The sequence below is a fragment of the Micromonospora sp. NPDC047756 genome (assembly GCF_055587245.1).
Genome location: NZ_JBVJGQ010000002.1, coordinates 115,343 through 346,028 on the forward strand (window position 1 = coordinate 115,343; position 230,686 = coordinate 346,028).

Genomic DNA, 230,686 nt, shown 5'->3' on the forward strand with positions numbered 1-230,686 from the left:
GCGTTTCGACATGACGTTGGCGCCGCGCCCGGTGACGACCGGGCGGCCGTCACCATCACAAGGCAGCGATGACGACCTCCGTCGCCTGAGCGACGAGGGCGTTGTCGTAGCCGGCATCCTTCTCGTCGCGACTGGACAGCACAGCCAGGACGATCGGCGCGCGGTCCGGTGGCCAGATCACGGCGATGTCGTTGCGGGTGCCGTACCCGCCGGCGCCGGTCTTGTCTCCGACGACCCAACCGTCGGGCACACCGGCGCGGATCAGCTCACCACCGGTGGTGTTACCCCGCAGCCAACCGTTGAGCAGGTCACGATCCGCCGGTTCAAGGGTGCCACCAACGGCGTACGCCCGCAGGTCCTCGGCCAGGGCCCGGGGAGTGCTGGTGTCCCGCCGGTCACCCGGCGTCGCCTCGTTGAGCGCGGTCTCGTAACGCGCTGGATCGGTAACCCTGTCACCGATCTCCCGTAGCTCCTTCTCGAACTTCTGCGGCCCGCCGAGGTGACTCAGCAGCAGGTTGCCGGCGGTGTTGTCGCTGAAACGGATAGCGGCGTCGGCGATGGCGCGCAGCGTCATGCCCTCGTCGACGTGCTGCTCGGTAATTGGCGAGTAGGTCACCAGGTCGTCCGCCGAGTACCGCACCACCCGGTCCAGCTCGGCGTCGGTGGTCCCGTCGAGGACCTCGGCCGCGGCCAACGCCTTGAAGGTCGAGGTGTACGCGAATCGCTCGTCGGCCCGGTACCGCACTGTCGCCCCCGTGCCGGTGTCGATCCCGTAGACGCCGAGCCGCGCGTCGAAGCTTTCCTCCAGCCGCCGGAACTCGCGGCCCTGACGATCAGCGGCAGTAGCGGCGGAGACCGTCACCTGAGCGTCCCGCGTCGGTTGCTCAGCGGTGTCGGCGGGACCGTAGATGGCCAGGGACACCACGGCCGCCGCGGCCACCATTCGGTGTGTCGGAAGAATCATCGTCGCTCCTTGTTTGATGCTGTAGCCCCGGCGAACAGCTCCCGGTCGAACCCTGGCAGGGAACCCGCAAGCGGTCGAAGACAGAAGGCGCGATCTTCATGCCGATCCGGCATCGCGCGACCTCATCTGGGGACCGGTTCGGTCCGCCGCTCACAGCCAGTCGTGTTGGCGGCGTAACGGCCCGCTTAGTGGCGAGTCCGGGTCTGGGTTTCGCGCATGACGGCGCGAGCGCGACTTCAGCTTCACCTCGTCCACAGCACCATCGCGGCCATCACCATGACGCCCCGAAGCTAGGGCGATCGACTGGAACAACATCGGGTGAACAGCAGTACTCGCCGAGCTCAGCCGGCCCGGCGTAGGTGGACCTGGCGAACACCGCCGACAAGGCCGTGCAGTCAGGCCAGGTCGTCAGCGGCAACAAGGCCGGCCAGCCCGAGGAAGACGACGCCGGTGCCGAGATCGATTCGTTGCTGGGTGCGCGCTGGGATGCCGATGCCACCCAGCCAGCGGCCGACGCTGATATAGCCGAGCCCGACGATCAGCTCGATCATCAAATAGACCGCACCGAGCAGAGACAGTTGCAGGCTGGCGTTCGAGGCGGTGGTGTCGGTGAACTGGGGCAAGAGCGCGGCGAAGAGAAGCAGGGCCTTGGGGTTGCTGATAGCAACGACGAACTCGCGGGTGACGATCGGGCGGATGCCGCCGCCGGTGGCCGCCGCCTGCGTGGTGGCGTGGCGAGGTGTCCGTAGGCCGCTGCGTAGACTGGAGATACCAAGCCAGGCCAGGTATACCGCGCCGATCCACTTGACTACCTCGAGCGCGGCCTCGGAGGCGATGAGCACCGCGCCGAGCCCGGCGACGACAGAGCCGATCAGGACGACGAAGGCGGCGAGCCGCCCGGCGACCCCGGCCATGGCGCTGGCCGTGCCGTAGCGGACGGCGTTACTAAGCCCGAGCAATTGGTTGGCGCCGGGGATGAGGGACACCAGCGCCGCTGCGACCAAAAATCCAAGCCAATCAATCATGCCGCTCCCGTCGGACTTCAAGTGCTCGCTGGTGAGCACGATGGTGGCGCCGTTCTCGCGCAGCCGGTCTACCGTCGCCCAGAGGGCGTCGCGGGACTGGATGTCCAGGCCGGTGGTCGGCTCGTCCAGGAAGATCAGCGCCGGTGTCCCGCCGACGGCGGTGGCGAAGTCCAACCGCCGCTTCTCCCCGCCGGACAACTGCGACACCTTCCGCCCGGCCCGAAGACCCCCTGCGGTCCCGGAGGTCGGCTTGCGGTGTCGCTCGATGACCTCCAGGGTCGAGGTCCTCCTGGCCCCGTTGGTGCCCAGCAGCGCGTACAGCTCTCCGGGGCGAACTTCGAAGGAGAGGTCCTGTACGGCGTGGAAGTCACCGTAGGCGAGGTTCAGCCGGTCGACTTCGATGACGCGTGGGTGGACATGCACCCATGACAGCGCAGAAGTGTGGGACCCGTCAGTGACACCACGTCACCGTCGCATGTGACGCGGTGTCACTGGTCGTGTCCCCCGACTGCCGAACAATGAGGTGATGACCGCACAACCGCCCGCGCTTCACCGAGTCGACGCAGGTGAGGCTGCGCCGGTTCAATCTCGCCACGTCACTGCCGCCCGTGGTGTTCGCCGCCGTGGTCCTGCTCTACACCGACGCGCGGCCCTGGTGGCCTTCGAGCGGTGGGCGGCCGTGGGTTCGCTACTGCTCGCTCATTGAAGAAGGAGACGGACCATGATTTTGACTCTGCTCGATGACCTGGCGCGGGTGGCGGCCAGCACCACCGCGGAGCAGTACGCGTTACCGACTCCGTCCGACGGGTTCGACGTGCTGCGACTGCGGCAGCACCTCACCGGCGGACTGACCTACTTCGAGGCCGCCTTCGCCGACCCTGGCGCCGAGGAGCGAGGAGCGGATCCGCATGCCTACTCAGGGCCCGACCACCTTGAATTGGTCATCCCACGGCTCTCGGCGACGTTGCGATCCGCGCTGGCGGCCGGGGTCGAGGAGACCATCGTGAACGTACCCCACCTCGGTGGAGCATTTCCCGGCTCCGTGGTCCTGGACATGCTGCTGATCGAGGTGATCACGCACGGCTGGGACATGGCCACCGCGGCGGGTTTGCCTTGGAAGCCGGATGAGGCAACCTGCGAGCGGGCACTTGCCTTCTACCGGGTGACGCTCAAGCCCGAGTGGCGCGGTCCCGGCATGGCGTTCGGCCCGGAGTACGCCGTCTCGCCCGACGCTTCTCCGATGGAACGGGTCGTCGCTTTCGCCGGCCGTGACCCTGGTTGGTCGCCGGCAGCCCAGCGGTAAGGGCCCGCCTCTCCAGGCGCCGTGGTCGGGTCATGGCTACAGCCGTCCACGATGTCGGCGACAGCTGGGCCATCGGTGCCACGACACGGCCTGCCGCCGTTCACCCGGCCGCCGTACCACGTCATCATCGACGGCGACCTGACCCAAGTCGGCGAGCTGACCTGGGTGACCGACGACCGCTCCTCGTTCTTCCTGGTCTGTGGCGATGTGGGGGCCCGGTCGGCGTAGATCCGCCCGGGTTGTTGTCGTGGTCGGCCTCGAATGCCCCTGGTCGGTGGGATCGTGTCGACCAGGGGCAGGAGTTGGCTGACGTCGTGGCGGTTCCATTCCGGGTTGTCCGAGTGACGTCATACCCGACTGCAGGCAGTCGAGGCCGTTGTTTGTCGACACGGCGTACCGGAGATGGTGACCGGCATGGATCTGCTGCGAACGCGCCGCCCGCCAATATTGTTCGCCGGGCTCGGGCTCGTCGTCGTCATCGGCTTCGCCATCTCCGCCTGGACGGTGTGGCGCAACGACCAGGCGTTGCAGACCCGGGGCGTGGAGGCCACCGGCCAGGTCGTCAAGGTCGCCAAGGGTCGCATCCACGTCGAGTTCGACACCGTAAACGGGCGGCGGACGCGGACGCTGGTCGGTCAGGGTGACGAGGCGCCCGGTGCTGCTCCGGTGGTGGGTGACGAGATCCCGATCGTCTACGACCCGCAGGACCTGGAGGCGGAGGTAGCCGACCGCCGTGCTCCGCACAACCACCGCGTCGCTTACCTGCTCGCCGGCCTGGCGGCCTTCGGCGCTGTCAGCTTCCCACTGGCCACCGTCGCGCTCGTGCGGGCCAACCGCTGGGCACGGTAGGCGAGGTCAGAGCTGACTCACCGTGCCGCGAGACCGCGCCGGGCCACTCGTACCACGTTGGCTGTAGCGCATGTCGGTTGATGCTGGTCGAGGCGTACCAATCTGCGCGGACAGCTCAAGGGACCGCCCATTGTGCCGCGTCGGCATTCGGACCAGCCGTAGGCCGTACGTGACCGTAAGCAGTGCGGCGTTTCGTGGTCAGACCCCGAGGACCGGTCGCCGCCGGCGCGGCCCGCTGCACCGTACAGCCGGGCCAATGGGGACGTTGCAGCCCGTGTGATGGCTGCGCTTCAGGGTGATAGGTCAGCCGTCGATGAACTGCCGTTTCTTCCATTTCGGCCCTCGGCTGCGGCCTGGTGCCACGCTCGGGCCCACGCTCAGCGCGCCGCAGCCGCTCATGCCACCGAGAGGTCGCTGTCGGGCGACCTGCTGGCCGTCGGGCCCCGGGGTCTGAACACTTTCCCGTCTGGTCGGCAATGTCAGGGTGAAGCGCGGACTTTGCCGAGGAGGGCCATGGCTTCGGATGCGGATTTGATAGGCCGGTCGCTGGATGGCGATGCCGACGCCTTCGTCGAGGTGGTCGAGCGTCATGAGGCTGCCGTCGGTTCGTACCTCGTTCGCCGGGTTGGGCGGGATGCGGCTGAGGACCTCCTGGGCGAAGTTTGGGTTGCGGCGTTCGAGTCGCGGCGGTCGTACGACCGGTCGTACAACGATGCGCGGCCGTGGCTGTACGGGGTGGCATTGAATCGTTTGCGTCGCTACTGGCGGTCCCGGCCGGCCGAGGACCTGGTCGCGGACGTGCCGGACATAACTCCTGGATGGGATCCGTGGTCGGCGGTGGACCTCGGCGTGGACGCCCGGGCGGCGCTCCGGTCGGCCCTGTCGCGGCTCAAACCCGAAGAGCGCGAGGTCCTGAGGCTCGTGGCCTGGGAGGACCTGACCGCGGCCGACGCCGCGCGGGCGCTCGGCATACCGGCCGGCACCGCGCGGCGGCTGCTGAGCCAGGCCAGGACGGCATTGCGCGACGCCCCGGGGGTGTCCGCTCTTATGAAGGACCGCAACAGCGCGAAGGAGAGACACCGATGACCGACGAGCTCGATCTGGTCGGTGCGTTGGGAAGCGCAGAACCACTACGCCCGGAGGCGTACCAGCGGGCGCGGGCGGTGCTGCGGGCGGCGATGGCCGACCCCGCAACCGTGCCGCTGCTGGGCGCGGGAGCAGCGGCGGACACGACTATGGAGGCGACTTCAACAATGGACACGACGACAACCGCGCGGGCCCACGAATCCAGCCCGGCGCCTCAGCGCCGCCGCGGGATCGGTATCGCGGGCCGATGGGGCATCGGCGCCGGGGTGGGGGTTGCCGCCGCGGCGGCAGTCGTCGCTGTAGTGCTCACCTCGTCAGCGACCGGGGGCATGGAGGCCGGCAAGAATTCGTCAGCCGCCACCTCGGGCTCGACCACCGTCGACGGTACGGCCGAGCACGCGCCGCTGATGACCCTGGCCGGATCCATCAAGACGGTCAACTCGGAGGCGGGCGACGCGTGGCTGGTGAAGGCGACGCAAGTCCACGGCACCAAGACCATGCAGGTTGTCTACACGCTGTACACCGACGGTCACGCCATCTACACGGGTAACAGCGTGAAGGACATCAAGCGGGCGATCGCCCGTCAGCAGGACCAGATGACGGACGGTGGCTACGCCCCACTCCTCGAGGCAGCCGTCGCCGCGGCGGAGAGCAGCCCGGCCGACGGCCGGACCCTCATGCTCAGGGCAGCCAAGGATCCGCTGGTGGGCCTCGACCCCGCAGCGCAGAAGGCGGTGTGGGACAAACAGCAGGCGGACGCTCAAGTGATCATCAAGCAGAAGGGCGGCAAAGCCGAGCCGAAGCCGTACAGCCCCCAGGCCGTTCAGCGGCACTTCGACAACGCCCTGTGGACGTACAGCACCCAGGCGCTGTCCGCCGGCGACGGCAACACACAGGTCCGGGCCGGCGTGCTGCATCTGCTGTCCACCATCTCCGCGGTCAGCGTCGAGAACTCGACCACCCACGGCAAGGCCACCCTGACGATCACCGCCGGCCCCGAGGTGTTCGGCGGCGAGGGCAGCGAGGTGCTGACCATCGACGCTTTGACCGGCATGCTGGTGAAGGACGTATCGACCGTGCCGGGCCTTCCCCGGGCCTCCACGACGTACGAATCCTCCCGCGTGACGACGGCCGAGCTGTAGGCCGGGAACTCCCAGCCACCAGCATTCGGCAGACGGGCGTAACGCGCCCGGCGTTCGATACGGTGCGGGCCGCCTACGGGCGGTCCGCACCGTCGTCGTTTGGCCGTCGGGCTGGCGGGCGTCGAGCCGTCCGCATAGGAACGCTGGAATTACGAGGCGTTGGTCTGACCGGTACCGACTGTGTCGCGAAGCTGCGCGGGAGACGTCCTAAGTAGACATCTCAGATGGTGACCTCTTCGGTGGGCGGAAATATCAGCCATCGTGTTTCGGTCGTCAGCTGGATGACATCACCTGATCAAGGCCGTTGCCGACGCGATCGGCATGGCTCTGGACAATGCGGTAGACAGCGAGCTGTACGCCCCGGCCGAGGCTGTGCAGCTCGTCCAGCGTGGAATAGGTGGGTGGCAGCCCGGCTGCCCGCACGCTCGGCACCGGCCGGTCGAGATCGTCGATGCCAACTTGTAGGCCGTTGGCCAGAGACGCCGGGAATGTCGGTTCGGGCTCGTTCACTGCTGACCGTGTCTTGAGCCGCCCGGCGGGCACCGCGCATCTACGCTTCGTCTCTCCGGGCTGATTCAGGATGGGAGGCTGCCGCCGGTGAGTCGGGTCAGCAAGAAGACTGGGCTGCGACTTGCCGACGCGCTGGTGAAGACGCTGGCCGCGGTGGTCTTACCCGGCGCAGGTGGGACTTTGGCGGGCGAGCTGGGTGCCTGGCTCGTCGAGAGGAAGCTCGGGACCGCCGAACAGGGAATACAACTGGCAGAGGAGATCGAACGGACCATCGACGACGTCACAAGGAAGCTTCTGCGCAACCTGGTCAGCACCTTCCCGTCGCATGACGTCGAAGCGGCTGCGATAAGGGTCGTCGCGACCATGGATTCCGTCGAACTCGATCTCAGTGGCCTGGTCGACCTCGGCCTCTCGGGCGAGCGGCTGACCGCTTACTACCTTGCTTCCGCGCCACCCGACCTGGAGGCGGAACTCGGTGAGGCAGCCGCCGCCTACCGCATGCTCCTGGCCGAGATCTGCTATCGGATGGCCCAGCTGTTCCTGGAGAACGCGTACGTTCACGGCAGGATCCTGCGGGAACTGCTGGAACGCCGTCGGGGCGAGGACACTGCCCTCTTCCAACGCAAGATCGAGTGGGAAGACGACGAGTTCACCTGGGATTACCGCTTCGAGGCTCGTGACCTCATGCCGACACTCGATGTGTCCGGCCCGAGCGGGGCGACAATCGAACTTCCGCTGGACACGGTGTTCCAGGAACCGGCAGCCGTCCTCGACATTGACGGCAGCGACTGCGGCTGGATCGTGCGGGGCCCCGCTGGCTCCGGCAAGACCTATCTACTGCTGTGTCTCGCGCTCAAAGCCCTGGCCGGCGGCCTTCCGGGGCATCTCGCCGCGTGGGGTTCGAAGGTTCCGCTCTACCTCGACCTGGGTGGCGACAGCGCCCCGGTGCCGGCGGACGCGATGGCCAGATTCGACGGGCGGCTCGCGAGCCGCGCCCCGAAGGGCTGGGAGGAGCGCCTGATCAGGGACGGTAAGGCGATCCTGCTCATGGACAATGTTGACGTTCACGCCGTTCCTTCCAGATCGAGGAAGATCAAGCAGCTGGTGCGCGACGCGATGGGCTCCGGCTGCGTCGTCCTCGTCAACACCCGCTCGGCCGTGCCCGCCGCCTGGACGGCCGAGCTCGGCCTGCGCGAGATCGAGCTTCGGGAGATGCTGCCGATCGAGGTCGACCGCTTCATTGTCGGCTGGCACGCGGCAGTGGCCGAGGAGTGCGCCACGGAAGAGGAACGGAAGGCGGTACGAGCGGCGCGGGACGGGCTCCTCATGGCCGTCGGTCGGTGCTCGGACATACGTGGCCTGTGCGCCGTCCCGATCTTCCTTGCTGGGCTCTGCCGGGAGCTTCTCGGCGGGGGACTCACACTCCCAGACGACCGGGCCGCGCTCGTCGAGCGGATCCTTCGGGCGACGAGCGCGAACGACCCGCTGAGCCCGGCCGACGGAGAGACGGTTTCGGTTGACGACTGGGACGACCTCATCGAGCTGGCGCACTGGTCGACGCAGAACGACGAGGAGTTCACCGCCGCGCAGGCCGCCGCGTGGCTGAGGACCACGCCGGCGCGTATCGGCGAGCTGGCGCACCGGCATCGCCTCCTTCGACACTGCGACCGTCAGCGTTTTGCCTTCGTTCAGGACACGGTGCGTCAATCGCTGGCCGCCCGATTCCATGCGCAGCGCGAGTTTCTCGGCCAGCTCGTCGATTGGGCGGCGACTCCGGAGAAGCGGCGTGCCGTGGTGGCCGCCGCAGCCTGTCTTCCGAAGTCGGTCGCGAGCGAGCTGCTGAGCCGCCTCGCCAATGCCAGGCAACTCGGCACGGCTCGCGCGGCGCTGCAGGTCATGCAGCAGGTCGATCCCGACAAGCGTGAGCGGATAGCCGGCGTTACGGCCGACATGGTCCCGCCGCGGTCGCCGGAGCTGGCCGCCCAAGTCGTGGCGATCGGGGAGGTCATGCTCGACCTACTGGCCCAGGAGGAATTCGTTGGGCCTGAGACGGCCGCGTGCGTGATCGCGCTTGCCCGGCCCGAGGACCTCGCGGCCGTGGCGACGGTCGCTGCCACGGCTGACGCGGCGACGCGGAAGATGATCATCGAGTCATGGAATGATCGGCCGGAGAAGGCGGCGTTGGCAGAGATGATCCGGCATCGGGAGGAGCGGGGATGATGGACATGCTGCCCGTGATGTCGCTCAGCTCCAGCGTCATCCGCATCGTCATGGAATTTTGGCTTGGCGGGCAGAAGGCCCCGGGCGAGCCGCTAGATGAGTTCCTGGACGCGCAGGTCCCAAACGCCCTCGATCGGCGTCGCCTCACCCGGCAGCTTGAGTCGCTTACCGGCATCGTCATGGCGAGCATCTCCGCTGATCTGGAGTACGAACAGCTCGACGACACCTCGCGGTCGAGAGTCGTCGACACCGTGCGCCTCAGCCTGCACCAAGCCGCCCTGTCACCCGCCGATCTGAAGGACGCCGGACTTGAACCCGCCCGGCTGATCACGGTCATCTGGGAACGATCGGCAGTTGCGAATGCCCTGGACCTCACTGAGCCGGAACGACGCTTTCACGACGTGCTCCTCGCGAAGACCGCCTCCGTGTTGATCACCGCCGCGTCCGCGTTCCCCGAATCCAGCCCGTACGTCGTAGCCGAGCTTCTCCGCGACGGAGGCGAGATCGGCGGCATAGTGCGAAGCAGGCTCGGCGAGTTGCCCACGGCCGGCGACGATGCCTACCGCCTGGCGATCGTCACCAGCCTCGACCAAGCCGAGATAGTCGGCTTCACGCTGCCTGCCGCGATGCGCAAGTTCTCGCTCAGTAAGACTTACAGCCGCCCCCGGATAACGGTCGAGGGCGACGAGATGCCTGTCGAGTGGGCGCTGGCCGATTTCCGCAGGCTTTACCTGACCGGCCCAGCGGGTTCCGGAAAGACGGCACTAATGCGCTGGCTCGCCGTCGACGGAGCGCGCAAGTCCCTCGATGGCCTCCTTGCGACGCACAACGAGCTGCTGCCGATTTACGTGCCCGGAAGCCGGCTGGGTGACACCCCGGAGAAGGAGCCGAGCTCCGTCGTCGACTTCATTTTCCAGTACGCCCGCCCATCGCTGCGGCCGAGCTTGTCGCCCGCAGAGCTGAATCGACGATGCGACCAGGGCAACGCAATTCTGCTGATCGACGGCCTCGACGAGTTTGGGCAGGGGCACCTTCCCAGGATCCGCAAGTGGCTGAACCGGCTTGTCGAGCGTTATCCAGAGTGCCGCTTCGTGGTCTCGTCCCGCCAGGCCGCGATCGACCCGGCGTACCTCGCGGACCTCGGCTTCACCGTCGCCTCACTCAAACCGCTGGATGACTCGGGCGTGACCGACCTGGTCACACGTTGGTTCGCCACGGTTGGCCCGGTTGTACCGGAGCGGACGGGCCGCAGGTTGCCGATCCAGCTCGGCAAGGAAGTCGTTCGACTCATCCGTAGTAATCCGCAGCTGCGCGAGCTGGCCACCAGCCCCTTGATGTGCACACTGGTCTGTGGTGTCTATCTCGACCGCGGCCCCGAATGGCTCAGGGGATCCAACGTCTACGAGGCATTCGTGGAGATGCTGATCGAACGTCGGGACGTTGAACGAGGACTTGGCCGGGTGCGGCTGCCTCGCTCCATCGCCTCGATCTTCCTCGAGGAGCTGGCCGGTCTGATGCTTCAGGAGGGATGGATCGAGTTACCCCGAAGCCGGGTGCTGGATCAGTTTGCGCTCACCAGCCGTAGCCTGACCAAGCAGGTACCGGATCCCTCAGAAGTCCTGGACTCGCTCCTGGTGGAGAGCGGCGTCCTCGTCGAGCCGGAGAAAGGCCGAATCCGGTTTCTGCACCTGACCTTCCTGGAATACCTCGCCGCACAGAACATCTTGCACAATGGCCGGGCCGATATGCTGGTGGCACGTGCCCATGAGCCACTCTGGCGTGCGACGTTCGTTATGGCCGTGGCCCAGGCCCGGCACCGCGAGGCCGAAAAACTGGTTCTGCTGCTGGTCGCCCGCTTCGAGGGCGACCGGCACCGGCGCAGGGTGCTCGCGGGCGTACTGCAGGAGTGCCTACAAAGCGCCCAACGGCTCGAGCCCTACGTGCGGGGGCGGGTAAACAACGTCGTGGAGCAGTTGTCCCACGAGTTCGACGAGTCCTGGCAGCTCTGGCTGAGCACGTCTGAGTCGGCCGTCGCCGACAGCTTGGAGTCCTGGCTGCTAGCCGAGCCGGCCCTTCGGCGTGAAGGTGGCCTGGCCTTCGTCGCGAACCGTCGTGCCGGGCAACACCCGGCCCCGTACGGGATGATGGGGTGTCTGTCTCTCACTATGACTGGTCTGATACCGGTCGGCGACCTTGTGAACGCGATGACCGCCTGGCGAGCGGCCCAGCACGACCAGGACCACTTGGAAATCGTCCTGGTCGTTCCCGAATCCTCTGTGTCTATCCGGATCTCGCCCCACTACCCGTAGCGTCGGGCGTCTCTGACCGGCGGCAACCGCCAGGACGCCACCCAGCTACTGCCCTGGTCGACAAGATCCCGCCGATCACAGGCATCCGCGGCCGACCCGGACAGCGACCAGAACGCATCGACGCCGACCCTGGCCAACGGTGACTGCGGCGGATGGGTTCGGCCTGAGCGGGGACCAGGTGATGACCCGGGCGCGGTGGTGGCGGGCCGTCAGCCGAGCCCGACAATCGCTTACCTCTAGCTCTCGCCCGATGAGCGACCGGGTGGTGGCGTGCCGCGCGCAGGAACCTGAGCGAGAATGGGCAGGTTCGAACCACAACCCCTGGAAGGACCCTCCCTTGGCCGGTGGACTCGTAGCCCTGCTGGATGACGTGGCGGTGCTGGCCCGGGCCGCTGCCGCGTCGATCGATGACATCGGGGCGGCCGCTGCGAAGGCCGGCGCCAAGGCTGCGGGTGTCGTCGTCGACGATGCTGCCGTCACGCCGCAGTACGTGCGGAGCCTGGCGGCCGAGCGCGAGTTGCCGATCATCAAGCGCATTGCCGTGGGGTCGCTGCGCAACAAGTTCCTCATCATCCTGCCGGCGGTGCTGCTGCTCAGTCAGTTCGTGCCCTGGCTGCTCACTCCGATCCTCATGCTCGGCGGCGCCTACCTCTGTTACGAAGGCGCGGAGAAGGTGTGGGCCAAGATCGCCCATCACGATGCCCACGGCGCGGGCGAGGAGAAGGTGCAGGACGAGACGACACTGGTGTCCGGGGCGGTACGAACCGACCTGATCCTCTCGGCGGAGATCATGGTCATCAGCCTCAACGAGGTGGTCGATCAGGCGTTCTGGTCCCGCCTGGTGATCTTGGCTATCGTCGCCGTCGTCATAACCGTCCTGGTGTACGGCGTGGTGGCCCTCATCGTGAAGATGGACGACGCCGGGCTGCGCCTGTCGCAGCGTTCCGGTGCCGTCGCCAGGTTCGGCCGCGGTCTGGTGAGGGCGATGCCGGTGGTCCTCACCGTGCTGACGGTGGTCGGCACCGCGGCGATGCTGTGGGTGGGCGGGCACATCCTGCTGCTGGGCACGAACGAGCTGAACCTGCACTTCCTGTACGAGGCCGTGCACCACGTGGAGGTAGCCGCCCACGACGCCACGGGTGTTCTCGGTGGGCTCGTCGGCTGGCTCGTCAACACGGTGGCCAGCGCGATCCTCGGGCTCATCGTCGGAGCGCTGGTCGTGCTGGTCATGACTCTCACGCTCCACCGGCGCAAACCCAAGGCTGCGGCAGAGACTGCGACGGCCACGACTCGTACCGACGGCACCATCCCCGCGCCGGCGAGCCGTGCAGCTCAGCGTCCCGACGCTCCTGCGGACCCGGCGCCGCGCGGATGACCGTGACATCACCGTAGGTCGACCACGGGCCTCAGGTGCGGGGTCGGCCTTCACGCCAGCGGCCCGAATGATCTGCTCGGCCCGGCGGATCGCCTCTTCGCGTGTCGGCTGCAAGACCCGGTGCGGCGGGTCACCGAAGGCGTCGTTCGTCTCGCAGATCGGGCGGCGCCTTCTGTGTGGGTGCAGCGGACACGCAGCGAGTCGGCCGGCGGGCCGTCAGTTGCTCAAGCGGATTCGGGCAGGCTGCGCGTCACCGCTGCGGCGCAGGCCGTGCTGACGGGATCATGTTTAGATGCCTCTATGACTCAAGCGACCTCGTTGACGTCAACGGAGGTGCCGACCCTCCGGGTCGTAGCTGACCTCGGCGAAACGCCGCCGCTGGCCAACGTCGCTGACTATCTTCGGTCGCTGCATACGCTGGGCGAAGCTGCGATCTTCATCGTTGACCCCACGATGCCGCTCCGAGAATTCCTCGTGCGCCGGGCGCTCCCTTCGCAGGAGGATCCGCGACGAGCCGAATTTCGGGTAGCTCGCGTCTCTCTCGCCAGCCCTCTCGAGACGATCCTTGTCTCGGTGGCAGCGGAGTTCACGCCGGTGGCCTACTCCCTTGCCGCTATGGCGGTCGTCAAGCAGGGATTGACCTCCGTCATGGAGTGGCAGAAGCATCGGCTGGACTTGCAGCTACAGCGCCAGCACATCCGGATGGCCGCACTGGAGGCCGACGGTATGGCTGAGGCTGCGCTTCGGGACATGCACACCACCGCGGATGAGGTTCTGGCTGCACTCGGACGTGAACGGCAAGATCCGTCGTCCGCGTCGACTGATCCGGCAAGGGTCAGCGCAGTGGCCAGAGGCACCCTCGAAGACCTCGCGGCGTACCGCGTGCTCGCCGCGGAACACGACCCGCCGAGTCCGCCCCGTCAGCGGTAGGGCGGGGTTTCGCGCGGACGGGCCCACGGCGAGGACCGACTTATCGGCATCCGGCCCGCCGGGGTAGCCGTCAGCGTGCCGGGCACGCGGTGGTCACGCCGCACGCGGGTACGCGGGAAACGGAGGTCCTCCTCTGGGCCTGCCCCGTTGACGAACATTCAAGGATCAGGGGACCTGGGGTCTTCCGCTTGCAGGTCTGGGTTCCGGGATGGCTGGCAGAGCGCTGCTGGTGATGCGTTGATCATCGGACCGGTGAGGAGTCGACTGCGGAAGTCCAGGACCTGTACCACGGCTTCGGAACAGTAGTGCCGCGAGCGCGGGAAGGGCGGCGGCGACGGCGATCGTCGCCCACGGTCCAGTGCCGGCGACCAGCACTCCGCCCGCGGCGTAGGCCAAGGATCCGGCCAGCCCGTTCGCGGACGCCAGCCACGCGAACGCGGTCAGCCGATGCCCGCCCGTCAGGTTCTCGCTCAGATCGGTCAGCAGGGCCGCTGCCGCCGGGGTGATGAATACGCCGGCGAGGAACGCCAGCGGGTACAGGGCCGGAGCGGACCGCGCGGCGAGCAGCAGGGCGAACCCGACAGCGCTGCCGAGCAGCAGCAGGCGTACCTGCCGGCGCACCGGCGTGTGCCACGACCGCGACCCGTACCACAATCCACCCACCACACTGCCCGCCGCCCACGTCGCGAGCACTGCCCCGCTGGCGGCCGAGGAGCTGAACGTGACCGCGACCGCGATCAGCGCGACCTCCACGAGACCGATCGCGGCCATCTGGACCGCCGCCACGCCCAGCCACGGGGAGAGCCGGATCAGCAGCCGGCGGTCCGCGGCCTGCTCCGGCGCGTCCGGCGACGACTGCGGCGACGGGACGCGACGCTGCTGGATCAGCAGGGTGGTGGCACCGACAACCGGGAGCAGCGCGGTTCCGGCCAGGGCAGCCGCTGGGCTGCTCAAGGCCACGACCAGACCGACGAGGGCTGGCCCCAGTACGAACAGCACTTCGGTGCCCACGGTGTCCAGGCCGTACGCGGCGATGCGTTCCTGTGGGTCCTCGATGCTGGTCGCGATCGTGGCTCGCAGCGTTGCGCTCAGCGGCGGGATCGCCGCACCCGCCAGCACGACACCGGCCCAGAAGTTCCAGGACTGCCACGGTAGGACGATGACCAACAGGCCGGTGCTGCTCAGGATCCCGGCGATCAGGAGGACGAGGTTGCCGTAGCGCTCGGCCAGCCGGGCGATCAGCGGCCCGCTCAGGCTCGCGCAGAGCCCATAGGTGGCGGCTGCCGCGCCTGCGATGGCGAACCCGCCGTACCGCTGGTTGGCCAGCAGCAGGATGAGCAGCGGTGACATCGTCTGGGCGAGCCGTGCGACCAGTGCGCCGATCAGGGCGGCCAGAATCTGCCGGTTCGCGACCACTCCGGCGTAGCGGCGCAGGCCCGTCGTCTCATTACCGGTCATTCGGCAGTCCCCGTCCCTGGCGCCGTCTGAGCGAAGCCACGTATGGCCAGCCGGACCGGGCCGCGTCCGTCGCGGCGGGTCCGGCTCGCCTTCTCCACGTGGCAGCGGGTGATGTCCTCGACCGCCTCGCCCCAGGCTTCGAGTTCGGCGGGTGTCATGAGGACGGTCCGGGTGTGCACGGTGGTGCTCGTCGCCCAGTCGCCGCTCCCCGCCTGCGGTGACGCCAGGAAGCTCAGGAAGAGCCTGAGGTCGTGCCGGGCCGCCACGCCGAGCGCGTCCGCGCGGGCGTTGTCGGAGTCCGCGCCACCGGTCTCTCCTGCAAGGGGCATCCGTACCTCGTCGAAGCGGCGTTGCCAGGGTCGCTGCCGGGTGTCTTCGGCAAGTGGAGCGCCCTGTTCCACCAGGCCCTGTTTGGCGAGCACGTGCAAGTGGTAGGAGCAGGACTTGGGAGAGAGCCCGAGCTGCGCCGCGCATTGAGAGGCGGTCAGCCGGTCGTGGACGCGGAGTAGATCCAGGATCCGGAGCCGCGCGGGATGAGCCAGCGCGCGCAGCCCTTCGACATCTGTGACAGATGTGGAAGACATGTTCCGAATCTACCCGCAACGCCGGAGCCCCGCCACCGCTCGGCTGCCGCGGCAGAGCCAGCGATCAGGGTGAACGGCACGACCTGCGTCAGCTCGGCGGATGTCTGGTGAGGACAACCCCTCTAGTCTCGATCGTGGGCCGCCTGCCGTGCCAGCAGCTTTTCCTTCGCTGCTGGCCAGGCATCGTCAACGATCGCGTACAGCACGGTGTCGCGCCAGCTGCCGTCCGCCCGGCGCCGATGTTTGCGCAGTACACCTTCGCGAGACGCTCCCAGCCGCTCGATCGCCTGCTGGGACCGGATGTTGTTGATGTCGGTGTGCAAGGCGACCCGGACCGCGCCGAGGGTTTCGAACGCGAACGTCATCATGGCGAGCTTCGAGTCGGTGTTCAGCCCTGATCGCCACCAGGCCCGGCCGAGCCAGGTGTAGCCGATGGACAGCGCCAGCAAGGTGGGTTGCGGGTCGGCGAACGATGTCGTTCCGACGAACTCATCGGTGCGCGTGTCGATCTGGGCGTAGGGGAGCCTGGTGCCTGCGGCTCTGGCGGCGAGCGCGATGGTGATGTGCCGGGTCGCGCCCTCGATGGTGACGGGTTGGCCCAGTGCGCCGCCGGGTGGGCTTTACCAGCGGAAGACTTCGGCGTCGTCGGGTTCGGTGCCAGCCGCCGCCAGGTAGCCGGGGGCATGTTCGAGCGTCAACGGTTCTAGCCGGATTCTCCGACCGGTGAGGACGGGTAACGCGTACCAGAGGTGTTCGTGAACCACGTCGCGCATGTTTCCACACAATCTGCATGGTCACGACGTGGTTTCGTCGAAGCCGAATGGTCCAACCAAATGGCCGGTAAGAGTCGCAGGCGAAGGCTCCCAGCGGTCGCACGCCCCCCGGGTATCTAGGGCGGCGCCCGCCTCTACGTCGCGGTCAGGAACGTGCGGCGCTGGCCTTGAGGCTCCGCGGCTATTCGACCTTGCGCGCGGCGTCCTGGCGCGAGTACGAGCCGAGCCCCGATAGCGGCATGGCGTCGTCGCAGCGCACGATGCGCCGTCAAGTTGGGCGGTGAGCACGTGCGGGCGGCGTCAGTGAGCACACCGCCCGCACATGCCTCTGTCAGGTGCCGGCGACCACGACGACGGCGCCCGTCGCCGCCTCGATGCGGTGGATCGGGTCGAATTCGGCGTAACTGCTGCGGTCGGAGCAGGTGACGGTGCCCTCGGCGACGAGGTCGTTCGTTGCTGAGGTGGCGGTGTTCCACCTCGTCACCGGCCCGCCGGAGTCACCGCCGAGCACGGGACCGTCCTGCGCGTGCCCGGTGACGGTGTCGACCTCCACCACCGGGGAGCCGGTGCATCCGGTGTTGCCGGTGTCGGTGACCTTGCCGTACACCAGGCCGCCGTTGGAGCCGGAGATGTAGACGGCGGAACCGATGGCGGGCCACCCGGTCAGCTTCGCCGTGACCGGGTTGGCTGTCGACGTGTCGCGCTCGCCGAACCAGGAGTACCGGCTGAAGTAGGCCCCGTTCTCGCCGGCGACCATGGAGACGTCCGTGCCCAGGGTCAGGTAGTTCGAGCTGACGCGGAGGTTCCAGCCGCCGTTGTGCCAGAAGGTGGTGCCATTGCCGCCGCAGTGCCCCGCGGTCGTCACCCAGTTGCTGTTCGTTCCCCCGCGAGTCATCCGGAAGCCGGTCGTGCAGTACGCGTTCACGGTTCGCGGGTTGTCTCCCGCGGCGGTGACGTTGTAGTTGAACATCGCCAGCCCGCCGTAGTACGGGCTGGTGTCGACGCGGCGGCTGGCGGGCGTGATCCCGGCCTGCGAGACCGACACCCGGGGAGTCACGCCGGTAGCCTTGAGGGCGGCGGCGACCAGTGCCTCCGCGTCCCCGGAGGCGTGGATGACGACCTCTCCGGCCAGCCGGTCCAGCTTCACACGGTCGACACTGGCGGCGTGGGAGCCAGCCCAGGCGTGGCTGTTCGCCAGCCGCTCGGCTGCGGCTTCCAGCCGCTTGATCGGTACCGCAGTGGTCTCGAACCGGACCGGGACCTCTCCCGCCTGTCGCGAGCGGGAGCCGACCGCGGAGCGAAGCCGGGCACCTTCGGCGTTCTGTACCTGGCGGACGACCAGTTGACCGGTCGCCTCGTCGAAGTAGGTGCCGCCCGCGCCGTCGGGGTGCGCGGCGGCGGCGGCTTCCAGTCGGTGGAACTGTGCGGTCATCGCCTCCACGTCGACTGCTGCGGCAAAGCCGGGTTGCGAGGCCGGCTGTCCGGCCGAAGACTCCTTCGCCTGGGCGGTGGACGGCGTGACCGCGATCGTGGTGACTAGGCAGCAGAGCAACACCATGCTTTTACGCATGGAGCCTCCTTAGTGGATGATGCCCGGATGGTGTGGGGATCGTATAGTCCCGATCGCGGCGACGATGTCCCACGCATTGATAAACGACATAGTCTGACTTGCTTCATTCGTCCAGACACGTAAAGGGTCCAGGGCCCTCACGCGAGGGCTCCTGGGCCGGTGTAAGACCGTGTGACCCGTCAGAAAATGTTCATGGCGATGCCGTTCGTGAGCGACGTGGTGCTCTGTACGCCGTCGATCTTGATCGGGTTTCCGGAGACGTGCTGCACGAAGATCCGCATGATGAAGGTGCGGGTGCCGCAGGTCGGGTCGACCGGGATGCCGGACAGGGCGAAGTTCGCGACGTAGTGGTGCGCGTCGTCGCGGATCGTCTTGCGGGACGTCGCCGTGCTCGTCGTGCGACAGGTGTGCGCCGTCGTGTCCAGCTGGATCATCTCGAAGCGCACATCCACCACGGCGTTCGTGCCGCGCGGCTTTTCGTAGGCGTCGACGCTGCTGCCGCACGAGGCGGTACCCGTGTAGCAGGTGGTGAGCTCAAGATTGGCCAGCGCCTGGACGCTGGTGGCGAGGCTGTGGGCGTTCCACTTGTAGACGGGCGTGCCGTCGTTGTAGAACACCCAGGCCGTGGAGGTGCCCGCCCCGACGTAGGTGCAGGTGCTGGACGTCCCGGTGCTGTTGCAGGAGGGGTTCTGCCACCAGCGTGCGCCCACCTGGTTGGTGTCGCTCACCTCGAGCCAGGTGTTGGTGGCGACGGCGGTCAGATGGTAATCGGTGAGCGAGCTGGAGGCCGTGTATCCGTAGAGGCCGCAGGTGTAGGTGCCGGCCGACGGCGCGGTGAACAGCAGGTCGGCGTAGATGGGCAGATGCCCAGGCGTGGCGTAGTACGTGGTGTCCGAGCCCTCGTGGTTGCGGGACGACGTTGAGGTGGTGCCGACCACGGTGCCGCCCGCGTCCACGCACTTGAGCGTGTTGTTCATGGCCACGACCTGCGTGACGCTGCTCGTCGCCTCGAGACGGCTCCGTACGTGCCTCGACTCTCCGGCCGAGAGCGTGACCGTTCGGCTCAGCAGGCGCTCCTCGACTCTTGAGTAGAAGTCGTTCCCGCTCGTCAGCGTCAGTCTCGTCACCGTCCCCGCATCCGCCTGCGCGGCCTGCGCGGACCCGGTGATGATCAGCAGCGCCACGAGCATGCTGAATGCTTTCCGCACGTAACGACTCCTTCAGGGTTGAGGAGAGACGCCCTGGAGAGCGCCGCGTCGGCCGAACTCCCGGCCATGACCCGAATCGGACCACAGTTCGAGGCGAGTAAATGTTAATGCCGGACGATGCCCCACCTGGTGCCGTCACCGCCCTGCTGGCTGTTCGATGGTCAGCGGGGAACCGGTCGGGGCGCTTCGCGTACCCGCTTCCGGCGAGCGGTGCAGCCGGGTCGATGGCACGATGCTCTGGATCAAGCATGTTCATCGATCGAGGGGGCGACGATGCACCGAGCAGACAGAGCAGTGGCCGGACGGCGTGCGCGACGGCTCACCGCCGGCGTGGTCGGCGCGTTGAGCATCCTGGCGGTCATCCCGGCACCGGCGTGGGCGGCCACCTGGTCCCCGGTCCAGGTCGTGTCGGAAGCCGGTTGGAGCGGGCAGGACCAGCCCTTCGTCGCGGTCGACCGGCAGGGTGACTCGCTGCTCGCCTGGGCTGGCTGCGACAGCGCCGCGAGCGGCTGCTACGACCAGGTGAAGGCGCAGACCGTGTCGGTCGACGGCGTGCTCGGGCCGGTCCAGACCCTGTCGCCGCTCGGCGCGTCCGCGTCCTGGCCCAAGGTCGCGTCCGACGACGACGGCGACTCCGCGGTGGTGTGGACACAGGACGGCCTCGTGGCGGGCCGCCGGGTGTCCGCCACCGGCGACCTGGGGCCGCTGCAGATGATCACGACGTGGCACGGGGTCAGTCCGGCCGTCGCGGTCGACCCCTCGGGTCTGGCACTGGTCACCTGGACGGAGATCCGCGACGGGGCGTACACGACGAAGGCCCGCTACTTCGGCGCGGACAGCTCGCTCGGCCCGGAGCTGACCCTGGGCGTCGGCGTCGACCAGCCGGTCGTGGCCGTCGACCGCACCGGGACCGCCGTCGTCGCCTGGACGGAGAGCTACGAGCGCGTCGTCGCGCGCCGGGTCCGCCCGGAGGGCGTCGCACCGCTGCGCGTCATCGCCGGGAGGGCCACCGATGTCAGGTACGCGAGCGTCTCCCTCGCCCTGGACCGGGACGGAGACGCGGTGATCAGCTATCGCTGGGTGAAGGCGGGTGAGCTGCCTCGCCTACGGGTGCGCCACTACCGCCACAACGACACGCTCGGCAGCGTCATCAGCGTCTCGCCAGCGGCCCACGAGCTGACCCTCTTCGACGAACTCGCCGGCGATCTCGACGGTGACGCGGTGCTGACCTGGGGCCGCTGGACCTCCGACGGCAGGCAGGTCTTCGCCCGCTCGATCTCCAGCACCGGCGACCTCGGCCCGGTCACCCGACTCGGTGCCGGCGACTGGCCGAAGCTCACCCTGGACGACGACGGCGACGGCCTGATCACCTGGCAGGCGCCCACCCCGGACTTCTCGACCAGCCAGGTGCACGCCCGGACGATCGGCTCGGACGGCGTGTTCGGGACGTCCGAAATCCTCGGCCCGGACGGGCGTTACGCGCAGCCGGCATCCAGCCCGACGGGCCGATTCTCGGTGATCTGGCAGAAGGGTTCCTACCCGAGCGACATCCGCGCCCGCTTCGGCGGGCAGGCGAGCTGACGCGCCACCTCCACCGCACCGGCCACCCGGTGCGGGCAAATCAGAAGACCAGTCGTCATCTGACAGATGTCTCCACGCGGCGCGGTGCCGAGACTTCAGGCAGTTCCATCGATGCGTGCTCGCGCGCGACCACGCCTGCCGGAGGTCTGCCATGTCGACGACACACTCAGCATCCGCCCCACCGGGTTCGGCGAAGAGGCCGAACCTCAGGTGGTCGCGGCGCACCCGACAGCCGCGGCTGGTCATCGCGTTGCTCGCCACGACCCTGGTCGCGACGACCGCGACGGCCGTCGCCGGCCCGGCCACACCAGCCTTCGCCAACGACCACTACGGCAGCATCGAATCCGCCGCCGAGGTCAACCGGGACTGGATGGCACGGGTGTCGGACGACGCCAGCCTGGCCGACCTGTCGATTCCCGGCACCCACGACACCCTCGCGCTCTGTGGCCAGTCGGCAGGTAACGGCGACTGCGAGTTCATCTCGACCAGCCTCACCCAGACGCAGGAACGCCACGGGTACAGCGCCGAGACGCTGGCCACCCAACTGGACGCCGGTATCCGGTCGATCGACATCCGGGTCCGGGTGGACCAGAGCGACGCCGGACTGACGTTCACCGTCCACCACGGGGTCTACTACCAGTGGGCCAACTTTACCGACGTGCTCACCAAGATCGAGACCTTTCTGCGGGCGAACCCGACCGAGACGGTGCTGCTGAACCTCAAGGCCGAGTGCCTGGGCAGCGGAGCGAGTTGTGCCGACGCGCAGGGCTACGACAGCACCGAGTGGCGTCGGAAGGTCTTCGACTCGTACCTCACCGGGCGCTACCACACCGGAAACGGTGACGAGACCAGGCAGGGTAGGGCCTGGGGAAACCTGTTCTGGGCCGACTCGGTCGACGGCGCCGAGCAGACGACCACCCCAACCCTCGGCGCGGTCCGGGGGAAGATCGTCCTGCTCGGGTTCCGCGGACCGGCCGGGGGCATCTACGGCGGCTACGGCATTGCACAGCTCTACCCGGCCGGCGGCTCCTACGAGGGCTACGTGCAGGACAACTTCGACGTTCCCCAGATCAGCGACATCGACGACAAGTGGGAGAGCGTTCGGACACACCTGCGCAAGACCAACGGGGTGTGGGACGCCAACCGTGGCGAGCAGGCCCGACACGACCACGAGCCGGGCTCGCTCTACATGAACTACACCAGCGGCACGGGGGGCATGGCCCACCCGTACACGGTCGCCGGTGGCACCTCGGGGGCGACCGGGGTCAACGAGTTCCTCATCCAGTGCCTGCGGGCCAGCAACGACAGGTGCCCGGAGTTCTACCCGAACCGGGCGGGCAACTTCGGCGGACGACAGACCATGGACCGGCTCGGCATCGTGATGATGGACTTCCCGGGCGGAAAGCTGATCGACGAAATCGTCGCCCGCAATCCCGCCGGCCGGGCCGGCGGCAGCCGCAACGGCGGCGCCGGGGACCCGATGGAGCAGCATGCCGGCGGTGACAACGGGGGCACCCGACCGGTGGTGCCGACCGACCACGCGCAGTGCCGCCCGGACGGCATGATCCCGACCGCCGGCACCAGCACCCCCTACTGCCGGGCCTACCAGGGCGACGGTCGAGAGTGGCTCGGCCAGGGCCGGAGTCGCCGGGTGATCGGCTACTTCAACGGCAGCCGCACCGGCGCCGACGGCAAGCCCTCCTACCTGGTCAAGAACATCCCGTGGTCCCGGCTGACGCACATCAACTACGCGTTCGCCCGGGTCGAGAACAACCGGATCTCGGTCGGTGCGGACGGCCCGAACAACCCGGCCACCGGCATGACCTGGTCTGTCCCCGGCACCGAGATGGACCAGAGCCTGCCCTACCGCGGGCACTTCAACCTGCTGACCACCTACAAGCGTCTGCACCCCCGGGTGAAGACGCTGATCTCGGTGGGCGGCTGGGCGGAGAGCCGCGGCTTCTACGGCATGACCACCAACGCCGACGGTACGACCAACCAGACCGGGATCAACACCTTCTCCGACTCGGTCGTCGACTTCCTCGGCCGGTACGGCTTCGACGGCGTCGACATCGACTTCGAGTACCCGACAGTGCTCGACGACACCGGCAACCCGAACGACTGGGGCGACGCGCGGTCGCGCCGCAAGGGCCTGCCGACCTCGTACACGGCCCTGATGAAGACGCTGCGCGAGAAGCTGGACCGGGCGTCCGCCACCAACGGCCGCTACTACCTGCTCACCTCCGCCACGTCGGCCTCCGGCTATCTCGTGCGCGGCATGGAGAACCAGAAGGCGCTGCGCTACCAGGACTACACGAACCTGATGGCGTACGACTACCACGGCTCCTGGAACGACGTGGTCGGCCCGAACGCCGCCCTGCACGACGACGGCAAGGACCCGGAGCTGAGAGACCTGTACTCCACACCGGAATACCAGAAGATCGGCTACTTCAACACCGACTGGGCCTTCCACCACCTGCGCGGCGCGATGCAGGCCGGACGCATCAACATCGGCATCCCGTACTACAGCCGGGGCTGGCGCAACGTCACCGGCGGCAGCAACGGCATGTGGGGCAGATCCGTCGGCAGCACCTGCCAACCGGGCACCGGCCTGGTCCGCCCCTGCGGCGACGGCGCGGTCGGCATCGACAACATCTGGCACGACCGCGACGCGAACGGTCGGGAGGTCGGCGCGGGGGTCAACCCGATGTGGCACGCCAAGAACCTGGAACGCGACCTCACCCCCCGCTACGCCAACGCGGTCGGGCTCACCCCGGACAGCGACCCGAACGACCGGCGCACCGGCACGTACGACCGGCACTGGGACGCGACCACCCGCACCGCCTGGCTGTGGAACCCGGAGAAGAAGACCTACCTGTCCATCCAGGACACCGAGGGCCTGGACCACGTCGTGGACTACGTCAACCGCAAGGGCGCGGGTGGCGTGATGATGTGGGAACTCTCCGGTGACTACGAGTGCCCGGCCGATGCGACCCCGGACAACCCCTGCGTGATGGGCTACACCCTGACCAACCGGCTGCACGAGCGGCTCCAGGGCGCAGCCGCGTACGGCGACAGCCGCGGCGCCGGCAGTTCGGTACAGCGTCCGGCACTGGCCCTCGACGTGAGCGTCGACCTGATCCGCTACCCGACCGACACGGCGAGTCTGTGGCCGCTGACCCCGACCGTCCGGATCAGCAACAACACCGGGGTGACCATCGGTGGCGGCAGGGACAACGTCATCTCCTTCGACCTGCCGACCTCGACACCCCCGCTGATCAAGGACGGCAACTGGCAGACCGGCGCCCAGGGCGGCCGGTGGAAGGTGCAGGCCGGGCACACCGGCCCGAATGTCGGCACCGGGCTCTCCGGCACCTTCCACCGGGTCAGCCTCACCCTGGACTACTGCCAGATCATCCCGGCTGGGCAGAGCCTGGACGTGCCGATCATCTACTACATCCCGGCGACCGGGCCGGTGAACACCACCCTCAAGCTCGGCGGCACCACGTTCTCCTCGGTGCCGGAGCAGAACCGGGGCGCCGCGAAGGTGATCCCGGCGACCGGCGGATGCTCGGCACCGGCCTGGGACGCCAGCAAGGTCTACAACCCGGCGACCCAGTCGGTGGAGAACCTCACCGTCAAGTACGCCGGCAAGGTCTGGCAGGCCAAGTGGTGGACCCAGGGCAACGTGCCCGGCACCGGGGCCAACGCGGACCTGGAACCCTGGCGGCTCATCGGCCCGGCCAGCTGACGCGAGGACGGTGGCATCCGGGTCCGACCCGGATGCCACCGCCGGGCAGCGCCGTCACCGCTCGACGGCATCCTCCGGAGACCGACGCAGCACCGCACCCGCGATCTCCACCCGGCTGTGCATGCCGAGCTTCGCCAGGATCCGCGAGATGTGCGTCTGGGCCGTCCGGCGGGTGAGGAACAGACTCTGCGCGATGTCCGGCGTCGACCGACCCGCCGCGACGAGCATGGCGACCTTGCGCTCGGTGGGGGTCAGCGCGTCCCAGCCGTGTCCGGCCCGTCTGCTCCGGGCACCCCGTACCCCACGCCGAACCCCACGACTGCGCAGCCTGGCCTCGGCCCGGCGGACGTCCCAGGTGGCGCCGAACCCGCCGTACAGGTCGACCGCCTCGTTCAGGGCGGTCCGCGCCTGGGCCGTGTCGCCCCGCTCGGCCAGGACCACGGCGAGATCCTCAAGCGTCCCGGCGAGTTCCACCGGCACCCCGCTGGCCCGGTAGTGGGCCACGGCCGACCGAAGTGTCCCCGGGTCGCCGCCGTGCAGGCCGCGACACCTGTCGGCGGACGCGGCAGCTCGGGCCGGCACCTGTTCCGCCGCCGCCTCGGCCAGACAGGCCCGCACCCCGGCCTCCGCCGCCGACCGGTCGTCGACCGCCAGAGCGAGCCGGACGAAGCGGGGCAGCCACTGGTGGGTCAGGGTCATCTCGCCCGGCCGCCGGTCGAGGAGACCACCGAGATGGTCCAGCGCCACCCGCAGATCGCCGTCCTGCTCGGCGGCGAGGGACCGCGCCACGAGCAGGAAGTCGATGTTCTCCCGGTCGGCGACGGTCACCACCGGGCGGTCGAATCCCGCCCGAAGGTGCGCGGCGGCCCGGGCCCGCTCGCCCCGGTGGCCGGCGATGAGCGCGGACACCCCGTACCAGAGCCACCCCGGGCCCCCTTCGCGGAGCCCCCGGTACGTCGACGCGGAGGTGTCCTGCGCGACCGCGTCGAGTTCGGCCACGGCGTCGTCCCACCGACCCAGCCAGAACAGCAACACGGCGGCGGTCACCCCGGCGGTCGTGTCGTCCGTGCGGTTGGCCGTCCGCAGAAAGTCCCGGGCGTCCCGCAGCGCCGCCTCCGCGTCCGACCACCGGCTCAGGTTCTGCAACGAGAAGATCCGCCCGTGCAGGACGAACGCCCTCAGGTCGACGTGGTCGGCGACCGGGCCCAACGCCTCGATCGCCCGCTCCACGCTGTCCAGGGCGAGCCGGTGCTGCCGCCGCACCGAGTGGCTGGCCCAGAGACCGGTCAGCGCGTACGCCGTCGCGAAGGCGTCTCCGGTCCCGGCCGCCGTCCGCAGCGCATCCCGAGCGGTGGCATCCGCCCCTGCCAGGTCCCCGGAGCCTGCCCGCTGGAACATCGCCAGCGCGGCGAGCAGCCGGGCCCGCCAGGCGTCGGGAAGGTCGGCGTCGGCGAGGGCCCGGTGCAGGTCGGCCACTGCCGCGTCGTTGTGTCCGCCACTGAACAGCGCACGGGCGAGCATCCAGTGCAGGTGTCCACGGTCGTCCGGGTCCACGACCAACCCCAGGGTCTGCCGTACCCGATGGGCGGCCTCCTCGTGCTCGCCGCTGGCGATGAGGGCCCGTGCCAGGTTCATGCCGAGCGCCACCCCGTCGGCCTCGTCACCCGGTTCGTGGTCGACCTCCCGACGGAGCACCTCGGCCGCGAGGTGCGGCGCCCAACCCGCAAGCACCGCTCCGGCGTCGGCCAGCCACCGCCGCGCCCAACGGTCCCCGACGACGCCCGAGGTGAGCAGGTGCTGGGCCACGCGCTGCGGCTCCACGCTCGCGGCGTCCAACGCCCGTGCCACGTCCAGATGCAGCGCGGCGCGCAGCGCGGCCGGCATCCCGTCGTAGAGGGCCTGCCGGAGCAACGGGTGCCGGAACCGCATCCGGGGGCCGGCCTCGACCAGGATGCCCGCCGTCACCGCCTCCTGAAGGTCGGCGGTGAAGTCGATCGCCGGGCGGCCGAGCAGCGCCGCGAGGTCGGTGACCGCGAACTCACCGCCGAGCAGCGCCGCCGCCCGCAGCAACTCGATGGTGCCGGCGGGAACGGAACTCAGCCTGCCCTCCAGGGTCGCGGCCAACGACCTCGGCAGCACACCGGCAGCCGATCGACGCACCTCGGCCTGTGTGCTGATGTCGACCAGGTCCTCACGTACCAGTGACTCGACAAGTTCCCGCAGGAAGAGCGGATTGCCGGCCGCCTGGGTGGCGAGCCGGACAAGCCCCGCCCCGGGCGGCGCGTCCACAAGTGCGGCGAGCAGGTCGCGGACCGACTCCGGGCCGAGGGGACCGAGCGGGATGCGGACCACGTCCGGCCGGCGTGCGACGTCGCGCAACCGCCGCACGGCCGACCGGTGTACGCCGGGACGATATGCCAGGACCAGCAGTAACGGCAGGTGTACGGCGATCGAGGCCAGCCGGCGGCACACGTCCAGGGACGCGTCGTCGGCCCACTGCACGTCGTCGACGACGAGCATCATCGGGCCGGCGGTGCACAACTCGTCGACCAGGGCGACGACCATCTCCACGGCCGCCGCCGTGTGGGCGGCGTCGGCGAGGTCGAGGGCGGACCGTCTGTCGCGCAGGAACGCCGCTATCCGCGCCCGGCGCGGATCGCTCGACCGCGGCCCGATCCCCAGGCAGTCCAGGAGTACGCCGAGCAGGGGCGGGTGAGCGAGCTGGTCGGCGAAGCCCTCCGCGGTCTGGCAACCCGCCTGCGCGGCGAGGTGGCGGCCCGCCGCGACCACCGACGATTTGCCGATCCCCGGCTCGCCCTCGACCCAGACCACGGTGCCGGTGCCGTCGCGCAGCCGGTGCACGGCGTCGCGCAGCACCGCGATCTCGGGCGCCCGTCCGACGAGCAGGCTCGCGTAACCGGCCGTCCTTTCGATCATCGACGGCCGGCCACATCGGCCGCGAACGCCGCCACCCACGTCAACGCGGAGTTCCAGTTGATGGTGATCTCGTTGACCGACCAGGCTTCGAGATTGTCCACGTAGCAGAGCTGCGGGGCGCACCCGTGCAGCCAACTCGCCGAGAGCGGGTCCTGGAGGCTGGAGTTGGGCCCACCCGCGACCGACCCCACCGGCGGGTTCGGCAACCGGGCGTCGAACGATCTCGCGTACCACCGGCTGTGCTGGTTCTTCGCGTCGTTGCTGCCGTAGCCGGTGACGTACGACTGCCCGAGGGCGTTGCGGCCCAGCAGGTAGTCGAGGCCCTCGAAGACGGCGTCGGCGTACCTGGCATTGCCGGTGAGGTCGAAGGCGGTCGCCAAGACGACCTGGTTGTTCAGCATCGACGCGTTCGAGCCCCAGTCGTAGCGACCCGTGGTGGGGGAGTACGTCTGCCCGAAACGTTCGGCCTTCTGGAACGAGATCAACCGGTCCGCGGCGGCGACCACCCACCCCTTGATCTGCTCACGGTCGCTCAGGTCGGTGCCGAACCGCGCCAGGTCGAGCTGGGCCAACGCGGCCACCGAGCCCCAGTAGAAGCCGTTCTGGCTGAAGGCCGTAGCGGCGGTGTGGAACCGGCTGACCCGGATGGCGGTCAGGTAGCTGGCGTCCCTGGTGGTCAGGTACAGCTCGGCGGCGGCCCAGTAGAACTCGTCGGAGACGTCCCCGTCGTTGTAGGGGCCTCCACCGCTGCGGTCCTCGTACGGTGCGAAGAGCGCCGGGTTGGCGCGGGCCGCCGCGTACGCCCGCTCGGCCGCCGCGCGCAGCCGGGCGGCGAAGCCGGCGTCGTACGGCTGGTAGATCCTCGCCGCCTGGGCCGCGACGGCGGCCAGGTTCAGGGTGGCCGCCGTCGACGGCCGGTGCAGTTTCCGGGCCTTCTTGTCCTGGTGCGGCAGCATCGGCGGCCCGGTCCAGGTCTCGTCGTGCACCTTGTGGTGGACCATGCCGGCCAGCGGCAGACCGTCGGGCACCTGCATCTTCAGCATGAAGTCGAGGTTCCAGCGGGCCTCGTCGAGGATGTCCGGGACGCCGTTGCCGCGTTCCGGCACGGCCAGGGTGCCGTCGCCGAGCGCCGCCGGCCGGTTGCGTTCCCACGTCGACAGGAGCTGGTACGTGGCGATGCCACCGTTGACGACGTACTTGCCGTGGTCACCGGCGTCGTACCAGCCGCCGGTGACGTCCAGCCGGTAGGAGCAGGTCCAGTTGTTCAGGAACGACTTCGGCTGCTGGCAGGGCACCTGGGTGTCGCCCCCGTTCGGCGAGTCCGTGACGTGCCCGGCCGGGCGGGCGTACGCGGCCCCGGCGATGCCCCCGTCGATCGCGATCCCACTGCGGTTGGTGTAGAAGAACCGGGTCGCGTCGGTGCGCAGCCGGTCGTACAGGTCCGCGCGGATGTCGAACGGGTGACTGGGCCGGTCGACCCAGCCGTCGTACACCAACTCGAACCGACCGGTGGTCGTGACCTGGCTGAAGTCGATCACATGGGTGTTGGCGCTTGCCGACGCGTCGAAGCCGGTCGGGGTGGTCCGACCCGTCGCCACCGTCGCGCCGCCGCCGGCCCGGCGCAGCGTCCACGGCACCGCGTAGGACGCGCCGTACAGCAACGTCGCCCGTTTGGGCCCGTTGGGCAGGTAGCCGTGCTGGTTCACCTTGACCTCCGGCCCGGCGTCGGCCCGGTACGCGTACTCGGCGCCGGTGAGCGTCACGTCGTCCATGCAGAACTCGTATGGCGTGCTGGACTTGCCGAGCCGGAACTGGAGCTGGGCCAACCGGTACGGCTCCGGGTAGGTCGTGGTGATGCTGTACTCGTACTCCTTCCAGGCGGTGCCGGTGGTGAAGCCCTTGTTCAGGTACGTGACGTTCGTCGGGTTGTCGAAGGGCGCGAGGTAGATCAGCGGATTCGCCGCCGTGTTGGTGCGGGCGCGGAACCGCAGTGTGTAGGTGGCGCCGCCGGGCAGGTAGATGCTGTTGTGCCCGACCAGGACGTCCCACGGGTTGGTGGACGCGGGCGCGGTCACACAGAAGGTCCCGCCCTCCAGTTTCGGCGTCATCCCCGCGTTGGTCCACCACGGCTTGTCCGTGCCGGTGAACGTGCTGTTCTGCAACAGCCGGCCGTCGAGCTGCGGTCGCGGTGGCCCACCCCCGTACGCCGGCAGCGTGCCCGCCGGCAGGTCCTGCCCGCCGCCCTGGCCGGGCTGTCCCGGGCCGGGATCCGCGCTGCCGTACCGGGGCAGCAGCCAACCGTCGAGGACGCCGGAGGCGGCGTTGACCAGGACGAAGTCGCCGACCAGGTCGGCGTTGAGGTCGGCGAACAGGCCGCTGGTGCCGGCGAACGGGCCATCGTCACGGATTGGGCCCAGTGACCGCCAGCCGGTCGTCGCGCTCCACGGCGCGCCGGTGTTCTCCCAGGCCTGCACCTTGCCGCTGGGGTAGTCGACGCGCAGCACGTCGGCCCGGCGGTCACCGGTGACGTCCGTGAACGTCGTCTGGTAATAGCCGTCGGCGGGGGTCGCGAAGCCGCTGACCGAGTGCCAGTCGCCCGGCACCGGCGTCCGGCCCTGGGACCGGTTCTCCCAGAGGCTGGCGTGACTCAGCCGGTCCGAGTTGATCAGGTCGTCGTCTCCGTCGCCGTCGATGTCGACGAAGCGCGGGTTTTCGTAGCGCAGGTCGTTGGCGACGATGGAGCGTGCTCCCAACCGGATCTGCGCGGCGTCGGACTCGTTGCGGGACATCCAGATGACCCGGGTCCCGGTGGGCGACTCGTCCGCGGTCTGCAACCGGAGGTAGTCGTCCCGGTCGTCGCCGTCGAGGTCGCCGAAGTGCACCGTACTGGGCAGACCCCGGTCCGGCGGGCTGATGTCACCGAGGGCGGTCCAGGTGGATCGGGGGCCGTTGTTACGCCACGCCGGTATCCGACCGTCGGGCTGAACGATGACATGGTCGGCGTCGCCGTCGCCGTCGAGGTCGGGGAAGTGGGTCTCCGAGCCGTCCGGTGCGGCGTCCCGGAACTCCCCGATCGGGTCCCAGCGCGGGCCGATGCCGTTGCGGGGCTCCGGTCGCCACTGGTAGAAGTCCTGCGCGACCACCAGCCGCGAGCCGAGGGCGTTGGTGGAGGGTTGCAGGGAGCCGCCGAGCCCGGGCGTGAAGATCTGCCCGTCCTTGAACTGCCACCGGGACACCTCTGCCTGCTCCGAGCAGAGGGTGCTGCCGGTGCTGCGGGAGTTCGCGTCCCAGGACAGGCACCGCTCGGTCGCCGGGTCGGCCTGCGGCCAGGCGAGCTGGTACTGGCCCGCAACCGTGCTGAAGCGCACCTGGAGGGCCTCGTCGAGGCTGCCGCGCGGCGTCCTGACGTGTGGTCCGATGTCGTCGCCGTCGTTCGTCTTCGACGCGATCACCGCGTGCTCCAGGTGACGGGCGAAGAAGCGGTACGTGTCACCGGGGACCGGGGCGTAGCAGTCCCGCTCGGCGGTCGACCGGGGCGCGAGGCCACCGCCGGCGCCACAGCCGGCGTTCACGACGTAACGGACGTACCAGTGGTCAGAGGTTTGGCCGTGACGCTCGGCGTTGATGGTGGTGTTGTTCCCGTTGCTGGCGTAGGCGAAGTCCAGCTCGCTGCCGCTCTGGTGGGTGGGCTGGTCCGTCACGACCATGTGGCTCTGCAACGCGGCCGGCATCCGTGCGGGTTCCTGGTTGAAGTCGGCGAGCACCATCCATTCGCCGGTGGGGCGACCGGCCATGAACTGCCGCGCCGTCTCGATGATGTCGGGAGCGTCGTTGGCACTGTTCGCGCCGTTCGAGCGCGCGTGGGCGGTGAAATACCAGTCGGTGCCGATCTGGACGCCCATCATCGGCCGCGAGTCGAACCGCGAATGCACCGGCAGGATCACGGCGTCGGTCACCGTCTCCCGGGTGACGATGGCCAGGCCGTTGCGTTGCTGACCGGGGTCGGCCCAGTAGATCTGCAGGAAATCCGCGCTTTCGGACGTGCCCATGTTGTACAGATGCTCGGTGATGCCGGGATCGGCGAACTGACGATCGGTCCACACCGCCCGGTCGGGAGGTGCGTTGCCCGCCTCCTGGAGCGCGGCGACCTGCACCCCTTCTCGGAGGAACATCCCCTGAATACCGGTCAGCCACCGTGACTCCGGCGGCCCTTCCCCTCCTTGGCGCTGGCCCCGCATGTTCCAGGACGCGGTGATCCGGTCCTCCGGGGCCGCCACCGCCGGTGTCGTCGGTTCGACCGCGGACAACAGCGTCGCCGCCGTCGTCGCCGCGATGATCGTGGCCAACCGTTTGCGTGCAGAGCCCACGTCAGATCCTCCAGAACTCGGACACAGAGACCATGCGGTAGCGGGGCTCGACATCGCATCGGCAGAAATTGCCTATCCGTCTGGTCCACGTCGGGCGCGAACATTCGCATCTGCCCAGCGGGCTTGACCCTGACGCTGCGTCAACCCTCCATGCTGGCTGCCATGAGCAATTCGCCAACAACAGCTCAGGTCGAGCAGTCCATGATCCGCGTGCACGGCCTGGAGAAGTCGTTCAAGGATCTGTTGGTCCTGCGCGGGGTGGACATTGACGTAGCGCAGGGCAGCATCTTCGCTCTGCTCGGCTCGAACGGGGCCGGTAAGACCACCGTGGTGAAGATCCTCTCGACGCTGCTCAAGGCTGACGGGGGGTCCGCCCGGGTCAACGGCTTCGACGTCGCGGTACAGGCTGCTGACGTACGCGAGTCGATCAGCCTCACCGGGCAGTTCGCGGCGGTCGACGAGATCCTCAGCGGGCGGGAGAACCTCGTCCTGGTCGCCAAGCTCCGGCACCTCAACGGCCCGGGTGCCATCGCGGACGACCTGCTGCGTCGCTTCTCGCTGACCGAGGCGGGCAGCCGGAGGGTGGCGACCTACTCCGGTGGCATGCGCCGCCGCCTGGACATCGCGATGAGTCTCATCGGTAGCCCGCCGGTGATCTTCCTTGACGAGCCGACCACCGGGCTCGACCCGCAGGCACGCATCGAGGTGTGGCAGGCCGTCAAGGAACTTGCCAAAGGCGGCACCACCGTACTGCTCACCACGCAGTACCTCGACGAGGCAGAGCACCTCGCCGACCGGATCGCGATCCTGCACGAGGGCCGGATCATCGTGAACGGCACCCTCGACGAGCTCAAGCAACTCCTCCCACCCGCGAAGATCGAGTACGTCGAGAAGCAGCCCAGCCTCGAGGACGTCTTCCTCACTCTCGTCGGCGCTCGCACGAACAAGGAACAGTGATGCACAAGCACTTTGTCGGCGACACCGCCGTTCTCCTGGGACGCTCGCTGCGCCACATCGCCCGCAGCCCGGACACCATCATCACCACCGCGATCATGCCGATCGCGTTCATGCTGCTGTTCGTGTACGTCTTCGGCGGCGCGATCGAGACCGGTTCCGACTCGTACGTGAACTACCTGCTGCCCGGCATCCTGATCATCACGATCGCCTCGGGCATCTCCTACACGGCCTTCCGGCTCTTCATGGACATGAAGGGCGGCATCTTCGAACGGTTCCAGTCCATGCCGATCGCCCGCTCATCGGTGCTGTGGGCGCACGTGCTGACCTCGCTGGTCGCCAATGTGATCTCGCTAGTGGTCGTCGTCCTCGTCGCCGTGATCATGGGCTTCCGCTCGGGGGCGGGCGTGCTGAACTGGCTTGCTGTAGCCGGCATCCTCGTCCTGTTCACCCTGGCGCTGACCTGGATCGCCGTGATCCCCGGCCTCAGCGCGAAGACCCTGGACGGGGCGAGCGCGTTCTCCTACCCGCTCATCGTCCTGCCGTTCGTCAGCTCAGCCTTCGTGCCCACCGAGTCCATGCCCGGTCCGGTACGCGCCTTCGCCGAGCACCAGCCGGTGACCTCCATCGTCAACGCGATCCGGGACCTGTTCACCCAACAGGCCATCGGCACCGACATCTGGATCGCCCTCGCCTGGTGCGTAGGCATCCTCGTCCTCGCCTACGTGTTCGCCAACCTCACCTACCGTCGCAAGATCTCCTGACGATGCCGACCAGGGCCGCACCGTCTGCGGGCAGGATCAGAGGATGCTGACGATCAGTCAACTGGCCGCGTACGCGGGCGTCACGGTGCGGGCGGTGCGCCACTACCACCAGATCGGGCTCCTGCCCGAGCCGGAGCGGGACGCGTCGGGCTACCGGCGATACGGGGCGACAGCAGTCGTGTCGCTCATCAAGATCCGCACCCTCGCTGACGCCGGCGTGCCACTGTCGCAGATCAGCCGGATGCTGGAAGCCGACGCGCCAGCCTTCGCCGAGGCGATCCGCACCATCGACAAGCACCTGTGCGACGAGATCCAACGGCTGGAGACCAGCCGTACGCATATCGCGCAGCTCACCGCCGGGGACAGCCTGGCGCTTCCACCGGAGGTCGCCGCCTATCTCGACCGGCTGCGGGGCATCGGGGCGTCACAGCGGATGGTGGAGGCCGAACGGGACGGGTGGATCCTAGTCGCGGCACGCTGGCCCAGCCGGGTCGTCGAGTGGATGCCCGGCAAGATCGCCGCTCTCGACGATCCGCAGGTCGTCCGGCTCTACCGGGTGCTCTCGGAGATCTTCGAAGGGGACGAGGAGGACGATCCGCGGCTGGCGGAGGCCGCCGACATCATGGCCTGTCTGGCGGAGCAGGCATACGCCGCAGGCCAGGTGGTTCCCGGTGAGGTGGTCGACGACGACCTGCCGCACGACCTGATCGACGCGCTTGCCGTCGAGTCCGACCCGCGGGTGCGGCGGCTGCGGGAGCTGCTGCGCGAGCGCGGCTGGTCCGGGTGGAACCGGATGGAGCGGTTGGCTGAGCCGCCCGGCTGACCTGCCGGCGCGGCTTCGCGCGCCTGACGCCGGCCCTGACGTCCACGGGGGATCAGGCGCACCGTCCTTCGCTGCTCGGCGCGCGACAGACGGTCAGCTGGCCCTGGTGGCGAAGGGGCCGCCGTCGCCGAACGCGAGCCGCGCGAAGTTCTCGGCGATACGGCGATGTCCGGCCGGGTCGGGGTGCACCTCGTCGGGCAGTGGGAGTGCCTCGTAGTCCGCCTCGCCGTACAGGTCGCGTCCGTCGAGGTAGTGCAGGTTCGGGTCATCGGCCGAGCGCTGCTCGACGATCCGGGCGAGTTCGTCACGGATGACGGTGAGGGTCAGCCGCCCAGCGTTGCGCTCGGCGGGATCGCCGGTGGCCTTGAACCGCAGAGTTCCGCCCTCGAAGTCCGGCATGAGAGGACCCGGCGTGTCCTCCTGAACCGGGCACAGGATGGCGGACACGACCAGCAGCGGTGTGGTCGGGTGCCCTTCGCGGACAGTGTCGAGGAAGCCGTGCACCGCCGGGGTGAAGGCGCGTAGCCGCATCACGTCGCTGTTGACGATGTTGATGCCGATCTTGACACTGATCAGGTCCGCGGGGATGTCCCGCATCGCTCGGGCGGTGAACGGGTCGAGCAGCGCGCTCCCGCCGAACCCCAGGTTGACCAACTGCACGCCGCCCTCCGCCGCGGCCAGGGCTGGCCAGATGGCGGTGGGATGATCGGCGTTCGAGCCGTGGCTGATGGAGCTGCCGTGGTGCAGCCACGTCCTGCTTCCGTTGGGCGGCGTCTGCTCGACGGGCGCGTCGGTGCGCAACGCGATCAACTCGGTGATCTCGGTGTGCGGAAGCCAGATTTCGACGTCTTTCTCACCGTCCGGCAGATCAGCGAAGCGGGCGGTGCCGGCCGGCCCTTCGACCAGCACAGAGGTTTGGGTGAACATGTTGGTGACCGTCCGGACGTTGCCGTCGGGCACCGAGGTCTGTGCGGCCAGGCGGCCGTTGATCAGCAGGTCGTAGACGCCGTCGGGTGGGGCCGGGAAGCCTTGGTAGACCCGCTTGGTGGGCAGCGTGTCCAGTTCGATGGTGGTGGCCCGGGTACGGAAAGCCAGCCGCACCCCGGCGGGCTGGGCCTCAGCCATGGCCAGTTGGTCATCGGGGATCTGCTGGCGCGCCCGGGCGGTCAGCCGATGCGGCAGGAGACCGCGCGCGGTCTCCTCCAGATCGACAGAGCCGCGCACGAGGGCCGCGGTGACCGGTGTGGTGATCCACTGATGTTCGGTGGGCATTGCCTCAAGCCTCTCGATCGAGATCTCGATGTTCATCGGCGCACCGCGCTGCGAACCGCTGGCGGTGGTGCGGCCGCGGTCGGGTCAGCGAGCGCTGCGGTTGCGTAACACCGCGTCGAGCGAATCCACGATCCATTCCCAGGATTCCAGCGCGGCGGGAGCGCTGTGTTCGAAACCACCGGCCAGCTCCACGCTGACGTAGCCGTGGAAGACACTGCCCAGCATCCGGACCGCATGGGTCGCGTCCGGCTCGTCCAACCCGTAACCCCGCAGGATCGCCCGAGCCATCTGCGCGTGCCGGACACCCGCGCTGGCGGCCGCCGTTTCCGGACCGAGCCGGAGCCGGGCGGCGGCGTAGCGGCCGGGGTGCTCCCTGGCGTAGTCGCGGTAGGCGTCGGCGAACGCGGCCAGCGCGTCCCTGCCGGCCCGACCGGCGACGGCATCGGCGACGCGGTCGGCGAGCTCCTCCAGCGCGAACAGCGCGATGCGGATCCTGAGGTCCTGCGAGTTCTTCAGGTGCGAGTACAGGCTCGGGACCTTGACGTCGAACCGCCGAGCGAGCGCCGAGACGGTGACCTGGTCGAAGCCGACCTCGTCGGCCAGTTCCGCCCCCGCTCGGGTCAGACGCTCCGGCGTCAGCCCTGGTCTGTCCATCACACCCCCTATCTACCTACGGCAACTATGCTCCTGCCTAATACCTGTAGGCAAATCCGACAGTGAAGGTGAAACTAAGGCACTGGGCGCCACCGTCAGCGGTGATACTGGACCAGGCAGAACTCGTGGTCCTCAGGGTCGGCCATAACGACAACCACGCCGTCGTCGTAGTCGTGCCGCTCGCCGGTGAACCGGCCACCGAGCTTGACGGCCAGGGACATTGCCTCGTCGATCTGGTCGACGGAGATGTCGAGGTGAATCCGCACCTTGCCGGTCCTGGCTTCCGACACCGGCTGGAACACCAGCCGTGGCTGAGGGTCACCGCTTTCACCGAGGTAGACCCAACCCTCCTGCGAGGGACCGGGCTCGCGACCGAGCAGGCCGCTCCAGAACCGGGCTACCCGCTCGGGGTCAAGGCAATCAATCGTCACACCGGACCAGACGTTCGCCATCCACCGATCCTGGCGGAACTCCCGTCACGCGACACCATCCGCCTCCGCGCGCCGTATCGGTCCGTCCGCATGAGCTGACAGAGTTCACGGCATGACCGAGATCCGCGAGTCCCGCACCGCCACCGCGCGGGCCGACCTGGACGACCTCACCAACCGGCTCGCCCGTACCCGGTGCTCCGACGACCTGCCCGGCGCCCGCGACGACCACGGTGCGCCGAGGGCCCGGGTCCGCGTGCTGGCCGCATGCGGGCAGCACGGGTACGACCGGCGGGCATGGGGGAAACGCTGATGGATCGCCGTGCGCTCAACCGGGCCACGCTCGACCGCCAGCTGCTCCTGCGCCGCTCCGACATGAGCGTCCCAGCGGCCCTCGCCCACCTCGTCGGGCTGCAGGCACAGACCCCGCACACCTGGTACGCAGGACTGTGGAGCCGGCTCGCCGACTTCCGGGCGGTCGACGTCGCGGCGCTGCTGGAGAGCCGGGCGGTGGTGAGGATCGCGCTGATGCGGTCCACCATTCACCTGATCGGCGCCGCGGAAGCCGCACGGATTCGGCCGCTCGTGCAGCCGGTGCTGGACCGGGACCTGTTCGCCAACCACACCCACGGGCGGTGGATGCGCGGGCTCGACACGAGTGCGGTGGCGGCACACGCGCACGACCTGCTCGCCGAGCGGGCGATGACGCCCGCCGAGACGGGTGCCGCACTGCTGCGGCGGTGGCCGGACAACAACGCGGCGGCGCTCGCGTACGCGGCGCGTAACCTGCTTCCTCTCGTGCAGACGCCACCTCGCGGGGTGTGGGGCCGTAGCGGCCGTACCGTGCACGCGCTGCTCGACGTCGGGGCGAACCCGCCGCTGCACCCGATGACAATCGACGACCTCGTGCTGCGTTATCTGGGCGCGTACGGCCCGGCGACCGTGGCCGACGCGCAGACCTGGAGCGGCCTCACCCACCTCGCCGAGGTGGTCGACCGGCTCCGGCCGCGGCTGCGGACGTTCCCCGGCGGGTACGTCGACCTGCCCGACGCGCCGCGGCCCCGACCCGGACACCCCGGCACCGGTGCGGTATCTGTACGACTTCGACAACCTGCTGCTGTCCTATCGTGACCGGACGCGGGTGCTCACCGACGAGTTCCGCGAGCGGGCGGTGACCCGGCACGGTCCGGTTCCCCGAGCGGTACTGGTCGACGGGTTCACCGCGGGAGCGTGGACGGTCGCAGCTGCGGCGCTCACCGTTCGACTCTTCGTACCGCTGACTGCCGCCGAGCGCGAGGCGGTGACGGCCGAAGGTGCCGCGCTGCTGGCTTTCCTGCACCCCGACGCCGCGCCCGACGTACGGCTCGTCGAGGAATTCGAATAAGGAGAGGGTGCAGCACACCATCCTTCGTGTCCGCGCCGCTGGGCCAGGGGTCAGTCGAGCAGATAGCTGGCGGGGACCGCGTCGGTCAGCCAGACGCCGTTCGCGCTGCGGTGGAAGACGTGCCCGTCGGCGGCCATCGCCGCCGCGTCGACGGTGAGGATCACGACCCGACCGGCCCGCCTGGCGGCCACCCGATAGGCGGTGTCGGTGTCGGCGGAGAGATGAACGTGGTGCCGGCCGCCGCGGTGCAGGCCGGTGGCCCGGATCGACTCCAGTGCTCCGGCGCCGGTGCCATGATAGAGCCGGTCCGGCGGGGTCACCGGGGGCAGCCCGAGGTCCACCGGCACCGAGTGGCCCTGGTTGGCCCGGATCCGCAGCACCCCGTCGGTGCCGCGCTCGACAGCGAACCGCTGCTTGTCGTTGCCGGCGACGACCGCGTCCAGCTCGGCCCGCTCGATCCGTAGGGCGGCGAGCAGAGCGTCGACGGGAGTCCAACCGGCCGGGTCGAGCACCAGACCGGCCCGGTCGGGATCGTGCCGGAGTGCCTTCGACATCCGTTTGCTCACCTTCACCAGGCGCTCGCGATCCACGGTGGCATTGTGCTCGATTACCGTAGGTCGCATCGAGAGGTTTTCCGACGACACCGAAAACGCGATCTCCTCCGCTGGGCCACTGCAGGATCGTTGCCGGCGACACCGGGACGCCTGATAACCGCTGTCATGCTGACGGCTTAGTGGGGCAGAATCATCAGCCGTGACACTGGTCCTGCCGCCACGCCTGACGGCCTCGGCTCGGAGCTTGCGTGACGCCGCTCATCGACGCGGAATAGGCACCGTCCAGCTCGGCTCCTTCGAAGTGCCCGCCGGACTATGTGCTGATCACCTTCACGCGGGTCCGAGCTTCGCCGATGTCGTCGCACCGTTGCTCGGGATCGCGCCCCTGGAAGCGGAACCTGGCTGGCTGACTGGCCTTCCCCGTGAACTTACCCGCCGTGACATCACCCTGGTCGCCATCGGCGAGGCCTACGAACTTCGTCGACCGGCGTTCATCAAGTCGCCCAACGACAAGAACATCCCGGCGATGATCTACACAGATGGCTCCCGTCTGCCCGGCCCGGATGCTGTCGACCGGCGGACTCCGGTGCTCGTCAGCGACATCGTCGACTTCACCGCCGAATACCGGCTACACGTGCTCGACGCTGTTGTCCACGCCGGCAGCCAGTACGCCGCGCGCGGCCGATTGCACCTCGGCCCTCCGTCGAGCGACGCGCTGGCCTTCGGCGCCGATCTCATCGCCGGCTACGGGCACACGTTGCCCTCCGCCATCGTCGTAGACGTGGGACTGGTCGACGGTCACTGGGCCGTGATCGAGGCAAACGCCGCATGGGCCAGCGGCGCCTACGTAGCGGATCCCGACCTGGTCCTCGATGTCGTCCTTCGAGCGGCAAGCCCAACGGCCTCGGTGACCATCCGCGATCAACAGTTCATCCGACGCGGAGCGCCATCATTGGCTCCGTGACCAGCTTCCCTGCGCAGGCGCGCCACGTCCGCGACAGCACGCTCTCGCCGCAGCGCAGGCTCTCCGCATTGCGAGAGGGCGCTCTGCACTGTGCCCCGTACGGATTCCGTGCCACCTGGCACCACCTGGTCGTCGCCGCCCGTATCCCACGCCGTCTCACCGACGACCTCGACGCGCTCGTGCGTGCCGCCGACGAACTGCAGCGCACACGCGACGTGGTCCCGTCCGGGCCGCGCGTGCCCGACCTGTGGCGTCCATCCGGACGGTCCCGCCGCGCGCTGGCGTGACTTCGCGGCCGAGGAACGCTGGCAACGGATCTGGCGCCGCGAGCTGGACGATCGGCCGTCGCCGCTCGTCTAATGCCGTTGGCTGGGGGGAGAGGGGGGATTTGTCGCTCGGGGTTGGCCACCGCGCCGGCTCAGCGGCTACGTCCCCGACTAGGGTTTATGGCGATGTTTCCCCAGGACGGCCGTGATGCGGCCACGAGCAGGCGAAGACGACGCGACGTGCTGTTGGACAGGAGCGTCGAACGCGCGGCGCTCGATCAGCTCCTCGCGGATGGGCGGGTCGGCGTCAGCGGGGCCCTCGTACTTCGTGGTGAGGCGGGAATCGGCAAGACCGCGCTACTGGATTACGCCCTGGCTCAGGCCGGGGACTGCCGGGTCGTCCAGGCCGCCGGGGTGGAGGCCGAAAGTGAACTCGCGTTTGCCGGCCTGCATCAGATCTGCGCGCCGGTCCTGGACCGCCTTGCGCAGTTGCCGGCTCAGCAGGGCCGTGCGCTGAGCACCGCGTTCGGCCTGAGCGTTGGCGAGGCGCCGGACCTTTTCATGGTTGGTCTGGGCGTGCTCGGCCTGCTTGCTGGCTTCGCCGACGGACAGCCGGTCGTCTGCATCGTTGACGACGCCCAGTGGCTGGACCAGGCTTCGGCCCAGGTCCTCGGGTTCGTGGCCAGGCGGCTGAGAACCGAGTCGCTGATCATGATCTTCGCGGTACGCGCAGACCTCGACAGCGACGACATGCCGGAGCTGAAGGGCCTGCCGGTCATGACCGTCACCGGCCTGACCGACGAGCATTCGCGGGCGTTGCTCGCGTCCACGTTTCTCGGGCCTGTCGACGAGAGGGTGCTCGACCGCATCATCGCCGAGTGCCACGGCAATCCCCTGGCGCTCACCGAACTGCCGCGTGGCTTCACCGCTGCTGAACTCGGCGGCGGCTTCGGAATTGTCAGCCACGACGCTCTGCCTCGCCGCATCGAGGAGAGCTTCCGGCGGCAGATCGCCGCGCTCCCTCCGGACGCCAGGACGTTGCTCCTGGTCGCCGCGGTCGAGCCCGTCGGGGATCCCGTGCTGGTATGGGGCGCTCTCACTCGTATGGGTGTTCCCGTCGAGAGTCATCTCGCCGCTTCCTGGCTCGCCGCGGAATTCGTGGATTTCGGCTTCGGGGTGCGGTTTCGGCACCCCCTGTTGCGCTCGGCGGTTTACCGGGCAGCCAGCGAAACGCACAGGCGAAAGGCACATGCCGCGCTCGCCGACACGATGGAGCCCGGCACGGATCCGGACCGGCGAGCCTGGCACCGGGCGCAGGCAGCCGCAGGCCCCGACGAGGACGTGGCGACCGAGTTGCAGGCGTCCGCCGCTCGGGCCCAGACCCGTGGCGGGTTCGCGGCGGCCGGAGTGTTCCTGGAACGAGCCGCGGAGCTGACTCCGGATCCGGCCCGGCGGGCTTCGCGGCTGTTGGCGGCGGCGCAGGCCCGACACCTGGGCGGTGCTCCGGACGTCGCGCTGCGCCTGCTCGCCGTGGCCGAGGCCGAACATTCATCCGAGCTTGACCGGGCACGCGCGGATCTCCTGCGGGCCGACATCGCCTTCACGGTCGACCGAGGTCGGGAAACGGCCGACCTCTTCCTGAAGGCGGCATCGCGGCTCGAGCCGCTGGACGTCGGTCTCGCCCGGAGCACGTATCTCGACGCACTGCGCGCGGCCTGGTACGCGTCCGACTCCGGCAGCAGCGGCACCCTGGGCGATGTGGCCCGGGCGGCCGCTGCTGCGCCGGTCGCCACAGCGCCGGTGCGGCCCTCGGACCTTCTCCTGGACGGTCTGGCAGTGCGGTACACCGCGGGCTTCGCTGCTGCTGTGCCGAAGATGAAGGAGGCGCTGAAGGCGTTCCAGAACCCGGATCTGGCGAGCGAGGAGGGCCTTCGGTGGATGTGGTTCGCCAGCTCCATCGCTACGGACCTCTGCCAGGACGATGCGGCGGACGTGCTCACCGGCAGCTACGTCCGGCTGGCGCGCGAGAGCGGGGCGTTGGCCGACCTGCCCCTGGCGCTGACGACACGCATCCTCATGCACCTGTTCGCAGGCGACCTGTCCGAGGCATCCGTACTGATCATGGAACTCGACGATGTGGCGGATGGAACCGGGATTCCGGTGCCGAACTACATGGCCCTGTTGCTCGCCGCGTGGCAGGGCGACGAGGCGCGGACCCTCGACTTGGCCGCTGTCAGCACCGCCGACGCCAGCCGCCGCGGTGAAGGGCTGGCCCCGGCCATCGTCGGCTGGGCCCAGGCGTTGCTCTACAACGGTGCGGGCCGGTTCGGTGAGGCGCTGAGCGCAGCTCAGCTGACGATTCAGTCGAGCCTGGAACCCGGGGTGTTGACCGGTGCGCCGCTCGTCGAACTGATCATCGCCGCCGCCCGGAGCGGACAGCCCGAACTCGGGGCTGACGCGTTGGAGCGGCTGTCGATCTCGACGCAGGCGTGCGGCACCGACTGGGCGCTCGGTGTGGAGGCGTGCTGCCGCGCCATGCTGACCAACAGTGCGAGGGCGGAGGAGCTGTACGTCGAGGCGATCGAGCGGCTCAACCGTACGATGATTCGACCGCTGACGGCGCGCGCCCACCTCTACTACGGTGAATGGTTGTGCGAGCTCGGTCGACGCGATGATGGCCGGGACCAGCTTCGGACGGCCTACGACATGTTCGCCGGGATGGGCATGGAGGCGTTTGCCGCCTCAGCCGCTCATCGGCTTGGAATGACCGTCCGTCAACGGCCGAGCAACGACGCCGGCCCGCTGACGCCACAGGAGACCCACATCGTCAAGCTGGCCCGGGAAGGGCTCTCGAACGCGGAGATCGGAACCCGTCTGTTCATCAGTCCACGGACGGTCGAGTGGCATCTGAGTAAGATCTTCGCCAAGTTGGGCATTACCTCACGGCGTCAATTGCGTCGCTGACCCCGGGGACACTGGCGGTGCGGGGAACTCCCGCGCGCACCTGGTCGCGATCGGCAACAGCCTGCCGTCTCGGGTCGCTCACCCACGAAGCACACTGGAGTCGCATGTCGCAGAGTCGTCTCGTCGCGACCAACGGTATCAATATCAGGATATCGGAGGCGGGCGACGGGCCTCTCGTCCTCCTGCTGCACGGTTTTCCGGAGTCGGCTCACTCGTGGCGGCACCAGATTCGCCCGTTGGTGGAGGCTGGCTACCGAGTGGTCGCTCCCGAGCAACGAGGCTATGGCGACAGCTCGCATCCGGCAGCGGTCGACGCTTATTCGATCATGCATCTGGTTGCCGACATCACCGGCCTCATGCGGGAGCTGGAGGCCCAGGATGCCGTGCTGGTCGGCCACGACTGGGGCGCCACTGTCGCGTGGAACATCGCCCTTATGCGTCCTGACCTCATCCGGGGGGTCGTGGGGCTCAGTGTTCCCCCGTATCTGCGGGGAGAGGCTGGACAGCTGAGCACCATGCGCGCGATGCACCGCGGGCGGTTCTACATCAACTACATGGAGGAGCCTGGCGTCGCGGACGAAGAGTTCGGCCGAGACCCGATGACGAGCTTGCGTCGTACCTTCTATGGCGTGAGCGGGGACAACCCGGCGAACCGCGCGCCCCGGGACATGCTGGTCCCCGTCGGTGGTGGGCTGCTGGAGGCGATCGACCCGGAGCACAGCGCGGCGCTGCCGGGCTGGCTGACCGAGGAGGACCTGCGGGTTTATGCCGCCCAGTTCGAGGACGGCTTCACCGGAGCATTCAACTGGTATCGCAACCTCGACCGCAACTGGGAACTCACCGCTGCCTTCGACGGGATCCGTCTGCCGATGCCCGCGCTGTTCGTCTCGGGCGATCTGGACCCGGTACTGGCGTTCCGTGGTCTCGAAGACTATGTGCGGACCCTTCCCCGTCGGCATGACCACTTCGCGGAGCCGATTTTCCTGCCGGGGTGCGGACACTGGATTCAGCAGGAACGCCCGCAGGAGGTCAACCGTTTGCTGCTCCAGTTTCTTGCGGCTCTCTGACAGACCATCCGGCCACTGACCGGTCCGGCCGCGGAACGGCCGGACCGGCAGTGGCGTCCTCGATCGGGACCGGTTCGTCCGGCCGGTCAGTCGGCTCGCGTCCTCAGCGCCGCACTGCTCTGCCCGCACGAGCTGTCAGGATGTCCGCGACCTGGTCCGGCGCTGACAGCATCGGTGAGTGGCCCGTCCCAATCCGCACGACGTCGCTCGTCTGCGACGCGTACTGCTCCTGCAGGGGGACCGGGAACTGCTTGTCCTCGGTGCAGATCACGTAGGTCGAGGGGACCCTGCGCCAGGCCGCCCGCGTCGTCGGCTGGACACACGACAGCAGGCTCTGGTCGACGAGTTGGTCGATGGCCACCTTCGCGTCGACGTCCGAGAGGTCCGAGTAGAACGTCTCCCGCGGATTTCCGTACGCCTCGCGCGGCGCGAGGCCGCTGGGGTCGTCGGGAACCGGAATGCCGAAGGCCGTCGCGGCGGAAACCCCTTCGGCCGGCATGAACGCGGCGACGTAGATCAGACGGACGAGGTTCGGGTGGTCATCGCCGAGCTGGGTGATGGTCAGGCCTGCGTGGGAGTGACCGACCACCACGACCGGGCCTTCGATCTCCCGCAGCCTCGCGGCCAGCGCGTCGGCATCCTCGTACAGCCCTGCCGTGGGCTGTTTGCCCGCGCTGGGCATGCTGATCGCCTCGGACGTCCATCCCTGGGCGTCGAGAAGGCCTTGTACGGGCAGCCAGGCGGACGCGGTGTGGTAGCCGCCGTGCACGAGCAGGAAGGACGGGGGAGGGGCGGAGTCAAGCAAGGTGGAACTCCTTCTATTGGACATGCGACCGCCTAGGAGCGGTGCTGGTCGGCCAGCCGGAGAGCGGCCAGCAGGGCAAGGACGCCCATTCCGTAGATGGCGGAGAGGGCCGAGCTTTCGTAGACGTCCGTGGAGCGCCACAGGTGTCCGGTGGCATCCATGACGTGTGCTGGCACACCGTCGTGGCCGCCGGTCAGCCAGGTGACGACGTAGTCGCCGGCCACCACCACGTACGCGACGATCGGTAGCGGGAGGTAGCCACCGCGCGTCCGTCCGAGGCTGTCGGCCTCGGGTCCCCACCGGCGCAGGTACAGCGCGAAGAGCTGGTAGAAGACGTAGACGGTCAGGCTCCAGCCCAGGAAGTTCGTGAGCGGCACGCCGAAGTACCCACCGCCGTCCTCCCACTCCCAGCGACCCCGCAGGGTCGACGACGACGGATCCAGGGCCAGATCCCAGGCCACCATCGCGAAGGAGGCGACGAGAGGTGTGCCGATGACTGCGACGACAGGGCTGCCCCGGTGCACCGGGCGGAACAGGATGCTGGCGATGGACCAGGCCATGTAGCCGACGGCGACGTAGGCCGGCCCGATCAGCACGGGCACCTCGATCAGCTTGGCGCCCAGCTCGTCGGTGTAGTGATAGTGGCCGAACGGCACGCCGGTCAGCACGCCGATGTCCTCGATGACGTTGCTGACCACCAGCGCCAGCAGGAGGAAGACCAGAATCCCCCGCCATCGGTAGGCCACGGCGCCGTGCGACAGGGCGAACGTCAGCTCCATCAGCAGGCTCACCACGGTCACCACCGAGCCTGCCAGAGGCAAGGGGATCAGGTTCGCGATCGCGTCCACGCCGACGGCGAACCACATCACGACGAGGACTGCCCGGGTGGGGCGCCGCCGTTCGCGCCGACCCCCGGCCTCGATCTGTTGGATTTGAGCACTCACAACCAACAGGTACGAAGCGACGCGGGCGAAGTTCTCCCGGTGTGAGAGATCACAGAGGTGGGCTCGTCTGACGAAGTTCAGGTTGCCTTGCGCGCCGGACGTGGTGGCGTTTCACGCCGCGGCGGGTGCGTTCTCCGCTCGATCAGCGCAGCAGGCAGATGACGACGCGCAGCCCGTCGGGTTCGGGCTGCGCGTCGTGTTCGCCGATGTCAACTGGTGATGGCGCCCATGACGGCGGCATTCGTCCCGCCGTTCTCCGCCCGGTCCGCAGCCTTACGAGCCTCTTGCGGGGTAGCTCCTCGTGCGGATGCCCGCAGGTACGCCTCCTGGCGCCGCTGCTGGATCTGCTTGTTTCGCCGGTCCTTGAGCCTGCTCCATATGGTCATGACAAGATCCTTTCCAGATCGGGGCGGCGACAAACCGCGAGGTCCCGTCGTGCAGCGGGCTGAGGCGGCAGGCGACGCGCAACGTGTCGGTAGGCGCAGGCCGATCGACACCTGACGGGAGCCCCGGGGTTGATCCGGGGTCAATACGGACTCGCTCGAGGCGGCCGACTGCGACAGTGGCCGAAGCTGACCCGACTGTGCGATCCCGAAAGGCGAGAAGGATGGAAAATTCCGAGTTCGAGGGCTCCGCGGGCAGGACCTACGACGTGATCGTCATCGGCGGTGGTCCCGTCGGACAGAGCGTCGCCGCTCGCGCCACGGCAGCTGGCCTGACCGTGGCGCTGGTCGAGAGGGAACTCGTCGGCGGTGAGTGTTCCTACTGGGCGTGCATTCCGAGCAAGGCGATGCTTCGCCCGGTCGTGGCGGTGGACGAGGCTCGCCGGCTCGACGGTGCACGGCAGGCCGTCACGGGGCCCGTCGACGCTGCCGGCGTGTTCCGCCGCCGGGACCTCGCCGTCACCGGGTGGGACGACTCCGGGCAGGCGCGGTGGGTCAAGGACATCGGCGCCGACCTGTTTCGCGGCCACGGCCGTGTCGACGGTCCACGTCGTGTCGCCGTCGTGACCCCGGAGGAGCAGATCGTCGGTCTGACGGCCCGACACGCGGTAGTGCTCTGTACCGGCAGCCGCGCGGCGATCCCGGACATGCCGGGTATCGCCGAGGCGTTGGTCTGGACGAACCGGACCGCCACCGACACATCGGCCGTTCCCGCCCGCTTGGCCGTCATCGGTGGCGGCGCGGTCGGTGTGGAGATGGCCACCGCCTGGCAGGGGCTGGGGTCCGCGGTGACGCTGCTGGCGCGAGAGTCGCGTCTCCTACCGCGGCTCGAATCCTTCGCCGGCGAGATGGTCGGCGCGGGTCTGCGGAAGGCGGGGGTCGACGTCCGACAGGGTGCGACCGTGATGTCGATGCGCCGGCCGTCACCCACCGGTCCCGTGACGCTGGTGCTCGACGATGACACCGAGGTGGAAGCGGACGAGGTGCTCGTTGCCGTCGGACGCGTCCCGCTCACCGGCGACATCGGTCTTGAGACGGTGGGACTCAGGCCGGGGTCCTGGCTCGACGTGGACGACACCTGCCGGGTTCACGGCGTCGAGGGCGGCTGGCTGTACGCGATCGGTGACGTCAACCACCGCGCACTGTTGACCCACCAGGGCAAGTACCAGGCCCGCGTCGTCGGCAACGCCATCGCGTCCGTTGCCGCAGGTCAGGCCCTGGACACCTCAGCCTGGGGTCCGCACGCGGCTACGGCTGACGTGCACGCCCTACCGCAGGTCATCTTCACCGATCCCGAGGTCGCGGCGGTCGGGCTCGCCGCTGAGCAGGCGCGCCGCAATGGTCATGACGTGCGGGTCGTCGACGTCGACATGGCGGCAACCGTTGCTGGCGCTCGTCTGTTCGCGGACGACTACGAGGGCCGTGCCCGGATGGTCGTCGACAGCGCAACCGAGCACATCCTCGGGGTGACCTTCGTGGGGCTCGGAGTCGCCGAACTGCTTCACTCGGCCACGGTGGCCGTGGCCGGTCAGGTGCCCATCAGCCGGTTGTGGCATGCCGTGCCGTCGTTTCCGACGGTCAGCGAGGTGTGGCTGCGGCTGCTGGAGGCGTACCGGGACGGAAAAGACGGTTGAGCCAGCATCACTGCCCTGCGGGAATCCGCCCGCAGGGCAGGTGACAACCGGCTTGCGGATGCCGCTGGCCGGCCCGCCCCGATATCGACGCTGCTACAGCTTCGCGCGGGACCTGATGCCGAGTTTGGCGAAGGCCTTATACAGGTGATATTCCACAGTACGGGTGCTGATGGCCAACTGTGCGGCGATCTCGGCATTGCTCGACCCGGCCCGAGCCAACGTTGCGACCTGGGTCTCCTGCGGGGTCAGCTGCCGTCGAGCCCCGCCGGTCTGCTGACGCGTGTTCTCCCCGGTCGCGAGCAGTTCCCGGCGGGCCCGCTCGACGAAGGCGTCGGCGCCGACCTCGCCGAAATGCCCGCTCGCTGAGCGCAGCTGAGCCCGCGCTTCGACGCGGCGGTTACGCCGACGCAACCACTCGCCGTAGAGCAGTTCGGCCCGTGCCAGCCGATCGAGCAGGCCGGTGCGACCGAGCCGCTCGATGGCCTCCCGGTAGGAAGCCTCCGCGTCCCGCTCCTTGGCGAGTAGCGCCTCGGCGGTTGCCTGGACGCCCATCGCCCAGTCGCTCCCCGCCGCTGTGGTGCGCCGCGAGAGCCGGGCCGCGGCTTCTGCGGCCGAATTCTCGTCACCCGAGCGGACCGCCGCTTCGACCAGCTCGATCAGCGCCCCGCCGGTGAAGCCGGGATGCTCCGACCGTAGCGCCGTGCGAGCCGCCCCGACGGCCAGGTCGTACCGCCCTGCCGCGTTGTGCAGCGCCGCAGCCGCGAGCGCCTCGGCGGTCCCGCTGTCGTGACCGCGAGCCCGCGGGGGAATCAGCGAGAGCCGGTTGTCGGGTCGTGGGCCTCGTCCGGTCGCGAGGTGACGCTGAGCCAGGTCTCGCCACGCCTGGCTGTCCCACACGTCCGCGGCGAGCAGACCCGCGAGGCCGAGCCACCGCGCCTCCCGAGGGTCGAGAGAGGGCTCCCGGAAAGCCGAGATTGCGGCCCGCAGCGGGGCAACCGAGCGGGCGTAGCCGTCGAGTGCCCGCGTGGCCAGCCCGAACAGAAGCTGGTCGGCCGGTCCGCAGCCGCTTTCGCACACGGCCGCTCGGGCCTCGGTCGCCGTGACGAGCAGCAGCGCGCGATCCGTGGGCCCGCTGGCGAGCATCGCTGCGAGGAGGGCATCGAGGTACGCCTCCCGTGCGTCGGCCGGGTCGAGTGGCCACAGTCGCCGGGCGGCCTCCAGCAGGTGGCGTGCGGGCTCCTCGCCGGAGCACAGGGCGGTCTGGATCCGAGCCCGGTGCCAGTTGCGCCGAGCGGCGCTGACGGCGTCCTGCGACTCCGGCGTCACGCTGGCCAGGAGCCGCTGGGCACCGGCGACGTCGCCGTGGTCGTACATCGCCGCCGACGCCGCGAGCGCGCGGTCGGCGCGTACGGCCGGCTCGCTGGTGAGCAGGGCGGCCCTCTCGAGGAATGCGGCACGGGCCGCTGTGCCGCCGCGCGTCTGCGCCAGGTCGGCGTGGGTCGCGAGATCATCGGCGAGAGCGTCGTCGTGGGCGGTGGCCGCCAGGCCGAGGTGCCACAGTCGCCGCGTCGGATCGCCGGTCGTGTTCTCGGCGAGCGTGCGGTGGATCAGTCGCCGTTCACCGGGCACGGCCGAGTGGTAGCTGACCGATCTCAGCTCTGGACAGGCGAAGGTGACATGATCACCGACCTCGACCAGATGGGCCGCGACGAGGATTTCCGGGTCGGCGCCCAGCGCGGCGGTCACCCGCTCGAAGAGTGCGACGTCACCGGTCGGGTCGGCCGCCGCGGCGAGCAGCAGCCGCCGCGACACCGGGGTGAGCTGTCCGATACGGCTCGGACAGTCGCCCGCGTGCGAGCACGAACGGGCGCGACGTGGGCCGGGGATCGCGAATCCACCGCCGAGCTCGCTGCGATCGATCGGCCGCGCGTGGATCGCCGGGAACTGCCCGAATGGGGCGAGCCGCGGCGTACGCACGCCGGCGATCACGATCATCAGGGCTCGCTGGGTTGCGTGGGCGGCGACGAAGGCCAGAACCTCGGCGGTGGCCTCATCCAGCCAGTGGGCGTCGTCGACGGCGGCGCAGACGGGCTGCGCCTGGGCGATGCCGCTGAGCAACTCGAGCACAGCGGGCGCGACCACCCCAACGCGGGGCCTGGGCTCGTCGATCAGGCCGAATGCGGCCTTCAGCGTCGCGAGATGAGCGCTCGGAAGGAACGCGCAACCCTCAAGCAGCTCACCACAGAGCAGATGCAGCGCCGCGAAGGGGATCTCCTGCTCGGCAGCGACCGGCCGAATCCGGAGCACGCGGAGATTGGCAGCCTGGTCGATCAGCTGGTCCAAGGCTGCTGAGCTGCGGTGTCCGACGATGCGCACCCCACCGCCGCAACCGGCGGCCGTACGCCGCCTCAGCTCTTCGAGCCGGAACTCGTCAGGCCCGTGGAGCGGCGGTCGAGGGCTTGCCGGCAGACCCTCGGCGTCTCGGTCAACGTCCATCGGGCAATCCTGCGCGCCGTCGGCCGCATCGAGCCACTGGTGCGCCACCGGTCGTACCCCCGGACGTGGCAACCTTCCCCCGGGGATGCCCGCGAACAGGACAATATGCCTGAAAGGTACGGCCAGCCTCGCTGCTGACTGACGTGTCGCCCGGCACCCCCGGGTCGAGACCGGGGGTCGACCCGGGGCTGATTCGGAGGCGAAGCCCTTTCTCGCCGAGCCAAGCTCGCAGCCGTACAGGTCGAAGACCGCACTGACGGTCCACCGCAGTGAAGAGGAGGAGTCGTGCCGAACGTTCACCACCGGTATGCCTCAGTGGCAGGGCGTCAACTGTTCTACCGGGAGGCCGGCCCGACCGACGCGCCGACCGTGGTCCTCCTGCACGGGTTCCCGACGTCGTCGTTCATGTTCCGCAACCTGATCCCGGCGCTGGCCGATCGCTATCACGTCATCGCGCCCGACCACCTCGGGTTCGGGTTGTCGGACGCTCCCGCGGCCGACGAGTTCGGCTACACCTTCGACGCGTTGACCGACCTCACCGCCGACCTGCTCAAGCAGCTCGGCATCGCGCGGTACGCCATCTACGTCCAGGACTACGGGGCGCCCGTCGGATTCCGGCTGGCCCTGCGCGACCCCGGGGCGATCACGGCGATCATCACGCAGAACGGCAACGGGTACGAGGAGGGCTTCGTCGACAGCTTCTGGCAGACGGTGTGGAACTACCAGAAGGAGCAGACCCCGGAGACCGAGTCCGCCATCCGTGCGGCGCTCACCCTGGACGTGACCCGCTGGCAGTACCTCACCGGCACGCCCGACGAGACCCTGGTCAGCCCGGACACCTGGCACCACGACTACGCCCTGCTGAGCCGCCCCGGCAACGACGACATCCAGCTTGCCCTGTTCCGCGACTACGCCACCAACCCGCCGCTCTACCCCCGTCTGCACGAGTACCTGCGCAGCAGTGGCGTGCCGGTGCTGGCGGTGTGGGGCCGTGGTGACGAGATCTTCGGCCCGGACGGTGCGCGGGCCTTCGCCGCCGACGCCACCGACGCCGAGATCCACCTGCTCGACGGCGGGCATTTCCTGCTCGAAAGCGCCGGCGACGAGGTTGCCACGATCATCCGCGACTTCCTCGGCCGCAGGCTGTCCGTGGCCATGCCCGACAGTGGGAAGGCGACCACGCGGTCCAGGAGTTCCTGATGACCAGTCCTGCTCCGCGCCCCGACGACGTGGACACGTTGCGGCAGATCTTCGAGGAACGCTCCGGCGTCCTGCTCCGGTATCTCAAACGAATCAACATCTACCGGCCGCAGATCGTCGAAGACCTCCTGCAGGAAACGATGCTGAAGGTCTGGCGGCACATCGGCGACGTCCCCGTCGACGAGGACCACATCCAGCCATGGCTCTTCACGATCGCTCGTAACGTGTCGGCGGACGAGGCGCGCAAGCGCGTACGGCGGCCCCAGGAGTTCCAGGGCGAACGCGAACTACAGAACTACGCCTCGCCAGCGGACCCGATGGACTTCGTGGTGGCCCGCGAGTCCATGTTGGACGCGTTCCGCAAGCTGAGCCCCGAGCGCCGCAGAGCGTTCGAGGAGGTCTACCTCCAGAGCCGCAGCGCAGGCGACGCCGCCGACCTCCTCAGCGTGCCGATCGGGACGGTCAAGTCGCGAGCCTTCCACGCGATGAGCTCCCTGAGATCAGCGGTTCTCTCCGCCTGACGATGCCGGCACGCCGAGCCCGGGGCTGGCCGGTGGACCTGCGGAAGCGGACGGCAAGGCTCTCACCCGACCGGACCGGTCACGAGGAAAGCGAAGCGGCAGGTGCGACAAGCGATCAAGTCCGACTCGATGACGTCGATGGTGATGACGCCCCTCGGGTCGACGCCCCGCCGCGGGTTTCCCCGTACTCGGTCCGCCGATGCCACGCTCCTCGTCGCCGCCGTCGCCGTCGCTCTCGTCTGGGCGAACCTGCCCTCGCTCGACTACGACGGCTTCTGGTCCTGGATCTTGACCGTCCAGATCGGCCCCTGGGCGGCGCACCTCGACCTACGCACCTGGGTCAACAGCGGGTTGATGACGGTGTTCTTCCTCGTCGTCGGTCTCGAAGCGCGCCAGGAGTTCGACCTGGGCGATCTGCGCGAGCGGCGACGCCTGGCCCTCCCGGTGCTGGCCGGCGCGGCGGGGATGGTGATTCCGGTCAGCATCTATCTGATCGTCAACCACGGGGGAGCCGGCGCCGCGGGCTGGGGAATCGCGATGTCCACCGACACGGCGCTCGCGCTGGGAGCTTTCTCGCTGATCGCGGCACACGCGCCGGAGCGAATCCGAACCTTCGTCCTGACCGTGTTCGTCGTCGACGACCTGGTTGCCCTGATCGTGATCGCCCTCGCCTACAGCGAGCACATCGCGGTGCCGGGCATGGTGGTGGCCGTGGTGGCCTACGCCGGCCTGCTGGCAGGCCGCCGCCTGCCGCACCGGCTCCGAGGCTGGAGTTTCGCGCTGGGTACCGTCCTGACCTGGGCTGGGCTGCTCTCGGCCGGCGTCGACCCGGTGGTCGCCGGGCTGGCGGCAGGGCTGGCCACGACGGCATACACGCCCAGCCGCACCGAGCTTCAGGAGGCGACCAGGCTGGTCCGGCTGTTCCGGGAGCAGCCGTCGGCGAAGCTGGCGGCCGTGGCCACCCGGGGCCTGACTGGTGCGCTGTCGGCCAACTCCCGGATGCGCCATACCCTGCACGCCGCGACCAGCTACGGGATCGTCCCGCTGTTCGCGCTGGCCAACGCGGGCATCGTCATCGACGGTGACTCGCTGCGCCAGGCCCTCCGATCACCGATCACGATCGGCGTCGTCCTCGCCTACGTCGTGGGCAAGCCGGCTGCCGTCGTCGTCACCTCCTGGCTGGCGGAACGCCTCAGCGGAGGATCGCTGCGCCCACCCGTCGGTTGGGGCGCGGTCCTGGAGAGCGGCACGATCGCCGGGATCGGCTTCACGGTATCGCTGTTGATCGCCAACCTGGCCTTCACCGGTGATGCGCTCGACCAGGCGAAGATCGGGATCCTTGCGGCGGCGGCCGGTGCGGCTCTGCTGAGCTTCGCCGTCTACCGCGTCATCGAGACCCTTCCGGCGGGAGTACGGGCGCGGGCGCTGCTCGGCACGGCGGGGCGGCTCGTCGACCTGGCCGAGCCGGTGGACGACAACCGTGACCACATCCAAGGCCCCTCCACCGCCGTCGTCACCGTCGTCGAGTACGGCGACTTCGAATGCCCGTGGACCGCGATGGTCGGGCCCACCGCCCAGGAGTTGCTCGTCGCGAACACCGACGTGCGGTACGTGTGGCGGCACCTGCCGCTGCCGGACGTCCATCCGTACGCGCAGACAGCGGCCGAAGCCGCCGAGGCCGCCGGGGACCAGGGCGCCTTCTGGCCAATGCACACCCTGCTGCTCGACCGCCAGGACCGGCTCGCCCCCGACGACCTGATCGGGTACGCCGAGCAGCTCGGCCTCGACCTCGACCAGTTCCGCGACGACCTGGCCCGCCACCGGCACGAGGCCCGGGTTCAGCGCGACATCGATTCGGCCGACCGCAGCGGTGTTGCCGGCACTCCCACGTTCTTCGTCAACGGCCGGCGTCACGACGGACCTCAGGACCTGACCACTCTCAATCGCGTCATCGAGGAGGCGCGGGCCCAGGCCACCGTCGTGCACCGCTGACCAACTCCGCCTGGCGGCCCTCGACGGAGTCCGCCTGAATCCCGAGAAGGAACCGAGTCATGAACACCGACCTGCACAACCGAACAGTCCTGGTCATTGGCCGGACCGGCGGCATTGCCGGCGCGATCGTCACCGCCGTACGCGCCTGCGGCGCCACGGTGGTGGTCGCCTCCCGCAACCGTGATGCCCTGGCGGACGCGTACGGCGAGGAGCTGACCGTCGAATCCGTCGACGTCACGGATGAGGCGAGCGTGGCGGCGCTCGCTCAACGGATGGGTCGTGTCGACCATGTCGTGTCGACAGCATCGGCCCGGGCTCGCGGACGTCTGAGCGACCTGCAACCGGCCGCCGTGCTGCAGTCCCTGTCGACCAAGGTGCTCGGCCCGATCCTGCTGGCCAAACACCTCGCGCCGCGGATGCCGCAGGACGGCAGCTTCGTCTTCTTCTCCGGCGCGACGGCCCGCAAGCCGGTGCCGGGCATGCTGGCGGTCGCCGCCACCAACGGCGGCGTCGACGCGGTCACCCGGGCCCTGGCCGTGGAACTCGCACCGCTGCGGGTGAACGCGGTCTCGCCGGGCACCATCGACAGCGGTGCCTACGACGCGCTCGGCGAGGAGCAGAAGGCCGAGCTCTTCGCGAGGCGGGCGGCCCGCAACCCGGCCGGTCGCGTGGGCGAGCCGGACGATGTCGTCCGCGCGGTCCTCCATGCCCTCACGAGCACCTTCACGACCGGCACCACGCTGGCCGTCGACGGCGGCGAGACGTTGGTCTGACGATGGTGCCTCAGTAGCCCCACGTTCGTTTCGGTTCAAGGTCAGGGGAGTGGCGATGGAACAAGGACGTGGCACCGATCTGCCGACAGGCGCGGCCCCGGACGGACGGCACGGGACGAGTCCCGCACCCCTGTCGATTCTCGATCTGGTCATCAGGGGCACCGGGAGCCAGCCGGCCGACGCGCTCCAACTGACCACGACCCTGGCGCAGGCCGCCGAGCGTTGGGGATATCGGCGCTTCTGGGTCGCCGAGCACCACAGCTTCCCCGCCTCCAGCAGCCCGGCCCCTGCCGTCCTCCTTGCCCACCTGGGTGCCGCGACCCGCTTCATCAGGTTGGGGTCGGGAGGGGTCATGCTCACCAACCACGCACCACTGATCGTGGCCGAGCAGTTCGGCGTCCTGAACGCTCTCCACCCCGGCCGTATCGACCTGGGTGTCGGCCGAAGTCCCGGCGGTCTGCCGTCGGTCATGCGGGCGCTGCGTCGCAGCGGCGAGGGCTCGGACGGCAGCGCTTTCGGCGACGACGTGGAGGAGCTTCTGGGCTTCCTTCGGAACAACTTCCCGGAGAACCATCCCTACCGGCGCGACAACGTGCACGTGGTGCCGGCGGCGCCCAGCATTCCCGTCTGGACACTTGGCTCGGGAACCACGGGTGCGGAGGTGGCCGCACGCCTCGGCCTGCCATTCGCCGCTGCCTTCCACATCAATCCCGTGCAGTCACTGCGGGCCGTCGACGAGTACCGGAGAACGTTCCGGCCGTCCGCTGCCCTGGCCACACCACACGTGATGGTCTCCGTGAACGTCACCTGCGCCCCGACCGCGCCCGAAGCCGAACGTCTGGCCCGGCCGGGTGCGCTGATGATGATGCTTGCGCGGCAGGGGAGGCAGACCGCCCTGCCCAGCCCGGACGAGGCGGAGAGCCGTCCGTACGCGCCGGAGGAGAAGGAGTTCGTCGACAGCTGGCTGGGCAACGTCATCCACGGAACGCCCGACACGGTGCGCGCAGGTCTGACAGAGCTGCAGAGGCGAACCCAGGCCAACGAACTGATGCTCATCTCGTTGATCTACGACCCCGCCGACCGGGTACGGTCCTTCGGCCTCGTCGCCGAGGAGTTCGGACTTGCCCCAGGCTCTTCCTGACCCCGGCCGGCGGCGACGACGGCCCGAGCCGGTGGGCGCAGCTGTTCGTCGAAGAGTCGAACGTCACCGACGCCGAGTGGTCGAAAAGGGTGGCACCGTGGGCGGGCGAGATCGAACTCGCCCGCCCACTGCTGTGGCGCGTTCCGTCGGGGTGCCTACCGCTTCCGTACCGTCAACGTCTGGTAGTCGGCGGCGTGGGGTCGATAGGCCGGGTTGCCGGAGTAGGCGACGTGGACCCGGTAGGCCCCGGGCGGCAGGTCGGCGGTCGGCAGTTCGACGACGGCCTTACCGTGCGCCAGTGGCACGACCTGCACGGTGCCGCCGAAGGTGACGGTGACCTCGCCGGTCGGGATCGGCGGGTGCTGCTTCGGTCCGCCCGCCGGCCCGACGGTCACGTCCAGCCGGAACGTGTCCCCGCGGACAACCGACGCCGGCGTGGCCTTCGCCTTGACCCTGACGGCGGCCGGGCCGGAGGGCACCTCGAACGACGCCGTACCGTCCGACGCCTTCAGGTAGTCGAAGCCGAGGTACTCGGCCTTGACCGTCCGGGCACCCGCGGGCAGATCTTTCGGCAGCGTGACGGTCGCCGCACCGTCGCTCAGGTGGGCGAGCTTCGACCACGAGCCGACGCTGACCCGTACCTGACCGCCGGTCTCGAACCCGTCGGCTGCCGTGACCGTCACGGTGGCAGTGGTCGTCTGGGCCCCGCTCGCGTACGGCTCGACAGCCACCTCGGTGGTGGTAGCGACGTCGCTGTTCGGGATTCCGCGGATGTCGTTCCACTCGCGGACGGTCAGCGGGATCACGGTGCCGTGCCGGGGACGGACGACACCCGCGTTGGTCATCGTGATCGCCTTGGCGTTCCACGTCGGAGCCTCGATGTTCTCGTGGCACGCGGCCTGGTAACCCCCACCGTTCGTGTACCGGTCACCCCAGAGGTAGAACTGGCCGGGGCAGGCGGTGTCACCGGGGTTGGCCTTGAAGATGACCGGTCCCTCGTACCCCTGGTTGGCGACCCACGTCGTGCGCCCCAGAGCCGGCGCTACCAACGTCCAGTTGTCGATGTCGCTGTCGAGGAAGTCGGTGTGCTTCTCCGAGAAGATGTCCGAGCCCTGGTTGCCGGCCTCGTTCTTGGTCACCCGGTAGTAGTTGTCGCCGACCCGGATCGCGGTCGTGTCGATCCGCGACAGCGGGGCCGGATCCTGCCAGACCTGGGGAGCGGAGAACGTCTTGAAGTCTCGTGTCGTGGCGTACCACATCTGCGCGTTTCCCTGACCGGTGCGGTTCACGGGGTCGTTCCACAGCGACTGGGCCCAGAACACGACGTAGGCGCCCAGTTCTTCGACCCACAGCGACTCTGGTGCGAAGGCGTTGCCGGCGTTGTCGGGCGCCACTTTCACGTGCCGTTGAGGGGTCCAGTTCACCAGGTCGTGCGACTCGAACACCTCGATGTACTGCGTGTCGTTGATGGCGTACCCGCCCTGGTCGTACCAGTTCAGGTCGGTGGCGATCATGTAGAACGTGTCGCCGTCGGGGGAGCGGACGATGTGCGGGTCACGAAGCCCCTGGTCGCCCAGCTGGGAGATGAGTGACGGCCGACCTCCGGTCAGACCGGTCCAGTCCAGAGCGGTGTTTCCGTTCGAGGTGGCGAACATGATCTGCTCGCCGTCGGCGATTCCCTCGCCCTTGAAGTACCCCATGAAGTACCGCTCGTACTCCTCCGAGCGCGGCATTGCGGTGATGGTCACCGGGAACGACTTCTTCTGCGAGGCCCTGCCCTTGGTGATGGTCGCCGTCAGGGTGGCGGCAACGTCCGCCCGGCCGAAGGCCGGGCGGCTGACCACGCCGGTCGGGGTGACGAGGCCGGTGGACGACCTCCAGGTGATCGTGGAGCCGAACTCGCCCTCGGCGGTGAGGTCGAGGTTTCCGCGTACGCCGTCGGCGCCGTCCACCCTCAGATCGAAGGCGTCCCGGTCGACAGCCTGCGCGTCGTCGAACTCGGCCTTCACCACCACGGGGATCTCCCGGGTGGCGACCTCCTGCGCGCCCTTGCGGACAGTCGCCGTGAGCGTGGCTGTCGCGTCGGCCTGTCCCTGTGCGGGCCGGGTGATCCGGCCGGTCACCGCGACCTTTCGGGCGCTCGCGACGGCCGGCGGGGTGTTGACCTCGACGACGGAGGGGTCGGAACTCGTCCAGGTGATGGCCGAGCCCGCCACGGAGCCCACCTTGGGCAGAACGAGGTCGCGTACGACGGCGCTGGTGCGGCCGAGGTCGATGGCCGCGGCGTCGGCGCGGACGCCGTCGGAGACGGTCTTCTCTGCCAGGAGCAGTGTCTCGTCGAGACTCACGGCCCGGTCGTACACGCGGAAGTCCCGGATCGTTCCGCGGAACGAGTAGTGGCCCGATGTCTGCGAGCGACCGAGGAAGTTGCAGTTGGTCCCCGCGGCGTTCACCGACGGCGCCGTCGTCAGGTTCGTCGACGTCGCGTGCAGCACACCGTCGAGGTAGACCCTGCCGGTCCAGCTCGTTCCGTCCGAGTTCAGTGACTGGGTGTAGGTGACATGGGTCCACGCTCCCTCGAGCATGCGGACCCTGCTCTGTTGGAGGTTCGTCGGGCCCACCGCCACGCGGAACCGCTGGGTGTTCGACGCGAAGATGGAGCCCTCGGCGCCGGTGTCGACGTCACACGAGCCGGACTTACGGCCGAAACCCCACATCTGGTGCTCGCCGACGTTCGCCGGGTCGACCCACACGTCGTAGTCCACCGTGAGGTTGGACATGCCGGCGGTGATGTCGTTCGGCAGCGCCACGTATGCGCCGTCGAGGGCGCTCTCGTAGGAGTCGGGGTTGAACCTGACTCCTTCGCCGGTCAGGGCCGCCTTCTCGGGATTCACGAGGGTGGCGTTCGCCGCCGCACCCGCGCTACCCGAGTTGACCAACGTCGTCCCACCGGTCTCGTCGAGGGCGAAGTGATGCACCAGGCCCTCGGTGAGCTGCTCCTCGGCAGCGTACGAGGGCGTCGCCGCTAGCGAGACCGAAAGAAGCGCACCCAGTGCCAGGACCGCGACACCTCTGCCCTTCCGACTCCGCCCGAGACGCGGTCTTGGCTGTCGCAGTCTCAATTGATCCTCCTTGGCCGGGGTGCGTTTCTCTCCAAACTGGACGGGCCGGTTAACGCTAACTACGGGGTGCTGCCGGGTCAACGCGATGCGTTGCAGGCGAGCCCCTGCGGGCCCGGCCCTGATGGGCCCCCAACCGCTCGGTCGGTCGAGCGCTGGACGGTGATCCGATACGCGGTCGTCCGGAGCGGGTCGGCCTGGGCGGCCGAGGCACCAGTGGCGTGGTGTCACGTCCGCTGGTGACGTGGTGTCACTGTTCGCTCGCCGGTGAGCACCGAATAGTGGGGTGGTCACCGCACCATTGCCGCGTCACGCCCGCGTCGATCGCGGCGGCCGCGGCGGCGCTCAGCGCGTAGGCGCTGCGTCCGGCCCGCCGTGGCCGACCCGTTGACCAGCCGATTCGGCGCAGGTCACGACATACCACGCTCGTTACGTTGATCCACCGGATGCGCCGCCGCGCTCGGGAGCTGGACGGTGCTTCGTCGGACCCTGCCCAGGGTGTGACGCTCGTTGAGCCGACCGGCAGGCCGGGGCGCGACCGATAACCAGGAAGGACCCACCCATGACCGCGTCGATGATCTCCAAGCCCGACTTCACCGGACTGCGTGCGATGTACATCAACTGCACCCTCAACCGTTCTCCCGGCCGTAGCCACACCCAGGGGTTGATCGATCGCAGTGTGGCGATCATGGAGGCGAACGGGGTCGCCGTGGACCAGATCCGCGCCGTCGACCACGACATCGCCACCGGCGTCCGACCCGACATGACCGAGCACGGGGCGGACAGCGACGAATGGCCCGCGTTGCTGACCCGGGTGCTCGCCGCCGACATCCTGGTCATCGCCGGGCCGATCTGGCTCGGCGACAACAGTTCGGTGACCCGTCGGGTGATCGAGCGGCTCTACGGCTACTCCGGCGTGCTCAACGAGCAGGGCCAGTACGCTTACTACGGGCGGGTCGGGGGCTGCCTGCTCACCGGCAACGAGGATGGCCTGAAGCACTGCGCGATGAGCATTCTCTACAGCTTGCAGCACATCGGCTTCACCGTCCCACCGCAGGCCGACGCGGGCTGGCTCGGCGAGGTCGGCCCCGGCCCCTCCTACCTCGACGAGGGCTCCGGCGGGCCGGAGAACGACTTCACCAACCGCAATACCGCGTTCATGACCTACAACCTGCTCCACCTCGCGTCGATGATGCGCGGCGCTGGAGGCTTCCCGGCCTACGGCAACCAGCGCACGGCCTGGGACGCGGGAGTTCATCCGGACGCCGCCAACCCCGAGTACCGCTGACGCCGACGACCGGCCACGACAACGACTTCTGTCACCCTCTCGTGACAGCGCCAAGGATGTGAGTAGTGATGACGAGCCCGGCAACGACGACCTGGCCGAGCCTGCGGGTCTCGGACTGGACCGCCACCCGCGACACCCTGCACATGTGGACCCAGATCGTGGGCAAGATCCGCATGGCACACGCGCCGTTTCTCAACCACTGGTGGCAGGTGCCCCTGTACGTGAGCCCGCGCGGGTTGACGACCTCCGCCATCCCGTACGGCACGGGAGCCTTCGAAATCGAGTTCGACTTCATCGGCCATCGGCTCGACGTGCGGACCAGCGACGGCGGCACGCGGAGCCTCGCGCTCCGGCCGATGCCGGTCGCCGAGTTCTACTCGCGGGTCATGGCCATGCTCGACGAGCTCGGGATCGAGGCACCGATCCGGCCGTACCCCAACGAGGTCGACCCGGCGATCCCGTTCGCCGAGGACCACGAGCACGCCTCCTACGACGGCGACGCGGCCGCCCTGTTCTGGCGTCAGCTGTTGCAGGCGAACCGGGTCATCGGCGAGTTCCGGTCGCATTTCGTGGGCAAGGTCAGTCCGGTGCACTTCTTCTGGGGTGGGATGGACCTCGCCTGCACCCGCTTCTCCGGCCGGTCGGCCCCGCCGCACCCCGGGGGTGTGCCCAACTGCGGGGACTGGGTGATGGTCGAGGGCTACTCCCGGGAACTGTCCAGCTGCGGGTTCTGGCCCGGCGGCGGCGAGGAAGGCGCCTTCTACTCGTACGCCTACCCCGCACCGGACGGGTTCGCCGAGCGGCAGATCGGTCCCGAAGGCGCCTACTACAGCTCCGAGTTCCAGCAGTTCCTGCTGCCGTACGAGGTGGCCCGCGCCGCACCGGACCCCGATCGCGCGGTCGCCGAGTTCCTCCGCACCACCTACGAAGCCGCCGCGGACCTCGGGCACTGGGACCGCTCCGTGCTGGAGGACGACCCCCTCCGGTGGCACCGTGGTCCCGCCCGGTGAGGACCGTCAACGGCGACGTTCGTGCTCACGGCATGGTGAAGTCGGCGAAGTCGAAGCCCGGACTCACCACACAACTGACGAGGACGTGCTCGTCGCCCGCCGGTGTCGCGGACTGCCACTCGCCCGCCGGAACCAGGATCTGCGGGCACTCGGCGCTCAGGATGGTCGGCCGGCTGTCCCTGCCGACTGTCAGCGCCAACGGCCCACCCGAGTGCCAGAACCAGATCTCGTCCGACCGTACGGTGTGCCAGGCCGACGAGTCACCCGGCTCGAGGAGAAAGAGGATCGCGGTCGCGGCGGCACGGCTGCCCGGGTAACCATCGGGCTCGAACGTGACAGCGGACCGATAGGTTTCCCGGAACCAGCCGCCTTCGGGATGCGGACGCAGATCGAACTGTTCGGCGAGAGGCGGACGTACGGACATGAGGGCCACTGTAGTGGCCGACACCGCCGAGGGGCGCGGCACCGAGCCGCGCTCCTCGCTGACGGGAACGCCAGCGCTGGGCCGTCGGCGGGCGATCCGTCAGCGGGGAACACGTACCGGCTTCGATCAGCGGTTGTCGTCGGGTCCCAGCGCGTCGCGGCGCCAGGTGTACCAGCCGCGGCAGAGCACGTAGGCGACGAGGGTGGTCAGCGACACGAGTCCGTCGGCGATCAGGGTGCGGTCCGCGTGGGGAACATCCAGGATGAACCCGGCCTGGATGGTGACGGCGATCTTGTGGAACAGCAGAAGCTCCCACATGCCGCGCTGCTTTCGTGGCGCGACCGCCAGCAGAGCCCACATCCCGGCGAAGACGATGTAGGCGCAGGTTCGCCAGTACTCGGTCAGGATCAGGTCATCGGAGAGGCCGCCGAGGCGGGTGACGCCCTCGACGAACGGCACCAGGGTGGCGGCTGCCGTGATGGCCATCAGGATGCGCCCGGTCCGATCCTGCCAGCGGGTCGGTGCTGTGGCGGCGGTGGTGGCGACGTCGGTCTGGGTGGTCATGTAGCTTCCCCGTCTGCTCGATCACGTCGTACTCATGGACGGGAAGATCATCCGTCAGCGGGGCGCGGCACCGCGTCGGTGGAAATTGCCTAGTCGCAAGCGTGGCCGGCGATGCTCCCGGTGAGACCGCTCGCCGCCGACTTCCTCGACCGCACCTGGAGGCGAATGCGCAGCGGCGACGGTAAGGCTGACCACCTCGTCGTCTACCGCCAGGGGGCGGATCGGGCCTGGCTCAACCGCGACGGCAATCTCTGACCGCGGCGGGCCGCCGTCCACCCGGGCGGCGGCCCGCGCCAGCCCACGTTGTTGCTCAAGGCGCTGAGAGCGTATTTGAGAAGTGTCGGTCGATGGGCGGTATGCCGCTGCCGGTGGCAGGAGGATCGCCCGTGCCTCACCGTACGATTCCGGCAGTGCACCTGGTTGTGACCGTCTGGAGGGCGTCGAGGTCGCGGCGCAAGTCCGCCACGCGCGCCTCCGCCTCAGCGACCAGCGAGTCGGAGACCCGCGCCCAGTCCTGCGCCGACGGCTTCTCGGGTAGCGCCTGGAAGATGTCGGCGATCTCCCGGACTGTCAGCCCGACTCGCTGAGCGAGTCGGGCGAACCGGATGCGGCAGGCGGCGTTCTCGTCGAACCGGCGCTGGTTCCCGGTGGTTCGGCGTGCGTGGATCAGACCGTGCTCTTCGTAGAAGCGCACTGCGGACGGAGCGACGTGGCTCGCCTGGGCAACGTGTTTGACGGTGAGCGTGAACGATGGCGGGGCCTGCGTCGCAGTCATGTTCCCAACATGCTGCAACGCGCTCTTGACTTCAACCTTTGTTTAACGTCCAGCATCAGCTGTATGCAGATCCCAGGAGACAGCGGTGGCCCTGGGGGCCGCGACCGTGCCGGTCGGCGGGATCGCGGGCGCAGTGCCGCCCGTCGGCGGAGCAAGCGCAGGTGCTTCCAGCCGGCGCTTTCAGGTTGGCAGTCGTAGTTGCGAGCGTCCGTGAGGGCCGTCTTGGCGCCGCGGTCGCCTCGTGGTTGTCCGACGAGGCGAAGAGGCACGGTCGATTTGACGTCGGGCGGTGTGCGCGCGCATGACCCCGAACGATATCGAAGGAGCAGTGATGGCCCTACCGATGCAGGCCGACGCCAACCAGGTGGCCGCGTACTGGACGCGGCTGGCGTACGAGTCCATCATCCGGTTCACCCGTGACGAGCAGGCCAAGCGCGGCTTCACGCAGCCGCAGTTCTGGATCCTGCGCCACCTATCCCCTCACGACCTCGCACCTGATGACGGCGCAGCGATGACCATTCCCCAGCTTCAGCAAGCCATGACGGAGTACATCCGCCCCGACGACGACCTCGCGAGCGAAGCCGAGGTGCTCCTTGGCCGCGGTTGCCTCCAAGAAGATCACGACGGCTGCCTACGAATCACCGTCGCGGGCGAGGCAGCTCGCCTGCAGATGAAGCAGTACGCTCCCGAGATCCGGGCGCTGATCCACCGCGACATCGACGACGCGGACTACGTTGCGGCGCTGAGAGTACTGCACAAACTCATCGCCAACACCACCCTGATGCCGGAGACGGAAGCGGTAAAGCTTGCTTGAGAAGCGCTCGGGCCTTGCCCGGTGCGTCCGCGTGACTGCCGGCGTCGATGCGGTCAAGGTGTCCGAATGTCTCGACAGCGGCGGCATCCTTCGGATGTGACCGGGAGCAATGAGCGCTGGTCGCACCGTTGTTGCCACAACCGAAACGCGGTGGGCGGCCGCCCGGCCACCGCCTCGGCGCGACCGCCCTTGTGAAACAGGCCTCAGGCGTCGCGGCGCAGCGTGAACCAGAAGGTCGGCACCGAGTTGGTGCCCGGCGTGACGTCGGTCAGTTCCCAGCCGGGGAACCTGGCGCGGAGCTCGTCGGCGGTGACGCCCGCCGCCCACGACGTGATGTCGGGCATCGGATTGCCGAGCGGCTCGGGGCCGTACCCGAACATCAGCAGTCGTGCTCCGGGGGCGGCGCGCCGGGTGAGCCCGGCGGCGTAGGCGTCGCGGCGGTGCAGCGGGATTCCGCAGTAGCAGCTCAGGTCGAAGAACAGGTCGAAGGGCCCCGGCACGTCCAGCTCGTCGAGGCGGGTCGCGTCTCCGTGCCGTAGGTGTAACGCCACTCCCGCCTTCGCGGCCTTCTCCCTGGCCTGGTCGACGGCGGAGTCGATCAGGTCGACGGCTGCCACCTCCCAGCCGTGCCGGGCGAGGTAGGTGGCGTTGGTCCCGGTGCCGCAGCCGAGTTCGAGGGCGCGGCCGGGCGGCAGCGCAGCGTTCCCCTCCACCAGGTCGACCAGTTCGGGTGGCGTCACGCCGGTGTCCCAGGGTGGCTTGCCGGTGCGGTAGTAGCGCTCCAGTGCGCGGTGGACGGCCTCCTCCTCCGGGTCCCGCCGCGTTGGGGCCGGGTCCGGCTCCGGCTTCTGGGTGGCGTGGGGATGGTCCATCGTCTCCTCCAAATTTAGAGTCAAACTCTAGTGACCGTCTCTAGATATAGACTCGCGGCATGGAGAAAGTCAAGCGGCCGGACAAGCGGACCGAGCGCTCGCGCCGCACCCGTGAGAAGGTCGTCGAGGCGGCTCGCGAGCTGTTCCTCGCGCAGGGTTACGGGGCGACGAGCCTGCAGGAGGTCGCGGACCGTGCGGGCGTGGCCGTCCAGACGGTCTACTTCGTCTTCCGCAACAAGCGCACGCTGTTCAAGGACGTCGTCGACACGTCCATCGCCGGGGACACCGAGCCGGTGGCCACGATAGACCGTGAGTGGTTCCGTGCCGCGTGCGCCGAGCCCACGGCCGCCGGGCAGTTGCGCGCGCACGTGCACGGCACCCGCGAGATCCTCGGCCGGGTCGCTCCGATCATGCCGCTGATCGCGGCCGCGGCAGCCACCGATCCCGAGATCGCCGCACAGTGGCCGGACGGCCCCGACCCGCGTTACACGGTGCACCACGCAGCCGCAGAAGCCCTGGTCGGCAAGCCCGACACCCGTCCTGGCCTCTCCGTCGAGATGGCGGCGGACCTGCTGTTCGGCCTGCTCAGCCCGCAGCTCTATCTGATCTTCGTCCGCGACCGGGGCTGGTCACCGGACACCTGGGAGGAGTGGGCCCGTACCGCCCTGACCTCCCACCTCTGCGCCGAACCCGGCTGAGCGGACCGGCCTCACGGCCGCGGAGACCGAGTGCGCACACCGAGAGATGCACCGCCGGATCGGCTGGTGACACGCTCGTGCAACGCCACCGGTCGATCCGCTGCGCCCGACGGAACGGGCACTTCGGCGTCGCCGGGCGGACCGGCGCGTGGCCGAAACACTCCGCCGAAACTGGGAGTCATCCATGGACAGTTGCCCGTTCTCTCTGGACACCACCGGAAAAGATATCCACGGTGAGGCCGCGAAGCTGCGTTCGCAGGGTGCCGCTACTCAGGTGGTCCTGCCCGGCGGCGTGGTGGCGTGGTCGATCAACAGCTATGCGGTGATCAAGCAACTGCTCACCGATCCGCGGGTGACCAAGAGCGCCCGCAACCACTGGCCGGCGTTCATCAACGGCGAGATCCCGCCGGACTGGGAGATGATCAGCTGGATCGCGATGGACAACATGGTCACCGCGTACGGCAAGGACCATGTGCGGCTGCGCAAGCTGGTCGGCAAGGCGTTCACCCCGCGGCGTACGGAGGCCATCCGGCCGTGGATCGCCAAGATCACCGAGGAGCTTCTCGACGGGCTGGCCGCCGCCGCTCCCGGTGAGGTGGTGGACCTGCGTGAGCGGTTCGCGTACCCGTTGCCGGCCCGCCTGGTGGCCGACCTCATCGGCATGTCCGAGGAGGCCCGCGCCAAGACGGCGAAGGTGATCGACATGATGGTCGACACCACCGTCACCCCGGAGCAGGCGCAGGCCGTGCTGGCCGGATGGCGCGGTGCGATGGCCGATCTCATCGCCAGCAAGCGGGAGAACCCGGGTGAGGACATCACCAGCGACCTCATCGCCGCGCGCGACGAGGACGGTTCCCGGCTCAGCGAGGAGGAGTTGACCGACACCATCTTCGCCATCCTGGGCGCCGGCTCCGAGACCACCATCAACTTCTTCGACAACGCCATCACGGCCCTGCTCAGCGACCCGGAGCAGCGGGATCTCGTGCTGTCCGGCGAGGCCACCTGGAACGACGTCATCGACGAGACGCTGCGGGTCGAGTCGCCGCTGGCGCACCTGCCGCTGCGGTACGCCGTCGAGGACATCGAGCTGGACGGCGTGACGATCCCGCAGGGCGATCCCATTCTGATCAACTACAGCGCGGTCGGTCGTGATCCCGCCCTGCACGGCGACGACTCCGACCGCTTCGACCTGAGGCGCGCCGACAAGGAGCACCTCTCCTTCGGCCACGGACCGCACTACTGCCTCGGCGCCGGGGTGGCCCGGGCGGTCGCGACCACCGGTCTCTCCTCGCTGTTCGAGCGCTTCCCCGACATCGCGCTGGCGGTGCCGGTCGCCGACCTGCAGCCGTTGCCCACCTTCATCATGAACGGCCACCGGACGCTGCCGGTCCGGCTGACCGCCCCCGTACCCGCTGCCTGACAACCACCGACGACCTGAGGGAGCCGCCGTGCTGACCACCACCGACACACCCAGGCGCGAGGAGATCGTCGCGCGCGTCACGGACCTCGCCCCGCTGCTGCGCAAGAACGGCGTGCAGGCCGAGCGGGACCGCCGACTGCCCGACGAGACGATCGAGGCACTGGCCGACGCCGGGGTCTTCAAGCTGCGGGTGCCGAAGCGGTTCGGCGGCTACGAGGCCGACACCCGCACGCTCGCCGACGTCGCGACCGCGCTCGGCCGGGCCGACGGTGCCACCGCGTGGACCGCCTCCGTCTACTGGATTCCGACGTGGATGGCCGGCCTGTTCCCCGAGGCGGTGCAGGAGGAGGTCTTCTCCACGCCGGACGTGCGGATCTGCGGGACCCTGAGCCCGTCCGCCATGGCGGTCCCGGCCGACGGCGGCATCGTCGTCAACGGCAAGTGGGGCTTCATCAGCGGCGCGTTGCACAGCCACTGGCAGGAGATCATCGCGGTGCTGGTCGGCGGTGACGGGCCGCCGATGCCGGTGATGGCGCTGGTGCCGACCTCCGAGTTGCAGATCGTCGACGACTGGCACACGTCCGGCCTGCGCGGCACGGGCAGCGTCAGCACCGTCGCCCAGGACCTGTTCGTGCCGGCCGAGCGGTTCCTGCCGCTGCCGGTGGCGCTCCAGGGCCGGACCGGACCGGACGCGGCCGGCGCGCCCGCCATGTACCGGGCGCCGCTGCTGCCGGTCGCCTCCGCGTCGTCGGTGGGCACCGTGCTGGGCCTGGCCCGCGCGGCCGGTGAGACGTTCCTCGAGCGGCTGCCCGAGCGCAAGATCACCTACACGGGGTACGAGAAGCAGGCCGAGGCGCCGTTGACCCATCGCCAGGTGGCCGAGGCGGAGCTGAAGACCGACGAGGCCGAGTTCCACGTACACCGCCTCACCGCGCAGGTCGACGACAAGTCGGCCGGCGGCCAGCCGTGGAACCTGGCGGAGCGCGCCCGGGCCCGGGCCGACCTGGGGGCCGCGTGCCGCCTGGCGAAGGAGGCGGTCGGCATCCTCGCCGGCGCCAGCGGCGGCTCCTCGCTCTACGACGACGTGCCCATCCAGCGCATCGCCCGCGACGTGCAGGCGGTCAACCTGCACGCGCTGATGAACCCGGACACCAACACCGAGTTGTACGGCCGGATCCTGTGCGGCCTCGAACCCGACACCCTCTATCTCTGAGCCGCCGAGAAAGGACACCAGAATGACCACGAGCACCTTCAACGCCGACGCTCAGGCCGCCGTGGCCGCGGTACCGCGGCACATCGTCGCCGCGTGGGCGGAGCACGACGCCGACGCGTTCGCCCGCACGTTCACCGATGACGCGACCATGATCCTGCCCGGGGTGTTCTGCCGTGGCCGGGACAAGATCCGCGGCTACATGGAGCAGGCGTTCCAGGGCCAGCTCAAGGGCACCCGGGTCACCGGCACGCCGGTCGACGCCCGCCTGATCGCGCCCGGCGTCGCGGTGCTGACGACCGAGGGCGGTGTCCTGGAGCCCGGCTCCGAGGACGTGTCGCCGGCCCGGGCCATCCGGGCGTCCTGGATCCTCGTCGAGCGCGACGGCGAGTGGTTGCTGGCGGCTTACCAGAACAGTCCGCGCGGCGAGTCGTGAGCAACCAGGCCAGGAAGGGGCAGCCGTGAGCGCACAGGTGGGAGAGCGTGCCGTCGTTCTCGGCGGCAGCATGGCGGGCCTGCTGGCGGCGCGGGTACTGGCCGACGCGTACGCCGAGGTGGTCATCGTCGACCGCGACCGGCTCACCGGCGTCTCCACCGCCCGACGTGGCGTGTCACAGGGCCGGCACGTGCACGGCCTGCTCGCCCGGGGCCAGCAGATCCTGGACGAGCTGTTCCCCGGATTCACGGCGGAGGCGGTGGCCGCCGGGGTGCCGACCGGCGACCTGGGCGAGCTGCGATGGTTCTTCAACGGGCGCCCGCTGGCACCGGCCAGCACCGGTCTGACCTGCGTGTCCGCCGCCCGTCCCGTGCTGGAGCGGCTGGTGCGCGAACGGGTGGCCGAGCTTGCGGCCGTACGCTTCGCCGAGGAGCGCGACATCGTCGGGCTGACCACCACCGGGGACCGCCGGCGGGTCACCGGGGTGCGGGTGCAGGGGCGCGACGGCACGGCCGAGGAGACGATCACCGCGGACCTGGTGGTCGACGCCACCGGCCGCGGGTCGCGTACCCCGGTCTGGCTGGAGGAACTGGGGTACAGCCGGCCGGACGAGGACCGGATCCGGATCGACCTGACCTACACGACCCGCCTCTATCGGCTGGCCTCGGACGACGTTCTCAAGGGCGACCTGTCGATCAACCCGGTGTCGTCGCCGTCGCACCCGCGTGGCGCGTTCCTGTCCCGCATCGACGGCGGTCGGTGCATCGTCTCTCTGACCGGGGTGCTCGGCGACAGCGCGCCGGCCGACCCGGCCGGCTTCCTGGAGTTCGTCAAGTCGCTGCCGGTTCCGGACATCTACCAGGCCATCCAGGACGCCGAGCCGTTGGACGAGCCGGTGTCCCTGCGGTACCCGGCCAGCGTCCGTCGCCACTACGAGCGGTTGTCCCGGCTGCCGGACGGCTTCCTGGTCCTCGGCGACGCGGCGTGCAGCTTCAACCCGGTTTACGGTCAGGGCATGACAGTGGCGGCGTTGGAGGCGCTGACGCTGCGCGACCACCTGGCCGGCGGCACGGCACCCCGGCCGACCGACTTCCAACAGGCCGTGTCCGCGGTCACCGACGTGCCCTGGGAGATCTCGGCGGGTGGTGACCTGAGCTTCCCGCAGGTGCAGGGCCCGCGACCGCTCAAGGTGCGGATGGCGAACGCGTACATGGCCAAGATGCAGGCGGCCGCCACCCGCGACCCGCAGGTGACGCGGACCTTCATGCGGGTGGCGGGGCTCGTCGAGCCGCCACAGGCCCTGATGCGGCCCGCGATGATGCTCCGGGTGCTGACCCGCAGCCGCCGTCCGGCACCCGAGGTGCCGGCGTGGCAGCCCGACGCCGTCGGCACCGCCTCGGAGGTCTGATCCCGCAAACCCGGTGCCCCGGCCCTTTCAGGGCCGGGGCACCGACGGGTTCTGGGCCGGCGTCAGCCGGCGAGCACGCCGCGCTTGCGCAGCAGCGGGAGGACGCCCTCCCCGACGACGTAGGCCTCTTCGAGGTGCGGCTGCGCCGACAGGATCAGGTGGTCCAGGCCGAGCCGGTGGTATTCCTCGATCCGGTCCGCCACGTCCTCGTGGCTGCCCACCAGCGCGGTGCCCACGCCGGGGCGGACCAGGCCGTACCCGGCCCAGACGTTCGGGTAGACCTCCAGGTCGTCGGTACGCCCACCGTGCAGCGCCGCCATCCGCTGCTGCCCCTGCGACTCGGTGGATCGGAAGCGCTGCTGCGCCTGCCGGATCCGCGCCGGGTCCATGCCGTCGACCAGTTGCCGCGCCACCTTCCAGGCCTGCTCGGACGTGTCCCGGGCGATGACGTGGAAGCGGGTGCCGAAGCTCAGGGTCCGTCCGTGCGCGTCGGCGAGTTCGCGGGCCCGGCCCATCGCCTCCGCCATGGCCGCCGGTGGCTCGCCCCAGGCCAGCAGCACGTCGGCGTGCGCGGCGGCCACCTCCCGGGCCGCGTCGGAGGAGCCGCCGACGAAGATCTCCGGAGCGACCGGGTACGGCCGGGTGAGCAGGCCCGCCCGGATGCGGTAGTGCGTGCCGGTGTGGTCGAACCGCTCACCGGTCCAGGCTCGGCGGAACACGTCGAGGAACTCGCCGGTGCGGGCGTACCGTTCGTCGTGCGACAACCAGTCGCCGTAGCGCCGCTGCTCGTCGGCGTCGCCGCCGGTGACCACGTTGAGCTGGAGGCGACCGCCGCAGAGACGTTGCAGGGTCGCCGCCGACTGCGCGGCCAGCACCGGCGAGATGAGCCCGGGGCGCATCGCCACCATGAAGCGGATCCGCCGGGTGTCCGCGGCGAGCGCGGCCGACACCAGCCACGGGTCCTCGCAGAACATGCCGAAGGGCACGAGCATTCCGGTGAACCCGAACCGGTCCGCCGCGAGGGCGACCTGACGCAGGTAGTCCGGGTCGACGTCGCGGCGCGCGCCGGGCGGTGGCGGGCCGGAGGAGGGCTGGGCCACCTCGCGCCCGTCCCCGTGCGTGGGCAGGAACCAGTGCAGCTGCAACGACATCTGTCGTCCTCTCGATTCAGCGGTGCGCGCCGGCGGTCAGCTCAGCAGCAGGGCCGCGAGCACGTCGTGCGGTGGCACGGAGGTGACCCGGTGGGCGTCCAGCCACAGCGCCCGCCGGTAGCGCAAGTGCAGACCGAACTCCCAGGTCATGGCGATGCCACCGCAGACCTGTAGGGCCACCTCGCAGGCCAGCACGGCTGCGCGCGGACCGGCAACGGCGGCACAGGCCACCGCCTCGACGGCGCCGTCGCCGTCGCCGTTCAGCGTCACCGCCGCACGGTAGGCCAGCGACCGGGCGGTCTCGATCTCCGCGTACGCCTCGGCCAGTTGGTGTCCCACCGCCTGGAACGAGCCGATCGGCCGGCCGAACTGGGTCCGGATTCCGGCGTACCGCACGGCTTCGGCCAGGGCGCCGTCCGCGACACCCACCGCCTCGCAGGCCAGCAGCATGGCACTTCGCAACCGCAGCGCCGGCAGCAGTTCGGCGGTACGGGCCGGGTCGGCCAGCAACCGGGCGGGCGCGTGCAGCATCCGGACCGTGGCGTACCGGCGCAGCGGGTCGATGTCGTCCCGCTCGGCGACGGAGACCTCGGAGGGCGCGACGCCGAACAGCGCCACCCCCTGGCGGGTGGTGGCGGCCACCACCAGCTCCGTGGCCAGGTGAGCGTCGACCACGCCGGGCGCGCTCCCGCTGATCCGCCAGTCCGGAGTGTCGTGCGCGGCGCACGTGTCCGAGGAATCGACCAGCGCGGCCGGTCCGGGTAGCGCCAACCCCGCCGACTGGTACACCGGCAGAGCCGACCCGGCCGTGCCGACCCAGGGTTGCGGGAGCAGCGCCCGTCCGCTCTCCTCGGCCAGCAGGGCCAGATCCACCGGTCCGAGGTCCGCGTCCAGCCAGCCCTGCCGGTCCAGCGCGGTCCAGTCCTCCGGATCGAGGAGGCCGTGATCCGCCGTCGCGGCGAGCCGGGCCGGCGGGAAGCGGTCGCTCAGGTGGCGTCGGGCCGCGTCGGCCAGGTCCCGCTGTGCGGTGGTGGTGGCGAAGTCCATGGTGCACGCTCCTAACGGTGCCGAGGCAGGCCGAGAACACGTTCGGCGACGATCCCGCGCAGGATCTCCGAGGTGCCGCCCTCGACGCTGTTCGCGCGGCTGCGCAGCTGCGCCCGCCGCCAGTACGCCGCCCACTGCCCGGCGTGTCCGGCGGTGTCGCCCTGCACCAGCCGCAGTCCCAGCCGGCACATCTGCTGGTGGGTCTGCGACCAGCGCAGCTTGAGCACCGAGCTCTCCGGGCCGGGCTCACCGCCCCGTTCCAGCTGCGCGAGCGCCCGGTAACCGGTGAAGCGCAGCCCCTGAAGCCGCACGTGCAGATCGGCGATCTCCCGGCGCACGGCCTGGTCGGCGGTGGCGCCGACCGCGTGCGCGGTACGAATCAGCCGGTCCAGTTGCACCGCCAGGCGAGCGGTGAGCGTGATGCCGAACGTGCCGCGTTCGTGCGAGAGAGTCGTGAGCGCCACCTTCCAGCCTTCGCCGCGCGCACCCACCACGCTGTCCTCGGGCAGTTCCACGCCGGTCAGCACGATCTCGCTGAAGTCGGTGTCACCGGAGATCTGGCGCAGCGGGCGCACCTCGACACCGGGCGAGCGCATGTCGAGCAGGAAGCAGGTCAGGCCGCGATGCTTGGGCGCGTCGGGTTCGGTGCGGGCCAGCAGGAGACAGCGGTCGGCGAGATGGGCGTACGAGGACCACACCTTCTCGCCGGTGACCGTCCACCCGTGCGCGGTCCGTTCCGCCCGGGTGCGGACCGCGGCCAGGTCCGAGCCAGCCTCCGGCTCCGAGAAACCCTGGCAGAAGATGAGGTCGCCGGACAGGATCCCCGGGAGGTTGACGGCCTTCTGGGTCGCGGTGCCGTACCGGATCAGCGTGGGACCGACCATGTGCAGGCCGATCACGTTGAGATGGTCCGGGGCGCCGGCCAGCGTGCTCTCCTCGGCGTGGATCGCCTGGTACAGCGGTGGCAGGCCCCGCCCGCCGTGCTCCCGAGGCCACGTCAGACCGGCGTACCCGGCCTTGCCGAGGGTGGCGCTCCACTGCCGCATCTCCGACTCCGGCCACGGCTGTGGCGGACCCGCGGAGGGGGCCGGCACGTGCGCGCGCAACCAGGCGCGCAGCTCGGCCCGGAATTCGCCTTCTTCGTCGCTGTCGTCCAGCCGCATAGAGGCACGCTAATGCCAACGCAGGCCGGCGTCGCCATTTGTCGGCGAATTCCGCAACGTGCGAGAAGAAGTGGCACAGAAAATGCCAGGCGGCAATTTTGAAGATGCGGGCCGACGGGCCGGGCGGCGACGATGGCGTCGGATACGGACCCGGGGAGGCACTCGTGCACGTCATCGTCGATTTCGACCAGTGTGACGGCAACGGCCTGTGCGCCGACGCCGCCCCGGAGGTGTTCGAGTTGGGCGAGGACGACGTGCTCCGGGTCCGCGCGGAGCACCCGGCGCCCGAACTGTGGCCGGCGACGGAGATCGCGGCCCGGGGCTGCCCCAAGCTCGCCATCACCCTGCGGACCGACGCGTGACGGCGTCCGGTGATCGGCTGCCGGTCATGGTCGCCGCCACCCGTACGCCGATCGGGCGGCGGGGTGGCGCGCTGGCCGGTCTCAAGGCGGTGGAGCTGCTGCGGCACGTGCTGTTGGCGGTGCTGGACCAGACCGGCACCGAACCGTCCGAGGTGGAACAGATCATCGGCGGGTGCGTCACCCAGTCCGGCGAGCAGAGCCTCAACGTCACCCGCAACGCCTGGCTTAGCACCGGGCACGACCCGGCCGTCGGCTGCACCACTGTGGACGTTTCCTGCGGGTCGGCCCACCAGGCCAATCACCTGGTGGCCGCGCTGATCGCGGCCGGGGAGATCGACGTCGGCATCGCCTGCGGCGTCGAGTCGATGAGCCGGGTGCCGGTCGGCACGAACCTCTACCAGGGCCCCGGGCACTACAAGACCGCCGACTATCCGTGGGACGACCCGCCCCAGGCGCAGTTCGGTGGCGCGGAGCGGATCGCCCGGCGTGAGGGCATCACCCGCGCCGACGCCGACGCGTACGGGTTGGCGTCCCAGCGGCGGGCCGCTGCGGCCTGGGCCGAAGGCCGTTTCGCCGAGGAGGTCACGCCGGTCCGCGCGCCGGTGCTCAACGGCGACGGCACCCCGACCGGTGCGGTCCGTCTGGTCGAGCGCGACGAGGGGCTGCGCCACACGACCGCCGCAGGGCTGGCCGCGCTGGCGCCGACCATCGAGGGAGGGGTGCACACCGCCGGGACCACGTCGCAGATCTCCGACGGCGCGTCCGCCGTGTTGTGGATGTCCCAGGGGCGGGCCCGGGCCGCCGGCCTGCGACCGCGGGCGCGGATCAGCCACCAGGTGGTCACCGGCGCTGACCCGTACTACCTGCTGGATGGCCCGGTCGCCGCCACCGGTCGGCTGCTCGCCCGAGCCGGGCGCAAGATCAACGACATCGACCTGTACGAGGTCAACGAGGCGTTCGCCGGCGTCGTGCTCACCTGGCAGGCGGCGTACGGTGCGGACCCGGATCGCGTCAACCCGAACGGCGGCGCGATCGCCCTCGGCCACCCCCTCGGGTCCACCGGCACCCGGCTGCTGGTGACCGCACTGCACGAACTGGAGCGCTCCGGCCGGGAGTCGGCGCTGATCACCATGTGCTGCGGGGGCTCCCTCGGCACCGCCTCCCTGCTGCAGCGGCTCTGACATGCGGGCCGAGGACTTCTACGCCGAGGCGCGGACCGACCTGTCCGGGCCGCTGCACGGCGTCCGCGTGCTCGACGTGACGAAGGTGTGGTCCGGGCCGCTGGCCACCTGCGTCCTGGCCGACCTGGGCGCGGACGTGATCCGGGTGGAGCTGGCGCACGGCCGCGACGGCGAGGTGCCCCCGGTGATCCCGGGCACCTCGGTGTCCTGGTTCCGCCAGACGGTGCACCGCAACAAACGCAGCCTCGCCCTCGACCTGCGCACGACCGAGGGTCGCGCCGAGTTCCTCCGGCTGGTCCGGGTGGCCGACGTGGTGGTCGAGAACTACCGACCGGGCACGCTGGCCAAGTGGGGCGCCGGATACGCCGACTGCCGTGCCGTCCGCCCGGACGTGGTGTTCGTGTCCGTCTCCGGGTGGGGCCAGTACGGTCCCGGCCGGGACCGGCCCGCGTACGACCCGGTGGTGCAGGCGGCCGGCGGCTGGATGGCGCTCAACGGGCCGGTCGACGGCGATCCGGTGCGCGCGCCCACCTTCATCGCCGACGAGTTGGCCGGGCTGCACGCCGCGATCGGGGCGCTTGCCGCGCTCGCCCATCGGGACCGGTCCGGCGAGGGTCAGCACGTCGACGTGTCCATGCTGGACGCTCTGCTGTTCGGTAGCAGCGGCCTGCCGACCCTCGCCGCCGCCGGGGACCCGCCCGCCCGGCAGGGCAACGAGACCCCGTTCGCGGTGCCGTCGAACGTCTACGCGTGCGCCGACGGGCACCTCTACCTCGTCGTGGCGCTGAACAAGCACTGGCGGGCGCTGGCCCGCACGATCGGCCGCCCCGAGCTGGCCGACGCCGACGGGTTCCGGACCGGCGACCAGCGGATCGCCAACCGCGACGCGGTCAACCTCGTCGTGGCCGACTGGTGCGCGGGACGCCCGGTCACCGAGGCGGTCGACGTGCTGACCGGCGCCGGGCTGGTGGCCGCTCCGGTCCGAACGCTGAGCGAGGCGGTCGCCGACCCGCACGTACGGGCCCGCGGGATGCTCCAGGACACCGTGCTGAGCGACGGAACCACCGCCCCGCTCGTCGGTCCGGCGGTGAAATTCTCGCGTACCCCGACCCGGATCCGCCGGGGCGCACCCGCGCCCGGCGCCGACTCGGAAGAGATTCGCAACGAGCTGAAAAGTGATGTCGCAACGTGAGAGAAGGACCCCGGCCGGTCGGCCGATAAAGTAGGCGAGTAGCGATCTCCACCATTTAAGGCCAATTCATCAATGCGGCTGTTAATGGTTCGCGCGCAAATAACGACGGAGGCGAAATGGCCGAACAGCACCGGGTTCTGATCACCGGGGCGTCGCGCGGCATCGGCCGGGCGGTGGCCCTGCGACTGGCCCGCGAGGGGTACGCCGTCGCCGGCTGTCACCACACCGGCGGCGACGCCGCCCGGCGTACCGAACAGGACGTCCGGGTGCTCGGCGTGCCGTGCTACTTCGCGCGCTGCGACGTGGCCGACCCCGCCGCCGTCGAGGACTTCGTGCGCGCCGCCGAAGAGCACCTCGGCACGTTCGACCTCGTCGTCAACAACGCCGGCATCACCCGCGACGCGCCCCTCGTGCTGGCCCCCGCGGACGACTGGGACGCCGTGCTGGCCACCAACCTCACCGGAACCCGCAACGTCTGCCGGGCCATGGCGTTCCGCTTCATGAAGCAGCGCAGCGGCGCCATCGTCAACATGTCGTCCGTGGCCGGGGTCTACGGCAACGTCGGTCAGACGGCCTACGCCGCCAGCAAGGCCGGCATCATCGGATTCAGCAAGTCGCTGGCCAAGGAGGTGGCCCGGCACGGCGTACGGGTCAACGTGGTGGCGCCCGGCTTCATCGAGACCGAGATGACCGACGCGCTCCCGGACCGGCTCCGCCAGCAGGCGCTGGGCCAGATTCCGGTACGGCGGTTCGGCCGGGCCGACGAGGTCGCCGAACTGGTCGCCTTCCTGCTCAGCGAACGCGCCTCCTACATCACCGGCCAGGTGTTCCAGGTCGACGGGGGGATCACGCTGTGACCCGGGCGGTGGCATCCCCGTTGTGCGACACCGACCTGGTGCGCCTGGACTCCGCCGGGGCGGCCTTCGTCGTGCGGGTCCCCGTGCGCGGCGACGATCCGTACCTGCGCGGCCACTTTCCCGACCTGGCGGTGTTCCCCGGGGTCTTCGTCGTGGAGGCGCTGTGCCGGGCGATGGCCGGTGCCGCCGGGGACCGCCCGCCCGAGCTGGCCGAGCTGCGCTCGGTGCGGTTTCTCGCGCCGCTGCTCGACGGTGACACGCTCACGCTCGAGGTACGGGCCGAGGAGTCACCCGGCGGTTGGGACGTGCGCGCGGTGGCGTACCGCGCCGACGGCACCACCACGGCCAAGCTGCGTGCCCTCTTCGCCGCCGCCGGAGCCGGCGATGGGTGAGCACGCCGAGATCCGGGCGGTTCTCCCGCAACGTCATCCGATGCTGCTGGTGGACCGGGTGCTCGCGCTGGAGCCGGGACGCCACATCCGGACGGTCAAGCTGGTCAGCGCGACCGAGCCCTGCTACGCCGACCTGCCGGAGAACGCCGAGCCGTGGCGGTTCGCGTACCCGCGGTCGCTGTTGATCGAGTCGTTCGGGCAGAGCGCCGCCCTGCTCTGGCTGGGGGACAGCCCACCGCCGGACGACGACGGCGTCCTGATGTTCGCCGGCGCCCGGGACTGGCACTTCGCCGGCTCGGCGTACCCCGGTGACGTCCTCCGACACGAGGTCCACCTCGACTCCGTGGTCGCCGACACCGCGTTCGCCCACGGCGAGACCTGGATCGGCGATCGCCGGGTGGCCACCGTGGGCACCCTCATCGCCACCCGCCGCCCCGTCGCCCGGCCGGCGGTCCCGCCGTCCGGCGTCGCCCACCCCCATCCAATGGTTTCGGTCAGCACGGAAGGACAGCGATGACGATCAAGGAACAGCAGCTGGAGGAGCTTCGCGAGATCGTCGCGGAGGTGCTGGAGGTCGAGCCGGAGGAGCTCAGCGACACCGGCGACTTCATGGACGAGTACGAGGCGGACTCGCTGCGTGCCATCGAGATCCTGGCCCGTATCGACAAGCAGTTCAAGGTGGAGATTCCGCAGGCGGAGCTTCCCGAACTGCGCAACCTGAAGGCCGTGCACGCCGCCCTGACCCGGCACGCCACCGGCCGGGACTGAGCCGTGGTCCGCGTCGCGGTGACCGGGCTCGGTCCGGTTTCGAGCATCGGGGTCGGTGTGTCGGCGTTCGCCGACTCGCTGCGCTCCGGGCGATCCGGCATATCCCGGATCACCAGCTTCGACACCTCCGGGTTCCCGTTCGTCAAGGCAGGTGAGGTGCACGGGTTCCGGCCCGGTGACCACCTGTCCAGGCTGGACCCGTCCCGGTGGGGCCGGTCCAGCCTGTTCGCGGCCACCGCGGCGCGGCTCGCGGCTGCCGACGGCGGTCTCGACCCGGACCGGATCGACGCCGGACGCGCCCACGCGGTGATCGGCACCACCAGCGGCGAGTCACAGGTGCTGGAGGCGCTGACCGCCCAGATCCTCGCCGAGGGGTTCGCCGGCCAGGACCCGGCCCTGCTGGCGCAGCTACCGGCGAACCGGCTCGCGCACGCGGTGAGTGAGGAACTCGGCCTCGCCGGTGAGTCGCTCACCCTGGCCACCGCCTGCTCCGCCAGCAACTACGCGATCGGGTACGGCTACGACCTGCTCGTCGCCGGTGAGGCCGACGTGGTGTTCGCCGGCGGCGCCGACGCGGTGTGCCGGTGGGCGCACGCCGGCTTCTTCCGGCTGGGCGCGCTCACCGAGCACGCGTGCGCCCCGTTCGACCGGGACCGCTCCGGCATTCTCACCGGCGAGGGCGGGGCCGTGCTGATGTTGGAGACGTTCGAGCACGCCCGCGCCCGCGGCGCGCGGATCTACGCCGAGCTGCTGGGGTACGGGCGCAACTGCGACGCACACCATCCGGTGGCACCGCACACACCCAGCATCGCGGACTGCATCCGGCTGGCGCACCGCAACGCCGGGGTGAAACCCGAGGACGTCGACTACATCTGCGCGCACGGCACCGGCACACCCGCCAACGACCTGGTGGAGGGCGCGGCCATCCTCGAGGTCTTCGGGCCCGAGCCGCCGCCGGTGAGCTCGATCAAGTCGATGATCGGGCACACCATGGGCGCGGCGAGCGGGTTCGGCGCCATCGCCGGGGTGCTGGCGATCGACCGGGGCTTCCTGCCGCCCACCGTGAACTGGGAGCATCCCGACGAGGGGCTGCCGGGTCTCGACCCCGTGCCGAACGTGGCCCGCGACGCCACCGTGCGCGTGGTGCAGAACGACGGGTTCGCCTTCGGCGGCAACAACGCCATCGTGATGCTGGGAGCGGTGGCATGACCGGCGTCAGCGTGTTCGGCTGGTCCGCGCTCACCTCGGCCGGCATGGCCACGTCCGCGGCCACCGCGTCGCTGCCGCGCTCCGACGCCCCGGTCGCCCCCGGCACCGGTGGCCTGTCCACCGAGTCGCTTCCGTCGCCGCGCGGACACGTCGTACCGGGCTTCGACATCCGGGCCCGGCTCGGCCGCAAGGGGACCAGCACGTACGACCGGGCCACCGGTCTGGCGGTGGCCTGTTGCGAGGACGCCCTCGGCGCGGCCGAACTGGCCGCCGACGCCGACCGGGGTCGCGTCGGCGTGGTGCTCGGCACCACGATCGGCAGTTTCCGGTCCACCAGCGACTTCAGTCGCGAGACGCTGGTGCAGGAGAAGCCGTACCTGGTGAACCCGATGCTGTTCCCGAACACCGTGATGAACGGCGCGGCCGGCCAGGTCGCTATCCGGCACGGCCTGCGCGGTGTCAACGCCACCGTCGCGGGCGGCGCGCTCGGCTTCCTCAACGCCGTCCGGTACGCCGAGATGGTGCTCGCCGGCGGGTACGCCGACGTGATGCTCGCCGGTGCCGTCGAGGAGTTCTCCGCACACCGGGCGTGGGCCGCACACCTCACCGGCACGACGGCCGAGGTGCCGCTCGGCGAGGCGGCCGCCGTGTTCGTCCTGTCCGCGCCCCGGCCACCGGCCTGGATCGGCGCCGCCCCGGTCGCCGACCTCGTCACCGCCACCGGGTTCGGTCCGGGCGGCACCGGGGCGCGGGCACTCCTGGCCTGCGCCCGACGCGCCCTGGACCGGGCCGGCGTCGCACCCTCCGACGTCACCGCGGTCCTCACCGGCGAGGCGGACGAGGCGGGTCGGGACGAGTACCTCGCGGTCGCCGGGCTGCTGCGCCACCGACCTCGCCGGGTAGCGGCGAAGAGGCTGCTGGGGGAGTGCGACGCGGCCTCGTCCGCCGCCGCGCTCGCGGTCTGGCTGGCCGACCCGGAGCCGGCCGGACCGGCCCTGCTCACCGCCCGCAACGCCGACGGGGCGGTGGCCGTGGCCGTCGTGAGGAGGTGCGCCGATGCCGGCACTGGTGACCGGTAGCGCCGTCCGTACCTGCCTGGGCGACGGCCAGCGGACGTTCGCGGCGCTGCTCAGCGGCGCCTGCGGCGCGGCACCGTTGCGGCACCCCGGCGGGGCGCTGCTGAACGTCTCGCACGGCTACCACGCCGCCGGGGCGGCGCCGTTCGGCGCCGCCCGGATGTTGTCGGCCTGCGTGGCGGAGGCGGTGGCCGCATCCGGGCTGAACGCCGGCCGCCGCCGGGTCACCGCCCTGGTCGGCACCGGGCTGCGGGAACTCGGCGCGGTCGAGGAGTTCGCCCTCAGCGGGGTCCGCCCGCCACGCTCGAAGCTGCACTTCGCCGATGCGGTGCGCCGCGTGCTGCCGGGCGTCACCGACGTCATCACGGTGTCCAACGCGTGCAGCGCGGGCGGCCACGTCCTCGCCCTGGCCGAGGACCTGCTGGCCCTGGGCGACGCCGACGCCGTCGTGGTCGCCGCCGCCGACACCATGACACGCTCCATGCTGGCGATGATCGGGCGGGTGAGCGACCCGCCCACCACGCGGGTCCGCCCGTTCGACCGGGACCGCACCGGTGTGCTGCTCGGCGACGGCGCGGCGGCGCTGGTCGTGGAACCGGCGGACGCCACCGGAGCGGCGCTCGCGCGGGTCGCCGGCACCGGCCTGTCCTGCGACGCCCGGCACGAGACCGCGCCCGACGTGGACGGCATCTGCCGCGCCATGCGCGACGCGTACGCCCGCGCGGGGCGGGAGCCGTCGGAGACCGATCTGGTCATCGCGCACGGCACCGGCACCGCGCTCAACGATCCGGCCGAGTGCCGGGCACTGCGGGCCGTGGTCGACGCCGCGGGCGGCACGCCGCTGATCACCGCGGTCAAGGGCGCGGTGGGGCACACCTCCGGTGCCGCGGCGCTCGTCAACGTCGACGTGGCGATCCGTTGCCTGGCGACCGGGCTGGTGCCGCCGGTGGCCGGTCTGCGCACGGTCCTGCCCGAGGGCGCCGGACTGCGGTTCGTCGTGGGCGACTTCGTCGGGTCACGGCCCCAGCTGGTGCAGGTGAACGCCTTCGGGTTCGGCGGCGTCAACGCGGTCTCCCTGCTGGAGGCGTCGTGAGCACCGCCATGTACGCGACCGGTTGGAGCCTCCACCTGCCCGGTGCCGACCTGAGCGCCGCGGGGACGGGGCAGTGGGCGCGCGCGGAGGCCGCCACCGCCGACCGGGCGGCCACGCTGCTGGGTCGCAAGGGCCTGCTCTCCAAGGACCCCGCGACGCGGCTTGCGCTCTGCGCCGTGCACCGGGCGCTGGGACTGCCGCCGGGCCGCCACCCGATGCCGACGCCGCTGCCCGCGACCGCGGTGGTGGCCTGCAGCAATCTGGGCAACGTCGAGACCGTGGCCCGGGTGGCCCGGACGGTCACCGAGGAGGGTGGGCGCGCGGTCAGCGTGCTCGACGCGCCGGGCGTGTCCAGCAACGTGGTGTCCAGCGCGGTGGCGCTGTGGTTCGGCTTCGGCGGCCCGAATCTGATGATCTGCTCCGGCGCCCGGTCCGGGCGGGCCGGCCTGCGCACCGCCGCGCTGCTGCTGGCGGCGGGCCGCGCCGACCGGGTGGTCCTGGTCGGCGTGGAACCGGCCGACGAGATCGCGTCGGCGCTGCACGCCGGTGCCCCGCCGCTGCGCGCGGGTGCCGCCTGCGTCGTGCTCACCGCCCGCCCGGGCCCTCTCGCCGTCCACTCACGACCGCCGCTGCCCGCGGCGCAGCCGTTGCCGTCGGGCCCGGTCGACGACTGGGGTGACTCCTACGGCGCCCGCGACGTTGTCGCCCTCGCCCTGGCCGCGCACCTGGTGGCCGACGAGGGACACGGTGCCCTGGCCGTGGGCGATCCCGGCGACCTGCCGTTCGCCGTGCTCGGCGGTGCGTCATGACCGTCCCCCTGCACGTGCTCAACGAGGGTGAACCGAATGCCCCGCTCGTGGCGTTCGCGCACGGGCTGGAGGACACCTGGCAGAGCTGGCGACCCATCGCCGGGTGGCTCGGCCCGCGCCGGCGTCTGGTCGCCCTGGACCTTCCGTGGCGTGCCGGCAACGACTACCGGTGGCGGCACCGGTCGCCCGCGGACTGGCTGCGCTCGGGCCTGGCCGCGTTGCCCCGGACCCCGGACGTGCTGGTGGCGCACTCGTTCGGCGGTAACGCCGCACTCCAGCTGCTCTGCGCCGACGAACCCCTGGCCGGGCGGGCCGTCGCGCTGATCTGCCCCCTGTACCGACCTCCCGGAGGACCGGTCACCTGGGCACTGTTCGACCGTTCCCGGGAGACGTTCGTGCAGCACATCCACGACGGCCTGCGCGCCCGGATGGGCAGCCGGGCGACCCGCATCGACGCCGGGCTGCTGGCGGCGATGACGGACCTGGCGATCGAGCGGGTGGGACCGGCCGGGTTCCTCACCGTCTTCGAGCAGTACCTGGCGACCGCCGATCTGTCGCTCGACGCGGTGGGCAGGCCGGTCGCGGTGCTCGCCGGCGGCGCGGATCCCACGCTGACCCCGAAGGCGGCGCAGGTGCTCGCCGCCGGTATGCCGGGCGGCCTCCTGCACCTGCGCGACGACTACGACCACTTCTGCCATGTACGGCACGCCCAACAGATCGCCGACCGGGTCGCCGACCTGGCCCGGCTGGCCCGGGCGACGATGGGAACGGCGGGATGAGCAATGACCGTGACGATCACACCAAGACCCACAGTGGTGCACACCGAACCGGGGTACGAGGGCGCCAACATCCGTACCTGGATCGGTTTCAAGCACTTTCTCTACCTGGTCGAGCAGGGCGTGCTGCGCTGGCTGCGCGACCAGGGCGCCGGCGCCGGTGAGCTGTACCTGCGGCACGGTCTCGGCCTGGAGATCGTGGAGAGCTCCGTGCAACTGCCCGCCGTGCTCGAACTCGACGACGAGGTGCGGGCCGAGGTCACCGCGGCCAAGGACAACCTGCTGAGCGTCCGGCTGGTGTCGACGCGGGACGGACAGGAGGTGACCGCGCTGCGAGGCCGGGTGCGGGTCGCGCTCGTCCGCGAGCGCACCGCCGAGACCCACCGTCGCGCGCCCGGCGGGCTCGATGCCCTGGAGGTCCCCGAGCTGGCCACGGCGACAACGGTGAGCCACCCGGACCACCGGTCGTTGGCACCCGGTGAGACCGCCGAGGACGTGCTGGGCGCGGAGCCGGGAGCACACCTGTGGTCCTGGCGGGCGCCGTACTTCTACTGCCACTACTCCGACCGGGTCCAGCACTCCGGGTTCGTGCGCGCCCTGGAGGAGGTGGTGGACCGGTTCCTCGCCGACCGCGGCATCTCCGTCGGCCGCCTGCTGACCGAGCGGTCCTGGATCCCGGTGGTGTCGCGCAGCCACCTGCAGCTGGTCGAGGCCGCGCGGATGGAGGAGACCGTGCACACCGTCTTCACCGTCACCGACATCCTGCGCGGCACGCTGTTCGACGGACGGATGCGCTGCCACGTCCAACGCGGCGACCGCCTGGTGCAGGTGGCGCAGGCGCGGATCCTGCACGGCTACGCCATCGCCGCCGGACCCGGCGCGGGCGGCATGGCCGAGCTCGACGACGAGGTGGTCGCGGCGCTGCGAGGAGATCGACGGTGAGCGCCCGGCCGCCGCGGCTGTACTTCTCGTTCCGCAGCCCGTACAGCTGGCTCGCGGTACTGCGGTTGCGCGAGGCCGTACCGGATCTGTTCACCAGGTTGGACCTGCAGCCGTACTGGGACCCGGACGAGCGGTCGACGGCGGCGCTGGCGGCGCGCGGCGGCGAGTTCCACTACGTGCAGATGAGCCGGGCCAAGCACCTTTACATGCTGCTCGACACCAAACGCCTGGCCCAACGCCAGAACCTGACCATGGCCTGGCCGATCGACCGGGACCCGTGGTGGGAGCTGCCGCATCTGGCCTGGCTGGCCGCACGACGCGAGGGCCTGGCCGAGGCGTTCTACGACGCGCTGACGCAGGCCCGCTGGGGGCGGGGTGAGGACATCTGCCAGCCCGACACGGTGCGCCGTGCGGCCAAGGAGGCCGGGTTCGCTCCGGAGACAGCCGTGCTGGCCGCCGAGTCGGCGAGCATCCGGGAGGAGGGCGTGGACTGCCTGTACCGCGCGTACCTCGACGACATCTTCGGCATCCCCTACCTGAAGCTGGGGCGGCACCGGTTCTGGGGACTGGAACGGGTCGACGCCTTCCTGGAGGTGTGGCAGGCGGGTGACGACCGGCCGGCGGTCACCGAGTCCGCCCGGCTGACCCCGCCGTACGACCTCGACACCCCGGGCGGCTGCGGATGAGCACGCGACGCGAACCGCTCGCCGAACGGCGCCACCGCAAGCAGCGGCTCGCCGCGACACTGCGGCTGTTCGCCCGCTTCGGCTTCGACCACGGCGCCGGCGGACACGTCACCGCCCGCGACCCGATCGAGCCGGACCACTTCTGGATCAACCCGTTCGGCATGCACTTCGGACACGTGCGGGTCGCCGACCTGCTGCTGGTCGACGAGTCCGGCGCGGTGGTCGCGGGCGACGGCAGCGTGAACCCGGCCGGGTACGCGATCCACTCCCACGTACACGCCGCCCGGCCGGACGTGGTGGCGGCCGCGCACACGCACTCCACGTACGGGCGGGCCTGGTCCACCCTCGGCCGGCCGCTCGACCCGCTCACCCAGGACGCCTGCGCCTTCTACGAGGACCACTCGGTCTATGACGGCTTCGAGGGCGTGGTCCTGGAGTCGCAGGAGGCGAAGCACATCGCCGACCGGCTCGGCGACAACAAGGCGGTGATCCTGCGCAACCACGGCCTGCTCACCGTCGGCGGGAGCGTGCAGGAGGCGGCGTGGTGGTTCATCACCATGGATCGCAGCTGCCAGGTGCAACTGCTCGCCGAGGCGGCCGGACGGCCGGTGCCCATCCGCCCGGACGCCGCGCGGGCCACGGCGGCCGTGATGGGCACGCCGGGCATGGGCCGGCTCAACTTCTCCCCGCTGTACGACGACATCATCCGCGCCCAACCCGACCTGATCGAGGAGTAGACGCGCCCATGCCGACGTTGATCAACGACCTCATCGCCGCGAACGGACTCCGCACAGCCCTGGTCGACAAGCGCGGCCGTTCCAGCTGGCCGGAGCTCGGTTCGCGGGTGCATCGCTGGATGGGCGTCCTGGCCGCCGAGGGGCTGGGCCGCGGCGACCAGGTGGCCTGCGTGCTCGGCAACCGCCGGGAGACGTTCGAGATCCTGCTCGCCTGCCTGCACCGCGGGATCACCGTGGTGCCGGTGAACTGGCACCTGACCGAGCCGGAGATCGCCTACCTGATCACCGACTCGGAGTGTCGGGGGCTGATCGTCGAGGAGCCCTACGCGCAGGTGAGTGGCCGGGCCGCCGCCCGTGCGACGGGGGAGGTGCCGACGCGACTGGTGCTCGGCGACCGCGACGTGCCCGGCTTCCGGGCGGTGGAGCCTCTGCTGGCCGCCGCGGATCCAGCCGAACCGGCCGAGCAGGTCTGCGGCTCCACCATGCTCTACACGTCCGGGACCACCGGCGCGCCCAAGGGCGTGCTCAACGGCATGTTCGTGGTCGGAGCGCCGTTCACCCGGGTGGCCAAACTGCTGGAGTACGCCCGCGTGGTCCTCGACGTCCCGGCGAACGAGCGGTTCCTGCTCGACGGGCCCTGGTACCACTCCTCGCAACTGTTCCTCGCGCTGCTCGCCCTGCTGCGCGGCTGCACGCTGCACATCCAGGAGCGGTTCGACCCGGAGGCCACGCTCGCGGTCATCGACGCGGAGCAGATCTCCGCGGCGCATCTGGTGCCGACCCAGCTGGTGCGGTTGCTCCGGCTGCCGGAGCACGTCCGCCGCGGCTTCTCCGGCGCATCGCTACGGCGGGTCTGGCACGGCGGCGGGCCGTGCCCGCCGGACGTCAAACGGGCCATGATCGAGTGGTGGGGGCCGGTGTTCCTGGAGTACTACGGCGCCACCGAGGGCGGCGTCGTGAGCCTGATCAACTCGAACGACTGGCTGCGCCGGCCGGGCAGCGTGGGCCGCGCCGTGCCGCCGTACGAACTCGTGGTCGTCGACGAGGAGGGTGCCCCGGTGCCCGCCGGTGTGTCCGGGCGGGTGTTCGTCCGGCGCCTCACCGGGCGCACGTTCCAGTACCACAAGGCACCCGAGAAGACCCGGGCCGTGCATCTGTCCGCGGACAAGTTCACCTACGGCGAACTGGGACACCTGGATGAGGCCGGCTTCCTGTACCTCGACGGCCGTGCCCAGGACCTGATCGTCACCGGGGGCGTGAACGTCTATCCCACGGAGGTCGAAGCGGTGCTGCTGGCCCATCCGGCGGTACGGGACGCGGCCGTCATCGGCGTGCCGGACCACGAGTTCGGGGAGCACGTGGTCGCGGTGATCGAACCGGCTCTGCCCGAGCCGGCTGACCTGTTCGCGCTGCTCGATCCGCACTGCCGCCGCTCGCTCGCGGGTTTCAAGACGCCTCGGGCGTACCACGTGGTGGCCACCTTGCCCCGGGACACCTCCGGCAAGTTGCGCAAGGACGCGCTGCGCCGCGCCATCGCGCCGCCCGCGCCGGACGACCCGGATGCGGTGCTGGAGCGGACGTCGTCCGCGGAGCCGGTGCCGTGACCGCCGTGTCGGGCGTCACCCGGCCGGACATCGCCCATCCGGCCACCTACGCGCACGGGGTGCCGCACGACGAGTTCGCCCGTCGGCGGCGCGACGAACCGGTGGCCTGGGTCGACGAGCCGCTCCTGACCCGGCACAGCGCGAGCGGCCGGATCACCGAGCGGGGTCGCGGGTACTGGGCGGTCACCACGCACGCGGCGGTGCAGGAGGCGTCGCGGCGCACCGGCGACTTCTCGTCCGGGCGGGCCGGCGCCTTCCTCGTCGACCCGCGGACACCGGCGGACCTGCGGCAGACCCGGCAGCTGCTGATCAGCATGGACGCACCGCAGCACGTCCAGATCCGCCGCCTGGTGACGTCGGTCTTCACGCCCCGGGCGGTGGGCGGTCTCGCCGACGGGGTCGCGGCACACGCCACCGAACTGGTCCGGCGCGTCGTGGCCGCCGGCGAGCTGGACGTGGTCACCGACCTGGCGGCCGAGTTGCCGTTGCTGGTGCTCTGCGACCTGCTCGGCGTCCCGCGCGCCGACCGCCACCTGCTGTACCGGTGGAGCAACCACCTGGTCGGCTTCGACGACCCCGAGTTCGGCGGCGGGGACGTGGACGCGTACCGGCGGACGTTCGCCGAGGCGTTCACCTACGCGCTGGAGCTGGCGGCCGAGCGCCGCGCGCACCCGCAGCCCGACCTGATCAGCCGGCTCGCCGTCGCCGAGGTGGACGGCCGGCGGCTGTCCGACCGCGAATTCTGCATGTTCTGGCTGCTGCTGGTGGTCGCCGGAAACGAGACCACCCGACACCTCATCGCCGGCTCGCTGTCGGCCCTGGTCGACGACCACGAGCAGCGCGACCGACTGGTGGCTGGCACGGTGCCCATCGCCGCGGCGGTCGACGAGCTGGTTCGCCATGTCACGCCGATCATGCAGTTCCGACGGACCGCCACCTGCGACACCGAGCTGGCCGGGCAGGCCATCGCGGCCGACGACAAGGTGGTCCTCTACTACACCTCGGCGAACCGCGACCCGGCCGTCTTCACCGAGCCGGACCGGCTCGACCTCGGCCGCAGTCCCAATCCGCACCTGGCGTTCGGCATCGGGCCGCACTTCTGCCTGGGCGCCCACCTGGCCCGGCACGAGCTGACCGCCCTGCTCCGGGCGATCCTTCCGCACCTGCCGTCGCTGGTGCGTACCGGACCGGAGATCCGGTTGGAGTCGAACTTCGTCAACGGCTTGAAGTCTTTTCCCGCACAGATCCGATAAGCGCGTGCTTCAGCCAATGGAAGGGAATTGCGCGATGGAAGAGTTCCGGATCGACATCCCCCAACCCGACGTCGACGACCTGCGTCGCCGACTGGCGGCCACCCGGTGGCCCGGCGAGCTCGCCGACGTCGGCTGGGAACGCGGCGTGCCGCTGGCCTACCTGCAGGAGCTCACCGACTACTGGGCCACCACCTTCGACTGGCGGGCCGCGGAGGCCCGGCTCAACCAGTTGCCCCAGTTCCGGACCGAGATCGACGGCGCGAGCATCCACTTCGTGCACGTGCGCAGCCCGGAACCGGACGCCGTGCCGCTGATCCTCACCCACGGCTGGCCCGGCTCGTTCGCGGAGTTCACCCGGATCATCGGCCCGCTCACCGACCCGCGCGCACACGGTGGCGACCCGGCCGACGCGTGCCACGTCGTGATCCCGTCGCTGCCGGGGTACGGCTTCTCCTCCCTGCCGGACACCGGCTGGGACGTGGTGCGGATCGCCTCCGCCTGGTCGGAGCTGATGCGCCGGCTCGGCTACGACAGGTACGTGGCGCAGGGCGGTGACGCCGGATCGGTCATCTCCCAGGCGCTCGGCGTCATCGACCCGACGCACTGCGCGGGGGTGCACGTGAACATGCTGATGACCTTTCCGTCCGGCGACCCGGCCGACCTGGCCGACCTGAGCGAGGGGGACATGGCGAGGCTGGGCCGGCTGCGCGAGTTCGACGAGCACCTGTCCGGGTACATGAAGATCCAGCAGACCCGCCCCCAGACGCTGGCGTACGCGCTCACCGACTCACCGGTCGGGCAGCTCGCCTGGATCGTGGAGAAGTTCCGGGAGTGGACCGACAGCGAGAAGGTGCCGGAGGACGCGGTGTCGCGCGACGACATCCTGACGCTGGTGTCGCTGTACTGGTTCACCGCCACCGCCGGGCCCTCGGCGCAGTTCTACTACGAGGGAGCGGCCGCGGTGAAGGCGGCGGCCGCCGGGGCGGCACCCCCACCGATCACCGTGCCGGTCGGTGTGGCCGTGTTCCCGAAGGACATCTTCCTGCCGGTGCGCCGATTCGCCGAGGCGCACATCCCCACCATCGCCCGGTGGACCGAGTTCGACCGGGGCGGCCACTTCGCCGCCCTGGAGCAGCCCGGCCCCCTGGTCGACGACGTCCGGGAGTTCGTGCGTCTGGTGCGCTGACCGACCAACGCCACGGCCGGCCGGGATCAACCCGGCCGGCCGTGGTGTGTGTCAGAGGACGACAGCGCCGGTGGTGATGGCGGACAGCAACGTCCTGGCCTGAACGTTGACATAGTGCCCGTGCCGCAGCAGCGCGGTCAGCTGCCCCGGTGTCAGCCAGCGGTATCCCGGCGGCGGATCGGCCGGCGCCGCGTCGGATTCGAGGACGACGCAGCGGTTCTCCGCGTGGTAGAAACGCCCGCCCTCCTCGGCGTGCACCACGTCGTAGCGGATCTGGCCGGGCGCCGCCGACCTGATCAGGTCCAGGAATGCCGGCCCGGTGCCCGAGCCGTGGTGCGCGGGTGTGCACTGCACGGTTGGTCCGAGCTCCACGGTGTTGTGGAAGCCGGCCTCCACCCGGGCGTGCGTGAGCAGATGCGGCACACCACCGAACCGGCGGGTCAGGAACGCGATCAACCCTCGTTCCAGCGGCTCGAAGAGGGGCTGGGTCCAGCCGCGCACCTCGCGGTTGTCGGCCTCGACCGAGACCGCCATCACCCGGAAGTAGCGCGGCGGGACGTGGTCGATGGTCCGGTCGCCGATGGACCAGCCGGGCAGCCCGCGTAGCGGCACCAGCCGGCCGTGGAGGTCGTGGCGGGTGCGTTCCGCGGTGAACCAGGACCGCACCTCGGTGTCGTCGTGCCGGGCCACCGCATCGCCGTAGTCCACCGGCGCGCAGGCCAGAACCGTACGGGTGTCCATGTTGATCAGGTTGTCGACCTGCATCAGACGGCCGATCTGACCGAGGGTGAGCCAGCAGAAGTCGGGGCCTGCGTCGATCGCGGCGCCAGTCTCGACGATCATGTTCCGGTTCGTCTTGTGGTGGAACCAGGACCCGTGCTCGGACTGCAGCACGTCGGTGAGCGGCCGGCCGCGATGCGGATCGGTGAAGAGTTCCAGGTGGCGCACCGGCGCGCCGCGGTGTGCCCCGGTGTAGTTGCTGCGGGTGGCCTGAACCGTCGGTGAGAGCTGCACCGGTGTCGGGTTGCCGGGCTCGGCCTTGGCCTGCAGGAGGAAGTGCAGGACGCCGTCGAACTCGGTGGCGACGATGCCCAGGATGCCCACCTCGGGCTGGTTGATGATCGGCTGCCACCACTCCAGGTGCGGCGACCCGCCGGTGCGCACGTGCAGGCCCTCCACGGTGAAGAAACGGCCGCTGTGGTGCGCCAGGTTGCCGGTGCCCGGGGCGAACGCCCAACCGTCCAGCTCGTCGAACGGGATCGGCGTCACCCGGAACCGCTGGGCGCGCGCCCGCTCCGCCAGCCAGCCCGGCACGTCCGCCGTACGGATGGCCGCGCCGGCCTCGGTCTCGGCCGCCGAACGGGCCAGGCGTTGCGCCAGCCCGTCGTCCTCACGCGGGCGCAGCCGGAGCGCCGCCCCCGGCGCGCTCATGCGGCCAGCTCGATCCGGGTGTCGTCACCGATCACCAGCCGGTGCGCGAGGCCGTCGCCCGCACTGACCGTCGCGGCGCGCCCGATCAGCGACCGGGCCAGCGGCGGCACCGCCGAGATGGTGGCGCCGGCGAGCACCACCGAGTCGGCCACCGAGCACCGACGCAGGGCGCAGTCCGGGCCGACCGCGGTGAACGGCCCCACCGTGCTGTCCTCCACCAGGGTTCCCGCCCCGATGACGACCGGGCCGTCGATGCGGGAGCGCACCACCCGGGCGCCGGGCTCGACGACGACCTGCCCGGTCAGGATGCTGGCCGGGTCGACGTCGCCGGCGACGCCCGGCGTCAGATCGGCCAGCATCCGGCGATTGCAGTCGAGCAGGTCGTCGACCTGCCCGGTGTCCTTCCAGTAGCCGTCGTAGACGCTGGCACGTACGTCCGCGCCGGACGCGAGGAGCCACTGGACCGCGTCGGTGATCTCCAGCTCCCCGCGGGTGCTCGCGTCGATCGCGGCCACCGCCTCGTGCACCGCAGCCGTGAAGAAGTAGACGCCGATCATCGCCAGATCGCTGCGCGGCCGGGCCGGCTTCTCCACCACGCGCAGCACGGTTCCGTGCGGGTCGAGTTCGGCGACGCCGAACTCCTGCGGGTCGCTGACCTTGTGCACCACGATCTGGGCGGCCGGGCGGTGCACGCGGAAGTCGGCGGCGATGTCGGCGACACCGTCGGGCAGCACGTTGTCGCCGAGGTACATGACGAAGTCGTCGTCGCCGAGGAACGAGCGCGCCAGCTTGACGCAGTCCGCCAGCCCGCGCGGCTGGTCCTGGTGCAGATACGTGATCGGTACGCCGAAACGCTGGCCGTCGCCCAGCGCCGCCCTGATGTCGGGTCCCCACCGACCGACCACCACCCCGATCTCGGTGACGCCGAGGCCGCTGACGGTTTCCAGCACCAGTTCCAGTACCGGTCGATTGGCCACGGGGAGCAGTTGTTTCGGCATGGAATGACTGAGCGGGCGGAATCGCGTGCCGGAACCGCCCGACAGGACCAGAGCCTTCACCGTGGGAATTCCTTTCCTCGCAGGAAGTGTGGACGCTCGTTCAGCGGCGTCCGGCGACGAATTCCCGGATGGTCCGCCCGACGTGGAGGATCATGTCGTCGGTGATGCCGGGATAGACGCCGATCCAGAAGGTGCCGTGCACCACCGCATCGCTGTTGGACAGGTCGCCGGCGACCCGGAACTCGACGTCCCGGTAGGCCGGGTGCCGGGTCAGGTTGCCGCTGAACAGCAGTCGGGTGCGGATCTGCCGCTCCTCCAGGTGCTGCTGCAGCTCACCGCGGCCGAACGGCGCGTCCGGCGTGACGGTGATCGCGAACCCGAACCAGCTCGGATCCGAGCCCGGTGTGGGACGTGGCAGCAGCAGCCCCGGCACTCCGTCGAGCTCCTCGCGCAGCCGCTGCCAGTTCCTGCGCCGGGCCTCACCGAACGCCTGGATCCGCTCCAGCTGGCTCAGCCCGAGCGCCGCCTGCAGGTCGGTCGCCTTCAGGTTGTAGCCGACCTGCGAGAACGTGTACTTGTGGTCGTAACCGGCCGGCAGCGTGCCGAGCTGCCAGTCGAACCGCTTCTTGCAGCGGTTGTCCTCCCCGGGCTCGCACCAGCAGTCGCGCCCCCAGTCCCGGAAGGACTCCACGAGATGGGCCAGTTCCACGCTGTCGGTGAGCACGCAGCCGCCCTCGCCGGTGGTGATGTGGTGGGCCGGATAGAAACTGACAGTGCTGAGGTGGCCGAACGTGCCGGTGAGCCGCCCGCGGTACAGCGAGCCGACCGCGTCGCAGTTGTCCTCGATCAGCCACAGCCCGTGCCGCTCGGCCAGGTCGGCGATCTCGGCCGCCTCGAACGGGTTGCCGAGCGCATGGGCGATCATGACGGCGCGGGTGCGGGGCCCGATCGCCGCGGCCACCCGCTCCGCCGTGGTGTTGTACGTGCCGAGTTCCACGTCGACGAACACCGGAATCAGGCCGTTCTGCACGATCGGGTTGACGGTGGTGGGAAAGCCGGCGGCCACCGTGATGACCTCGTCGCCGGGCCGCAGCCGCCGATCTTTCAGCTCGGACGCGCGTAGCGCGGACAGGGCGAGCAGGTTCGCCGACGATCCCGAGTTGACCAGGTGCGCCTTGCGGAGGCCGAAGTACCGCGCGAAGGAACGCTCGAACCGCAGCGCGTGGAACCCCGCGGCGATCCGCATGTCCAGCGCCGCCTCGACCAGCGCCAGCCGGTCTGCGGCTTCGAGCACCGCGCCGGACGACAGCACCGGCGTGACGCCCGGAACGAACTCCTGGTCCGAGGGTGTGCGTTCGATGTGATAGGCCCGGACCAGGTCCAGGATCATTGCCTTGAGGTCCGGGGTCATGGTGTGCTCGCCTCCTGCGCGGGATTGCCGGGGAACGGGTGGGACCGGGCGGCCTGCCAGATCCCGAGCAGCGTCTCGGGCAGCTCCCGGCGCGCCGACCAGCCGAGCACCGTGTACGCCCGGCGGGTGTCGGCCCGCTGCCAGTCGCCGTCGGCGGAGCGTGCGCCGGTCGTCGGCGCCGGCCGCAGCTCCAGTCGGTAGGGGACACCGCTGACCTCGGCGAGTGCCCGGACCAGTTCCTCCGCGGTCCGGGTGACACCCGACCCGATGTTGAACAGCCCGGGGGCGATCTGCCGTGCCGTGCCGGCGGCCAGGACGGCGTCGGCGGCGTCGCGTGCGTCCACGTAGTCGCGGTACTGCGCCAGATCCGTCAGCTCCAGATGTGCTGTCGTGCCGGTCCGGTGCGCCGCCACCAGACGGTTCACCGTCCGGCCCAGCACGCTGACCGGTGACATGCCGGCGCCGATGACGTTGAACAGTCGCAGCACCACGGCCTCGACGCCGTGCCGGGCCGCGAGGCGGCGTACCAGCTCGGTGCCGGCCAGCTTCGACCGTCCGTACGCGCTGCGCGGCGCTGCCGGGGAGTCCTCGGTCAGGGCTGTCGGCGGTGGCTGCGGCGCATACTCCAGCGACGAGCCCAGATGCACCAGCCGGGCGTCGGCACCGGCCTCGGCCACGGCCCGCACCACGAGTCCGGCGAGTTCGACGTTGGCGGCGGCGAGCCGGTCGGGATCCGGCCGCCAGATCTCACCGGCGGCGTTGACCACCACGCCGGGTCGCGCCGCGCGGATCGCCTCGGTCAGCGACCGGGTGGTGACCTCGGACCGCCGCCCGGCCACGACCACGTCCCAGCCCGCCGAGGTCAGCCGGTCACGGACGTGCCGGCCCAGCAGACCCGTCCCGACCACCAGGGCGCGCCCGGTCACGGCTCGCCCAGGCCGGCCGCCCGGCGGATGGTGTCGATCAGCCGCGCGTGCCCCAGCATCTCGGCGTGGTGCCCGGACAGGTCGTGCTCGCCGGCCACCGCCGCCACGAAGGTGCGGACCAGCGCGGCGAACTGGTCCTCGGCGGCCAGCGTCCGCGACTCGCGGCGGTCCTGCTGCCGCAGCCCGAGCACCGGCCGGTGTTCCGGCGGTGGGGTGAACGCGCGCTCCAGGCGCAGCTCACCGGTGCTGCCCCACAGCTCGTACCCGCTGCGGTAGAAGTGCTCGAAGCCGAACCCGACCTGCACGGCGACCTGGTTCGGCCCGCTCAGCAGCACGGTGCCCGCCACGTCCACGCCGGACGGTCCGGTGCGCAGGTCCGCGCCGACCACCCGCAGGTCAGGGCCGACGAAGTGCCGGGCCGCGCGCAGCGGGTAGAAGCCGACGTCGAGCAGCGCCCCGCCGCCCAGGTCCGGGCGGTACCGGATGTCACCGTTGTGCAGCGGCGGAATCCCGAACACGCTGCTGAAGGCGCGTAGCTCCCCGATCTCGCCGGCATCGTACGCGCGGCGCACCGCGGCGTGCTGGCCGTGCAGGAGAAACGCGGAGTTCTCCATCAGGGTGAGACCGCGCTCGGCCGCCTGGGCGACCAGGTCAGCGGTCTGCTTCTCGGTGCCCACCATCGGCTTCTCGGCCAGCACGTGCTTGCCGGCGGCCAACGCTGCGCCCGCCCACCGGTGCCGCAGGCCGATCGGCAGCGGCAGGTAGACCGCCTCCACGTCGGAACGCTCGAGCAGCTCCTCGTACCGGTTCACCGCGGCGCAGCCGAACCGGGCCGCGAAACGGTCGGTGCGTGCCGGGTCACGTCCGGCGATCGCGACGGTACGCAGACCCGGTTCGGCCGCGGCCGCCGGCAGCAGCTTGCGCCACGCGATGTCCGCGCAGCCGAGCACGCCCAGGCCGACGGGGACCGGCACGTGGTTCATCGGCGTCGCCCCAGAACGAGAGCGACCCGCAACCGCACGTACAGCATGGGAATCACTCGATCACCATCGCGGAGCACCGCCCGGGACGGCATCTCACACGTTGCGCAGCCGGGCCGTCGGTCCGCTGAGCGCACCTTGCGAGATGCCCGGGATGTCGCGGCTGCGGCACAGTGGTGTCATCGCAGGCAGCGTCGCTTGTCGATGTCCGGTCCGGGCGCCGGGCGACACCGCAATCTGGAAGAAGATCGCGAGTGGCCAGAGCAAGCAGACTGAGCCGGATCAGTCGACTTATTCCGATGGGTAGGTGCTCACATGGTTGCATCGCGCCGGCAGTTCCTCGGCTCGGCCGCTGCTGTCTCCGGCGCTGCTGTCACCGGCTTGGTCCTGCAGCCCGGCGCTGCGCAGGCCGTCGGTCACAGCGGTGGGGCGGCCTTGCCGAATGTGGTGGTGCGTCCGGACGACCCGCGTTACCCCGAACTGCTGACGCGCGGGTTCAACGCGCGTTTCGTCTTCTCCCCGGATTCGATCGTGCTGGCCTACTCGGCCGGCCAGGTTCAGGAGGCGGTGCAGAAGGCGGTCAAGGAGGGCCGCACGTTCACCGTCCGCAGCGGCGGGCACTGCCTCGAGGCGTTGGTCGCCGACCCGCGCTTCGACATGCTCATCGACGTGTCCCCGATGCACCACGTCTCCTGGGACGCCAAGATGAACGCCTTCTCGGTCGGCGCGGGCAGCACGCTCGCGCAGGCGTACAAAGCGCTCTACCTGGGCTGGGGTGTGACCGTCCCCGGTGGGGTGTGCCCACCGGTGGGCATCGGCGGGCACACCGCCGGCGGGGGATACGGGCCGCTGTCGCGGCGGTACGGTCTCATCTCCGACCACCTGTACGCGGTCGAGGTGGTGACCGTCGACGCCAAGGGCAAGGCCCGCATCGTCGTCGCCACGCGCCGCCCCGACGACCCGAACCGCGACCTGTGGTGGGCGCACACCGGTGGTGGCGGCGGCAACTTCGGCGTCGTCACCCGGTACTGGTTCCGCGACCCGCGGGCCACCGGAAACAACCCGACCAAGGCACTGCCACGGCCGCCGGCACGGCTCCTGATGACCTGGGTGACCTGGCCATGGGAGTCGCTGAGCCAGGCCGACTTCAAGCGGCTGGTGCAGAACCACGGCGCCTGGCACGCCGCCAACAGCGGGCCGGACTCGCCGTACGTCGCCATGCACAGCGCCCTGCATCTCAACATGAAGAGGGACTACGCGCTCTACCTCGAGTGCCGGATGGACGCCACCGCGCCCAATGCCCGCCAGATGGTGGAGGACTACGTCGCCGCTGTCTCCGAGGGCGTGTCCGTGCAGGGCTACGTCGAGACGAACGAGGAACTCTGGCTCGTCAACGCGTTGTTCGAGTACCCCCGTTCGCTCGGCGCCCGAACCAAGTCGGCGGGCAGCAACCTGCGCAAGCCGCTCACCGACCACCAGATCGACATCGTCTACGGAGCACTGACGGACCCGGACGCCAAGAACTCCTGCCTGGTCTATCTCGGTGCCTACGGCGGGCAGGTCAACGCGGTCGCGTCGGACGCCACCGCGGTGCCGCAGCGCGACTCCATCCTGCGCTTCTGGATCGACTCCACGTGGGCCGATCCGAACGCCGACGCGGAGGCCGTGGAGTGGACCCGCCGGCTCTACCGGGACGTGCACGCCGCCACCGGCGGGGTGCCGGTCCCGAACGACCAGTACGACGGCTGCTACATCAACTACCCCAGCAAGGACACCAAGGACCCGGCGTGGAACACGTCAGGGGTGCCCTGGCACGACCTCTACTACAAGGACAGCTACCCGAAGCTTCAGCGGATCAAGAAGAAGTACGACCCGTTGAACACCTTCCAGCACGCCATGTCCATCGAGCCCGCCTGACCGGGCGGTTCGTCCAGGTCTTGCCCGCCGACCGCTGACACAGCCGGTCGCGAAGCGGCCCCACGCCCGTCGACATCACGGGTGTGGGGCCGGTTGCGTCCTGCCCTGACGACGGTGTGACGGAAGAGGTGGCGGTCCTTGCCGGACAGCCGGGACGACCCGAGTCCCGGCCGAGGAGATCCGATCAGCAAACGGAGGACCGACATGACGAGCCCGGACGACAATGCGAACGCCACCACCAAGGTGTTCCTGGTGCAACAGGGTGTCTGGGAGATGCCGCTGGAGTCGATGCCGCTGGCATCGGGCTACCTGAAGTCGACGGCCCTGGCCGACGACCGGATCCGCGACGCCTGCGACATCAGCATCCACAACTTCCGCGGCGGCACCACGAACGCCACCATGGCCAACGCCCTGTTCAGCGACGGGCCGCCGGACGTTCTCGCGTTCAGCGTGCTGGGTTGGAACTACCGGTCCTTCGGATCACTGGCCGCGACGTTCAAACAGCTCAACCCGGACGGCTGGGTCGTCTTCGGCGGCACCCACGTGGCCGAGCAGGCCGACCGGGTGTTCCGGATGTTCCCCGAGGTCGACATCGTGGTCAACGGGGAGGGCGAGCTGACGTTCCGCGATCTGCTCAACTGCTACCTCGACGGGGTGGACAAGCACGCGCTGCACGCGGTGGCCGGTGTGTCGTTCCGCGAATCCGACGGCGCCACCTGCCACAACGTCGGCCGGGACCGGATCGAGGACCTTGAGATCATCCCGTCGCCGTTCCTGACCGGGGCGCTGGAGATGACCGACGCCGACGGCAACTTCCGGTACGACGTGGCGCTGATGGAGACCAACCGGGGCTGCCCGTACAAGTGCGCGTTCTGCTACTGGGGCGGCGCCGTCGGGCAGAAGGTCCGGGCGTTCTCGCCGGAGCGGATGCGCGCCGAGCTGGAGATGTTCGGCCGGCTCAAGGTGCACACCGTGGTCGCCTGCGACGCCAACTTCGGGCTCCTGCCCGGTGACGTGGAGTTCGTCGAGATGCTCATCGAGACCCGGGACCGGCTCGGCTTCCCGCGCGCGCTGGAGACGTCCTGGGCGAAGAACAAGTCGAAGACGTTCTTCCGCATCGTCAAGATGATGAAGGAAGCCGGCATGCGGAGCTCCTTCACGCTCGCGCTGCAGACGCTCAGCGACACCGCACTGGACACCATGAACCGGCGCAACATGAAGGTCAACGAATGGGAGGACCTCGCCGCCTGGCTGGACGAGGAGGGACTCGACTGTTACGCCGAGCTGATCTGGGGCGCGCCGGGCGAGACGGTGCAGTCCTTCATGGACGGGTACGACCGGCTGTCGCGCCGGGTGTCGCGGATCGCGGTCTACCCGATCCTGCTGTTGCCCAACACCGACTACATGGAGAAGAAGGAGCAGTACGGCATCAAGGCCGTCCGCGGTGACACCGACGACTTCGAGTACGTGCTCGCCCACAACACCATGACCTTCGCCGAGAACCAACAGATGCAGCGGTTCCTCTTCATGGCGCGGGTGGTGGCGGAGAACGCGGTCCTGCGCTGGATCTGGCCGGCGCTGCGGCACCTCGCCGGCATCACCCAGTCCCAGGTGCTGCGCCACCTGGACACCTGGATCAGCACCACGGACGACCCGGCGGCCGCGCCACTGCGGGGGTACGCCGCGACCGCCGTCGGCGGAACCGGCGCGTTCGGGGCGGCGATCACCTACCTCTACACGGACCCGGACGCGGAGCGGATGCTGCACCGCTGGTGGGACGAGGCGATCCGGCCGCTGGTGCCCGCCGAGGCGGCGCCGGTGCTGGACGAGGTGTTCCGGTACGACCTGCTCACCCAGCCGGTCTACCGCCCCGCCGACCAGCCGGTCGGTGAGGACCTGCCGGTGGTGCTGGTTCGCGATGAGGAGTACTACCTGCGCAGCGGCGTACAGCTCCGCTACGACGTGCCGGCCATCGTCGCGGCCATCCGGCGCGGCGAGGAGCCGGACCTGTCGCCGGTAGACGTCAGCGTCGACCTGTACTACCGCACCGGCTCGGAGTCGGCGGTCACCTCGACCAACCACGAGATCGTCGTGCACTTCATGGGGATGACCGCGGCGGAGGTCCACGACAACGCGCGGGGGAGTGCCGAGGGCCTGAGCGAGGCGGAGTTCGAGGCCAGCTCGGCGTCGCGGTCCGCGGAGGCCGGCTCGCCGACTCCGGACGGGCGGACCACGCTCGGGATGCTCAAGGCGGACAAGGGCGGCTGTTCCTGAGACATGCCGCGGGCCCGGCGCCTCAGTGCGAGGCGCCGGGCCCTGGCATGTCGCGCCGGCGGGCCGGTCGCGGGCAGACTGAGGCGTGGACGCTCGACGAGCGCCCACGCCGGCTCAGGGCCCGCGGCGATCACCGCCGGCGACTACGTCGCCAGGTGCGGCGCCGTCCAGCCGTTCAGGTCGTACTCGGACAGGCACTGCTCGACCAGGGAGATCATGTCGTCGGTGACGCCGGCCTGGCTGCCACGTCGTAGCACCTGGGCCCGGTTGTCGTCCGGGTTGCCGGCGTGGTTGCGCTCGTACAGCTCCTGACGCCCGCCGAACTCCGTGCCCACCGCGTCCCAGAGCAGCTTCATCACCTTCACCCGCTGCTCGGCGTCGGTGCCGTGCGAGCCGCGCAGGTACCGGTCCAGGTACGGGCGAACCTCCGGGTTGTGGAAGTCGGCGACACCCGAGTTCAGGTAGATCAGCCCACTGCCCGCGGTGTGCTGGACGATCTCGCGCATCTTGCCGTACGCCATCGGGGCGAGGGTCCGGTACGTCAGCGCGTACTCCTCGTTGGGCTGGACGTAGCCGTCGGCCCACGGCCGGCACCGCTCGATCATGGCGTCGGACAGCGCCCACATCAGATGCCGCCAGACCATCAGCTCGCCGATGTTGCCCTGTACCTGCCGGAACTCGTCGGTGCCGTTGATCTCCACGGCCTTCATCAGCAGCCCGCAGATGAAGTCGAACTTGACCGCCAGCCGGGTGGCGCCGTGCAGAGAGAACCGCGGCATGAAGCCGGAGTCGTGGAAGAACGTGTTCGCCTTCTCCAGGTCGCCGTAGACGAAGACGTTCTCCCACGGGATCAGGGCCTGGTCGAACACGATGACCGCGTCGTTCTCGTCCATCCGGCTCGACAGGGGATAGTCGAACGGGCTGGCCGTGCGGGCCGCCGTCATCTCGTACGAGGTGCGGCAGAGCAGCTTCACCCCGGGGACGTTCATCGGCGCCATGAACACGACCCCGAACTGCTTCTCCTTGATCCGGAGCCCGTGGTGGGCGATGAAGTTGTAGTTGGTCAGCGCGGACCCGGTTGCCACCACCTTCGCCCCGCTCACCACGAGGCCCGCGTCGGTCTCCCGGTCCACGTGCACGTACACGTCGGCTACCTGCTCGGGGCGCAGGTGGCGGTCCACCGGCGGGTGCACGAGCGCGTGGTTGACGTGCAGTACGCGCTCCTGACACTCCTTGTACCAGCGCCGGGCGTTGTCACCGAACGGGGCGTAGAAGTCGGCCTTGGCGCCCAGGGTGGCGAGGAACGACGCCTTGTAGTCGGGCGAGCGGCCGAGCCAGCCGTAGCACCGACGCTGCCAGGCCGCGATGGCGTCGCGCGAGTGGCGCAGGTCGGCCGCGTCGACCGGGGCCCGGAAGAACGGATGGGTGAAGCCACCGTTGCCGGTGTCGGTCGGCACGGTCAGCACGTCGCGGTCCGGCGATTCCCAGAGCGCGTCGTACATGTTCGCGATGGTCCGGGCATTGTTGCGGAAGGCCGGATGCTCGGTGACGTCCTTGATTCGCTCGCCGTACAGCCAGATCTCCCGACCGTCGCGCAGACTTTCCAGATATTCGGCACCGGTAAATGGCCGTAGTCCGGACGGTTGCGCCTCCGGCGTCTCCGTCGTGGATTCTGCGCTCGGCATCGGCAATCAGCTCCTCGGCGTGGCGGTGCGGATATTCATGGAGCGTGCCAGCCGGCTCGGTGGCGCGACAAGGAAACGGAAGCGGAACGGCAATTCAGGAGATGCCGCCGCCACGCAAGGAATGCGAGCGTGAGCGGGCGATGACGAGATTCACACGACCCACGAGGGGGCACGGTGGCACGGGACGAGATGAGCGCCAAGATCTGGTCCATGGCGGGGCTCGGCACGCCGATGGCGATCCGGACGGCGGCGACGTTGCGCCTGGCCGACCACGTCGACGGCGGGGCTGACACCGCTGAGGCGATCGCGAGGGTCGAGGGGGTGGACGCCGACGCGCTGGAGCGGGTCATGCGGTACCTGGCCGTTCGGGGCCTGCTGACCCGGGAGAGCGGCGGGCGGTACTCGCTGACCCCGCTCGGCGCGGTGCTGCGGGAGGACCACCCGTCGAAGGCCCGCGCCCGGCTGGACATCGAAGGCTCCGTCGGCCGGGCCGAACTGTCGTTCGTGCAGTTGCTGCACAGCGTACGGACGGGCGAGGCCGGTTTCCCGGTCCAGTTCGGTCGCTCCTTCTGGGAGGACTGGGCCGCCGACCCGGAACGGGCCGCGAACTTCAACCGGCTCACCAGCGACCTGGAGTCACGGTCCCCGGAGATCGTCGAAGGCATGGACTGGGGTCCGCTGGGCTGGGTCGTCGACGTCGGCGGCGGCAACGGCGCGCTGCTGATCGGGCTGCTCAACGCCTACCCGACGCTGCGTGGCACGGTGCTCGAGATGCCGGACAACTGCGAGGCCGCCCGCAAGTCGGTCGCGGAGTCGGACCTGGGGGACCGCCTGGACGTGGTGGCCGGCAGCTTCTTCGACCCGCTGCCGGCCGGCGCCGGCGGGTACGTGCTGTCGTTCGTGCTGCACAACTGGGCGGACGACCCCGCGCGGGAGATCCTGCGCCGGTGCGCGGAGGCGGCCGGGCAGACCGGCGCGGTGCTGGTGGTCGAGCAGACCGGGCCCGGCGGGGAGGCCACCCACACCGGGATGGACCTACGCATGCTGACCGCCTGCGGTGGTCGGGAACGGACCGCCGCCGATCTGACCGCCCTCGCGGCATCCGTCGGGCTGCACGGCGTGGCCGTCCACCCGGCCGGCTCGTTCTCCATCGTGGAGCTGCGCGCGGCAGGCTGACCTGCCATTCCGTCGCAGGTGTCGCGCCACCGGGTGGGATACCCTGTGCGCCATGCGCTTCGGGATGCTCGGTCCGCTCGAGGTCTGGACCGCCGACGGCAAGCCGGTGCGCATCCCGGAGCTCAAGGTCCGCGCGCTGCTGGCCGACCTGCTGGTCCACGGCGGTCGGCCGGTGGCGGCGCACCGGCTCATCGACGACCTCTGGGGCGACCGGCTGCCGGCCAACCCGGCCAGCGTGCTCCGCAGCAAGATGTCGCAGCTCAGGCGCGCACTGGACGACGCCGAGCCGGGGGCACGCGATCTGGTCACGCATTCCCCGGCCGGGTACGCCCTCACGGCCGGCGACGACGCGGTGGACGTCGGCCTGTTCACCGAGCTGGTGGGCCGAGCCCGCCGCGCCGTCCACCCCCGGGACAGGATGGCGCTGCTGACCGACGCCCTGGCGCTGTGGCGCGGCCCCGCGCTCGCCGATTTCCCGGACGAGGCGTTCGTCCGCCCGGCTGTCACGCGCTGGTCGGAGGCCCGGCTGATCGCTCAGGAGGAGTGGGCCGAGACAGCGCTCGACCTGGGTCGACACGCCGACGTGCTGGCCGACCTCGGCGACCTGGTGGAACGCCATCCGCTGCGCGAGCGTTTCCGCGCGGCGCGGATGCGGGCGCTGTACCAGTGCGGCCGGCAGGCCGAGGCGCTCGACGAGTTCCGGGTCTTCGGCGAGCGCATGCGCGACGAGCTGGGGCTCGACCCGGGGCCCGAGCTGGTCGCCCTGCACCGCGCCCTGCTCCGCCAGGACCCGGCGCTCACCGGCCTGGCCACGACGCCGGCGCCGATCGAACCCGAACGGGGAAACCTGCCGGCCCCGCTGACCGGGCTGATCGGCCGCGACGCCGCGGTCGCCGACGCGGCCCGACTGCTGGAGGCCGGCCGCCTGGTCACCCTGACCGGTCCGGGCGGTGTCGGCAAGACCCGGCTCGCGGTGGCCGTCGCCGCGCGGATCGCACCCGGGGTGCCGGCCGGCGCGTGGATGGTCGAGTTCAGCACCGTGCCGCGCCCGGCCGGCGGGCGGGGGCCGTCCGCCGTGATCGACGCCGTCGCCGGCACGCTCGGGCTGCGGGACGACGGTCGCTCGGGCAGCGCCGGCGGTGTCGACCGACTGGTGGCGGCCCTACGGGGTCGGCGTCTGCTGCTGGTGCTGGACAATTGCGAGCACGTCGTCGACGATGTCGCGGAGCTCGGCCGTGAACTGCTGGATGCCTGCCCTGACCTGCGCATTCTTGCCACCAGTCGGGAGTCGCTGGGGGTGCCCGGCGAGGCTCTGGTGCCGGTGCCGCCCCTGGCGCTGCCGGAGGCGGGTACGGCGACGGTCGCGCAACTGCGCCGGTCCAGCGCCGGGGAGCTCTTCCTGGCGCGGGCGGCCGCCTCCGAGCCCGGCTTCGCCCCCGACGACGAGAACGCGGCCGCGGTGGCCACCGTCTGCCGGCGGCTCGACGGCATACCGCTGGCCCTGGAACTGGCCGCCACCCGGGTGCGCACGATGGGGATCACCGAACTGGCCGCCCGCCTCGACGACCGGTTCCGATTGCTGGCCGCCCACCGGCGCGGCGGCCCGGCCCACCACGCCACGCTGCGCACCATGATCGACTGGAGCTGGGCCCTGATCGGCGCGGACGAGCAGGCCGTGCTGCGACGGCTGTCGGTGTTCACCGACGGCTGCGCGTTGTCATCCGCCGAGGAGGTGTGCGCGGATCCGCCCGCCGCCGGCGGAGTGTCCCGTGCCGACGTGGCGTACCTGCTCGGGCGACTGGTGGACTGCTCACTGGTCACGCTCGTGGAGAACGCCGACGGGGTGCGGTACAGGATGCTCGAGTCGGTGGGGGCGTACTGCGCCGAGCGGCTGCGGGAGTCCGGCGAGGACGAGGCGGTGCGGCTGCGGCACGGCACCTGCCAGGCCGCCCTCGCCGAGGAGGCGGACCAGAATCTGCGTGGCCCCGCCCAGCGGCGGTGGCTGCGCCGGTTGGATGCCGAACAGGCCAACCTGCGGGCGGCCCTGGCCGCGGCGATCGAGCGTGGTGAGGCGGCGCTCGCCCTCCGGCTGGCCTGCGCCTGCGCCTGGTACTGGGTACTGCGCGGCCAGTTGGGCGAGGGCCGCCGTGCGCTGGCGGCGGCGGCCGCGGTGCCGGGCGAGGCGCCGGCCGGCCGGCGTGCCCTGGCGCTGCTCTGGGAGGCGGGCATGGCCGCGCTCGGCGGCGACGACCCACACGACCTGCTGTGCCGGGCGGAGGCCGAGGGTCAGGCCGGCGCCGACCCGCACGCCGTGGCGCGGGCCCGCTGGTTGCTCGCCTCGGCGCTGCCCGAGGATGTCACCGCCCGGCCCGGCGACGGTCGGTTGGACGGGGTGCTGTCGGACTTTCGTAGCCTCGGTGACCGCTGGGGGGCGGCGGCCACGCTGAGTAGCCTGGCCTGGACGGCGCTGCTGCGCGGAGACGTCGCCGCGCTGCGCCGCGACGCGGAGCGGAGTCTGGAGGAGTTCCGCGACCTCGGCGACCACTGGGGAGTTCTGCAGGCCACCAACCCGCTGGCCGCGCTGGCCCGGATGACCGGGGACGGTGACCGCGCCGCGCGGCTGCACCGCGACGCCCTCCGCATCGCCCGCGAGCTGGGCCTGTGGCCGGAGGTGTCGTACCAGCTGAACGAACTGGGACGGATCGCGCTGGACGCCGGCGACCACGCCGCCGCCGCCGACCTGCACGCCCAGGCCCGGCGGATGGCCGCGGAACAGTCCAATCTGGCCCTGGAGCAGTTCGCCGACCTGGGACTGGCGATCACGGCGCGCCGGCAGGGCAGTTGGGACGCCGCCGAGCGGCTGCTGCACCGGTGGCTGGAGTGGAACCGGCAGGCCGGCTGGCATGCCGGCGTGGCCGCGGTCGGCGCGGAGCTCGGCTTCGTCGCCGAGCAGCGCGGTGCGGCCGACGACGCGCTGCACCGGCACCGGGAGGGCTTCGCCGCGGCTTCCGACAGCGGTGACCCGCGGGCGGTGGCGCTCGCCCTGGAAGGGCTCGCCGGGGCGTACCGGCTGGCGGGTGACCCGGTGCGGGCGGCCCGACTGCTGGGGGCGGCCGACGCCGCGCGCGACGCGGCGGGACTGCCGTCACCGGAGGCGGACCGGCACGACGCGCGACGCGTCGCCGGGCTTCTGGCCGCCGATCTGGGGCCGACCCAACTGGTCGCCGAACGCGCGGCGGGGGCCGGCGCGCCGATCGACGACCTGCTGCGTGACGACCGGTCGATGGCCCGGCGCTGACGCGAGTCTGCGCAACGCAGGAGATGAACACCGGGTCGCACCCGTGTGATGCTTCAGCTCGCGAGACAGTGAATTCCCGGCCGAGGGGATCCGAATGTCAGAACAATCGCGCAGCGATCTCGAGAAGCACGTCACGGCGATCTGGGAGGACGTTCTCGACACTGCGGCCGGCCCGCCCGACGCCACATTCTTCGAATTGAACGGGCAGTCGATAGCGGCTTTTCGCATCGTCGCGCGGATAAGTGACCGGACCGGCATCGACGTACCCGTCGAGGAATTGTTCAAGGATCCGACACGCGCCGCCTTCACCCGGGTGGTCCTCGCGTGTGCCCAACGACGCTGACCCGAGCGGCTCGACCACGTGGAAAGGCACGGTGGAATGGTGTACGCAGAGAACCGCTTCCCGTTCTCCATCGAGCAGGAGTTCCTGCGCGGGCAGCATCAGGAGGACGGCTCCACGGCGGGGTTCGGCCCGCGCCCCATCTCCAGCGGTGGCTGGCGGCTCACCGGGCCGGTCGACGCTGACCTGCTCCGCGGGGCTCTGGACGACGTCATCGCCCGGCACGAACCACTGCGGACCATGGTGATCCGGGGCGCCGACGGCTGGGAACAGGAGGTGCGGGACCCGTGCCCGGCCCGGCTCCAGGTGCACGACCTGGGCGACGACCCGGACGGCCGGGGCGTACGGGCCGAGCGGTTCCTCGACAAGGCGGAGTCCGGCCACTTCGACGCGGACCAGCTTCCCCTGCTCTGGGCGTACCTGGGCCGTTTCGACGACCGGGACGCGGTGCTGGTGCTGGTCGCGTACCTGCCGCTGATCGATGTGTGGTCACTGGGCATCGTCATGGACGACCTGGCCGCGTGTTACGCCGCCCGCCTGGCCGGCGGCAAGCCCGACCTGCCGGACCCGCCGCGGTATCGCGACTACGTGCGACGCGCCGCCGCCGGCGGATCCGACTCGTCCTTCGAGTACTGGCGGGAGCGGCTGGCCGGGGCGCGCCCCGTCGTCATCGCCGCGGACCGGCCGGCCAACCCCGACCATCCGGGCGTCACCCGCGTCGACCGTTTCCAGATCGACGCCCGACTCGGCTCGGCCGCCCTGCGCCTGGGCCGTGCGACGGGAAGCTCGCCGTTCATGGTGATCTTCGCGGCGCAGCTCATCCATCTCCAGCGGATGACCGGTGTCTCCGACGGGGTGGTGTGGACACTCACCCCCGGGCCCGGCCGCCGACACGAGTGGGCCGAGGCCACCGTCGGCTACTTCGTCAACATGTCACCGCTACGAACCGACATCTCGGGCTGTGTCACCTACCGCGACGTCCTCGCCCGGGTGCGCGCCACCTGCCTGGAGGCGTTCCCGCACGAGGTGCCGTTCGTCGGGCTGGCGCAGCGGGCGCCGGAGGTCATCGCCGGGCTGGAACAGGGCGGCATGGTCGTGCCGGGCTTCGCGGTGTTCCAGAACCCCGCGGCGTCGAAGACCCGGTCCGCCGGTGCGGTCGAGTATGCGCCGGTGCGCCGGCGGTTGTCCCAGGCGCAGGGCCCGGGCATCCCCGACGACGCGATCCTCTGGACCATCGACATCGACCCGGACGGTGAGATCTTCTGCGCCGTCAGCTCGAGCACGGACCGGTTCGAGCAGGCCACCGTGGACCGCATGCTGGCCGAGTTCCGCGACCTGTTCGGCAGGGTTCTGGCCGACCCGGACGCGCCGCTGGCCGGCGCCCGTACCCACGAAGGGGCGCACTCGTGAGGACGCTGCCTCCCGGCTATCAGCTGGTCACCGACATTCCGGACGACCGGTACGGGGAATGGCTGGACTGCTGGCTCGGTGCCTTCGGCAACCCGGTCAGCTCCGATCCCGAGATCCTCGACTTCTACCGGCGCACCCACCCGCCGGATCGGGCAGTGGCGGTCGCCGACGACGACCGGTACGTCGCCACCAACACCGCGCTCGACCGTGACCTCGTGCTCCCCGGCGGGAACACGGTGCCGGCCGCCGCGTGCACCGGTGGTTCCGCGCACCCGGTGGTGGCCCGGCGTGGGTTGCTACGCGCCACAGTCGCGCACCTCAACCGGCGGGCCGTCGACGAGGGCAAGGCGATCGTCGTCGGGGGCGCGTCCGAGTGGCCGATCTACGGCCGGTTCGGTTCCGGCCCGGCGACCTGGTCCGACGCGGTCGAGTTCGACGTCCGGGCGGTCGGCCTGCGCGACGACGTGCCGGGTCGCGACCTGCGTCCGCGTCGGATCGACGGTACGCAGGCCCGGGACCTCGGGTACAAGCTGTACTCCCAGCAGGCGGCGCAGACGCCCGGGGAGGTGCTCACCCCCTCGTGCTACTGGGACCGGCTCGCCGGCGACCCCGCGTCCGGCGCGTTGGAGGAGGCGCTCGCCCTGGGCGCCCCGGGGTACGGGCCCCGGCACTGCGCCGCGATCGACGACCGTGGGCTGGTGACATACCGGATCATGCCGGACTGGACGGCGGAGTCCGCGCCGCAGAGCAAGCTGCACGTCATCGACTTCCTCGCGGCCGACCAGGAGGCGGAGGGCGCGCTCTGGCGGCACCTGTTCTCGATCGACCTGGTCCGCGAGATCGACGTGTGGCGGATGCCGGTGGACAGCCCGCTGCGCTGGTGGGTCGACGACGCGCGACGGATGCGTGTCCGCCGCCAGGACGCCCTCTGGATCCGGCCGCTGGATGTGCCACGGCTCCTGCGCACCCGCGGCTGGGCCTGCGACGGTGTCCTCACGCTCACCGTGCACGACCCCGAGGGCCTGGCGGCCGGCACGTTCCGGCTGGAGGTGACCGACGGGCACGCCACGTGCGAGCCGGTCACCGCCGCGGCCGACCTGGAGATGGGCGTCGGCGCGCTGGCCGTCATCCTGCTCGGTGGCACCCCGGCGGCGGCGCTCACCCGGGCCGGTCGGATCAGCGCCCCGGACGCTCGCAAGGTGCGACTGTGGGACGCCATGGCGGTGCCGGAGCGCAGCCCGTACATCAGCTACTGGTTCTGACGGGGTCACCGTGACAGTGAGCCCGCTCGCCGTGGCCGGTGCCCTGCACTTCACCGCGCCGGTGTTCCCCGACGACCGGGGCTTCTTCGGTACCCCGTTGCAGGCTGGCCTGTTCGCCGCGACCACCGGCCGCCCGCTGTTCCCGCTCGCGCAGGCCAGCTACAGCCGATCCCGGCGGGGAGTGGTTCGGGGGGTGCACTACACGGCCGCACCCCCCGGCGCCGAGAAGTACGTCTACTGCGCGCACGGCGCCCTGCTCGACATCGTGGTGGACCTCCGGGTGGGGTCGCCCACGTACGGCCGGTGGGACGCGGTGCGGCTCACCGGCGACCGGATGGACGCGCTGTACCTGCCGGTCGGCGTCGGCCACGCCTTCGTCGCGCTGACCGACGACGCCGTCATGCAGTACCTGCTCTCGCGGGAGTACGAGCCCGCCGACGAGCGCGCCGTCTCCGTCCTCGACCCGCGGCTGGGTCTGCCGGTCGGAAAACCCGCGGGGAACGAGCTGTCCGAGCGCGACCGCGCCGCGCCGACCCTGGAGCAGGCGCGGGAGGCGGGGTTGCTGCCGGACTACGCCCGCTGCCGGGAGATCGAGGTGCGCAATCTGCGAGATGCCCCGGCCAGGGCGGCTGGTGGACGGTAGGCGGGCACCCGACGACCCGACCGAAAGGGCACCGATGCGCGTTCTGTTCGCCACCTATGCGGAAACCACCCATTACTACAACATGGTCCCGCTGGCCTGGGCCCTGCGCACCGCCGGCCACGAGGTCCGGGTCGCCACCCAACCGGCCCTCATGGACGCGGTCGTGCAATCTGGCCTGACCGCCGTGCAGGTCGGGGAGGACCACGACTTCATGTCGGTCATCGCGGCCAAGGCCGACGACCCGACCTGGGGCGAGCGGATCACCACCGCGTTGCGGACCGGCGGCGCCGACATGGACTATCCGGCCCTGCTGGCGTTCTTCGACGAGGCCGTGGAGACCTCGGCCAAGGTGTTCAACGACCCGATGGTCGACGCCCTCGTCGCGTACGCGCGGGAGTGGCAGCCGGACCTGATCATCTGGGAGAACTTCACCCTCGCCGGCGCCATCGCGGCTCGGGTCACCGGCGCCGCGCACGCCCGCCTGCTCTGGGGGGCCGACGCGCAGACCCGCATCTACAACCGGTTTCAGGCGTTGCTCGCCGAGCAGCCCGAGGATCAGCGGCGCGACCCGATGCGGGACTGGGCCGCCGCGCACCTGGAGCGGTTCGGTGCCACCTACGACGCCGACGTGCTGACCGGGCAGTACACCCTGGACCAGGCACCGCAGAGCATGCGGCTGGACGTCGGGCTGCGGATCGTCCCGTTCCGGTATGTGCCGTACAACGGTCCGGCCCGGGTCCCCGGCTGGCTGCGCGAGCACCCGGAGCGCCCGAGGGTCTGCGTGACCGCCGGCATCTCGATGCGGTACATGCTGGGCTACGACCCGATTCCGGTCTCGACGCTCAAGCTCTTCGCCGACGCCGACGTCGAGGTGGTCGCGACGCTAGCCGTCGACGAGAGCGAGCTGGCCGACGTGCCGTCCAACGTCCGGGTGGTGAACTTCGTGCCGATGCACGCGCTGCTGCCCAGCTGCGCGGCCGTCGTGCACATCGGCAGCGCCGGCGTGGTGTCGACCGCGATGGCGTACGGCGTGCCGCAGTTGACTCTCGTCCCCGACCTGTGGGACGCCGTCGTGCGCGCCGACATGATGCGCGAGCAGGGCGCCGGCCTGGATCTGACGCTCGACCGGGCGACGCCCGAGGCGATCCGCGACAACGTGCTGCGGCTGGTGCGCGAGCCGGAGTTCCGGGCGGCGGCGAACCGGATCCGGGGCGAGATGCTCGCCGAGCCGGCACCGAGCGAGATCGTTCCGGTTCTCGAGAAGATCGCCGCCCAGCGGTGACTCCGGGGTTCCGGCCGGCGCACGTCCGGCCGGAACCGAACCGGAACCCCGGCACGGAAGGCTGACCACTGCGGCGGGAAGCCGGCGAGCCGGGGAGAGGTGACGCCAGGATGAGCGAGAACCATCTGCGGCTGGTGATCGTCATCGCCAGCATCCGCCGAGGCCGGTTCGGTCCGGTCCCGGCGCGCTGGCTCTGCGACGAGACCAACCGTGGTGGGCGCATCGAGGCGGACGTGATCGACCTCGCCGAGGCCCGCCTCCCCGAGGTCGCCGGCGATCCGGCTCCGCCCGCCGTTCGCGACCTCGCACCATGGCTGGCCGCCGCGGACGCGTTCGTCGTCGTCACACCGGAGTACAACGGCAGCTTCCCCGGCTCGTTGAAGACGGCCATCGACTGGTTCCGCGACGAGTGGCGGCGCAAGCCCGTGGGCTTCGTCTGCTACGGCGGTCCGGCCGCGGGCCTGCGGGCGGTGGACCAGCTGCGCCAGGTGTTCACCGACCTGGACGCGATGACGGTGCGCGACCCGGTGACCATCCCGCACCACCGGTCCGCCTTCGATCTCGCCGGCCGGCCGGTCGATCCCGGTCTGACGGTCGCGGCTGGTCGCATGCTCGAACAGCTCGTCTGGTGGGCCGACACGTTGCGGCGCGGACGCCTTGCACCGACCGACACCCGACTCGGGACACTTCAGGAAGGAATTCGATGACAACCGAAGGCACCACCGCGGCCGTACCGCGGGCGGGCCGCCGGGAATGGATCGGGTTGGCGGTGCTCTGCCTGCCCACCCTGCTGGCCTCGGTGGACCTCACGGTCCTGTATCTCGCACTACCGCATCTCAGCGCCGACCTCGGCGCCACCACGACCCAGCAGTTGTGGATCGTGGACATCTTCGGGTTCCTCACCTCCGGCCTGCTGGTCACCATGGGTACGCTCGGTGACCGTTTCGGCAACCGCCGGATGCTGTTGATCAGCTCCGCGGCGTTCGCCGCGGCGTCGCTGCTGGCGGCGTACGCCACGACGCCGGAGATGCTCATCGGCGCCCGCGCCCTGCTCGGCGTGGCCGGTGCGGCAGGCATGCCCGCCGCCCTGGCGCTGATCACCCACATGTTCCGCGACCCGGCGCAGCGCGGCGTGGCGATCGCGTCGTGGATGAGCTGTTTCATGGGCGGCCTGATGCTCGGGCCCCTGGTCGGCGGCATCATGCTCGAGTACTTCTGGTGGGGCTCGGCGTTCCTGCTCGCGGTCCCGATCATGCTCCTCGTCCTGGCGGTGGCCCCGGTGCTGTTGCCGGAGCGCCGCAACCCGGGCGCGGGCAAGCTCGACCTGCTCAGTGTCGCGATGTCGCTGGTCGCGATGATCTCGCTGGTGTACGGGCTGAAGAAGCTCGCCCAGGACGGCTTCACGGCACCGGCGCTGCTGGCCATGGTGTTCGGCGTTCTGGTCGGCGTGCTCTTCGTGCGGCGGCAGCGGAGCCTCACCGACCCGCTGCTCGACCTGCGCCTGTTCGGCATCGCCACGCTGCGCGCCGCGCTCATCCTCGGCCTGCTGGTCAGCGCGCTCAACGGCGGCGCGTCTCTGCTGGTGACCCAGTTCCTCCAGGTGATCGAGGGGCTGTCACCGCTGCGGGCGGGCCTGTGGCTGCTGCCGCCGTCCCTGGCCATGATCATCGCGTTGTTCCTGGCGCCGGGCCTCACCGCCAAGCTCAAGGCGGGCCGGGTGATCGCGCTCGGGCTCGGCATCGGGGTGGTGGGCTACCTGATTCTGGCCCAGGTGGAGAGCGTGGACGGTCTCGGGCTGCTCGTCGCGGGCTTCGCGGTGCTGCTGTTCGGTATGGGCCTGCCCTCGTCGCTGGGCACCATGCTGGTGATGGGCGCCGCGCCGCCGGACCGGGTCGGCTCCGCGTCGTCGTTGCAGCAGACCAGCAACGAGTTCGGCATCTCGATCGGCATCGCCACGCTCGGCAGCATCGGCATGGCGACCTACCGCAGCGAGTTGGCGGACACGGTGCCCGACACGGTGCCGCCCGAGGTGGTGGAGGCCGCCCGTGAGGGCATCGCGCCGGCCAGCGTGTTGTCCGCTCAGTTCCCCGACCTGCTCGCGCCGGCGCGGGCCGCGTTCACCGTCGGTCTGAACAACGTCGCCTGGGTCAGCGCGGCGCTGATGATCGCCCTGGCCGTCTTCGCGTACTTTGCGCTGCGGCACACCCAGCTGAGCGAGATGACGCCGCCGACCGACATTCCGCCGCTTGCCGAGCAGGCTACGGCCGCGGACGCCGCCGGCGTCGAGGCCGGCCGCACCGACGACGCCCCGCAGACCGTTCCGCCTCAACGCTGACGCCGATGCCCGGCGGGCCTGGCCCGCCGGGCATCGCGGAAGGAGTAACCATGTCACTCGACGTGGATGGCACCCAGGTGACGCTGTGCCGCGACAGCGCGCGGCCCAGCGTGCGGCTGCGGCGCCGCTATCCGGCACCGGTCTCCACGGTGTGGCGGTGCCTCGTCGAACCGGATCAGGTCAACGCCTGGTGGACGCCGATGACCGTCGAGCTGGTGCCGGAGGCGGGCGCCGAGATGACGTTCACCTGGCCCGGTGGCGACACCGATCCGGGCCAGGTCCTCGCCGTCGACCCGCCCCACCTCTTCGCGTACACCTGGGGTCCGGACACCCTGCGCTGGGACCTGTCCGCCGCGGACGGCGGCACCGACCTCACGTTGCTGACCACGGTGGCCGATCCGGGCCACATCGCCTACAGCGCGGCCGGCTGGCACGCCGGCCTCGACCTGCTCGGAGATCACCTGGCCGGCCGCGAGGTCGTGCCACCCGGCCCCGATCCGGCACCTCCGGCGCTGGTCCAACGCTATCGTCGGCTGCTCGACGGAGAACAGGAATGACACATGGCTGACGAAGAGATCCACGACAGTCCCACCAAGTGGGTGGCCGACCACGTGCGCTCCTACCTGGAGACCGACGGCGCCAAGGGACACGACTTCCAGGGCAAGCTACCCACCCTGCTCCTGACCACGCGGGGCCGCCGGACGGGCAAGCTGCGCCGCACCGCACTGATCTACGGGCGGGACGGCGACCGGTACGTGGTGGTGGCCTCGGCCGGTGGGCAGGAGGCGAATCCCGCCTGGTACCTGAACCTCTGCGCCGAACCGGAGGTGTCCGTGCAGGTGTACGGCGAGACCTTCCAGGCCAAGGCGTCGGTCGCCGCCGAGGCGGAGCGGCCCGCGCTGTGGGAGCAGATGACGGGGATCTTCTCCACCTACCGCCGTTACCAGAAGAAGGCATCCCGCGAGATTCCGGTGGTGCTGCTGGAACCGCTGCGTTAGGCCCCGACCCCTGAACAGGCTGTGCGCCTCCGTCGGTCCCCCCGTCCGCGGAGGCGCACAGCCCTGCCTCAGCCCGCCCGCCGGTAGGCCGCGGTCAGCTTCTCCACGGCGGGCACCACGTCGTTGGGCGTGGGCAGACCCATCATCTCGGTACGCAGACGGACCGCGTTCTCCTTGAACGACGGGTCCTTGAGCACCCGCATCAGGTCCTCGCGCAGCCCCGCGGGGGTGAGGTGGTCGGAGTCGTAGGCCAGCCACACCCCGGCGCCACGCTCCTGCAGCCCGTTCGCCTGCGCCACCGGGCCGAACCACTTCTCGCTCCAGTACGCGCTCGGCACGATGAGCTGCGGTACGGCGTGCTCGAAGGCCGAGGCCATCGTCGAGGATCCGCCGTGGTGCACGATGGCGCTGCACGTCGGCAGCAGGACGTTCATCGGCACGAAGTCGACGACCCGCACGTTGTCCGGTATCCGTGGCGCGGAGGCGAGCTGCTCCGCGCTCATCGTGGCGACCACCTCGACGTCCAGGTCGCCCACCGCCTCCAGCAGGTCCGCGGCGGATGCCTCGGCGACCTCCGCCTCGCGGTGGGTCATGCCCAGCGTGACGCAGACCCGCGGCCGGACCGGCGGCTCGTAGAGCCACCGCGGCACCACCGAGGGGCCGTTGAAGGCGAGGTGACGCATGCGGATGTAGTGCGGTGCGCTGGGGCGCCAGGTCCACGGCGGCATGGTGTCGATCGTCCACTGGCCGTGCACGACGTCGTCGGCGAACGGGCCGCCGCCGTGCGTGCGCAGCAGCGGCTCCAACCAGGCGCGCATCGGGTCCGGCCGGGACCCGCCGGCCGCCTTGACCGCCTCCCAGAGCTGCACGAAGGCGTCCGTGCCGAACAGGATGCGCGCGTGCGCCGCGCCGCAGGCCCGGGCCACCACCGGTCCGGCGTAGGTCATCGCGTCCCAGAGCACCAGATCCGGCTGCCAGGCGCGGGCGAAACCGATCAGGTCGGTGAGCATCGCGTCGGTGTGCAGGAACGGGAGGAGGTTCGTGGTGAGGTACTCGAGCTCGGCGTACGGATCGTCCCGGGCGTAGTCGGTCTGCACCGGCAGCGTGGCCGGTGCGGCCGGGCGCTTCGGCGGCTCGGACACCTCGTCGACCTCGGCCAGCGTCTCGGCCATGGGCTCACCGGCCAGGACGGCGGTGAGCCCCGCCTGCGCCAGCGCCTCGGTCGAGCCCGGCTGGCAGGCGACGCGGACGTCATGACCGGCGGTGCGCAGCGCCCAGGCCAGCGGCGTCATGATGTAGAGGTGTGACTTCAGGTCCGGGGGAGCGACGAACAGGACACGCATGGCGGGTCTCTCCTTCGGGTTCGAGGTGATTCACCAGCCCGCCGGCGGGTTGACGCCGGCGGCCGGGGGGAACAGCTCGTCGAGGCGTCGGGTCACCGCGGGGTCGAGCGGGCTGTCGAGCGCGGCGAGGGCGCCGTGCAGGTGCGCCACGGTGCGTGGACCGATCACCGCGCCGGTCAGTCCGGGACGGCCCAGCACCCAGGCGAGCGCCACCTCGGCCGGGTCCAGCCCGAGACCGGCGCAGTACTTCTCGTAGTCGGCGACGGCCTCGTACCGGTCCTCCAGGGCCCGCATCGCGCGCCCCTGCGCCGTCTTCACCGCGGTGCCGTCGGCCAGCTTCCGGAGCGCGCCGCCGAGCAGCCCGCCGTGCAGCGGGGACCAGGCGAACACCCCGACGCCGTACGCCTGGGCCGCCGGGATCACCTCCGTCTCGGCCTGCCGGGTGACCAGGTTGTAGGCACACTGCTCGGCGACGAGCCCGAGGTGACCGCGCCGGGTCGCCGTCTCCCGCGCCGCGGCGATGTGCCATCCGGCGAAGTTCGAGGAGCCGACGTACCGGATCTTGCCCTGTCCGGTCAGCGTCTCCATCGCCTGCCAGATCTCGTCCCAGCCGGCGTGTGGATCGAAGTGGTGCATCTGGTACAGGTCGATCCAGTCGGTGCGCAGCCGCCGCAGGGAGTCCTCGCAGGAGGCGACGATGTGCCGGGCGGACAACCCGCGGTCGTTGGGCCAGTCGGTCATCGGGTTGAAGACCTTGGTGCCCAGCACCACCTTCTCCCGCCGGCGGTCGCCCTGGTCGAACCACGCGCCGATGAGTTCCTCGGTCAGCCCTCGATGCACCTGCCAGCCGTAGTGGTTCGCGGTGTCGAAGAAGTTGATGCCCAGGTCCAGCGCCTCGTCCATGAGGCGGAACGCCTCTTCGCGCGTGGTGCGCACACCGAGGTTGAGCGTGCCCAGGCACAGCGGGCTGACCTCCAGGGCGGTACGGCCGAGTCGGGTGTAGCGCATCGTCGCTCTCCTTCGTCTCAGCCGCGCTGCCCGACGAACAGGCCGCGCCCGGTCAGCCCGTCATCCAGGAACTCGGCCGGACAGCCGGCGTCCGCGAACGCGCCCAGGTACTCGTCGCGGCTGAACAGCATGAGGTGCGACGTCTGGGTGAACTCCCGGATACCGCCCGCGTCGCCCACCAGGAAGCGCACCTCCAGGTGTGACACCCGACCGGTGCGGGTGGTGTGCGACATCCGGGCCACCGCCCGCGTCCCGTCGGTGTCGGAGTCGACGGCCAGATGACCGTCGAGGAACCGCTCGGGAAACCACCACGGTTCCACCACCAGCACGCCGCCCGGCTCCAGGTGCTGCGCCATGGACGCCACGGCCTGACGCAACTCGGTCACCGAGCCCAGGTAACCGATGGCGTTGAACATGCAGGTGACCGCGTCGAAGCGGCGGCCCAGGCGGAAGTCGCGCATGTCGCCGTCGTGCACGGGCACCCCGGGTAGACGCGACCGGGCCGTGGCCCGCATCGGCTCGGACAGCTCCACGCCGGCCACCTCGTCGAAGGCGCCGGCGAAGGTGGCCAGGTGTGCGCCCGTCCCGCAGGCCACGTCGAGCAGGCTGGCGGCCTGCGGACGCCGGTCGCGGATCAACCGGGTCAGGGCCTCCGCCTCGGCGGCCCAGTCCTTGCCCCGGCTGCGGTAGATGAACTCGTAGATCTCGGCGAACTCGGCGGTGTAGGTCATCGGCGTACCCCGGCGAACAGGCCGCGGCCGGGCAGGCCGCCGGCGTCGGTGAGATGCTCGGCGGTACAGCCCGCCGACCGCAGGGCGTGGAGATAGTCCTCCCGGGTGAACAGGGTCAGCATCTGCACGTGGGAGAAGTGCCGGATGCCGCCGTCGTCGGCGACGACGTAGTGCGCCTCGTGCCGGGCCGCGGGCCCCTGCCGCGCCGAGTGCGAGACCCGCACGACGGTACGGGTGTCGTCGCGGACCACGTCGTGGGCGACGTGCCCGTCGAGGAAGGTGTCCGGGGACCACCACGGGTCGATCACCAGTACGCCACCGGGAACGAGGTGTGCGGCCATCGTCCGGACCGTCGCACAGAGCTCGTCGACGTCGTGGGCGTAGCCGATGGTGCCGGTCAGGATGCACACGGCATCGAACTCGCGGCCCAGCGCGAACGACCTCATGTCGCCGACGTGAACGGCGCCGGACGGCAGTTTGGCCTGCGCCACCGTGCACATCGCCGGGGACAGTTCGAGCCCGGCCACCTCCACGAACGTCGCCGCCAGCCGCCGCAGGTGCTCGCCGGTCCCGCAGGCCACGTCCAGCACGGACCGGGCCTGCGGCCGGCGCTCGCGGACCACGCGCGCCACGGCGTCCGCCTCGGCGGCGAAGTCCTTGCCCCGTCCCGCGTACAGCAGGTCGTAGATCTCGGCCACGTCGGCGTCGTACGCGGCCGAGGTCACCGTGTGTTGGCCGGTCACCGGGTGCCGCCCGCCGCGACGGTGTGCCGGCCGAGCCGACGGGTGAGGGATGCGCGCAGCGCCGCGACGACCACGTCCACGTCGTTGTCGGTGAGCGCCTGGTGCATCGGCAGGCACAGGGTGCGTTCGGCGGCCCGCTCGGCCCGGGGCAGCCGCGCCGTCGACCCGTACGCGGCCACCCGGTGCAGGGTGGGATAGCGGAACGTCGTGTAGATGCCCTGGGCGTACAGGTCGCTGGCCACGTCGTCGCGGATTCCCTCGTCCATCTGCACCCAGTACAGGTAGTGCGAGCTGCGCTGGCCCTGCGGCAGCGGCGGAGGCAGGGTCAGACCGGGCACGTCGGCGAGGCCGCTGTCGTAGCGCGCCTCGACCTCCCGCCGCCGGGCGGCGAAGTCCGGCAGTCGACCCAGTTGCACCAGGCCGACGGCGGCCTGCATGTCGTTCATGATCGAACGCCTGGAGAACGAGGAGATGTCGAAGTCCCACCAGCGGTGCGCCGACTGCCGGGCCTGGGAGAAGCCGCTGAACTGCTCCAGACCGAAGTACGCGAGCTTGGCGGCCCGCGCCACCAGGTCGGGATCGCGGGCGGTGAGGATACCGCCGTCCCCGGCCACGACGATCTTCTGCGCGTCGAAGCTCCACACGCCGATGTCGCCGAGCGTGCCGCAGGGCACCCCGTCCACGCGGGAGTCCACCGCACAGGCGGCGTCCTCGATGAGCAGGATCCCGTGGTCCCGGCACAGCTCGGCGATGCCCGCGATGTCACCGGGACGGCCACCGTAGTGCAACGCCAGCACGGCGCGGGTGCGCGCGGTAAGTGCCGCCGCCACGTCGTCGACGGTGGGGTTGAGGGTGTGCGGATCCACGTCGCAGAAGACCGGACGGGCACCGTGCGCCGCGACGGCGTTGCCCGCACCGACGAAGCTCACGGTCGGCAGCACCACCTCGGTGCCGGGCCCCACACCGGCGAGCTGCATCGCGATGAACGTCGCCTCGGTGCACGAGTTCACCGCCGTGACCCTGCCGGTGTCCACACCGAGGTGGCCGGCGAAGGCGGCCTCGAACGCGGCGGTGCGCGGTCCCTTGCCGACCCAGTTGCTGCCGAACACCTCGGCGATGGCGCTCAGCTCCGCCTCACCGAGGGACGGCTGAAAGACATTGATCATGGCCCGTCACGACCTCTCGTAGTCGTCGTGGTGGCGGACCCAGTCCATCTTGTCCTCCAGGTGATCTTCCTGGCGACCCAGCGGGGTGAGGTCGAGGTAGTTGTAGGTGTTGTTGAGCAGGTCGCTGCCGCGCCGGTAGGTGGAGTAGGCGTAGCGCACCACGTCGCCCTCGCGCAGGAACGTGCTGACCCCGGGCATCTCCGGCTCCGGGTCGTCGTCGTCGTCCAGGCGTACGTGGAAGTCCTCGTAGAACGTCGTGCCGTGGCAGGAGACGAACGGCACGGTCCAGCCCATCCGCTTGACGAACTGCTCGGTCTCCGCCGGCGGCTCCGGCGACACCACCACCAGCGTGGTGTCCCGGGCGTGCAGGTGTGCCAGGTGACCGATGTTGTCCACCCAGAACGAGCAGATCGGGCACCAGCCGTACCCCTCCAACGAGCCCATGAAGTGGTACGTGATGAGCTGGCGTCGGCCGTCGAACAGGTCGAGCAGGCTCAGCCGGCGATCGCCCGGGGCGATGAAGGTGTAGTCCGTGTCGATGGTCAGCAGGGGCAGGGCCTGCCGCTCACGGGTCACCGCGTCGCGGGCCCGGGTCAGTTCCTTCTCCCGCTCCAGCAGCGCCTTGCGGGCGGCCAGCCACTGAGCCCGGTCGGCCGGTGCCGGGGTGGTGGCGGTGGCGGTGGCGGTCGCCCTGCCCGTACCCCCGTCAGCGCAGCACGACATCGGCCCGCTCCAGCTCGGCCAGGAACACCCCGCGCGACAGCGCCTCGGCGGTCCGCTCGATGTCGTCGGACATGTAGCGGTCCTCGCTCAGCGTGGACACCAGGCCGCGGACGGTGTCATAGGTGGCCCGAGCGGCCGGGCTGAGCTTGTCGGGCCCGCCGCGCAGGTCCACCGCCTGCGCCGCGGCCAGGAACTCCACGGCGAGAATGCGGTCGTTGTTGTCCAGCACCCGCCGGGCGTTGCGGGCCGCGATCAGGCCCATGCTGACCACGTCCTGGTTGTCGCCGTTGGACGGCACGCTCTGGGTGCTGGCCGGCCCGATGGTGCGGTTCTCCGCGACCAGCGCGGTGGCCGGGTACTGCGCGCCGGCGAACCCGCTGTTCAGGCCCGGGTCGCCGGCCACGAGGAACTCCGGCAGCCCGTCGCTGAGATGCCGGTTCAGCAGTCGGTTGGTGCGCCGCTCGGAGAACACCCCGAGCTGGGTGAGCGCGATGGTCAGGAAGTCCATCACGAAGGCGATCGGCTGGCCGTGGAAGTTGGCGCCGTGGAAGACCTCCTTGCCGACGAAGAACAGGGGGTTGTCGTTGGCCGAGTTGACCTCGGTCTCCAGCTTCTCCATGGCGTGGTAGACGGTGTCCCGGACGGCGCCCACCACCTGGGGGATGGCCCGCAGCGTGTACGCCTTCTGCATGTAGATCTCCGTCCGGGAGACGCCGGTGGCGGCCCGCTCGGTCGCCTGCAACTGCCGGCGCAGGTCCACGTGATCCAGCGCCAACCCGCTGCCCCGCATCAGGGTCCGCATGTTCGCCGCGGTGTCGATCTGGCCGCGGTGCGGGCGCGCGATGTCGTGGCCCTCGGCGAGGAACGGACTGGTCGACGCGCGCATGGTCTCCAACACCAGCGCGGTGACGACCTCCGCCTGGCGTACCTGGTCGAGCGCGCGCTTGGCCACCAGGCAGCCCAGGCCGGTCATGCCCGAGGTGCCGTTGATCAGGGAGAGGCCCTCCTTGAAGCGGAGCTCCAGCGGCTCGATGCCGAGCTTGCGCAGCACCGGGCCGGTCGGCACGCGGCCACCACCGTGCAGCAGATAGCCCTCGCCGATGAGGGTGGAGGCGATGTGTGCCAGCGGGGCCAGGTCACCGCTCGCCCCCAGCGAGCCGATCTGCGGGATGGCCGGCGTCAGGCCCTCGTTCAGATACAGCGCCAGCCGCTCCAGCACCTCGGGGCGGACCGCGGAATATCCCTTGGCCAGGGCGTTGAGCCGGGCCGCGACGATCGCCCGGGCCTCGTCCTCGGCGAAGTCCGGCCCCACGCCGGCGCTGTGACTGCGCACGAGGTTGGTCTGGAGCTCCACCTCCTTCGAGGTGTCGACGAGCATGTAGACCATCTCGCCGTAGCCGGTGGTGACGCCGTACACCGGCTCACCGCGTCGTACGGTGTCCTCGAACATGGCCCGGCTGCTGGCCGCACGGCCCAGCGCATCCCGGTTCACGCCGCAGCGGACGCGGTCCACCGCGACCTTCCACACATCGGGCACGCCGACGGTCTCGCCGTCGAAGTCGATGGTCGTCTGGGTCTCGACAAGGGTCACAGTGCACACTCCATCGGATCGCGGTGTTTCGTTCTTCCGGTACGGAGGCCGGCCAGGGCGCGCCGGTCGACCTTGCCGCCCGTGTTGCGCGGCAGGGAATCCACGGTGGTGAAGGTGACCGGCAGGGCGGGATCGCCGAACCGGCGGCGCAGTGCCGAGCGCCAGTGGGCCGGGGTCCCGCCGGGGCCGGGCACGACGTAGGCGTCGAGGCGGACGACCAGGCCGTCGTAGCCGGTCACGGGCACCACGGCGCAGGCGGCCACGGCGTCGTCCGCGGCCAGGGCGGCCTCGACATCGGCGAGCTCGATGCGAACGCCGTACATCTTGATCTGCAAATCCCGGCGGCCGTGAAACTCCAGCACGCCGTCCGGGCGCCACCGGCCGAGGTCACCGGTCCGGTAGTGCGGGGTCACGCCGTCGTCGCCGGCCGGCGGGTGGAACACCCCGTTGTCCGCGGCCGCCGCCCCCACGTACCCGGTGGTGACGTAGCGGCTGCGGATCACCAGGTGACCGATCTCGCCCGGCGGGCACGGGCCGTCGCGGTCGTCCAGCACGAGCAGGTCGCGTCCGGGGATGGGCCGGCCGATCGCGACGGTCCCGGGACCGGTGTCCGCGACGGACACCTCATGCCAGGTGGCGAGAATGGTCTCGGTCGGTCCGTACAGGTTCACCAGCCGGGTCCGCGGCAGCCGCGCCCGCAGCCGGCGGGCGAGCGGGCCGGGCAGCGCCTCGCCGGCCAGCAGCAGGGCGGCCAGCCGGGTCGACGCCGGATCGCCGGCGAGCAGCGGTTCCAGCTCCCGGGCGAAGCTCGGCACGGTCTGCAGCACTGTCACGCGCTCGCGCGACAGCCACGGCACCAGGCGATCCGGGTCCGCGCGTAACCGCCACGGCACCGGGCACAGCGTGGCGCCCGCGCGCAGGGCCGCGAACACCTCGACGAGGCAGGCGTCGTAGCCGGGTGCCGCCCACTGCGCCAGCCGGGTCCCGGCACCGATGCCGAACTCGGCGGCGAACCATCCGGTGAACTGCGCCAGCGCGGCGTGGGTCTGCCGAATGCCCTTCGGCCGGCCGGTGGTGCCCGACGTGTACGCCACGTACGCGGTGGCCTCCGCGGCGACGGCGGACACCGTGGCGTCGGTGGCGCCGGGGATGCCGGCGAGCTCCAGCACGGGCACGCCGGTCGCGTCGACCGCCCGGCGTACCGGATCGTCCGGGTCCGAGTCGGTGAGGACGCATGCCGGCCCCAGATCGGCGAGCGCGGCGTGCGCGGTCCCGGTGCCGGCGAGGCACACCATCGGTGCCCCCGAACCGAGCGCGCCGACGAGCGCGACGACCAGGTCCGCACCGGGGGACGCGAGCACGGCCACCGGTCGTCCGGGCCCGGCGCCGAGGGCCCGTACCGCCGCCCGCACACCGGCCGCCCGGCGCGCCAGCTCGCCGTAGGTGAGCTCGACGTCGCCGGCCGACACGGCGATCGCTTCGGGATGCCGCCGGGCCCGCGCCCGGATCAGGTCGGCCACGGTCGGCTCCGGACCCTGGCTGTTCGCGGTCACGCCTCCTCCTTTCCAGATCGGGTACGGCGACGGGGAGATCAGCGCAGCCGCACGGGAAGCGCGTTCAGGCCGTGCATGACGACGCTCGCCCGCCAGGCCAGCGCTTCGGCCGGCTTGGCCAACCGCAGGTGCGGATAGCGGCGCACCAGCGCGCGAATGGCGATCGTCGCGTCCAACCGGGCCAGCGGCGCCCCGATGCAGTGGTGCAGTCCGTGCCCGAACGCCACGTGCGCGTTCTGCGGCCGGTCGACGCGCAGCGTGGCCGGCTCGGCGAACCGCTCCGGATCGCGATTGGCCGCCAGCAGCGAGACCAGCACCACCGCGCCGGCCGGAATGGTGGCCCCGCCGACGGCCACCGGCTGCCGCGCCCGCCGGGCGGCCACCTGCACGGGACTCTCGTACCGGAGAACCTCCTCCACGGCGTCGGGCACCAGGTCCGGATCGGCGCGCAGCCGCTCGAGCTGCGGACGGTCGGTCAGCAACGCCAGCATCGCGTTGCCGATCAGGTTGACAGTGGTTTCGTGTCCGGCGATCAGCAGCAGGAACACCATGGAGGTGAGCTCGTCCTCGGTGAGCCGGTCACCGCCGTCCCGCACCTGTGCCAGGGCGGAGAGGAGGTCGTCACCCGGCTCACGGCGTTTGTCGCGCAGCAGGCCCTGGGCGTAGTCCAGCATCTCCCCGGCGGCCGCCTCCAGCTCGGCGAGGCTCAGCGCGCTCGCCGTCAGGGTGGTGGTCCAGCGGTGGAAGGCGGCGTCGTCGGACTCGGGGATGCCGAGCAGCCCGCCGAGCACCCGGATGGGCAGCGGCAACGCGTACGCCGCGACGAGGTCGACCTCGTCCGCCCCGGCCATCGCGTCCAGCAGATCCTCGGCGATCCGCTCGATGCGTGGCCGCATGTCCTCCATCCGCCGCCGAGTGAACGCGGCGGAGATCAGCCTGCGCAGGCGGGTGTGGTCCGGCGGTTCCCGGTTCAGCATGTGGTTGTTCATGCCGAGGCGGAGCCGCTCGGAGAGACCGCGCCGGTCGGCCACCGCGCCGGTGCGGCCCTCCAAGCGGGTGTCGGCCAGACACCGGCGCACCTCGTCGTACCCGACCACCAGCCACGCCGGACCGCCGGACGGCAGCGCCACCCGGTGCACCGGTCCCAGCTCCGCCAGGCGTGCGGAACCGGCGTGCCGCTGTGCCGCGTCACCCAGCAGGAAGTCCGCGGCGTGCGGCGCGACGCTCATGCCGTCATCCTGGCAACAGCGGGCGTCGCGCAGCGCCTTCGTGGTTGCGCTGCTGGAACGAGGTGCCTCCGGCATGATCAGGACCGGCCGAACTGTCCCGGCCTGCGACCCGCGCCGGCCGGTCCGCGGTACGCCTGGGCGATGTCCAGCCAGTGCTCGGCGTCGGCCCCCGTCGCGGTCAGGGACAGGTCGTCGCGGTGCCGGCGACGCGTGACGAGCAGGCAGAAGTCCTCGGCCGGGCCGGAGATCCGCTGCTCGGCGTCCTCCGGGCCGAACTGCCAGACGGCGCCGGACGGGGCGGTGAGCGTGTATCCGAACTCGACGTCGGGGGTCGACTCGCCGCGCGCCTGATAGCCGAAGTCCCAGGTACGCACGGCGAAGCCGCACAGGAACCGGATCCGGTCCGTCCGCACCTGACGTACGCCGAGCGTGTCGGCGATGTCCTGGCCGTGGCCGAACAGCTCCATCATGCCGGCGCAGGCGAGCACCGGCGCGGGCAGTGGCCGCACCAGCCAGGGCACCACCTGACCGTCCGGCACGGCCGCGAGCGCCTTCTCGGCCGTGACGCGTTCCTCCCGCCACCGGTTGAGCAGCACCTGCGGCGGGTCGGAGAGGTAGGCCGACAGCGCCACGTCGACGTTACGGTCGAAGTCACCGCTCATCGTCGCGACGCGGGCGCGGAAACCGTCCGGGTCCGCGGCGGCGAAGCCGGCCAGCCGGAATGTCGCGGCCAGGTGGGCCACCTGGTGGGCGATGGTCCAACCGGGAGCCGGTGTGTCCAGCTTCCACTGTGCGTCGTCGAGGCCGGCGAGCAGCCGGTCCAGCTCGTCACCGTCAGCGGTCAGGGCGGGGATCGGGTCGGGTCCGGTCACCGTGAGGTCCTCTCGATCGGGCGTACGGGTGGCGTCGGGCGGCGGTGCGTGTGGACTGGATCGGCGTCGGTTCTCTGCGGCATCGAGGCCCTCCGGTCGTCGACGTGTGAAGTGCGGTACCGGGACCGTGGATGGTTCCGGCGGAGCCCGTGCGCCATCCCCGGAAAACGTCTCCATGGTCGACCTCGCAGGGATGTGACGCACCTTCGTCAGTGCGCTGCGGGGCGGTGTGGGTCTTCGCCGCCGGGGTGTCCGGGGCGACTGCGCACGAACGCGTACGCGCGGCGCGCGACTCACCGGGACCGGAACGTTTCCGGACCGTCTTCGCACCGTCACTGGGGCACCATGAACGCCGGACGGGCGCGTCCAAAGAACCGAAGGGAGTCACACGATGGCGGAAAGCACCGATCTGCCGAGCTCACTGGGCAAGCCCGCGCTGCGGGCGCTCGAGGGCGCCGGCTACACCAAACTGGAGCAGTTCACCAAGATCAGCGAGTCCGAGGTCAAGGAGCTGCACGGGATGGGCCCGAAAGCCCTGAGCACGCTCAAGTCGTCGATGAAGGCGAAGGGCCTCTCCTTCAAGTGAACCGCGACGACCGGGTGGGTGGCTGTTCGCCACCCACCCGGTCTCGTCACCGCACTTTGGAAGACGGCATCAGGTGATAAACGGGTACGAAGGCCACACATCAGCTCCATCGAAGTGTGGGGCGTCGACCCGGAGGAAGTGGCATGACACAGGCCAGAACAGCCATCATCATCGGTAGCGGCATCGCCGGCAGTGTGGCGGCGCTCGCGTTGCGCCGGGCAGGCATCGAGCCGACGGTGTTCGAGGCGTACGACCGACCGTCCGACGATGTCGGCGGCGAGTTGATGTTGGCGCCCAACGGCATCGACGCGCTCGGCGTCGTCGGGGTCGAGGACGACGTGCACCGCCTTGGCAGCCCCATCCGCCGCACGGTGATGACGGACGGCCGAGGCCGCCCGTTCGGCGAGTTCGAGCACCTGCCCGACCTGCCGCCGAGCCGCGCGGTCAAGCGCGCGGACCTGCAACGACTGCTGCGCGAGCGGACCGAGGCGGCGGGTGTCCCCATCGTGTACGGCCGGCGTCTGGTCGGCGCCACGGACTCGCCGGACAGCATCACCGCCAGCTTCGCCGACGGCAGCAGCGCGACCGCCGACGTCCTGATCGGCGCGGACGGCATCCGATCGGCCGTCCGGCGTCTCATCGACCCGGGCGCACCCACCGCGCAGTACACCGGGATGCTCGGCCTGGGCGGCGCCGTGGAGGTGCCGTCGGTCGGTGAGCCGGGCGTCATGCATCTGGCGAACGGGCACGACGCGTTCTTCGGCCACTGGATCGGGTCCGACGGGCGCCTCAACTGGTTCAGCAACATCACCAGCGACGAGCCGATGGCGATGTCCGAGGCGCGCCGGGTGCCCGCGGACCGGTGGCTGAACCGGTTGCGCCGGGTGCACGCCGAGGACGTACCGGCGCGCGACGTGCTCGACCGGGCCGGGCCGCAGGACGTGTTCCCCTTCGGCGCCATCGAGATCCTGCCCCCGCTGCGGACCTGGCACCGCGGGCGGATGGTGCTCGTCGGGGACGCCGCGCACGCGCCCTCCCCGGTGTCCGGTCAGGGTGCCTCGTTGGCCTCGGAGAGCGCCGTGCAGCTCGCCCGGTGCCTGCGTGACGTGCCCGGAGTGCAGGCGGCGTTCGCCACCTACGAGATGATGCGCCGGCCCCGGGTGGAGAAGATCGCCGCCGATGCCGCGCGCGCCAATCAGGCCAAGGCACCCGGTCCGGTCGCGTCCGCGTTCATGCGGCTGCTGGCCCCGGTCGCGCGGCACACCGTGTTGAGGCCCGAGCGGATGTTCGGCCCGGTGCACCGGCACCGGATCGACTGGAACCGGACGGTCACCCCCGCCTGAGCGGCGTCGACCGGTCCGCGGTGTACGCCTCGTGAACGTCCCGCAGGGCACCGATGCCGCCGCCGAAGACGGTGACCGCCAGCTCGGTGACGCCGGCCTCGGCGAACTCGCGGAGCCGCCCGGCGATCCGGTCCACCGGCCCCAGCAGCGACGTACGGTCGACGAAGTCCGCCGGTACGGCGGCGGCCGCCTCGGCGTACCGCTTCGCCAGGTACAGCTCCTGGACGTCACGGGCCGCGTCCGCGTACCCCATGCGTGCGGCGAGAAGGTTGTAGAAGTTGCGGTCTCGGCTGCCCATGCCGCCGAGATAGAGGGCGACGTGCGCGCGGACCCGGTCGACGCACCGTGCGACGTCGTCGCCGACGGCGAGCGGCACCGAGGCGATCACCTCGAACCCGTCCATGGTCCGGCCGGCGCGGTGCCGGCCGGACCGGACGTGCCGCAACTGCTCGGCGGCGAACTCCGGGCTGAGGAATGCGGCGAGCCAGCCGTCGCCGATCTCCCCGGCCAGTTCCAGGTTGCGCGGGCCGACCGCGGCCAGATAGATCGGCAGGTCCGGTCGGGGCGGATGGACGGTCAGCCGCAGGGCTCGACCGGCACCGCCGGCCAGCGGCAACGGGTAGTGCCGGCCCGGGTGGGCGAGCGGGCGCCGGGACAGGGCGAGGCGGAGCACGTCGACGTACTCACGGGTCCGCCCGAGCGGGTCGGCGAAGGGCACCCCGTGCCATCCCTCGGAGACCTGTGGTCCCGAGACGCCGAGGCCCAGCCGGAACCGACCGCCGGACAGGCGATCGAGGGTCGCGGCGGTCATCGCGGCGAGGGCGGGGCTGCGTCCCGGCAACTGCATGACGGCGGAGCCGATGTTGACCGACCGGGTGTGCGCGGCGATCCAGGTCAGCATCGTCACCGCGTCCGAGCCGTACACCTCCGCCGCCCACACGGTGTGGAAGCCGAGCCGCTCGGCCTCGACGGCCAGCCGCACCCGGCCAGCGGCATCGCCGGCGCCCACAAGATGTCCGAGATTGAGCGACAGTCGCATCCGACCATCGTGTCGCCGGGTCGCACCGGCGGGCATCTCGCGCCGTGCCGTTTCCGCAGCGCAGGGCCCCGGCGACGCCCGATCAGACGGGGCCTTGCACCTGCGCAGCCTGGGAGGTGCCTCCGGTCGAACTCGGGGCCAGGATGTGTGACGAGAGCAGGGGGTGGCGATGACCGGAGGGCGCGGAAGTCGCACCGCTGCTGTGGTGAGCACGATGGCGGGACCACACATCAAGGTCAGCCTCGTAGGGGCAGACGAAGGGTCGTCACCGCCGCGGGCGGGTGCCGGCGGTCCAGCGACGTGTCTCTCATCCGGCGTTGGAGGAGTCTGATGTCCATCCACGATTCACGTGTCGAAGCTATGGATCCGGTCGAGTTCGCTCGTCTGGTCAAGCACACTCCGGACGACGAGCTGCGCGAGGTGATGCGCGGTGAACGACGGACCGAAATCCTCGACCACCTGATCGGCGGGATGCTGTCCGCGTTCCGGCCCGAGGTCGCCGGACGGACCCGGGCGGTGGTGCACTGGCGCATCGGCGATCGACCGGACGGCGGGGTCGACACCTACCAGATGGTCATCGCCGACGGCGTCTGCACTCTGTCGTCCGGCGTCGACGGGCAGCCACAGCTGACCTTGAACCTGGCCGCGGCGGACTTCGTCCACCTGGTCACGGGCAACGCGCACGCGGTGATGCTGGTGATGAAGGGCCGGTTGAAGACCCGCGGTGACCTCGGTCTGACCGCCCGGTTCCCCACCTTCTTCGCCGCCCCCCGGCCCTGAGCGGCGCGGCCCGGACCGCGGCGTCCGTGTCCATCTGGCGATTCGACACGTGAGGAGCGAGAGCATGACCGGCACCGGTGGGCACGGTGGAGGTGGGCGCGATGGCGTGAATTCGGCCGCCGACTCTGGCCACGAGGACCATGACGACCCGTGGCGCGGTATCCCGGCCACACTGCTCGACGGTTCCGGCTACCACATCGGCGGGCCGGCTGGAGACGGGCGGGACACTGACGAAACGCTCGGACACGCCGAGAACGTCGAGGACCGCTGGCGCGGCATTCCGGCAACCCTGCTCGACGGCCCCTCCTACGACATCGATCCGGCGGGTGATTCCCGATGAACGGCGGGCTCGCGACGCGCGCCGTCGGGCGGTACGACCCGGGCAGGACCCGCGGGCGTCACCGGGTCCCGTACGCCGGCTGAGGTGCGCGCGCCGCGGTCGGTGTGCTGGTCGCCGCTTCCCGGCCGGGCGGCGTGCCGGTGCCCGTCTCCCACGTGCCCCTCAGCTGGCACGGTCGGCCCGGCGGGGAAGCTGTTGCGCCACCGCGGGCGCTGGGTCGCAGACCTGCCGGGTGCCGTTGGTCGGCGTCGCGTCGGTGGTGGGGGAGCGGCCGTGCGTCGACGGGACCGCGTCGGACGTGTCGGCCGGTCTGCCGAAACGCTTGGTGACCAGGTGCTCCTGCGCCATTCCGCGGAGCGCGGCGAGCGCCGCGTCGAGCAGCACCGCGCGGGCCACCGCGGCGGCCCGCTCCACCTCCATGTCGTCGCGCGGGAGCAGGCTGAGCTCGCGGTCCGCAGACTGTTCCGCGAGTTGTGCGTACGGTTGGAAGAACTCGGCGCCGTGGCTGCAGCCGAGCTGGCGCAGAGCCGCGAGGACATGGGCCAGCCGGTTCCGGCCCGGGACGTCGTCGTCCACCTGCCAGCCCAGCTCGTTGATGAGGCGGTCGACCTCGACCCGTTCGGCCGTCACGTCGTTGACGGCCTTGGATTTGTCGAGGTCCGGGTACACCACCCGGTTGGCGGTCCGGTACAAGCCCGGCAGTGGGAGGTCGTCGTCCTCGATGGCCGTGAGCAGTTCCATCACCGTGGACAGCTCAAGCTGGCCGATGCCGGTCATCGCCCGGATGAAGAGTAGGCGCCGTCGGTGCGCCTCGCCGTACTGCGCCTGGTTGCGGCCAGTCGGTCGGCCCGGTGGGACGAGGCCCTCCCGGAGGTAGAACTTGATCGTTGCGACGGGCACGCCCGTATAGCGGCTCAGGTCAGAGATGCGCATCGAGTTCCCCCAGCTGGTCGACACAGCCCCGCGGTGCGATCCTCCCATGTGGAAAGGGTGGAGATTGATGGCGATCCCATGGCACGCTCGTGGCGGAAGCGTTCGGACCGTCACCGCGTCGCGGTTGCGGCCCGGGTGGGACCGGCGGGTCGAGCCGTCAGGCAGCGGTACGGTCGGCCTCGCGGAGCTTCGTGATCATTACGGGCGCGGGGCTCAGGGGCGTCTCGGCGGCCTGCTGTTCCGCCGCGACCCGGGCCAACGCGAGCTTTCGACTGTCCATCAGGGCCAGCAGCACGGGCGGATCGATGCTCTGGATCGGCTGCAGATCGAGGTCCACCCGGATGTCGGAGTTCCAGGCAACCGTCAACGGCCCCTCCGAGGCCACGGCGATCGGCCGGTTCGCCTCATCGGGACGCCCGCCTCCGTTGGCGTCGACGGCTTGAGCGAGCAGGTACCAGGTGCCCGGCGGCACCGTGCCGAAGTTGAAGTAGCCACCGTCGGGTAGCACCGCGCAGCGCACCGGACGACCCTCGGGGATGCGGTCGGTGAAGAGGCCGACGAAGACCGGCCCGTTCGGCCGGCCCGGTTGCGGGGGGATGCGGCCGTGCACCCGGGCCTCGGAGGGCGGGGCGGGTTCCGGGTCGGTCGCGATCTGTGGGGCGTAGCCGGCGCGGCGCCGGTAGGTGGTCGGCGACATGCCGACGCTGCGGGTGAACCGCGAACTGAAGGTGCCGACGCTGTTGTAGCCCACCCGGAGGCTGATGTCGGCGACGTTGAGTGTGGTGGAGATCAGCAGCTGCTTGGCGCGTTGCAGACGCAGCGCCGACAGGAAGCGGCCCGGGGAGACCCCGGTGGTCCGCTGGAAGATCCTGGTGAAGTGGAACTTGCTGAACATGGCCGCCCTGGCCATGTCGTCGACGGTGAGCTGCTCGCCGAGGTTTTCTCGCATGGTGCTGATCGCGCGATTCACGGCCTGCTTGGTCGATTCCTCCATGATGCCTCCCCCTGACCAGTCCGGCGATTTTTCGTACTAGGTGGTAATAATTGTCGTGTAAAGCATCGCGGTTTCGGTCCCACCGGGCGCGGTAGTGATGCATATGATTGTGCTGGTATGCCCTGCTGTCTCACTCCCGCCGCCCGGAAGGGCTCCGCTTCCGGTCGAGGCTAGCCCAGCCCCGAGCGATTGACAATAGTGCTGATCATTGGGGGCAATAGAGCGCAATCGTGAAGAGAGGAACGCCTTGAGCAGTGCTTTCAACACGTATATGCGGCTCGACGGTCATCCATGCGGATAGCGGTGCGACCCACTTTCCACGGGGGGTGCCGAAGGTGGTCAATTCGGTATCTGGTCACGGATACGGTGCCTCTGGGCTGCGGTTTGAAGCGAAACGTCGGTAATTGTCGATCATGTACCCGGCTGTCTGGCTACCTTCAGTGAATCTGGCGGTTTGCCGACTGAAAAAGAATATTGACCCGAGCGACGGACGGACGGTAGGATTATTTGTTCACGCTTTGGGGTGGATTTAATGAAATGGTTAGTCAGAGTTTCCCGGATCGCCAATACCCGTTACTTAATAGAGAAAAATAGCTGCCGGAATTCTTCGAACGGGGATTGTGTGCCCAATGTTCGCCAAATTTCCGGTCCGGCGCATAAGGCGTCAACAAGCCGCTCTTCGCGCTGGATCTCCGCCGGCCCGCTAATTCAGTCGGGGCTGATTCCACGAACTGCCGTCCGACTCGGTCGACAATAGGAGAGGTGGCAGTGGAATCCCGTCGGCCGCACCGCGTCGCGCCGCCCGGCACGGTCCCCACCAGGATGGGCGCGAGGGTTGCCGGACCGGCCCCGTTCGAACATCCCATCCATGGGACACCCGCCGAGCCGCGCCTCCCGCTGCTCAGGAAGGTGTCCGACACGGGGCCGCGTCGTTGCCACCTGACACGACATCCAGGAGCCGGCAGGCGGACCGTATGCCGTCGCGGATCAACCGATGGTGCGCCGGCTCCAGCCCGCCGTCGGGGCCGGCGCGACGCGTTGGGCGCGCGCGCCCAGGTGACGGGCGGCGGTGAGGCTCGACCAGGCGGCCAGTTCGACGAGGCCGCGGTCGTCGTAGCCCCGGGCGCGTACCCGGTCGACGTCGGCGGCGGTGACCCGGTACGAGGCGAACGCCACCAGCAACGCCAGGCGCCCCGCCGGGCGGTCCGGCTCCGGCAGGCCCGCGACGCACTCGTCGAGCCAACCGAGTCGCAGGGCGGCCGGGCGCGTGTCCAGGACCGACGGGAGCGCGCCAAGGCGAGGGAGCTGCGCCGTCAACAGCCGGCGTACCGCTGCCGGGACGGTGCGTTCGCCTGCCGCGTCGACCACCGCCGCGGACCGGGCGAACGCCGCCACCAGGTGCGGTCGGTCACCGGTCCAGGACAGGTCCGGCGGCACCGTCGCCGGAGGCAGCAGGCCCGGGGACTCGCCCGGCACCACGCTCCTGCCGGCCAGCCCGGCCAGGATCCGGGCCGCGCCCCGGCGCAGCACCGCCGCGACCGGGCCGGGCACCGGCGGCAGGGGCGAGTCCGGCAGGAAGACGTTGACCATCCGATTCAGGTAGTGGAAAACCACCGCGACGCCGACGAGTTCGGGACCGTGCTCGGTCGGGAACGGCGGCGGCCCGCCGTGGGCGGCCCACCCGGCCAGCTCACGCAGCCGCGGGTCTTGCAGGTCGGCCAACTGCCCGGTCAGCATGGCGGCGGCGTCCGGGCCGCTCAGCAGACCGGCGAGGGTGCCACCGTGCACGTCCACGCAGTACGGGCAGCGGTTGGCCTGGGACACCCCGGCGGCCACCACCTCCCGGGCCTCCCGGCCCGTCCGCCCGGACGCCAGCAGGGCCTCGCGCAGCATGGTCCAGGCCGCAGCGAGCACGACCGGAGAGGCCGCGTGCAGCGCTACCGGCGGTGCGAGCATCCCGAAGTCTCGTTCGACCTGCTGGTACACGGCCGCCACCGGGCCGCCGGCCCGGCCCGGCGCGACTGGCGCGACGTGCTGGAGTTGCAACGCCGTGGCGGGTCGGGTGACCCTCGCGATGAGCTTTCGCACCGATTCCCCCTCGGAAGAACGGGCGTCGGCCGGCGCCCGGCCGGCCGACGCCCGACGGTTCAGCGGGCGAACACCGCCCGGCGGCCGGCGGTCTCGCCGTCCGGCGAGGGCGCGCCGTAGGTGACGGACACCCCCCGCTCCTGGGCGGCCCGAATGATGCCCGGCATGGCGCGTTCGGCCAGGGCGGCGATCGTGAACGCCGGGTTCACCGTCAGCGCACCCGGGACGGCCGACCCGTCGGTGACGAAGATTCCGGGGTGCCCGCGCAGCTCGTGCCGGTCGTCCAGGGCCGAGGTGGCCGGGTCGTCGCCGATCCGGCAGGACGCCAACGGGTGCACCGTGTACGCGCCGACCAGGTCGTTCGTCCACGGCTCGACCCGGGCCAGCCCGTCGCGCTCCAGGATGTCCTTGATGTCGGCGTCGGCCAGCGACCAGCCGCGCCGGGTGTTCGCGGTGGGCCGGTAGCTCAGCGGACCGTGCCCCAGCATCTGCTGGGAGAAGCGGTGCGCGTTGCCGGTCTCCGGCGGTGGCCCGAAGACGCCCTCGTTGTCGTCCTCGGACATGATGAAGATCGTCAGCCAGGACTTCCAGCGGCGCAGCATCTCCTTTTTGTCCACCCCGAACCAGGTCGGGCCGCTGGCGTCGGGCGCCTGCGCCAGGATGGTGCCCAGCCCCGGCGGGAAGTAGAGCTGCTCCAGTGAGTAGCGCTCGAACTCGGGCAGGTTGCCGTCGAGCCGGTCCCAGCTGGCCACCGTCGGGCCGCGCCCGATCTGGTACGCCTCATAGGCCCGCCCGTCCGGTCGGGACAGCCCGAGCACGTCGCGGACCCGGTCCTCGTCGAAGACGGCGGTGTTCAGCCGCTCCCCGTTGCCGGAGAAGTAGCGCCCCACCGCGTGCGGCATGGTGCCCAGCACGGGCTCCGACCGTTGCAGGATCACCGGCGTGGCACCGGCGCCCGCCGCGACGATGACGAGCTTCGCGTCGATCGCGCCTTCGTCGTGCAGGATCCGGTAGTCCTCGCCGTCCACGATCCGGTAGTGCACCCGGTAGCCGCCGTCGTCGTTGCGGGAGATCTGCTGCACCTCGTGCAGCGGCCGGATCTCCGCGCCGTGGGCGAGCGCCGCCGGAAGGTAGTTCAGTAGCAGTGACCGCTTGGCGTCGAACCGGCAGCCGGACATCATCCAGTTGCAGTTGGTGCACATGTCCACGTCGACGGCGGACGGCGCCGGGTTGGCGGTGCGCCCGGCGTGCCGACAGGCCGCGCCGAACAGGCCACCGGCGTACGGGATCTTGTCCCAGGTCTGCCGGGTGATCGGCAGTGCCTCGGCGACCCGGTCGTACCAGGGTTCGAGGGCGTCCCGGCTGATCGAGCTGGGCCACATCCGGCGGCCGATGCTGCCGTGTCGCTCGAAGACGAAGCGCGGCGCGCGCGGCATGGTGGCGAAGTAGACGACGCTTCCGCCGCCGACGCAGTTGCCGCCGAGCACGCTCATCCCGTCGCCCACCACGAAGTCGAAGACCCGGGTGTACGACGAGCCGAGCAGGAAGTCGTGGTCGAACTCCTCGCCGCGCAGCCACGGGCCGCGCTCCAGGACGGTCACGCGGGCGCCGCCCGCGGCGAGGTGGTACGCGGGGATGGCCCCGCCGAAGCCGCTGCCGATGATGAGAACGTCGGTCGATTCGATGCTGGTCATGCGGGGCTGCCCGTCGCCGTCGTGTCGGGGTGGAGGTCGGCCAGTTGCCGGCCGTAGGAGAAGGACTCGAACCGCCAGAGGCCGTCGGCCTGCGGCTGTTCGTAGCCGATGGTGAGCAGCCCCGGGTGGCCGGCGGCCAGCGCGGCGGGCGTGCTGAGGTGGGCGGCGCTGTCGAAGGCCATGTTGCTGAACAGGGCCAGGCCCACCCACATCTGCTTCTCCGGGTGATCCGGGTGGGTGAGGTCGGTGACCAGGGCGGTGCGGTGGTCGAACGGCAGCGCCACGAACGGCGGCACCGTCGCGTCCAGCGTCAGGTCGTGGCCGGACGCGTACTCCCGTGCGTGGTCGTTGAGGGAGAACACCAGGGAGTCCAGCCCTTCGGCCAGGCCGCCGGCCGGGTTCTCGAGAAGCTCGACCGCGCCGGCCGCCACCGCACCACCGCCGGCTGACACCCCTGCCACGCTGCGGTCCCCGGGAAACCGTTTCTCGCCGGGAATGATGGTGTCCGCGAACGCCTCAAGCACGAGGGTTCGATCCGGGTTGCGCTCGGATTCGTCGGGCTGCACCGCATCGCCTCCTGTCCGTGGTCGGCGCGCCGGTACGGGTCGTCCGTCTGGCGGACGCGCGACCGGAGGAGGTGCCCGCCGGGCCGGTCGGTGCCGTGGCCGTCGTGCCGGACCCGCGGCGGTGACCCACCGGACACCGCTCACGGATCGCTTTCCCACATCGTGACGGCAGCACGACAGGGGCCGCATCTTCGTCGTTGCGCTCGCACGGAACACCCCGAATCCGGAGAAAAACCGCGGGTTCGGGGTGGGGCTTCTCCGGTCGTGCGCTGGACCGGCCGCCCCCACTCCAACCGACCTCCGCCCGCTGATACTGACCGGGAACACGACGACGGATGGAGGACGGACATGGTCGCCGGGCGGGTAGCGTCCTCAATGGTGCGTCGGCAGGTCAGGTACGTGTCACCGGTTTCCCCCGGATCGGCCGACGGGCTGGTCGCCGAGGTGTACGAGCAGGTGGCCGACGAGATGCGACTCGTGGTGCCGCCCGCGTTGATGCACTCCCCGGCACCGGACGTGCTGGCCGCGTACTGGGCGCTGACCCGGGAACCCCTGGTCACGGTGGGGCCGGTGGACCGGGCCACCAAGGAGGCGGTCGCCGCGGCGGTGTCGGTGGCCAACACCTGCCCGTACTGCGCGGACATGCACACCGTCGGCATGTACGACCTGTCCGGCGAGCACGCCGCCGAGGCGGTCGCCGGCGACCGGGTGCAGGACATCACCGAGCCGGCGCTGCGTGTCGCGGCGGCATGGGCGCGTACCGCACACCAGTCCGACGACGCCGCGCCGCCGCCCGCGGGGCTGTCCCCGGCAGACCGCGCGGAACTGGTCGGGGTGGTCGTCGCCTTCCATTACCTGACCCGCATGGTGAACGTGTTCCTGGCGAACTTCCTGCTGCCGCCGGGCCTGGCTCCGTGGTCCCGTCGCCGACTCAAGCAGGGGATCAGCCGGGTCCTGCGTCCCACCCTGCGGGAGCCGCGCGAGCCGGGCCGGGCCGCGGGCCTGCTGCCCGCCGCGCCGCTGCGCGCGGCCACCGCCTGGGCGGCGCCCCGGCCGGCGGTGGCCGCCGCGGTGGGCCGGGCCGATGAGGTCTTCCGCGCCGCCGGCGACCGCGCGCTCTCCCCGGCGGTACGCGACCTGGTCACCGCGCATCTCTCCCGGTGGCGAGGGACGGACACCGGAATCAGCACCGACTGGTGCGAACGGCTGATCGCCGACCTGGCACCGGCGGACCGGGCCGCCGCGCGGCTGGCACTGCTCACCGCTGTCGCCTCGTACCAGGTCGACGAACAGGTGGTCCGGGAGTTTCGCCGGCACCACCCGGCGGACCGGTCGCTGGTCGACGCCGCGGCCTGGGCTGCCTGGTCGGCGGCCTGCCTGGTCGGTGCCCGGCAGATTGCCGACCCGGTGACCGGGTCGACGCCGGAACTACACGGCTGACCACGCCCCGCCTCCGATCCGGCGCGAACTGAGCATTGTGGAAGTAAAACAATGCGCCGCGAGCCGGAAGAGTGCGAGGGGATGCCGTCCGCAGGGCTCGGGTGGCAACGGCTACGGCTTACGGAGGCCAGGATGAGTGTCGATGCGGCGCGAACCGGGAAGGTCGGCCCGACCAACTGGTGGAACGGTGCCCACCACCGTACCGCGCTAAACCTGTTCATGGTCGTGGTGTTGGCACACTGGGCCGAGCACCTCACGCAGGCGTTCCAGATCTGGGCGCTGGGCTGGCCCGTGCCGGAGGCGCGTGGCGTGCTCGGCCTGTACTTCCCCTGGCTGGTCACCTCCGAATGGCTGCACTACGCGTACGCGCTGGTGATGCTGGTCGGCCTGTGGCTGCTGCGCGGCGGTTTCGTGGGCCGGTCACGCACCTGGTGGATGATCGCCTTCGGGATCCAGTTCTGGCACCACATCGAGCACCTGATGCTCTTCGTGCAGGCTCAGACCGGCACGTTCTTCTTCGGCCGCTCGGTTCCCACCAGCATGTTGCAGCTGGTCCTGCCCCGGGTCGAGCTCCACCTGTTCTACAACACCGTGGTGTTCCTGCCGATGGTGATCGCGATCATCCTGCACCTACGGCCGAACCGGGCCGAGTCCGCGCTGATGACCTGCAGCTGCGCCCCACGGCTGACCGTGGCGCCCAGCATGCCGTGACGGCGCCGGAAGCAGCGCGTTCGAGGCCCGGGTCCCGCTGGTTCGGGTACCTCCTCGCCGCTGTGGTCTGCGCGGTGGTGGCGCTGGCCGCCCTCACCGACCAGCCGACCGCCCGGGTCGCCGCGGTGACGCCGGCGGACGGCGCGACAGTGGCCGCTCCGCCGGCCGAGGTGGTGGTCACCTTCGAGGGCACGGTGCGGGCGAGGGAGTTCCACCTGGCCGTCGCGCCGGCCGGTCAGAGCCGGTCCATAGCGGCCGGTCCGGCGAAGCTGGAGGAGCAGCGGCTGGTGCTGCCCGTCCGCGTGCAGACCGCCGGGGCGTATCTGGCCGCGTACCACGTGCTGTTGACCGACGGACGACAACTCAGTGGCACGACACGGTTCACCGTCGCCGCTGGCGGGCCGCCCGTGTCGGTGGCCGCCGACGCCCCCTCGGTCGGGCCCGGTGGGCACCAGCACGGTGCCGACGACCCGCTCAGCGTGGGCCTGCTCGTGCTGGACCTGCTGCTGGTCGTGGTGGTGGCCGTCGTGCTGCTACGCCGGCCCCGGGTCCGGGCGGAGCGACGCTGACGGTGACCGGGAGCGCATGAACGAAGGCGCGCGAGACGCGGCCGGCGTACGACGATGGGTACGCCGGCCGCGGCACGTCGCCGGGCCGTGAGGAGGACGACGATGCCGACGACCCTGGGTTCGATCCGGCGGCTGGTCCTGACGCCGTCACTGGCGGAGACCACCTTCGCCCGTCGCGGCTTCCCCGTGACGCCCGGCCCGGTGACCCGCCGCCTGGAGGCGATTCCGCAGGCGGTGATCTGCGGGTTCGAGTGGGGCATCGACATGCGCGACCAGTGGGAGCTGGAACGTCGTCTGGAACTGGTCGAACCGGAGATGCGCGGCTTCGCGTACGAGGGTGCGGCGATGGCGCTCACCGTCATCGACGCGATGCCGGGGCCACGCCGTCATCGGGCCCGGGAGCTGCTGGCCGGTCCGGGCCGGCCACACACCTTCCTGACCTACATCGGCATCGGGTTCGCCATGGCCCGCCTGCCGCGACCACTGTGGAAGGGTGTGCTGCCGGATCTGACCGGCACCCCCTACTACCCGACGATGAGCTGGCTGGCCGTCGACGGCTACGGCTTCGACCGGGCCTACTTCGAGACCGAGCGGTGGGTGACCCGACAGGAGTTGCTGCCCGCGTACCCCTGGCAGGGGCGGGCCGACTACTTCCCGCGCGCCGTCGACCAGGGCATCGGTCGGGCGCTCTGGTTCATCCACGGGGCCGGCGCGGCGGACGTCGCCGCTGCGGTGCGGCGGTTCGCGCCGGCGCGGCAGGCGGACCTGTGGAGCGGCGTGGGGCTGGCGGCCACGTTCGCCGGCGGCGCCGACCTCGGCAGCCTGCGCTCGCTGGTGGACGCCGCCGGAGAGGACCACGCGCACCTGGCGCAGGGCGCGGTCTTCGCGGCGAAGGCCCGGCACTTCTCCGGTTTCCAGCCGGCGCACACCGAGGTCGCGTTGACGGCACTGGCCGGCATGTCGGTCGAGGCCGCCGCCGCCCTGGCCGACGACGTCGCGGTCGACAGCTTCGCCGACGACGCCGAACCGGACTACGAAGTGTGGCGCCGCCGCATCCGCGCTCATTTCCCGGTGCCCACGACGCGCGTGTCGTAGCGATTCCCGCTACCCATTTTTACGCCCCTCTTCCGGGCGCAGCCCCTGCCTGCCCGGGATCGGTGCAAAGCGCCGCAACAATGAAGAAGAATGTCATCGCCGGGGCTGCGAATATTGGCGATATATCTATTGCCCTGGGGGTGCTGATGAGAGCTTGGCGAAGGCTGCGACGGCGTGTCCTGACCCCTGACATCTCCCAGACGACGTGTGACGTCCGGGGCTTCCACGTCAAGGATGAGGCGACGCGTGAGCGCTTGGAGACCGTCGGCGCGTCCTTCCTCGCCGGCTTCGGCGAAGCCGCGGAGGCCCGCGTCGTGGCCGACGTCGTGGCGCCGCTGGAGCGGTTGGCGCCCACCTGGCGCGGCTTCGCCTACGAGGGCGCGGCCATGGGCCTGAGCATCCGCGACGCGATGCCCGGGCGCGGCGGGCGGGTGGCCGAGTTCGTCTCGGGCCCCGGTGACCCGCACGTCTACATGGCGTATGTCGGGGTGGGCTGGGCGATGGCCCGGCTGCCCCGGTTCCTCTGGTCCCGGCTGTACGCGCCGGACCCACTGCTGCGCTGGCTGGTGCTGGACGGCTACGGCTTCCACCAGGCGTACTTCCGCACCGCGAGCTACATCGAGCAGCGCTACCGCGAGGAGAGCTTCCCCTGGCCCGGTGACGACCCGGGCGGTTACGCGGTGCGGGCGATCGACCAGGGCGTCGGCCGGGCCTCCTGGTTCGTGGTCGGGGCCGATCCGGACCGGCTGGCCCGCCTGTTCGCCGGGTTCCCCGAGCGGCGTCGGGCGGACCTGTGGGCCGGTGCCGGGCTGGCCGCCACCTATGCCGGCGGCGCCGACGAGGCGGGGCTGGAACGGCTGCGCGAGCTGTCCGGGTCGTACCGGGGTGAACTGGCCCAGGGGTCGGCCTTCGCGGCCGGGGCCCGGGTGCGCGCCGGCCTGACGGTGCCGCACAACGAGGTGGCCACCCGGGTGCTGTGCGGGTTGTCCACGTCCGACGCGTCCGCGGTCACCGACGACACCCGGGTCGGGGTCGCCCCGGCGAACGGTCTCCCCGCGTACGAAGTGTGGCGGCAACGGATCAGGAACGCGCTCGTGCCGATTCGGAAAAATTGATTTGCTTCATTCACCGAAAACCGTGCGCGAATTGTTCCGTGCTGCGCCGGGCATGTGAGGAAGGGCGTAGTCAGTATGACAAGAATCGCTGTGGTGGGCATGGCGTGCCGCTATCCCGACGCCACGTCTCCGCGGGAGTTGTGGGAGAACGCGCTGGCTGGCCGGCGGGCCTTCCGGCGGCTGCCCGACGTGCGGTTGAAGCTGGACGACTACTGGGACGCCGATCCGAAGACCCCGGACCGGTTCTACTCGCGCAACGCGGCGGTCATCGAGGGGTACGAGTTCGACCGGGTGGCCTACAAGATCGCCGGCAGCACGTTCCGCTCCACCGATCTCACCCACTGGCTGGCGCTGGACGTGGCCGCCGCCGCGCTCGCCGACGCCGGCTTCCCGATGGCCGAAGGGCTGCCCCGGGAACGGACCGGCGTGGTCATCGGCAACAGCCTCACCGGTGAGTTCTCCCGCGCGAACCAGCTCCGCCTCCGCTGGCCGTACGTGCGGCGGATGGTCGGCGCGGCGCTCAAGGAGCAGGACTGGGACGACGACCAGCTCGCCACCTTCCTGGACGACTTCGAGGCCACCTTCAAGAGCCCGTTCCCGGAGGTCGACGAAGACACCCTGGCCGGTGCCCTGTCGAACACCATCGCCGGGCGGATCTGCAACCACTTCGACTTCAACGGTGGTGGTTACACCGTCGACGGTGCCTGCTCCTCGTCGCTGCTGTCGGTGGCCACCGCCTGCAAGACGCTGATCGACGGCGACGTGGACGTCGCCGTCGCCGGCGGCGTCGACCTCTCCATCGACCCGTTCGAGATCATCGGCTTTGCCAAGACCGGTGCGCTGGCCACCGGCGAGATGCGGGTCTACGACCGCTCCTCCAACGGCTTCTGGCCCGGCGAGGGCTGCGGCATGGTGGTGCTGATGCGGGAGGACGAGGCCCGCGCCGGAGGACACCGCATCTACGCCTCGATCGCCGGCTGGGGCATCTCCTCCGACGGCAAGGGCGGCATCACCCGGCCCGAGATCAACGGCTACCAGCTGGCGCTGCGCCGCGCGTACGAGCGCACGGGCTTCGGCATCGAGACCGTCGGGCTGTTCGAGGGCCACGGCACCGGCACCAAGGTGGGCGACGCGACCGAGTTGGAGGCGCTGTCGCTGGCCCGCGCCGAGGCGGACCCGTCGGCGCCGCCGGCCGCGATCGGTTCGGTGAAGGGAATGATCGGTCACACCAAGGCGGCCGCCGGAGTGGCCGGCCTGATCAAGGCGGCGATGGCGGTGCACCAGGAGGTACTGCCACCCGCCATCGGCTGCGTGGACCCGCACGCGTTGATCAGCGAGGGCACCCCCGCGCTGCGGGCGCTGCGCCGGGCGGAGGCATGGCCCGCGGACACACCGGTTCGCGCCGGGATCACCGCGATGGGGTTCGGCGGCATCAACACCCACATCGTCCTGGACAACTCCCGTTCACGGCGCAGGTCGACGCTGGACACCCGTACGCGCGCGCTGGCCACCGGCCTCCAGGACGCCGAACTGCTGGTGGTCGACGCGCCCACTCCGAAGGACCTGGCGCAGCGGCTGGACCAGTTGATCGAGTTCGTGCCGTCACTGGCGTACGCCCAGCTCGCCGACCTGGCCGTGACCCTGCACGGTGAGCTGCGTGAGCAGCCCTTCCGGGCGGCCGTGGTCGTCTCGTCGCCCGAGGACGCCGAGCGGCGGCTGCGCAAGGTCCGCGACGCGGTGGAGGCCGGCGAGACCCGGATGTTCTCCGCCGACGGGCGCTGCCTGCTCGGCCACGTCAGCGGGCCGGGACGGATCGGTTTCCTCTTTCCCGGCCAGGGCTCCGGACGGGGCGTCAGCGGCGGCGCGTTGCGTCGCCGGTTCGCCGAGGCGGAGGAGGTGTACCAGCGGGCGAACCTGCCCAACGGCGGCGACGTGGTGGCCACCGAGGTGGCCCAGCCGCGCATCGTCACCGGCTCCGCCGCGGGCCTGCGGACGTTGACCACGCTCGGCATCGAGGCCGCCGTGGCGGTCGGTCACAGCCTGGGCGAGATCGCCGCGCTGCACTGGGCCGGCGCGATCGACGAGGCGGGCCTGCTCCGGATCGCCGCCGTGCGGGGCCAGACCATGGCCCGGCACAGCGCGTCCGGCACGATGGCCAGCCTCGGTGCCGCGCCGGAGGCCGTCGACTCGCTGATCGCCGACCTGCCGGTGGTGATCGCCGGCTACAACAGCCCCGACCAGACGGTGATCGCCGGTGCGCAGGACGCGGTCGAGGCCGCGTGCCGGAGGGCGTCGGACGCGGGGTTGAACGCCTCCGTCCTGGCCGTCTCGCACGCGTTCCACTCGCCGCTGGTGGCCCCGGCCGCCTCGGCGTTCGGTGCGGCGCTGGCCGACGAGCCGTTCCGGCCGCTGGACCGGCGGCTGGTCTCCACTGTCACCGGCGACGTGCTGCCGGCCGACACCGATGTGCCCGCCCTGCTGAGCCGCCAGATCACCGACCCGGTGCTGTTCACCCCGGCGGTCACCCTCGCCGCGAAGGACGTCGACCTGTTCGTCGAGGTCGGGCCGGGCCGGGTGCTGACCGGGCTGGCGTCCCGGATCACCGACGTACCAGCGGTCGCCCTGGACACCGACGAGGAGTCGATCGCCAGTCTGCTCAAGGTGGTCGGCGCGGCGTACGTGGTTGGTGCGGCACCGGTGGACAGTGGGCTGTTCCACGGCCGGCTGATCCGGCCGCTCCAGATCGGCCAGCGGTTCTCGTTCCTGGCCAGCCCGTGTGAGCAGGCGCCGCCGCTACGGCTGCCGGAGGCCACCGCCGCCGCGGCGCTCACGCCGGCCGCCCGGCCCACCGAGCCGATGGTCGCGGACCTGCTCGGAGAGTCCGCCGAGGAACAGCTGCGCCAGTTGGCCGCCGAGCGGGCGGAACTGCCGTTGGAGACGGTGCAGCCGGACAGCCACCTCCTGGACGACCTGCACCTCAGCTCGATCACCGTCGGCCAGGTGGTCAACGACCTCGCCCAGCGGATGGGTGTGCCGACCGCGGCGCTGCCCACCAACTTCGCCACGGCCACCGTCCGCGAGCTGGCCGAGGCGTTGGACGAGTTGGCCGCTACGGCGGGGCAGGCCGGGTCGGTGACCGAGCCGTTGGTGGCCGGAGCCGCCGCCTGGGCCCGGCCCTGGCGGCTGGACCTGGACGAGGTGCCCACGCCCGCGCGGGTGGCTCCCGAGGAGACCGGCCGGTGGCGGGTGCACGCGGAGCCCGGACACCCCTGGGCCGACCGGTTGGCCACCACCCTGCAGCGGGCGAACCTCGGCGACGGGGTGCTGGTCTGCCTGCCCGACCCCTGCCCGGAGGAGGCGCTCGACCTGGCGCTGACCGGGGCCCGGGAGGTACTGGGCGGCGCCCCTGGCACGAGATTCGTGCTGGTCCAGTACGGTCGCGGCGCGGCCGGCCTGGCCAAGACCCTGCGCCTGGAGGCGCCCCGCGCCCGGGTCACGATCGTCCACCTCTCCGACGACGCGGCCGTGGTGGACCGGGTGGTGACCGAGGTGGCGGGCACCGCCGACTACCGCGAGGTGCACTACGACACCTCCGGCGTACGCCGGGTGCCGACGCTGCGCGCCATGCCGGTGCGGGCCGCCCGGCCCCGTCCCGCGCTCGGCGCGGACGACGTGCTGCTGGTCACCGGCGGCGGCAAGGGCATCACCGCCGAGTGTGCGCTCGCCATGGCCACCGACAGCGGGGCGAGCCTGGCCCTGCTCGGCCGTTCCGACCCGGCGGCCGACACCGAGCTGGCGGCCAACCTGGCCCGGATCGCCGAGGCCGGGGTGACGGTTCGCTACGCCCGCGCCGACATCACCGACGCCGACCAGGTACGTCGTGCCGTCGCCGAACTCACCGCGCAGCTCGGCCCGGTCACCGCGGTCCTGCACGGTGCCGGCCGTAACGAGCCCGCCTCGCTGGCCAGGTTGGACCTGGCGGACTTCCGGGCCACGCTCGCGCCGAAGGTCGACGGACTGCGGGCCACCATGGAGGCGGTCGACCCGGACCGGGTCAAGCTGCTGGTGACCCTGGGCAGCATCATCGGCCGTGCCGGGCTGCGCGGCGAGGCGCACTACGCCACCGCCAACGACTGGCTGGCCGAGACCACCGAGGAGTTCGGCCGGCGGCACCCGGGATGCCGGGCCATCTGCCTGGAGTGGTCGGTCTGGTCGGGTGTCGGCATGGGTGAGCGGCTCTCCGTGATCGAGTCCCTCACCCGCGACGGGGTCACCCCGGTCACGCCGGATCAGGGCATCGCGATCCTGCGCCGGCTCCTGGCCGACCCGGACGTGCCCGGCACTGTGGTGATCAGCGGCCGCACCGAGGGCATCGACACGGTCCGCTACGACCTGCCGGAGCTGCCGCTGCTGCGGTTCGTGGAACGGCCGTTGATCCGGTACCACGGCGTCGAGCTGGTCACCGAGGTCGACCTCAACGTCGGTACCGACCTCTACCTGGCCGACCACCTCCTCGACGGCAACCTGCTCTTCCCGGCGGTGTTCGGCATGGAGGCGATGGCCCAGGTGGCCGGTGCGGTCACCGGCGACGGACGGGTCCCGGTCATCGAGCGCCCCGAGTTCCTCCGGCCGATCATCGTCCCGCCGTACGGTCGCAGCCGGATCCGGGTGGCCGCGACGGTGACCGACGACGACACCGTCCAGGTCGCCATCCGCAGCGAGGAGACGGGCTTCGCCGCCGACCACTTCACCGCGACGATGCGCTTCACCGACACGGTGGTCCCCGACGGCCCACCCGCCCAGGTCTGCGACGAGATCGCCCCCCTGTCGATGTCACCGGCCGACGAGCTGTACGGCGACGTGCTGTTCCAGGGCGACCGGTTCCAGCGGCTGCGCCGCTACCGGCGGGCCGCCGCCCGCCACGTCGACGTCGAGGTGGAGGCACTCGACGACGTCGACTGGTTCGCCCGGTTCGTGCCGGACCGCCTGTTGCTCGGTGACCCCGGCGTGCGGGACGCGCTGATGCACGGCAATCAGGTCTGCGTGCCGGACGCCACGCTGCTGCCGATCGGGGTGGAGCGGATCCACCCGGCGGGGGAGAAGCTGACCGGCCGGGGTGAGCTGCGCTACTGCGCCACCGAACGCAGCCGCGACGGCGACACCTACGTCTACGACGTCGTCCTGCGGACCACCGCCGGTGAGGCCGTGGAGCGCTGGGAGGGCCTGCGACTGCGCGCCGTGCGCAAGCAGGACGGTCGCGGCCCCTGGGTGGCGCCGTTGCTCGGGCCGTATCTGGAGCGGGCGCTGGGCGACGTCCTCGGCGCGCAGGTGGCCGTGGCGGTCGAACCGGACGGCCCGATCGAGCCGAACGATCAGCCGGGCGGGCACCTGGCCGTGCGGCGGGCCCGGTCGCGGATCGCGGCGCGGCGTTCGACCGGTGAGCCGGTCGAGGTGACCTACCGCCCCGACGGCCGCCCGGAGATCGCGGGCGGACGGACGCTGTCCGTGGCCCACGGCGCGGGGCTGACCCTGGCGGTGACCGCGACCGGGGCCCTCGGTTGCGACGTCGAGACGGTGCTGCACCGCGACGACGCGGTGTGGGACGGCCTGCTCGGCGAGCACGCCGGCCTGGCCCGGCTCGTTGCCGCGGACACCGGTGAGGACGCCGACACGGCCGCGACGCGGGTCTGGACGGCGCTGGAGTGTGTGCAGAAGTCCGGCGGCCAGCCCGGCGGACCGTTGACCCTGCTGCCCTCGCCGCGTCCCGGCTGGACGGTGTTCGGGGCCGGCGAGCTGCGGGTGGCGGCCTTCGCCACCGCGGTACGCGGCGTCGACGAGCCGGTGGTGTTCGCGATCCTCACCGAAGGGAGGTGACGACGATGGAGCGCTGGTTCGAGTACCGGCACACGGTCGGGTTCGAAGAGACCAACCTCGTCGGCAACGTCTACTACGTCAACTACCTGCGGTGGCAGGGGCGGTGCCGGGAGATGTTCCTCAAGGAGCGGGCGCCGGCGGTCCTGGCCGACCTGCGGGCGGATCTCAAGCTGTTCACCCTGCGGGTCGATTGCGAGTTCTTCGCCGAGATCACCGCCTTCGACGAGCTGGCCGTCCGGATGCATCTGCGTGAGCTGGCGCAGACCCAGGTCGAGTTCGGCTTCGACTACGTCCGGCTGGACGCCGGCGGCGAACTCCTCGTCGCCCGCGGCTCGCAGCGCGTGGCGTGCATGCGCGGCCCCAACACCCGCACCGTCCCCACCCGGGTGCCCGAGGCGTTGGAGGCCGCGCTCAAGCCGTACGCCGTGGGCGTACGGGCCTGACCGGCGACCTCAGGAGTCACTGTGACTGCTCATCCCCAACCCACCGGCCTGGTGACCGACTCGAAGACACTCCGCTGGGCACTCGCCGCCTTCGCCACCGGCGTCACGGTGGTCACCGTAGGCGGCCCGACCCCGCACGGCATGACGGCCAACTCATTCACCGCGGTCTCCCTGGATCCGCCGCTGGCCCTGGTCTGTGTCGGCCGGGACGCGATGATGCACGGCGCACTGACCGAGGCCGGGAAGTTCGGGGTCTCGGTGCTGGCCGCGGCGCAGGAGCCGGTGGCCCGCTACTTCGCCGACCGGCGCCGGCCGTTGGGCCGGGAGCAGTTCGAGTTCGCCGAGTGGCAGGCCGGGAGCCGGACCGGCTCGCCGCTGCTGGTCGGCGCGATCGCGCACTTCGAGTGCGAGTTGTGGCAGGCGTACGACGGTGGGGACCACAGCATCTTCATCGGCCGGCTGGTGGCGCTGGACCGCAACGCCGACGATGCGCTGGTCTTCGTCGACGGTCAGTTCCGCCAGCTGGAGCGTGAGCGCAGCGGGGCGACGACGTGAGCCTCGCGACGCGGTCCCGCCGGACGCCGCCCGGTCCGCCGCGCCTCGCGGCGCTACGGATGCTGATGGTGATGAATCGCGACCGGCTGGGAATGATGACCTCGGCCGCCCAACGGTACGGCGACGCGGCGCGCCTGCCCGTCGGCCCGAAGAGCCTGTACTTCTTCAACCACCCGGATCACGCCAAGCACGTGCTGGCCGACAACGCGGCCAACTACCACAAGGGCATCGGCCTGGTGCACGCCCGGCGGGCGCTCGGCGACGGGTTGCTCACCAGCGAGGGCGAGCTGTGGCGCAAGCAGCGCAAGGTGATCCAGCCGGCGTTCCAGAGCCGGCGGATCGCCGCCCAGGCCGGTCAGGTGGCCCAGGAGGCCGCAGCGCTGGTCGAGCGCCTCCGCCGCCGGGCCGGCGACGTCGTCGACATGTCGGACGAGATGACCTCGCTGACGCTGGGGGTGCTGGGCCGTACTCTGCTCGACACCGACCTGGGCCGGTTCCCGACCATCGGGGGTGACTTCGCCGCGGTGCAGGACCAGGCGATGTTCGAACTGGCGACGTTGAGCGCCGTGCCGCCGGTGCTTCCGCTGCCCCGGCAGCTGCGGTTCCGGAAGTCCCGGCGGCGGCTGGAGGGCATCGTCGACCAGTTGGTGGCTGAGCGCGGGAGTGCCGACGACGACCGGGCGGACGTGCTGTCCCGGCTGATCGACTCCGCCGGCCGGGAGCGGGATCCGCGCATCGGGCGCGCCCGGCTCCGCGACGAACTGGTCACCCTGCTGCTCGCCGGCCACGAGACGACCGCCAGCACACTGAGCTGGACTCTGTACCTGCTCGACCGGCACCCCGAGGTACGCGAACGGCTGCGCGCCGAGGTGGTCTCGGTGCTCGGTGACCGGCTGCCCACCGTGGACGACCTGGGCCGGCTGCGCTACACCATGATGGTGCTGGAGGAGGTGATGCGCCTCTACCCGCCGGTGTGGCTGCTGCCGCGCAAGGCCCTGGCCGAGGACGAGGTGGGCGGCTACCACGTCCCCGCCGGCGCGGACGTGCTCATCTGCACGTACACCCTGCACCGCAATCCGCAGTTCTGGACCGACCCGGAGCGGTTCGACCCGGAGCGGTTCGACCCGGCCCGCTCCGTCGACCGACCCCGGTACGCGTACATCCCGTTCGGCGCGGGGCCCCGGTTCTGCGTGGGCAATCACCTGGGTCTGATGGAGGCCACCTTCGCCACCGCGTTGCTGGTGCGGGATCTGCGCCTGACCCGTCCGGCGGGTCGTCCGGTGGTGCCCGAGCCGATGCTGTCACTGCGGGTGCGTGGCGGCCTGCACATGAGCGTCGGCCTGCCCGACTGACAATGCTCCGCCGTCGTCCCCGCCCGGTCCTCCGGGTGGGGACGACGCCGTCCACGACTGTTTCCGGTGCGCTTTCCTTCCGAGTCATAACCGTCGTGAGCAGTGGCACTCGCCGCTTTCGAAAAACATTTCTTCATCCGTGCGCCTTTCGCCGAAAACGGCTTCGAGAGCAATTCCTGAGAAGACACCGCGGCGCACCGGACGAAAACATGGCGATGGTTCGTACCGAGACGCCGTGTCCGACCGCACCGCCCGCTGCCGGCCGACCCGTATGTCCCGGCGCCGTCTACCCGAGGGGGACACTTGCCACCGCAATCCGTCGGCATCCTGCGCCGACTCATCCCACCCGTGTTCGTCCTGGTGCTGGTCGCCGGACTGTTCTCGGTGGCCCGGCTGCCCTCGGCCTCTGCCGAGGAGCGCAGCGCGCTGGCCTCCCGATACGCGTTCACCGAACGCCCGATCGCATTGCCGCCCGGTCTGCCGGAGCGCACCGTGCGTCAGGTGAACCCCCGGTACGAGCACATCCGTTCCTGGATCTCGTCGGTCGGCGCCGCAGTGGCGCTCAACGACCTGGACGGCCAGGGTGGCGCGAACGACCTGTGCCTTGTCGACACCCGCAGCGACGCGGCGATTGTCACCCCGGCCCCGGACAGCGGCGCCACCTACGCGCCGTTCGTGCTGGATCCGGCCCCGCTGCCGATGGGTCCGGCGATCGCCCCGATGGGCTGCACCCCCGGCGACTTCAACCTCGACGGCCGGATGGACCTGCTCGTCTACTACTGGGGTCGTACGCCGGTGGTGTTCATGCAGCGCCCCGGGGTGACCTCGTTGAGCCTCGCGGCCTACCACCCGGTCGAGTTGATCCCGCAGCAGAGCACCGACCCCGTCTACCGGGGTCCGTTGTGGAACACCAACGCCGTCGCGGTCGCCGACTTCGACGGTGACGGCCGTCCGGACATCGGGATCTTCAACTATTTCCCGGACAGCCAGGTCCTCGACCCGCAGGGCCTGCCGCACGTGCAGATGAACCACTCGATGTCGCACGCGCACAACGCCGGTGGCGCGTACCTCCTGCGGTGGACCGGCGCTACCACCGGTGACTCACCCTCGGTGAGCTACGAGAGGCAGGTGGGCGGCGACCCGGAATTCTTCACCGGTTGGACCCTCGGCGCCAGCTCCGCGGACCTGGACGGCGATCTGCTTCCGGAGCTGTACCTGGCCAACGACTTCGGACAGGACCGGCTCTTCCACAACCGGTCCAGGCCCGGCCAGATCCGATTCGACCTGGTGGAGGGGAATCGCGACCCGATCACCCCGAAGTCACTCGTGCTCGGACACGACTCGTTCAAGGGCATGTCCATCGACTTCGCCGACCTGGAGGGGCGCGGACGGTTCGACGCGTTCGTCAGCAACATCACCGAGTCCTGGGGTCTGGAGGAGAGCAACTTCCTCTGGCAGAACACGGCCTCGACGCCGGAGCAGGCCCGAAAGATGCTGAGCAGGGGCGAGGCGCCGTTCCGCAACCAGGCCGGCGCCAAGAACATGGCCTGGGTCGGTTGGGGCTGGGATGCCAAGATGGCCGACTTCGACAACAGCGGACGGTTGGCGGTCGTCCAGGCCACCGGCTTCGTGAAGGGCACCATCAACCGGTTCAACTGGTTGCAGGAGCTGGCGATCAGCAACGACCTGCTGCTCTCCGACCCGGACATGTGGCCCAAGGCCGAACCCGGTGACGACCTCGCCGGCGACAACGAGCTCGCGTTCTGGGTACGCGAGGACAACGGCCGGTACGCCAACATCAGCAAGGAACTCGGTCTGGCCCTGCCCGTTCCCACCCGGGGTGTGGCGGTGGCCGACACCAATGGCGACGGCGGCCAGGACTTCGCCGTGGCCCGCCAGTGGGGTCCGCCGGCGTACTACCGCAACGAGAAGCCCGGGAACGGCAACTTCCTGGGGCTGCGGCTGACCCGGCCGGCGCTGTCCGGCGACGGTGCCTCACCGGCGTACGGCGCGCAGGTGCGGGTCACCACCGCCGACGGCCGCACCCAACTCGCCCAGCTCGACGGGGGCGGGGGTCACTCCGGCAAGCGCAGCTTCGACGTGTTCTTCGGCCTCGGCGCCGCCGGGGACCGGCCGGTCAAGGCCGAGCTGTGTTGGCGCGACCTCACCGGGGCCACTCAGCGGCAGACGGTCGACCTGACCGCCGGGTGGCACGACTTCATGCTGACCAGTCGAGCCGAGGAGTTGACCAAGCGATGACGGACGTCAAGCAACCCGAGGCGACCAGGGAGCTGTCCCTCGCCACCCCGGTCGCGCCGTCCGCGACGGCAGCGCAGCCGACGCCCACCACGGACCGGCCCGCCGTACCGCGGGTCGACAGCAAGGACCCGCGCTACATGGCGCTGCGCAACTTCGCCATGTCGATGACGGTCTTCAACATCCTGGGTTACACAGTGCTCGGTTTCGAGCAGCCCTGGCTGTGGCCGATCCTGGCCCTGGCGGTCGGGTACGGCACCGAGATGATCGTCGAGATGGTCTCGGCGCGGGCGCTGAAGCGGCCGGCGGCCTTCACCGGCAACGGCGCGTGGGGGGTCTACACCTTCCTGCTGCCGGCGCACATCACCGCGCTGGCCGCGAACATGCTGCTCTACGCCAACGACAACTTCTGGCCCATCGCGTTCGCGGTGGTCGTGGCGGTCGGTCAGAAGGCGGTGCTCCAGGCGCCGATCAAGGGCCGGATGCGGCACTTCATGAACCCGTCGAACTTCGGCATCACCATCACGCTGCTGGTGTTCTCCTGGGTCAACATCGCCCCGCCGTACCACTTCACGGAGAACGTGCCCGGGGTGATCAGCATTCTGATCCCGGTGATCATCGTGACGGCGGGCACGGTGATCAACGCGATGCTGACCAAGAAGGTGCCGCTGATCGTCGGCTGGCTGGGCGCGTTCGTGATCCAGGCGGTCCTCCGGCACTTCATCTGGGACGTCTCGTTGGTCGCCGCGCTGGTCCCGATGACCGGGGTGGCCTTCGTCCTGTTCACCAACTACATGATCACCGACCCGGGCACGACCCCGGCGGCACCCCGGATGCAGTTCATGTTCGGTGCCAGCGTCGGCATGGTCTACGGCCTGCTGATGGTGTTCAACGTGGTCTACACGCTGTTCTTCGCCGTGACCCTGGTCTGCCTCGCCCGCGGGCTGTTCTGGTGGGGCCGGTGGTTGATGCAGCGCAACCGGCCCGAGGAGAACCTGACACCCGCACCGCCGCCCGCGGCGGTGGCGCTACCGGTCGCCCGTTGACCGTCCGCCGGTCCCGGTCACCGGTCGGCCCGCTCGTCGTGGGTCCGCCGGTGGCCGGGACCGGCCGCTTTCCTGGAGGTGCACCATGAACCTGCTCGTCGTCGGCGCCTCGTACCGGAGCACTCCGGTCGACGTACTGGAACGGCTCGTGGTCGGATCCGCCGAGCTGCCAGGGCTGCTGCGCACGCTGCTCGACCAGCCGGCGGTCGAGGAGGCGGTGGTGCTGTCCACCTGCAACCGGGTGGAGGTGTGGGCGGCGGTCGGCGGCTTCCACGCCGGGCTGCGCGAGATCGCTGCGACGCTCGCCACGCATGCCGACGCGGCGACCGACGTGCTGGCCCGGCACCTGTACGCGCACTACGACGACGCCGCCGTCGCGCACACCTTCACCGTCACCGCCGGTCTGGACTCCATGGTGGTCGGCGAGGCGCAGATCCTCGGGCAGGTGCGCGCCGCGTACCGGGCCGCGGTGGCGCACGGGAGTGCCGGCCGGCTGACCCACGAGCTGGTGCAGCACGCGCTGCGGGTCGGCCGACGGGTCCGGGCCGAGACCGACATCGGGCGCTGCGGCGCCAGCACGGTGACCGCCGCCCTCGACGTGCCGGCGGGACACCTGCCCGGTGGCCTCGCCGGCCGACCCGCCCTGGTGGTCGGTGCCGGGGCGATGGGCGGGATCGCCGTCGCCGCGCTGACCCGCGCCGGCGCCGGACCGATCGCGGTCGTCGGCCGCGGCGTCGAGGGCGTCCGCCGGCTCGCCTCGGCGTACGGCGTGCGGCCCGTGCCCTCGGCGAACCTGATGCCGGCTCTCGCCGCCGCCGATGTCGTGGTGACCGCGACCACCGCACCGGACCCGGTGCTCACCGCTGAGCTGGTCGCGCCGGCGCTACGTCGCCGGCTGACCCGCGGCCCGGACGTGCCGCTGTTCGTGCTGGACCTGGCGATGCCCCGGGACGTGCACCCGGCGGTCGCCCGGCTCGACGGGGTGGTGGTCGTCGACATCGGCGGACTCGGCGCGGTGGCGCGCGACGGTGTCGAGCGCCGGGACCGGGACGCCGCCGAGCGGATCGTGGCCGCCGAGCGCGACGCGCTGGCCGGCCGGCTCCGCGGGGCGGACGCCGGGCTGACCGTGGCCGCGCTGCGCCGCCGGGCCGACCGGACGGTCAGCGCGGAGCTGCGCCGGCTGGCCCAGCGCCGACCTGACCTCAGCGAGGCGCAGCGGGCCGAGGTGGCGCGCACCGTCAACCGGGTGGTTCAACAACTGCTGCACCCCCCGTCGGTACGCGTCCGTCAGCTCGCCGGCGAGCCGGACGGCGAGCGTTACACCGCGGCGCTGCGTCAGCTGTTCGACCTGGAGGTGCCGCACAGCACCCCGGTCGCCGACGTGCCCCGGGTGGCCTGACCGTCCTCGGCGACCCTCGTCCTCAGCGACCGTCGTCGGCGGGCGTCTCGGCGAGGGTCTTGATGCCCTCCAGAGTGGTGAGCATGGCCTCCCGAAGGGCGGCCGAGCGCCGTTCGATGATGATCTCCTCCTGCTCGGGTGCGCGGTCGATGACAAGGCTCAGGCCGGTGCGGCCCGGCCCGATGCGGACCGAGTGGGTCAGTCGGCATCCACCCGCCTCCTCGACGAGCCGGAACTGCCAGGTCGAACCCGGCCGCTCCGGGTCGGCCGGACCGCCCCCGAACCGGCCGGCCTCGTCGACCACCACCCAGCCGAACACCCGTGGCGCGTCGAGGCGCACCACGTGCGAGACGGTCTGCCACTCGCCCAGCAGGGGGTGGTGGTTGTGGCCTTCGAACCGGGCGCCCAGGGTCGGCCTGTCGCAGTCGTCCAGCCATCGCACGTGACGTAACTCCGGGCTGAACCGCGCGGGCAGTTCGATGTCCGTCACCAGGTCCCACACCCGGGCGGGGTCGGCCGCCACATGCAGGTCACACTCGATTGTCGGGCCGTCGGCGTACCGCACGTCACCGCTCCTCTGTTCGTTTCCGACTCGTGCCGGTCCACTACAGCGCATGACATGATCGGAATTCAAGTACGCGAATTCTTGATCGCGTCGGACGGACGCGCTGCTTCGCCACATCGCACGAACAGGCAATGCTCGGGTTGCGGTGTTTTGGGTCGTTCGCCCCCTGGTCCGGAGACCACGGCATTGACACACGCCGACATTCATTCCAAGGTCGTTGGAATCGTCTCTCCGTCGAAGGGGCCGCAGGATGGTCAGCAACGAGCACCGGTACGTCATCGTCGGGGCGGGTCCGGCTGGCGTTCAACTGAGCTACTACCTACAGCAGCACGGTGCCGACTACCTGACGCTCGAAAGCGGAGACGCGCCGGGCGGGTTCTTCCGGCAGTTTCCACGCCATCGCCGGCTGATCTCGCTGAACAAGGTGCACACCGACAGCCCCGATCCGGAGATTCGCCTGCGCTGGGACTGGAATTCGCTGCTCAACGACTCGCCGGACCTGCTGTTTCCCAATTTCAGCCAGGAATACCTGCCGGCGGCCGATGACCTGGTGCGCTACCTCGCCGAGTTCCACCGTGTGCACAAACTCAACATCCGATACGGCACGACGGTCGAGCAGATCACGCGTACGGGCGACGGCTTCACCGTGCGCACCGACCAGGGTGAGGTGCGCGCGCGTTGCCTGGTCGTCGCGACCGGCTGGGGCCAGCCGTTCGTTCCGGCCATCCCGGGCATCGAGCACGCCATCGGGTACGAGGACATGGTCATCGACCCCTCGGCGTACGACGATCAGCGGGTCCTCATCATCGGTAAGGGCAACTCCGCGTTCGAGACCGCGTCGGCCATTCTCGGCCACGCGTCGATGGTGCACCTCGCCAGCCGGCAACCCCTGCGACTGGCGTGGAACACCAAACACCCCGGGGACGTCCGTGGTCAGTACGGCGCGATCCTGGACAGCTACCAGTTCAAGACGCTGCACGCGGTGCTCGACTGCACGATCGACGAGATCCGGCCGGTCGACGGGCGGTTCCAGGTGTCGATCACGTACACCCACGCCCAGGGGGAGACCGCCGTCCTCGACTACCACACGGTGTTGAGGTGCACCGGCTTCCGGATGAACACCGCGATGTTCGACGAGACGTCCCGACCCGACATGGTGCGGGACGGCCGCATGCCGGGGCTGCGCCCCGACTGGCAGTCGAGCAACGTCGACGACCTGTACTTCGCCGGCACCATCGCCCAGGCCCGGGACGTCAAGCACGCGTCATCGCCGTTCATCGACGGCTTCCGGTACAACCTCCGTACGTTCACCCGGATCCTTCGTGAGCGCTACGACGACGTCCCGTTGTCGTACGCGACGACGCCGGCCGACGCCGCGTCGCTGACCAAGCTGATGCTCGACCGCGTCAACTGGTCCTCGGCGCTGTGGACCCAGTTCGAATACCTCTGTGACGTCTTCGTCCGCGACGACGCCAGCGGCGACTTCCACCACTACGAGGACCTGCCGGAGGACTACGCCGTGGAGCGCTTCGGGGCGGCCACGCAGTGGTATACGCTCGCGCTGCGATGGGGCCGTGACGACTACGGCGACGTCTTCGCCATCGAGCGGCATCCGACCCCCGACCGGGCGCGGGAGAGCGCCTTCATCCACCCGGTGATCCGGCGCTACCGCGGTGCCGAGCTGGTGGCCGAGCAGCACCTGCTGGAGGATCTATTGGCCGAGTGGCGGCGCACCGATCGGCACGTCGAGCCCCTGGTCGATTTCCTGACCAGGGACCTCACCAGCGGATCATGACCTCGTCGAGGGGTTTGCGGGTCAGGTCGGGGACGTGGGCGTCCGGCGTGGGATACCCGACGGGCATCACCACGTACGGGCGCTCCTCGGGCGGACGCTCACACACCTCGTTGAGGAATCGCATCGGGCTGGGCGTGTGGGTCAGGGTGACCAGGCCGGCGTGGTGCAGCGCGGTGATCAGCAGGCCGACCGCCATGCCGACGGACTCCTTGACGTAGTACGGCTTCGGGGTGTTCGGCCCCTGGTGCACCTCGAACACGACGATGACGGCCGGTGCGGTCTCCAGGAACGGTTTCCGCCAGTCGGTGCCGAGCCCGGCGATCGCACCGAGCCACTCCTGCGAGGCGCGGCGGTCGTAGAACGCGCGTTCCTCGGCCTCGGCCGCCTCGCGCAGCCGGCGCTTGCGAACCGGGTCGGTCAGTACGACGAACCGCCACGGCTGCACGTTGGCCCCACTGGGCGCGGTCGACGCGGCCCGGATAGCCGCCTCGACCACCCCGTCCGGCACGGGGTCGCTGGCGAAGTCGCGCACGGAACGGCGCCGCGCCATGCGGTCGGCGAACGCCTCCGCCTCCCGCACCATGTCCGCGGGGGACCGACGCTCGAACTGGACGGGAACCCTGGAAAGCAGGTCTGTGTCGTGCACCTGGAACCTCCCCTGATCCGGCGTGCCGGTTTCCGCGGGAGGGTCACCTGCCGCCGGCATCCGGTTCGTTCAGCATTTCGGAGGTCCGACGGCATGTCGTTACGCAGGTGTGCGGTCTTCGCGGGACGGCACGTCGGGCGCGGTCCGGGTGGCGAGGTCGTCGACCACGTCGGTCAGACGTCCACGGAGGGCCGCGGCGGCCCGTTGGCGGGTAGCCCCGTCGCCGCCCACGGCGAGCCGCCTCAGCCATGCCTCCACCCGGTGCCGGTCACCCGCCTCGTCCAGCGCCGGTCGGGCGAGCGCGACCAGCCGTTCGGCGAGGGCCGTCGCGGGCAGCAGCCGGCCCGTGGCGGCGTCGACGCCGTGGCCGCCCATCCCGTCGCGGGCGGCCCGCCAGTACGCCAGTCGCATCAGCTCCGGGACCAGCTCCGGCCCCTCGTCGCCCCGGTCGACGGCATCCCCGCAGACGACCACCAGAGCCCGCACCAGGGCCGCGAGCGCCGCGGATTCGGCGGCGTCGACGGGTACGTCGGCCACCCGTACCTCAAGCGTGGGGTGGTTGGTGGAGAGCCGGAGATCCCAGAAGATGGTGCCCTGGTCGACCAGCGCGCCCGCCTCGAGCAGCATGTCCACGTGGTCGTCGTACTGCTGTGCCGACCGCAGGAAGGGCGGCGGGCCGGCCACCGGCCAGCGCCCCCACGTGACGCTGCGCCAACTCGCGTACCCGGTGTCGCGTTCGGGCCAGTAGGGCGAGTTGGCCGTGAGGGCGAGCAACACCGGCAGGTGCTGGCGCAGGTGGTTGCCGATCAGCACCGCCCGGTCCCGGTCGGGCTGCTCCACGTGGACGTGGACGGCGCAGATCGCCAGTTCGTCGTGCAGCCCCCGGTAGGTCGCGGTGCCCCGGTCCTGGCGAGGCCCCTCGGTGAGGGGCGGCGGCACGGCACGGCCCAGCACCGGCGAGCCGCTGGCGATCACCCGTAGACCCGCCGAGAGGGCTGCGGCCTGGACGGCGGCGCGGCCCTCGGTGAGCTGCGCGTCGATGTCCTCGACGCTGCGGCATGGGTCGGTTCGCGTCTCGACCTGAAACTTGGTGATCTCACCACCCACCCGGGCGCCGAGGGCCGGGCGCGTGCGGTCGACGACGACGGCCGCCTCCGGCACGAGCTCACCCCGGTCGACGTCGACGACGAGGAACTCTTCCTCGACGCCGAGCAGGGGAATGGATGATGCCGCACGCTGTCCCGTAGTCATGCCGACGCCGACCTCTCGCTGCCGGTCGTGCGCCGGCGGTGAGCACGTTACGTTACGGGATCGCGTCGGTGGGTCAAGATCCCGGACGCTCTGTTGTGGACAGAACCTCGACGAGCCCGGCCAGCAGCGCCGTCCGTTCGGGCATCCGGTCGAGGCAGACGTACTCGTCGGCGGCGTGCGCTCCGCCGCCCACCGCGCCCAGGCCGTCCAGGGTCGGCACGCCCAACGCGGCGGTGAAGTTGCCGTCGGACGCGCCGGCCGCGTACGCGCCGACGAGGCCCGGAATGCCGAGTTGACGGGCGACCGACTGAGCCAGCCTCAGCAGCGGTCGCGCGAGTTCCTCGGACATCGGGTAACGGTTGATCCCTCCCTGCACGTCCAGCGTCGCCTCCGGCAGGAACGGCACCAGCGCGCGGATGGCGTGATCGACGCGTTCCAGCTCGTCCCTGGTCCAGGCCCGCACGTCGACGGCCAGACTGGCGCGCTCCGGCACCGTGTTCGTCGTGGTGCCGGCGGAGAGCAGGGTCGGTGTGACGGAGGTGCCGCCGCTGTCCATCGCGCCGAGCGCGCCCAGGGTGAGAACCTGGTGGGCGACCTCGACTGTGGCGTTCACTCCGCGCTGTGGTTCGACGCCCGCGTGGGCGGCGCGCCCCTCGACGACGACGCGGTAGACCGACCCGCCCTTCCTGGCCACCTTCACCTGCCCGTCCGGGGTGGCCGCCTCGCAGACGAGAACCGCACCCGAACGCCGGGCCTCACGTTCGATCAGTGGCCGCGACGTGACGGATCCGCTCTCCTCGTCGCAGGTGAGCAGGACGCCGACGGACGAGGTGTCCTCGATCAGTCGCAGCGCCGTGAACATCTGCACGATCCCGGCCTTCATGTCGCAGACGCCAGGTCCGGTCGCCACGTCCCTGCGTACGGTGAAGGGCCTGGATCGGATCGTGCCGACCGGGAAGACCGTGTCGAAGTGGCCCAGGAGCAGCACGCGCTGATCGACGGCCGGCCACAGCAGGTGCGGCAGGCCGTCGACCACGACCCGACAGGCGGGCCGGCCGAGCGCCTCCTCGCCCCAGCGGGCGAGCAGGTCGGCGCAGGACTCGAGATGGGGTAACGAGCCCGGTGCCGACTCGAGCGTGACGAGCGCGCCCAGCCGGTCGACCATGTCAGCTCGGAGCTGCTTCGTCGCGGGGAGCAGCCGGCGTGCGAGGTCCATCGATCCCTCCAGCGTCACAGGTGCCGGGCATGGCCGGGCCTGTCCGTCGACCATCGCAGAGGGACCGGGCTGTCATCACCCGTGTCTGTGCTCAGGCGGCCGGCTGCTCGCTGATCGCGGCCCCGTAACCAACCTCGACGATCCGGCGTGCGGTCTCGGCGTAGGCGTCCCGACCCTCGGGCGCGAAGGTGCCGAGCCCGTCGACGTAGCGGTTGAACATGCAGAACGCGGCGGCGATCAGGACGGTGTCGTGGATCTCCACGTCGGTGGCGCCCTCGGCGCGGGCGTCGGCGACGAGCTCGGTGGTGACCTCTCGCCCACTGATCTGCACCGCACCGGCGATGCGCAGCAGTGCCCGCAGTTTGGCGGAGATCGGGGCGGTGTCCAGGTCCGCGCGTACCTGGTCGACGAGGGTGTAACCCTCGTCGAGTTGCGCCGCGGCGAATGCCGAGTGCGACGCGCAGCAGAAGTTGCAGTCGTTACGCCCGGAGACGTACGCGGCGATCAGTTCCCGCTCACCGGCGGGAAGCGAGTGAGCGGCACGCAGCAGCACCTCGGCCAGTTCGTTGAGGGGCTTCGCCGTCTCCGGACGGTACCGCATCGGTCCGGAGATGCCGGGAAACTGCTTCTCGTCCAACCCGAGATCGATGTGCGCCATGGTCGTCAAACCCTTCGCTCATGGGTCACGGCCGCGCCAAACCGATATCCACAACAGACAGTGGGGTGCGCGGCCGTGCGGCTGTTGCCGCGCAGCCACGATCCCACTCGGTCCACCGCTCGGATCTCTTCATTCGTGCTCTCTTTCCGTCGAGGTCGCGTCAGCGCACCGTGACCACAGAGGGCGCGGCCAGTCGACCTCGCCCACGGGGTGACCGCTTCCCGGCCAACGCGGTCCTCACGGCATCGGGTTGCGCTTGGCGAACTCCCACATGATCGCGCTGGCGTCCGGCCCGGCATGGTCGGTGTACCTGCCGTCGCCGTCGGGGCCCGGCCAGGCGTGCCCCATGTCCTGGACGCGGTACGCCTCGACGATCGACGAGCCGTCCGGCGCGCTGATCGTCGTCCGGGTGTACGCGTGCCGGTCGGCGGCGCCTGGCACGGAGACGGTCTTCGTGGTCGGGTCGAGGCTGCCGTTGGGCAGCCCGTCGTCGACGAGGTCACTCACCGCGGTCCAGTGGGCGACGAGTCGGGTGCCGACCAGGGGCGGCACGACCTCGTCCTGCTCGCCCTGAATGACCAGCAGCGGCACCCGTCGGGCCCGGTCGCCCATCTGTGCCCAGCCCTGACGCGCCGTGTCCAACGGCGGTGTGGCGTCCGGATTGTCCGGGTCGACCTGGTTGAGCCCGTACTCGCCGCCGGCGACCGAGGTCACCGTGGCGAAGACGTCGGGGTAGGTCACGCCGAGGATGACCGCCGTCCCCGCTCCCGACGAGGCGCCGGCCACGTGCACACGCGCCGGATCCGCGTCGTACGTCCGGACCACCTCGCGGGCGACTCCGGCCAACAGCGCGGGTTCGCCGGTATGCCGTTGCTGATGCCGTGGGTCGGCGGAGTTCCAGCAGGCGATGACGTTGCGGGAGATCAGTTGCGTGGGGTAGACGACGATGAAACCCTCCCGGTCGGCCAGGCTGTTGAACTGGGTCGTCGACTTCATCGAGTTCCACCCGTAGCCGGTCATCGCGCAGCCGTGGATGGCCATGACGACCGGAAGCCGGGCCGTCCCGTCGTGCTGGGGCGGAAGGTGGACCTGGTAGCGCTGCGAACCCGCAGCGCCTTCGTAGACGTGGTTCCGGTCGTTCTCGCCCAGCTGCCAGGGCAGTCCGAGCTGGAGTGCGGCGACGCCGAGGCTGACGGCTGCCACCACGATGGCGAGGGTGCCGGAGACGATCCAGAGCCACCGCCGCCGCGAAGGACGGGTGGGCTCCAGGTCGGTATCCGGCGCGGAAGGCGGGGAGGTCACGCCTGTCTCCTTTCTCGGATCTCTGACCGGTGACGTCGGTCGACGGAAAGGTCCCTTACCGCGTGACAATCGCCGTACGTGAGGTTCAGCCGGTCAACGTCGATGCGGGTGTCCTGGACCTGCACCCATCACAGCAGCGTTCGCGCTCACCCGTCAGTGCAACCACGTCACCGATGCCGGTGACGCTGCGTCACTGGTCGCGGCCGGGTTGCCGACGCGCGGCTGCCAGTCATGCGCTTCGGAACGAGTCAGCTGACCGGCCTACCCGAGCAGCGTCGCCGCCGCGGTCAGTGTTGCCAGCGACAGCGTCGTGGTCACCACCACCGCCCGGTTGGCCACCGCCTCGCCGACGCCGTACTCCTGCCCGTAGATGAAGGTGTTCTGCGCCGTCGGCAGGCCCGCGCACACCACCACGGCCAGCAACTGCGGCGCGGACAGGTGCAGGGCCAGCCCGGCCGCGTACGCGATGATCGGCTGTGCGACGAGCTTCAGCGCGGTGATCACGGCCAGCTCGCCCGGCTCGGCCGGCTCGGCCTGCGGCAGCGCCCTGCGGTGCAGCGACGCGCCGAGCGCGACCAGGGCGGCCGGAACCGCGGCCCCCGACAGCAGGGTGAGCGACGCGCCGACCGCCGACGGCAGATGCAGACCGGTGGCCGAGCACGCGACACCGAGCAGCGACGCCAGGATCACCGGGTTGCGGACCGGCAGGGAGGCGATCCGGCCGACCCGTACCCGCCCGGCCGGGTCGCTGTGCCGGTCCAGGGCGACCAGGATCACGGGCGTCACCACCAGCACCTGCAGCAGCACCACCTCCGCCAGGAAGGACACGTCGCCGAGAACCTGCGTGGCGATCGGGATGCCGAGGTTCGCCGAGTTGACGTACCCGGCAGCCATGCCCCAGATCGGCCGTTCGCCGGGCGTGCGACCGAACAGCCAGCTCGCGCCGACCCACCCGAGCCCGATCACCGTGGCAGTGCTTGTCCCGAAGGCGAGCAGCGGGCGGCCGGCCAACCCCGAGAGCGGCATTCGGGACAGGGCGAGGAACAGGGCGGACGGCATCGCAAGGTGGAACACGAATCGGCCGAGCACCGACGCCGCCGCGTCGCCCAGCAGGCCCCAACGACAGGCCGCGTAGCCGACCGCGGTAAGGATCCAGATCGGCACGAACGCCGCTACCAGGCTCATACGGACACGCGCGTCGATCGAGAAGCCACGTGTTCAGCCTCGCACCCAGCCCGGACGGGGCTGTCCCGCACCTCCGCACCCTCGCGGAGCACCGTCACAGGGTGACGTGCCGGCGGGCGGAACGCCGGTGCGAGCGTCAACCCAGTCGATCCAGCTTCTCGCGAGCGCCGGTGTCGGGCCGAGGCGTGAGGACCACGAGGCGCAGGTCGGTGTTCTGAGTGGTCAGGACGTTGGCGTCGAGTGGGATGGCGCCCACGTCCGGGTGCACGGCGGTCTTGTGCGCGCTCTCGTGACTGGCCACCGCGCCCAGGGCCCAGAGGTGGCGGAACCTGTCGTTAGCGGCCATCCGCGAGATCAGCGCGGCCACGTCGGGGTCGTTCGGATAGCGGGCGCTGGTGGCGCGCAGATCGGCTACCAACGACTGCTCGAAGTAGGCGCGCTCGGTGTCGGTCTGCCGCACTCGGGGGTTGCGGGATTCGAACTGGACGATCAGGGCGTTGCGATCGTCGCCGCTGGCGCCCGCCGGGTCGCCGAAGACGGCCGCGAACAGCCGGTTCCAGTGCAGCAGCCGCCACGCGGCGTCGTAGACGGCCGCGGGGGTGTCGCCGAGGTGGTCGATGACGCGGTGCAGGCTGCCGGGGATCAGGTGGGGTATCCGGTCGGGGGCCGCGGCGAAGCCGGCGAGGCGCATCAGGTGCGCCTCCTCGTCGTCGGAGAGTCGCAGCGCGCGGGCCAGCGAGGTGCACACCTGCGCGGATGGTGTGGCGGCCCGGCCCTGCTCGAGGCGTGCCACGTACTCGGGGGAGATGCCGGCCAGTGCGGCCAGCTCGCCGCGTCGTAGCCCGACGACGCGGCGAGGTGATGCGCTCGTGAGGCCGACCACAGCCGGGTCCGTGCGGTCCCGCCAGGCCCGCAGCGCCGCGCCGAGGTCATTCATGAACACCATGATCCGCCATCGGCGCGCCAACAGCTGGGTGGTACCAGCGGTACGCGGAAGATCTGGGCCTTCCACGGTGGTCGTTGCGCCGTCGAGGATGGGGATCATGAGCAAAGTGACCAGGATGCATCACATCGGAGTGCCGGTCAGCGATCTGGCGCGGTCGGTGCGGTGGTACGAGGACGTGCTCGGCATCGCGCCGACCGGCGTGACGATCTCGGCGGCGAACCCGGCCATCGGTGCGGTCGTCGAGGTCGAGAACGCGTCGATGCGGGCATCGTTCGCACTGGCCGGTGACAACGTCCTTCTGGAACTCATCCAGTACGACAGCCCGCAGCCGAGGCCCTTCACCGGGCGCAACTGTGACGTCGGGGTGATGCACCTGTGTTTCGAGGTCGACGACCTCGACGCGGCGCACCGTGCCCTGGTGGAGCGGGGCGTGCACGTCAACGCCGACCCGGTCGTGCTCCAGGACGGGGACGGCGTCGAAGCGGGCCCGCTGGCCGGGACGAAGATCCTCTATCTGCGCGACCCCGACGGCATCCAGTTGGAACTGTTCGAGTTGCGCTCGTAGGAGCACCGTTTCCAGCCCCGGTGACGGTCGACCCGACCGGGACGCTGCCGTGGATACCATCGATCGACCATGCGTCCGCCGACATTCGGAAGGTGATGACAGCTATCAGGTCGGGATTTTTCGTCGCTCGAGAGACGGAGCTGGGCGAGATCGCCTCGATGACGGACCCCGCGGCGCGAGGCCGTGGCGGGGCGATGCTCGTGCTCGGTGACGCGGGGATCGGCAAGTCGACGCTCATCGGTGTGGCCGCTTCACGGCTCGACGGATGGCAGGTGCTACGGGCCGGTGGTATCGAGTTCGAGAGCGAGCTGCCCTACTCGGCCCTGCACCAGATGTGCGCGCCCGTGCTCGACCGCCGCGCTGCGCTCCCCGCGCCGCAGCGAAGCGCGCTCGAGGCGGTGTTCGGGCTGCACGCCGGGGTCACGCCGACCCCGATGCTGGTCGGCGTGGCCGTCCTGGGCCTGCTCAGTGCCGTGGGCCGTCGCCGACCGGTGCTCTGCGTCGTCGACGACGTGCAGTGGACCGACGCCGGCTCGCGGCAGGTGCTGGCCTTCGTCGCGGCACGCGTGGCGGCGGAGCGCGTCGCCATGGTGTTCGCCGCCCGCGATGCCGCCTCGGTGCCGGAACTCGGTCGCCTACCCGCCCTCCCTCTCACCGGGCTCACCGACTCCGAAGCCCTCACCCTGCTGCGACATCGGGCGCCGTTCGGCCACGAGGCGGCGATCCTGCAGCGGATCCTCGCCGAAGCGGCCGGCAATCCTCTCGCCCTGGTGGAGATCGCCCGCGATACCGGGCCGTTCGGACTACCCGCCGACGGCGGCCACGGCGCGGTGGAGCACCGGTTCGCGAAGCGGTTCCTGCGGCTGCCCGCACCCACGCGCTCGGTTCTGACGCTGGCCGCGGCGGAGCCGACGGGCGATCTCGTACTGCTGCGGCGTGCCATGGCGATCCAGGGACTCGACGCCGCGAACCTGGCCGCGGCCGAGGACAGCGGCCTGTTGGTGATCGGGCCCCGGGTGCACTTCCAGCATCCGTTGGCGCGTTCCGCTGTGTACCGGTCGGCCGGTGCCGAGCCGCGACGGCAGGCGCACGCTGCGCTCGCCGCCGGTACGGACGTCGACGTCGATCCCGACCGGCGCGCCTGGCACCGGGCGAACGCGATCACCGGCCCGGACGAGGGGACAGCGGCGGAGCTGGAGCGTTCGGCCGGCCGGGCACAACGCCGCGGCGGATTCGCGGCCGTGGCCGCGTTCCTCGAAACCGGGGCCCGACTGACACCGAGCCGGTCGGAGCAGGCACGCCGCCTGATGGCCGCGGCCCGGGCACGGCTGAGTTCGGGGGCGCCTTCCGCCGCCCGGGAGCTCGTGAACGAGGCCGAGCGTCTCCAGCCAGATTCGGCCGACCACCGCGCCGCGCGACTGCTGCGCGCGACGATCGACTATCACGTGACCCGCAGTATCCCGGCGACGATCGCCCTCATCGACGCTGCCGACGACGTGGGGTCCGATGAGGCCCGCGAGACCTACCTGGAAGCCTTCGCGTCGCTCATGTTCAGCGTCGACGACCCCGGGAGGCTGCGGCGGCTCGCCCTCCAGATCCGGGAACGGGTGCCACATCGGCAGCCGCCACGTCCGGTCGACCTGCTGCTGCACGCCTTGGTCGAGCAGAACCTCCGCCCGGTGGAGGAGGCGATGCCCCTGATGCGCCGCACTGTCGACGCCTTCCGGGAGTACGCCCGCACACCCGACGCGGATCCGTGGTGGATGGAGCGTGCCTGCGCGTTGAGCGTCGACCTCGGTGACAGCGATGCCATGGAGGAGATCGTCGACCGTCAGGTGGAACTCGCCAGGGCGCAGGGCGCCTACGCGATCCTTCCCCACGCGCTGCGTTTCCAGGCGGTCGCCCGGACAATCGTGGGTCGCTTCGCCGACGCGCAGGTCTGCGTCACCGAGGCGCGTGCTGTCGACGAGGCCGCGGGGACGTCGAACCTCGTCGGGTCCGACCTGATGCTTGCCGCATGGAGCGGAGACGCCGACCGGTTCCGGGAGATCCAGGAGAAGCTGCGCGGCTGGGAAGGGGTGAACCCCACAGCGCTGCCCTACGCGAGCGGCGTGCTGTGCAACGGCAGCGGCGACCACGAGGCCGCGCTGAACGCGTTGCTGCTCGTGCGGGACCAGCATCGGCGTGGCGCGTACGCGGTCACCGCATTCCACCACGAGCTGGTCGAGGCCGCAGCGTGCGTCGGACGTCCCGAAGCGGCCGAGGAGTCAGCGGAGTGGATCGGGGCTGTCGCACGGGTCAATCCGAACGCGTGGACGGCGGGCGCGCATCTGTTGGCGTGTGCGCTGCTGGACCCGGGGCTCGGCGCGCAGGACCGCTACCGCGAGGCGATCAGCCGGTTCGCCGGGAGCAGGATGCGAGTCCACTACGCGCGAGCCCGCCTGCTGCACGGGCAGTGGCTGCGACGGGTCGGCCGCCGCGCCGAGGCGCGGGTGGAGCTGCGCGCCGCACACGACCTGCTCTCCACCATCGGCGCGCGCGGGTTCGCCGCCCGCGCCGCCCGCGAACTGGATGCCATCGGCGAGCCGACCCTGGCCGACCACGCCGATCCGCTGGCGGGGCTGACCGCGCGGGAGCTGCTCGTCGCCCGCAAGGTCGCCTCGGGCGCGGGCACCAAGGAGGTCGCCGCGCTGCTGTTCGTCAGCCCGCGAACGATCGACGCCCACCTGCGCAACCTCTACCGCAAGCTGGGCATCACCTCACGCCGGCAGCTGCGCGAACTCCTGCGCTGACGGGTCCGGGTCGATCGGCCGACGAACGGCCCCGCCGGCACGAGACCGGCGGGGCCGTGAGTCGCGTCAGCGGCGGGCCCGCTCACACTCCCGTTCGGCCCGGGTCTTCAGCTCCGTCAACCATGTCTTCAGACCCTCGCCGAGAGCCACGGTGGAGAATTCCGCGTCCTGCTCCACCTGCTCACCGCGCCACGTCTCCTCGGTACGCACGAGAACCCCGCCGTCGACCTCGGTGAACGTCCACACGTGCACGCCCTCGTCGATGCGCAGCCCGGCACCGATCGCCGGGCCGTCCCACCGAAGGCACCTCTGGTGCTGGAGCTGCCGGACGGTGGACGTGACGACGAGGGTCGTGGCGGGGTTCAACGCGGTCTCGGGCACCGGCGTCGTCCATCGGAACGACGCACCGGGACGCAGTGGACCACGATCGAGCCGCTTGCTGGAGAGGACCGGCTTCTGCCATGACGGCCAGCCTTCGACATCGGTCTGGATCCTCCAGACGGTGCGTAGCGGGGCGTCGATCGTCGTCTCCGTCCGGTAGCGGATCTTCGCCGCGGTGTCGACGGTCTTTCCCGCACACCGCACAGCCGCGCGGTCGGAGCCGCCACCGTGCCGGGCCTCGGCCCGAGCCGGTGCACCCGCGGCGCCCATGACGCCGGCAACGACCACCGCCGTCGCGATGGCAACCATACGGTCCTTCATGAGGCGGTCACCGCCTCGGCGGTGCGCTTGAGCCGATCCAGCCACCCGGCGAGGGTCGTGTCGAGGCCCCCTTGGAACTGCGCAGGGTCGGCATCGACGGGCGGGCCGGCGAAGGACTCCTCGGTCGACACCTCCACCCCGTTGCCGGCCGGAGCGAGCGCCCAGACGTGAACACCGAGAACGCCGTCCGGCCCGTCACCGTATCCCCGCCACACGAGGCGTTCCTGCGGTCGTATCTGAACGATCGTCGACTCGATCTCCATGCCCGCCGCGGACCAGCGGAACACGGAGCCCGGCGCCAGCGGACCGGGTGTTTCCACTCGCGCGTACGGGATCTCCGGCAACCAGGCCGTCCATGCGTCAATGTCCGTGAGGATCCGCCAGACGGTGTCCGCCGAGGCGGTCACCGTGACGCTGTGACGGCTGACCACCGGCGCTGACACGTCAATGCCAGCCTCGTCGTCGTCCGTGATGTTCCTCATCATGAAGCCCTTCCGCGGTCACTGACGATCGGTTCGCCGGGCATGAGTGAGCCGCTGGATCCACACCCGGTAGCAGCGATCGTGTCAAGACGGGAAGCCCTCCCACATCGGCAAGAATCACCTAGTTAGCGGTGGGTGCGGGCGCGTGCGCGTCGAGCGACGGTCCGATCGACCTCGTCAAATACCATGAGCTCATGACGGATCCGGCCGCCGGCTCGTCCCGCTCGACCGGCTGGAGTCTGCGAGTCCTCTTCGGACTGATCGGGTTAGCCGCTCTGGTCCTCGGCTACATCGGCTTCGAACGCCTGCTCCGGGCCCGACCGGACGTCGCCCACGATCCGTACGACCTGCTCTACTACGACCTGCAACTCTTCGTCTTCGGCGCCGAACCGTTCCAGGACGCCGGCCCCTACCCGTGGCAGTTGCAGGTCGCCCGGTTCGCCGCCCCGCTGTTCACGCTCCTCGCCGTCGCCGAGGCCAGCCGGCTGCTGCTGGCCGCCGAGAGTCGTCGCCTGCGCGCCCGACGGGCACGTGGTCACGTCCTGGTCTGCGGGGACTCCCAGTTCGCCCGCATGCTCGCCGACCGACTCTTCGCCGACGGCGAACGGGTGGTGGTGGTGCGCTCGGAACCGTTCGGGCCGCTGGAGTACCGGTGGCGCCGGTACCTCGGCGTGGTCGGCGACCCGACCAGCCCCGAGGTGTTGCGCGGCGCCGGCCTGCCCCGAGCCCACACCATCTACGCCTGCAGCGAGGACGACGACCGCAACCACGCGATCGCCAACACCGCCAACCGGCTCATCCAGGACCGACGGCATCCACCGCGGGTCTACGTCCTGGTGCACGATTCGGAGATGTGTCTGTCCCTGCAGGCACGACGACTCGGTGCCGCCGGGTCCAGCCGGCTGCGGCTGGACTACTTCCACGTCGACGACGTCGCCGCGCGCGCGCTGAATCGGCACCATCCGTTGCCCAGCGGGGGAGACCGACCGACCAGGATCCTCATCGCGGGCACCGGCGCGTTCCGTCGGGCTCTCCTGGTGGAGACCGCCCGGCACTGGCGCGCATCCCGGGCCGACACCCCCGGGGGCCACGCCGTGCCACCCCTGCGGGTGGACGTCGTGGCACCCGATGCCGGGACGGAGATCGCTCTGGCGTCGTCGCGGTACCCGTTCCTGGCCACCGCATGCCGGTTGACCGCGTACGACCTGGATCTCGACGGTGTCGTCGGTCTCGGCCGCGAACGCTACGACCGCATCTACGTCTGCGCACCGGACGAGATCAGCGGCCTGCGGTTCGTGCTGGACACGCCCGCCCTGTGGCAGGGCGCCGGAAGTGCCGTTTTCGTGCCGGTCTACCGGCAGGCGGCGCTCGCTGCGGCCTTCCACGGCGACTCCCGTCACGACCTGCTCGACGAGGTGCGCGGCACGCTGCGCCTCTATCCGGTGCTCACCCACGCCTGCGACGCCCGGCTGATCGCCGAGGACCTCACCGAGCGGCTGGCCCGGCTGATCCACGAGCGGTACGTCCAGGCTCAGCAGCGCGCCGGGGTACGACTCGGCGCTGCCCCGGCGATGGTGGACTGGGCCCGACTGCCCGAGTCGCTGCGGCGGGCCAACCGGGCCCACGTGCAGGACATCGCGGCCAAACTGTTGGACCTCGGTTGCGTCGTGGCCCCCCGCCACGGCGGCACCGGGGACGCCTCGGCCGCCGGGCAGGCCATCGACGACCGGATCGAGGAACTCGCTCGCCTGGAGCACGACCGCTGGTGCCGGGAACGGCGCGGGGACGGCTGGACGTACGGCGACCCGCGTGATGACGTCCAGCGGCGGCATCCTGGCCTGCGGCCGTGGGAGGAGCTGCCGTCCGACGTGCGGGAGCAGAATCGTGAGGGGATCCGGGCACTGCCCGATGTGCTGTCCGACAGCGGGTTCGAGTTGATCCGGCTGGCACCCCCGGTGCCGGCGCAGCGCAGAGAGCCGAGGGATGCCGACTGACCTCGGCCCGGTCCGCGTCGGCGTGACCGGGCACATCAACCTGACCCGGGACACCGAGCTGCTCGTCGCCGACGCGCTCCGCGTCGAGTTGGGCCGGATCAGCGACCGACCCGTGCACGGCGTGACGTGCCTGGCGGCCGGCGCGGACCAGGTGTTCGCCCGGACGATCCTCGATCTGGGCGGCACCTACGAGGTGATCCTGCCAGCCCGCGACTACCGGGTCGCGGTGATCAGGCCGGAGAATCGGCTGGCCTTCGACGAGCTGCTCGATCGGGCGGCAGCGGTCGTCCACACCGGTCGCGATCACTCGGACACCGCCGCCTACGTGGTCGCCAACCGGGAGCTGGTCCGACGGGTGCAGCGACTCGTGGCAGTGTGGGACGGCGAACCTGGCCGTCACCCCGCGTCGACGGACCGGACCATCGACTGGGCGCGGCACCACGGCGTCCCGACCACGATCCTCTGGCCCGTCGGCGCCCACCGAACCCCCGTCGAGCGCTGACGGGCCGTTCCCACCAGGGCCGGAGGTGAGGGAAGGCCGCGAAGCTCGCACGCCCGACGAGCGGCAGCGCGCAAGGCGACGGATACTCACGTGATGACTGGACCCGATCTCGACCCTGACCAGTATCCGCCCATCGACCCGCGCGAACCGGGGCCTGACGACCCGGGGGTCCTTCTGCCTGACACACCGGACGAGTTGCCAGCGGCCCCGGTCGAACCGATGCCGGACGACGGCGGAAACGCCGGTGGCGTGCGCGAGCCGGCATAGCTCAGTCCGTGAACGCCGACGGTCGGCGGCCACGGTCGCCGTGCCGGTGTCGGCCGACGGACAGGAGCAGGCCGGCCGCGGCCAGGGCGATTCCGGCGGCGGCGGTGTATGCGGGGAGTTGGGCGGGGATCCCGAGGTGGACGGTGATGCCGAGGATGCGGGACAGGCCCCAGGGCAGCAGCGCGAGCTGGTCGTTCCACACCGTCAGCGCGCGTTCCAGGCCCACGACCGAGACCAGGGCGGACAGCACGCCGAGGGGCACACCCGCAGCGGTGAGGGTCAGCCCGACGGCGCTTCGGCGGCGTAGGTCGTAGCGGTCGCGCAGGACCACGGCGACGGCCACGAACAGCCAGCAGAACGCCGCGAACGCGACGGTGATATACGCCGCGCGCAGACCCGGCGCGGTCCAGAAGGCGAACCAGTAGCCGCCCGGTCCCCGTCCGGCGAGCGCCGCCAGCAGGAGCACGCTGCGCAGCAGTGCGACGCCGCCGACCACGGCCCACAGGTGGAACGGATCCCGCCGGCCGACGACGAGGCGTACGACGAGGGCGAACAGCGCCCACCCGCCGAGGGTGACCAGCAGGTGCGCCGGCGCGGCGAACCAGGTCAGTGCGAGCCGGCTCGCCACCAGCACCAGGGCCGGGACCAGCCACACCAATACCCGGTCCGCCCGCGTCGTGGGCGTCGGCAGCGCGGCGACCCGCCACGGCCGGAGCGCGCCGAGCAGCAGCCCGCGCGCGGCGGCCCCGCCGAACCCGCGCCCGTACAGGCCGAGCAGCACCACCAGCAGGATCGACCCGAGCAGCGCTCGGGCCGCCCAGGCCATCGCGGGGTCCCGGTCGGCACGCTGCGCCCCGAGGTCGGCGGCGGTGAAGTTGTACGCGGGCAGGTCCAGGTCGGCGGCGTAGCGCTGCCGGTGCGCGTCGCGCGCGTCGTGGTACGCCGCTGCGGCCGCCCGCCACTCGTGGCGGGCGGCCGGGGCACCCGTGTCCAGCCACTGCGCGTGCCGCAGGACCATGGTCCGGTATGCGCTCAGCGTCTCGAACAGGTTGACCTGGTAGTCGAGAGTCGCGGTGAAGCGGCCGTGCAGGTCGGCGTCCCGCCAGGTCGCCGGCTCGGTGGCGGCGACCAGATCGCGCATGCGCCGGGCCAGCGCGACGGCCTGCGTGCCCTCCTCGATCGCCTCGTCGACGCGAGCGCCGGTCACCGCGTAGATGCTGTCCAGGGCGGCGGAGTCACCGGTCGGGATGTCCCACTCGAAGATCCACATCATGGGCGGCGGTTCCAGCCCGAGTGCCCGCACCGACCGGTCGGCGTACGGGCCGATGTAGAGGCCCTTGGTGACCGCCTGCCGGGACAGCGCCATGGCCTGCCCGATCGCGGCGACGGTGTCCGGGTCGCCGGAGAACGTGTGGTACGCCCAGTCGGCCGTGACCCGCGCCGGGTCGGCGGACGGGTCCCAGGCGAGTCGGCCGACGGCGTACGTGTTGAGGTCGTAGAGCTGCCAGAACCCGGCGCGCAGGTACAGCGACATGGGTCCGGCGCGCAACGGCCCGCCGTCCTGGGTCCAGTTCCAGACACCCTCGACGTTCGGGTTGGCCGCGAGGAAGGCGCGCAGCGCCTGGCTGTGCAGCGGGCCAAGATCGTTGGGCAGCGACCCGAACGCCTCGAACTCGCGCCGGGCCTGGAACTCCACCATGCGGCGGTGCCGACCGCCCAGCAGTGTGGTGTTCAGCGGTAGGTGGCTGTAGAAGTCGCCGAGGGTGTACTTGGTGGACACGATCAGGTGCGGATCGTCGAGCCCGCCGAGCACCTGCGCGTACGACGCCGGGTTGGTGTGCAGGTCGCCGACGGCGCCGACGCCCACCGTCCAGGTCCGGAAGATGATCTCCTTGCCAGCTGGGCCCGCGGTGTCCAGCAGGGCTCGCAGCATCGCCCGCACCGACGCTTCCGTGGTGACCGCGAGCCGTGACGAGTAGTCCCAGCCGGTCCCGGCGTACACCTCGCCGCCCTCGCCGACGCGGACCATCAGGCCGTCGACGAACGGCATGTTCTCGAACAGCTCGGCCAGGCCGGCCTGGTAGACCGACCACAGCCGAGGGTCGGCCACGTCGAGGCCGCCGACTGTCCGCGTCAGGTAGGCCTCCAGCGGGGGCGACACCGCGAGCATGTCGGTCAGCAGGAAGACCCGCATCCCCATGTCCTCGGCGTACCGGAATACGGGGCCGAAGGCCGCGACCATCGCCCGAGCCCGGTCGACGTGTGGGTCGCCGGGCGGGTAGACGGCGCGCCCGTCGCCGACCTTCGCGAACGTGACGTACTCCAGGAAGCCGGGTACGACGATGCCGTTGAATCCCTGCGCCGCCGAGTGATCGACGAACTGCCGGAACTGCGTGTCGATGCGGGCCACCGCGCCGGCGTCCACCCACGGCGCGCCCGGCAGCACCGCCGACCCGACCACGTCCGTGTTCAGGCTGTAGTCGTCGCCGGTGGCGAAGACGGTCGGGTCGGGCTCGCGTCCGACTGAGCCCGCGTCGGTCAGCCGCAGGCCGAGCCGGGGGCTGACCACCCGACCCGCGTCCGACGCGGGGAGCGCTTCGGCACCGGATCGGATCCGGTCGGCCAGCCGGTACATCCCGGCCGCCACACCCGCGACGTCGCCGCCCTGGACGGTCAGTTCGGCGCCGTGCACGTCGAGCTTGTACGACTCGGGCGTCCCGCCGAGGGCGGCCAGCATGCCCGCCCGCAGCGTCCGCACCGCTGACAGGTCCAGCGCCGTGCCGGTGTTCGGCGCGACCGTCGCGGACCTGGCCGGGCTCGACGTGGCTGACACGAGCGCCGGCCGGGGCAGGCCGCGGAAGCCGACCGCGTCGGCGACGGCAGCTGCGGCCTTGCGGACGCGTGGCTCGTCGGGCACCACGAGGGACGCCAACGGCGGGACCGGTGCGGGCGTTCGTGCCGGTGCGGCGACAGCGTCCTCGTGCGGCACGGCGGCGGGGGAGTGGCTCAGCCCGAGCGTGTCGCCAACTCCCCAGGCCGTGGCCGCGCCGAGCGCCAGCAGGACCACGGCGGCGACGAGCAGGGGGTACGGCCTGCGGACCTGGGCAACATGAGCCACGCTCGCATGCTAGTGGCCGCACCGGGCTCCGTCAGGCCGGCACGGCTGACAGTTATGACATAGACGGGATTACATGTCCGGGGTGAACTCAGGTATGAAGGCCGAAGGCACGTCTCGGTGCTGATTCCTGAGAAGGAGCGACAGATGAAACATGCCCTGCGCCGCCTGCGATCGGCGGCGGTCGTGCTCGCTGCCTGCACACTGGGGCTGAGCCTCCTGTCGGTGCCCGCCGCCGAGGCGTACTCGGTCGCCCCCCTCGCGCCACGATCCGAGCGGGCGCCGGAATCGAACCAGTTCTCGGCAGAGGGTGTGACGACGATCGGTGAACTCCGCACCGTCGACAGCTCTCTGTCCTACGCCCCCAGCGGGGGGACACAGATCATCCAGCACCCCGGTGCCACCTACGTCAAGGTGCACTTCAGCTCACTGCGACTGGCCGACGGCGACTACGTCACCGTGTCGAGCCGCGACGGCAAGGAGAGCTACCGGTACGACCGTCACCTGAGCCGGGCGACCGGTTCGGACTACACCACCGACGGACAGCCGGGTTTCTGGGCGATGTCGGTGGAGGGTGACACCGCCGTCGTGACACTGCACAGCAGCCGCCCCGCACGGGGCAGCGCCGCAACCATCGACCGGTTCTGGCGCGGGTACGACCGCACGGAGATCGCCGCGCACAACTTCTCCACCCAGTCGGTGTGCAGCACCGACGCCCGCCGGGACGTGGTCTGCTACCAGAACAGCCACCCCACCGAGTACGCCCGCGGCGGGGCGGTGGCACGGCTGCTGATCAGCGGCGGTGGCCTGTGCACCACCTGGCGGATCGGCAGCACCAACCGGATGCTGACGAACAAGCACTGCTTCTCGACCCAGGCGGCCGTGAGCGGCAGCGAGATGCAGTTCAACTACCAGTGCGCCACCTGTGGCGGCGCGAACCCCGGTGCCGGCACCAAGGTCAGCGGCGCCACCCTCTACCGGGTGAGCAGCGGCGGCTCCAGCCAGTTGGACTACGCCCTGTTCTCGGTCAACAACTTCGCCGCCATCCAGGGATTCGGCACGCTGTACCTGGCGACGACCGCCACCAGCAACGGCACCCGGATCTACATCCCCGGGCACGGCGACGGCACCGCGAAGCGGCTGTCGATCTACGAGGACACCCAGAACGGCACGACCTGCGCCGTCCGGAACGCGAACTACAACACCTGGAACATCAGCTACAGCTGTGACACCTCCGGCGGCAACTCGGGTTCGCCCGTGCTGAACGCCAGCCACCGCGTGATCGCCCTGCACCACCTGGGCGGTTGCCCGTCCAACCAGGGTGCCAAGGCGCACCTGATCTACAACGAGATCGCCAGCCTGATCGCCAACGGCTGAGACGGAGGGCCGCCGACGCGCGCCCCTGCGCCTCGGCGGCCCGACGGCTCACCACCGGCCCCCGCGCACTCCGGCCCGGCCGCGCGCCAGAGCCCGCCCGTTCGGCGGACCCTGGCGATCGCGGAGAAGCTCAGCGCAGGGTGTCGATGTCGATGACGAACCGGTACCGCACGTCGGAGGTGAGCACCCGCTCGTACGCGTCGTTGACCGCCTCGGCACCGATGACCTCGACCTCGGCAGCGATGCCGCGCTCGGCGCAGAAGTCCAGCATCTCCTGCGTCTCGGCGATGCTGCCGATGCTGGAGCCGGCGAACGACCGTCGATTGCCGAACAACGCGAAGACGGGCACCGGCAGCGGCTCCGGCGGGGCACCCACGCTGACCAGCGTGCCGTCCAGGCGCAGCAGACCGAGGTAGCTGGCCATGTCGATCGGTGCGCTGACCGTGTTGATGATCAGGTCGAAGCTGTTCTTGAGCACCTCGAACGTCGCCGGGTCCTTGGTGGCGTAGTAGTGCTCGGCTCCGAAGCGCAGGCCGTCGTCCTTCTTGCCCAGCGTCTGGGACAGCACCGTCACCTCGGCCCCCATCGCTGCGGCGATCTTGACAGCCAGGTGGCCCAGACCGCCCAGCCCCACCACCGCGACCTTCCTCCCGGGACCGGCATTCCAGTGCGCCAGCGGAGAGTACGTGGTGATGCCCGCGCACAGCATCGGCGCGGCCGCCTCGTACGGGATGGTCTCCGGCACCCGCAGCACGAAGTCCTCGTTCACGACGATGTGGGTCGAGTAGCCGCCCTGGGTCACGGTGCCGTCGCGGTCGACGCCCGCGTACGTCTGGGTGTTGCCCTTGAGGCAGTACTGCTCGTTTCCGGTGCGGCAGTTCTCGCACTCGCGACACGAGTTGACCATGCAGCCGACACCGGCACGGTCGCCCACCGCGTGGCGGGTGACGTCGGCGCCGACCTCGGTGATCCGGCCGACGATTTCGTGGCCGACGGTGAGCGGGTAGGGAACACTGCCCCAGTCGCCGCGCACGGTGTGGATGTCAGAGTGGCAGATGCCGGCGTAGCGGATCTCGATCAGAACATCGTGCGGGCCCAGGTCCCGCCGTTCGATCGTGGTACGCACGAGAGGTTCGGTGGCGGACGGCGCGGCGATGGCGTTGACGGTGAAGATGGTGTCCTCCGGTGACGTGATGTTGACTCCTGGCGGATCGCGCAGACGTACCTTGCCGTCCCTCGGGCCATGGCGAGACGCCGTGGTGGACGCATGAAACGCCGAACGGCGGCCCGCTGAATCAGTCGGGCCGCCGTTCGCAGAGTGTGGATCAGAGCGGGCGGATGTTCTCCGCCTGCGGGCCCTTCTGGCCCTGGGTGATGTCGAACTCCACCTTCTGATTCTCGTCGAGGCTGCGGAAGCCGCTCGCCGAGATCGCGGAGAAGTGGGCGAAGACGTCCGCGCCACCGTCGTCCGGGCTGATGAAGCCGAAGCCCTTGTCGGCGTTGAACCACTTCACGGTACCTGTAGTCATGTCTGCTCCTCGCAGGCTGTTAGAGACCGCACTGTGCGGACCCTTACGCCGCCGCGTTGATCACCCGCGTCGAAACGACACGAAAACGAAAAGCGCCTGGGTGGGTCCAGATGACCCATCAGGCGCTGAAAAACGTCTACGGAAATCAAAACTGCAACGTGAGTACCGTAGCAGATGATCGTGGTCGATCCCGTAGGGGTAGGTGGCGGCCCAGCGAACAATACTCTGCGCCAGACTTCGGCCCCGTTCGATGATGAGCAGGTGACGCGCACCGAGAGCTACATGCTGGCCGGGTTCGTGGCCGGCTTCCCCTGGAGTCCCGCCGAACAGGACTGGACCGCCGACCTGCCTCGCGCCGTCCCCACTGTCAGCGACTGCCTCGCCGATCTCTTCCCGGCGGAGCGGGGCATCGAGCGGTGGCTACAGCCTCTGATCGAGCCGTGGTATCAATCCTTCCAACAGGCAGCTGATGCCGTCAGGCACCGGCCTTCGGGCTCCCGCAGCGCTCATGTGCTCAGCATGAGCGTGACGGCCACGGTGGCCACTGAGCTGGCGGCCATGATGGAGATGTGGATCGGCGACCTTCCGCATCCAATCCGGATGAACCTTGCGCAACCTGCGGCCGCTCCACCCGGCAGGTCTCTCGGATTCGAGGTACTCGGCTTTGACACCGGCCGCTTCCACAGCTGGCTCTGCTACCGGCTGGATACCCAGGCACGCGACAAGCTCGGCATCCGGACGGGGGATGCCGCGCTGCTGACCACCCTCGACGACGCACAACGAGTCGTCGACATGGCCAACACCAACCATGGCACTCATGACGGCACCCCCGAGGACGTCAGCTGGTTTCCCGCACTCATCACCGAGCACTGACGACGGCGGGCCAGGCGGCGTTGAGCGCGGGGTCGCCAAGAGATTTCGAGAATCTTCTTGGTTGACGGCAACCTGCGGACGGTGGATCGCATGTACCCGGATGTAAGCGATGATCGCCACGATCCATAGGGGCCCGGATATGTCTGCACGTCCTCTTCTGCTGCTGCCCGTTGTCGCCGTCCTCCTTGCACAGACGGCCTGTGGCTCCGCGCCGGCATCTGCTCCCAGCCCAACCGCATCGGCGCCGGCGTCGGCTGCTGCGGGCACCGGCGCCCCCAGCGCATCGCCCGCCGCGGCCACCGACTGTCCCTCGGCTGCGACCCTCCAGACGCTGGTCGAGCTGCCGAAGGGCTTGTCTCTCGCGACGGTGAACTGCGTCAAGGACTGGGCGGCGGCCGACCCGCAGGGCCCGACCGCCGGCGACGGCGTCTACCTGTTCCGCTACGCGACCGGTACGGGCTGGAGGTACTACGACCAGGGCAGCGGGTGGGACTGCAAGGATCTCGGCCTCAGCGAGCCGGCTCCGTTCTGCATCTCGGAGCCGGTGACGACGACCAAACCGGCGACCAGCGCGGCCACGAATGCCACCTGCCCATCGGCGAAGACTCTGGAGGCCCTCGTCGAGCTGCCGAAGGGCTGGACGTTCGGCGGTGTCGAGTGCGTCAAGGACTGGGCGGGAGCTGATCCGCAGGGCCCGAAGGCCGGCGACGGCGTCTACCTGTTCCACTTCGTGGCCGGTACGGGCTGGAAGTACTACGGCGAGGGCAGCGGATACGACTGCAAGGACCTCGGCCTCACCGAGCCGGCGCCGTTCTGCATCTCCTGATGGGTCGACCGCGATCGTTGGCTGTGGCGCACACCGGGTTAGGGTGTGCGCCACTGGCAATCGGCCGCATCGACGCCGCCTCAGGGACGCTGGGTACGTGGGGAGACGAGCGCGGCATGGCGCACTCCGTAGACGATCTTTTCTGTGAGTTCGTGCGGACCCGCTCGCCGGCGTTGCTGCGGACGGCGTTCCTGCTGACCGGCGACCGGCACCTCGCCGAGGACCTGGTGCAGGACGCGCTGGCCCGTACGCACCGGGGCCGGCGCCGGCTCAACGATCCCGGTCACTTCGAGGCGTACACCCGCACAGCCATGTACCACCAGCATGTGAGCTGGTGGCGGCGCCGCAAGGTGGCCGAGTCCCTGCCCGGCGAACTGGCCGACGTGGTCCAGCCCGGCAGCGATCATGCTCGCCGTACCGATCTCAAGCTTGCTCTGCACCAGGCCCTCGCCCAACTCACCCAGCGGCAACGGGCCGTGTTGGTGGCGCGGTTCTTCGAGGACCGCAGCGAGGCCGAGACCGCGGATCTGCTGCAATGCTCAGTCGGCACGATCAAGAGCCAGACCAGCAAGGCCCTGGCCCGCATGCGGGAGATAGCGCCTGAGCTGCTGTCGGCCGTGATGGAGGAGGCCTGATGACCGACAACCTCGGGCCCCTGCGTCAGGCCATGTCCGATCTGAGCGAGCACGGCGGCACGGCCGACATGTACGAGCGCACCCTGCGCAGGTCGCGGCAGTCACAACGGCGGGCAGCGCTCAGCACCGGCGCGGCGGCGGCGACGCTGGTGTTCGCCGTCGGCGGCACGGTCGCCTTCGCCACCCGCCACCGGCCCGACCCACCGGCGCCACCCGGATCCACCCGTACCGGTGACGGACCCCGCGATCTGACCTGCCCGTCGACGCAGACGCTCGGGACCCTGGTCGAGCTGCCAACGGGCTGGTCCTTCGGTCCCAGGGCAGTCGACTGTGTCGAGACCTGGGCGGCGGCCGACGTGCAGCGTCCGGACGCCAGCGGCGTCATCTACCTGTTCCATTACACGGCCGGCACGGGCTGGCGATTCCACGACCAGGGCACCGGATGGGACTGCACGGATCTCGGCCTGACCGTGCCGGCGTCGTTCTGCACGTCCTGACCGCCGGTCTGGGAAATTGTCGCGCTGAGGACGGGCGGCCCCGGCCACCTGTGCGCCCGAGTGGTCGGCGGGGTGGCAGCGCGTCGGTGACGGTCCTTGTGCTCGGCGATGGCCGGCAGGTCTCGTAGGCTCTGTCAGTGCAGAGCAGTCGAGGACGGATCATGACGCAGATGTTGGACGCGGCGGAGAACGCCTCACCGGTCGAGGCGGTCGAGGCGGTCACCCGGGAACTCGGTGCGGCGCTGGGGGCGCGCAGCGTGGCATTCCTGATCGCGGACCTCAGCGGTCGGGCGCTGGTCCGGTTGGCCCATGTGCCGCTCGACGGCGCCGGTGACGGCCGCCGGGACGGTGACGAGGTCGCCACCGTGCTGCCGTTCGATGGCGGCCCCGCCGAGCAGGCGTTGCGCAGCCAGACGGCGCAGGTTTTCGCGCAGCCGGACGGATGGACGGTGCTGGCGCCGGTGACCGACCGTGGTGAGGCTATCGGTCTGCTCGAGATGATCCTGCCGGACGAGCCCGCTCCGGCGACTCTGCGGGAGATCGCCCGCACGGCGCACGTGTTGGGGTTCGTGGTGATCGCCAACCGGCGGTACACCGACCTGTTCGAGTGGGGGCAACGCACGACCCCGTTCACCCTGTCCGGCGAGATCCAGCGCCGTCTGCTGCCCGCCTCGTTCACCTGTGAGAGCAGTGCGTTCACCCTGTCCGGCTGGCTGGAGCCCGCCGCCAGCGTCGGCGGGGACACCTTCGATTACAGCCTCGCCCGCGACGTGCTGCATTTCAGCGTCACCGACGCGATGGGCCACGGGGTGGCCAGCGCGCTGACCGCCACCCTGGGCGTGGGCAGCCTGCGCAACAGCCGCCGCCGCGGCGCGGCTGGTCTGGTGGCACAGGCTGACGCCGCGGATGCCGACGTGGCCGAACACGCCGCCGTGCCGGGCAGTTACATCACCGCGATCCTCGGCCGTCTCGACCTGCGTACCGGGGTGTGCGCGCTGCTCAACGCCGGGCACGTGCCGCCGATGCTGGTGCGCGAAGGGGACGTCCGGACGCTGCCGCTACCGGCCAACTTTCCGCTGGGTATGTTCGCCGGGGCCGGTTACCGCGATGGCGAGATCGCGCTGCGACCCGGCGACCGTCTGGTGGTGCTCACCGATGGGATGCGGGAGCGTAACGCCGCCAAACTGGATCTGCCGAACATGCTGCGGTCGATTGCTGACCTGCACCCGCGTGAGGCTGTCCGGGCCCTGGCCGACGCCGCACTGGAGGTCAGCGGGCCGACCCTGGCCGACGATGCCACGCTGTTCATCCTGGACTGGCACGGCGGGCACAGCGAGGAGCGGCGGAGCAGCGCCGGCGCCGACCAGGCGCGTGCCAGCGCCGCGCTAACTGAATGACTACCGGCCCGTCGCGTCATCCGCGGACGGCACGCTCGCTTCAGCGGCCTGCACGCTGTCATACACGTCGATGACCCGATCCACTGATGTGACCGTCAGCACGTTGCGCACGGCGGGCTGCACCGCGGCGAGGCACAACCGGCCGTCGGCCTCCCGCATCGCCTTGAACATCACCACCAGCGCACCCAGTGCGCTGGAATCCAGGAAGCCCACCCCGGCCAGATCCACCACCACCTGCTGTTCGCCGGCGTCGACCAACCGTTGCAGAGCCTCTCGCAACCGCGGAGACGTCGCCATGTCCAGCTCGCCGCGCACCTCGAGCACGGTGCAATCCCGGCCCGGCCGGTCCGACAACAGCAAGTCCACGACACGCTCCCCACGCCGATGATCCCCGCATACTCTATTCTGCCGGCGGGCGAAGCATCGCCGGCCGTCGTACGTCGAGCCGAGATCCTGATCGTTTCAGCTCAGCAAGCTCGGGTAAGGCTGACAACAACCGGTGCGTTCCGCTTCAGCCCGGCGCGGTTGCGTACGGGCCGAGGAGGAACTTCGCGATGCGCGTGACCATGACGCTGTCACTGCCGCGGCAGCCGACCTCGGTGACCCGTGCCCGCCACACGCTGGTGACCCTGCTGAGCCTCACCGAGGCCACCGAGGAGTCTCGTGGTCACCTCGCCGTGCTGATCACCGAGGCGTGCGCCAACGCGGTGATGCACGCCGACCGCGACAGCACCGTCGACATCACCATCGATATCGATGATCAGGTGTGCCTGCTCGAGGTCGGCAACCGCGGCAGCAGCCCCAACGGCGCTGGTCGTCTCGACGTCGGCCTCCCCGACCCGCTCACCGTCGGCGGCCGCGGGCTGCCCTTGATCGCCGCACTCGCCGACACGGCGGCCTTCGTCGCCGGGCCACCGGATCAGGTGCTGCTCCGCATGACCAAACACCTCGCCGACGCGGGGCCCCAGACGACCCGATGACCGGAAATGCCCCGCCCGGCCCCGCGTCCGTCACCAGTCGGTCGGTGCGATACGACGGCCACAGGGCGGGTCATCAGTTCACTGACGGCTCTCCTTGATCTTCGGCACCAGCGTGCCGTGGTCACAGCGTGCCTTGATCTCGCTCCGGTTGCCCGGGGACAGCAGCACCACCTGGATCTCCTTGGCCGGCCCGGGGTGGTAGTCCTTGAGGCGGTAGCCGGCGGCAGGAGCGACGTCCACGACGCGAGCCTGATCGCCGGTGCAGAGCACCGTCACCACACCACCGACTGCCCGCAGGGCTGTGCCTGGCCTAGGGGAGGTCGGCGGCGGCGCGGCACTGGTCGGGACCGTCGACTGCTCGGCACTGGGTGACGTCGTAGGGCCAGGACGGGCCGATGAGTCGGCGCTGGCGCTCGCCTCGACCGGCCCAGCCGGAGCGGCCACCGTGCGGCTCGGTCGAGATACCGGTGCCGGCTCCGCGGGCGTCCGCCGGGCAGCAGGTGTCTCGGTGGCAGACACATCGAGGGCAGCATCGGGCGGGGCGGCACCCTCACGTGTGGCGATCCCGCCCGATCCGCCGTCGACAGGTACGAACTGGGGGAGCAGAAGCGCAACCGTCCCTGCCGTCGCCAGGAGAACGGGGATCAACACCGCGTTCGGGATGCGGCGACGCCGACCGGAAGAGGGGCCGGCGGTAGGCGGGGCCGACACGGGCGGAACGGACGCCGACTGCGCCGCCTGCTTCACCCGGCGCTCGGCGTCATCGGCGAAACCGTGCAGGGCCGCGGCCACCTCCGCGGCGTCCGGTCGATCCGCCGGCTCCCGGGCGAGGCAACGGTCGAGCAGGCGGTGAACCTCCGGTGACACTCCCTCGACATCCGGCAGCGGTGCCGGATCGACGTACACGTGGGCGGTCAACATCTGCGTGGGGGTCTCCGCCGACCAGGGCAGCGCATTGGTCAGCGTTCGGTACAGCAACAGCCCGAGCGCGTAGACGTCGGAAGCGGGCAGGACGGTGCCACCGGCGAGCCGTTCGGGCGCGAGGTAGGCCGCGGTGCCCAACAGCTGTCCGTCCGCCTCCAGCTCCGGCCGACCGACAGTGGTGGCGATGCCGAAATCGACCACCTTCACACCGGCCGGCGTCAACATCACGTTGGACGGCTTGATGTCCCGGTGCACCAGCTTGCGTTCGTGCGCGGCGGCGAGCGCTTCGGCGACCTGCGCGCACGCCCGCATCGCGGCGGCCGGCGGCAGCGGACCGGCGGCCAGTCGCTCGGACAGGGCCTCGCCGGGCAGCAGTTCCATCACCACGTACGAGACCTGACGGCCGGCCGCGTCGGTGTGCTCGCCGTAGTCGTACACACTCGTCACGTGCGGGTGCCAGAGGCCCGCTGCGGCCCTGGCCTCTGCCTGGACGCGTTGCCGCGCCCCTCGGGCGGCGGCCTGCGCGCCGGCCAGGACCTTGACCGCCACCCCGCGTTCGAGGACGCGGTCCCACGCCCGCCAGACGACCGACATGCCGCCAGCGCCGAGACGGCTCTCGACCTGATACCTGCCGTCCAGCAGATCACCGACCATCACTGGGACAGCTTGCCAGAGTGGACTGTCGGCGGCAGGGCGACCTGGATCCATGCTGGTCAGAGGCGGCCACGCGCAGGGTCCCGTCGCTTGGGGCCACGGGCTGTCCGATCATCCGGGCGCGCTCCGATGGCCAGGCGGGCTGGCCCGGCGCCTCAGGAAGCGGTCGGCTCCCAGAGCAGGATCTCGCGGTGGTGACTGAGGCCGTTGCGCAGGTAGAAATCGACAGCGCGGCGGCTGGAGTGGACGGTCACGTGCAGCAACCCTCGCGCACGGGCCTCGGTCAGGATCGCGGTCACCAGAGCACCACCGATGCCGCGGTTGCGGTACTCCTCGCGGACCTCGACCGACTGGATGTCGCCGTACCGGCGATCCAGCGAGTCGTTGCTGGGTACTCGTTCTGCGACGTGGAGCCAGGCGACGCCGACGACGTGTCCGTCGATCTCGGCGACGAACGGCAGATGTGTGTCCCGGTGGGAGGCCACCCAGCCGGTGTACGCACTGAGTCTGCCCTCGTCGATGCCGCGTAGTTCCGCGAGCGCCGCCACGTCTGCCGCGCTGGCCCTCCGCACGATCACCCAGGGGAGTCTAGGCGAGCCGATCCCTGGCGGTGCCCCCAGTCGGCCCGACCAGCAGATCGGTGTGCGGTGGGGGACAATCGACTCATGTTTGTCATCAAGGAGCGGTTCTTCTCGATCGGCGACGACTTCGACGTGCTCGACGAGCACGGCACCAAGGTCTTCCACGTCGACGGCAAGGTGCTCAGCGTCCGCGACAAGGTCGTCATCGAGGACGCCACCGGCCGTGAGGTCGCCACGCTGCACCGGCACCTGGTGGCGCTGCGTCCCACGTACGAGATCCGTATCGGCGGCGAGAAGGCCGCCGAGGTCCGCAAGAAGCTGCTCACGCCGTTCCGTGACAAGTTCACCATCGACGTGCCGGGGCCCGATGACCTGGAGATGAAGGGTGACCTGCTCGATCACGAGTACGTGATCGAACGCGACGGCACCGAGGTGGCCTCGGTCTCCAAGCGGTGGCTGACGATCCGGGACACCTACGCCGTGCAGGTCACCGCCGGCGTGGACCCCCTGCTCATCATCGGTAGCGTCCTCGCGCTCGACCTGGCCATGACCCGTGACAAGAAGAAGAAGGCCGACGAGGACTGACCTCTGGGCGGCCATTGCGGTGCGCGGGGTCGGGCTCGTGGCCGGGAGTTATGACTGCTTCGCTGACACTCATCGGATATCCGTGGGGTGCTGACCGGCTTCCGCGCCATCGTGTCCGGGACAGATGCGTGGCGGATCACCAGCGGCGGGTGCGGCCCTGCCGTACAAGGGGTCGGACAGGACACCGCGCAGCGGCATCGACGCAGTCCCCGCCCGCATCGAGAACTGCGCGTCTGTCGTGCCGACCACGGTCTCGGTTGGCCGCCTGAGTCCCGAGACGTGGAGGAGTTGCTGGCGAGGCCCCTCCTGACCGGTCAACGGCCCATCAAAATCCGCGCAGCCTCTGCTACAACGACGGCGCACTCGTCGACGGGCGATCCGTGGCGGCGGAGCTGGAGATCGAGAAGCCCGCTCCACGAGATTGCGGAGCGATCGGCGGCCTTGACTCGCGCGGCTACCGCCAATGCAGCTCCCTCGGCTCGTACTGCGGGATCGTCGGCACTCGCGTTTGTCAGCCGGTACAACTTGATGAGGCGGACTGCCGAGGCGACGTCGGCGGCCGCACCGATGAACCGTTGGCGGGCCCTCATCGACTCCAGCGTCTGCCGCAACTCGCCCAACGGAACCTCGTCTGCCGTGAGTAGCCGATCCATCGGCCGCCACAGCTCGTCGACACCGTTCGGAACGAGTGGGCCGAAGATGTGCTCGGCGGCCATCCGGACCACCTCCCAACGGTAGGCCGCCGGCGGATGGGTACGGCTGGCGGTGACGAAGGTGGCCCCCTCGACGAGCTCGATGCAGGAGAACAGCAGACGGGCGCCGAGCAGCCGGCCGTACGCCTGAGACCTGCTGATGGGGGGGCCGGTGGCGTACGCCCCGGTCACGATTCGCAGGGCGAGCACGTCGGAGCTAATCTCGTCCCGCTGCCGCTGGTTATAGTCGCGGTCATCGCCATGGCCCAACAGCAGGTGGCTGACCTCGTGGGCGAGGACAAACACGTTGGCTGCTTGGGTGAGCTCACCCGTGGCCGCACCCTGGGTGGGCGTCGGCAGCGTCCCCTTGGGCGTCGCATGCCGCCGCAGCAGCCGATACTCGGCCAGCAGAAGTTCGAGAATTGCGGCCGCCTCACGCTCGGACTGCGCTGCCGACGCGGTCGTGTCCGGCATCGACACCGCGACGAACAGCTGCACGAGCTCGAAGACCGTCAGAAGCAGTCCGGTGTCGAACTGTATGAGACAGCTGCAGTCGGTGAAGTGCCGGACTCCGGCTGCGAACCCATCTAGGTCAAGCTCCACGATCTGTACCTGGTCGCTCAGCTCTGCCATCCGCTGCGCCATGGGCTCGTTCCCAGCCACCAACTCGAGCAGCCGCGGCCAGAACCGGCGCAACGAATCGGCCAGCCCAAACTCGGCGTATCCGGCTGTGTCGCCGACCAAGTCGGCCTCCTCCGGCCGGAATACCCAGCCTTCGGCGATCCGGGCCGTCAGATACTCGGTGCCACGGCGGGCCGCATCCTCGCCCGGCGAGAATCGCACCCAGGCGCGCCAGTATCGAAGCGCCTCTGACTCCTCGTTGGCCGACACCTTCTGACTGGGCTCCTACAATCACGATCGTGGCCGATTCAGGGTACATCTACGACGTGGCCGTCTCCTTCGCTGGCGAGCAACGCGACTACGTCGAAGCGTTCGTCCGCGAGTGCGAAGGCCGCGGCCTCAGGGTCTTCTACGACGCCGACACAACGATCAACTTCTGGGGTCGCAACCTCATCTTCGAATTCCGCCAGATGTACGGCGGTACGCAGCCGCGCTTCGTCGTACCGTTCATCTCGCAGGAGTATCTGGCCAAGCCGTACCCGATGGACGAGTTCGCCACTGCTGTCGAGCAGGGTCTCCACCGCACCGACGTGTACATCCTTCCGGTCGTCGTCGGCGACGTCAGCGTGCCACCCAAGCTGCTGAATCCGGCGGTTGGCTTCCTCCGGGCTGAAGATCACACGCCTGCCGAGCTCGCGGACAAGATGGTCACCAGGATCGGCCGAGCCCAGCCGCCGGTGGCGTCGCCGACGGTCGGGTCGTTCAGGCCGCCTCGGGTGGCACCCAAGGCCTTCGATGTGAGGGGAATACTTGAGGTGGCGTTGGAAACCGTCGGCACGCGGTTCCAGCAGGCGGCGGCGCCAGCCCTCGAACCGTACGGATTCACCTGTCTCGTCGTGCGGGACGCCGCCGGTGTCGATGTCCGGGTCGAGCACGGCAGCAAACCTGTGTGCGGCCTGAGCCTCTGGTTCGACGGTGACAACGTCTTCGGCGGCCCGCACCGACTGTTGACGAGTTTCGCCTGGCCGACGAACGATCGCCAACGTATGAACGGCTGGGTGTCGGTCGTATGGAACTCGGAGGATCCGTCGGCGGTGCTGAAGTTCGCTGACTTCAGCACGGTCGGCACAGAGCAAGTACTGACGATCGACCAGCTCGTAGCGGCGCTATGGGAAAAAATCATGAACTACATCGAGCAGCAGGTGCGCTGAATAGTCAGCCGGCATCACGCCATGCGATCGCTACGCAAACCGCTGACGATGACTCCGATGTCACGCACGGCACGGCCCCTCGACGCCGTCACCTTCGTCAACAACGCCGCCGCGATCTCGGCTGGAGAGTGCTCCTCGGCACGCAGATAACCGATCGCTGGGTTGAGCAACTCTTTCGGCACGCTGACGTCTCCGACGAGAACCGGAAGAATATAGTCGTCACCGCGCTCGAAGGCTGCGGATATCGCAGCTTCGAAGGCGTCGCGCGGCCGGATCTCGGCCATGTACTCCGTCGAGATGAACGGCACGAAATACAGCGCACTCTGGCCATACACGCGACGACCCTCGGCGATGAAGTTCTTGCCCCACCATTCGTACGTCATGTCCTTGTCGAAGAAGACCCGCAGCTCGAATGCCCGGGCGGCCGATACGACGAGCCGGACGTAGTCTGACTGCTGCTCCGTGCAGGACACCGCTACGTCGTACGCCTCGGTCTTCGCAGACTGTTGGCGTTGCATCGCGACCGCGACCGGCGCCGCGATGTCCTCCGGCATGCCGTCGTATTGCAGCGCGGCGGCGACGGTGCTGGCCTCGATGACCTGCTCAGAACCTGCGGTATCGGCCCAAATCTCGTACATTTCGGTCTGTCGGACCTGTTGCCACAGGCTCTCGGCCTTGGCGTCGAGCCACCGCCGGGCGAACCGGCGCAGCCGTCCCGGGTCAATCGGCGAGACATTGAGCCCCGCGCCGTCGAGCGCGGACCCGAGCGCGGTCAGGAGCTCGTCATCCGAGAACGTCTCACAATGCTGGACCAGGTCGTCAAGCTGCGGCAATGGCCCTCCCTGGCACGTGGTCGTCCAAGTTTATAGGCTGGGGCGATGCTGGAGGCGCAGCGCCGCTACGACCTGCTCGTGCAGCGCGCGACCCCGGACGTCGTCGCGGCGTCGATCGAGCACGCGCAGGCCCTTCACCTTAACGACCAGTCCAATCTCGACATCGCGGCCCAGTTCCAGGCCGCCGCCGAGGCGCTCGCCGAGGACGGCACGAACGCCGCCGGCCTCCGACGAGCCTGGGCGATGCTCCGGCGGCGGGTGCAGGACGACCAGGTGTCCACCCGTCTCGCGCTGATCTCCGATTCGCTCGTCCTGGGCGCCACCAGCGGAGGGGAGGTGTCCGCCGCAACCCTCGCCTTCCCTGACACGTCGTACCTGATCATGATGGACCACGGACTCGGCAACTTGACCTGGCTCATCGCGCAGGTGTATGTCGTCAGTCGACGTACACCGTTGCTGGGATATCCGCCTCCGGCAGACCCGGTTGACCCTACGGTCGCTGCGCAGACGGTCCGGCTGGCCATCTCGCGAATTTCCGGCGGGGGCCGGGCCGGCGTCAATCCTTCGCTGGTCCTCACCGGCGACGAACTGGCGCTGGCCGGAGCCCTTGTCAGCGAGATCGACATCTTCGTCGTCGCGCACGAAGCGGCCCACATTGTGCTGCGGCACTTCGATGACGACCGCGCCCCGCTCGGCGTCGTGGGGGGAGCGAACCGACTGCTGGGTCGTCGGGTGCAGGATGAAGCGGCGGCGGACCTGCTCGCGATCACCATGCAGTTCGACGACATTTTGTCCGCAGGTGAAGGCGACGACCGGATCATCACGCTGCGACTGACTGCGGTACGGCTATTTCTCGCCCTGCTGGAGTTGTACGAGCTGTCAATGTTTGTCGTTCAGCCCACGAGCCACCCACCTGCTGCGGCACGCTGGCAGACCATCGTGTCGCAGCGGCTCGCCCGCTGGTTCGACAACCTTCACGAACTGCAGTCGGCTGGCGGTGAGATGATTATGGCACTCACGGATCTGGACTCGACACCTCGGCTCACCGACGCCTCAGCTGTCCACAGTGGCTTGGGCGACCGGCTCGACCGGAGGCTGTGGAGCTTCTACGACTGGAGCCAGGTGGCAACCCTCGGGCACCGGCTGATTCCTACCCCCTCTGAAGCCCTGGAAGCTCTCGGCCGCTGGTCCGGCTGGGGTAAGGGCGCCGTGCTCGGAGCCGAGATCGGTGAACTCGTCGCCGAGGTCCTCGCCTGCGAAGCAGCACGCGAGATCATGCGAGCAGCGGCAACCGGCAGCGAGGTGGTCAGCCGGCTGGCCGCATCGACCGCTCTGACCGCTCACCTGGACGCCGTCCGCAGCGGCGTGGGTGGCGATACTGAACGCTTCCCCAGTTGGGCAGTCGCGGCACTCGCCCTCACCGCCATTGCGGCGACGATCTCCGATCGGAAGCCGACGATCCCGTAGCGGAGAGGTCATCATCGCCTGCGCGTCTGCGCGGTGCTCGCCGAGCCTCCTCTTGGTGGGTCATCATGGTCGCGTGTCAGACACAGAGGAGGGCTCGCCATACGGTTCCCCTAGCGGATGTGCGAGCCGGGCTCCCCGCGTCTTCGTCTGCTATGCCCACGACACGCCAGGGCACAAACTCAACGTCCGCGGTTTCGCCGAGTTCCTCGTCGCCCATGGCGTCGATGTGCACATGGACGTCTGGTACGAGGGCAAGCGCCGGTTTTGGCAGGACTGGGCTACCCGGCAGATTTCCGAAGCCGATTTCGTCCTGCTGATCGCCTCGCCCCTGTGCCGGCGGATCGGAGACGGGGACTTTCCGGCCCACGAGCGCCGGGGGTTGCGCTCAGAGTTGAACATTCTCAAGGAGCTGTACCATGGCCATCCGGATGTCTGGCCGGAGCGTGTCCTGCCCGTCGTGCTGCCCGGATCGGCGGTCGCTGACCTCCCCATATTCGTGCAGCCGTTTATGGCGGACCATTACCTTATTGACGCCCTCACCATCGAGGGCACAGGAAACCTACTGCGTCACCTGTTCCGGCAGCCGATGGCGGAGCGGCCGCCCTTGGGTCCGGCGCCGCACCTGAGCTCTGAGCCCTCGGTCTATCAGCCGGATCCGCCCGTGCCCGAGCGCTCCGAGGGGTCCGATGCCACCTCGGTGGCCCAGCGCGCGCTTACCGCCTCGGCTCGTCTGCGATCGCGTCTCGAGGCTGAGGAGGTGGCTTACGACATCAAGCGCGCGGACGTCGTGGCGGACGTGCTGGCCGCCCTCGGCCCCGACGGCCGCAGCGAGGCGCGCATCGTGCCGGTACGCGGTGTGCCGGGTGCAGGCAAGACCGTCGTCGTCGGCCAGATCGCCGCTGCCCTCGCCGACCGGCATGACCCGGCCGTGCTGATCGTGGCCTGTGAACTGACATGGGGTACCCCTCGAGACGCCGATGACTTTGATCTGGCGTTCGGTCGCGTACTCGCGGTCGATTCGCCGCTAACCGCAGTGATCGCGGCGATTCGGGCGCAGGACCGGCAGGTGACGCTCATCTTGGACACACTCGACTGTGTCCTCGACTGGGCCACCCGCTCGGCTCTGGTTGAGGTGATGCTCCGGGTCCACCTGGCCGGCGCTGACATCATCTACACCTGCCGGCTGCACGACCACAACGTCTTGCTGAAGACCGACCGGCAGTTGGGTCCTATCGCCCCGTACGTCAGCGCGCCGGTGGACGTCCCCAATCTAACGCCCGACCAGGTGACTGAGCTGACGATCGCCTTCCTTCAGCAGAAGGGCATCGACCCACCCGGAGGGCGAAAGCCGTTCGCCCGGCAGGTAAACCATCTCGCCGCCGGGGAGAAGCGGCTGGCGGAAATCGTGGCGAACCCTCTCCTTCTGGTCATGCTGTGTCAGCTCTTTGCGCCTACCGGTACGGTGCCGCCCGATCTCACGACCGCTCGGCTGTGCGTGGCGTACTGCGAGGAACGGGTTAGTCGAAGCCGAAAGTATCCGGAGGACAAGGCGCTCCTGCGCGGCAAACACCGGATCTGGCAGCTGATGGCGGGCCTGCTCTGGGAGTCCTCCGGAGACCTGCTGACACTCGACGTCCCCCAGTTCGACCTGATCGCCGAGCCCAACGACGACAGAGCTTACGAGGACCTGTGCAGCGAGGGCTTCATCGTGCCCAAGAGCCTCGACGGCGGCCGAGTGGGCCTGCTACACCAGATCATCACCGAATACAGCATCGCCATCTACCTGCGTGATCATGGTGGCAATGCGCTTGAAGCCCTGCTCCGGGAAATGAAGGAGAACCCGGATCGCCGGTTGTGGGCGTGGCAGATCGTGCGACATCTAATAGCCATAGCGGACGGTGCGGGTGCCAGGAAACTGCTGGCCCAGCTAGACCTGCGGCAACTCCCCGCGTACCGCGCGGCGGTGCTCGGTGCCGCCAGCGAATGGCGACCGGGCCTGCTGCTGGAGTTGGCGGACAACCCGGCCTCAGTCGACTATCTCTGCGAGGCGACCCTCTCTGTGCCCGACGAGGCACTCGGCGAGGCTCTGCGTGCCTTGGCTCGGGCGGTGGAGACCAGCCGCGCTGATGCCGCCGGCGCTTTCCGGCAGGCGGGAAAACTTATCGCCCGCAGCCCGGTGCCCATGCCCGACGAGACCGTCGTCCTACTGTCGTTCATCGCCGTCCTGCAGAGGGAGTCCACCGAAGCACGCCGCTTGGCCGATGACTTGATTAGTCACCTGCTCGACCCTCTTGTCGCCCATGCCATCCGGCTTCCTCCGCCGGCGCTCGCCGCCGCGGGCGCATTGGTTGCGAAGGCCGGCGCCAACGCCGCGATGTCGGTCGTCCGTCTGCACGAGGTGCCAGGGACGCCTGCCGAGGCGCAACGAGACCTCTGCGGACGGCTTCTGCTGCACAATCGGGCCGACACCTTCAAGGAGCAAGCCGCGGGCTTCATCGCCCGTGTCGCACCGTGGCGTGCTCAGGACGAGGAGACCACCTACGGCGACCTAGTGCGTTTCCTCGAGGGGAGCAACGCCCGTTCGGGCAAGCTGCGAGCCGCGGCTGTCGCCCTTGCGGCGATGCAGAAGAGTGAGCTCGCCTCCTCTCTGGTCAACGCGCTACTGGACGGCTCGGCCAGCCGGACCGCGGAGCGCCTACTCATCTGCCTGCAGGAGGTGGTCAAGGGCGGAGCGGCCGCCTTCGTGGCCGACGCGTTGACGGCCCGCGATGTGCCGTCCGATCCGGGAGGCCGGGGACGGGCGGTCGGCTTGTCGAAGACGTTCGCGGCACAGCCGCCAGAAGTGCGGACCAAAATCGCCGACTGGTTGCGGCCAGCCTTCGAGGCCGGGGACAGCGGCGCCACCGATGCGTATCTTCGGCTGGTCCGTGACGACGAGCAGTGCCTGCACGCCGCCCTGCCACGCCTGTTGAGCATGCCGGAAACGCAGGCACAGCGGGTTATGGCGAATCTGCTGCGGGAGCTCACCGGTGCCGAGACGGCCACCTTGCACGCCGTGCTGACGCAGGTCAATGGGTCTGAGTCGGCGGCGGGAACATTCCGCGCCCGGCTCGTCGCCAAGATGGCCGAGACCGACGAGCACGCGCGCTTCGAGCTAATCAAGCTGGCGGCGGACCCGTCGCGTTTGACCTCCGCGCAGGCGATCTCGCATCTGCTGATCGCCGCCCGCGCCCGCAAACCGTGGCTGACCGCGCGCCGGCTGGTCTCTTTCGCGAAGAGCGAGCGGGAGTGGTCCTGGCTGGGGATTCTCCAGGTCACCGCGGTCCTCATACGGGCGAGCCGCGACGAACACATCGACGAAGTGGTCGTGGCCTGGCTGGAAGCCGCGCACCGCCAGCACCGGTCGGATCGGCCCGTCCGCCCGGCAAAGGCCGAGTCCCTGCTGGAGCTCGCCCACGCCTACCTGCGCGACGGTGCGGGGCGCGGCGGTGAGGCCCTCGCCGCAGTGTGCGAAGTCGTGGATGACATCCTGCCCGCCGCGTCGCGCGACCCTGCCGTTCTCAAGGGATTGCTGGCTTTGATAAAGACCGGCGCGCGCCACCCAGATCACCGCTTCCGATCATGGTGTGCCGAACGCCTGCTGCGATTGTTAGGGGACGCCGATCTGGCGACGGCCAGCGACGGCCCGGCCTTTGCCCGCGAGGCCCTCGGCTGTCTCATCGACCGCGAACACCTCACGCTCGTCGCCGTGGTCGACGCGGCTCGCCGGTGGCCGGTGGCGAACCTCGTCATGCTGATCGACGTGGTCGTACGTCACGAACTGACCGGTAAGGACTCACCCCTGCTGGCCGAGATCATGAAGTGGTCTCCCGCCGAGGCGGTGAAAGAAGCCGTGTGGAAGTACCGAATGTGAGCAGCTACCCCATCTGAATGACACCCGCCGCCAAGTCAGAAAAGGCTCAGATCACGTACAGCTCATTTCACGGAGCCACCCACGAATCTCATCCGCAAGCGAAACAGCTTGAGGAGGCACCGAGATGAGCATTACGAACGTCGACTTGTCCTGGCTTGAGGCCGCAGTCGCGCTGGTAGGCGCGTTCACCACGGTTGTGCGGTGCTGGCTGGTACAGCGGGCCGCGGTGCAGCAGGAGGCTGAGCGGACCCGCCGTGTCAAGCTGATCCTGGCGGCGCTGGCACCGGAGAAGGCCGAGGCGCTCCTGCACGCAGAGTTGGGCGGGGACCCGTGACCGAACGGGGGGTCCGTCAGTGCCCCGGCTCACCAACCCTCCGGCGCATCTCCAAGGCCTGCGGGGCGTTGAGCGCCTCGTACCCGGTCAAGGCCACAGCCCAGTGTTCCTTGGCCGTTGGATAGTCCCCGACGGCCGCAGCCAAGGCGCCTAGCCCTCGGTGTGCGCGTGCCTGCTCGAAACGGCTGCCACACCGCGTGCTCATCGCCAGTGCTCGCTCGAACGCCTGCTGTGCGGACAACGGTTCCGGCATGCGGGCGAATGCCTCACCGAGACCATTGAAGGTCATCGCCAGGTCGAGCTCCAGCCCGAGGTCGCTGAAGATCTGCTGTACCTGCAGGAGATGGGCGACCGCATCGGCATACTGTCCTAGCTCAATCTCACCGAGGGCGATCCCGCGCAAGGTGATCGCGGCGTTGCGGATCGAACCCTGTTCCTGGTAGAAGGCGTGAGCGGTGCGCAGATCGACGAGGAACTCGTCGTAGCGGCCCTGGTCAAACGCGATCCACGCGAGGTTCGCCAGGGTAGTGTGCTCGCCATGCCGGTCATCAACCGCCCGGAAGATGGCAAGCGCCGCCTGGTAGTGGGCCGCGGCGGTCTCGGACTGCCCCTGCTCGATGGCGGCCAGTCCCAGGTTGTTCTCAATGTGCGCCTGAGCGGCGCGGTCGTGCAGCCGCCGGGTGGCGGCGAGCGCTAACTCATGGGTACGCAGCCATGGCTCCCACCGTTTTGTGAGGAAGTAATAGCCCCGCAGGGTGTAGGCGAGCTGCCAACAGTGTACGTCGAGACCGATGTGGGCGGCCGTGCGGCAGATGTCGGTGAGCGTGGGCTCGTGCAGGAACAGCCACGCCAGGGCCGCCTGCGGTCGCGAGACTTCGGGGACGCGGACCGGGACGCTGGCTACGTCCAACCGGATCCGGTAGCGATGCGGAGTGATCGCGCGGTCGGCCAGGTCGGCGACGTGGAGATAGTAGTCGGCAAGCCGGTGCTGGGCCGCCGACCGATCCGTAGCGGTCCGCTCTAACACCGCCGGATCCTCCCGCAGAAACGCCGCGACCAGATCGTGAAGCCTGAACCGCTGACCCGGCCGCCGTTCCAGCAGGGACCGGGCGGCCAGACCGGTGAGCGCCCGGCGGATCTCGGCGATCGAGGCACCCGCAATGGCAGCCGCGGTGAACTCGTCCATCTCGTTGCCCGGATGAACGCCCAGCAAGCCGAAGACGTGCTGCAACCGCGACGGCAGGCTCGCGTACGACACTGCGAGTGACGCCGCCACACTGCGATCGCCGTCATCGAGTTCGCTCAGCCGGGCCCTTTCATCAGCCAGCCGTGCCGCGAATTCGTCGAGGCGCTCCAGATTCTCGCTTCGGCAGCGGGCCGCGACCACCCGGATCGCCAAGGGCAACCCTGCACAGGCTGCCACGACGTGGCGTACTGCTGATTCACCATGGGCATCGGCGTAGCCTGCTCCCGCAATGGACCGAAAGAGCTTAATTCCTTCTTCATCGGGCAGAAGGCCAAGTCTCACCGGCTCTGCCTCGTCCAGGGCGGCCAATGCGGTGCGGCTCGTCACGAGCGCCCGGCAGGCACCCGAGCCGGGCAGTAAGGGTGCCACCTGGGCCGCATCCCGGGCGTTGTCGAGCACGATCAGCACCCGCAGGGGCGCGAGCCACCTGCGGAAAAGGGCTGCACGGTCGTCGACATGGTGTGGAATTTCAGCGCTCCCGGCGCCCAGCTTACGCAGGAAGCGGTCGAGTACATCGGCCGGTTGCTCCGGAACCGTGCCCGCCGTGTATCCCCGCAGGTCGGCGTAGAGCACGCCGTCAGGGAACGCCTCCTGGAGCCGGTGCGCGATCCGCACGGCGAGAGCTGTCTTGCCGACACCGGGCATACCGCTGATGACACACACGTTCCTGGCCCGACCGGGCGCGCGCATCAGGGACAGCGCGAAGCTGAGTTCCGCCTGCCGGTCGGTGAAGATGCGGGTCGGCTGGGGTAGCGTGGCGATCGCGCCGAGGTGCCCCGCGGCCGGACCTGTCGGTGCCGGCGACGAGCGCAGAGCCTCCCGGTACGCCGCGACGAGATCCTCACTCGGATCCAACCCCAACCGATCCGCGATGATGTCCCGGGTACTACGGAAGAACGCAGTGGCCTCCTCACGCCGGCCCGACGCGACCAGGGCGCGGATCATTAGCGCCGCGAGATCCTCCCGGCACGGGTCCTCGCGCGCCGGATCACCCAGCAACTCGACCACCCGGTCGGGTGCCTTCCGTTCCCACTCCACCCGAGCCAGCCGAACTGTCGCAGCCGTGTATGCCGCCTCCAACTCCCGACGCTCACCGGCCAATCGATCGCCGACCTCCGCCAGCATCGGGCCGACCCGCAACGCCTTGGCCTCGTACAGCAGACGAGCCGCCTCATCAAGGTGCCCGGCCTCCTCGGCGTGCCGCGCCTCGGTCACCAGGGATCGGAAACGCCGCCAGTCGACCCGGCCGTCCTCCGTCAGCAGCGTGTACCTGCCGGCATGCAGCCGAAGGTCGGCGTCGGATTCGGCGTGGGCCAGCCGTTTGCGAAGCTCACTGATGTAGTGATAGACGCTGTCCCGGCTGGCACCGTCGATTCCCCACACCGTGCTCACGAGGTCGTCGGCGCTGGTGCCCGTGCGTCCACGTAGCAACAGCACGGCCAGGACTGCCCGTGCGGTCCGGCCGCCGAGGGCCACCCGCCGTCCGTCCTCCGATGTAGCCACGACCGGACCGAGCAGTTGGAACATCGTGCGCACCATGGTCACGGTCACCGCTTTCGCCGTCAGCCGCCCGGACTACGATTCTGCCACTCACATAGCCGGTTCACACGCCCCGTGATCTGACCAGCTCTCTACGTATTCCTGCAGGGGTCGCGTCGGTACGATTGCGCAGGCGAGTAAGACAGGAGGCCGAAGCGGTAGCTGGGTTCCTGCAATCGATGGGAAACGGTGCACGCAGGACTGTCGACATCTTCGAAGGGCAATGCGTGGACTACGGCCAACTCGCCGGTTTTCTGAGCAAGACCACGGTGGCCTTGTCGGCGCAGTCCGCCCGACGTGGCCACGGGTCTGGCCCGCGCGACCGCTCAAGAGCGGTGGGGTCGGGGTGCAGCAGCACCCCGACCCCACCGGCCCGCTCCGTCGGCGCGGGAGAAGGGATCTCTCCGGTCACCCGCAGCGGTGACCGTTGAGGTTGAAGGCGGTCGGCACCGGATTCGTGCCGCTCCAGGTGCCGTTGAAGCCGATGCTGGTGGACGCGCCGGGGGCGAGTCTGCCGTTCCAACTCATGCTGTCCGCGGTGACGCTCGTTCCGCTCTGCTTCCAGCTGGCCGACCAGCCTTGGCTGACCTTCTGGCTGGTGCTGGGGAAGTCGAAGGCGAGTTTCCAGCCGTCGACAGCGGTGCTGCCGGTGTTCTTGATCGTCACGGTCGCGGTGAAGCCGCCCGGCCAACTGTTCGCCGAGTAGGCGACCGTGCAGCCGCCGGTCGGGGCGGTGGGCGCGGTCCGCACGGTCAGGCCGGGCGAGGCCGCCGAGACGTTGCCCGCCGCGTCGCGGGCGGTCACCACGAAGGTGTACGGGGTGTCCGGTGTCAACCCGGTCACGGTGTACGCGGTGCCGGTGGCGCTGCCCACCTTCACGGAGCCGGCGGTGTCGACCCGGTGCACGTCGTAGCCGGTGACGGCGGTGTCGTCGGTGGACGGTGCCCAGGTCAGCGCGACGCTGTCACCGGTGATCGTGCCGGCGGTCGGCTTGCCCGGGGCGGTCGGCGCCTGGGTGTCGCCGGGGGTGGTGCCGCGCGGCAGCACCAGGTGGGTGATCGAGTTGGCCGGGAAGGTGGCCGTGAGGCCGCCCGCGGTCACCGGAAGGTCGGCTTCCCGGACGACGCCGGCGAGGTTCGCCCCGCTGTAGCGGTAGACCTGGGCGGTGCTGGCGGAGGCGCCGGTGAGGGCCACCGGGCTGGTCAGGTCGTCGCCGGTCTTGTTCACGACGACCACGGTGAGCGCCTTGTCGGCGCTGCGCTCGGCGGCGTACACGGCCAATGTGCCCTGGTCGGCGCTCGTCGCCCGGACGGACGTCTCGCCGAACGCGCCGCCCTTGCCGTCGTAGTTGCGGTAGACCCGGAAGGCGTTGGCCACCGGCTGGTCGGTCGTGGGCGCGGTCCAGAGGGTGGCCAGGTCGAGCCCTTCACGGCCGAAGATGCCGAGGACGTCAGCCTGGGCGAGGGCGCCGTTGAGAGACCCGAAGCCACCCCAGTTGTACTCGGTCATCGCGACCTTCGTGCCCGGGTAGTGCTGGTCGACAAGCTCGCGCAGGCGCGGAATGAACCGGACCGGGCTGTTGATCCAGCTTTCGTCCACGTAGGTCGGGTCCCAGAGTTGGCGGGTCGAGCGCAGCCGCAGCGCCTGGGTGGTGGCGTCACCGGCCGCGTCGCCGAGCACCCCGGACTGCTGCGGGTAGAGGTGCACGTCGAAGTAGTCGAGGATGCGGGTGCCGTGCTGCTGCTCGTACTCGCGCATCCGGTCCAGGTACCACGGGCCGAGGTCCTGGCCGCCGTGCGCGGCCTTGTCCGGTGGGTTCGACCAGCATCCGGTGCGCGAGCAGGTGTCCTGGTCGAGGCCCGAGAAGATGATCGAGTTCAGCCCCCAGCCGACCGGGCCGAGCGTCTTCGCACCGGGGTCGGCAGCCTTGATCGCGGCGGCGTACTCGTAGGTGCGGTCGCGTAGCTCGTCGTAGCCCATCCCGGTCGGGCGGACGTCGCGGTGGGTGGATTGCCACAGGTCCGGCTCGTTGTCCAGGTTGTAGAACTGGACCCCGCCGTCGGTGGCGGCGCCGAACTGACCCTTGAGGTGGTTGACGAAGTCGGTGACGTACTCCGGACCGACGGCGACGCTGGTGTCCGTCGGATCGTTGCCGGTGACCAGCGACCCGTCCGGCTTCTTGCCGTTGCCGCAGTCCGGTGCCCACTGGTCGGTGGACTCCTGCGGGCCGTACTTGGCGACGCTGAAGCCACAGGCTCGCGACCGGTCCTTGGCGATCCAGCCGAGCATCGGCACCGTCATGACCGTGGCGGCGCCGGTGGTCTTGTTCTGCTGCACGAACCGATCGCTCTCCGAGCCCTCCGGGAGGTCGCCCGGACTCGGGTTGTCGTTGGGAATGTTCTCGAAGTACCAGTCCGACGCGCGGTTGGTGGTGTCGGCACGGAAGTTGTAGCGGGTGGTGGCGTTGCCGCCGTAGCGGTGCACCGGCAGCCGCAGGTCGCTGGCGAGGGCCTGGTCGGCGAAGTTCATGCCGTAGATGTACGGGCTGATCTGGTGGCGGGCGGCAGTGGTGTCCACGGCCAGCGCCGGGCCGACCGCGGCCAGGGCGGGCGCCGGCAGGGCCAGGCCGCCGAGGGCCGTGGCGAGCACGACCGGGAGTAGAGCGGTGGTGGGACGCACGAGCATTCCTTTCGCATAGGAGCTCGACGATGGGAGCGCTTCCACAGCGTCATGCCTTCCCGGCTCCGAGTCAACGCCCAACTCGCGGGGCGGTTGGAGAGGGGCGGGTCGGGTTCACTTATAATGACGCTCATCAATGCGTCCACCGCTGATGCGATGCCGGAACGGCTCGGATCGCCGCAGCGCGGAGGGCACCACGCCGCAGCGGTGCGAGCGGGTGCACCTCAGCGTCGCATGACCGCAACGTTCCTGCTGGCCCGGCCCCGGTGGTGGGGACCAGCCGTCCTGGAGGATGACAGTGCGCAGATTTTTCGCGGTGTTCAGCGCCGCCCTGATCCTCGGCGCCGCCGTCGGTAGCGTCCCAGCCGGGGCATCGGGGGCCTCCCGGCCCTCGTGCCCCCGTGGCCTGCTCTTCTGTGAGGACTTCGAGCGACTGCCTCCCGGAGGGCCCAGCACCGTGAACTGGGGCGTCGACACCCGCCACGGCACGCTCACCGTCGAACGTACCCGTCGTGGCAACCAGGCACTGCACGTCCACACCGTTGACAACGGACGGGCCTTCCTGCGCGTCGACGACTTCGCCGCGCCGGGTAACCGCTTCTACGGCCGGATGCGTCTGCGGGTCGACGCCTTCCCCACGGCCCCCGACTGGGCGCACTTCACGCTGGTGGAAGCGACCGGCACCGGCAGCGCGGAGGTCGTCCGTCCGATCGGTGGGCAGTACGCGCCCACGGTCCCCGGAACCTTCTGGGGGATCGGCGCGGACGGCGGTCCGACCGGCGACTGGACCAACTGGCGGGAGTCCGCCCCGGTCGTCGAGGACACCTGGCAGTGCTTCGAGTGGAAGATCGACTCGGCGGACAACCGCGTCGCGGTGTGGATCGATGGCGTGGCGAACCCGGAGCTGACGGCCTCCACGACCGACCACGGCGGAAACGACGTTCCCTTTGTCCTGCCGACGGTCGACACGGTGAAGATCGGTTGGCAGCTTTACCAGGGCGGCACGACACCGGGCGAGTTCGACCTCTGGATCGACGACATCGCCCTGTCGAGCAAGCGGCTCGGCTGCTGACCTGACGCTCGGGTGCCTCGGAGGCTCTCTGCCGGCGTGCGGCCTCGCTGCCGCACCCCGGCGGATGGTCGGTCGTCGAGGACGAGGCCGCGCACATCGTTCGCCGCAGGCACGTCTCTCCGTACGGACGCGGAGCGGACTCCATGGCGATCATCGACATCTCCCGCTACGATCCGACATCGATGGACTACTGAGCGTTGATGTGTTCTGTCCGCAAGCCCTGGACGCTGGCAATCCGGCGCCGCTACGAACGTGGTGCCGACCTGAGGATCCACGCCGTCTCGACGAAGGGAACCCGGATGACGGAGAGCGCGCAGACCACCGAGAGTCGAAGCGTCCCGCCCGCGCGGCCGTACCCGTTCAGCGTGCCCGACCGCCTGGTCGTCGATCCGACCTACGGCGAGCTGCGCGAGAACGAACCGATGACCCGGGTGAAGCTTCCCTACGGCGAGGAGGCGTGGCTCGCCACCCGGTACGAGGACGTGCGTACGGTCCTCGGCGACGTGCGGTTCGGCCGTGCCCCGGCCGTTCAGCGCGACGAGCCCCGGCTCACCGCGCGCCAGCAGTACAGCGGGATGCTGACCATGGACCCGCCCGATCACACCCGGCTGCGCCGGCTGGTGGCGAAGGCGTTCACGGCACGTCGGGTGGAGGCGCTGCGACCCCGCACCCAGGAGATCGCCGACGCGCTGGTCGACGACATGGTCCAGCTCGGTCCGCCGGCCGACCTGGTGGAGCACGTCGCCACGCCGCTGCCGATCCAGGTGATCTGCGAGCTGCTCGGAGTTCCGTACGCCGACCGCGACCGCTTCCACATCTGGTCGGAGGCGATCGTCTCGACCACCTCCCTGCCCGGGGAGACGATCCAGGAATACCTGAACAATCTCTGGGGCTACATCGGTGCTCTGGTCGCCGAGCGCCGCCGCGAGCCCGGAATCGACGACCTGCTCGGCGCGCTGGTGCGGGCCCGCGACGAGAACCAGGATCGGCTCAGCGAAACCGAGCTGGTGGAGCTGGCCGCGGGGCTGCTGGCGGCCGGCCACGAGACCACCGTGACCCAGATCCCCAACTTCGTGTACGTCCTGCTGCACAACCCGGACCAGCTCGCCCGGCTGCGGGCCGACCCGTCGCTGGTGCCGGCCGCGGTCGAGGAACTGCTGCGGTACGTGCCGCTCGGCGTCGGCTCCTCGTTCGCCCGGTACGCCAAGGAGGACGTCGAGGTCGGCGGGGTGCTGGTCCGGGCAGGTGAGCCGGTTCTCGGCTCACTGTCGTCGGCGAACCGGGACGGTACCGTCTTCGCCGACCCGGACCGGCTGGATTTCGCGCGCCAGCAGAACCCGCACCTGGGCTTCGGGCACGGCGTGCACCACTGCGTCGGCGCACAGCTGGCCCGCATGGAACTACAGGTCGCCGTCGCCACCCTCGTGACCCGCCTGCCCGGGCTGCGGCTCGCCGTGCCGGAAGCCGATCTGCGGTGGAAACGGGGCATGTTGGTGCGGGGCCTGCTCGGCATGCCGGTGGCCTGGTGAGCACCACCTGGCGAATCGGGGTGGACTCGGGCCGCTGCATCGGCACGAGCATCTGCGCCGGCACCGCGCCCGAACACTTCCGCCTGGTCGACGGCCTGTCCACGCCGCTGGCTGACGTCGTCGCCCCGGCCGACGTCATCCTCGACGCCGCCGACTCGTGCCCGGTGGAGGCGATCACGATCCACGACGCCGACGACCGGCTGATCGCGCCGCAGGAGTGAGCTGACATCGAGCCGGGCCGTCCGCACCCACTGCGAGAGCTTCGGTAGACCAGCGACGACGCGGTCGCGGTCGCCGGTCAGGGGCCACACGGCTCACCGTGCCCCTCTACTCTGGACCCACGCGGCTCAGCGGGGGGTTGAGATGCCGGACAAAGAACGCAGGTCCAATCAGCCGTACAAGGACGCCAAAGGTAATTGGCAGAACGTTCCGCCCCACGTCCTGGAGCCCAGCGAGGCCGTTCCAGCCAATCGGGACGACGGCCCCTCCCTGTTCGGCCCGCTGGTGGGCTTGACCATCATCGGTCTGTGCCTGTGGGGCGTCGTGAAGGTCGCAAACTTCCTCCAGGAGTGGACCTGTCCCGTGGTGTTGCTCCTGCTCGTCGTGGCGGTGGCAGCCATCGTGCGGCGGCGGCGGAGGCGGCGGCGCTGACCAGTGCCGCCCCGGCACAGTCGAGCGAAGTCCTGCTGGGGGGGTCCGAGCGACTGGGATTCTGATCGTGGCGGACAGCTCTCCGTCGCGCGGCGGCGGCGATACTGTGGGCGTGGAGTACGTGTCCAGAGTGCCGCGACCGCCGCTGGACGGGCTGATCGACGACCTCTACTACCTGGAGGGTTCGCCGCCGTACGCCCGGCTGACGCTGCCGGCGAGTCCGGCGGCGTTCCTCATCGTCAACCTCGGCGTACCGTTCCGCATCCGCGCCGGCACCGATGTCGAGGCGGCCGAGTACGCCGACGGCTGCGTCGTCACCACGCCCACCCGCGCGTTCGAGTTCGGTTACCCACCCCGGACCCGGTCCGTCGGCGTGCACTTCAAGCCGTGGGGGCTGGCACCGTTCCTGCCGATGCCCGCGGTGGAGCTATGTGACCGGCCGGCGACGGTGGAGCAGGTGTGGGGCCGACCCGCCATCGCTGAGCTGCGAGACCGGCTGGCCACGGCCGAGGGGCCGCACGAGATGCTGACGCTGCTTGAGGACGAGCTGATGCGGCGGCTGGGCGACGCGGCCGGCCTGGGGCTGGTCCGCCGTGCGAGCCGCATCATCGCCGCGACCGGTGGGGCGGTGGCGATCGACGACCTGAGGGTTTCCGCCGGTGTCAGCAACACTCACCTCGCGCAGCGGTTCAAGGAACTGGTCGGCGTCACACCGAAACGGTTCGCCCGCAGCTACCGCTTCGCCGCCACCGTGCTCTCGATCAACCCCGCCGAACCGATCGACTGGGCCGACCTCGCCGCTGGCGCCGGCTACTTCGACCAGGCGCACTTCGGCCACGAGTTCCGGGCCTTCACCGGGCTCACACCCACCCGGTACGTCGAGGTCCGGCGGCGGTTCCTGCGCGAACATCCTGGCCACGTGCTGGACGGCTGGCCGCTACCGACCGATTGATTCCTTACAAGAGCGACAGCTCACGGAACTCTAGCCTGAGAGCATCCCCAGCAGAGGAGCGCGCCGATGGGCGACGTGGTCATGTACAGCTCGGTGTCGGTGGACGGCTTCATCGCGGACGAGAACGACCAGCCCGGACCATTGTTCGACTGGTTGACCAGCGGTGACGTCCCGTTGGACGAGAGCGGCGCGCTGAAGGTGTCACAGGCGTCCCACGACTACGTCCGGCCGTACTGGGACCAGATCGGGGTGACGATCGTCGGCCGGCACGTCTTCGACATGACCGACGGCTGGGACGGGACGCCACCGAGCGGGATCGACCACGTGGTCGTCGTGACGCACCGGCCGAAGCCGGAGGGCTGGGATCCCGAAGCACCCTTCCACTTCGTCGACGGCGTCGCGGCTGCCGTGGCCAAGGCGCGGGAGCTCGCGGGTGACCGCGTCGTCGAGGTCGCCGCTGGCGACGTCGGCGGCCAGGTGCTTGCCGCGGGCCTGGTCGACGAGGTGCGCATGGACGTCGTACCGGTGGTGTTCGGGTCCGGCAAGCGCTACTTCGGGTCCGTCGACGCGCAGCACCTGTTGGGGGATGCTGATGTCGTGATCCAGGGCAGCCGGGTGCTGCACCTGCGCTATCGGGTGCGCCGTTGACGGTCTGAGCGAGCCGGCTGGCCCCGTCCGCTCAGGCTGCGCCGTCGACCAGCGGGTCGTGGACCCGGCCGAGGAACAGCGGTACGCCGGTGAGCCGGTCGTGGATGACGTACAGGAATGGTCGGTTGACGAAGAACTGCGGGCCTTGCGGGATCGACGGCGGCCGGACGATGACGGCCGACGCGGCCGCGGCCTCGGTACCCTTCTCGTCCACCGCGATGAACGTCTCGTGCACCACGTCGTCGATGGACAGGGCCGGTTCGGTGCTCATGCCGGTGAAGTCGGCCTGTGACGTGAATGCGGTGGGCATGCCGAGGCTGCTCAGCGCGGCGCGTAGTTCGGCCGGCAGGCGGAACGTCCAGCGGGGCAGGCGCAGTTCGACGTCGGTGATCTGGAACCCGGTCAGCAACGCGCCCAGCCAGGTCGCATCGAGGCTCGCCTCGACGGCGGCGAGATCGTCCCGGGTGGGCATGACGATGGCCATGGCCAGCCCGTCGCCCGCGTACGGCACGTCGACCGCCCGCCAGCCGTCTCCTTCGAGGTAGCCCATCCGGTCGAACGGCCCGCGCATGATCGGGACGTCGACGACGGTCCCGTCATCTCGGGTGAATGCTCCCGTCGCGGTGGCCGCGGCGGTGAACGGGTACTTCCAGGCCGCCTTGAGGTAGAGCGTGTTTGTCAGGATCAGGCTGGTGTCGGGGCTCACGGCGTCGGACTGCAACAGCTCTGGGATCTTCGCGTTGGTCCGGTCGGACACCCAGCTGTTGATCTCCTGGCGGGCCACCTCGGGCGCGCCGCGGAAGTCGACGAGTCGTGGCGTGGCACCGTAGTAGCCGTCCAGGGTGTCCCGGAACCTGGGTCGCAGGGCCAGATCGAGCCGTGTCCACAGCGCGTTGGCGGTGGTCAGCCGGGGTTGCTTGACTCCGTCGCCGTCCTGGTAACGGCCGGCGAGTGTCTGCTCGACGGTGTTGAGCCCGCGGTCGAGCGCGCGGGGGCGCGGACACGGCGCGTGCAGCACCGTGTCCATCTCGTCCGCGGTGGTCGAGCGGGCGCCCGCCCTGGTCATCGCCAGCGCCAGCCCGACCGAGTACGGCGCGCACACCACGTTGCCGCCTGCCCGGGTCGCCGCCACCGTGCGGTAGAGCTCGGCCGTGAAGCCGCGAACGGCGGTGGCGGTGGCCTGCATCGTGGCCGGGTCGGGTGGTATGCGGTCCGTATCCGCCGAGGTGGACGGCGGGCCGGGCCAACGAAGATCACCCGGGGCGGCGGTGAGGGCAGCTGCGGCGAGCGGGACCGCCCGCAGAACGGATCGACGCGAGACCATATATCGAGGTTAGGGCAGTCCCACGGAAGCCCACCAGGCCCGAACCCGAATTCATCGAAACTCGACGATGTCCGTCGCTCGTGCCGGCGCTTCGGTTCGGCCGTCTCGGCCGGCGGCCTTGCCCCAATCATCTTAGTCATTAAGATAATACCGTGACCATATCGACAGGCTTCTCAGTGGCGATCGCCGGTGCCGGCCTATCCGGCCTCTGTCTCGCCCAGTACCTGATGCGCGCCGGCATCGATGTGCACGTCTACGAGCGGGATCCGGGCCCCTTCGTCCGGCGGCAGGGCTATCGGATCATCCTCGACCGGTACGGCCTGGAAGCGCTGCGTGAGAGCCTGCCGCGCTCGCTCTACAACCTGGCTCTGACCACCGGCGACGAGCCCGGCGGGCACCTACGCTTCACCGACAGCCGGCTGCGGGACGCCTTCACCATCACCTTCAGGGACGAGCCGCACGCGACCCGTCAGGTCGACCGGCTGACCCTGCGCTCGATCCTGCAGTCCGGGCTGCACGGGCGCATCCACTACGGCAAGGACGCCGTCGGCGTGGACAGCGGTGACCCGGCACGGCCGCGCCTGCTGTTCTCCGACGGCACAGCCGCAGCGGCAAGCGTCGTCGTGGGTGCCGACGGTGTCGGCTCGGCGCTGCGCGCGCAGATCATGCCGGACGCGCACCCGGAGAACACCCCGATGGCGGGCATCTACGGCCGGTCGCCCCTGTGGCGCAACGGCGCGAGCATCATCCCGGAAGCGCTGCACAGCAGCGGGGTCCTGTCCATCGCCGACCGGCCGGGCCGCGCCTTCTTCTTCACCTCCATGCGGTTCGGCGAGAGCCCGTCGGAGGCGTTCGCGCGCCTGGCCCCGGGCAGCTATGCGCCCACCGGCGACGACTACGTCATGTGGGGACTGCTGCTGCGGCAGGAGGAGGTGCCCATGGGCATCCGAGGTGACCTGCTGACGCTGTGGAGACTGGCCTCCGGGATGAGCATGGACTTCCACCCCGTCATCCGGCGGCTGGTCGGCACGGCCGAGCTGGACGCCACGGTGCTCAACCTCTTCGCCGCCGGCCAGCGCCCGCGCCGGTGGGCGGTGCCCCGGGCAACGATGATGGGCGACGCCGTGCACGTCATGCCGCCGTTCGGCGCGCACGGCGGCAACACGGCGCTGCGTGACGCCGCCCTGCTCGGCCACAAGCTGGTCGAGGCGCGGGCCTCCGGCGCGTCGGTGGAGGAGGCGATCGCCAGCTACCAGGACGAGATGGTGCGCTACGCCTTCCGGGCCGTCGACACCGCAGCCCGGCTGATGCGCCGCCTCACCGGGGGAGCGGCCGCGCCCCACTGGGTGCTGACCCGCGTGCTACCTCGGCTGCACCGGGTCACCGTACCGGAGGGATGATTGCCGGCATGTCCCACGAGCCGGCCCGCGCGTCATCGATCACCGACCTGATGCGCGCCGGGCGGGAGACGTCGCGGCTGTCCATGGTGTTCCGGTACGCCGTGGCGGAGCGGCTGGGCCTCACCGTGAGCGACCTGGAGTGCCTGGACTACCTGGCGGACGTCGGATCCGCCACCGCGGGGCAGGTCGCCGAGCGGACCAACCTCACCACCGGGGCGGTGACCAGCATGCTCCGCCGGCTCCAGCAGGCGGGCTACCTGACGGCCGAGCGCGATCCGGCGGACCGGCGGCGGTTGATCGTCGCGCTGCGGCCGGAGCGGGCCGCCGAGTTGGAGCGACCGTACGAGCGGTTCGCCGAGCGGGCGGAGCGGCTCATCGAGGGCTACAGCGTCGAGGAGGTCGGGCTGCTGGTCCGGCACCACGACCGCATGCAGGCGATGTACCTCGCCGAGTTGGACCGCCTGCGCGGCGGCGAGACCGCGCAGGGGTCTGTGTGAGGTCGGTGAGCTAGCGGGAGTCGGGGCGTTCACGCCCCACCGGTGCCGCCAGTTCCAGCTTCTGCAGCTCGGCCCGCACCTCGTCGGCCGCGCTGTGGCCGATCTGCTCGAGCGAGACGACCGCATCCTCCAGCGCCTCCCGCGCGCCGTCGCTGTCGCCGATGGCGGTGAGGCTCTCCGCGAGGTGCCGCAGGATGTCCGCCTCGTTGAAGTGGTCGTCGAAGCGGCGGATCAGCGCCCGCGCCCGGCGATAGCAGTCGATGGCCTGCTCGTACTCGCCCAGGTGATGGTGGGCGTAGCCCATGGTGTCCCAGGTGCCCGCTTCGGCGTGTTCGTCGCCGATCTCCTGGTTGAGGGCCGTCGCCTGCGCGCCGAAGCGCAACGTCTGCCGATGGTCGCCGAGCATGCTGTACAGCCAGCCCACGTTGTTCAACGCCGCCGCCTGCCCCGTCCGGTCACCGAGCCGGCGGTAGAGCTCCAGCGCCCGTTCGTTGTGGCCGAGCGCGCCCGGCCAATCGCCCTGGTTGTGGCACACCCACCCCAGGCCCCGGTGGGTGTCGGCCTGTTTCGCGTGGTCGTCCAGCTCGGCGAAGATCTGCAGTGCGTGCTGGTGTTGCTCGTAGCCCACGTCCAGACGCCCCAGTTGGGTGTGGGCTACGCCCAGACTGCGATGGGCCTGCGCCTGCCGGTGCCGGTCTCCCATCCGCCGCGCCGCGGCGAGCGCCAGGTGCTGGGTGTCGATCCAGTCGTTCCAGTGCCCCTTGTAGTCGAAGAAGGTCTCCAGCGTCCGTGCCAACTGCCACACGTGGAGGTCACGGCCGTGCTCCGCCGCGTACGCCAGGATGCCCAGCAACATCTGGTGTTCGGTGACGAACCAGGCGAGGGCCTCGGCGTGGTCGGCCAGCGAGTCGACGCCCATCGGCGCGGCGGTCCCGGCCGGGACGTCCGGCTCGGCCCCGTCGCGGTTGGGCTCGACGAGCCGGGCCGCCCGGCCGGCGGTGTGCAGGAGGAAGTCCAGCAGCCGGTCCAGCGCGTCGTTGCGGGCCTGTGCCGGCTGGTCGTCGTCCACCCGATGCCGGGCATAGAGGCGCACCAGATCGTGCATCCGGTAGCGGGCCTGTCGCGGCATCTGGACCAGATGCGAGTCGCGCAACTCCGTCAACAACAGCCGACTGCGGTCGCGGGGGCGCCCGACGAGGCTGGCCGCGGCGGCCAGCCCGATCTCCGGTGCGGGCACGAGTGAGAGCAGGACGAACAGCCGGGCCGCCTCGGCGCTGAGCGCGTGGTGCGAGGCGGCGAACACGGCGCGGATGTCGCCGTGCAGATCGCCCACGGTCAGGGCGTCGAGCCGGGTCGCTTCCTCCCGAAGCTCCTCGCTGACCACGCTCAGCGGCAGGTCGGGCTGCATCGCCGCTCGGGCCGCCACGATGCTCAGGGCCAGGGGAAGGCCGGCGCACCGGGACGCGATGTCCCGTACGCTCTGCGGCTCGACCGCCGCCCCGTGCCGGTTGAGCAGGTGGATCAACAGGTTGCGGGCCTCCGGCTCCGTCAACACCTCCAGGTCGACCGGCCGGGCGCCGTACGCGGCGACGAGCCCGCCGAGGCGGGCCCGGCTGGTCACCAGCACCGTGCAGTGCTGCCCACCGGGAAGCAGTGGAATCACCTGGGTCACGTCGCGGGCGTTGTCGAGCACGATCAGCATGCGTTTGTCAGCCACCAGGCTGCGATAGAGGGCGGTCTGCGCGTCCAGGTCCACCGGGACCGTCTCGGCGGGCACGTGCAGCGCGTCCAGCAACCCGCGCAGCACGACCTCGGGTGACACCGGAGCGGCAACCTCGAAGCCGCGCAGGTTCACGTACAACTGACCGTCCGGAAATCGCTTCAGGTTGTCGTACGCCCAGTGCAGCGCGAGCCAGGTCTTGCCGACGCCCCCGGGACCACCGATGGTGGCCACCCCGCCGCCGTCGGCGCCGGAGGCGGCCGACAGCGCGGCGAGTTCGTCGGCCCGGCCGACGAAGCCCGCGGGTGGCGCGGGCAGTTGGCGGGGTACGTCACCGCGGGCGACGACGGTCTCCGGGCTGGGCGCGGCGAGCGTCGGGTCGCCGCTGATCATCCGTAGGTGCAGGCGTTGCAACTCCGGCATGGGATCGACGCCGAGTGAGTCCGCCAGTCGCCGGCGTAGGGCCAGGTAATGGTCGAGCGCGTCGGCCTGCCTCCCGGACCGACACAGCGCCAGCATGAGCTGACCGATCAGCCGTTCGTCGAACTGGTGCTCCGCCACGGCGCGCAGGAGTTGCGGCACCAGGGCGGCGTGCTGGCCGCAGCGCAGCGCGACATCGGTGCGGTCCCGGTCGGCGGCGACCCGCTCCCGATCGGCGGCCGTCCGCACCTCATCGAGCCACGGTGTGTCGAGCTGGCCCAGCGGAGTGCCTCGCCACAACCCCAGGGCCTCGTCGAAAATCCGCAACGCCCGTCCGGCATCCTCGGTGGTCCGGGCCACAGCGAGCAGTTCGCGGAACCGGTGCAGGTCGATCGCCCACGGATCCACCTGGAGCAGGTAGCCGCCGGACTGCCGCCGGATCGACACGTCGGTGGCCCCACCGAGACTGCGCCGCAGTCGTGACAGATAGCTGTAGAGCGAACTCGACGCCGACTGCGGTCGCAGATCACCCCAGGCCCGGCTGATCAACTGATCGGTGCGGACCAGCTGATTGGCGCCGATGAGCAGGACCGCCAGCACCCCCCGCTGTCGAAGATGCCCCAGGTCGATCGACCGGCCTGCGACGCGAGCCTCGACCTCACCCAGCAGTCTGAACTCGACAGTCATCGCCGCGACCCCATTCGTCCCGGCGCGCCCCCGCACGCTCAACCGTCATAAGGTTGCTCACGATGGTTCCAGGTGGACGGCGACGCCGCCGCCCCCCTTCCACAGTCTGGAAGTGCCCGGACCGCACCGGGCCGGCCCGCCACCGCCTGACTAGCGGATTCAAGGTACGTACAAGGTTCGCGGCAGTGCTTCGACAAATACTCGGCCGATGTCACTCCATCCGTTGTTCAGAGGCGCCCTGACGCTGGCGCTCCTGTTGCCGTTGACACTGGTCGCGGCGGAGAAGATCCCTGGTGCCACGCCGGCCGCTCAGGCGAGCGGTCGCGGGCTCGAAGCCGCCTGGGCGAAGGCGGCCAAGGCCGGCGCGCCCGTCGAAGTCCCCGATCGCTTCACCGAGACGATGAAGGTGTGGGCCGATCCGGACGGCAAGCACCTGCGTGCTCAGCTGCACACCCGCCCCGTCCAACTCAAGAACCCGGGCACCGGCGTGTGGGAGCCCATCGACACCACCATCGTCGCTCGCGACGGGGTGCTGCAGACGGTCCGTACGAAGGTTCCGCTGAGCCTCGGCGGGCGCGGCAGCAAGAGCCTGGTCTCGGCAGCCGGTAGCAACGGCACGGTCAACCTGCGAGTGAAGCAGGCGCTGCCGGAGCCGAAGATCTCCGGCAACACGGTCACCTACCCCGACGCGGTGTCCAGGGGAGTTGACCTCATGGTGCGGGCCGAATCCGACGGGTTCGTCTCGCAGGTCGTCTTCCGGCAACGGCCGACCGGCCCGGTGACGGTGCGGATGCCGCTCACGCTGCCCAAGGGAACCACCTTCGGCAAGACGCCGCAGGGACTACCCCAGCTGAAGGACGGCAAGGGCGCGGCGAAAGCCGCACCGGTCGTGCTGACCGCGACCGACGCCAAGCTCGGCAAGACCTCTCCGGTCGCGGCGCGCGTGGAGAAGTCGGAGCTGGTCTTCTCGCCGGACCCGAAATTCCTCGCCGACCCGGCGGTGGCCTATCCGGTGACGGTCGCCGCCGCCTCGGAGTGGTTCGGCGGCGGCGTGCCGCAGGATGCCTGGGTCAGCAAGAACGACCCCTACAACAACCATGCCGCCGAGGGATGGTTGCGCGCCGGCACCACCCAGACCAGCGCCGACATCGCTCGGGTCTACCTGAGGTTCAACACCGACGCACCGGAGTTGGCGGGGGCATCGGTCGTCCAGGCAGACCTGATCATGTGGAACTACAAGTCCGGCGGCCCCAACGGAGCCCTCTGCGGTGACCCGTTGGGCGCGGGCATCGTCGCCGCGCGCCTCGGCTCCTCGTGGAGTCCATCTACATTGGACTGGTACAACCAGCCCTCGACAACCGGCAGCGCCGAAGGCCTGAACCGGGCGGGCTACAACTACGACGCCGTCAACACCTGGTGTGCCAAGGACGAGGAGGTCTGGCACCGGGTCACCGGCATGGCCCGGGCCTGGATCGAGCAGGACGCGCCCAACCACGGGCTGGTGCTGCGGGCGGCCAGCGAGACCGCCGCGACCAACTGGCGCCAGTACTACGCCAGCGAGTTCGGTGGCGGCGACCCGTATCCGGGCTACCGTCACCCGCCCGCGCTCATGGTCGAATACACGCCGCCACCCACCCGTACCGAGTGGGTGAAGTTCGAGTCGGACGCCGATCTGACCGAGTTCCCCAGCTACGAAGAGGCCAAGGCGATGGCCGCCCAGCCGCTCGACGACGCCAGCTGGGGGCTCACCAACGACGAGGCCGACGCGTTCGAGAGGCTCGGCGTGGGCGTGCCCAGCGAGGTCGACTCCCGGCGACTTCGACCCATGCCGAGTGACGAGGAGATCGACCCGGCCGACATCGAGCCCGACGAGGTGCCGTCCGGAGACCTTCCGGTCGACGAGACCAAGCCCACGGTCACCGGCGTGCAGCCGGTCGCCGGCAGCACCAACGTCCCGGTCGACACCACCGTCACCGTGACGTTCGGCGAGAAGGTCTGGAACCCGAAGATCATCGTTAAGGACCCCAGCGGGACCGCAGCGCCGGGCACGACGACCTCGGACGCCACCGGGCAGATCGTCACCTTCACTCCGTCGCAGCCGCTGAAGGCCAGCACCGCGTACAGCGCGGAGGCCCGTGAGGCGCACGACGAGGACGGCAACGAACAGGACCCGCACGGCTGGCAGTTCACCACCGAGAACGACACGAAGGCCCCGGCCGTCTCCGCGGTGACCCCGGCGGCCCAGGCGACCGACGTTGCGGTGGCCACGGCAGTCACAGCGAAGTTCACCGAGCCGGTCGACGGCGCCCAGCTCACGCTGAAGAACCCCGCTGGCACGTCGATCACTGGAACATCCGCCATGGACGTCGCAAAGCGGGTGCTCACCTTCACCCCGGCGGGGCCGCTGGCCGAGACCACCGCGTACACCGCCGAGGTTTCAGGGGCCACGGACGGCGCGGGCAACGCGATGTCCTCCGCGCACACGTGGTCGTTCACCACCGGTGTGAAACCGCCGACCGGGCTCGTGGCCGCCTATGGGATGAACGAGGGGACCGGGACGAGAGTGGGTGACTCGTCCGGCCAGAACAATGCCGGTACGGCCACCAACACGACGTGGAACGCCACCGGCAAGTACGGCAAGGCGTTGTCGTTCAACGGCACCAGCAGCCTGGTCACCGTCGCCGACGCGCCCTCGCTGCGGCTCACCGGCGGGCTGACCCTGTCGGCGTGGGTGCGGCCCTCCTCGGTCGTGAGTTGGCGCAGCGTGGTCGCCAAGAACCTCGCCACCGGGGAAGGCGCGTCCTACGTGCTGTACGGCTCGAACGGCGACGCGCCGTCGGGCTGGCTGCAGCGCGGCGGCCAGTCGTACCAGGTGAGCGCTGGCACGCCGCTGGCCGTCAACGCCTGGAGCCATCTGACGGTCACCTATGACGGCGCCAACGCCCGGCTGTACGTCAACGGAACCCAGGCTGCCCGGACACCGCTCACGGGGGCGCTCGACGTCGACGGCGGGAAGCTGACGATCGGTGGCAACACGGTCTGGGGCGAGTACTTCAGCGGCCTGGTCGACGAGGTACGCGTCTACAACCGCGCCCTCGACGCGACCCAGATCCAGGCCGACATGACCACTCCGGTCGGCGCCACCGGCCCCACCCCCACACCGACTCCGACGCCAACGCCCACTCCCACCCCGTCGCCCACCGACCCGTCGGACCCGGTGCCCGGACTGGTCGCGGCCTACAACATGAACCAGGGCTCCGGCACCACGGTCTCCGACTCGTCCGGGCAGGCCAACAGCGGAGCGGCCCACGACACGACCTGGGCCACCAACGGCAAGTACGGCAAGGCGTTGTCGTTCAACGGCAGCAGCAGCCTGGTCACTGTCGCGCACGCGCCATCGTTGCGACTGACCACCGCGCTGACCCTGTCCGCCTGGGTCCGACCGGACGAGCAGTCCGACTGGCACACGGTGGTCATGAAGAACCTGGCATCCGGAATCAACGCCTCGTACGGCCTGTACGCCTCCGACCGGGACGGCCCCGCGGGGTGGCTCACCACCAACGGTGAGCCGGTCACTCCCCAGGGTCCCACCGCCCTGCCGGACGCCACCTGGAGCAATGTGGCGCTCACCTACGACGGCAGCAGGGCCACCCTCTACGTCAACGGCACAAAGGCCGGCGAGGTCGCCGTCACCGGCACCATCGACGACGACGGGGGCACGCTCACCATCGGTGGCAACGAGATCTGGGGCGAGTACTTCAGCGGCCTGATCGACGAGGTACGCGTCTACAACCGCGCGCTCACCGCGGCGCAGATCCAGAGCGACATGAACACGCCGATCGGTGCCGCCCCGGCGGCGCAGCGCGCCACGTCCTCCAGCAGCACCTCGGAGATCGCGAAGCTCGCGATCTCCGATGGCGAGGGGACCACGCCGGCGTTCACCACCTGGCTGTCGCGTCCAGCGAACCAGCCGGCGAAGGTGCAGGTCGAGGTGGCCGCACTGCCGGAGAAGTCCCCGACGGGCAAGGCGGCGGTCGACGCGAAACCGATCTGGTCGGGCGCGATGACCAGCGCGGGCGGCGCGGCGCGCCACACGCTGCGGATGCCATCCGGCAAGCTCACCAAGGGCCAGTGGGTGCGGTGGCGCGCTCGCACGACGGCGCCCGACGGAACCAGCGCGTGGTCGAAGTGGCAGACGTTCCAGGTCGGCGACGCCCACTCGGCCGGAAAGCTCCCCCCGCACGGCACGTTCGAGGCGGCCGACGAGAACACGGGGGCGCCGTTCGACTACGAGCGGATCGACCGCCCGGGCTGCAACGCCGCACGTCTGAGCTCGCCCCGACCCAACCACGCGTTCGGCTGGACCGTCCTGCGCCCCTATTCGGCCTGCCACAGCAAGATCCTGGGTTGGGTCGACTTCGAGGTGAATCAGTACACCGGCCTGCCGACGTCCCGGTGCCCGAAGTCCAAGGGCGTGATGATGACCGTCAACACGATCGTGTTCACCAACCTGGGCACCTCGAACGGCAAACCGGTTGTCGACGCCCCCGCGAACTCGACCCTCACCGCCAGGGACATCAGCCTCTGGACCAGCATCACCAACATCAAGACCGAGGCCGCCAACTGCACGCCCACGAACGCGTTCGACGGCGACACGCTTCGGCTCCGGATCGACGCGAAAGGATCCGACAACTCCGATTGCGAGATGATCGAGGGAGCCAACCGGGACGCGACCATCGGCGCCTTCAAGCGCGACGGTGAAGACGCTTTCGTCTTCCAGTCGAAGACGAAGGCCTGGGGGAACTGCACCCTGCGGCCCAAGCTGTTCAACGCCGACAGCTTCCTGTTCGTCGATCCGACGCCCTTCCGACTGTGGCAGTATCTCGTCACCGAGAACGGACCCCCGACCAGGCGGGGCGATCTTCCCTTCGTCGCCCGCTGCGACAGCGAGCGCATCAGGTACCGCACGTTGATCGGGGGAGAGCTGAAGTGGGTCGGCAACACCGGAGGGTGCCGGTTCCTGGGTGCCGACCGGGTCTACACCATGTACTCCCAGGACCCCGACCGGTGGGAGGTGGCGCAGCACATCCAGTTCGCCTTCCAGAACCCGCAGGGCACCGAGCCGAAGGTCAACCTGCAGGGTGCGCCCATCACCAAGAGGTTCCCCGGCAACTACGACGCCTGCGGGGCGACGCCGTGCGCGAAGATACCCCTCACCAAGCGGGCGAACACCGCCCGGGTACCCCAGCCCGACGGGGCGCTCTACACCTCGAAGAACAAGTATTTTCGCGACAAGTACCGGGTGAACCTTCCCGGATTCGGTCCGGGTAGGCAGTGCGACGAGTACCCGTTCGCATCTACCGACCAAGCGCTCGGTGTCGAGGGACAGATGGTCAACAACGTCTGGACTCCGACCCACAACGCGTCACTACGCATGGTGACCACCGCCCAGAACGCGGCTGCCGGACGTGACCTCGGGGCCTTCTACGCCCGATATCGAGTGTTCACCAGCCCGCAGCTCGAAGGAGGACTGCAGAACAGGCCATCCAACGCCTTCTTCGTTCGGATCAAGCCGGGCCTTCCACCGGCCTCGTAGCGACCGGCCTCGTAGCGACTGGTTTCGTAGCGACTGGTTGAGGAGGGGAGCCCGTCCGGGCTCCCCTCCGACCCGGTGATTCTCAACCCTGCGCGGGTTGCCGCTACGGTTCCCCGCCGCCCGCTGACGCCGCGGGGACGGCCGGGGCGGCCAGCTTGACCCTGGGGCGGTCGGCGTCGGGATGGCGCAGCTCGTCGAAGATCGTCAGCGCCTCTCGCCACGCCCGGCGCGCGGCATCGAGGTCACCCGCGGCCCGCAGGCTGTCGCCCAGGTTGTCCAGCACCTCCGCCTCGTCGTAGCGGTCGCCGAGTTCCCGGTGCAACTCCAGGGCCCGCCGGTAGCAGTCCGCGGCCCGGTCGTGGTCGCCGAGGCCGTGGTGGACGAAGCCGAGGCTGTCCCAGGTCAGCGCCGCCCCGTGCCGGTCGCCGGTCTCCTCGTGCAGCCGCAGGGCCGCCTGGCAGCAGTGCAGCGCCGGCCCTGGCTCGCCGAGCCGGGCGTGCATCCAGCCCAGATTGTTGAGCGCCTTGGCCTGTCCGACCCGGTAGTCGGCGGTCCGGTAGAGGTCGAGGGCCAGCCGGGTCTCGTCGAGAGCCGCCGGCAGCCGACCCTGCCGTGCGAGCACCCAGCTCACCCCGAGGTGCGTGTGCGCCCGTCCGGTGTCGTCGCCCAACTCGCGGTACAGCTCCAGGTCGCGCCGGTAGTGCCGGTGCGCCGCCTCGTGATCGCCCGACCAGGTGCAGGCGATGGCGAGGCCCCGGTGCGCCTGGGCCTGACCGGCCAGGTCACCCCGGCGCAGCGCCGCCGCCAGGGCGGTCCGCTGCGCGGTGGCCAGCTCGGGCCAGTGCCCGCTGCGATCGAGGTACGTGGTGAGGGCCGCCGCCAGCGTCCACGCGTGCCGGTCCAGGCCGCCGCCCGCCGCCTGCTCCACACACGCCAGCAGAACGTGGTGCTCGGCGGCGAACCACGCGGTCGCCCACGCGTGCTCCGGGCGGTCGCCAACCGTCACACCCGGCTCGGGGGCGGGCAGCGCGGCCGGCCGCGCCAACCGGTACGGGTCGAGCAGGTGGTCCGCCGCGTGCGAGGCGTGCAGGTAGTGGTCGAACAGGCGGCGTCGGGCGGTCTTCCGCTCCTCCTCGGGGTCGGTGCCGTGACACAGCTCCGAGGCGTACGCGCGAAGCAGGTCGTGCATCGCGTACCGGCCGGGGGTGCGCTCGGTGAGCAGGTTCGCCCGGGTGAGGTCGGCCAGCAGCGGTTCGACCCGAGCCGGCGGCAGGCCGGCGAGGCTGGCCACCGCCGTCCGCTCGGCATCGGGGCCGGGATGCAGCCCGAGCAGCCGGAACAACCGGGCCGGGTCGGCGTCCAACGCCCGGTACGACCAGGAGAAGACCGCCCGTACGTCGGTCGTGGGATCGCCGGTGGACAGTGCGGTGAGCCGAACCGGGTCGGTGTCCCGCAGTTCGGTGGCGAACGCCCCCAGCGGTACGTCGGGCTGCCCGACGGCACGGGCCGCGACGACGGCCAGGGCCAACGGCAGGCCGGCGCAGCGGCGCACGATCTCGTCCAGCGCCGCCGCCTCGCGCCCGACACGGCGGCGACCGAGCCGATGGGCCAGCAGCTCCCGGGCCTCGGCCGGCCGGAGCACGTCGAGGGTCACCGGGTGGGCCCCGGCGTTGACCACCAGGCCGGTGAGCCGATTGCGGCTGGTCACCACGACCAGGCTTTCCGGGGATCCGGGCAGCAGGGGTCGCACCTGCTCTTCGTCGCGGGCGTTGTCGAGCAGCACCAGAACGCGGCGGTCGGCCAGCAGGGTCCGGAACAGGGCGGCCTGCCGGGGCAGGTCGGTGGGCATCCGCTGGGGCGGCACGTGCAGCGCCTCCAGGAAGCCGCGCAGCGCCTCGCCCGGCGACACGGCCCGGCCGTCGAGGTCGAACCCGCGCAGGTTGACGTAGAGCTGCCCATCCGGATACCGGTGCGCGACCCGGTAGGCCCAGTGCACCGCGAGGGTGGTCTTGCCGACCCCGGCGGTGCCGGCGATGGCGGAGATGACCACCGCCCGGCCCGGATCGCCCTCGCCGCCGCCCGGGGCGGCTCCCGCCAGTTCGGCGGGCAGCAGCGCGTCCAGCTGCCGCAGCGCCGACGTACGGCCGGTGAACCAGGCGGGGGCGCCGGGAAGCTGCGCCGGAGACGGGCCGTGGGGCTCGACAGGTGCGGGCTCGGCCGGCATCCGCCCCCGCAGCACCCGCAGGTGGGCCTCGCTCAACTCGGGGCCGGGCTCCACGCCCAACTCGTCGACGAGGTGGCGGCGGGTCTCGGTGTAGAGCCGCAGCGCGGCTGCCCGCTGACCGCAGCCGGCCAGGGCCAGCAGATATCCGGCCACCAGCGACTCCCGCAGCGGATGCTCGGCCACCAGGGGGCGTAGGGCACGCGCCGTCGCGGCGAACCGGCCGAGGTCGAGTTCCACGGCGGCGAGCCGCTCGTACGCGAGCAGGCGTTGCTCGTCGAGGCCGGTGGCGGCAGCGTCGACGAAGGCTCCGGTCGCTCCGGCCAGCGCCGGCCCCCGCCACAGCGCCAGGCCGTCGCGGAGCAGTCGCGCCGCCTCTGCCCGCCGGCCGGCTGTCTCCTCGGCGCGGGCCCGCTCGACCGCCACGGTGAACTCGGCGAGGTCCAGCTCGCCCATGGGTACGGTGAGGCGGTAGCCGCTGCCCTGGGTCGTCAGCAGGTCGGCCGCTGCCACCTCGCGCAGGGCCGACCGGATTCGGGAGACGCAGACCTGCACCTGGGTCCGGGCGCTGGCTGGTGGTTCTTCGGCCCAGAGCGCCGACACGATCTGCCCGAGGGGCACCAACCGGTCGGCGTTGAGGAGCAGTAGCGCGAGCACCGCGCGTTGCTGAGGGCGGTCGATCGGAAGGACCCGCCCCCCGGCGGTCACCTGGACGGGGCCGAGGAGGGACCACCGCATGGCTTTCCTGTTCGGTCGTGTTCGGACGTCCACAGTCTAGGGACGGCGGGGCCCGGCACGGCGGCGCCAAGCGGTCGGATAGCGGACGACAAGCGGGCCCGCCCAGGCTCTTCTCAGCCGTCGGATCCGTGGTCCGGCGGGAGGCGGGCTGGCACGGCGTCGGCCGAGGCGGACAGGGAGAGCGACATGCGAGTAACCAAGGGACGGGGCGCGCTGGCGGCCGTTGTGTCGACGGCTGCCGTGGTGGCCGGCTTGGGCTGGGCGGCACCGGCCTCGGCGGAACCGGCGGGGCTGGAGACGGTGACCCAGTCGGCGGCCGAGAGCAGCCTGGACAAGTCGGCGTTCGCGTCCTGCCCGACCGGCAAGGTGGTCACCGGGGGCGGCGGCTTCCTCGTCTCCGGCTCGTCGGCCAATGGACGGGTCGGGCTGGACCGGTTGGAGCCGCTGGCGAACGGCAGCGGTTTCTTCGTGACCATGCGCGAGGTGGGCCCGGTCAATTTCGCCGGCGACTGGGCTCTGCAGGCCCTGGCCCAGTGTGCCACCGCGCCAGCCGGGTACCAGGTCGTGGCCACGACCGGGGCGGTCGGCACGGAGTACGTCACGGCGAGCTGTGGCACGAAGAAGGTCATCGGCATGGGTGGGCGGATCAACAGCGGCCTGGGCGATCTCGTGCTCGACCAGGTGGTGCCGTCGTCCGACCTGACGTCGGTGACCGTCCGGGCGGTCCCGGTGCAGGGCACCTCGCCGTCCGGCTGGAGCGCCACCTCGATCGCCGTCTGCGCCAACGGGCCCGCCGGGCTGGAGCGGATCGTGGGGACGGCGCCGAGCGCGAGCGATTCGGCCGACACCCGCGTCAAGACGTGCCCGGCCGGCAAGGGCCTCTACAGCGCGGGCGCGGACATCAACGCCGGCAATGGTCAGGTGCTGCTGACGGCGGTCAACATCACCGGAGGGACCACCGCGCGGGTGCGGGCGGAGGAGGACGCCGACGGTTTCGCCGGCTCGTGGAGCCTCAACGCATACGGCATCTGCGGGAGCTGATCCGGGCCGGGGCCGCCGCTGGCGGCCCCGGCCGACTCCGACCCGTCAGACCGTTGGCCACACCGGATCCGGGCAGGCACAATGCGGCGGTGTCAGATTTCGCCGAACCGCTCGGCTACCGCCTCAACCGGGCCTGATGACGCCGAGTTCTGCCAGCGCGTGAGCGTCCTTCTCGACCAGGGCTATCAGCTGCACGGGTCGCCGGCGCTCACCTTCGACGGCGAACGCGTGATCGCCGCTCAGGCGTTGGTGCTGCCGCACTCCATCGGCTCCGTGCGACCGTCAGCGGAAGGTGTCGACGTCGCGCGCGGCGCAGGCGGCGAAGGGACGTGCTAGGCCACCGCTGACACCAGCACCGTGTCACCGCCCGGACGATCTCCGCGCCTTCGTCGTGCGGCTATTCCGATGCGGGGGGGGGGGGGCTGGGTGCCATGGCACGACCCGCGCCTGGGCGGTGCTGGAATCCGACTCGCGCCGGCCGGGTGGGCCGGCCCGGCGTCCGGCCGGGCGAGACCAGCGGCGCTAGAGTCACTCAGTGCGAGCACGAAAGATACTCTACGTCATCGCGGGAGTCGCGCTCCTCGCGGCATGTGCCGTCCTGGCTCGCGACCCGCAGAATCTCGACCTCGCCGACAAGTACGCCAGCGTCCTGAGTCTCTTCATCGCAGGCACCGCCCTCTATCTGGGACGACGTACCAGGCCGCCGGTCGGCACAGACGATGACGAGATGGCGCGGAAGCTGGCTGAGCACGTCAAATGGCAGTGGCAGCAGGAGATCGGACTTCGCCTTCTGCAACACCCGAGGCCGCTGCGTCTGCGCTGGTCGCCATCTGAGCCCACGGCTGCGGGAGTACCACAGGCACAGCCCGGCCAGCTCGACCGTGACGGGCACGCCACGCGGCAACTGGTCGCTCTGGTCGGCCGCACCCGTCCTCGGCACCTCGTTGTCCTGGGCGAACCGGGATCCGGAAAATCAAGCCTGATGGCCCTGTTCGTGGTCGATGCCATTGATCTGCGGGAGGCCGCCGATCCGGTTCCGGTCCTGTTGGCGCTGCCAACGTGGGACGTGGGCGAACCTCTGGACGAGTGGATCGCTCGGCGCGTCGACGAGGACTACCCCGGCCGGGCCGGGCACCTGGTGCGTGAGCAGCGAATCCTCCCCGTCCTCGATGGTCTGGACGAACTCTCGAGGACAGCGCTGCACAAGGCGTTCGACGAACTGAACCGGGTCGGTCCGACCCTTCCCGGTCTGGTCGTGACCTCTCGGCCCGCTGAGTACGACGACGTGGTCAGCGGTCGGGGCCCACTGTCCACCGCTGCCGTGGTCCGGATCGAACACGTCTCTCCGGATGACGCTATCGCCTTCCTTACCGAAAGCGATCTGCAGGGCAGCACCCGGTGGAAGCCCGTCGCCGAACACCTGCGCCGTGACCAGCGCGGCGATCTCGCGAAAACCTTCACCAATCCGTTGATGATCTCCCTGGCCCGGTCCGTCTACCGATCCCCCAGGAGCGACCCGCAGCGATTGCTGACAATGGACGCGGACGCCCTTGAACGGCACCTGCTCGAGGAGTTCCTCACCAACGCCTATCCGGGAGACGAGCCCCGCCGCTGGCTCGCCGCCCTCGCCGCCACCGCCCGACTGCGTTGGTGGACCATGGCCGCTCAGGTGCACCCGGCCGTCATAGTCGGCACCGTCGGCCTGGTCGTCGCGGCTCTCGGAGCGGCCGCTGGTGCCGGGTTCGCAGCGCTGAGCGGCTATCGCCCGGGCGTCGCGACCGCCTACGCGGCGGTGACCGGTCTGGCTGTCGGTGTCCTCGCTGGCCGTCGTGCCGCCCGAGTGCACCAGCCACCCGGCATGTTCGCGGTCATCGCCGCTGCCCTACGCGACGGTTTGATCAGCGGCGTGATCTTCGCGGCTGGCGCGACGGCCGTGTTGATGAACGCCACCTCGGAGCCGGCAGTCCAGTTTTTCGGTCCGTTCGGTGTGGTCGGTGTGGTCGGCGGTTCCATGCTCGGGATCATCAGTAATGGCCTGGCGGCGGGACGCCGGATGGTGCCCCAACGGTTCGGCCGCCGCCTCGGTGCCCTGCCCCGGCGAATGGCCGGAGGTTGCCTGACCGCCGCGCCGTTCACCATGGCGGTGGCTACAGTGATCGCCGCGCTCAACGCCGTCGACCGGTGGGATCCCGCGCGCAATTGGCTCATCGTGATGCCGCAGGCCCTGCTGGACACGCTGATCATCGGTGCCGCCGCGGCCCTGGTGATCGGTGTTCCGATCGGTGTCGGCCAGTGGCTCAGCGTTCCCGACGAGGCCGACGAGCATGCGGGCAGCACCGCGACGTTCCGTTCGTCGCTGCGTGCCGAACGCGAGACGCTGCTGGTCAGCGTGGCCGGTGCCGCGCTCGCGGTGGGCGCGGTGACCGCCGCGGTGGTGGGGTTGGCCGGTGCCGGACTGGCCGGCCTCGGTGGTGGGAGCCCGGCGGTGGCGGCCGCGGTGGCGGCCGCGCTCGCGGCGACGGTGGTGGCGGTGCTTGCCGCGTTCGGTTCCGGCGCGCCATGGGTCGCGTACACGATCGCCCGGCTGTGGCTGGCGGCACGCGGTCGGCTGCCCTGGGACCTGACGGGCTTCCTGGAGGCCGCGCACCGTCACGAGGTCCTCCGCCAGGACGGTCCGGCCTATCGTTTCCGGCACGAGCGCCTACGCTCCCACCTTGCCGGTGCCCCGCCGCTGACGCCCAGGCGGGACCGGTTCGCCGTACAGCGCCGAAGCACCGTTGTCACCGCGCTCGCCGGCGTGGTCCTGATGCTGGTCACCGGCGTGACCGTGGTGCCCGACGCGCTCGAGACCGTGGCTTCGAAGCTGGCCGCCACCGCCTGCCGTGTCTCGATCACGGTCGCCGTCACCCCTGACCACCAGTCGAGGTTGGCCTCGGCCGTCAGCCATTTCAACCAGAGCCGTAGCGCTGTCTGCCAGCCGGTCCAGCTGATCACCGGCCCCCGTGACCTGCTGGCCACGCCCGATCCGGAAAAGGTCCAGGTGTGGATCCCCGCTTCGTCGGCCGTGGTCGACCTGATGCGAAGCCGCCACCCCAGGGCGGTCACCGGCGGTGAGGTCGAGCGTCTCGCCTATGACCCCCTCGTCCTGGCCGTCCCCGAACCGCTCGTCCAGAGATTCGATGGCGCGGACTGGCCGGCGATCGCCCGCTATTTGTGGCAACCGGCCCCGCCTCCGCGGGTCGTGGTGCCGAACCCCGCACGGTCGATCAGCGGGCTGAACGCCGTCCACGGAATCAGCAAGGAGCTTGGCGACACCGTCTCCGGCGCGGCCTCGGCCGAGATCACCTCCCCCAAGGTCATGCGCGACGTCGCCGCCCTGTTCGCCGAGGCCACGATCACCGAGGACGAGACCAGATTCCTCTGCGCCGGCGGGAGTGCCGCCGACGCAGCCGACACAGTAGTGATCACCAGGCAGGTCATCGTCGACGACGCCAACCAGGGCCAGCCGTGCCCGTTCGGTAGGCCCCCATTCCGTTGGGCCACGGTCCCGCTCGACGACAGCATGCTGCCGGCGGACATGCCCTACGTGGTGTTCTCCTCGGCGAGTAGGGCACAGGGCATCCTCGCTGACGCTCTCAGAAAGTTCCTCCGAGACAACATCGCTCACAGGTGGCCTCACCCACCCCGATCAGGCGCGGCCACCGGCTCAGGGCTCGCCCCCGGGCTGCTTCCAGGGCTCGTCGCACTGTGGGAGACGGCCCGCCCGCCGGTCACTGCGGTTCTCCTGGTCGACACCTCAGGATCGATGAGGGGATACGACGCATATCTGATGCTGAAGGCGGTACGGGAAGGCGTGATCCGGCTCAGACCTGCCGACCGGATGGCACTGTGGACATTCTCCAAACGCGCCGGCGGCGTCGGTTCGGGGGTCCGGGCGCATGTGCCGACCGGCCGCGCCGCCGACGTCCGCGATCGGGTGCGAGACGAGCTCGACCGACAGTTGATCGAGGGTGCTGATTCGGACCTCAACGCGTCCATCCTTGCGGTGTGGCAACACATCCGGGAGACCGAGTCGTCGACCCGGCCGGTGAACCTGATCGTCGTGACGGACGGATCCAACACCAGTCAGCCCCGCTTGAGGGGCGGCGTTGACGCGGTGCGCCGGCAGGACGGCGCCATCGTCCGGGTCATCGGCATCACCCAGGACAGCGCCGATCCGGTCATCATCGAGGGCCTGACCGAGATCGGTGAGGCAAGCGGTGGCAGCACCTTCACCGTCGCTACATCCGAAGAGGTCGCTGAGGCGTTGCAATTGGCGTTCACCCTCTATTGAGGGTGACCGACCGGTTGGCACAACCGCCGCAGCGGGGCTTGTTGGTCCCGGCCGTCGACCCCGGTGGCGACGGAGGGCGAAACGTCGGCATTGGCGCGTGGTGAACGACGGGTATCCCGGACGGGGTTTCTGCGTCGATCATTGCCCGAGGATAGATGCGAGTCACTCTCACCTCCTGGCGGAACGCCCGGGCGCGGAGGACGAGACGTCGGCACCGGAGCCGGGCGTGACCGAACGGCCCGACTCCGCGTCCCCGGAGGATCGCCATGCCCCGTCCCGCTCTCCGTAACCGGCTCGCGGCGTTCACCGCCGCAGTCCTGACCGCGAGCGTCCTGACGGTGACTCCGCCGTCACCGGCGCTGGCCGCCACGACGTTCGCCGCCAACGACTACTGCCTCGGCCAGTGCGCCGACATCCTGCCCCCCGGGCAGAACGGCAACGCGACGCTGGTCGCCATCCTGGCGCACCAGGCGCTCGGCACCCGCCCGGCGCACTCCAGCGACCAACTCGACGAGTACGCGAACCTGGTCTACAACTACGCCGGGCTGACCGACGAGCAGATCGCCCACTTCTACAACGACGCCTCGTTCGGCGTTCCGGCCGCACAGGTGGAGAGCACCGTCTCGCCGCGGTCGGACGTCACCATCGTGCGGGACAAGGCCACCGGCGTCCCGCACGTCACCGGCACCACCCGCGCCGGCACCATGTTCGGCGCCGGTTACGCCGGAGCCCAGGACCGGCTCTGGGTGATGGATCTGCTGCGGCACGTCGGCCGTGGAAACGTCACCTCGTTCGCCGGCGGCGCGCCGGGCAACCGGGAGCTGGAGCAGAGCGTCTGGGCCAACTCGCCCTACACCGAGGCGGACCTCCAGGCCCAGGTGAACGCGCTGCGCACCAAGGGCGCCCGGGGCCAGCAGCTCTACACCGACGTGGTCGACTACATCGCCGGCATCAACGCCTACATCGACAAGTCGATCGCCGACGACAACTACCCGGGCGAGTACGTGCTCGCGGGCGCGGGCAAGCCGAAGCACTTCACGATGACCGACCTGATCGCCACCGCCGGTGTGATCGGCGGGCTCTTCGGCGGGGGCGGGGGCAGCGAGATGCAGTCCGCGCTGGTCCGGGTGGCGGCCCGCGCCAAGTACGGGGCGACCGAGGGCGACCGGGTGTGGGCGGCGTTCCGCTCGCAGAACGACCCGGAGACCGTGCTCACCCTGCGCGACGGACAGAGCTTCCCGTACGGGGCGACGCCACCGGGCGCGACGAGCGCGGTGCTCCCCGACGCGGGCTCGGTGGTCGCCGAACCCCTCGCGTACGACGCCACCGGCGGGGCCGCCGCCCGCACCGGCGCCAGCACCGCCACGAAGGAGCTGCTCGGCGGCCTGTCCAACCTGCGCGCGCACGGCATGTCCAACGCGGTGGTGGTCTCCGGACGGCACACCACCACGGGCAATCCGATTGCCGTGTTCGGGCCGCAGACCGGCTACTTCGCGCCGCAGTTGCTCATGCTCCAGGAGTTGCAGGGTCCGGGCATCAGCGCGCGTGGCGCGGCGTTCGCCGGGCTGAACCTCTACGTGCTGCTCGGCCGGGGCCAGGACTACGCGTGGAGCGCCACCTCCGCGTCCCAGGATCTCACCGACACGTACGCGGTGCCGCTGTGCACCACCGACGGCACTGCCCCGACGCTGCGCACCAACCGCTACCTCTACCACGGGCAGTGCCTCGCCATGGAGGCGCTGGAGCAGCGCAACTCCTGGACCCCGACGTTGGCCGACTCCACCCCGGCCGGCTCGTACACACTGCGCGCGTTGCGCACCAAGTACGGGCTGGTCTCCTATCGGGGCCTGGTGAACGGGCAGCCGACGGCGTTCACCAAACTACGCTCGACCTACCGGCACGAGGCGGACTCGGCGATCGGCTTCCAGGCCTTCAACGACCCGTCGGCGATGGGCAGCGCGGCGGCTTTCCAGGCGTCCGCAGCCGACGTGGGTTACGCGTTCAACTGGTTCTACGTCAACTCGACCGAGGCGGCGTACCTCAACTCCGGCGCGAACCCGGTCCGTCCGGCCACCGCCGATGCGAACCTGCCCACGAAGGCCGAGCCGGCGTACGAGTGGGCCGGCTGGAATCCGGACACCAACGACGCCACCTACACCCCGGCGTCGGCGCATCCGCAGTCGGTCAACCAGGACTACTACGTCAGCTGGAACAACAAGCAGGCGCGGGACTTCGGGGCGGCGGACGGCAACTTCAGCTTCGGCTCCGTACACCGGGCTCAGCTGCTCGACGGCCCGGTGCGGGCGGCGATCGCGCAGCGCAAGCTCGGCCGCGCCGACGTCGTGAAGATCGTGGCGGACGCGGCGGTGACCGACCTGCGCGGCCAGCAGGTCCTCGGTGACCTGCTGCGGGTGCTGGACAGCACGCCGATCACCGATCCGGCGCTGGCCGACGCGGTGGGCAAGCTGCGCGCCTGGCAGCAGGCCGGAGTCCGCCGGGTGGAGACGTCCCCCGGCTCCAAGGTCTACCAGCACGCCGACGCCATCCGGATCTTCGACGCCTGGTGGCCGCTGGTGGCCTCGGCGCAGTTCCGCCCCGGCCTCGGGCCGGACCTCTACGCCGCGCTGGTCGACGCCATCCAGGTGAACGAGGCCCCGTCGGGCGGCCAGAACGGCGGGCGCGACGGCGCCGCGAACTGGGCGTTGCAGGGCCAGGCGCACAAGGGCTCGTCATTCCAACACGGCTGGTGGGGGTACGTCGACAAGGATCTGCGCACCGTGCTCGGCGACCCGGTGGCCGGAGGGCTGGGCCGCGCGTACTGCGGCAACGGCAACCTCGGCGCCTGCCGGCAGGCCTTGCTCGACGCGCTCGGCCAGGCCGCCGCGGTGCCGGCCACCACCGTCTACCCGGGTGACAAGTCGTGCGGGGCCGGCGACCAGTGGTGCGCCGACGCGATCGTCCACTCCGGGCTCGGCGGCATCACCCACCCGGTGATCGCCTGGCAGAACCGTCCCACCTACCAGCAGGTCGTCTCGTTCCCGGCGCGCCGGGGCGACGACGTCACCAACCTGGCGCAGGGCCGTCCGGCGACCGCGTCGAGCACCCAGTTCCTGACCGGTCACACGCCGGACAAGGCGGTCGACGGCAGCCTCGGCAGCCGGTGGGCGAGCAGCTACAACGACAACCAGTGGCTCCGAGTTGACCTCGGGGCGGCCCGCACCGTCAGCCGGGTCGTGCTGCGGTGGGAGGCCGCGCACGCCACCTCGTACCGGATCGAGGTCTCCGCCGACGGCAGCTCCTGGTCGCCGGTGTTCGCCACCACGACCGGCAACGGCGGCGTCGACAACGCCACCTTCGCCCCGGTCACCGCCCGCTACGTTCGGGTGTACGGGGCCAAACGCGCCACCTCGTACGGGTTCTCGCTCTACGAATTCGAGCTGTACGGCACGTGAGCCTGCCCGGAGGGGGCGGCGGAATCGCCCGCCGCCCCCTCCGGTGCGCGCCATCACTGCCGACCGGTGTGTTGTCGGGTCAACAGCACGCGCTCACGTCGGGGCCGCTGGTGTTCCGTCGGTGGCGGGCCCGATCAGCGAGGGGGCGCAACGAGGAACGATCTGATGTGGTCGAGCGCCATGTCCAGGGCGACTTCCATGGGTGCGACGTCGTGCGCGGTGTTCGCCAACAGGTAGCCGCCCTGCAGAGCGGCCATCAATCCCGTGGCCAACTTCTCCGGGTCGGCATCCTGGCGCAGCAGGCCACTGTCGCGCATCCGGTGCAGACCATCACTGATCAGCTTCTGCCAGGCCGCGAATGTCTCCGACAGGGACGATCGCGCCTGCTCGTCCTGATCAGACAGTTCGAGGGCCATTGACCCGAGGCCGCACCCGTATCGGCCGTTGTTCAGCGAGTTGGCCTGGACCAGCGCGTTACGCCACCGGATCAGCCCTGAGAACGATCTCAGTCGTTCGAGCCCGGCGCTTTCCCGCTGAAGCACGAGCGCGCCCCGATAGGTAACCAGGGCGCGCACCAGTTCCTGCTTGTCGGCGAAGTGGTGGTAGAGCTGGGACTTGCTCGTCTGGCTTGCCTCGCGGATGTCGTCGAGGGTGGTCGCGTTCACTCCGCGCACGAGCGTCAGCCGGTTCGCTGCATCGAGGATCCGCTCTCGCGTCGCGATGCCCCGCTGACTGATCCGCCGCCTGTTCGTCGGCGCAGTCACCTGCTCGTCGCTCATCAATCGAGTGTATCCAGCAGAATTTGGACTTCGGAGTCCAGCGGGTGGAGGTGCATTCCGCTCCCTTGACGAGCTGCGACCATTACCAGAGTCATCGTTGGTACGGGATTACCGGGGACCATCCGGTCCCAGAGCGCGCGCGGGCCGGCGCGCGGACCGGGGTCCGCGCGCCGGAGGTGTCAGGCCGATGCCCGCTTCGGGAGCTTCCACCCGGGGCGGGGGAAGTGGCAGGTGTACCCGTTCGGGTAGGTCTGCAGGTAGTTCTGGTGCTCCGGCTCGGCCTCCCAGAAGTCACCCGCCGCGGTGACCTCGGTGACGACCTTGCCGGGCCACAGGCCCGAGGCGTCGACGTCGGCGATGGTGTCCTCGGCGACCCGCTTCTGCCCGTCGTTGGTGTAGAAGATCGCCGAGCGGTAGCTGAGGCCGATGTCGTTGCCCTGGCGGTTCTTCGTCGACGGGTCGTGGATCTGGAAGAAGAACTCGAGCAGCGCGCGGAAGTCGGTCTGGTCGGTGTCGTAGACGACCTCGATGGACTCCGCGTGGGTGCCGTGGTTGCGGTAGGTGGCGTTCGGCACGTCGCCGCCGCTGTAGCCGACGCGCGTGGACACGACGCCGGGCTGGCGGCGGAACAACTCCTCCATGCCCCAGAAGCAGCCGCCGGCGAGGATTGCCTTTTCGGTGTTCACGTCGTCTCCTTGCCTGTCGTCGTGCCAGCCCACCTGGACACGCAGGTACAGACGCTCGCCGGGTCGGTGGTATTCCCGCAGTCTCCACCTTACCTGGACTCCAGAGTCCACGAGCGCGGGTCTCACCGACGTCGGGCCGCTGCGCCGCGATGATTCTGAACTGGCACTTGAGCCTGACCACAGGAGTAACCAGATGAAACAGAAGTGGACTTGACAGACCAGTTTTACCGTGGCTAGGTTCGGGACGCTCGACCGGGTGGCTCGGGGAGCGATGGGTGCCTGACCTGCCCGTCTGCGTCGAGTCGACACACGCCCCGCCACCCTCGGCGGCATCCGCGCGCCCCAACCGCTGCCGACCTGCTGCGGCACGGCGCCGAGGCGTGCAGCCGGCAATGCTGGGAAACGGAACTGCGCTCCTCGTGCCAGCGCAGACGAGGGCTGGATACAGGGAGGTGTCTGATGAAGGCGATCGTGGTGACGGACGAGGCTGCGGGAACGGCCGGGATGACGCTGGTCGAGCGGCCTGAGCCGGAACCGGCCCTCAACGACGTCGTCGTCCAGGTTCACGCGTCGGGGTTCGTCCCGACCGAGTTGACGTGGCCCTCGACCTGGACCGATCGCCTCGGCCGTGACCGGACGCCGTCGACACCCGGGCACGAGCTGGCCGGAGTGGTCAGCGCTCTCGGGTACGGCACGACGGGACTGTCGGTGGGACAGCGGGTGTTCGGGCTCACCGACTGGACCCGCGACGGCACCCTGGCGGAGTACGTGGCCGTCGAGGCCCGCAACCTCGCCCCGCTGCCCGGCGACGTCGACTTCACTGTGGGAGCGAGCCTGCCGATCTCTGGCCTGACCGCCTGGCAGGGGTTGTTCGAGCACGGCCGCCTTCGGGCGGGGCAGAGCGTCCTCGTGCACGGCGCGGCCGGCGCAGTCGGGTCGATGGTGACGCAGCTCGCGCGTGAGTTCGGCGCCCACGTCATCGGCACCGGGCGCGCTGCCGACCGTGACCGGGCGCTGGACTTCGGCGCACACGAGTTCGTCGACCTCGGCAGCGAGGCCGTGGAAGACGTCGGTGGAGTCGATCTCGTCTTCGACGTCATCGGCGGTGAGATCGGGAAGCGTTCGGCAGGCCTCATCCGAGCCGGAGGATCACTGGTCTCCGTTGTCGGGCCGTCCGAGGCGCGGCCCGCGGGCGTTCTGGCGACAGATTTCGTGGTGATGCCGGATCGTGCGCAACTGGGGGAAATCGTCCAGCGGGTACGGGATGGGCGGCTGCGGACGAACATCGGCACCGTCGCAGACCTCGACGACGCCGTCGCCGCTCTCAACCCGACCGAGCGGATCACCGGAAAAACGATCATCCGCACTCGCTCCCCGCGCTGAAGTCGACGAGCCGCTGCACGGGTGTGTTCGCTACGACGTCAGGACGATTCGTCCGAAGACCTCGCCAGCGTCCATCTTCTGGTGCGCCACCATCGCCTTCTCCAGCGGCAGAACCTCGTGCACCACGGTCTGGAGCTTCCCGCGGGCGGCGGCGGCGAACTGCTCCGTGCGCACGGTCTGCCGGTCGGCCGCCGTCACCGTCGCGGCGCTGAAGGTGGCGAACGACATCGACTTCTGGAACGCGGTCATCAACCTCGTCCCGAAGTCCGCGGGCGGTTGGCCGCCCACCGCCCCGACGGCCACGAGCCGGCCGTTGGGGTTGAGTCGGTCGAAGAACGCGGGCAGGTCCCGGCCCGCGACAACGTCGATGATGACGTCGTAGCCGGTGGGATCGTCCGAACCCCCTGCCCCGGAGCGGTCCAGCACGTGGGTCGCACCAAGGCGGCGCAGTCGGCGGCCGCGCTCCGGCGACGAGGTCGTGACCGCGACGGCACTGGCACCACCGCCGACCGCGAGCTGCACCGCCATGATTCCGATGCTGCCGGCCGCACCGCGGACCAGGACCGACTCACCTGGCGAGAAGTGCGCGTGAGCGAGGCCGAAGTGAGCCACGACCCCGGAGCTGCCGAGCGCCAGGGCGTCGACCGCGGAGAGGCCCGCCGGCAGGGACAGAACCTCGGCGATCGGGGCGACCACCTGCTCGGCATAGCCGCCGCCCGTACCCGTGAAGGCCCAGACGCGTTGCCCGATCCAGGCGGGGTCCACGCCGTCACCCACCGCCGTGACCGTGCCGGCAACCTCGCCGCCGGGGATGTGACCCTCGCGGAAGCCGTACGCGGCGAGAGCGCCGCTTCGGATCAGGACGTCGGCGCCTGCCACGCCGACCGCCTCAGTGGTGATCAACGCCTCCCCGGGAGCGGGCACCGGGGCGGGGAGGTCGACGACCGCCAGCCCACGGGGATCGCCGAACTCCTTGATCATTACTGCCTTCACGGTTCGTCACCCTTCCCACGCCAGTCCCGCGGACGCCCGAACGGTAGTGGACGCATGCGTCCGTTTAGCTAGAGTGAGAGAGTGGGAGGCCAGTTGACTCAGAACCTGCGGTCGGACGCGCTGGACAACCGTGAGCGC

At 70.4% G+C, this 230,686-nt stretch carries 191 protein-coding genes and 2 pseudogenes (1 of these 193 only partly in view); 117 read left to right on the forward strand and 76 right to left on the reverse strand.

Annotation, left to right across the window (positions count from 1 at the left end; all coding sequences use genetic code 11):
- Positions 1-55 precede the first annotated feature (55 nt).
- A complete protein-coding gene (bla, locus tag ACZ6NZ_RS05720) occupies positions 56-964 on the reverse strand; it encodes a class A beta-lactamase (RefSeq protein WP_465856109.1) in 909 nt (302 codons plus the stop codon).
- Between the two features lie 395 nt (positions 965-1,359).
- On the reverse strand, positions 1,360-2,412 hold the full coding sequence (locus tag ACZ6NZ_RS05725; RefSeq protein ID WP_465856111.1) for a LysE family transporter: 1,053 nt from the start codon (positions 2,410-2,412) through the stop codon (positions 1,360-1,362).
- Between the two features lie 298 nt (positions 2,413-2,710).
- Between ACZ6NZ_RS05725 and ACZ6NZ_RS05730 the strand changes: the two genes are divergently transcribed.
- Positions 2,711-3,292 carry a TIGR03086 family metal-binding protein gene (locus tag ACZ6NZ_RS05730; protein ID WP_465856113.1) on the forward strand — a complete coding sequence of 194 codons (582 nt, stop codon included), beginning with the start codon at positions 2,711-2,713 and terminating at the stop codon, positions 3,290-3,292.
- 75 nt (positions 3,293-3,367) lie between these two features.
- Positions 3,368-3,520, forward strand: coding sequence for a hypothetical protein (locus tag ACZ6NZ_RS05735; protein ID WP_465856115.1), 153 nt, complete (start codon positions 3,368-3,370; stop codon positions 3,518-3,520).
- Here the strand turns inward: ACZ6NZ_RS05735 and ACZ6NZ_RS05740 are convergent.
- A pseudogene (locus ACZ6NZ_RS05740) lies at positions 3,469-3,615 on the reverse strand (IS5/IS1182 family transposase); the annotation flags it as partial. The gene ACZ6NZ_RS05735 and the pseudogene ACZ6NZ_RS05740 sit on opposite strands and share 52 nt — an antisense overlap.
- Before the next feature lie 91 nt (positions 3,616-3,706).
- Here ACZ6NZ_RS05740 and ACZ6NZ_RS05745 point away from each other — a divergent pair.
- The 3 genes from ACZ6NZ_RS05745 to ACZ6NZ_RS05755 all read left to right on the forward strand — a co-directional run bounded on the left by ACZ6NZ_RS05745 (position 3,707) and on the right by ACZ6NZ_RS05755 (position 6,369).
- Positions 3,707-4,141, forward strand: coding sequence for a DUF3592 domain-containing protein (locus ACZ6NZ_RS05745; RefSeq protein ID WP_465856117.1), 435 nt, complete (start codon positions 3,707-3,709; stop codon positions 4,139-4,141).
- Positions 4,142-4,654: 513 nt separating this feature from the next.
- A complete protein-coding gene (locus tag ACZ6NZ_RS05750) occupies positions 4,655-5,227 on the forward strand; it encodes an RNA polymerase sigma factor (RefSeq protein ID WP_465856119.1) in 573 nt (190 codons plus the stop codon).
- The gene (locus ACZ6NZ_RS05755; RefSeq protein ID WP_465856121.1) at positions 5,224-6,369 is read left to right on the forward strand and encodes a hypothetical protein; all 1,146 of its coding nucleotides are present in this window, start codon (positions 5,224-5,226) and stop codon (positions 6,367-6,369) included. Before ACZ6NZ_RS05750 ends, ACZ6NZ_RS05755 begins: the two co-directional genes overlap by 4 nt.
- A gap of 273 nt (positions 6,370-6,642) precedes the next feature.
- Here ACZ6NZ_RS05755 and ACZ6NZ_RS05760 read toward each other — a convergent pair whose 3' ends face one another.
- Positions 6,643-6,879, reverse strand: coding sequence for a hypothetical protein (locus ACZ6NZ_RS05760; RefSeq protein ID WP_465856123.1), 237 nt, complete (start codon positions 6,877-6,879; stop codon positions 6,643-6,645).
- An 87-nt stretch (positions 6,880-6,966) separates the two neighbouring features.
- Here ACZ6NZ_RS05760 and ACZ6NZ_RS05765 point away from each other — a divergent pair, with 87 nt between their 5' ends.
- From ACZ6NZ_RS05765 to ACZ6NZ_RS05785, 5 genes and pseudogenes are all read left to right on the forward strand, one after another.
- A complete protein-coding gene (locus ACZ6NZ_RS05765) occupies positions 6,967-9,099 on the forward strand; it encodes an NACHT N-terminal Helical domain 1-containing protein (RefSeq protein ID WP_465856125.1) in 2,133 nt (710 codons plus the stop codon).
- Positions 9,096-11,408, forward strand: a complete 2,313-nt coding sequence (locus ACZ6NZ_RS05770; RefSeq protein WP_465856127.1) for an NACHT domain-containing protein — start codon at positions 9,096-9,098, stop codon at positions 11,406-11,408. Before ACZ6NZ_RS05765 ends, ACZ6NZ_RS05770 begins: the two co-directional genes overlap by 4 nt.
- Before the next feature lie 6 nt (positions 11,409-11,414).
- Positions 11,415-11,542, forward strand: a pseudogene (locus ACZ6NZ_RS05775) (IS5/IS1182 family transposase); the annotation flags it as partial.
- 116 nt (positions 11,543-11,658) lie between these two features.
- Complete coding sequence (locus tag ACZ6NZ_RS05780; RefSeq protein ID WP_465856129.1) at positions 11,659-12,783, forward strand: DUF808 domain-containing protein; 1,125 nt, start codon at positions 11,659-11,661, stop codon at positions 12,781-12,783.
- A 300-nt stretch (positions 12,784-13,083) separates the two neighbouring features.
- The gene (locus tag ACZ6NZ_RS05785; RefSeq protein ID WP_465856131.1) at positions 13,084-13,713 is read left to right on the forward strand and encodes a hypothetical protein; all 630 of its coding nucleotides are present in this window, start codon (positions 13,084-13,086) and stop codon (positions 13,711-13,713) included.
- A 165-nt stretch (positions 13,714-13,878) separates the two neighbouring features.
- Here ACZ6NZ_RS05785 and ACZ6NZ_RS05790 read toward each other — a convergent pair whose 3' ends face one another.
- From ACZ6NZ_RS05790 to ACZ6NZ_RS05815, 6 genes are all read right to left on the reverse strand, one after another.
- Complete coding sequence (locus ACZ6NZ_RS05790) at positions 13,879-15,171, reverse strand: MFS transporter (protein ID WP_465856133.1); 1,293 nt, start codon at positions 15,169-15,171, stop codon at positions 13,879-13,881.
- Positions 15,168-15,755, reverse strand: a complete 588-nt coding sequence (locus tag ACZ6NZ_RS05795; protein WP_465856135.1) for an ArsR/SmtB family transcription factor — start codon at positions 15,753-15,755, stop codon at positions 15,168-15,170. Before ACZ6NZ_RS05795 ends, ACZ6NZ_RS05790 begins: the two co-directional genes overlap by 4 nt.
- A gap of 122 nt (positions 15,756-15,877) precedes the next feature.
- The gene (locus ACZ6NZ_RS05800) at positions 15,878-16,357 is read right to left on the reverse strand and encodes a GNAT family N-acetyltransferase (protein WP_465857381.1); all 480 of its coding nucleotides are present in this window, start codon (positions 16,355-16,357) and stop codon (positions 15,878-15,880) included.
- Positions 16,358-16,375: 18 nt separating this feature from the next.
- The gene (locus tag ACZ6NZ_RS05805) at positions 16,376-16,528 is read right to left on the reverse strand and encodes a hypothetical protein (protein ID WP_465856137.1); all 153 of its coding nucleotides are present in this window, start codon (positions 16,526-16,528) and stop codon (positions 16,376-16,378) included.
- A gap of 331 nt (positions 16,529-16,859) precedes the next feature.
- Positions 16,860-18,098 carry a chymotrypsin family serine protease gene (locus tag ACZ6NZ_RS05810; RefSeq protein ID WP_465856139.1) on the reverse strand — a complete coding sequence of 413 codons (1,239 nt, stop codon included), beginning with the start codon at positions 18,096-18,098 and terminating at the stop codon, positions 16,860-16,862.
- 179 nt (positions 18,099-18,277) lie between these two features.
- Positions 18,278-19,306, reverse strand: coding sequence for a hypothetical protein (locus ACZ6NZ_RS05815; protein WP_465856141.1), 1,029 nt, complete (start codon positions 19,304-19,306; stop codon positions 18,278-18,280).
- A gap of 273 nt (positions 19,307-19,579) precedes the next feature.
- Here ACZ6NZ_RS05815 and ACZ6NZ_RS05820 point away from each other — a divergent pair, with 273 nt between their 5' ends.
- Positions 19,580-20,887 (forward strand): hypothetical protein, encoded by a 1,308-nt coding sequence (locus ACZ6NZ_RS05820; protein WP_465856143.1) that lies wholly within the window; start codon positions 19,580-19,582, stop codon positions 20,885-20,887.
- A gap of 250 nt (positions 20,888-21,137) precedes the next feature.
- Positions 21,138-24,638 (forward strand): phosphatidylinositol-specific phospholipase C domain-containing protein, encoded by a 3,501-nt coding sequence (locus ACZ6NZ_RS05825; RefSeq protein WP_465856145.1) that lies wholly within the window; start codon positions 21,138-21,140, stop codon positions 24,636-24,638.
- A 54-nt stretch (positions 24,639-24,692) separates the two neighbouring features.
- Here ACZ6NZ_RS05825 and ACZ6NZ_RS05830 read toward each other — a convergent pair whose 3' ends face one another.
- Both ACZ6NZ_RS05830 and ACZ6NZ_RS05835 read right to left on the reverse strand, forming a co-directional pair.
- On the reverse strand, positions 24,693-27,575 hold the full coding sequence (locus ACZ6NZ_RS05830) for an ATP-binding protein (RefSeq protein ID WP_465856147.1): 2,883 nt from the start codon (positions 27,573-27,575) through the stop codon (positions 24,693-24,695).
- Positions 27,572-31,942 (reverse strand): glycoside hydrolase family 9 protein, encoded by a 4,371-nt coding sequence (locus ACZ6NZ_RS05835; protein ID WP_465856149.1) that lies wholly within the window; start codon positions 31,940-31,942, stop codon positions 27,572-27,574. The genes ACZ6NZ_RS05830 and ACZ6NZ_RS05835 overlap by 4 nt, the downstream gene beginning before the upstream one ends.
- Positions 31,943-32,104: 162 nt before the next feature.
- On the opposite strand from ACZ6NZ_RS05835, the gene ACZ6NZ_RS05840 reads away from it, so the two are divergent.
- The 3 genes from ACZ6NZ_RS05840 to ACZ6NZ_RS05850 are packed head-to-tail and all read left to right on the forward strand — an operon-like array spanning position 32,105 to position 34,483.
- Positions 32,105-32,899, forward strand: a complete 795-nt coding sequence (locus tag ACZ6NZ_RS05840) for an ABC transporter ATP-binding protein (RefSeq protein ID WP_465856151.1) — start codon at positions 32,105-32,107, stop codon at positions 32,897-32,899.
- The gene (locus tag ACZ6NZ_RS05845; RefSeq protein ID WP_465856153.1) at positions 32,899-33,660 is read left to right on the forward strand and encodes an ABC transporter permease; all 762 of its coding nucleotides are present in this window, start codon (positions 32,899-32,901) and stop codon (positions 33,658-33,660) included. Before ACZ6NZ_RS05840 ends, ACZ6NZ_RS05845 begins: the two co-directional genes overlap by 1 nt.
- Positions 33,661-33,703: 43 nt before the next feature.
- Positions 33,704-34,483: a MerR family transcriptional regulator gene (locus ACZ6NZ_RS05850; protein WP_465856155.1), complete on the forward strand. Its 780-nt coding sequence runs from the start codon at positions 33,704-33,706 to the stop codon at positions 34,481-34,483.
- Between the two features lie 93 nt (positions 34,484-34,576).
- Here ACZ6NZ_RS05850 and ACZ6NZ_RS05855 read toward each other — a convergent pair whose 3' ends face one another.
- The 3 genes from ACZ6NZ_RS05855 to ACZ6NZ_RS05865 all read right to left on the reverse strand — a co-directional run bounded on the left by ACZ6NZ_RS05855 (position 34,577) and on the right by ACZ6NZ_RS05865 (position 36,861).
- The gene (locus ACZ6NZ_RS05855; protein WP_465856157.1) at positions 34,577-35,791 is read right to left on the reverse strand and encodes a GDSL-type esterase/lipase family protein; all 1,215 of its coding nucleotides are present in this window, start codon (positions 35,789-35,791) and stop codon (positions 34,577-34,579) included.
- A gap of 48 nt (positions 35,792-35,839) precedes the next feature.
- Positions 35,840-36,409 carry a TetR/AcrR family transcriptional regulator gene (locus ACZ6NZ_RS05860; protein ID WP_465856160.1) on the reverse strand — a complete coding sequence of 190 codons (570 nt, stop codon included), beginning with the start codon at positions 36,407-36,409 and terminating at the stop codon, positions 35,840-35,842.
- Between the two features lie 95 nt (positions 36,410-36,504).
- A complete protein-coding gene (locus ACZ6NZ_RS05865; RefSeq protein WP_465856162.1) occupies positions 36,505-36,861 on the reverse strand; it encodes a VOC family protein in 357 nt (118 codons plus the stop codon).
- A 91-nt stretch (positions 36,862-36,952) separates the two neighbouring features.
- On the opposite strand from ACZ6NZ_RS05865, the gene ACZ6NZ_RS05870 reads away from it, so the two are divergent.
- Genes ACZ6NZ_RS05870 through ACZ6NZ_RS05880 form a run of 3 tightly spaced genes read left to right on the forward strand, consistent with a single transcriptional unit; the run spans position 36,953 to position 38,221 of the window.
- Positions 36,953-37,150, forward strand: a complete 198-nt coding sequence (locus ACZ6NZ_RS05870) for a hypothetical protein (protein WP_465856164.1) — start codon at positions 36,953-36,955, stop codon at positions 37,148-37,150.
- Positions 37,150-37,968 (forward strand): DNA glycosylase AlkZ-like family protein, encoded by an 819-nt coding sequence (locus tag ACZ6NZ_RS05875; RefSeq protein WP_465856166.1) that lies wholly within the window; start codon positions 37,150-37,152, stop codon positions 37,966-37,968. The genes ACZ6NZ_RS05870 and ACZ6NZ_RS05875 overlap by 1 nt, the downstream gene beginning before the upstream one ends.
- On the forward strand, positions 37,922-38,221 hold the full coding sequence (locus tag ACZ6NZ_RS05880; RefSeq protein WP_465856168.1) for a DNA glycosylase AlkZ-like family protein: 300 nt from the start codon (positions 37,922-37,924) through the stop codon (positions 38,219-38,221). Before ACZ6NZ_RS05875 ends, ACZ6NZ_RS05880 begins: the two co-directional genes overlap by 47 nt.
- Positions 38,222-38,271: 50 nt before the next feature.
- Here the strand turns inward: ACZ6NZ_RS05880 and ACZ6NZ_RS05885 are convergent, their stop codons facing one another.
- Positions 38,272-38,844: an RNA 2'-phosphotransferase gene (locus tag ACZ6NZ_RS05885; protein WP_465856170.1), complete on the reverse strand. Its 573-nt coding sequence runs from the start codon at positions 38,842-38,844 to the stop codon at positions 38,272-38,274.
- 130 nt (positions 38,845-38,974) lie between these two features.
- On the opposite strand from ACZ6NZ_RS05885, the gene ACZ6NZ_RS05890 reads away from it, so the two are divergent.
- From ACZ6NZ_RS05890 to ACZ6NZ_RS05905, 4 genes are all read left to right on the forward strand, one after another.
- The gene (locus ACZ6NZ_RS05890; protein ID WP_465856172.1) at positions 38,975-39,739 is read left to right on the forward strand and encodes an ATP-grasp domain-containing protein; all 765 of its coding nucleotides are present in this window, start codon (positions 38,975-38,977) and stop codon (positions 39,737-39,739) included.
- A complete protein-coding gene (locus tag ACZ6NZ_RS05895) occupies positions 39,736-40,026 on the forward strand; it encodes a hypothetical protein (RefSeq protein WP_465856174.1) in 291 nt (96 codons plus the stop codon). Before ACZ6NZ_RS05890 ends, ACZ6NZ_RS05895 begins: the two co-directional genes overlap by 4 nt.
- Before the next feature lie 165 nt (positions 40,027-40,191).
- Positions 40,192-42,969, forward strand: coding sequence for a helix-turn-helix transcriptional regulator (locus ACZ6NZ_RS05900; protein WP_465856176.1), 2,778 nt, complete (start codon positions 40,192-40,194; stop codon positions 42,967-42,969).
- Positions 42,970-43,073: 104 nt separating this feature from the next.
- The gene (locus ACZ6NZ_RS05905; protein ID WP_465856178.1) at positions 43,074-44,036 is read left to right on the forward strand and encodes an alpha/beta fold hydrolase; all 963 of its coding nucleotides are present in this window, start codon (positions 43,074-43,076) and stop codon (positions 44,034-44,036) included.
- A 103-nt stretch (positions 44,037-44,139) separates the two neighbouring features.
- On the opposite strand, the gene ACZ6NZ_RS05910 is transcribed toward ACZ6NZ_RS05905, so the two are convergent.
- The 3 genes from ACZ6NZ_RS05910 to ACZ6NZ_RS05920 form a co-directional block, all read right to left on the reverse strand.
- A complete protein-coding gene (locus tag ACZ6NZ_RS05910; protein WP_465856180.1) occupies positions 44,140-44,865 on the reverse strand; it encodes an alpha/beta hydrolase in 726 nt (241 codons plus the stop codon).
- 8 nt (positions 44,866-44,873) lie between these two features.
- On the reverse strand, positions 44,874-45,785 hold the full coding sequence (locus ACZ6NZ_RS05915) for a carotenoid biosynthesis protein (RefSeq protein WP_465856182.1): 912 nt from the start codon (positions 45,783-45,785) through the stop codon (positions 44,874-44,876).
- A 209-nt stretch (positions 45,786-45,994) separates the two neighbouring features.
- Positions 45,995-46,171: a hypothetical protein gene (locus ACZ6NZ_RS05920; RefSeq protein ID WP_465856184.1), complete on the reverse strand. Its 177-nt coding sequence runs from the start codon at positions 46,169-46,171 to the stop codon at positions 45,995-45,997.
- 221 nt (positions 46,172-46,392) lie between these two features.
- Between ACZ6NZ_RS05920 and ACZ6NZ_RS05925 the strand changes: the two genes are divergently transcribed.
- Entirely contained in the window at positions 46,393-47,862 is a 1,470-nt protein-coding gene (locus ACZ6NZ_RS05925) for a dihydrolipoyl dehydrogenase family protein (protein ID WP_465856186.1), read from the forward strand.
- A 93-nt stretch (positions 47,863-47,955) separates the two neighbouring features.
- Here the strand turns inward: ACZ6NZ_RS05925 and ACZ6NZ_RS05930 are convergent, their stop codons facing one another.
- Entirely contained in the window at positions 47,956-49,491 is a 1,536-nt protein-coding gene (locus ACZ6NZ_RS05930; protein ID WP_465856188.1) for a LuxR C-terminal-related transcriptional regulator, read from the reverse strand.
- A 48-nt stretch (positions 49,492-49,539) separates the two neighbouring features.
- On the opposite strand from ACZ6NZ_RS05930, the gene ACZ6NZ_RS05935 reads away from it, so the two are divergent.
- From ACZ6NZ_RS05935 to ACZ6NZ_RS05960, 6 genes are all read left to right on the forward strand, one after another.
- Entirely contained in the window at positions 49,540-50,214 is a 675-nt protein-coding gene (locus tag ACZ6NZ_RS05935; RefSeq protein ID WP_465856190.1) for a hypothetical protein, read from the forward strand.
- 429 nt (positions 50,215-50,643) lie between these two features.
- Positions 50,644-51,558 (forward strand): alpha/beta fold hydrolase, encoded by a 915-nt coding sequence (locus ACZ6NZ_RS05940; RefSeq protein WP_465856192.1) that lies wholly within the window; start codon positions 50,644-50,646, stop codon positions 51,556-51,558.
- The gene (locus ACZ6NZ_RS05945; protein WP_465856194.1) at positions 51,558-52,079 is read left to right on the forward strand and encodes a sigma-70 family RNA polymerase sigma factor; all 522 of its coding nucleotides are present in this window, start codon (positions 51,558-51,560) and stop codon (positions 52,077-52,079) included. Before ACZ6NZ_RS05940 ends, ACZ6NZ_RS05945 begins: the two co-directional genes overlap by 1 nt.
- A 102-nt stretch (positions 52,080-52,181) precedes the next feature.
- Positions 52,182-54,071 (forward strand): Na+/H+ antiporter NhaA, encoded by a 1,890-nt coding sequence (locus ACZ6NZ_RS05950; RefSeq protein WP_465856196.1) that lies wholly within the window; start codon positions 52,182-52,184, stop codon positions 54,069-54,071.
- A 59-nt stretch (positions 54,072-54,130) separates the two neighbouring features.
- Entirely contained in the window at positions 54,131-54,844 is a 714-nt protein-coding gene (locus tag ACZ6NZ_RS05955; protein ID WP_465856198.1) for an SDR family oxidoreductase, read from the forward strand.
- Positions 54,845-54,899: 55 nt separating this feature from the next.
- A complete protein-coding gene (locus ACZ6NZ_RS05960; protein WP_465856200.1) occupies positions 54,900-55,985 on the forward strand; it encodes an LLM class flavin-dependent oxidoreductase in 1,086 nt (361 codons plus the stop codon).
- Positions 55,986-56,140: 155 nt separating this feature from the next.
- On the opposite strand, the gene ACZ6NZ_RS05965 is transcribed toward ACZ6NZ_RS05960, so the two are convergent.
- Complete coding sequence (locus tag ACZ6NZ_RS05965; RefSeq protein WP_465856202.1) at positions 56,141-58,963, reverse strand: immunoglobulin-like domain-containing protein; 2,823 nt, start codon at positions 58,961-58,963, stop codon at positions 56,141-56,143.
- 703 nt (positions 58,964-59,666) lie between these two features.
- On the opposite strand from ACZ6NZ_RS05965, the gene ACZ6NZ_RS05970 reads away from it, so the two are divergent.
- On the forward strand, positions 59,667-60,392 hold the full coding sequence (locus ACZ6NZ_RS05970; protein WP_366608570.1) for a flavodoxin family protein: 726 nt from the start codon (positions 59,667-59,669) through the stop codon (positions 60,390-60,392).
- Positions 60,393-60,460: 68 nt separating this feature from the next.
- Positions 60,461-61,402, forward strand: a complete 942-nt coding sequence (locus ACZ6NZ_RS05975) for a DUF5996 family protein (protein ID WP_366608569.1) — start codon at positions 60,461-60,463, stop codon at positions 61,400-61,402.
- 25 nt (positions 61,403-61,427) lie between these two features.
- Here ACZ6NZ_RS05975 and ACZ6NZ_RS05980 read toward each other — a convergent pair whose 3' ends face one another.
- Both ACZ6NZ_RS05980 and ACZ6NZ_RS05985 read right to left on the reverse strand, forming a co-directional pair.
- Complete coding sequence (locus tag ACZ6NZ_RS05980; RefSeq protein WP_465856205.1) at positions 61,428-61,826, reverse strand: cupin domain-containing protein; 399 nt, start codon at positions 61,824-61,826, stop codon at positions 61,428-61,430.
- Positions 61,827-61,952: 126 nt separating this feature from the next.
- Positions 61,953-62,390, reverse strand: coding sequence for a hypothetical protein (locus ACZ6NZ_RS05985; RefSeq protein ID WP_465856207.1), 438 nt, complete (start codon positions 62,388-62,390; stop codon positions 61,953-61,955).
- A 111-nt stretch (positions 62,391-62,501) separates the two neighbouring features.
- Between ACZ6NZ_RS05985 and ACZ6NZ_RS05990 the strand changes: the two genes are divergently transcribed.
- Entirely contained in the window at positions 62,502-62,645 is a 144-nt protein-coding gene (locus tag ACZ6NZ_RS05990) for a hypothetical protein (RefSeq protein WP_465856209.1), read from the forward strand.
- Between the two features lie 136 nt (positions 62,646-62,781).
- Here the strand turns inward: ACZ6NZ_RS05990 and ACZ6NZ_RS05995 are convergent, their stop codons facing one another.
- Positions 62,782-63,165: a MerR family transcriptional regulator gene (locus ACZ6NZ_RS05995; protein WP_465856211.1), complete on the reverse strand. Its 384-nt coding sequence runs from the start codon at positions 63,163-63,165 to the stop codon at positions 62,782-62,784.
- A gap of 301 nt (positions 63,166-63,466) precedes the next feature.
- Here ACZ6NZ_RS05995 and ACZ6NZ_RS06000 point away from each other — a divergent pair, with 301 nt between their 5' ends.
- Entirely contained in the window at positions 63,467-63,979 is a 513-nt protein-coding gene (locus ACZ6NZ_RS06000; protein WP_465856213.1) for a MarR family transcriptional regulator, read from the forward strand.
- Between the two features lie 203 nt (positions 63,980-64,182).
- Here ACZ6NZ_RS06000 and ACZ6NZ_RS06005 read toward each other — a convergent pair whose 3' ends face one another.
- The gene (locus tag ACZ6NZ_RS06005; RefSeq protein ID WP_465856215.1) at positions 64,183-64,851 is read right to left on the reverse strand and encodes a class I SAM-dependent methyltransferase; all 669 of its coding nucleotides are present in this window, start codon (positions 64,849-64,851) and stop codon (positions 64,183-64,185) included.
- A gap of 59 nt (positions 64,852-64,910) precedes the next feature.
- Between ACZ6NZ_RS06005 and ACZ6NZ_RS06010 the strand changes: the two genes are divergently transcribed.
- The 5 genes from ACZ6NZ_RS06010 (at position 64,911) to ACZ6NZ_RS06030 (ending at position 70,023) form a co-directional block, all read left to right on the forward strand.
- Positions 64,911-65,549, forward strand: a complete 639-nt coding sequence (locus tag ACZ6NZ_RS06010; protein ID WP_465856217.1) for a TetR/AcrR family transcriptional regulator — start codon at positions 64,911-64,913, stop codon at positions 65,547-65,549.
- Positions 65,550-65,733: 184 nt separating this feature from the next.
- On the forward strand, positions 65,734-66,969 hold the full coding sequence (locus ACZ6NZ_RS06015) for a cytochrome P450 family protein (RefSeq protein WP_366608560.1): 1,236 nt from the start codon (positions 65,734-65,736) through the stop codon (positions 66,967-66,969).
- A 31-nt stretch (positions 66,970-67,000) separates the two neighbouring features.
- On the forward strand, positions 67,001-68,182 hold the full coding sequence (locus tag ACZ6NZ_RS06020) for an acyl-CoA dehydrogenase family protein (protein WP_465857383.1): 1,182 nt from the start codon (positions 67,001-67,003) through the stop codon (positions 68,180-68,182).
- A 22-nt stretch (positions 68,183-68,204) separates the two neighbouring features.
- On the forward strand, positions 68,205-68,615 hold the full coding sequence (locus ACZ6NZ_RS06025; RefSeq protein WP_366608559.1) for an SgcJ/EcaC family oxidoreductase: 411 nt from the start codon (positions 68,205-68,207) through the stop codon (positions 68,613-68,615).
- Positions 68,616-68,640: 25 nt separating this feature from the next.
- The gene (locus ACZ6NZ_RS06030) at positions 68,641-70,023 is read left to right on the forward strand and encodes an FAD-dependent oxidoreductase (RefSeq protein WP_465856220.1); all 1,383 of its coding nucleotides are present in this window, start codon (positions 68,641-68,643) and stop codon (positions 70,021-70,023) included.
- Positions 70,024-70,085: 62 nt separating this feature from the next.
- Here ACZ6NZ_RS06030 and ACZ6NZ_RS06035 read toward each other — a convergent pair whose 3' ends face one another.
- From ACZ6NZ_RS06035 to ACZ6NZ_RS06045, 3 genes are read right to left on the reverse strand one after another with little or no spacing between them, the layout of a single operon-like run.
- Entirely contained in the window at positions 70,086-71,174 is a 1,089-nt protein-coding gene (locus ACZ6NZ_RS06035) for an LLM class flavin-dependent oxidoreductase (protein WP_465856222.1), read from the reverse strand.
- Between the two features lie 36 nt (positions 71,175-71,210).
- Positions 71,211-72,221 (reverse strand): acyl-CoA dehydrogenase family protein, encoded by a 1,011-nt coding sequence (locus ACZ6NZ_RS06040; RefSeq protein ID WP_465856224.1) that lies wholly within the window; start codon positions 72,219-72,221, stop codon positions 71,211-71,213.
- An 11-nt stretch (positions 72,222-72,232) separates the two neighbouring features.
- On the reverse strand, positions 72,233-73,384 hold the full coding sequence (locus ACZ6NZ_RS06045; RefSeq protein ID WP_465856226.1) for an acyl-CoA dehydrogenase family protein: 1,152 nt from the start codon (positions 73,382-73,384) through the stop codon (positions 72,233-72,235).
- Between the two features lie 164 nt (positions 73,385-73,548).
- Between ACZ6NZ_RS06045 and ACZ6NZ_RS06050 the strand changes: the two genes are divergently transcribed.
- From ACZ6NZ_RS06050 to ACZ6NZ_RS06135, 18 genes are all read left to right on the forward strand, one after another.
- Positions 73,549-73,746: a ferredoxin gene (locus ACZ6NZ_RS06050; protein WP_366608554.1), complete on the forward strand. Its 198-nt coding sequence runs from the start codon at positions 73,549-73,551 to the stop codon at positions 73,744-73,746.
- Between the two features lie 26 nt (positions 73,747-73,772).
- Complete coding sequence (locus tag ACZ6NZ_RS06055) at positions 73,773-74,927, forward strand: steroid 3-ketoacyl-CoA thiolase (RefSeq protein ID WP_465857385.1); 1,155 nt, start codon at positions 73,773-73,775, stop codon at positions 74,925-74,927.
- 1 nt (position 74,928) lies between these two features.
- The gene (locus ACZ6NZ_RS06060; protein WP_465856228.1) at positions 74,929-76,119 is read left to right on the forward strand and encodes a CaiB/BaiF CoA transferase family protein; all 1,191 of its coding nucleotides are present in this window, start codon (positions 74,929-74,931) and stop codon (positions 76,117-76,119) included.
- A gap of 116 nt (positions 76,120-76,235) precedes the next feature.
- Positions 76,236-76,976 carry a 3-oxoacyl-[acyl-carrier-protein] reductase gene (gene fabG / locus ACZ6NZ_RS06065; protein WP_465856230.1) on the forward strand — a complete coding sequence of 247 codons (741 nt, stop codon included), beginning with the start codon at positions 76,236-76,238 and terminating at the stop codon, positions 76,974-76,976.
- Positions 76,973-77,368 carry a 3-hydroxyacyl-ACP dehydratase FabZ family protein gene (locus tag ACZ6NZ_RS06070; RefSeq protein WP_465856232.1) on the forward strand — a complete coding sequence of 132 codons (396 nt, stop codon included), beginning with the start codon at positions 76,973-76,975 and terminating at the stop codon, positions 77,366-77,368. Before fabG ends, ACZ6NZ_RS06070 begins: the two co-directional genes overlap by 4 nt.
- Complete coding sequence (locus ACZ6NZ_RS06075; protein WP_465856234.1) at positions 77,361-77,885, forward strand: 3-hydroxyacyl-ACP dehydratase FabZ family protein; 525 nt, start codon at positions 77,361-77,363, stop codon at positions 77,883-77,885. The genes ACZ6NZ_RS06070 and ACZ6NZ_RS06075 overlap by 8 nt, the downstream gene beginning before the upstream one ends.
- Positions 77,882-78,136 carry an acyl carrier protein gene (locus tag ACZ6NZ_RS06080; protein WP_366608549.1) on the forward strand — a complete coding sequence of 85 codons (255 nt, stop codon included), beginning with the start codon at positions 77,882-77,884 and terminating at the stop codon, positions 78,134-78,136. Before ACZ6NZ_RS06075 ends, ACZ6NZ_RS06080 begins: the two co-directional genes overlap by 4 nt.
- Positions 78,137-78,139: 3 nt before the next feature.
- Positions 78,140-79,345: a beta-ketoacyl-[acyl-carrier-protein] synthase family protein gene (locus tag ACZ6NZ_RS06085; RefSeq protein ID WP_465856236.1), complete on the forward strand. Its 1,206-nt coding sequence runs from the start codon at positions 78,140-78,142 to the stop codon at positions 79,343-79,345.
- On the forward strand, positions 79,342-80,424 hold the full coding sequence (locus tag ACZ6NZ_RS06090; RefSeq protein WP_465856238.1) for a beta-ketoacyl synthase N-terminal-like domain-containing protein: 1,083 nt from the start codon (positions 79,342-79,344) through the stop codon (positions 80,422-80,424). The genes ACZ6NZ_RS06085 and ACZ6NZ_RS06090 overlap by 4 nt, the downstream gene beginning before the upstream one ends.
- Positions 80,402-81,514: a beta-ketoacyl synthase N-terminal-like domain-containing protein gene (locus ACZ6NZ_RS06095; RefSeq protein WP_465856240.1), complete on the forward strand. Its 1,113-nt coding sequence runs from the start codon at positions 80,402-80,404 to the stop codon at positions 81,512-81,514. The genes ACZ6NZ_RS06090 and ACZ6NZ_RS06095 overlap by 23 nt, the downstream gene beginning before the upstream one ends.
- Positions 81,511-82,323 carry a beta-ketoacyl synthase N-terminal-like domain-containing protein gene (locus ACZ6NZ_RS06100; protein ID WP_465856242.1) on the forward strand — a complete coding sequence of 271 codons (813 nt, stop codon included), beginning with the start codon at positions 81,511-81,513 and terminating at the stop codon, positions 82,321-82,323. The genes ACZ6NZ_RS06095 and ACZ6NZ_RS06100 overlap by 4 nt, the downstream gene beginning before the upstream one ends.
- Positions 82,320-83,102, forward strand: a complete 783-nt coding sequence (locus ACZ6NZ_RS06105) for an alpha/beta fold hydrolase (RefSeq protein ID WP_465856244.1) — start codon at positions 82,320-82,322, stop codon at positions 83,100-83,102. Before ACZ6NZ_RS06100 ends, ACZ6NZ_RS06105 begins: the two co-directional genes overlap by 4 nt.
- A 3-nt stretch (positions 83,103-83,105) precedes the next feature.
- A complete protein-coding gene (locus ACZ6NZ_RS06110) occupies positions 83,106-84,041 on the forward strand; it encodes a thioesterase (RefSeq protein WP_465856245.1) in 936 nt (311 codons plus the stop codon).
- Entirely contained in the window at positions 84,038-84,727 is a 690-nt protein-coding gene (locus ACZ6NZ_RS06115) for a DsbA family protein (RefSeq protein ID WP_465856247.1), read from the forward strand. The genes ACZ6NZ_RS06110 and ACZ6NZ_RS06115 overlap by 4 nt, the downstream gene beginning before the upstream one ends.
- Positions 84,724-85,464 carry a class II aldolase/adducin family protein gene (locus ACZ6NZ_RS06120; protein ID WP_465856249.1) on the forward strand — a complete coding sequence of 247 codons (741 nt, stop codon included), beginning with the start codon at positions 84,724-84,726 and terminating at the stop codon, positions 85,462-85,464. Before ACZ6NZ_RS06115 ends, ACZ6NZ_RS06120 begins: the two co-directional genes overlap by 4 nt.
- 8 nt (positions 85,465-85,472) lie before the next feature.
- Positions 85,473-87,068 carry an AMP-binding protein gene (locus ACZ6NZ_RS06125; protein ID WP_465856251.1) on the forward strand — a complete coding sequence of 532 codons (1,596 nt, stop codon included), beginning with the start codon at positions 85,473-85,475 and terminating at the stop codon, positions 87,066-87,068.
- A complete protein-coding gene (locus ACZ6NZ_RS06130) occupies positions 87,065-88,321 on the forward strand; it encodes a cytochrome P450 (RefSeq protein ID WP_366608538.1) in 1,257 nt (418 codons plus the stop codon). Before ACZ6NZ_RS06125 ends, ACZ6NZ_RS06130 begins: the two co-directional genes overlap by 4 nt.
- 34 nt (positions 88,322-88,355) lie before the next feature.
- On the forward strand, positions 88,356-89,507 hold the full coding sequence (locus ACZ6NZ_RS06135) for an epoxide hydrolase family protein (RefSeq protein WP_465856254.1): 1,152 nt from the start codon (positions 88,356-88,358) through the stop codon (positions 89,505-89,507).
- A 51-nt stretch (positions 89,508-89,558) separates the two neighbouring features.
- Here the strand turns inward: ACZ6NZ_RS06135 and ACZ6NZ_RS06140 are convergent, their stop codons facing one another.
- From ACZ6NZ_RS06140 to ACZ6NZ_RS06160, 5 genes are read right to left on the reverse strand one after another with little or no spacing between them, the layout of a single operon-like run.
- The gene (locus tag ACZ6NZ_RS06140) at positions 89,559-90,938 is read right to left on the reverse strand and encodes an NDP-hexose 2,3-dehydratase family protein (protein ID WP_465856256.1); all 1,380 of its coding nucleotides are present in this window, start codon (positions 90,936-90,938) and stop codon (positions 89,559-89,561) included.
- Complete coding sequence (locus ACZ6NZ_RS06145) at positions 90,935-91,996, reverse strand: glucose-1-phosphate thymidylyltransferase (protein ID WP_465856258.1); 1,062 nt, start codon at positions 91,994-91,996, stop codon at positions 90,935-90,937. Before ACZ6NZ_RS06145 ends, ACZ6NZ_RS06140 begins: the two co-directional genes overlap by 4 nt.
- Before the next feature lie 40 nt (positions 91,997-92,036).
- Positions 92,037-93,347, reverse strand: a complete 1,311-nt coding sequence (gene rfbH, locus ACZ6NZ_RS06150) for a lipopolysaccharide biosynthesis protein RfbH (RefSeq protein ID WP_465856260.1) — start codon at positions 93,345-93,347, stop codon at positions 92,037-92,039.
- On the reverse strand, positions 93,344-94,273 hold the full coding sequence (locus tag ACZ6NZ_RS06155) for an NAD-dependent epimerase/dehydratase family protein (protein ID WP_465856262.1): 930 nt from the start codon (positions 94,271-94,273) through the stop codon (positions 93,344-93,346). Before ACZ6NZ_RS06155 ends, rfbH begins: the two co-directional genes overlap by 4 nt.
- The gene (locus tag ACZ6NZ_RS06160) at positions 94,270-95,256 is read right to left on the reverse strand and encodes a Gfo/Idh/MocA family protein (protein WP_366608532.1); all 987 of its coding nucleotides are present in this window, start codon (positions 95,254-95,256) and stop codon (positions 94,270-94,272) included. Before ACZ6NZ_RS06160 ends, ACZ6NZ_RS06155 begins: the two co-directional genes overlap by 4 nt.
- A 312-nt stretch (positions 95,257-95,568) precedes the next feature.
- On the opposite strand from ACZ6NZ_RS06160, the gene ACZ6NZ_RS06165 reads away from it, so the two are divergent.
- Both ACZ6NZ_RS06165 and ACZ6NZ_RS06170 read left to right on the forward strand, forming a co-directional pair.
- Positions 95,569-97,170: an FAD-binding oxidoreductase gene (locus ACZ6NZ_RS06165; RefSeq protein ID WP_366608531.1), complete on the forward strand. Its 1,602-nt coding sequence runs from the start codon at positions 95,569-95,571 to the stop codon at positions 97,168-97,170.
- A gap of 204 nt (positions 97,171-97,374) precedes the next feature.
- On the forward strand, positions 97,375-99,444 hold the full coding sequence (locus ACZ6NZ_RS06170; RefSeq protein ID WP_465856265.1) for a KedN5 family methylcobalamin-dependent radical SAM C-methyltransferase: 2,070 nt from the start codon (positions 97,375-97,377) through the stop codon (positions 99,442-99,444).
- 143 nt (positions 99,445-99,587) lie between these two features.
- On the opposite strand, the gene ACZ6NZ_RS06175 is transcribed toward ACZ6NZ_RS06170, so the two are convergent.
- Positions 99,588-101,129 carry a 4-hydroxyphenylacetate 3-hydroxylase family protein gene (locus tag ACZ6NZ_RS06175; protein WP_465856267.1) on the reverse strand — a complete coding sequence of 514 codons (1,542 nt, stop codon included), beginning with the start codon at positions 101,127-101,129 and terminating at the stop codon, positions 99,588-99,590.
- A gap of 174 nt (positions 101,130-101,303) precedes the next feature.
- Here ACZ6NZ_RS06175 and ACZ6NZ_RS06180 point away from each other — a divergent pair, with 174 nt between their 5' ends.
- The 11 genes from ACZ6NZ_RS06180 (at position 101,304) to ACZ6NZ_RS06230 (ending at position 113,873) form a co-directional block, all read left to right on the forward strand.
- A complete protein-coding gene (locus ACZ6NZ_RS06180) occupies positions 101,304-102,305 on the forward strand; it encodes a methyltransferase (protein WP_465856269.1) in 1,002 nt (333 codons plus the stop codon).
- 52 nt (positions 102,306-102,357) lie between these two features.
- Positions 102,358-105,603 (forward strand): BTAD domain-containing putative transcriptional regulator, encoded by a 3,246-nt coding sequence (locus ACZ6NZ_RS06185; protein ID WP_465856271.1) that lies wholly within the window; start codon positions 102,358-102,360, stop codon positions 105,601-105,603.
- 94 nt (positions 105,604-105,697) lie between these two features.
- A complete protein-coding gene (locus ACZ6NZ_RS06190; RefSeq protein WP_366608527.1) occupies positions 105,698-105,946 on the forward strand; it encodes a phosphopantetheine-binding protein in 249 nt (82 codons plus the stop codon).
- A 39-nt stretch (positions 105,947-105,985) separates the two neighbouring features.
- Entirely contained in the window at positions 105,986-107,353 is a 1,368-nt protein-coding gene (locus ACZ6NZ_RS06195; protein WP_465856273.1) for a condensation domain-containing protein, read from the forward strand.
- Positions 107,350-108,615, forward strand: a complete 1,266-nt coding sequence (locus tag ACZ6NZ_RS06200) for a GNAT family N-acetyltransferase (RefSeq protein ID WP_465856275.1) — start codon at positions 107,350-107,352, stop codon at positions 108,613-108,615. The genes ACZ6NZ_RS06195 and ACZ6NZ_RS06200 overlap by 4 nt, the downstream gene beginning before the upstream one ends.
- Positions 108,616-108,625: 10 nt before the next feature.
- Positions 108,626-109,258: a dTDP-4-dehydrorhamnose 3,5-epimerase family protein gene (locus ACZ6NZ_RS06205; RefSeq protein ID WP_465856277.1), complete on the forward strand. Its 633-nt coding sequence runs from the start codon at positions 108,626-108,628 to the stop codon at positions 109,256-109,258.
- Between the two features lie 34 nt (positions 109,259-109,292).
- The gene (locus tag ACZ6NZ_RS06210) at positions 109,293-110,540 is read left to right on the forward strand and encodes an activator-dependent family glycosyltransferase (RefSeq protein WP_366608523.1); all 1,248 of its coding nucleotides are present in this window, start codon (positions 109,293-109,295) and stop codon (positions 110,538-110,540) included.
- A gap of 110 nt (positions 110,541-110,650) precedes the next feature.
- A complete protein-coding gene (locus ACZ6NZ_RS06215) occupies positions 110,651-111,247 on the forward strand; it encodes an NADPH-dependent FMN reductase (protein WP_465856280.1) in 597 nt (198 codons plus the stop codon).
- Complete coding sequence (locus ACZ6NZ_RS06220; protein ID WP_465856282.1) at positions 111,244-112,875, forward strand: MFS transporter; 1,632 nt, start codon at positions 111,244-111,246, stop codon at positions 112,873-112,875. The genes ACZ6NZ_RS06215 and ACZ6NZ_RS06220 overlap by 4 nt, the downstream gene beginning before the upstream one ends.
- A gap of 50 nt (positions 112,876-112,925) precedes the next feature.
- Positions 112,926-113,432 carry an SRPBCC domain-containing protein gene (locus ACZ6NZ_RS06225; protein ID WP_465856284.1) on the forward strand — a complete coding sequence of 169 codons (507 nt, stop codon included), beginning with the start codon at positions 112,926-112,928 and terminating at the stop codon, positions 113,430-113,432.
- 3 nt (positions 113,433-113,435) lie between these two features.
- Positions 113,436-113,873: a nitroreductase family deazaflavin-dependent oxidoreductase gene (locus ACZ6NZ_RS06230; RefSeq protein WP_465856286.1), complete on the forward strand. Its 438-nt coding sequence runs from the start codon at positions 113,436-113,438 to the stop codon at positions 113,871-113,873.
- A gap of 68 nt (positions 113,874-113,941) precedes the next feature.
- Here the strand turns inward: ACZ6NZ_RS06230 and ACZ6NZ_RS06235 are convergent, their stop codons facing one another.
- The 10 genes from ACZ6NZ_RS06235 to ACZ6NZ_RS06280 all read right to left on the reverse strand — a co-directional run bounded on the left by ACZ6NZ_RS06235 (position 113,942) and on the right by ACZ6NZ_RS06280 (position 124,832).
- Positions 113,942-115,216, reverse strand: a complete 1,275-nt coding sequence (locus ACZ6NZ_RS06235) for a nucleotide disphospho-sugar-binding domain-containing protein (RefSeq protein WP_465856288.1) — start codon at positions 115,214-115,216, stop codon at positions 113,942-113,944.
- Between the two features lie 30 nt (positions 115,217-115,246).
- Positions 115,247-116,224 (reverse strand): aldo/keto reductase, encoded by a 978-nt coding sequence (locus ACZ6NZ_RS06240; protein WP_465856290.1) that lies wholly within the window; start codon positions 116,222-116,224, stop codon positions 115,247-115,249.
- Between the two features lie 17 nt (positions 116,225-116,241).
- Positions 116,242-116,955, reverse strand: a complete 714-nt coding sequence (locus ACZ6NZ_RS06245) for a class I SAM-dependent methyltransferase (protein WP_465856292.1) — start codon at positions 116,953-116,955, stop codon at positions 116,242-116,244.
- The gene (locus ACZ6NZ_RS06250) at positions 116,952-117,698 is read right to left on the reverse strand and encodes a class I SAM-dependent methyltransferase (RefSeq protein ID WP_366608515.1); all 747 of its coding nucleotides are present in this window, start codon (positions 117,696-117,698) and stop codon (positions 116,952-116,954) included. The genes ACZ6NZ_RS06245 and ACZ6NZ_RS06250 overlap by 4 nt, the downstream gene beginning before the upstream one ends.
- Complete coding sequence (locus ACZ6NZ_RS06255; RefSeq protein ID WP_465856294.1) at positions 117,695-118,864, reverse strand: DegT/DnrJ/EryC1/StrS family aminotransferase; 1,170 nt, start codon at positions 118,862-118,864, stop codon at positions 117,695-117,697. The genes ACZ6NZ_RS06250 and ACZ6NZ_RS06255 overlap by 4 nt, the downstream gene beginning before the upstream one ends.
- Positions 118,865-118,870: 6 nt before the next feature.
- Complete coding sequence (locus ACZ6NZ_RS06260; RefSeq protein ID WP_465856296.1) at positions 118,871-119,587, reverse strand: DUF899 domain-containing protein; 717 nt, start codon at positions 119,585-119,587, stop codon at positions 118,871-118,873.
- A complete protein-coding gene (gene cmdF / locus ACZ6NZ_RS06265; protein ID WP_465856298.1) occupies positions 119,571-121,178 on the reverse strand; it encodes a tyrosine 2,3-aminomutase in 1,608 nt (535 codons plus the stop codon). Before cmdF ends, ACZ6NZ_RS06260 begins: the two co-directional genes overlap by 17 nt.
- Positions 121,175-122,731 carry an AMP-binding protein gene (locus tag ACZ6NZ_RS06270; RefSeq protein WP_465856300.1) on the reverse strand — a complete coding sequence of 519 codons (1,557 nt, stop codon included), beginning with the start codon at positions 122,729-122,731 and terminating at the stop codon, positions 121,175-121,177. Before ACZ6NZ_RS06270 ends, cmdF begins: the two co-directional genes overlap by 4 nt.
- A gap of 38 nt (positions 122,732-122,769) precedes the next feature.
- Positions 122,770-123,960: a cytochrome P450 family protein gene (locus ACZ6NZ_RS06275; protein ID WP_465856302.1), complete on the reverse strand. Its 1,191-nt coding sequence runs from the start codon at positions 123,958-123,960 to the stop codon at positions 122,770-122,772.
- Between the two features lie 77 nt (positions 123,961-124,037).
- Positions 124,038-124,832, reverse strand: a complete 795-nt coding sequence (locus ACZ6NZ_RS06280; RefSeq protein WP_366608509.1) for a TIGR03084 family metal-binding protein — start codon at positions 124,830-124,832, stop codon at positions 124,038-124,040.
- 391 nt (positions 124,833-125,223) lie between these two features.
- Between ACZ6NZ_RS06280 and ACZ6NZ_RS06285 the strand changes: the two genes are divergently transcribed.
- Both ACZ6NZ_RS06285 and ACZ6NZ_RS06290 read left to right on the forward strand, forming a co-directional pair.
- Positions 125,224-125,418 (forward strand): helix-hairpin-helix domain-containing protein, encoded by a 195-nt coding sequence (locus tag ACZ6NZ_RS06285; protein WP_366608508.1) that lies wholly within the window; start codon positions 125,224-125,226, stop codon positions 125,416-125,418.
- Positions 125,419-125,561: 143 nt separating this feature from the next.
- Positions 125,562-126,761, forward strand: a complete 1,200-nt coding sequence (locus ACZ6NZ_RS06290) for an FAD-dependent monooxygenase (RefSeq protein ID WP_465856305.1) — start codon at positions 125,562-125,564, stop codon at positions 126,759-126,761.
- On the opposite strand, the gene ACZ6NZ_RS06295 is transcribed toward ACZ6NZ_RS06290, so the two are convergent.
- Positions 126,748-127,800: an LLM class F420-dependent oxidoreductase gene (locus ACZ6NZ_RS06295; protein ID WP_465856307.1), complete on the reverse strand. Its 1,053-nt coding sequence runs from the start codon at positions 127,798-127,800 to the stop codon at positions 126,748-126,750. The genes ACZ6NZ_RS06290 and ACZ6NZ_RS06295 overlap by 14 nt on opposite strands.
- 330 nt (positions 127,801-128,130) lie before the next feature.
- Between ACZ6NZ_RS06295 and ACZ6NZ_RS06300 the strand changes: the two genes are divergently transcribed.
- The gene (locus tag ACZ6NZ_RS06300) at positions 128,131-128,580 is read left to right on the forward strand and encodes an SCP2 sterol-binding domain-containing protein (protein ID WP_465856309.1); all 450 of its coding nucleotides are present in this window, start codon (positions 128,131-128,133) and stop codon (positions 128,578-128,580) included.
- A 64-nt stretch (positions 128,581-128,644) separates the two neighbouring features.
- Complete coding sequence (locus ACZ6NZ_RS06305) at positions 128,645-128,920, forward strand: hypothetical protein (RefSeq protein ID WP_465856311.1); 276 nt, start codon at positions 128,645-128,647, stop codon at positions 128,918-128,920.
- Positions 128,921-129,082: 162 nt separating this feature from the next.
- On the opposite strand, the gene ACZ6NZ_RS06310 is transcribed toward ACZ6NZ_RS06305, so the two are convergent.
- From ACZ6NZ_RS06310 to ACZ6NZ_RS06330, 5 genes are all read right to left on the reverse strand, one after another.
- Entirely contained in the window at positions 129,083-129,853 is a 771-nt protein-coding gene (locus tag ACZ6NZ_RS06310; protein ID WP_465856313.1) for a MerR family transcriptional regulator, read from the reverse strand.
- A gap of 157 nt (positions 129,854-130,010) precedes the next feature.
- Entirely contained in the window at positions 130,011-130,847 is an 837-nt protein-coding gene (locus ACZ6NZ_RS06315) for an AraC family transcriptional regulator (protein ID WP_366608502.1), read from the reverse strand.
- Positions 130,848-131,834: 987 nt separating this feature from the next.
- Complete coding sequence (locus ACZ6NZ_RS06320) at positions 131,835-132,935, reverse strand: carboxymuconolactone decarboxylase family protein (protein ID WP_465856315.1); 1,101 nt, start codon at positions 132,933-132,935, stop codon at positions 131,835-131,837.
- 59 nt (positions 132,936-132,994) lie between these two features.
- Positions 132,995-134,629: a GMC family oxidoreductase gene (locus tag ACZ6NZ_RS06325; RefSeq protein WP_366608500.1), complete on the reverse strand. Its 1,635-nt coding sequence runs from the start codon at positions 134,627-134,629 to the stop codon at positions 132,995-132,997.
- Positions 134,626-135,195 (reverse strand): DUF5987 family protein, encoded by a 570-nt coding sequence (locus ACZ6NZ_RS06330; RefSeq protein WP_366608499.1) that lies wholly within the window; start codon positions 135,193-135,195, stop codon positions 134,626-134,628. The genes ACZ6NZ_RS06325 and ACZ6NZ_RS06330 overlap by 4 nt, the downstream gene beginning before the upstream one ends.
- A gap of 375 nt (positions 135,196-135,570) precedes the next feature.
- On the opposite strand from ACZ6NZ_RS06330, the gene ACZ6NZ_RS06335 reads away from it, so the two are divergent.
- From ACZ6NZ_RS06335 to ACZ6NZ_RS06390, 12 genes are all read left to right on the forward strand, one after another.
- Positions 135,571-136,635: a carboxymuconolactone decarboxylase family protein gene (locus tag ACZ6NZ_RS06335; protein ID WP_465856318.1), complete on the forward strand. Its 1,065-nt coding sequence runs from the start codon at positions 135,571-135,573 to the stop codon at positions 136,633-136,635.
- Positions 136,636-136,767: 132 nt separating this feature from the next.
- The gene (locus ACZ6NZ_RS06340) at positions 136,768-137,346 is read left to right on the forward strand and encodes a hypothetical protein (protein WP_366608497.1); all 579 of its coding nucleotides are present in this window, start codon (positions 136,768-136,770) and stop codon (positions 137,344-137,346) included.
- Positions 137,343-137,915: a copper resistance CopC family protein gene (locus ACZ6NZ_RS06345; RefSeq protein WP_465856320.1), complete on the forward strand. Its 573-nt coding sequence runs from the start codon at positions 137,343-137,345 to the stop codon at positions 137,913-137,915. The genes ACZ6NZ_RS06340 and ACZ6NZ_RS06345 overlap by 4 nt, the downstream gene beginning before the upstream one ends.
- 102 nt (positions 137,916-138,017) lie before the next feature.
- A complete protein-coding gene (locus tag ACZ6NZ_RS06350) occupies positions 138,018-139,010 on the forward strand; it encodes a DUF1702 family protein (RefSeq protein ID WP_465856321.1) in 993 nt (330 codons plus the stop codon).
- Positions 139,011-139,156: 146 nt separating this feature from the next.
- Positions 139,157-140,125, forward strand: a complete 969-nt coding sequence (locus tag ACZ6NZ_RS06355) for a DUF1702 family protein (protein WP_366608494.1) — start codon at positions 139,157-139,159, stop codon at positions 140,123-140,125.
- 75 nt (positions 140,126-140,200) lie between these two features.
- Entirely contained in the window at positions 140,201-145,999 is a 5,799-nt protein-coding gene (locus ACZ6NZ_RS06360) for a type I polyketide synthase (RefSeq protein WP_465856323.1), read from the forward strand.
- Positions 146,000-146,004: 5 nt separating this feature from the next.
- Positions 146,005-146,442 (forward strand): acyl-CoA thioesterase, encoded by a 438-nt coding sequence (locus tag ACZ6NZ_RS06365; protein WP_465856325.1) that lies wholly within the window; start codon positions 146,005-146,007, stop codon positions 146,440-146,442.
- Between the two features lie 21 nt (positions 146,443-146,463).
- Entirely contained in the window at positions 146,464-146,997 is a 534-nt protein-coding gene (locus tag ACZ6NZ_RS06370; protein WP_465856327.1) for a flavin reductase family protein, read from the forward strand.
- Positions 146,994-148,349 (forward strand): cytochrome P450, encoded by a 1,356-nt coding sequence (locus ACZ6NZ_RS06375; protein WP_465856329.1) that lies wholly within the window; start codon positions 146,994-146,996, stop codon positions 148,347-148,349. The genes ACZ6NZ_RS06370 and ACZ6NZ_RS06375 overlap by 4 nt, the downstream gene beginning before the upstream one ends.
- Positions 148,350-148,673: 324 nt before the next feature.
- Positions 148,674-150,608, forward strand: a complete 1,935-nt coding sequence (locus tag ACZ6NZ_RS06380) for a CRTAC1 family protein (protein ID WP_465857387.1) — start codon at positions 148,674-148,676, stop codon at positions 150,606-150,608.
- Positions 150,605-151,651 (forward strand): enediyne biosynthesis protein, encoded by a 1,047-nt coding sequence (locus tag ACZ6NZ_RS06385; protein ID WP_465856331.1) that lies wholly within the window; start codon positions 150,605-150,607, stop codon positions 151,649-151,651. Before ACZ6NZ_RS06380 ends, ACZ6NZ_RS06385 begins: the two co-directional genes overlap by 4 nt.
- A gap of 85 nt (positions 151,652-151,736) precedes the next feature.
- Complete coding sequence (locus ACZ6NZ_RS06390) at positions 151,737-153,050, forward strand: glutamyl-tRNA reductase (protein ID WP_465856333.1); 1,314 nt, start codon at positions 151,737-151,739, stop codon at positions 153,048-153,050.
- A gap of 22 nt (positions 153,051-153,072) precedes the next feature.
- Here the strand turns inward: ACZ6NZ_RS06390 and ACZ6NZ_RS06395 are convergent, their stop codons facing one another.
- Complete coding sequence (locus ACZ6NZ_RS06395; RefSeq protein WP_465856335.1) at positions 153,073-153,615, reverse strand: SRPBCC family protein; 543 nt, start codon at positions 153,613-153,615, stop codon at positions 153,073-153,075.
- 250 nt (positions 153,616-153,865) lie between these two features.
- Between ACZ6NZ_RS06395 and ACZ6NZ_RS06400 the strand changes: the two genes are divergently transcribed.
- A complete protein-coding gene (locus ACZ6NZ_RS06400; protein WP_465856337.1) occupies positions 153,866-155,410 on the forward strand; it encodes an NAD(P)-binding domain-containing protein in 1,545 nt (514 codons plus the stop codon).
- Here ACZ6NZ_RS06400 and ACZ6NZ_RS06405 read toward each other — a convergent pair.
- The 7 genes from ACZ6NZ_RS06405 to ACZ6NZ_RS06435 all read right to left on the reverse strand — a co-directional run bounded on the left by ACZ6NZ_RS06405 (position 155,394) and on the right by ACZ6NZ_RS06435 (position 162,605).
- Positions 155,394-155,993 (reverse strand): nitroreductase family protein, encoded by a 600-nt coding sequence (locus tag ACZ6NZ_RS06405; protein WP_355008772.1) that lies wholly within the window; start codon positions 155,991-155,993, stop codon positions 155,394-155,396. The two genes, ACZ6NZ_RS06400 and ACZ6NZ_RS06405, sit on opposite strands and share 17 nt — an antisense overlap.
- 162 nt (positions 155,994-156,155) lie before the next feature.
- Positions 156,156-157,307, reverse strand: coding sequence for a carboxylate-amine ligase (locus ACZ6NZ_RS06410; RefSeq protein ID WP_465856339.1), 1,152 nt, complete (start codon positions 157,305-157,307; stop codon positions 156,156-156,158).
- A gap of 73 nt (positions 157,308-157,380) precedes the next feature.
- Positions 157,381-158,523 carry a M20/M25/M40 family metallo-hydrolase gene (locus tag ACZ6NZ_RS06415; RefSeq protein WP_465856341.1) on the reverse strand — a complete coding sequence of 381 codons (1,143 nt, stop codon included), beginning with the start codon at positions 158,521-158,523 and terminating at the stop codon, positions 157,381-157,383.
- 91 nt (positions 158,524-158,614) lie between these two features.
- Positions 158,615-159,181 carry a carboxymuconolactone decarboxylase family protein gene (locus ACZ6NZ_RS06420; protein ID WP_465856343.1) on the reverse strand — a complete coding sequence of 189 codons (567 nt, stop codon included), beginning with the start codon at positions 159,179-159,181 and terminating at the stop codon, positions 158,615-158,617.
- A gap of 237 nt (positions 159,182-159,418) precedes the next feature.
- Complete coding sequence (locus ACZ6NZ_RS06425; protein WP_465856345.1) at positions 159,419-160,483, reverse strand: extracellular catalytic domain type 1 short-chain-length polyhydroxyalkanoate depolymerase; 1,065 nt, start codon at positions 160,481-160,483, stop codon at positions 159,419-159,421.
- A gap of 261 nt (positions 160,484-160,744) precedes the next feature.
- A complete protein-coding gene (locus ACZ6NZ_RS06430; RefSeq protein WP_465856347.1) occupies positions 160,745-161,668 on the reverse strand; it encodes an AEC family transporter in 924 nt (307 codons plus the stop codon).
- Between the two features lie 136 nt (positions 161,669-161,804).
- Positions 161,805-162,605, reverse strand: coding sequence for a helix-turn-helix transcriptional regulator (locus tag ACZ6NZ_RS06435; RefSeq protein ID WP_465856349.1), 801 nt, complete (start codon positions 162,603-162,605; stop codon positions 161,805-161,807).
- A 106-nt stretch (positions 162,606-162,711) separates the two neighbouring features.
- Between ACZ6NZ_RS06435 and ACZ6NZ_RS06440 the strand changes: the two genes are divergently transcribed.
- Together ACZ6NZ_RS06440 and ACZ6NZ_RS06445 are read left to right on the forward strand one after the other, a co-directional pair.
- Positions 162,712-163,179 carry a VOC family protein gene (locus ACZ6NZ_RS06440; RefSeq protein WP_366608480.1) on the forward strand — a complete coding sequence of 156 codons (468 nt, stop codon included), beginning with the start codon at positions 162,712-162,714 and terminating at the stop codon, positions 163,177-163,179.
- Between the two features lie 95 nt (positions 163,180-163,274).
- Complete coding sequence (locus tag ACZ6NZ_RS06445) at positions 163,275-165,971, forward strand: AAA family ATPase (RefSeq protein WP_465856352.1); 2,697 nt, start codon at positions 163,275-163,277, stop codon at positions 165,969-165,971.
- Between the two features lie 66 nt (positions 165,972-166,037).
- Here ACZ6NZ_RS06445 and ACZ6NZ_RS06450 read toward each other — a convergent pair whose 3' ends face one another.
- Both ACZ6NZ_RS06450 and ACZ6NZ_RS06455 read right to left on the reverse strand, forming a co-directional pair.
- Entirely contained in the window at positions 166,038-166,673 is a 636-nt protein-coding gene (locus ACZ6NZ_RS06450; RefSeq protein ID WP_465856354.1) for an SRPBCC family protein, read from the reverse strand.
- Positions 166,670-167,155: an SRPBCC family protein gene (locus ACZ6NZ_RS06455; protein ID WP_465856356.1), complete on the reverse strand. Its 486-nt coding sequence runs from the start codon at positions 167,153-167,155 to the stop codon at positions 166,670-166,672. The genes ACZ6NZ_RS06450 and ACZ6NZ_RS06455 overlap by 4 nt, the downstream gene beginning before the upstream one ends.
- Positions 167,156-167,349: 194 nt before the next feature.
- On the opposite strand from ACZ6NZ_RS06455, the gene ACZ6NZ_RS06460 reads away from it, so the two are divergent.
- Positions 167,350-169,149, forward strand: coding sequence for a RyR domain-containing protein (locus ACZ6NZ_RS06460; protein ID WP_465856358.1), 1,800 nt, complete (start codon positions 167,350-167,352; stop codon positions 169,147-169,149).
- Positions 169,139-169,651 carry a hypothetical protein gene (locus ACZ6NZ_RS06465; protein ID WP_465856360.1) on the forward strand — a complete coding sequence of 171 codons (513 nt, stop codon included), beginning with the start codon at positions 169,139-169,141 and terminating at the stop codon, positions 169,649-169,651. The genes ACZ6NZ_RS06460 and ACZ6NZ_RS06465 overlap by 11 nt, the downstream gene beginning before the upstream one ends.
- Before the next feature lie 268 nt (positions 169,652-169,919).
- Here the strand turns inward: ACZ6NZ_RS06465 and ACZ6NZ_RS06470 are convergent, their stop codons facing one another.
- The gene (locus tag ACZ6NZ_RS06470) at positions 169,920-173,036 is read right to left on the reverse strand and encodes a hypothetical protein (RefSeq protein ID WP_465856362.1); all 3,117 of its coding nucleotides are present in this window, start codon (positions 173,034-173,036) and stop codon (positions 169,920-169,922) included.
- A 144-nt stretch (positions 173,037-173,180) separates the two neighbouring features.
- Between ACZ6NZ_RS06470 and ACZ6NZ_RS06475 the strand changes: the two genes are divergently transcribed.
- Entirely contained in the window at positions 173,181-174,410 is a 1,230-nt protein-coding gene (locus tag ACZ6NZ_RS06475) for a trypsin-like serine peptidase (protein ID WP_465856364.1), read from the forward strand.
- 130 nt (positions 174,411-174,540) lie between these two features.
- Here ACZ6NZ_RS06475 and ACZ6NZ_RS06480 read toward each other — a convergent pair whose 3' ends face one another.
- Positions 174,541-175,584: an NAD(P)-dependent alcohol dehydrogenase gene (locus ACZ6NZ_RS06480; RefSeq protein WP_465857390.1), complete on the reverse strand. Its 1,044-nt coding sequence runs from the start codon at positions 175,582-175,584 to the stop codon at positions 174,541-174,543.
- A 151-nt stretch (positions 175,585-175,735) separates the two neighbouring features.
- Positions 175,736-175,939, reverse strand: coding sequence for a transcription antiterminator/RNA stability regulator CspE (cspE, locus tag ACZ6NZ_RS06485; protein WP_013283833.1), 204 nt, complete (start codon positions 175,937-175,939; stop codon positions 175,736-175,738).
- Between the two features lie 174 nt (positions 175,940-176,113).
- Here cspE and ACZ6NZ_RS06490 point away from each other — a divergent pair, with 174 nt between their 5' ends.
- The 5 genes from ACZ6NZ_RS06490 (at position 176,114) to ACZ6NZ_RS06510 (ending at position 180,167) form a co-directional block, all read left to right on the forward strand.
- The gene (locus tag ACZ6NZ_RS06490) at positions 176,114-176,812 is read left to right on the forward strand and encodes a hypothetical protein (RefSeq protein WP_465856366.1); all 699 of its coding nucleotides are present in this window, start codon (positions 176,114-176,116) and stop codon (positions 176,810-176,812) included.
- Between the two features lie 352 nt (positions 176,813-177,164).
- Positions 177,165-177,638 carry a hypothetical protein gene (locus ACZ6NZ_RS06495; protein ID WP_465856368.1) on the forward strand — a complete coding sequence of 158 codons (474 nt, stop codon included), beginning with the start codon at positions 177,165-177,167 and terminating at the stop codon, positions 177,636-177,638.
- Between the two features lie 116 nt (positions 177,639-177,754).
- Entirely contained in the window at positions 177,755-178,273 is a 519-nt protein-coding gene (locus ACZ6NZ_RS06500; RefSeq protein WP_357203387.1) for a SigE family RNA polymerase sigma factor, read from the forward strand.
- Entirely contained in the window at positions 178,273-178,770 is a 498-nt protein-coding gene (locus ACZ6NZ_RS06505; RefSeq protein ID WP_465856370.1) for a hypothetical protein, read from the forward strand. The genes ACZ6NZ_RS06500 and ACZ6NZ_RS06505 overlap by 1 nt, the downstream gene beginning before the upstream one ends.
- Before the next feature lie 161 nt (positions 178,771-178,931).
- Positions 178,932-180,167, forward strand: coding sequence for a PP2C family protein-serine/threonine phosphatase (locus ACZ6NZ_RS06510; RefSeq protein ID WP_465856372.1), 1,236 nt, complete (start codon positions 178,932-178,934; stop codon positions 180,165-180,167).
- On the opposite strand, the gene ACZ6NZ_RS06515 is transcribed toward ACZ6NZ_RS06510, so the two are convergent.
- On the reverse strand, positions 180,168-180,533 hold the full coding sequence (locus ACZ6NZ_RS06515) for an STAS domain-containing protein (protein WP_465856374.1): 366 nt from the start codon (positions 180,531-180,533) through the stop codon (positions 180,168-180,170). It lies immediately after the preceding gene.
- Positions 180,534-180,721: 188 nt separating this feature from the next.
- On the opposite strand from ACZ6NZ_RS06515, the gene ACZ6NZ_RS06520 reads away from it, so the two are divergent.
- On the forward strand, positions 180,722-181,147 hold the full coding sequence (locus tag ACZ6NZ_RS06520) for an ATP-binding protein (RefSeq protein ID WP_465856376.1): 426 nt from the start codon (positions 180,722-180,724) through the stop codon (positions 181,145-181,147).
- A gap of 78 nt (positions 181,148-181,225) precedes the next feature.
- Here the strand turns inward: ACZ6NZ_RS06520 and ACZ6NZ_RS06525 are convergent, their stop codons facing one another.
- Together ACZ6NZ_RS06525 and ACZ6NZ_RS06530 are read right to left on the reverse strand one after the other, a co-directional pair.
- Entirely contained in the window at positions 181,226-182,725 is a 1,500-nt protein-coding gene (locus ACZ6NZ_RS06525) for a serine/threonine-protein kinase (RefSeq protein WP_465856378.1), read from the reverse strand.
- Positions 182,726-182,880: 155 nt separating this feature from the next.
- Positions 182,881-183,303 carry a GNAT family N-acetyltransferase gene (locus tag ACZ6NZ_RS06530; protein WP_465856380.1) on the reverse strand — a complete coding sequence of 141 codons (423 nt, stop codon included), beginning with the start codon at positions 183,301-183,303 and terminating at the stop codon, positions 182,881-182,883.
- Positions 183,304-183,390: 87 nt separating this feature from the next.
- On the opposite strand from ACZ6NZ_RS06530, the gene ACZ6NZ_RS06535 reads away from it, so the two are divergent.
- The gene (locus tag ACZ6NZ_RS06535; RefSeq protein WP_366608468.1) at positions 183,391-183,891 is read left to right on the forward strand and encodes an LURP-one-related/scramblase family protein; all 501 of its coding nucleotides are present in this window, start codon (positions 183,391-183,393) and stop codon (positions 183,889-183,891) included.
- 314 nt (positions 183,892-184,205) lie between these two features.
- On the opposite strand, the gene ACZ6NZ_RS06540 is transcribed toward ACZ6NZ_RS06535, so the two are convergent.
- The gene (locus tag ACZ6NZ_RS06540; RefSeq protein ID WP_465856382.1) at positions 184,206-185,474 is read right to left on the reverse strand and encodes a M48 family metalloprotease; all 1,269 of its coding nucleotides are present in this window, start codon (positions 185,472-185,474) and stop codon (positions 184,206-184,208) included.
- Positions 185,475-185,503: 29 nt separating this feature from the next.
- Here ACZ6NZ_RS06540 and ACZ6NZ_RS06545 point away from each other — a divergent pair, with 29 nt between their 5' ends.
- Entirely contained in the window at positions 185,504-186,415 is a 912-nt protein-coding gene (locus tag ACZ6NZ_RS06545; protein WP_465856384.1) for a TIR domain-containing protein, read from the forward strand.
- A gap of 14 nt (positions 186,416-186,429) precedes the next feature.
- On the opposite strand, the gene ACZ6NZ_RS06550 is transcribed toward ACZ6NZ_RS06545, so the two are convergent.
- Complete coding sequence (locus tag ACZ6NZ_RS06550; RefSeq protein ID WP_465856386.1) at positions 186,430-187,248, reverse strand: hypothetical protein; 819 nt, start codon at positions 187,246-187,248, stop codon at positions 186,430-186,432.
- Positions 187,249-187,293: 45 nt separating this feature from the next.
- Here ACZ6NZ_RS06550 and ACZ6NZ_RS06555 point away from each other — a divergent pair, with 45 nt between their 5' ends.
- The 3 genes from ACZ6NZ_RS06555 to ACZ6NZ_RS06565 all read left to right on the forward strand — a co-directional run bounded on the left by ACZ6NZ_RS06555 (position 187,294) and on the right by ACZ6NZ_RS06565 (position 192,962).
- On the forward strand, positions 187,294-188,715 hold the full coding sequence (locus tag ACZ6NZ_RS06555) for a M48 family metalloprotease (protein WP_465856388.1): 1,422 nt from the start codon (positions 187,294-187,296) through the stop codon (positions 188,713-188,715).
- 73 nt (positions 188,716-188,788) lie between these two features.
- Positions 188,789-192,628 carry an SEFIR domain-containing protein gene (locus tag ACZ6NZ_RS06560; RefSeq protein WP_465856390.1) on the forward strand — a complete coding sequence of 1,280 codons (3,840 nt, stop codon included), beginning with the start codon at positions 188,789-188,791 and terminating at the stop codon, positions 192,626-192,628.
- 124 nt (positions 192,629-192,752) lie between these two features.
- The gene (locus ACZ6NZ_RS06565) at positions 192,753-192,962 is read left to right on the forward strand and encodes a hypothetical protein (protein ID WP_465856392.1); all 210 of its coding nucleotides are present in this window, start codon (positions 192,753-192,755) and stop codon (positions 192,960-192,962) included.
- A 16-nt stretch (positions 192,963-192,978) separates the two neighbouring features.
- Here ACZ6NZ_RS06565 and ACZ6NZ_RS06570 read toward each other — a convergent pair whose 3' ends face one another.
- Together ACZ6NZ_RS06570 and ACZ6NZ_RS06575 are read right to left on the reverse strand one after the other, a co-directional pair.
- Positions 192,979-195,759 (reverse strand): AfsR/SARP family transcriptional regulator, encoded by a 2,781-nt coding sequence (locus tag ACZ6NZ_RS06570; protein WP_465856394.1) that lies wholly within the window; start codon positions 195,757-195,759, stop codon positions 192,979-192,981.
- A gap of 396 nt (positions 195,760-196,155) precedes the next feature.
- Complete coding sequence (locus ACZ6NZ_RS06575; protein WP_465856396.1) at positions 196,156-198,426, reverse strand: glycoside hydrolase family 44 protein; 2,271 nt, start codon at positions 198,424-198,426, stop codon at positions 196,156-196,158.
- A gap of 292 nt (positions 198,427-198,718) precedes the next feature.
- Here ACZ6NZ_RS06575 and ACZ6NZ_RS06580 point away from each other — a divergent pair, with 292 nt between their 5' ends.
- The 6 genes from ACZ6NZ_RS06580 (at position 198,719) to ACZ6NZ_RS06605 (ending at position 203,278) form a co-directional block, all read left to right on the forward strand.
- Positions 198,719-199,498, forward strand: coding sequence for a hypothetical protein (locus tag ACZ6NZ_RS06580; RefSeq protein WP_465856398.1), 780 nt, complete (start codon positions 198,719-198,721; stop codon positions 199,496-199,498).
- Between the two features lie 299 nt (positions 199,499-199,797).
- Positions 199,798-201,027 (forward strand): cytochrome P450, encoded by a 1,230-nt coding sequence (locus ACZ6NZ_RS06585; protein ID WP_465856400.1) that lies wholly within the window; start codon positions 199,798-199,800, stop codon positions 201,025-201,027.
- Entirely contained in the window at positions 201,024-201,248 is a 225-nt protein-coding gene (locus ACZ6NZ_RS06590; RefSeq protein ID WP_465856402.1) for a ferredoxin, read from the forward strand. Before ACZ6NZ_RS06585 ends, ACZ6NZ_RS06590 begins: the two co-directional genes overlap by 4 nt.
- A gap of 142 nt (positions 201,249-201,390) precedes the next feature.
- The gene (locus ACZ6NZ_RS06595) at positions 201,391-201,678 is read left to right on the forward strand and encodes a hypothetical protein (RefSeq protein ID WP_366608461.1); all 288 of its coding nucleotides are present in this window, start codon (positions 201,391-201,393) and stop codon (positions 201,676-201,678) included.
- Between the two features lie 112 nt (positions 201,679-201,790).
- Positions 201,791-202,630 carry a helix-turn-helix domain-containing protein gene (locus ACZ6NZ_RS06600; protein WP_465856404.1) on the forward strand — a complete coding sequence of 280 codons (840 nt, stop codon included), beginning with the start codon at positions 201,791-201,793 and terminating at the stop codon, positions 202,628-202,630.
- Positions 202,631-202,696: 66 nt separating this feature from the next.
- A complete protein-coding gene (locus ACZ6NZ_RS06605; RefSeq protein WP_465856406.1) occupies positions 202,697-203,278 on the forward strand; it encodes a dihydrofolate reductase family protein in 582 nt (193 codons plus the stop codon).
- 31 nt (positions 203,279-203,309) lie between these two features.
- On the opposite strand, the gene ACZ6NZ_RS06610 is transcribed toward ACZ6NZ_RS06605, so the two are convergent.
- Positions 203,310-204,602, reverse strand: coding sequence for a serpin family protein (locus ACZ6NZ_RS06610; RefSeq protein ID WP_465856408.1), 1,293 nt, complete (start codon positions 204,600-204,602; stop codon positions 203,310-203,312).
- 152 nt (positions 204,603-204,754) lie between these two features.
- Here ACZ6NZ_RS06610 and ACZ6NZ_RS06615 point away from each other — a divergent pair, with 152 nt between their 5' ends.
- Both ACZ6NZ_RS06615 and ACZ6NZ_RS06620 read left to right on the forward strand, forming a co-directional pair.
- The gene (locus ACZ6NZ_RS06615; RefSeq protein ID WP_465856410.1) at positions 204,755-206,002 is read left to right on the forward strand and encodes an FAD-dependent oxidoreductase; all 1,248 of its coding nucleotides are present in this window, start codon (positions 204,755-204,757) and stop codon (positions 206,000-206,002) included.
- Positions 206,003-206,010: 8 nt separating this feature from the next.
- On the forward strand, positions 206,011-206,499 hold the full coding sequence (locus tag ACZ6NZ_RS06620) for a MarR family transcriptional regulator (protein WP_465856412.1): 489 nt from the start codon (positions 206,011-206,013) through the stop codon (positions 206,497-206,499).
- A 10-nt stretch (positions 206,500-206,509) separates the two neighbouring features.
- On the opposite strand, the gene ACZ6NZ_RS06625 is transcribed toward ACZ6NZ_RS06620, so the two are convergent.
- Complete coding sequence (locus ACZ6NZ_RS06625; RefSeq protein WP_465856414.1) at positions 206,510-209,326, reverse strand: AfsR/SARP family transcriptional regulator; 2,817 nt, start codon at positions 209,324-209,326, stop codon at positions 206,510-206,512.
- Positions 209,327-209,534: 208 nt separating this feature from the next.
- Here ACZ6NZ_RS06625 and ACZ6NZ_RS06630 point away from each other — a divergent pair, with 208 nt between their 5' ends.
- Positions 209,535-214,922: a LamG-like jellyroll fold domain-containing protein gene (locus ACZ6NZ_RS06630; protein WP_465856416.1), complete on the forward strand. Its 5,388-nt coding sequence runs from the start codon at positions 209,535-209,537 to the stop codon at positions 214,920-214,922.
- 103 nt (positions 214,923-215,025) lie between these two features.
- Here ACZ6NZ_RS06630 and ACZ6NZ_RS06635 read toward each other — a convergent pair whose 3' ends face one another.
- Positions 215,026-217,881, reverse strand: a complete 2,856-nt coding sequence (locus tag ACZ6NZ_RS06635) for an AfsR/SARP family transcriptional regulator (protein ID WP_465856418.1) — start codon at positions 217,879-217,881, stop codon at positions 215,026-215,028.
- A 186-nt stretch (positions 217,882-218,067) separates the two neighbouring features.
- Here ACZ6NZ_RS06635 and ACZ6NZ_RS06640 point away from each other — a divergent pair, with 186 nt between their 5' ends.
- The 4 genes from ACZ6NZ_RS06640 to ACZ6NZ_RS06655 all read left to right on the forward strand — a co-directional run bounded on the left by ACZ6NZ_RS06640 (position 218,068) and on the right by ACZ6NZ_RS06655 (position 226,707).
- A complete protein-coding gene (locus ACZ6NZ_RS06640) occupies positions 218,068-218,922 on the forward strand; it encodes a hypothetical protein (RefSeq protein WP_366608451.1) in 855 nt (284 codons plus the stop codon).
- An 81-nt stretch (positions 218,923-219,003) separates the two neighbouring features.
- Entirely contained in the window at positions 219,004-219,258 is a 255-nt protein-coding gene (locus tag ACZ6NZ_RS06645) for a DUF1737 domain-containing protein (RefSeq protein WP_465856420.1), read from the forward strand.
- Between the two features lie 199 nt (positions 219,259-219,457).
- The gene (locus ACZ6NZ_RS06650) at positions 219,458-223,255 is read left to right on the forward strand and encodes a VWA domain-containing protein (RefSeq protein WP_465856422.1); all 3,798 of its coding nucleotides are present in this window, start codon (positions 219,458-219,460) and stop codon (positions 223,253-223,255) included.
- A gap of 266 nt (positions 223,256-223,521) precedes the next feature.
- Positions 223,522-226,707, forward strand: coding sequence for a penicillin acylase family protein (locus tag ACZ6NZ_RS06655; RefSeq protein ID WP_465856424.1), 3,186 nt, complete (start codon positions 223,522-223,524; stop codon positions 226,705-226,707).
- Positions 226,708-226,841: 134 nt separating this feature from the next.
- Here ACZ6NZ_RS06655 and ACZ6NZ_RS06660 read toward each other — a convergent pair whose 3' ends face one another.
- Together ACZ6NZ_RS06660 and msrA are read right to left on the reverse strand one after the other, a co-directional pair.
- Positions 226,842-227,486, reverse strand: coding sequence for a TetR/AcrR family transcriptional regulator (locus tag ACZ6NZ_RS06660; protein WP_465856426.1), 645 nt, complete (start codon positions 227,484-227,486; stop codon positions 226,842-226,844).
- Positions 227,487-227,665: 179 nt separating this feature from the next.
- A complete protein-coding gene (gene msrA, locus ACZ6NZ_RS06665) occupies positions 227,666-228,172 on the reverse strand; it encodes a peptide-methionine (S)-S-oxide reductase MsrA (RefSeq protein WP_366608445.1) in 507 nt (168 codons plus the stop codon).
- A gap of 459 nt (positions 228,173-228,631) precedes the next feature.
- On the opposite strand from msrA, the gene ACZ6NZ_RS06670 reads away from it, so the two are divergent.
- Entirely contained in the window at positions 228,632-229,555 is a 924-nt protein-coding gene (locus tag ACZ6NZ_RS06670) for an NADP-dependent oxidoreductase (protein ID WP_465856428.1), read from the forward strand.
- Between the two features lie 30 nt (positions 229,556-229,585).
- Here ACZ6NZ_RS06670 and ACZ6NZ_RS06675 read toward each other — a convergent pair whose 3' ends face one another.
- Positions 229,586-230,548 (reverse strand): zinc-binding dehydrogenase, encoded by a 963-nt coding sequence (locus ACZ6NZ_RS06675; protein WP_465856430.1) that lies wholly within the window; start codon positions 230,546-230,548, stop codon positions 229,586-229,588.
- Between the two features lie 93 nt (positions 230,549-230,641).
- Here ACZ6NZ_RS06675 and ACZ6NZ_RS06680 point away from each other — a divergent pair, with 93 nt between their 5' ends.
- Positions 230,642-230,686: the 5' portion of a TetR/AcrR family transcriptional regulator gene (locus ACZ6NZ_RS06680; protein ID WP_465856432.1), read on the forward strand. Its footprint extends 513 nt past the window's final position; 45 of the gene's 558 nt are visible here — the first part of the coding sequence; the start codon lies at positions 230,642-230,644; its stop codon lies off the right edge, out of view.

What these genes read in the sequence shown, in the direction of transcription:
- ACZ6NZ_RS05780 (WP_465856129.1), top strand. Translation starts at nt 11,659, where the DNA reads ATGAGCGACCGGGTGGTGGCGTGCCGCGCGCAGGAACCTGAGCGAGAA.
- ACZ6NZ_RS05820 (WP_465856143.1), top strand. Translation starts at nt 19,580, where the DNA reads ATGCACCGAGCAGACAGAGCAGTGGCCGGACGGCGTGCGCGACGGCTC.
- ACZ6NZ_RS06620 (WP_465856412.1), top strand. Translation starts at nt 206,011, where the DNA reads ATGTCCCACGAGCCGGCCCGCGCGTCATCGATCACCGACCTGATGCGC.
- ACZ6NZ_RS06325 (WP_366608500.1), bottom strand. Translation starts at nt 134,629, where the DNA reads ATGACCAGCATCGAATCGACCGACGTTCTCATCATCGGCAGCGGCTTC.
- ACZ6NZ_RS06225 (WP_465856284.1), top strand. Translation starts at nt 112,926, where the DNA reads ATGTCACTCGACGTGGATGGCACCCAGGTGACGCTGTGCCGCGACAGC.
- ACZ6NZ_RS06000 (WP_465856213.1), top strand. Translation starts at nt 63,467, where the DNA reads ATGACCCCGAACGATATCGAAGGAGCAGTGATGGCCCTACCGATGCAG.
- ACZ6NZ_RS06315 (WP_366608502.1), bottom strand. Translation starts at nt 130,847, where the DNA reads ATGGAGGAATCGACCAAGCAGGCCGTGAATCGCGCGATCAGCACCATG.
- ACZ6NZ_RS06170 (WP_465856265.1), top strand. Translation starts at nt 97,375, where the DNA reads ATGACGAGCCCGGACGACAATGCGAACGCCACCACCAAGGTGTTCCTG.
- ACZ6NZ_RS06035 (WP_465856222.1), bottom strand. Translation starts at nt 71,174, where the DNA reads ATGTCGTTGCAGCTGCACTGGTTCCTGCCCACGCACGGGGACGGGCGC.
- ACZ6NZ_RS05855 (WP_465856157.1), bottom strand. Translation starts at nt 35,791, where the DNA reads ATGAACATCGAGATCTCGATCGAGAGGCTTGAGGCAATGCCCACCGAA.
- ACZ6NZ_RS05795 (WP_465856135.1), bottom strand. Translation starts at nt 15,755, where the DNA reads ATGTCTTCCACATCTGTCACAGATGTCGAAGGGCTGCGCGCGCTGGCT.
- ACZ6NZ_RS06420 (WP_465856343.1), bottom strand. Translation starts at nt 159,181, where the DNA reads ATGGCGCACATCGATCTCGGGTTGGACGAGAAGCAGTTTCCCGGCATC.
- ACZ6NZ_RS06405 (WP_355008772.1), bottom strand. Translation starts at nt 155,993, where the DNA reads ATGGTGCGGGAGGCGGAGGCGTTCGCCGACCGCATGGCGCGGCGCCGT.
- ACZ6NZ_RS05885 (WP_465856170.1), bottom strand. Translation starts at nt 38,844, where the DNA reads ATGCGACCTACGGTAATCGAGCACAATGCCACCGTGGATCGCGAGCGC.
- ACZ6NZ_RS05730 (WP_465856113.1), top strand. Translation starts at nt 2,711, where the DNA reads ATGATTTTGACTCTGCTCGATGACCTGGCGCGGGTGGCGGCCAGCACC.
- ACZ6NZ_RS06135 (WP_465856254.1), top strand. Translation starts at nt 88,356, where the DNA reads ATGGAAGAGTTCCGGATCGACATCCCCCAACCCGACGTCGACGACCTG.
- ACZ6NZ_RS06255 (WP_465856294.1), bottom strand. Translation starts at nt 118,864, where the DNA reads ATGATCAATGTCTTTCAGCCGTCCCTCGGTGAGGCGGAGCTGAGCGCC.
- ACZ6NZ_RS06010 (WP_465856217.1), top strand. Translation starts at nt 64,911, where the DNA reads ATGGAGAAAGTCAAGCGGCCGGACAAGCGGACCGAGCGCTCGCGCCGC.
- ACZ6NZ_RS06460 (WP_465856358.1), top strand. Translation starts at nt 167,350, where the DNA reads ATGACGGATCCGGCCGCCGGCTCGTCCCGCTCGACCGGCTGGAGTCTG.
- ACZ6NZ_RS06335 (WP_465856318.1), top strand. Translation starts at nt 135,571, where the DNA reads ATGGTGCGTCGGCAGGTCAGGTACGTGTCACCGGTTTCCCCCGGATCG.
- ACZ6NZ_RS05790 (WP_465856133.1), bottom strand. Translation starts at nt 15,171, where the DNA reads ATGACCGGTAATGAGACGACGGGCCTGCGCCGCTACGCCGGAGTGGTC.
- ACZ6NZ_RS06350 (WP_465856321.1), top strand. Translation starts at nt 138,018, where the DNA reads ATGCCGACGACCCTGGGTTCGATCCGGCGGCTGGTCCTGACGCCGTCA.
- ACZ6NZ_RS06110 (WP_465856245.1), top strand. Translation starts at nt 83,106, where the DNA reads ATGACCGTGACGATCACACCAAGACCCACAGTGGTGCACACCGAACCG.
- ACZ6NZ_RS06005 (WP_465856215.1), bottom strand. Translation starts at nt 64,851, where the DNA reads ATGGACCATCCCCACGCCACCCAGAAGCCGGAGCCGGACCCGGCCCCA.
- ACZ6NZ_RS06040 (WP_465856224.1), bottom strand. Translation starts at nt 72,221, where the DNA reads ATGGACTTCGCCACCACCACCGCACAGCGGGACCTGGCCGACGCGGCC.
- ACZ6NZ_RS06445 (WP_465856352.1), top strand. Translation starts at nt 163,275, where the DNA reads ATGACAGCTATCAGGTCGGGATTTTTCGTCGCTCGAGAGACGGAGCTG.
- ACZ6NZ_RS05935 (WP_465856190.1), top strand. Translation starts at nt 49,540, where the DNA reads ATGATCACCGACCTCGACCAGATGGGCCGCGACGAGGATTTCCGGGTC.
- ACZ6NZ_RS06240 (WP_465856290.1), bottom strand. Translation starts at nt 116,224, where the DNA reads ATGCGCTACACCCGACTCGGCCGTACCGCCCTGGAGGTCAGCCCGCTG.
- ACZ6NZ_RS06525 (WP_465856378.1), bottom strand. Translation starts at nt 182,725, where the DNA reads ATGGTCGGTGATCTGCTGGACGGCAGGTATCAGGTCGAGAGCCGTCTC.
- ACZ6NZ_RS06390 (WP_465856333.1), top strand. Translation starts at nt 151,737, where the DNA reads ATGAACCTGCTCGTCGTCGGCGCCTCGTACCGGAGCACTCCGGTCGAC.
- ACZ6NZ_RS06365 (WP_465856325.1), top strand. Translation starts at nt 146,005, where the DNA reads ATGGAGCGCTGGTTCGAGTACCGGCACACGGTCGGGTTCGAAGAGACC.
- ACZ6NZ_RS06120 (WP_465856249.1), top strand. Translation starts at nt 84,724, where the DNA reads ATGAGCACGCGACGCGAACCGCTCGCCGAACGGCGCCACCGCAAGCAG.
- ACZ6NZ_RS06060 (WP_465856228.1), top strand. Translation starts at nt 74,929, where the DNA reads ATGCGGGCCGAGGACTTCTACGCCGAGGCGCGGACCGACCTGTCCGGG.
- ACZ6NZ_RS06275 (WP_465856302.1), bottom strand. Translation starts at nt 123,960, where the DNA reads ATGAGCGTCGCGCCGCACGCCGCGGACTTCCTGCTGGGTGACGCGGCA.
- ACZ6NZ_RS05900 (WP_465856176.1), top strand. Translation starts at nt 40,192, where the DNA reads ATGTTTCCCCAGGACGGCCGTGATGCGGCCACGAGCAGGCGAAGACGA.
- ACZ6NZ_RS06455 (WP_465856356.1), bottom strand. Translation starts at nt 167,155, where the DNA reads ATGAGGAACATCACGGACGACGACGAGGCTGGCATTGACGTGTCAGCG.
- ACZ6NZ_RS06095 (WP_465856240.1), top strand. Translation starts at nt 80,402, where the DNA reads ATGCCGGCACTGGTGACCGGTAGCGCCGTCCGTACCTGCCTGGGCGAC.
- ACZ6NZ_RS05755 (WP_465856121.1), top strand. Translation starts at nt 5,224, where the DNA reads ATGACCGACGAGCTCGATCTGGTCGGTGCGTTGGGAAGCGCAGAACCA.
- ACZ6NZ_RS05905 (WP_465856178.1), top strand. Translation starts at nt 43,074, where the DNA reads ATGTCGCAGAGTCGTCTCGTCGCGACCAACGGTATCAATATCAGGATA.
- ACZ6NZ_RS06415 (WP_465856341.1), bottom strand. Translation starts at nt 158,523, where the DNA reads ATGGACCTCGCACGCCGGCTGCTCCCCGCGACGAAGCAGCTCCGAGCT.
- ACZ6NZ_RS06080 (WP_366608549.1), top strand. Translation starts at nt 77,882, where the DNA reads ATGACGATCAAGGAACAGCAGCTGGAGGAGCTTCGCGAGATCGTCGCG.
- ACZ6NZ_RS05750 (WP_465856119.1), top strand. Translation starts at nt 4,655, where the DNA reads ATGGCTTCGGATGCGGATTTGATAGGCCGGTCGCTGGATGGCGATGCC.
- ACZ6NZ_RS05975 (WP_366608569.1), top strand. Translation starts at nt 60,461, where the DNA reads ATGACGAGCCCGGCAACGACGACCTGGCCGAGCCTGCGGGTCTCGGAC.
- ACZ6NZ_RS06015 (WP_366608560.1), top strand. Translation starts at nt 65,734, where the DNA reads ATGGACAGTTGCCCGTTCTCTCTGGACACCACCGGAAAAGATATCCAC.
- ACZ6NZ_RS05925 (WP_465856186.1), top strand. Translation starts at nt 46,393, where the DNA reads ATGGAAAATTCCGAGTTCGAGGGCTCCGCGGGCAGGACCTACGACGTG.
- ACZ6NZ_RS06635 (WP_465856418.1), bottom strand. Translation starts at nt 217,881, where the DNA reads ATGCGGTGGTCCCTCCTCGGCCCCGTCCAGGTGACCGCCGGGGGGCGG.
- ACZ6NZ_RS06160 (WP_366608532.1), bottom strand. Translation starts at nt 95,256, where the DNA reads ATGAACCACGTGCCGGTCCCCGTCGGCCTGGGCGTGCTCGGCTGCGCG.
- ACZ6NZ_RS06305 (WP_465856311.1), top strand. Translation starts at nt 128,645, where the DNA reads ATGACCGGCACCGGTGGGCACGGTGGAGGTGGGCGCGATGGCGTGAAT.
- ACZ6NZ_RS05875 (WP_465856166.1), top strand. Translation starts at nt 37,150, where the DNA reads ATGGATCGCCGTGCGCTCAACCGGGCCACGCTCGACCGCCAGCTGCTC.
- ACZ6NZ_RS06105 (WP_465856244.1), top strand. Translation starts at nt 82,320, where the DNA reads ATGACCGTCCCCCTGCACGTGCTCAACGAGGGTGAACCGAATGCCCCG.
- ACZ6NZ_RS06660 (WP_465856426.1), bottom strand. Translation starts at nt 227,486, where the DNA reads ATGAGCGACGAGCAGGTGACTGCGCCGACGAACAGGCGGCGGATCAGT.
- ACZ6NZ_RS06605 (WP_465856406.1), top strand. Translation starts at nt 202,697, where the DNA reads ATGGGCGACGTGGTCATGTACAGCTCGGTGTCGGTGGACGGCTTCATC.
- ACZ6NZ_RS06670 (WP_465856428.1), top strand. Translation starts at nt 228,632, where the DNA reads ATGAAGGCGATCGTGGTGACGGACGAGGCTGCGGGAACGGCCGGGATG.
- ACZ6NZ_RS06310 (WP_465856313.1), bottom strand. Translation starts at nt 129,853, where the DNA reads ATGCGCATCTCTGACCTGAGCCGCTATACGGGCGTGCCCGTCGCAACG.
- ACZ6NZ_RS06260 (WP_465856296.1), bottom strand. Translation starts at nt 119,587, where the DNA reads ATGTCGTGCTGCGCTGACGGGGGTACGGGCAGGGCGACCGCCACCGCC.
- ACZ6NZ_RS05920 (WP_465856184.1), bottom strand. Translation starts at nt 46,171, where the DNA reads ATGACCATATGGAGCAGGCTCAAGGACCGGCGAAACAAGCAGATCCAG.
- ACZ6NZ_RS06400 (WP_465856337.1), top strand. Translation starts at nt 153,866, where the DNA reads ATGGTCAGCAACGAGCACCGGTACGTCATCGTCGGGGCGGGTCCGGCT.
- ACZ6NZ_RS05810 (WP_465856139.1), bottom strand. Translation starts at nt 18,098, where the DNA reads ATGCGTAAAAGCATGGTGTTGCTCTGCTGCCTAGTCACCACGATCGCG.
- ACZ6NZ_RS06300 (WP_465856309.1), top strand. Translation starts at nt 128,131, where the DNA reads ATGTCCATCCACGATTCACGTGTCGAAGCTATGGATCCGGTCGAGTTC.
- ACZ6NZ_RS06215 (WP_465856280.1), top strand. Translation starts at nt 110,651, where the DNA reads ATGAGCGAGAACCATCTGCGGCTGGTGATCGTCATCGCCAGCATCCGC.
- ACZ6NZ_RS05985 (WP_465856207.1), bottom strand. Translation starts at nt 62,390, where the DNA reads ATGACCACCCAGACCGACGTCGCCACCACCGCCGCCACAGCACCGACC.
- ACZ6NZ_RS05865 (WP_465856162.1), bottom strand. Translation starts at nt 36,861, where the DNA reads ATGGCGAACGTCTGGTCCGGTGTGACGATTGATTGCCTTGACCCCGAG.
- ACZ6NZ_RS05845 (WP_465856153.1), top strand. Translation starts at nt 32,899, where the DNA reads ATGCACAAGCACTTTGTCGGCGACACCGCCGTTCTCCTGGGACGCTCG.
- ACZ6NZ_RS05990 (WP_465856209.1), top strand. Translation starts at nt 62,502, where the DNA reads ATGCTCCCGGTGAGACCGCTCGCCGCCGACTTCCTCGACCGCACCTGG.
- ACZ6NZ_RS05770 (WP_465856127.1), top strand. Translation starts at nt 9,096, where the DNA reads ATGATGGACATGCTGCCCGTGATGTCGCTCAGCTCCAGCGTCATCCGC.
- ACZ6NZ_RS06285 (WP_366608508.1), top strand. Translation starts at nt 125,224, where the DNA reads ATGGCGGAAAGCACCGATCTGCCGAGCTCACTGGGCAAGCCCGCGCTG.
- ACZ6NZ_RS06585 (WP_465856400.1), top strand. Translation starts at nt 199,798, where the DNA reads ATGACGGAGAGCGCGCAGACCACCGAGAGTCGAAGCGTCCCGCCCGCG.
- ACZ6NZ_RS06125 (WP_465856251.1), top strand. Translation starts at nt 85,473, where the DNA reads ATGCCGACGTTGATCAACGACCTCATCGCCGCGAACGGACTCCGCACA.
- ACZ6NZ_RS06630 (WP_465856416.1), top strand. Translation starts at nt 209,535, where the DNA reads ATGTCACTCCATCCGTTGTTCAGAGGCGCCCTGACGCTGGCGCTCCTG.
- ACZ6NZ_RS06565 (WP_465856392.1), top strand. Translation starts at nt 192,753, where the DNA reads ATGAGCATTACGAACGTCGACTTGTCCTGGCTTGAGGCCGCAGTCGCG.
- ACZ6NZ_RS06220 (WP_465856282.1), top strand. Translation starts at nt 111,244, where the DNA reads ATGACAACCGAAGGCACCACCGCGGCCGTACCGCGGGCGGGCCGCCGG.
- ACZ6NZ_RS05850 (WP_465856155.1), top strand. Translation starts at nt 33,704, where the DNA reads ATGCTGACGATCAGTCAACTGGCCGCGTACGCGGGCGTCACGGTGCGG.
- bla (WP_465856109.1), bottom strand. Translation starts at nt 964, where the DNA reads ATGATTCTTCCGACACACCGAATGGTGGCCGCGGCGGCCGTGGTGTCC.
- ACZ6NZ_RS06475 (WP_465856364.1), top strand. Translation starts at nt 173,181, where the DNA reads ATGAAACATGCCCTGCGCCGCCTGCGATCGGCGGCGGTCGTGCTCGCT.
- ACZ6NZ_RS06435 (WP_465856349.1), bottom strand. Translation starts at nt 162,605, where the DNA reads ATGAATGACCTCGGCGCGGCGCTGCGGGCCTGGCGGGACCGCACGGAC.
- ACZ6NZ_RS06625 (WP_465856414.1), bottom strand. Translation starts at nt 209,326, where the DNA reads ATGACTGTCGAGTTCAGACTGCTGGGTGAGGTCGAGGCTCGCGTCGCA.
- ACZ6NZ_RS06640 (WP_366608451.1), top strand. Translation starts at nt 218,068, where the DNA reads ATGCGAGTAACCAAGGGACGGGGCGCGCTGGCGGCCGTTGTGTCGACG.
- fabG (WP_465856230.1), top strand. Translation starts at nt 76,236, where the DNA reads ATGGCCGAACAGCACCGGGTTCTGATCACCGGGGCGTCGCGCGGCATC.
- ACZ6NZ_RS05955 (WP_465856198.1), top strand. Translation starts at nt 54,131, where the DNA reads ATGAACACCGACCTGCACAACCGAACAGTCCTGGTCATTGGCCGGACC.
- ACZ6NZ_RS05970 (WP_366608570.1), top strand. Translation starts at nt 59,667, where the DNA reads ATGACCGCGTCGATGATCTCCAAGCCCGACTTCACCGGACTGCGTGCG.
- ACZ6NZ_RS06535 (WP_366608468.1), top strand. Translation starts at nt 183,391, where the DNA reads ATGTTTGTCATCAAGGAGCGGTTCTTCTCGATCGGCGACGACTTCGAC.
- ACZ6NZ_RS05870 (WP_465856164.1), top strand. Translation starts at nt 36,953, where the DNA reads ATGACCGAGATCCGCGAGTCCCGCACCGCCACCGCGCGGGCCGACCTG.
- ACZ6NZ_RS06165 (WP_366608531.1), top strand. Translation starts at nt 95,569, where the DNA reads ATGGTTGCATCGCGCCGGCAGTTCCTCGGCTCGGCCGCTGCTGTCTCC.
- ACZ6NZ_RS06360 (WP_465856323.1), top strand. Translation starts at nt 140,201, where the DNA reads ATGACAAGAATCGCTGTGGTGGGCATGGCGTGCCGCTATCCCGACGCC.
- ACZ6NZ_RS05860 (WP_465856160.1), bottom strand. Translation starts at nt 36,409, where the DNA reads ATGGACAGACCAGGGCTGACGCCGGAGCGTCTGACCCGAGCGGGGGCG.
- ACZ6NZ_RS06580 (WP_465856398.1), top strand. Translation starts at nt 198,719, where the DNA reads ATGACAGTGCGCAGATTTTTCGCGGTGTTCAGCGCCGCCCTGATCCTC.
- ACZ6NZ_RS06490 (WP_465856366.1), top strand. Translation starts at nt 176,114, where the DNA reads ATGATCGTGGTCGATCCCGTAGGGGTAGGTGGCGGCCCAGCGAACAAT.
- ACZ6NZ_RS06450 (WP_465856354.1), bottom strand. Translation starts at nt 166,673, where the DNA reads ATGAAGGACCGTATGGTTGCCATCGCGACGGCGGTGGTCGTTGCCGGC.
- ACZ6NZ_RS06655 (WP_465856424.1), top strand. Translation starts at nt 223,522, where the DNA reads ATGCCCCGTCCCGCTCTCCGTAACCGGCTCGCGGCGTTCACCGCCGCA.
- ACZ6NZ_RS06430 (WP_465856347.1), bottom strand. Translation starts at nt 161,668, where the DNA reads ATGAGCCTGGTAGCGGCGTTCGTGCCGATCTGGATCCTTACCGCGGTC.
- ACZ6NZ_RS06410 (WP_465856339.1), bottom strand. Translation starts at nt 157,307, where the DNA reads ATGACTACGGGACAGCGTGCGGCATCATCCATTCCCCTGCTCGGCGTC.
- cspE (WP_013283833.1), bottom strand. Translation starts at nt 175,939, where the DNA reads ATGACTACAGGTACCGTGAAGTGGTTCAACGCCGACAAGGGCTTCGGC.
- ACZ6NZ_RS06505 (WP_465856370.1), top strand. Translation starts at nt 178,273, where the DNA reads ATGACCGACAACCTCGGGCCCCTGCGTCAGGCCATGTCCGATCTGAGC.
- ACZ6NZ_RS05785 (WP_465856131.1), top strand. Translation starts at nt 13,084, where the DNA reads ATGACTCAAGCGACCTCGTTGACGTCAACGGAGGTGCCGACCCTCCGG.
- ACZ6NZ_RS05910 (WP_465856180.1), bottom strand. Translation starts at nt 44,865, where the DNA reads ATGTCCAATAGAAGGAGTTCCACCTTGCTTGACTCCGCCCCTCCCCCG.
- ACZ6NZ_RS06055 (WP_465857385.1), top strand. Translation starts at nt 73,773, where the DNA reads ATGGTCGCCGCCACCCGTACGCCGATCGGGCGGCGGGGTGGCGCGCTG.
- ACZ6NZ_RS06235 (WP_465856288.1), bottom strand. Translation starts at nt 115,216, where the DNA reads ATGCGTGTCCTGTTCGTCGCTCCCCCGGACCTGAAGTCACACCTCTAC.
- ACZ6NZ_RS06440 (WP_366608480.1), top strand. Translation starts at nt 162,712, where the DNA reads ATGAGCAAAGTGACCAGGATGCATCACATCGGAGTGCCGGTCAGCGAT.
- ACZ6NZ_RS05980 (WP_465856205.1), bottom strand. Translation starts at nt 61,826, where the DNA reads ATGTCCGTACGTCCGCCTCTCGCCGAACAGTTCGATCTGCGTCCGCAT.
- ACZ6NZ_RS06230 (WP_465856286.1), top strand. Translation starts at nt 113,436, where the DNA reads ATGGCTGACGAAGAGATCCACGACAGTCCCACCAAGTGGGTGGCCGAC.
- ACZ6NZ_RS06385 (WP_465856331.1), top strand. Translation starts at nt 150,605, where the DNA reads ATGACGGACGTCAAGCAACCCGAGGCGACCAGGGAGCTGTCCCTCGCC.
- ACZ6NZ_RS05840 (WP_465856151.1), top strand. Translation starts at nt 32,105, where the DNA reads ATGAGCAATTCGCCAACAACAGCTCAGGTCGAGCAGTCCATGATCCGC.
- ACZ6NZ_RS06355 (WP_366608494.1), top strand. Translation starts at nt 139,157, where the DNA reads ATGAGAGCTTGGCGAAGGCTGCGACGGCGTGTCCTGACCCCTGACATC.
- ACZ6NZ_RS05995 (WP_465856211.1), bottom strand. Translation starts at nt 63,165, where the DNA reads ATGACTGCGACGCAGGCCCCGCCATCGTTCACGCTCACCGTCAAACAC.
- ACZ6NZ_RS06045 (WP_465856226.1), bottom strand. Translation starts at nt 73,384, where the DNA reads ATGCGGCTGGACGACAGCGACGAAGAAGGCGAATTCCGGGCCGAGCTG.
- ACZ6NZ_RS05945 (WP_465856194.1), top strand. Translation starts at nt 51,558, where the DNA reads ATGACCAGTCCTGCTCCGCGCCCCGACGACGTGGACACGTTGCGGCAG.
- ACZ6NZ_RS05745 (WP_465856117.1), top strand. Translation starts at nt 3,707, where the DNA reads ATGGATCTGCTGCGAACGCGCCGCCCGCCAATATTGTTCGCCGGGCTC.
- ACZ6NZ_RS06555 (WP_465856388.1), top strand. Translation starts at nt 187,294, where the DNA reads ATGCTGGAGGCGCAGCGCCGCTACGACCTGCTCGTGCAGCGCGCGACC.
- ACZ6NZ_RS06140 (WP_465856256.1), bottom strand. Translation starts at nt 90,938, where the DNA reads ATGAGCGCGCCGGGGGCGGCGCTCCGGCTGCGCCCGCGTGAGGACGAC.
- ACZ6NZ_RS06210 (WP_366608523.1), top strand. Translation starts at nt 109,293, where the DNA reads ATGCGCGTTCTGTTCGCCACCTATGCGGAAACCACCCATTACTACAAC.
- ACZ6NZ_RS06290 (WP_465856305.1), top strand. Translation starts at nt 125,562, where the DNA reads ATGACACAGGCCAGAACAGCCATCATCATCGGTAGCGGCATCGCCGGC.
- ACZ6NZ_RS06595 (WP_366608461.1), top strand. Translation starts at nt 201,391, where the DNA reads ATGCCGGACAAAGAACGCAGGTCCAATCAGCCGTACAAGGACGCCAAA.
- ACZ6NZ_RS06175 (WP_465856267.1), bottom strand. Translation starts at nt 101,129, where the DNA reads ATGCCGAGCGCAGAATCCACGACGGAGACGCCGGAGGCGCAACCGTCC.
- ACZ6NZ_RS06610 (WP_465856408.1), bottom strand. Translation starts at nt 204,602, where the DNA reads ATGGTCTCGCGTCGATCCGTTCTGCGGGCGGTCCCGCTCGCCGCAGCT.
- ACZ6NZ_RS06645 (WP_465856420.1), top strand. Translation starts at nt 219,004, where the DNA reads ATGCGGCGGTGTCAGATTTCGCCGAACCGCTCGGCTACCGCCTCAACC.
- ACZ6NZ_RS06185 (WP_465856271.1), top strand. Translation starts at nt 102,358, where the DNA reads ATGCGCTTCGGGATGCTCGGTCCGCTCGAGGTCTGGACCGCCGACGGC.
- ACZ6NZ_RS05960 (WP_465856200.1), top strand. Translation starts at nt 54,900, where the DNA reads ATGGAACAAGGACGTGGCACCGATCTGCCGACAGGCGCGGCCCCGGAC.
- ACZ6NZ_RS06465 (WP_465856360.1), top strand. Translation starts at nt 169,139, where the DNA reads ATGCCGACTGACCTCGGCCCGGTCCGCGTCGGCGTGACCGGGCACATC.
- ACZ6NZ_RS06245 (WP_465856292.1), bottom strand. Translation starts at nt 116,955, where the DNA reads ATGACCTACACCGCCGAGTTCGCCGAGATCTACGAGTTCATCTACCGC.
- ACZ6NZ_RS06025 (WP_366608559.1), top strand. Translation starts at nt 68,205, where the DNA reads ATGACCACGAGCACCTTCAACGCCGACGCTCAGGCCGCCGTGGCCGCG.
- ACZ6NZ_RS06190 (WP_366608527.1), top strand. Translation starts at nt 105,698, where the DNA reads ATGTCAGAACAATCGCGCAGCGATCTCGAGAAGCACGTCACGGCGATC.
- ACZ6NZ_RS06340 (WP_366608497.1), top strand. Translation starts at nt 136,768, where the DNA reads ATGAGTGTCGATGCGGCGCGAACCGGGAAGGTCGGCCCGACCAACTGG.
- ACZ6NZ_RS06500 (WP_357203387.1), top strand. Translation starts at nt 177,755, where the DNA reads ATGGCGCACTCCGTAGACGATCTTTTCTGTGAGTTCGTGCGGACCCGC.
- ACZ6NZ_RS06520 (WP_465856376.1), top strand. Translation starts at nt 180,722, where the DNA reads ATGCGCGTGACCATGACGCTGTCACTGCCGCGGCAGCCGACCTCGGTG.
- ACZ6NZ_RS06510 (WP_465856372.1), top strand. Translation starts at nt 178,932, where the DNA reads ATGACGCAGATGTTGGACGCGGCGGAGAACGCCTCACCGGTCGAGGCG.
- ACZ6NZ_RS06295 (WP_465856307.1), bottom strand. Translation starts at nt 127,800, where the DNA reads ATGCGACTGTCGCTCAATCTCGGACATCTTGTGGGCGCCGGCGATGCC.
- ACZ6NZ_RS05830 (WP_465856147.1), bottom strand. Translation starts at nt 27,575, where the DNA reads ATGATCGAAAGGACGGCCGGTTACGCGAGCCTGCTCGTCGGACGGGCG.
- rfbH (WP_465856260.1), bottom strand. Translation starts at nt 93,347, where the DNA reads ATGACCCCGGACCTCAAGGCAATGATCCTGGACCTGGTCCGGGCCTAT.
- ACZ6NZ_RS06090 (WP_465856238.1), top strand. Translation starts at nt 79,342, where the DNA reads ATGACCGGCGTCAGCGTGTTCGGCTGGTCCGCGCTCACCTCGGCCGGC.
- ACZ6NZ_RS05805 (WP_465856137.1), bottom strand. Translation starts at nt 16,528, where the DNA reads ATGCGCGACGTGGTTCACGAACACCTCTGGTACGCGTTACCCGTCCTC.
- ACZ6NZ_RS06075 (WP_465856234.1), top strand. Translation starts at nt 77,361, where the DNA reads ATGGGTGAGCACGCCGAGATCCGGGCGGTTCTCCCGCAACGTCATCCG.